Below are 229103 nucleotides of genomic sequence, written 5' to 3'. Positions count from 1 at the left end.
CACGGTTCTCGTTGTTGCGATCGGAGACCTTGCGGTCGCTGTTTTCGGAGCGAATCGCTTCCTTGCGCTGATGCCGTTCGCCGATGTCGGCGACCGCGGCCTCGGCTACCACCGGTTGTTCCTCGCGCGCGGCATCTGCCGCTGGCGCGTCGTCGCTGCGCTTGGCATGGCGTTCGCGCGGCTTGCGCTCGCCACCCTCCTTGCGATCATGGGCCTTGCGGTCCTCGTCCTTGCGGCCGGCGCGGCGCGGAGCGCCACGGCCACGGCGGGGCGCTTCGTCCTCGCCGCCTTCGCTGGCGACCACGGTCGACAGGTCGCCGTCATGCCACTCGATCTTGTTGCCGATCAGCCGCTCGATGGCGTCGATGTATTTGGTGTCGGACTTGGTGGCGATGGTGAAGGATTTGCCCGAGCGTCCGGCGCGGCCGGTGCGGCCGATGCGGTGGACATAGTCTTCGGCGTGGATCGGCACGTCGTAGTTGAAGACGTGGCTGACGTCGGGAATGTCGAGGCCGCGCGCGGCGACGTCGGACGCCACGAGATAGCGCAATTTGCCATCGCGGAAATTGGCCAGCATCTGCATGCGGGCGCGCTGGTCCATGTCGCCATGCAGGGCGCCGGCGTCGAAATCATACTTCAGCAGCGAGCGGAACAGCTCCGCGACCTCGACCTTGCGGTTGCAGAAAATGATAGCGTTCTTCAGCTCGGCGTCTTCGGCCTTTATCAGATTGCGAAGCGTCTCGCGCTTGTCCCACGGCTTGGAGCCGGACTTGACCAGGCGCTGGATGATGTTGGTGGCAGCGGATGCCGCCTTGGAAACCTCGACGCGCACCGGCGCATGCAGGAACTTCTCGGTGAGCTTGGTGATCTCCGGCGGCATGGTCGCTGAGAAGAACAGCGTCTGCCTGGTGAACGGGATCATCTCGCAGATGCGCTCGATGTCGGGGATGAAGCCCATGTCCAGCATGCGGTCGGCCTCGTCGATGACGAGGATCTCGACGCCGTTGAGCAACAGCTTGCCGCGCTCGCGGTGATCGAGCAGACGGCCGGGCGTGGCGATCAGCACGTCGGCGCCGCGCTCCAGCTTCTTGTCCTGCTCGTCGAAGGAGACGCCGCCGATCAGCAGCGCGATGTTGAGCTTGTGGTTCTTGCCGTATCTGATGAAATTCTCTTCGACCTGCGCGGCGAGCTCGCGCGTCGGCTCGAGGATCAGCGTGCGCGGCATGCGGGCACGGGCCCTGCCTTTTTCGAGGCGGGTCAGCATCGGCAGCACGAAGGAAGCCGTCTTGCCGGTGCCGGTCTGTGCTATGCCCAGAATATCCTTGCCGAGCAAGGCATGCGGGATGGCGCCAGCCTGGATCGGCGTCGGCACGGTGTAGCCCGCATCGGTGACTGCGGAAAGGACCTTGGGCGACAGGCCGAGGTCTGAAAAGGTCAACGCTTCTAGAGCGGTCGTGGTGTCTGAGGACAAGAGTTGCTGTCTTTGGCTGGTTCGGGGAAGCGCAACGGCATCCGTCGCGGCAAGCACAGCGTGCCTGCAAGATTGGTATTGCGATTAGGCGCAAGCCCGCGATTTGTCAACAGAAACGGGCGGGATTGGCACGATTGTGAAAACGTAAGCTTAATCGCGATGCTTAATTAGGTAGTCACTCTTTGCGCCGGCTCAATAGCGAAACTGCTCGGCGAGAATGCGTTCGTTCCACGAATGGTTGGGATCAAACAGCAGCGTTGCCGTCGCAGTCGGCGATTCGCGGACCGTTACGGAAGCCACCGCCTTGACCTCGGTGTGGTCGGCGGCGGTGTTCACCGGGCGCTTTTCCGACTCCAGAATATCGAAGCGTACGGTCGCCTTGTTTGACAACAAGGCACCCCGCCAACGGCGCGGCCGGAACGGGCTGACCGGGGTCAGCGCGAGCAACGGCGCATCCAGCGGCAGGATCGGCCCGTGCGCCGAAAGATTGTACGCGGTGGAGCCGGCCGGCGTCGCGATCATCACGCCGTCGCAGTTCAGTTCCTCGATGCGGACCTGCTCGTCGACGGTGATGCGGATCTTTGCCGTCTGGTAGGACTGACGCCACAGCGCCACCTCGTTGATGGCGAGTGCCGAAACCGTCTCGCCCTCATGCGTCAACGCCAGCATTTCCAGCGGGCGGATCGTTTCGGCGACGGCGGCCGCGATGCGCTCGGTGAGGCCCCCGACGCGGTACTCGTTCATCAGGAAGCCGATGGTGCCACGGTTCATGCCGTAGACCTTCTTTCCCGTGCTCATCGTGTCGCGCAAGGTCTGCAGCAGGAAGCCGTCGCCACCCAGCGCCACCACCACCTGGGCGTCGTCGAAGGATGCCTGGCCATAGCGGGCCGACAGGCTCTCCATCGCCGCCTTGGCATCGGCAGTGTCGGAGGAGACGAAGGCGAGATTGGCTTTGCTCATGACATTCCGATGGCGGTCGGCCGATGGCGGTCGGCGGCGGTTGCGTGGGGTAGCATGGGCAAGCGCATCTGCAAAGGGAGGCATCGTCCGGGCCAGTTGCGGCCGCGGCGAAACGAAATCGGCGGCTCGCGCTTCATGTCGCCGGAACGGCGAATGTGATGGTTAAGTGCGAGCTTAAGCACTCGTAAAGCCTGATCGATCATGTTAGCCGACAGAGGATGGGTGGCTGGGGGGCTAGCCAGTCGAGACCTGTCTATTGCCGGTGACACGCCTGATTATCGTCTTCCTTGTGATGGGAAGTTTCGCCCTTCTCTTTGCGGAGCTTGTGCGGCAGTCCGAAGACATGAGCTCCAGGCCGATGGCCTCACGCTGCGGCGGCGCCGGCGTGCCATGCCCGCAAAACGCATTGTAGGCGAAGCCAATCCGCCAACGACGATCCGTCGCCTACTGCCCGACAATCCTCAGATTGGCGTTGCCGTAGAATGTGTAGGCGAGATAGGTCGGATCGCCGGTCCGGTAGAATTCTCTGCGGACATCCTGCAGGATCTCGGCCAGATAGACCGGCCCGTCCTTGATCCGCGTGCTGATGCCGCCATAGAAATCGGTCGAGAAGGCCGCTGCCGCGCGGTCGGTCAGTGGCCACATGCCGCCGATGAAGCCGGAAGCGCCGCCCGCCAGCACCGCCGGACCCCAGCCCTGCACGAAGCCGCCGAGCATCTGCGAACGGCCGGTGTCGCAGGCGTTGAAAAAGTAGAACGGATTGCCCTTGCCATGCGCGGCCGCGACCAGCGCGGCCCATGTATCGGGGTCGAGCGACTGGTCGACGAGATCGATGGCAAAGACCGGCCGGCCACTGCTCGGCTGGTTGACCTCGCCATGACCGGAGAAATGAATGAAACCGGTCGAGACTTCACCGACCAGTTTCTCGAAAGAGGTGAAATCGCCATCGAAGCGGCGGTAGCCGTAAAGCTTGCTCAGCGCCGCGATCTCGTCCTGTTGGAAGCGCAGCGAGCGTTTGTCGACATAGGAGGGCGCGACAGCCGCGACGCCGGTGAAGGTCATGCGGTCGAGCGGGTTGTCGACCTGTGAGGCACTGCTGCGCGGAGCCCAGCGCGCCAGCCGGTAGCCCATGCCGAGAAAACCGTCGGCGACGGCGCCGTCGGCGCTGCGCGGGCGGATCAATTCCCAGGGCAGCGTCGGGCTGTTCGAGGTGATCTGGATCGAATGGAGTTCGCCTTTGCCGCGCAGCGACCAGAACACGTCCTTGAACGGTTTCGGCACATAGTCGCGGTAGAGCGCATCGCCAAAACCTTCGGCGGCGAGCGTGACAAAGCGCTTTTGCGCCCCCGTATCGCTGCTTGCGGCAGGCTGCTGCAGCGAAACGGCGCCGCGCAGGCTCAATCCGAGCTGCAGCAGGCGGCGGTATTCGGAGTCCAGCCATGCCGCCATCTCAGGTGGCGTCGAGAACGTATCGGTCACCGGACCGGCCAGATGCGGCGAATGGATGATGATCTGCCCCGAACCCAGCCCGCTCGGATCGTCATAGAGGATGGTCACGTCGAGATCGGGGACGTCATCGCCGGCTGCGCCGCCGAGCGTCACATTGCCAGTTACCGCCGGCTGCGGCGGCGCTGCGGCCAGCATCAGCATGGCAGGTGCTGCGGAGCGTTCGGCTGCGGCGCTCCGAGCGGCTGCCTCGACAGGCGCCGTGCGACGGATGACAACGGACCGCGACGCCGATCCGAGGAACCTCCCGGCGCTGTAGATGCGTGCGATGAACTGGGACGGCTTGCTGTCGTTGGCGGTCGGCCGCGCCTTGACGTCGAAGCGGACGAAGTCGCTGTCGCCCTGGCGGTAGAGCGTCGTTTGCCGGCTCCATTTGCCGCCGTCGGTGAGATCGAAGCCGGAGGCGAACAGATCGATGTCGATCGGCCATTGCTCGGCTCCCGCCGGCATCGCCATGGCCAGGGCGCCATCTTCTGTCGCCGACGAGCCCGGCGCTGCCTTTACCTTCACTTCGGGCGTCAATTGCTCCTCGGTCAGAGCGATCGAAACGGTCACCGTCTCGCCGGCGACAATCTCATCCGGCGCATCGATGGTTGGATGGCGCACCACCTCGACAGCGCCCGTCTCGGGTTGTGGAAGGGCGCCGCCGGAAGGAGGGCTTTGCGCCTGGTCGATGGGCGGCGGCGCTGGTTTCGGTGGCGCCTGCGCCTCCGGCGGACTTTCGGTGCCGGTCGCGGGTGGCGGGGCCGATGTCATGCCGTCCTCAGGGGGGATCCCTGCCTTATCAGGGGGCGGTTCGGTGCCGGTGGCTTCGCCATCCTGCGGATAGGTCCCGCCGAGATTGTTCTGGGCAGCGGCCGCAGCCGCGTCTTCCAGACGTTGCTTGTCCTCTTCGTATCGTTGCCGAGCCTGCTCCTCCTGGCGCTGCTGTTCCTGGCGTTTGTATTCCTCGTAGAGCGCCGCCTCCTTCGCGCTGTCGCCCATCGCGGCATCGGGACTGCCGGAGCCCGGTGCAACGTCCATGGGGTAGGGCTCCTGACCGCTGTCATCGGCGTAGTCGCTGCCGTCAGACTCCCAACCCCCACTCCCGGAGATGTAGCCGCCGCTCGCCATCGCCGGCGGTGCCGGTTCCGGCACAAGCGGCAGCGCCGGTGCCGCGCCGGCCACCTGGTCCGGCGTCAGCACAAAGGCAGCGTCTGCCGAGCGGCCATATGCCATCCATGGCCACTGGGCGCCTGACGTTTTGTCGATAGTGGTTTGCCTGACCAAGGCGAGGATGATGGCTATGTCCGCGCCGCGCTTGACCAGCGCAGCGGTGAGCGCATCGGCAAATACGGTGACGGGGCGGGCTTCGTCCAGTGCAGCGGTTCCGGGTTTGGCCGACAGAGCGACGATGGCGTGGGTGAGGGGATCGACCGCCGCCAGACCCTGCATCACGCCGGAAGTAGGGTTGTGGCCATCGCCGGGATTGTCGAGCAGAACCACCTTCAATGTCGGGGTTGCCTCGAGCGCTTGCATGAACAGATCGAGGGGCAATGCCGTCTGGTCGACCGTTTCCTTTGAATCGATCCGGGTGCCGCGCGTCAGCAAATAGTTCCTGTCATTGGCCTGCGCGGTGTGGCCGACATAGTAGAAGATGCCGACGGAGTCCGGATTGGCCAGGGATTGGGCGAACTCATGCATGGCGCGCGCGACATCGGCGCGGTCGCCATCCGACACCTGCCGGACGGTGAAGCCAAGCGATCGAAGCGTCGCTGCAACGAGTTCGGCACTGAGGTCGGCGTTGGCGATTGTCCGTGAGCCCTCATAGGCCGGATTGGCGACAACCAGCGCTATCCGCTCTTCGCCGCGCGCAGCGGAGAAGAGCGCCATGGTCATCAGCAGCACGACCGCCAGAAAAAGGCGCATGACCGTGATCCAAGCCCTGCAGGCTGCGGCGCTCACGCCACGGCTTGCCCCAATTCATCAATGGCCCAACGTTGACCATATCATGTCGGCTTCGCCGGCGCACTGCCGGTGCCGATGATGCAGTTGTGTCGCTAAAAGATATTGACTGTATGTTTAGTAATTAATACCGTTGCCCGACATACAAGTTGGTCAGCCGGCATTCGCCGGTGAATGATCACCAGGACGAAGGGAACTTAGGGACTCGAGGCGCAATCCCGCCGGTCCCAACAATGGGAGACATAAGCATGCAGTTGAAATCGACCGCGACGGCGCTCGGCCTGTCGCTGCTGGCGATGACCGGCATTGCCCGCGCCGAGGACGAACTCCAAATCTACAATTGGGGCAACTACACCAGCCCGGATCTGATCAAGAAGTTCGAGGAAACCTACAAGGTCAAGGTTACCGTCACCGACTACGACTCCAACGATACGGCTCTGGCCAAGGTCCGCCAGGGCGCTTCCGGCTATGACATCGTCGTTCCATCGGCCAGCGTGATTCCGATCTGGATCAGCGAAGGCCTGCTCTTGGAAACCGATCCCAACACGATGGAGAACTTTAGAAACGTGGATCCGAGATGGGTCGACGTGCCGTTCGACCCCGGCCGCAAATATTCGGTGCCGTGGCAATGGGGCACGACCGGCATCTCGGTCAACAAATCGGTCTATGCGGGCGATCCGAACACCTCGGCGATTTTCCTCGATCCGCCGCCGGAACTCGTGGGTAAGATCAATGTCGTGCCCGAAATGGGAGACATCATGTTCCTCGCCATCGCCTATGAGGGTGGCAAGTACTGCACCGACGACAAGGTGCTTTTGAAGAAGGTGCATGACAAGCTCATCGAGGCGAAAGCGAAATGGCTGTCGCTCGATTACGCTGCCGTCGACGGTCTCGGCAGGGGCGACATTGCCGCCGGCGTCAACTGGAACGGCATATCGCTGCGCGAGCGGCTGGAGAACGACAAGATCGTCTACGGCTATCCCAAGGAGGGCTTTCCAATCTGGATGGACAATGTCGCGGTGCTCAAGGATGCCAAGAACGTCGAGAACGCCAAGCTCTTCCAGAATTTCATCATGGACCCGAAGAATGCAGCGATGATCTCGGCCTTCGCGCACTACGCCAACGGCATCAAGGGCTCCGAGCCCTTCCTGCCGGCCGATATGAAGGGGGCGCCCGAAGTGGATGTTCCGGCCGAATTTGCCGACAAGGGCCAATTCATGCCGGCCTGTCCCGCAGACGTCCAGGCGCTCTACACCAGGATCTGGACCGATCTGCAGAAATAGCGGCCCCGCCAGCCGAAGCTGACCACCAAACATCGGGCCGCGGATCGCGGCCCTGCCATCGCCAATGCCAGATGCCGTAAAGCAGCCGCGGGAGATTTTCGATGTCCGATCTCGACCTTTGCTACATGCCGGCCAGCGAGGCGTTGCGGCTGTTCAAGGCGAAGAAACTGTCGCCTGTGGAACTGATGCAGGCCACCATCCGCCGCGCCGAGGCGACCAAGGCGACGATCAATTGCCTTACCTTCACGCATTTCGACGAGGCGATGGCTCTCGCCGGAAAAGCCGAGGCGAAATACACCAAGGGCGCCAGAACCGGCGCGCTCGAGGGCCTGCCGATCGGCATCAAGGATGAGAGTTACATCAAGGGCAAGCCGACATCGCATGGCTCGCTGCTGTCGAAGGACGCCATTGGCGGCCATACCTCGACCATGAACGAGCGTGTCATGAAGGCCGGCGGCATCGTCCACGCCCGCACCGCGACGCCCGAATTCAGCTGCGCCGGTTATACCTGGTCGAAGCGCTGGGGCGTCACGCGCAACCCCTGGAACCCGGATTTCACGCCAGGCGGTTCGTCGGGCGGTTCGGCGGCAACGCTGGCCTCCGGCACGTCGTCGATCGCAACCGGCTCGGACATAGCGGGCTCAATCCGCATCCCTGCCTCGGCCTGCGGCCTGGTCGGCTTCAAGCCGCCTTACGGCCGCAATCCCGATGAGCCGCCGTTCAATCTCGATTTTTACTGCCACACCGGGCCCTTGGCCCGAAACGTCGGGGATGCGATCCTGCTGCAGAACGTCATGGCCGGGCCGAGCCCGCTCGACATCGCCACGCTGCGCCCGAAACTGCGCCTGCCGCTCGACTACAAGCCGATCAAGGGTTGGAAGATCGCATTCTCCATGGATCTCGGGTCCTTCGAGGTGGATGCGGACGTGCGCAAGAACACGCTCGCTGCCTGCGATGTGTTCCGCTCGCTCGGCGCCACCGTCGAGGAGGTGGACCTCGGCTGGGGCGACGAGGTGCTCAAGGCCGGCATGGCCTATCTCGAACATCTCTTCGGCGCCTCGCTGTCGCCGCTGCTCGCCAAGAACGGCAAGGACATGACCAGCTATGCCAGGCAGTTCGCGCAGGACGGGCAGAAGTCGAAGGCGACGGATTTTGTCGCGACGCTCGATGTGGCGGCCAGGATGTACCTGACGCTGGGGCCTTTGCTGGAAAAATACGACGTGCTGATCTGCCCGACCAATGCGCTTCCCGCAGTGCCGGCGGAATTCGATCAGACCAAAGGCAAGGTCGAGATCAATGGACGAGAGGTGAACCCGTCGCTGGGCTGGGTGATGACGACGCCGTTCAACATGCTGAGCCGCTGCCCGGTTCTGTCGATCCCGTCGGGCCGCGCCGCCAACGGCGTGCCGACAGGCATCCAGATTGTCGGCCGCACCTATAGCGACGCTGACGTGTTCCGGGCGGGTATGGCCTATGAGACGGCTCGTGGTCAGTGGTACACGAATGCCGGGACACGCCCGGCGCTGTGAGTCCGCAGGGCGCCGGCATGCCAAGGCAGCGGCGGGATGTTTCGGCCGCCGGGGAAAGGCCTGACGACAATGGCGCAACGCATAGCCACTCCGGATGCGGGAAAAAGCAAGGCGGCCAAGGGTGCGGCGAACGACGCCGCGCCCAAGGACCGCCGGCGCGAGCGCGGCGAAGCGAGCGTCCAGCGCATCATCGACGCCACCATCGAGCTCATCGCGGAGGAGGGGCTGGCCAGCGTCACCATGCAGCGCATTGCCGAGCATGTCGGCTCGTCCAACGCACTGGTGGTCTTTCATTTTCGCAGCAAGGAGAACCTGTTCCGGGCCGTCCTGCAATATCTCAGCGACCAATATGACGCGCTGTGGCTGACGCTGGTGCGGGCGCCCGGCCTGTCGCCGGTCGAGCGGGTGTTGGGCGCGGTCGATTGCGCGCAGCGCTTTGCCCGGCAGCATCCGAAATGGGTCTCGGTCTTCGTCGTGTTTTCCAGCGACCGCAAGAGCATGCAGATCTACAATGAAATCGGCCTGCCGAGCGATCTCGCCTACACGGCCGAAGCGCGCGAGCTGCTGATCGAGATTTCACGCAGCGGCGGTTACACCGGCGTCGACATAGACACGCTGTCGGAGAGCCTGAACTATCTGGTGCATGGCGCCTGGTATTGGGACCATCTCAACCCGTCCAGCCGCGACACCGACGTGCTGCGCAAGACCATGCTGCTCCTGCTGCACCAGGCCTTTCCGCGGCATTTTGACTTGGGGTGAGATGCGGCCATTGCGAGCGACGAAAGCGTCCTCTGCAAACCTAAACCCGAAAATCTCTACGATGCCTTGATCTCTGTAAAAACGCTTGCACAATCCAGAGGTGCGAGCTAAACAACCCAGGGATGCATTCGAGGGTGGGTAAATGTGGCATTGGGCGATACTTCTGTTGCTGATTGGCGTGCCGGTTTTCTTCGCCGTCCGGTCGTCGCGCAAATCCTCACAGAGCCCAGATGACCTCGTGGGGTTCGGCGGCTGGCTGATCCTGCTGGCGATCAGTCTGTCCCTTTCGCCGTTGCGCACACTTGTCGATATGGCCAGTCTGGTCAAAACCTACCAACAGCTTGTTACAGTGCCCAACGGGGCCTTGGCCATCTATGGCGAGGCAGCCCTCAATCTGGCATTTCTGGTGCTTCAGCTGGTCGTGCTTGTTTCGATGCTGCGGCGAAGCCACCGCTTTCCGCAGCTGTTCATATGTCTGTGGTTCGCGATCCCTCTCTTATTCGTACTGGACACAGTTTGGATATCGACTGTGCTTGGTGTCCCGGTAAACCGTTTGCTTGCCGGAGGGGCTCTGGTTACACCTTTGGCATCCTTCATAGTCACAGGGATCTGGGCCGCTTATGTATACAGGTCGGTCAGGGTGAGAAACACGTTCGGCGATACGGCGGCCATACAGGCTGCGACATTTTCCTAGAAGGTCCGACGGCTGCGAGTTGGCCTGATGTCGTGCTGCCAGCTCCGCCGAATAGAACCGTCGGCAGTCCTCCTTCGTCTAACGAGCTTCGAGTGGCCTGCCACCCGAAGCTCGAAGAGCGAAGGGTGGTGCCCCCGGACGGAATCGAACCGCCGACCTTCGGTTTACAAATTTTATGCCGTGGCACCCCAAGGGGTAACAGTCCCTCACGTGCAAAATGGTATAACATCGAAATTTCAGATAGTTGATTGCATCTGAGCATCGGTTTGCATAACGGTGCCGAACGTAGTATCACATGCTCGTGGTTACCCCTGGTGTTACCCGGAGCCAAAACCGATGCCAAGCCCGATCCCTGGGCAGTTCAAAAAAGCCGCTGCGTTCATCAACAATTTGAAGCCAGCGACGGCACGGCAAGAGATACCCGACAGCACCCAATCTGGGCTCTATCTGGTGGTGCAACCGAGCGGCGCTTTGTCCTGGGCAGTGCGGACGAAGATCGACGGGAAGGCGTCCAAAGTGACCATCGGACGCTATGACGAAGTGGGCAGCGCCGACGACCGCATTGGAACCCTCATTTCGTCGACGCAAGCGTTGAATGTCACCCAAGCCCGCATCATCGCTGAACGCGTTCGCAACGACGCAAAGCGCGGCAACGATCCCCGGCAACAGAAGATTGACAAGACGGGCTTGGCCGCTTGGTTCGATGATTTCGTTAAGACCGCTCGCACCAAAGGCTTTAAGGGCAGGGCGGTCAAAGCCTCGACCGCTGATGAATACGAGCGCATCATCGCGACCAATATCAAGCCCCACTGGAACCACGTCACCGACATCAGGACCCTTGACTATCGCGAGATTGAAAAACTCCTGGACAAGCTAGCGCCGGGTGCTCGCCGTAACGCCTTCGCGGTTCTTTCTGCATTCTTCCGTTGGAAGCCAGTAGCGCGAGCGATCGGCCGCAACATCATTGAGCTTGCCACAGCTCCGGGCAAACCGATCAGCCGCGACCGCGTGCTAACACACGACGAAATCAAGATTGTTTGGAAGGCGGCAGAGAAATGCGGTTATCCGTTTGGTCCCATAACCCAACTGCTGTTGTTGACCGGCCAACGCCGGGACGAGATCGCCGAACTCAAATGGTCTGAAATTTCTGACGATCTGACCGCGATCACGCTTGAAGCATCGCGAACTAAAAATTCCCGCCCCCAAATCGTACCAATAGCACCACTGGCTAAGACGATCATCGAGGCATTGCCAAGGATCGCAGATGCAGACGGGAAGCCTTCGGAATACGTTTTCACGACAACCGCTACCACGCCATTCAGCGGCTTTAGCAATGGCAAGAAGGCACTGGCTACGCATTGCGGCGAACCGGCTTTGCCCGAATGGCATCTCCACGATTTACGCCGTACCTGCGCGACGGAACTCGCGAGGCTTGGAATCAAACAGGAGGTCACCGAGGCAATCCTAAACCACAAAACCGGCAAAGTGAGCGGGGTTGCCGCCATCTATAATCGCTACGAATATCAAGAGGAAAAGCGCGACGCTTTGGAACAATGGACGAACCGTGTGCAAGCGATTACCGCGAATAACGTAACAATGTTGAAAAAGTCCGGCTAGACCTGGAAGTCTTATGGGCTGCATTTTCTCCTAAGGACGACAGGTCTGCCGATTTGCGCGCGTGCTCAACTCTCGGGCTTCTGTAGGCACGCCAGACGGCGGAGCAATTGGAATGGCACCCCTACGATGACGCTAGTGGTAGTTTGTGTTTTTGCTATTCTTCGGCCGGGTCGGTCGTTTGTATGCTTAATCCTTGGATCCAGTGCGCGCGTTTACTCCGTCTCTCGTGTATCCCTAAAAACAGGGATCGTCCGCTATTCACCAAAGCAAGCGCGTCACTGGCAAAGCGCGGGGAAACAGGAAGCCACGCTGTCCAGCATGGTTCGCCGCGCACCTTGTCGATCAGTCCCATGCCTGAAGGGGGATTGTAGATAGGGATTTGCTTGCCGCGGTATGAGCGAAACTTAAGCGAGCCACGCTCGCCTCGCGCCTGTACATTTTTGACCGTTGCCTCATTGCGCCGCAGGTCCGAATTCGAACCGTATATGGTCACCTCAAAAGCTTGGCCCGCCCGTCGTTCTGGGTATGTCGCCACGCCGTCGAATGTCAGTTGGATTGTAGTCCGATAAAGTGGGGAGTCGTCATCCAAATCCCAAGCATATTGAGGCTGATATATACCGGGTTCGATGCGAGTTTCGACGTTCATCTCGCAGTGCTCCACTTTGATGGCAAGATGGGTATGTTCCTCTTCGGACGGGTGCTTCCTCGTGCGGGGCATCTGATCGCTCACCTTACGAATGACTATGCTAGGTCGATCCTAATCTCCATGTGGTCCTTCTAAAGGCAAAGGCTAGCGCTGCAGCTGTACCCGATCAGTTTCCGGCCATGTCCAGTGCCGCAGACCTGCGCGTTAAGCCTGAGAGCAGGGAATTCGTGGAAGGCGTTCAGCGGCAGGCCAGTTGTTTACACCGAAGATGTCGGCGGTTCGAGCCCGTCATCGCCCACCATATAACTTACTGAATTTAAAACATTATTGCTCTTTGTTCGTCTGCCTGCCATTCTTCGGATTATGCCGCTAGCAACAAACTAGCAACTGGAACAGCAGCCATAGGGCCGGTAGCAGGCCGAGAAGTCCGGCATTTTGCGGCCAGGAATCGCTATTCATTGGGATGGCCCTCCCCATAAAATAGAGCCTGCTGCCCTCTGATCTCCGAGGAGGCCCCCGCGATGACCGGAAGTTACCCATCTCGCGAACAGCTGGTTTCACAACCTCTAATCCGGCTTCAGGTTTCCCGCCTTTAGTAGCCTCGTCGTGGGGCCCACGAGTTTGAGTCAGCAATAGGCCCCTGGCTCCGAAAACGGGAAACGACGCACAACTGTAGAGATGCGGTTGACTTTACCCCTGGACCCAGGGTGAGCGAACTGGAACTCGTCAACCTGACGATCAGTTAAGCAGGAAATCCGGAGGGCATATCATCCGCGCGGCGTGGCCACCTTCCTTCGCCGATGCAGTCGTGAGAATTTGCTGTTACGATACATCGCGGGCTCTGAGGCTTAGGTAAGGATAGCCACGAATTGTCCGCTGGGAGGTAGACCATGACAAAAGTGCGTGACGTTTCGTTTGTGGCCCTTGCCACACTTTCCGCGACGTTGGGGTTAGCCGGCAACGTGGATGCCGAGGATGCACCTCCGACAATCGTCACCCTCGGCGACAGCTACATCAATAGCGCTGGAGTAGTTGCCAGTGAGAGCTTTGCGACCAAGCTAAAGGCTGGGCTGAACGCTGCCGGGCATCCCGTGACAATTATCGAGGTGGGGTACTTGGCGACCAGCAAACGGGGTCTCACTTGGCTGGCGGAATACAAGGACGGCCTTGACCTTCAGGCGAGCCCTGCAAACCACGTTGTCATCGTTGAATTGGGTCAGAACGATTGCGCTCGTATCGACCTGGATCACACGCGAGCGAACCTCGACCAGATTCTGAGTATCCTCGCCCAGAAACGCATTCCAGTGCTTGTGGTTGGAACTGCGGCACTTGACGAATGCTCGTCTATACTCTCCGCTGGGCACGAGGCCGACTATCCCGAGCAGTTTTCAAAGATGTTCTCCGAACTGGCGACCAAGCACGGAGACTTGCTCTACGCTGACTTCAAGGAGGGCGTGACTGGGCATTCGGAGTTGCTGCAAGCGGACAAGAACCACCCAAATGCAGCGGGGGATGCGATCATCGTTAGAAACATGCTCCCTGTGGTTGAGGCGCTCCTCGCGCAGGTGCAACCGCGTTGAACACCCGTCTGAAGAACGAACGGCGTCTATGGAAGCTGGGCCTTCTCAGTAGCGAATTGGCAGGCGTGAGCAAGGCCCGAAGAAAGGTCTTTTGTCCACATCATGAGCATGAAACGCCCACCCGCCATAGGGCAACTCCTGACTGGAAGCCCTTACGTCTACCACGACATCAACGGCAGCTTTGCGCCTCAAGTCGGCCACTCGACTATCTCTTCTCTGTCCCCGAAAGCTGCCAGTCGCTCAATTGCTGAAGAATCCAGTAGAAATGCAATTTATTGGCTTGACACCGAAGTTCAGATGCCGCTCTTTTGAATAGATCGCTTTTTGGGGGACAGGGCGATGCGGCATCATAGCATGTTTCTCAGAGCTTGCGCCGCCGTCGGCATGGCGCTCTTGTTCATGTTCGGCGGCCTTGCGCCGGTGCTTGCTGGAGGCGTCGTGGCTTCGGCGGAAACGCCCGCCGGCGCGCTAGTCCAAGGCGGCACGCTGGTCCTTGAGGCGTCGTCGTCACATCTTTCGATCCAGCTTTATTGGGACGACACCCAGCGGCAGCGTACCAGCTTCCGCTACCTGACCATCGTGCCGCTGACCGCCGACAGGGACCAGATCTTGTGGCGCCTGCTGATCGGTGGAGGAGCCAACGTCGCCAAGATAGCGGCGCGCGGCGAGGCCGAGGCAAGCTGGGAAAAAACCAATGGGCTTCCCGCTGACGGCACCCCAGAGGACGCACTGCAATATTCGATTGCGGTCGCGCCCGAAGAGATTGCCCCGATCCAAGCGGCCATGAATCGGCTCGAAGCTGACAAGAGCAACCGCACGCTGTCGGGCTATGCGCGATTCGGCGTAACTACCCTCATTGATGTGGTGCGCGCTGCCAATTTCAAGCAGCAGGTGGCTTCCGACAATGTCGTCGAACTGTTTCCTGATCCGAACCAGTTTGGAGCTACTCCGGTTTCCTGGCTTTACGGCCTGATGCAGCTCAACAGCGGTGGTCCCGGCGGCCAACTGGAAGGTTGTGCTACCCGGAAGTTCCTATCGCCGGCCGATCTCGATAGCGGACTGCTCGACCGGTTGGGGCAAGCGCTAGGCAACAATATGGAGCAGCGGGCATCCATCGGCTTCTTCGGGTTCGTCAGGCTCTATGCCGGCCTGCCCGAGTACATCGCGAACAACGACGTGGCGGCCGACCTCCTGCCTTTCCTGCAGTTCGATCCGGTAATGATCGATATCTATGACTGTCAGATGCTACAGGCGATGCGCGGTAGTGACGGATTTCCCGACACCATCGTTGGTCGCAGTCAGATATACCGCGCTTTTGACGACTACCTCGCCCGAACCAGCAAGCCAGAGGACGGGAGCGTGAGCCCGTTTCCCGGCGGCGAGGCGCCAAAATTCTTCAAGGCTGCGTACCTGGTCACCCGGCCGCTCGGCGTTTCATTTGTCGACCTGCTTGAACGCCAATCAGCCGAGGTACTCGACCTTGTTTGGAAACCTTTGTTCGGAGTCGGGGGCGCCCTCGGGATTGTCAACCTCGCCGAAACCCCTGACCTGCCCTCAACCTCGACCCGCACAGCACTGCGCGAAATCAACGTCGCACTCTTCGAGCTCAACCGGACCATCATGCGACGGCTGTTCGCCCGGCCTGGACGCATCTTCGATCCGCTCGACACCAACAATCCGGCCATGGCCGGATATGGCAAGGCGACAGCTTTCGATCTGCGGATGGTTGTCGCCGAGCAGATGACCATCGAGCGTTACTTGCGTGACAAGAGGCCAGGGCAACAGACCATACGCCAGTTGACCGCCTACAGCCGCATCCTCCCTGGTCTCGACGTCGAACGTGTCTTTCGGCCGGACAACGGTAAGAAATGGGAGCACCTCAAGCAAATCCGCGACGTTTATGCCGCGGTCAACGCCACGGGCATTCAGCCAGACTTCGCGAACTTCAAGTATCGGGTAGCGATCGGCTCGGCCTATGTGTTGATCCTGCACGGGGTCGATCCAACGACGGAACTCAAGCCCTATCTCGACGCGCTCTGGCCGACCCTGCGCCAGCGACCCACAAACACCGAGGCTCGAGCGCTTGATGATCGTATCCGCGCCCTGCGTGCGGCTCCTGACATCCTGCTCGCTGCCGATGGGGGTAAGTCGGCGCCAGCCCTACTGCAGCGGGGTGTCGCCGCGTTCCTTTCGCCAATTGCAGTGGTTGACGATTGGCTTGATTGTTCGGCGGGCGATGTTCTCGCACACCGCGCCCAACCGCAAGGTCTTGCGTCGCCAGAAGCCCGCCGTGCATTCCTCGCGAAGTTCGGGCCGGCAGCCGCGATTGCCGCGTTCGAATTGCTGCCTCAGGGCGGCGCCATCGACGGGGCGGCGCGTCCGCCGACTAGCCTCGCGCCAAACGCCTGCACAGCCATTCATACTCGTTTCGTCGCATTGCAATGCGCACTCCAAGCCACCAGTGCCGACGGCTGCAAGGCCGAGCTCGCGGCCTCTGTCCATACGACAAAAAATGACGGCTCCGACGCGGTTTTCCTGTTCGAAGAGAGTGTCGCAGCCAAAGCCTTTGCTGCTCAGTTGGGTCCCTTCTTCACCGCGGAGCTGGCGAAGAGCACCCCCATCGAGTCCGTCGTTGAAGAAGCCCGCATCGGCGCCAATCTTTACGCCCGCAAGTCGGCCATGTTCTCCGCCCTCAATGCGGCTTCCGAGCGGGCCCTCGCGAACTACGGCGCGGGAATCACCGCTGCGGATCTCGAGGCGCCGCGGGCGCTGTTCGGCCCCAGCACCGGCAAGGTTGGAACCGAAGGCGACGGCGGGTTTAGCGTCGACGATGCCGCCCTAGCGCAACTCGACAGCGAACTTTCTAAGTCTCGCCTTGCGGCCACCATTGATCAGCGCCTGGCTGCGCTGACGCCCATTCTCGTCAAGCTTGATGCCTACTACGATCCGAATGCGCCGATCGTACTGCAGGGGCTCTCCGATGACCCGGTCGCCAGCACCGCCACCTCGACCACCGAGGAAATCATTTCGCTGGCACCGGCGGCAGTGGCCGAGACCGTCCTAAAGCTCGAGTCCACCCTTGCCGAAGCCGGTATCGAGCTCAAGGTCTCGCCAACAGGCACATCGGCCGCAGGGCTGCCGCTGCACGACGTTTCGGTCTACTACCGCATGCCTGCGGGCAATGGCGCGACCGCCTGCGAACTTACCTCTGCCACTCCGTGCCGCGGTGGTTCCGAAGAACTTGTGCCTCTCGGCATCGAAATTCATCGCGTGGCCAAAACGGCTGACGGCGGCTTGCAGACGACAGCACTTGCGGGCGAGCAGGACACCGATCTCAATGGCTCGGAGGCAAACGCCGCGCTCCATCGCCTTGGTCTGCCAGCGATATTTGCCGTGCATGGCCTTGGGTTCGAAAGCTCGAAAGACCTCAATACACTGTCCCTGTCCTTTGGCTTCGATGTGGCAGGCCTGAGCGGCTCGGGCCTAACTCTGCCTATCATTGAGCAGGGCGTCGCCGTCGATGTCCGCGGCGCTCTGGAAACGGCCGTACGCCAAAAGATCGAAGCATTCGATATCGGGGCGAGCTTTGAGCAGCTGCGCCTCCCGGCTTTCGGCTCGAAGGGAAAGGGAATGTGGCTAGCGCCCGATCCTGAAGGCGCAAAAGTGTCGTTGGATTGGCCCGGGCAGGTGTTGGTGGCCAACATCGGCTACCGGCTTGGCTTCGGGGCCGATGACGGCGGGCTGATGTCCGCGAAAGCCGAGTTGCTGGCCACCGGCAAGGGCTTCGAAGTTCGGCAGCTGTCGTTTGATGGTAAGGGCGCCGAGGCCTTCGTCACCAGCTTGCTCGATCGCAGCGGACTGAGGGACGCCCTCAAGGACAAGCTGGACGCTATCTCCATTGACCCCGAGTACACCAATGCGCAGTTGGTGCTGGCCGTCTCCGGCAATTTTTCTGTCGGAAGCTGCAAAGTCGCCGTGGTGGTTCGCGTGCCGGCCGGAGAGTTCGCCGCCGATCCGGCCAGGGTAGTAACCCGCATCACCACATCGGGCGAACAGATTGCAAACGACGTCGCCAACTGCGCTGTCGAAAAGACCCTCGACGGGGTCGTGCAGCTGCTTGAGGCCAAGTCGCTCCGCCTCTTTGGGCTGACACTGGCGATCGACAATGCCGATGAGCTGACTGAGGAGTACGCGCTGAACCCTGGTCTTGCCGAGTTGCACCCGAAACTTCTGCTCGTCGATAACCGGGATTGCGGTGACCTCGCGGGGCCGGCAAGTGGTACTATCACCGGAGCGATCATTCGCCTCGCCGCCGGCACCGCCAAGCTCGACCTTTCCGGAATCGCTAAGCTCGAAAGCGAAGCGCAGCTTCTGGGTCGCGCCGTTGAATGTCGGCTCAGGTCGCTGGTTGCCCCGGGCGGATCGTTGGACGTGACGGACTATCAGCTCAGCGGCGAGACTTTCTCGGCGGCCGTCACCATCCGCGATTTGCCATGGCTTGGCGACATTTCTCTCGGCCGCATCAACATCTCAGCCCTCGGCACTGAAGACCCGGAGAAAATCCTCACCGACGCCGTCGGAGCGGCTCTGGAGGCGCGTGTCAGCGATGAAGTCGCCCGCCGGCTTACCGGCAAGGTGGCGATGCCAGGTATTGGCGATTTCGAATTGCTCGCGGGAGGTACCAAGGTCTCCCTGTTCGGCCCTAAGGCAGGCATCGAGCTCAAGGGGCGGGTCGACATCCAGAGCATCAAGGCCACCGCCACATTGAGCATCCCCTTCAAGGGTCTGCCCGGCAGCGCCCGGGTCACGATGGACGTCGGCCAATCGCTGCAAGATACCATTCTAGGTGTCATAGGCGACCTCCTGCCCTTCGGCGGCGATCAAGTACAGGTCTCTGCACCACGCCTCGAACGGCTCGACGCCAACGGCCGTCGCTTCGGGTTCGTCTTCGGCATAACCGCCAATTTCGCCATGGACCCCAGTCCTGGATTCAAGATCGAGATCAAGCGCATTATCATCACCGATCAGGATATCCGACTGGGTGGCCAGATCAGGCTTCGTCTCGGCTACGACCTCGAGTTCGTGTATTTCGCGATCACCGACATTACCGTCATCTACGATACCGGCGAGGGTGGCGGCCAAAACGGCGTGATCCTTGAGGCGTCTGTGGCGCCGTTCGCCTCGGCGCTCAAATACATCATCAAGCTCGAGGGCGAGCTCGACCTTCGCGAATTGGGTTCGAAGCGCTTTACGCTGCGTTCCGCGCTCATCCTGCTCAATTCGCTCGACCTGATGTTTGCCACGGGAACGATTGACCTCGATCAGACCTCCGTCACGTTCGATGCGCGGACGTCTCCCGCTGTGGCTGAGGTGCTCGACATACACGGCTCAGGCAAGTTCCTTGGCAAGGAGGGCATCGCCTCGGCCGACGCCGTCATGGGTATCCTTGGGGTCAAGCTCTCGCAGACCGAAATGCTTGCCTGCAGCAAGCCTTGCGAGGACCTGCCTGCGCCGGAAATGCTCCGCGTCCGGGTCAGCCAGAATCTTCTCATCGGCGACGCAAACCTGCTCGGCACGACCGATTTCGAATTGAACGATCCTCGGATCGGCGGACGGGTCGACCTCGATCTGTTCGGTTGGCATCCCGCTTCCGCCACTCTCGATGCGAGTCTCGCCTCCGTGATCGCGTCGCTGCGCTTCATCGGCATTGGCGTTACCGTCATTACGCCATCGATCGAGACCATGACCCCTGGGCTCCTTTCGGACATTCTCAAGAACCTGCTCGACATCGATCTCAAGTCGCTGCTCAAGCTGAAGCTCAAGGACATCACCGTGTCCCTGATGCACGGCAACGGCTCGGTCACGACCACCAAACCCAACGCTCCCAATGATCCCAACGGCCAGAAGCCCGGCGGCAACGGCGCGAGCCAGGCTCCAGACCCTGGTTCCACCGCGCCAAAGCCCTACACCAACACCGCGCCTGATCCCGGCGCCGCCGCCCCCAAGACAGAACCCCAGTTCCCTGGGGTGAACGAGCGGTTCGGCGAAGCCAGTGTCGAAGCGATCTACTGCGAAAAAGTCTTCGGCACCGGCGCGTCCTGGCCGGCGAACGACGGTGACCGGTTCGAGTTCTGGGTCTACGAAAAGCGCGATGCCGCGGCGCGCCTCTACAGTGGTCACACCCATCCAGACCCCTCGAAGGTCACCTGGCACGACTGGACCTTTGACGCGGCCGCGGCGCGGGTGATCTGCGACAAGGGAGTAAACCCTGTGCACGAACTCAACTGGGAGAAATTCCCCCGCGTCGGTGTCGGCCGTCAGATCAGCGTGCAATACGGGGATTGCATCGACAACGTCCCGTCGATCGGCCTGTGGGCGCTGGTCGGCGAGGCGCTCCGCGATAAGAACAAGTTCGTGACCTCCTACAAGCCGGTGCTGTGCTGGCAGAAGGGCAGTGAGCTTTACGACCTGCGTGTGCGGCTCCTCCACAATGGTGAGGGCTATCTCGGGCTGGTCGAATGCACGGCCCCCGTGGTGGCGCCTCAGTGGCTCGAGAACGAGCCGCTCTTCCATCGGGCCTGTCGCGAACGCTCCGGCCTTCTTGACCTCGGCACTCTCGCGGATGTCAATGATGGACTCCTAACGGCAAGTCAGGAATTCACGCTGCTCGACATCCGGGCGAGGCATCTGCTGACGACCGGCCAGGCTTCGTTCCCCGAACAGAAACTGTCTTTCCAGGTGCCGTTGTCGGCCGGTGCAATCGATGTGACGGTTTTCCCGGTATTTGATCGGGACGGCGTCGAGGTCGGGAGCCGCGTCCTAATGCAGGGCCCGGATGGCAAGACCCTGACCACAACGCTGACCCGGGACGATCCACTCTCGCCCTGGCTGGCGCTGCCCGGTTTCCAGCAGGAGATCATCTCGCTCTGGTTCGAAGACGGCCGGCACCCGGTGGTCGACTTCAGCCGAACAGGGACCGATCTCGTTCTGTCGTCCGGCGGCCCTCAAAGACTTTGGCTCTGGCGGGACGACCCTGCAGCATCGCCGGTCGGGCGTCGCGCTTTGGTCGTTGCACCGGAGGACCTGCACGGGGATCCCTTGCCGGCTTTCCTCGAAGCCCTGGCGCCAGAGATTCGTCTCCTGCCCGAGCCGGACGCGACATGGAACACCTTCATTGGAATCGCCCCGCAGAGCGACATACGGCTTTATGTCTTGGGCAGCGGGTCCGGCCAGGTTCGCATCCTGCTCGATCTCTATAGACAGCCGGCCGGGCCTGAGCGACCGCCTGGCGACTATTCCGCGACCGACCGCACCACGCGCCGTATCTGCCAATCGAGCGAAGCACTGGGCGCGGCTCTGAAGGCGGGTCTCGGAGCAGCGGCCGAGGGTCTGACAGCGGATGCGATTCTGGCGGCCCCTGACGATCTGCTGAAGCTGGGACCGCCTGTGCATCCACTAATCATTGTCCGGCAGCAGCCAGCATGTGTTTGATGGGACGAGATCGATGACAGTGATAGCGGAAACCGAGGACACGGCCGGCGCTCGGCTCGATGCGTTGCCGGAGGGCTCGACGTACCACCGCTTCCTCGAGGCCATGCTACTGATGCGCGTGCTGTTGTTCGAGCGCACGCTGTCGCTGACCAGACGCGGGTGGTGGCTGGTCTGCCTGGTCTCGCTGCTGTTGGGAGTCGTCACCTATGCCAGCATGCAATGGCTTTATCAGGGACGGTTGATCGCCGCCATCGAGGCGGTGGATGGGATCGCCGACTTCTGCGCCGAGACTGAGGGGCTCGATCCGGCAACCTGCCGTGGCAATACCTCCGACGATCGCAGAGTTAGCCCGCAACTGCTGTGGGCGCTTCTGATCAAGGCTGAAGTCATCGCCTCAACAGAGGCCGAAACTCCGGTGGAGCTCGACGAAAAGTTGAGAACGAACCGTCCGGCCCTTGCCGTGAGCTGTTTCTTGAAAGACTCGGTCCTCGTGGTCGACGCCGAGGGCAAAGCCGAGTGTTTGCCCAGCAAAATCGTACCTCCTGCAACAAAGTCGCGCACGCTCGATTTGGTTCTGGGGCTGACTTGGGCCATGTGCCAGAACAGCTCGACAAATCCGGCCACGGATTTTCAAAAGGATCGCATCGCGCATTTCCTAGCCGGCATCTATCCCGGCTCGATGTCCGACGCCTCGGGAGCTCTGTCGGGCGGGCCAAACTGGAGTGATTTTATCGGCGTCCTGATGGCGGGGTTGCGCCTGGCTCCGAGCAGTTCGATCTCCGACGTCGAAATCATTTCCGAACTCACCCGACTCTCGCATGCGCAGTATTCGGTGGACGATAAAGGTCGGCAAGGGTATCGCTTCCTTGAGGCGGACCGGTGCCCCGTTTCGAAGTTGGATGCGCATGACGAGTTTCGGCGCATGCAGGCCTTCCAGAAGTTGGGGGCATTTCTGCTCGGACGGGTCGGATCCAATCCAAACGTGCGCATTGCGTCGACCGATCTGACCTATTGGACCGGGCCAGAGCAACTCTGTCTCATTATCACGGGCTATTTCGCCTTTGTTCTGATCCTGCTGCGCGGCCTTGCGTCGCTCGCGACGGCCCGCGGCGCCGTGCTCGCCCGCGACAATATGCGGGCGACGACGCGCTCCGAGCGACACTTGGAATCCTTTGTCACCAATTGGCTCAAGGCCAAAGCCACGGATCCCGATCCGGCGGTGCGCACCTATTGGAAGGATCTTATAACCGACGAGCTGATCTCTGGCCGTTGGCCGGTCCGCTTCGCGATCGCGACGCTTCCGGCCATCGGCTTCATCGGCACAGTGCGAGGCATCCTCCTGTCGCTGTCCAATGCTGACGCCATTGTTTGGGCCTCGACCCAGGCCGATCGCGCCGACGCGATCGCCACCCTTTCGGGAAGCCTCGGCTTGGCCTTTGCGACGACGATGATTGCACTGCTGATCGGCGTCTTTATCTCGCTGCTCTCGTCGCTTGAAGGGCGCTTTGAAGAACGAACGATCCTAACCTTGTTCAGAGAGGGTAAGGTTGTCGTCTCATCCGTGCAGCCTGTCACGCCGCCAACCGTTGTTCCCCCTGCGCGGTCTCCCCGCCGTTCGGGGGGTTCCCCTGATAGTCCTAATACAAAGCGCGGAGGGCCGAGCGAGTGAGCTTTGATCAGCCGGACAATCCGTTCTTCCTGAGCTTCACCGATGTCCTTACCTGCGTATTGGGCGGGTCGATCTCGCTATTCCTGATTTTCGTGACTTTCGTGAAGCTGGTTCCGGCGGAACAACCGAGCCGAGCCTCGGCCGGCCTCGATCAACGGGCCGGAATTCTCCGCGCACTCGACCGGGAAAAGACCGCCGGCGCCTCCGCCGCCACCCTGCAGCTGGTTTCGGAAAGTTGCCCGACCATCAACTCCATTACAGTGGAAAAGGCGGAAATCTGGTCGCTTACCAGTGTCGGGCCAAAAGGGGAGAGCCTGTGCGGGCGCCTGATTGTGTTTCAAGACGGGTTGCCCCGCACGACCACCCCCATCAAAAGCAAAGTTATTCCCACCCATCCGGTCTGGATAACGCTCACAGTTGGGGCCAGCGTGTGGCCGCGACGCGTCGTTATCGATGCTGAAGCATTTCGCCAGATGGACGCGCTCCTAACCATTGTCCCCTCGGCGCAGGTGCTAAACATCGCCACAACTGAGATTTTGCGCCCCTTCGCAGACGAGGCCGCACCATGAGGCGCCGACGCCAGCGGCCGGCCGAGAGCAGTCTTGCCTTGAGCTTCATCGACACAATTTCAGGCGGCTTCGGCGCGGCGTTCTTCCTCTTTCTAATCTTTGCCTCGATGCCATTCGAAAGCTCGTCGGCTTCGGGCGGCGCGAGCCGGTTTATGGAAATCTGGTTGCACTGGCAGTCATCCGCCGACCTCATGGAAATTACCCTCGAGCATGAGTCCGGCGTCAAAGTTCGGATGACCGCGAGCGACTTCGCGATAGATCCTTACACAGGAGCGTTGAGCGCCAAGCTCGACAAACCCCTCTGGCGCTCCGCCCAGGTGAACGGCTTTTCCTGGTTTGGCGAGACCGCGATGCAGAACGGCGCACAGGCGGCGACTCGGCTCCGCGTGGCCGATCCCTGTCCCGGCAAGTGGCGGATAACCGCTACGCTTCACAGTCATCCCGCCGGGCAGACGTGGCTAGCCACGCCGGTCGCCGTGTCCTACGACGGCAATGCACGCGTGTTCGACGGCGTCAGCCGCAACAGTGACTATGTTGCCGAGCGGCAGGACATCCTGCCAGGGGCGACGGTCGTGATGCACTGGCAGACCAATGCGGGCGCCAGCGACGAGATCGATGTGCAGGCGCCGCCACGCCAGAAGCTACCGTACTGTCCCAAGACGTCGTAGCGCCGCGTGAAGGGAAGCTGCGGGAAACCTGCCATGAAGCGGTCGGACCGAACGACGTTTGGGCGATGACGTCGTTCACGATCAGCTCGCCACGCGTAGGGAAATCCCTGTGCTGACAGTCGTCGACACGTTCTCTCGCTACGCGCCTGTGCTTGATCCGCGGTTCAGCTACCGCGCCGAAGACATGGCACGGACGCCTGGAACAGGTCTGCCCGGAGATCGGCTATCCGAAGACGACTCGCGTCGGCCAAGGCTCAGAGATCATCTCCCGCGATCTCGACCTGAGGGCCTCCTCAAAAGAGGTCGACTTCAGCCGGCAGGGAAGCTTACCAACAATGCCTACAAAGAAACGTTCAACGGTCGCGTCCGGACAGAGTGTTTGAACTCCCACTGGTTCCTGACACTTGCCGGTGCGGCCGAAACGATGGAGGATGGTGGAATTACTTAGAGCAACTGGCTTTGTCTTTGGGCTCAATCTTAGTTCCATCTCCGCGAACAATAGTCAAGCAATACTTGTTGGCAAAAATCTGATCCTTTTTATCAAAATATTGATCTATGAGATTGCCTACCGCACTCCTTGCTAGACTCGTTCCATAAACACACGCGCCACCAGCGGCTACCTGCGCCTGCGGATTCTGAAGCAAGGTCGCCAAAATTCCGCACCCTGTTACCCCCGCAATATCCGTAAAACTATCATCTGCAGATGCTGAGGTCGCAGCTAAGAGCAGGGTTGATAATCCAGCAATTACTACTGCCCTTATCTTCATTGACTATCTCCCTCCTTGTAGTGTCTCTGAGCGATTGCTAGCACAGTTTCGAGTTCACTGCTCGCAAAAACTGTTGACCTTCTTGCCGAAAGAAACGCCTCGGCGTGGAACAGTGAGGCGTGGTCATCGGGGAAGGCTCAACAGGATCTATCGCCACACCCGCGCCACCTAGACTAGGGGCCGCTTCGTGCATTCATTCTCCTAGGATCGGTCATTCCGCAACCGGCCCCCTAGCGGCCTTTCCGGGTCTCGATAATCGCGCGGCGTTTAATTAGCCGCAATGTTACGAGAGGCGCTCCGCCGGTGCTTTTCGGCTTGAAAATAGGACTAAATGCCTATAATCTGGAATTATCCCATCTCTGGAGCGCAACCCAAATGTCTGGTCGTCAAGCCAAGGTCGTTTCCGATTCAATGTTGCGCAAAATGCTGGCGCATACGCGCAAATCATCGCAACCGATGCGGGATAGGGTGATCATCCTGCTCTCTTGTAAAGCCGGATTGAGGGCCTGCGAAATTGCCGGGTTGGAGTGGTCCATGCTCCTCGATCCCAGGGGGAGCATTGGGAACCTCGTCGTGGTCGAGGACCGTATCGCGAAACGTCAATCCGGACGACGAATTCCTCTGCATCCCAGCCTCAAGGGTGCGCTGTCTCTTTTAAGAGACGAGGGCGGCGATGGCCCCGTGATCCGTTCAAGCCGCGGGGGCGCCATGAAGCCCAACAGCATCGTCAATTGGTTTGTCGAACTCTATCGCGAACTGAACCTCGAAGGGTGTTCGTCTCACTCGGGACGTCGCACATTCATAACGACGGCAGCACGATCCGCGCATCGCGCGGGAGGATGTCTTCGCGACGTCCAACTTCTCGCCGGTCATCGCTCGCTGTCAATGACACAGACCTACATCGACGGCGACACCGATGCCCAACGCCGTATCGTTTCCATGATCTGAGATCGAAAATGTCCGAGAATATGGGGGATGTTCGTAGACCAATTTCGCGCGCGCGGATTTTGAGGATGCCGGTCGCTGAGAAGATCCTGGCGCCTTTCAATCAAGGTGATTTGGATAGCTTGTGTGGCGTGTACTGCGTGATGAACGCTGTCCGATTTTTGTTCCCGGAGTTGGGACGTGAGAAGTCGGTTGGCCTTTTCCAAGTCCTGTCAGAGAGCCTGACGACAAACCGGGTGACGGCCCACGAGACGGTTGGACTGGGGATTGAAATTCCAACTGTCCACGCCCTCGTCGAGGCTGCCTGCGGCTACCTGCGGGAGGGCCTCGATGCACCTATCAGCGCAGCGACACTGACGCCGAAAATCCGTCGGTTCGACGATCTGTGGGCCGCGTTGGGTAAGAGCCTGGGGGACAATCAGGTCGCCATCATCGGTCTCTCTGGTCGCCACGATCATTGGACGGTTGCCTATCGAATGACCGCGAGAACGATCCGGTTGTTTGACTCCGACTCGATGAAAGTTTTGCAGCGGGCGCGGTGCTCGCTCCGCGATCCGAGAGTTCCTTACCAGATTGATCCGGACGAGATCATTCTCATTCGGAGGGGAGGAGGCGTTGATAGTAGAATCTAGTGGAATTTCGGTTGATCGTTCCATCAGTGTGAAATGTCTCTTTCACACTGAAGCCGACACTGCCAATGAGGGTAGTGCGGTTGCCAAAGCGGAACCCCCTCGGTGACGCTGGACGAGTATCTCACCTACCGCGAAATGGTCGCGAAACTCGATCCGGACGCGATGGAAAGGGTCAAGACAAAATCACCGCCGACGGACGAAACTGATTTTGCCCTGAGGGTTTCGTACGTCATCCTCAACAGCGGGATGAGGTGGACGGTAGCAAAGGATATTTGGGAGCGAATGAGGCCGTCACTGATGGGGACGGGGGAGGTAGGAGACACTTTCGGTCATCCAGGAAAGACCAAGTCCATCAACCTGGTGATGTCGAACAGGTCGGAGTTTTTCGAGGGTTTTAGGTCGGCGTGGGAAGAGGGGCCGGAGAAGGTGATCGATTTCTGTGGAACCTATTCCTCACATCGGCGGGATCACGAAGTACCACCTCGCAAAGAACCTAGGCATCGACGTGGCAAAGCCTGATGTTTGGTTGGAACGAGTCGCGAGCCAATCGGGTGAGACGGTCCAGGCGTTATGCGGCCGACTGTCGAAACAATCGGGAGACAGTGTCTCGACCGTCGATTACGTGATCTGGAAAACGTGTCAGCAAGGGTGGTGGCGTGCGGGAGCATTTCCGGCTGACAAACTCGCGCCCAATTGAACGACCTGACGCAGGCTAACCATACCAAACAAGAACTTGGAAGCGAAACTGACCGGCCATGGGGCCGGCCAGCAAGGATCAACTGTGTCCAAGAAAGGAAAGACCATGACAAACCAGAAGCCAGACATGCTCTTCGGGGAGGTCCATGACATCAGCCGGGCGCTCGATGGGACCGTCATCAAGACCAGATCACTGAACGACGACCTGAGGATTCATCGCCTCGGTGGGAGCATCGTTATCACATCGGGGATATCTGCGCTTGGTCCATCGACGGTCAGGGACATCATCTCGGCCATTACAGCGTTCGACGGTTTCACTTCCGAGAATGATCCCTATGGCGAGCACGATTGCGCGGTCATGACGGTCAGCGAGATGAAGATCATTTGGAAGATCGACTACTACGATCTAAGCCGCCGCTACCATTCCCCTGGCCCGTCGGACCGAAACGTCACGTCGCGGGTGATGACGATCATGCGGGCCGGCGAGTACTGACATGTCGTTGCTGCTGGATGAGCTGGACGACCACCTTAGGCAGACCTCTTTCAGGGATGGTTTCGGCTTGTCTGAAAAGCACCTCGTCTATGCTACCGTGGCCAACAATTCCTTCGCCCAACATTCGTTGCAAGCTGGCCATTCTTCAAAACACATGGGACCAAAGCGCTGCCGGATTCGGCAGCCTTTCGCATATGCCCGAGCCTGCTGGTCCTTTTGAGGTAGCGTTCGCCTTGATCCGATACAGCCCGGCGAATTTTATGGACCATACTCCACTACGGTGAGGTCCCGGTCCCCACTCTCCCAAATCTTCTTTCGAACATCGAGCGCAAGAATGATGCAACCCTGAGATGCTGTGTCAGGGGGCCTTGGTAGTTTCCGATCGCCGTGAATCAAAAAGTTGGATCGCGGTGGGTTGCACATATCATTTGCAATAGCCGGGATCAGTGGTAGTGAAAATTGCGTCGGACTGGCAATCGGATCAGAAATTGTATACTGCCCTCGAGGAATGGGGCCGAAATCCTCCAAGCATTGGGTTACAGGGTTGTTCACGCCCTTTCCGAAACCGGCGTACCCTTGTCCTTCCACGGACGGTTGGTCTATCGGCGATCTCTTTCTGTACAGAGTGCCAAGGCCTTGGCTGTATATCCACATGGACGATCTACCTCCCATTTACTGGCAGCCCGCCCCTTCGATCGGTTGCCTCGGAGCCCATTGACCGGTGGTCTGGCACTGCTGATATGTGCGGGCGATGCAGCCCTCAGCCTCTGGCGAATAATAGCCCCCTGCATTGCATAGCTGGCCCTCGAATGAGCCCGGAAGGCCTTGCGCCGGTGCTCCGGCCGGGATGGTGTCGCTGTCGCACGATCCGCGTTCAACCCATTGGTTGTGGCCCATGCATTCCAACGTAACGCGCAGGAAACACCCAATGAATCGAACCGAATAAGCGGAATCCTTGTATAGACAGGCCTCCTCCTGTGCGAAAGTCGCGGTTGGCAAAAGCAAGATCGTCATGACTATAGCTCTCAACATCGCAATTCCCCCGTTTCAGAATCGCCTCAAAACAAGGCAATCATTCGAATTCTGGCGAACCCTTCTACGCCACGATCCACAGTGGATCTCCATAGAAGATGAATTTCTACGCACAATTATTTCACAACTACATCTGCGGAACATACGGCCAGCAAGAACGTAATTTTTTGTCCGTTCAGCTCGGCCGTGTATGCATAATTCCAGATGTAAGAGCGCTTGCCCTGCGCGTCTTTGGCAACCCGATGCAATACACCCACAAAGCCGCCTTTCGATACCGTACCGGCAATGTTTGCAAGCTTGATCCGCCCTGCGTCACCGCTTGAATTGATAAGCTGAATCGCAACATCCGCCGCCAAGCCCATCCAAGCCGCGGGAGCAACAATTCCCAATGTTGTGCTGAACCATCCTGGTATCGATTCACCCGCATTCGCATTTAGCCAACCTTGAAGGTTTTTCGCACCCGCATCGTCCAGTTTCGTAGAGGCGGCGACCACAGGTTCAGCCACCTCGATTTTTTTCAGGGCCGCAGCAGACAGAACTTTTGACATGTTCTCTGGGGCTATAGCGCCGCCGGTATGTGTCAGCGAGGGGTTAAAGTCCGGGTCGAAAAAGGTCTTGAACCCTTCGACCTGGCTGTCTGTCAGCGGGCCGCCGCAGGTGAAGCCGGCATAACTTTTTCCAATCGCCAATAACGATGCACAAGCGGCAACCAAAAGAATACGTTTTGCTTTCACCTTCACCCCCCAATCTGCATAATTGCGTATCTCTATTTTATCTCAAGGAAAGGTACGCGGGCGCTGAAACGCGGTCCGGATTCCACGAAGGTCGACGGGTTGAACATGGTTTCGATCTTCACCGGCTCCTCGCGATAGGACGCCGGCATCCGGAGATCGAACTCCTCAAGGTAGACAACCATCCGCCCCGGCCCAAAGCCGCGCTGCGCTGCTTCGGGCAGGTCAAAGGACTGTGTCCACGTCATGCCGGGGTCTTTATCCCACGTCACTTTGGTCATTTCGAGCGGCAGATCGTCTCCCGGGCGCGACACCTTCCAACCTTCGAGTGGGACCGGGACGCGGACGAGGGCATTACCTTCGCCACTCTCGTGAAACACGCTCGCCCGGATTTTCGGAAGGCGCAATCCCGCGAAGAGCGTCTTAGGGTCCCAGTCTTTCGGCACAGGATCCGGCATAGGCAGTTTGTTGAATGCGAATTCCTTGATGCCGCGCGAGGCGCGGCCGCTCACCGTCACCGTCACCCGCTTTCCAGCGGCGGGCAGGGTCTTCGCACTGTCCGCGACCGGCAGAGCCTCGACGAGAACCTTGACCTCGCGCCTCGGCAGAAGCTGAATCTGGACGGTAACCGGCTCGGACGTCGTCAGCGTTTTGGAAATGGAGTGCTCCTGATACCGCACAAGCCCGAAACGTACGAAGGGTTCGGACGCGCGGTTCGCCCTCAGGTCGACATCGACGTACCATTCCTCCCGGTCGAGGTCGAAGCAGGGCTGATAGGCAATCAGAGACACGGGGAGGAATTCCGGATTATCGACGACCTCGGCCGTCGCCGCCGGGTCGGCGGGTCTTGGCGACGCCGCTTTTGGGATCGGCATCAAGGCGCTGGTCACGAAAATGGGCGCGTGCGGATTGGCACTCACGGCCCGCCCAGTCGACGTCTTCTCATCTTTAGTCGACTTTTTCCCGTCGTTTGGTTGCAGTTCCTCAACGTCGGCGAACGCGTCGCCAGGAATGAAATAGCCCTTCTGAGCGAAGTCGTCCTCGCGGATAGGGTCTCCGCCCCACCGGGTGGCGTAGGCGCCTCCGGCGCCCAGATCGCGGTCGTCGAACTCCTTTAGATCCAGGTTCCGGCCGTTGACGCGTACCGTGTTGTTTTCAAGGACAGTCCAGTCGAGCTTGTCATAGTCCGGTGGCCAAAGAACGATGCCGAGACGTTCGCCCTCACCAGAATCAAACCAGCCACGGCCAAGATAAAGCCGCGTTCTGGCGCGGCGTTCCAGGGTGTGCGTGACTGTCTCGCTGTTTTCCACCTTTCCCAAATCGCGGGTGAACACGAAGGACGGTTCGGGCCGCCGTACGTCCGGGGCTGCCGGTCTTTTGGTCGAGTTCATCCAGACTTCAATTTGCGAGGCCGCCTTCATCGCCTGTTCCTCGCGCTTCAGCGGCTGGCGGCGGAATAGCGCTTGTTCCTTGCCTCCCACGTAACTCGGCTCCGTCTCGAAAGCGGCCGCGCCGCGCGATACCAGAACGAGGTCGAGCGTCAGTTTGCGCGCCAAGGTGTCGGCAAATTTGTGCGGGCGCTGGATTTGCAGCAGTCTGACACGGTTCGTCCGGTCCACACCATTTTTGGGCAGCGCGATCCACTGTTCGAGCTTTGCGTCGGCGATCGCGGCGGCGAAGAGTGGCCAAAGTGCGATCTTCGTGCGTCTGCCTGCAGTTGGCGTAAAGACAAGCGATCCGCTCTTTTCCCACTCGGCCGTGTTCGGCCGAACGCGCAACGCTTTTTGAGCCTTGCCTTGCGTCGGTACGGCCTTGAACCGCAGCAGATCAGGGCCGATCGCCTTGGTGGACGGCAGATTGGCTACGGTCAAAAGCGCGACCGACTCGCGCGGCAAGGTCACGGCACCGTTCGCATCGACTTTGAAGCCAACGACGTCGGTGGGGCGTTCGTAAACCTCGCACCCATCGCCGCGGCTGCGGGTCGGCCAGCGGCCGGAACGCCTGGAGATCATGCTTCGCCCCCGGTCGAGCGCGTCGATCTGGAAACCGGCGGTCGCCACCGCAGTCGCGACGATCTGGAATGATTCGACTAGATCGAGATCGACTTCGATCTCCCCATCGAGACCGAGTTCGGTCGCATCCGCCGCGCTGTCCAGTGGAGCCTGCGGAATCGCGTTCTCGGACACTTCAAGCGGCCGGATCGTCCGCATCGTTTCGTCGGTCGAGAGCCAGGCGATGGCGCTGGCCGAGGGCTTGTTTACGGCGTGGCAGATGCGCAGCGTGGCGATAGCCGCGATTTCTTCGATCGGCCATTTGGTCTGCATGGCCTCGAGAAGCGCGGAGGCGACTATACCACGATAGTCTTTATCGGGTGCGAGCCCGCCGCCAACGCCCGCGTAGTCCTTGAGCTTCGCCTCCAGGCAAGCCTTGCCGAGATCGTCTCCTCCCATCTTCACCAGTTCTGCCCTGGATTTGGGGTCCTGGCTTGCCCGATGCAATTGCATCGCCATGGTCTCGGGCGCGGAGAAGCGGTTGGCGAGCTCGTCCGGCGCGGGCAGGCAGCTCACCTCAAGCGCGAAATCCTCGCCCTGATACAGCCTGAACTCGACCATTTGGACCCGCACCGCCTTCATGCCCTTGGAAACGGTGTCGTTGCCTTCCTGGTCGAGCCAAGCGCGCTTTGCGGGAACACAGAGGTGCGCAATGGAGGATGGCGGCGCCGGGCGCACAGACTTTTGCCGCGTGACTTTTACGACGAGCGGCAGAGCGTGCGGGTAGGTGGTTCCGTCGTACAGTTTCACCGAAACATAATCATTGAGATAGATGTCGCTGTCCCGGACCTTTGCACGCAGGCAGTAGGTCTCGACGGCCGGGTCCGGAAGATAGCCGACCTGGTCCCTTGTCGTCGTGTTCAGGCCGCCCGGTTCGAAGACCGGCGCGCCGCGCTGGTTTTCATCGTTGATGACTGTGCGTTGGTAGATCACACCATCCGGGTCCAGCGAGTCGAGTCTCGTGGACACCGCGACCGGAAAGCCGGTGGGAACGGGTTTGGGATCGAGCTCGTCGATGGGTCTCCCATGGTTGACCCGTGGGGTGTAGGCGACATCGAGCAGACCACCCTTGCGGATATCTGCGGCTTGTGGGTTGTCGAGCTTGCCGTGCCGGGTGACCAGATCGATCGGCGCCTCGGGCGCGACGAAGACGCGGATTGTCGCGTCCAGTTTGGTGCGGTCGACCCCGCCGACATAAGCCGGCTTGATAATTTCGGCTGTGTAAAGTTCGCCCAGATTGGAGCTTTCGCTGTTCCATGACCGGACGATAGCTTCGTTGAGCGATTCGAACCCCATCGCACCATTGCGTTTCGAAACAAGGTGACGGGGCAGGAGGAGGATCGGACTGGCGATCGAATCGTGGCGGAGGAAGCGGCGGGCGACCGGCGACGTTGAAGCGGCCGACAGCGCAGGGATGAGTGTATCGGCGGCGCTCGCGGTTTCGGCTTCCGGTGAGCCGCCGCCCAGGAAGGTCGACCGGAATCGGAAGGCGTACGGAACGCCGAAGCGAAGCGGAGGCGGTCGGAAGTCCTTCTCGGCAATGTCGGCCCCCGGCAGATCGAGCGTGCGGGTAAAGGGAAGCCCGCTCGGCTTGGACATGGTCTCGTCGCCGCCGCGATCGGTCAGCACGCTGACCGGCGTGCCATCCCAGAGGAAAATCGCTTCTTCGGCAACCGCTTCGTAAGTCTGCGGTTCGGCGTCCGTGGCCTTCGGCCTAGGCATGATCCGGGCGGCGACCTGGAACGATGTCTCCTCAAGAATCCCCTTGGACTTACTTTCAAGCCTGTCCTCGACAAGAGCGCGCAGCACGGTCTCGACCGCCGCGTCGTCCTTGCCGAATCTGTAGTCGATGTAGCGGCGCATCAGGCTGCGCCAGGCGATTTTTCCGTCCTTCGACATCACGCCGACATCGAGGCGTCGTCCGATGGTGAGTTCCTCGGCATGCAACACGGGAACGGCCGCCTTCACCTTCCCCCGATTGATCTCGGCAAGCACCATGTCGCGCGCGATCTGCTCTGACCGGCTACGGTCCAGAATCGTGAAACCGCCGGTCTGATGCGCCTCGCCCCTGTCCCGCCCTAACGTCTTCGAAGCGACGGATCGGCGTACGTCGAGCGAGGAAAGTTCGAAGCGCGGCCCGCTGCTCTCCTGAGAGGTGTGTTTCCAGAAACCGTCCTCCTGCTCGACGAGCGGCGGAAGACGCTTGTCCGGTGAATGTTTGTTCCGCGCGGCAAACACCGAAAGGGGCCAGAAGCCCTTCCCGGTCTTTGCCGCCGCCGTCGCCACTTGTGGCCCGGGCGCTGCCCCACCCTCGAGACCGACGGCCAGATGATAGTGACCCACTGGGAACGCTTTCGCATCGGCCTCGAAATCGAGAGCAAGGCAGAAAAGGCGCGACAGAATCGGATCGCCTTGAAGCGCGAAGAACACGCCGCGGATCGTCTGGAAGGCCTCCTCCTGCGCGTCATCGTATTTCGGCAAGTCCGGAACGGCCGGCTTCGTCACCTCCTCTTTTCCATCCGCCGCTTTTTGCGTTTTCCCAGTGTACGCGAGTCGACGCTGGAGCCATGCGCCGTAATCCTGGGTCGCACGGCGCACATTATGCGCGTTCTCGGCCTCGCTCGGAGGCTTGTTGATCACCGGCGGGGCGACGACGAGTTCGTAGGGTGGAACGATGTCGGGTCGCGGCGCCTTCGGTACTTGCGGATCCCCCGGCTCCGGCTGCCTGCCCGCGATCGCATCCGCAATGTCCCCGTAGGTCTTGGCTGCGTAGGCGCGTTCACTATCGGTGGCGTTGATTACATCGTCGAACCGCGCTTGCGGGTCGACAACCTCGGTCTCCTCCGCTCCACGCTCATCGAGAACGGCGAATGGCCCGGCATACTGCTTGGTGAGCACGCGCGCGGCGCGCACCGTCTCCTCCTCGACCGTCAGGTCGCTTTGCCGCACCGGGACGATCGCGTTGACCGAGAGCTTGTCGGTCGATCGGGGCGGCTCAGCGGTAATCGAACCGTCCTTGGCCAGGATACGTGACCCGGTAAACTTCGGATCGGGCTTCCCACCATGCTTTTCGCCGTACACGGAGTCATGGATGTCCAGCGCGAGCCTAGCCCAGCCATTCGGGAGCGTGGTCCTTGCGAGGGCTGACTTCCAGAGCCCGTCGATGAGCGCCCATCCCTTCGCATCCTTGTACGCTCCGCCATAGCGCGGCTCGATGGCGACGCGCTTCCAGCCGCTCGCTTCTCCGATCGGTGGCGGCTCGTCCTTTGCGATCTCGCGATACCAGAGCGCGAGTTTCGGGAACGGAGTTGTTCCCGTGCGCAGCGCCTCGGCCATCCTGCCCGGCCACGTGCCGAGTTCGAATGCTCCGGAGGCCGTCGCAGTCGCCTCAGGCCGCAACGGCGTGGCGATCAGCGTCAGAAAAACCTTCGTGCCCAACGGATCGGAGCCGTTGGCGACGACACGGAACAGTGGTTTGACGAGGGAGTCGCTCACGGGAAGAACTCCATGGTCAGAGCGGTGTCGAAGTAGGTTGCGTAGGTTTGCCAGGCATTTGACGACTGGCTGGCCGCGTTAACGAGGTCGGCTTTGACGCTCTCGGTGGACCCGGTGGTGATTGGGTCTATGCCTCCGATCGCGGCGAATCGCGTGGCGCCCCCGCCATCGAGCGCCGCGGTCTTCGAATTGCCGATCGCATTTTCCTTCTTGTAGGCAGTGATCGAATAATCATAGTCGGCGATCCCCAGCGAGAATGAGAAGGAGTAGATCGCCTCACCGTACATCGCGCCGCCCTCGGCCGTTCCGAGGCGGACATAGAGCGACGTGGCGAAGTGGAATATCCACAGGCTGGCCGAGCCACCGGCGAAGAACGTGCCGTAGACCTCCGTGGTCTTCTTGCCGTCGGCCTTGATGATCCGGACGAACACACCGACCTGGATGCGGCAGCTCGCCTCAAACGGCCCGTAGCCGATCGCCGCCCCTCCGCCATATTCGAAGGAGGCCTCGAAGCCTCTTATACCGTTCGCTGCGGCGTAGATCGCGAAGTACCCCGATCCGACAAAGGGAAAAACGCCCATGGTAAAGGGCGAAAGCCGCCGCCCGAGCGAGACTTTAAAGAGCGATTCCTGGTCACCGAACGGAAGCTCGGCCGAGACGTTCAGCGACACGTTGAAGAAGGAGGTGGCGCCGACCCCGATCGTACCGAGATCGATGCCGTAGCCGACCTCGATCCCAGCCCCTCGTGTCATCGGCTGTATGAACGCGCCGCCGCCCTTGGGCGAGAGAAAGCTTTGCAGCTTCTGTGCGAATTCGAGGTCCTTGCCGATTACGAAATCTTCGTAGACGACGTCGAACCGCGCGCTCTTGTTGCTGGAAACGGTGAAGGCCGCGCCGCCGAACTTCAGTCGCAGCGCGTCGACGATGCCCCCAATCAGGAAGATTTCGAACGGCCCGATGCTCGCCGTCGCGCCGAATTCGGATGTTTTCTGGAGAAGATCGATCGTCGCCCGCAGAGCGATGCCAAAGGGGGAGCCGGGGAGCGGCCGGAAAATGGCCTTGGAGCCAGCATCCTTGGTGACGATCGAGCCGAAATCATAGCTCAGATTGACCTTCGTCGGGATGAGGCTGGCGATGGCGTCCTCGATCTGATCGCGAAACGCGCCGAAATCGATCGCCGCCAGCACATCGCCGCGCATCAGATTTTTGGCGAGGTCTTCGGCCTGTTTGAGGATGACAAGCGGCGCCGCCGCGCCCGACCAGCCCTTCAGCAGCGCGACCGCCCGGCGGCGAAGATTGCCGTCGAACGCCCCGCCGCTTGCGGCAAGCTTGGCCAGATCGTCCGCGACGGCTGCCTCCTGAGCGAGGCGGTCGATGTCCGGATCGATTGGTCCACCCTCGGTGGCATCCAGCACGGCTGCGCGATCGACGAGCAGCGTCTTCTGTGCGGTGACGCCCAAGAGCGGGATGTTTCCAAGTTCGACGAGCAGCTTGTTTCTCAGATCCAGCAGCTTCGCATAGACCGACGCGAGCGGGCTGAAGACCCCGGTGGCAAGGAGTTCCTTTTCCGCGCGCTCGCGTAACCGATCGGGAGCGCCGGCGAGCCGGTCGCGCAGCTTACGCCATTCGCGCAGCGCGCCGGCCTCTAGATCGCGCAGCTTACTCTCGACATCCCGATAGCTGCCGGAGACCGAGTTGGAAGCGAACAGGTTGCGCGGCGTCTTTCCCTTGCCGAGCGGGGCATCGAGGAGGGCGACCAAGATCGTCTTTCCCGCCGAAGCTTCGATTTTCTCCGGAAGTCGAAGCCCGCCATACCCCTTGATGTGTTCGCCAAGATCGACAATCGCCTGCCTGAGAGCTTTGGTCTCCGGCTCGATCTGAAAGCCTAGACTCGTCGCGGCGGCCGTTATCCTATCCAGGCCTTGGAGCAAGATGTTCAGCGCGGCGACGCCGCCGGCCGTCGTGCCGTCTAGCAGCAGGAGAGCGAAATCGACGACGACCCTAAGGTCCTCGACCAGGCCCGCTTCCGCAGTGTCGAAGGCCTTTGCGGCTTCTTCGATCGCGGTTCTGACATCTTTCTCCAGATCGTCGAACAGCGAGTCCTTGATGTAGCCGTTCAAGACCGTCGCCGCGCCGCCGAGCAACGCGCCCGTGACAAGGATTTCCTTGTTGCGTTCCGCGAAGGTCGCAAGGCGCTTCGCCATGGTCTCGATGCGAACGCCCATCGTCTCGCCCAGCTGCCGCAAGCGGCGCAGGATGTCGCCTAGCGCCACCTCCAGGGCCACGCCCTTGTCCGGCGGATTGTCGAGCAGCGCATCCAGCCCGCGCGTTGCGACGACGACGTCCAGCACGTCGCCATAGAGGCCTTCGAGATCGGCGATCAGGCAGTCGCGGCGATCAGAGTGAGCGCCTTCCACTTGGATCAACGCGTCCTTGATGAAAAGGTGAAGGCGATCCGCGTCGGCTTTTCCTGTGGCCGCGGCGACCTTGTCGACATTCGTTTTCTGTTCATTGAGGATATTTTGCAGCGTGGCGAAGACCGACCTGGTTCGAGCTTCCGCAGCCTCGGTCCTCTCTTCAGGATCGATTTCGTTCCTCGCCGGATCGACGAACCCTTCCAGTGCTCGCAGCGATTTCCCCACCGCCACGAGAAGGTCATTGCTCCCGACGACGAGCGTCGAATTCTTATCGTCGTAGATCGGCAGAGGATAAGGCTTTTCAGCCAGATAATTCTCCGCCCGCAACTTTTTTACCGCAGCGATCTCCTTGGCGAGGATGGCCACGGAGCCGGCCGGCGGATTGAACCGGAACGGGCTTGCAACTTTCTGCGGAGGCGTCGCGTCCGTGGTCTTTTCCCGCAGGACCTCGCCGACCCGCGTGACGAAGCTCGACACTAGCCCTTTCTCGAGCGCCTCAAGGTCGTTGCGTATGGACGCGACGTCGACGCCCAGCACGTCCTCGGCCAAGCCCGCGGATGCGGTGAGAATGGCCTTCGGGTCGCCGCCCTTCAGTGCCTCCGCGAAAGTTTTCCCGTTGCGGAGCGCCGCGTCGGCCTTTTCCAGCCCGGTGACGACGGCTCGAAGTTCATCTGGATAGCGGCCCGCGAGATTGATGGCAGCGTTCCATAGGTCGTCCTCGAGTTGCTCCTGATATTGGTCGAGGGCTTCCGTCAGCGCGAAGGCGGCAGCGTCCACGGCCTTAAGAACCGTTTCCGGCGCGCCATTCACGGCATCCTTTCTGGCCAATTCCAGCGCGTCTTTGGCGCCGTCGATCGCCGTTTCAATTTTTCCGCGAATCTCTTTGAGGTAGGCTTCCCCACCCTTCTTCAGCGCCTCCCCGGCGTTATCGCCTTCGAAAAGCGCGAAAAGGGCCGCTTCAAGCGTAGGTGCCAGTGCGTCCTCGCCCGCGTTCTGGATTCCTTTGGCCAGATCGCCGGCGATTCCCTCCACTTCGACGCCAAATTCCTTGGCCTCGGTTCCCGCGATCACCAGCACAGATTTCAGGAGATCGGGAAGCGCGGGAGGAAGCGACGCCAATGGCATCAAATCGACGAGCTTCGGTACTTGGACCGGCGCGACTGCCCCCGGGGCGGCGTCTTCGAACCAGGCGAAAATCCACTTCGTGGCGAACTTGGCGGCCTCCTTCTTGTCTGGATCGAGGAGGCCCTTGAACAGGGTCTCGAAGCTCTTCACGATCGAAGTAAGCTCATCAAGCGGTCTGCTCAGCGCATCGATTTTCTCTTTCAGATTGCCGGTGATAGCCGCATCGAGGCGTTCGATGGGATTGGCGGCGATGACCGCGAGACCTCGCAAAAGCTGCTTCGCGGCGGCGTAGACGGCGGCAAGCTTAGGAACCAACGCCGCCGCATCCTCGGTCGCCAGCGCGTCGTCAAGCGAGGTCTCTACCTTCTTCAGCCCGGTCTCGACCTCCGGATAGACGGCGGCGAGGCTGAGCGGATTCGTCTTTCCGATATCTTTCAGGGGTGCCTGCGCGTCGGTGACCGTCTCATCAAATTTGCGCCATTCGCGGCGCAGCATGGTCACGATCTCGCGCAAGGGAGAGAGAACGCGGGTGCGAACGTCGTTGCTGAGTGAATCGAGGTCCCGCATCGCGGCCGTGCCGTATTCGCGCACCTCCCGCAAGATCGGAATGTCGTCCAGCGAAAGCCCGAGCAGCTTCATGATGTGCTTCAGCCGCACAGTGCCCAAAAGCCTCGCGTCCATGCTGAAGAACGATTTGACTTGCTCGATCGCCTCGCCGACCTGGTCGACAGCCGAATACGGATCCTGGTCGTCCTCGTATTTCGCCTCGTTAGTGGGCGGGACCGGTGGCTTGAGACGAGGGATGGCGTCGTTGAAGTAGGGGGCCAGCGAAACGAGCTTGCCTAGCTCCATCGCAGCCTTGAGACGGGCATCGCTCGGCCGACCCCCGGTATAGTCAGCCGCTGGTGCTTGCTGCGCATCGCCGGGCGCAGCGCTCCACCACGTCCCTTCGTCGCCGCCAATCGGGCCTTTGCTGCGGCTGATCGCGACGATGTAGGAATTCGGCCGTGCGATGCCGCCTGACCGGTCGCCGTTGTCGCCCATGTCGAGCGATCGAATAGCGCTTAGGTCCAGGAAGATTTCCTGCGGATTGGCGTTGACACCGGTTGGTTCGGGATAGCCTTGTGGCGGTTCCTCGCCCTTGAAACCGTAGAGGACGTAGTGGCCGTCATAGTGCACTGTCACCGGTGTCGACGCGCCGCCGGTCATCCGCTCGACCCGTCCGAGCCGGATGGTGGCTGACTCCATCGCCGGATAGAAAGGCGGCTGGCTCGCTCCCTCGAGAACGCCCGTCGTCTTGAAATTTTCAAGAGCTTCCAGTTCGCCGATCCAGCTCGAGACGTTGGGCGATACCGCGCGACCCTGGGCGCGAACGACGAGCAGGTCGGTCTCGAACTGGCCTTCGCCCGCCTGGCTGTTTGGAGCATAATCGATCTTGCGCCCGGCGAGCTGCATCGTGCGCGTGTAAGCTGGCCGCTTCCCGCCGACCGTGGTTTCGGCAACGATGGCGTTGTAATGTTTGCAGGCGGCGAGGACGGACTCTTCGGAGGTTGCCGCGATGTTGTCGAGAAACATCATCGGCAGCTGCGTCGCAGCGCCGTCGATAGTGACGGGAAAGCGGAACACGCCTTGATCAGTCACGTCGGTGCGCGGCCAGAATGCCAGACCGGGGGCCTTGTCGAGAAAGACGCGTCCGTTCAGACCGAACGGACGGTCGTCGCTCAATGGACCGTCGAGCGGAAACGTCGGGTCGAGAATATCGGGCGTCTTGTCGGTCGTCAGCCGGACCTTTCTGGCGCACCACTGGCGGCCGGCATGCGGTTGCCCCATGGCGCCATAAAGCTTTTCGGGGTCGGCCATGCGCAGGAACATGCGCTGACGCAGGATCGCCTTGATGCCGCGAACTCCAAGGTCCAGGAAGATGCGCTCAGTCAGCTTGACGAAGGACGCCTTGTGGCCGAGCGGCAGGAGATAACCCGAATAGACGACCTCGGTGCGGATATCGCGGCCGAGCACGATGTCCTGCTGCAGCGTGTCGATCGAGAAGCCTTCGAAGAGCTTGCGCCCGTAAAGATCGCTCGCCCCGGCCGAGGGCTTGAAAGCGGTCTCATGCAGGAACGAGCCGCCCAGCGCTGTCAGCGACAGCGCCTTGACATCCAGGGCCACCGGCTTGTGCAGCGCCTGATCGTCATCGCCATCCAAAAGCGCGAAGCGTTCACCCGGCTCGATCTGGCCGGATTCGGCGATCAGGCCGCCGGGTTCCGCATCCGCCGTCGCGCCGGGAAGCCGCTTGCCGATGACCGGCAGGCCGTAGGTCGAGGTGAGAAGGACAAGCTGATGCCGATCGTAAGCGTCGAGCGACGTGCGGAAGTATTCATAGTCCTTACCCAACCCGGCGCGAAGGCTGACGCGCGCCGCGAGCCATTTGGCGAGCCGCGAGGCAATGTTTGATGGAGCCTGTTCCAGCGTTTCGTTTTCGAGCTGGTCGGGACCGATAAACCAGGGCGCATAAGGTCCGCGCGGCGGCGCGCCTTCGCCCGGAACACGAATTGCGCCCGGCGTCCGCACGGTGAGCGCCGTCGGCCTGAGATCGGGCGAGGCCACGGCGCGCAGCCCGGGTGTCTGGCCCGCTGTCTCCAGACGCACCGACCAAAGATCGTAGGGCGTGACGTTGGTGACCTCAGCCGCGACGGGCTCACCGCCATTTTCGAGCGTCGGAACGGCATCCTCGGATACCAGAACGGGACAGGCTTTTTCCTCCGAGGCAGCAAAAAGCTCTTTTGGCATGCGCCGGTTGGTACGCCAGATCGCATCCTGCGCGGTGGAGAGAATTAGACGCGCCGGAAGCTCTATCGCGGTCTCGAAATCAAGCGGCTCACCCGGCCAGGGCTTGCCCTCGCCCGTCTCCAGCGACGCGATCCGCTCACTCTTCAGCGAAGCGCGGACCTCCGCCATGCGGGCCTCGCCGGTGACGGTCCCTTCCGTGAAGCCTTGGAAGCGCATCATCGCCTGATCGCTCGGATTCTCAGCCCGATTGCCCGGGCGGGGAAGCACGCCCGACGGCAGTGTCTGGAACAGCTTTCGCGCCCTTTTCGTCACCGAGGGCTCGAAACGCGCCCAGTCCGTGAGTCCCTCGAAGGTGAAGCGGATCGGCCGAAATCTTGTATTGCCCGCCCCCGTTTTCGAGACGCCGTCGCCGCTGTCGGGCAAGGCTCCCGCTTCACGCGCGCCGACGCCAATCGGGGTCTCGGCGTTGATGCGGAAGGCGAGGCGGCTGCGGCCGGAAAGCCGTGCGCCCATCAGGCCGGTGGGGCGGTCCTTGCCCAGAGCCCACTGGACGAAAGCCGCCTCGATCTCGTCAAGCAAGGGCTTGAAACTGGCGGCGGACGCGGGATACGCCGTGGGACGGTTGTTTGCGTTGAGATATTCCGACCGCATCCACGCCTCGGGTAGAGCCGAGGAGCTATTCTTGGCTTTCATCACGAGTTCAGAGGGATCGACATATTCCTCGCGCCAGAACGCGCGGAAGACGCCGTAGAAGGGTTCCAGCGATTCCAGCACCGCCTCGTTGCGAAGCGCAACTGCGAACACCGCGCGTGCGTCGCCGCCCGAATTCAGCGTTTCCAGTTGCTTGCCGGAAAGAGGACCGCCGGCTGCCGCGAGTTGTTCTGCCCGTCCGATCGCCTCGTTGAGACTGGCTCTGACCCCTTGCTCGCCGTTTTCGGCCACCGCCAGTCGGGCGAGACCCATCGCGTCCGCGTCCAGCGCAAAGGGGCCGATGTAAATCGCCTGATCGTCAGGCGGCCGAGAATCCCCCACCATATTGTCGATCTTCGCCTTGAGGGCGGCTGCCACCAGCGCGAATAGGCCGCTCGAAGTTCCGGAAGCCGACTCTTTCTTGACCTTCTGCTCCCTGATTGCTTCGCGAAATTTGACCTTCTCGCTGGTCGTCTTGAGCGTGGCGAGATGCTCTAGGATCGCCTCACGGTTGCCCGGCGTCCCGTCCGCAAGCTTTTCCAGTTCCACGTCGGGCAGAGCCGGCGTCTCCGGCAGGAAGATCGCCTCTTCCAGAACATGCTGGGGGTCGAACTCCGCGACCAGAAGCGGGCGGCTGTCCTGGACCTCGCCATCTTCGCGCACGCGCAGCCGGCCATCGTCGCGCGCGGGACGGACGGTCGGCTCGGGGCCGTAGTGCAGGGCCAGATCGTTGAAGCGGAACTTGAGCTTCATCAAGTCATAGTCGCGCGCGCAGGTGAGTGCGGCGCGCGACAGATCGAGCACGGCGAGCGGCAGCGCGGGCGGGGTCGCTGCGCCAATCCACACAAAGCTCGAGGCAAGAGGGAGCGGATGCTCCCCGCCCGGCAGCTCCTTGATTGGAGCACCATCCTCATAGACCAGACGAATTTCCGTCGGCTGGAAGGTGAGCGCGCTGAAGCTGGCGTCGGGAAGAGAGGTAGCCGCGCCACGCAAGGATAGATCGATATGTGCCCGCCGGATGATGGCGACGCGTCCCGGACCCGGATCCCGGTCTGCCAAAGCGTAGATCGAAGCCCGCGGCGCCCCGGCACGATCGCCATTGGCGACCTGGAAAAAGCGGACCAACGCCCCGCCCTCGGCTTGTTGCGGTTTGGCGCGCTTTCCCTCCACCGGTGCGCCGCACTTTTCGCCAGGCTTGGGGGCAGGCTGGTTGGCGGTGGCGGTGGCGTCGCCAGCCGCGGCGGCCCCGGCCGTGGGGTTGTTTGCAGGCGGCGGCGCGGGCTTTGCAGGCTCGTCTTTGTCCAACCCCAGGTCGAGCACCGGACGGGCGACCGTCAACGCGCCGACCGGCGTGTCTATTCGTCCCAGCGCATCTTCGCTCTTGTCGTCGGGGACAAGGGTCGTCGCCGCACCCAAAGCCTCGCCCCACACTACGCTTCGCACCTTGGCCGCGACGCCACGAGCGCCCGACGTGATTGTCTCGGTAATTGTCAAGGCTCCGGCGGCAATGCCACCCGCGATCGTTTTTTTGTCTGCCCCGCGGATAGTGATGGCGGCGCGCGTGACGCTCAGCGCGCACACGGTCTGGAGCGCATCGGGCAGGAGGGGGGCCCTGCCGACAATGACATCGAGCCCGATTTTGCTTCCTGTCTCGGGTACGACCACAATCGCATGGCCGTCCTTCGCCCCATAGACATAGGACCCTGCCTCGCCGACGACGGTCAGCGATTTGGCGGCGGCCTCGCCGGAGAAATAGGTCACGCGTCGAGGCTTGCGGGGCTCGACAGGTTTCTTTCCGCCCTGCGGACTGTCTCCCGGCCTGGCGGCCTCGGTTTTCGACTCCGCCTCTTCCGAAGTGCGCCAGGCGAAACCAAGCTTGGTCGACCGCAGCTGGCCGTCATGAGCGAGCAGGACGGCTGCGCTGGCGGCCTCGATATGCCACACGAGATTGCGGTCGAGCGACACGTCGAATTGGCCGTTCGCGGGCACGGCGCCGAGCAGGTTTCCGAACGTCAACTCCAGGGTCTTGCCGACGCGATCCGCATCGATGAACTCGCAGGGCCTTTTCCGCTTGGCGTCGGCTGCCAGCTTCCCGTTGCTGTCATAGACCGTGTCGGGCGCAGCATCTGTTTCCCCCACGAAGGTCTCGAACGGAACCGAGCGGCTGCTCTTTACCGCCTCGGTGTTTCCCGTCGAGCGGAGCCAGAGGTCGGTCTCGTAAGCGATCTTCCACCGTGCCTCGGCGCCAGCCCTGGTGAAGCGCAACGACACGAAGCCGGGCTTGTAATACTTTCCATCAGGTCCTGAACGCAGCTTGCCGTCCACAGGGTCCTGACGGGTGAAGCGCATCCCATACGTGACCTTGCGGACGTGAAGCACCCGCTCCAGCGGCGTATCCTGGGCCTGATGGTCGATGGTCCGGAAATCGGGCCGCGCCATGTCGAAATACGCATCCTCCCCGAATGCCGCGGCTGGAACGCTCCACACGCATCGCAGGCAGCGTTCCTCGAAGTAGGTCGGTTTTTTCGGCGCCTGATCTTTTGGCGGTGGCGGCGCATCCTGCCGGAAGCGCTTGACCTCGATCTCCTGGACGGCGACCGCGCTCTGGTCCGGGTCCACAACAAGCTCGAGATCATACCAAGTGGCTTCGTGGACGCCTTCAGCGACGGCCGTTTTGGCGAACAAAGCCACTGGCGATGCGACGAGTCCACCAAGCAGACCCCGTCGCGTCAACTTTGGGTTTAGGATTTCCTGCCATCCCACAGGCAGGCTCCGCCCTAACGACGGCCCGCCGCGCTCGCGCGAACTGGTCACGACTTCCCCCTGTTGGTCGACGACCTAATTTATTCTTCCCACCTGAGTTGATTGTTACGGTCAACCCCGTCTTCGTCAATCCACAGAGTTAAAAATATTTATAGCGTCTATTGATTTGGGCGAAAGATACATGCATTTTAGGAGAAATGGGAGACTTGGCGTTCGCTACAGGCGCGCTCGTCAAGCTATTGCTTGCGTGCGGTTGGAATAATCTCATGAGACAAGTATCATCAGGCGCGGAATTTGACCGGCTGGAGATCCAAACGGCAGCGCTCCATGCCACCATTCGATCTATGCATGCCGCCGAAGGTACAGGGATCGGGTCGAGATGGGAGCGTTGAGCGTCTGGCACTTGGCGATCGTGCTGATCGTGATCATCGTCCTGTTCGGGCGCGGGCGCATCTCAGCCCTGATGGGAGACATGGGAGGCGGCATCGCCGCGTTCAAGCGCGGGTTGCGGCAGGATAGCGACGGCTCTCGCGACAGAAAGCTGACCTCAATGAAGGATGTTTCAAAGCCTGAGTAGCGTTCAAGCTTTTTGTCCAAACGCTCGCCTGCATACTCGCCGACAAGCACGGGGGATTTGATGCGGCGGCTGACGCCTCTAATCCTGCGAGGTTACATATACGATCACCAAAGTGGAGAAGGAACAAATGAAGGCGAAGTCTCTTCTCGTCATTGTGCTCACAACTCTCCTCGGTTCAACGGGAGCACAGGCCAGCCAGTTTGAAGTTTGGATGCGGGGTTTTATCCCCAATAAGCATGACACAAATCCGGGCTACGTGACGCTAGTTCCAAATCACGAGAACCTTACTATGATTCCAGGACCAGTGCCGCTGGTCAGCGACTGTTTTCTCACTGATCAGAGGGAGTTTTCGAATAATCCCAACGACTCTTCTCGAGTAGCGGCCTATGCAAAGTACGACGACGCCGGAAACCTAATTGATAAGAAATTCATCGAGTCGCAATCGGTCGAGGTCGATTGTGAAGACGGCGACGAGGAATGTAGGAAAACTGTGGATACGTCAGCTGGCGAAATTGGCCCGGTCGCTCTCGACGATGGAAAGTTGCGCATTTCGATGATTGGCAAGGCTAGCGACGCCTGTTTTACAGGTGCACCAAACTTAGACTTTAACATGATATTCGAGATAGATGTATCTGCTCGAACAATCACTTATTTTGGGGCAGTCGATGATTTTCCTTCGTTCGAAGCGCTGTTCAAGGCTGACGATCAACCGATCGTGACCTTGTTTCGAATACCCCCCGCTGTTGGATCCTCGGCCTTTGGGGTTCTCGGTTCCCGTACCCTTGAGAGTAAGACCATAAAGTTCTGATCACGCGCGACCGTATCTTTATGACGACTTTATCAATAGTCGCGACAGCCTTTTTTGTTTCATTTTTTGCACGCAACGACACCACGATTGGCCACGCGTTCGTTGTGCGTCCGCTGGGCTCAGACATGCCACATCCGCGCCTGGGCTGTGCCTTGGGGGAGCAGGGAACCAACCGGCATTGATGACCAGACATATCGGACCCTGCGTGCACTCGTTGAACACCCCTGGCGCGCTTGCGGCAACCAAAATGGCCGCTGACAACGCTTCGATCCTTCTATGACGCATATACGAGAAGGAAGCGTCGGGCACGGTAGAGTTGGGCATCCTTAGCGCCTACAATCCTCGGCTCGGCGATCACAACACCCGCTGCAAACTATGTTTGGTGCCTAGTCGTCGGACGTCGCCTGCTCTTGCTTATAGGTCGTGACCCGGAGCCGTTTCGGACAATGCTCATAGGGAGAGATCTGCGGGTTCGACAGGCGGAAGGGGTCGGTTCCTTTGGGTTGCAGCATCGTCACCATCCTTGCGAACGTCGCTTCCTGTACGGTCACACGGATAGCCGACGAATCTGGTCGGGTCCGAAACGAGAACGCTGCCGACGCAGATTGCAAATTCTTCCACTCGAAATTAAAGGACTGGACTGACAAGCACACACGACCTACCAATGAGTGGGCAGCAATCAACTCTCTTGATCTTATCGGCAGACAGCGACCGCATCGACGCGGTAGAGGCGCTTGCGCTCGGAATTGGTGGCATTTGCCGAGCGCCGTTCGCGTCACGATGAATCGTGTTTTCAAGATATGCAACGGGGAATTGTGGACGCCCAGGAGTCCGACCTTCCCGACCTTGAGATTTGCCATCGCTAGATTTTTATCGAGGACGGAGAGTGACTGAATGGCCGTACTTGAAACGAAGCAAACATCGCGAACAGCTTTCGAGGAAAGCGGAACGCACTCCAAGAATGGAGCTATTCTCGAGCTGAAGCTGGTCGGCGATATCTGCGGGCAGTTTCTTGTTGCAAAGTACCAACGTGGCTACCGCTGGGCGAAACAGGAAGTTGGGCGGCTCCTCAACGATATCTGGGAAAGCAATGGCGCCGCGTACAACCTGCAGCCCATTGTGGTGAAGCGGATCGGCAACGAGGAATGGGAACTTGTCGACGGTCAGCAGCGGCTTACGACGCTCTATCTCATCTTCCTTTTTATGCAGCGCGAGGGCCTGCAGAATGCCGGACCAGCGTACTCCATTGCATATGAAACGCGGCCTGGTAGCCAGACCTACTTGCAGGAGTTGGATCAGGCTCGCAGCGAAAGCAATATCGATTTCTTCCACCTTCATGCGGCCTTCCAGTGCATTCGAGAATGGTTCAATGCGCACGGTGCGCGTCGCCAGCACGTTGCAAACAAGTTCTACGGGTATCTGTTCGAGAGCGTTCGCGTAATCTGGTATGATGCGCCATTGGATCTGGACTCAACGAGTCTATTTACACGTCTGAACGTCGGTCGCATCCCGCTAACTGACGCTGAACTGGTCAAAGCGCTGTTGCTCTCACGCAGCCGCGGTGGACCAGGACATGCAGATCGCACCCGTGAATTAGCGGCGCAATGGGACAGCATAGAGCGCGATCTGCACCAACCAGATGTATGGGCATTCATCACCGACGCCGATGAAGACGAATACCCAACGCGTATCAGCCTTCTACTCGATACACTTGCTGGTGGCGCTCTTGGGCCGAAGCGCCCGCGCTTTTACACATTCGACAACCTTCGGGAGAAAATCGAAGCGACCTCGCCTCAGGCAGTATGGAACCAGGTAGTTGACCTGCACGCGACGATTCTCGGATGGTTTGAAGACCGCAATTATTACCACAAAATTGGCTTCCTGGTCGCTGTTGGGCAATCTTTCGGAGAGCTTGTAACGCTCGCGGTCAACCAAAGTAAGGGCAACTTTGTTGCGATCCTCGACAGCCGTATTCGCGATACACTCGACCTCAGCCCATCTGACGTAACGGCCCTGAGCTACGAAACGGACACACACAAGGAAAAATGCGCACGCCTCCTGCTTTTGATGAACGTTGAAACTGTACGCCGGTTAAAGCATTCGACTGAACGCTATTCATTCCGAGAGCATCGGGATTCGGCTTGGTCACTGGAGCATATCCACGCTCAGAATGCCGAGAGCCTTACCAAGGCAGAGCAGTGGAAGGAATGGCTGCGATTGCACCGCGACGCACTCACTGATCTACCATCAGTCGATCCGGAACGACGCAGAGCAATTATTGGCAGGATTGATGCCGCCGGCGACCAGATCGACCGCAACAGCTTTCAAGAACTGGTTCGAGACGTAACGGCAATTTTTACGCCCTCTGATACCAACGCTCTGCCGTCGGTTCATTCGGTTCATTCGGTGACCAATCTTGCACTGCTGTCGGGCGGCGACAACAGCGCTATTGGCAATTCGGTGTTCGAGGTGAAACGGCGGCAGATACTGGATCTCGACAGGAATGGCGCATACATTCCCCTCTGCACCCGACAGGTGTTCCTAAAATACTATACGGATGCTGACGCTCAACAGATTCATTTTTGGAGTGTCCAAGATCGCGAGAGCTATCTCCGGGCAATGATTTCTCCCGAACAAGGGATTCTTTTCCCCTATTTGAAATTGGAGGATCGGCAATCATGAGAAGTTATCTAACTTCTTACAATTCGCTGTTCACCCGCATTGTGCCGGATTCACCCGCCGTCGAGTCTATCGAAATTCCGCTCATCCAACGCGACTATGCGCAGGGGCGCGCGGGAACTGCGGTCGAGCGAATACGCACGAGCTTTCTTGATGTTCTGTATCGGGCCGTCACCTGTGGCGAGAGCGTATGCCTCGATTTCGTATACGGCGATGTGGAAAATGGGACGCTTCGGCCGCTCGATGGGCAGCAGCGGCTCACAACATTATTTCTTCTGCACTGGTATCTGGCGTTTCGTGCGGAACGTCTGAACCAGGAGCAGGGTTGGAAGAACTTTTCATATGTCACTCGAGCCAGCGCACGCCTGTTTTGTGAGCGGCTTGTAGAGAGCGAGCCTCCAGCAACAGTAGAGGTTTTGTCCGCCTGGATCGCTGATCAGTTCTGGTACCTTCACACTTGGCGTCACGACCCGACCATCCAGTCGATGTTGGTGATGCTGGATGCGATGCATGAGCGTTTTCGAGATGAAGATTGCTTGGCGGCATGGGAGCGCCTCATCGATGGTGAGGCACCTGCAATCTCTTTTCACTTGCTGCCGATCGAGCAGGTAGGCTTGAGCGACGATCTTTACATTAAGATGAATTCTCGCGGGAAGCCGCTGACGCCCTTCGAGAATTTCAAAGCGTTGTTCGAGAAAGTACTGGAAACATCGTGCCCTGATCGGGTCGAAGAATTCGCGTCCAAGATTGACGGCGCTTGGTCCGATCTACTCTGGCGATACCGGAGCCGCGACTTTTCGATTGACGATGGCTTTCTGCGGTATTTTCACTTCATAGCGGAAGTATCCGAGTGGCAAGAAGGGCGCTTCACAAAGGGCGACAGCGCATCACTCGCCGAAGATGTCTATGGAAGGCGCAACTCGAAGGCCGCCGCCAATCTCGAGTTTTTGTTCCAAGCCCTCGACACTTGGGTGGGCGTGGAAATCCAGTCGATTTTTGCTGGCCTTTTCTCCATAACCCCGGCGCCAACTGACTCGAGCAGCCCGAGCAAGGTCGTGTTATACGCTCCGCAGGGCAGTACTGACATCGACCTCTTTTCGGCGTGTTGCCAAACTTACGGGCAAGCGCGCGGTCGCAATCGCGTGTTCGGCTGGCCTCAGACCATGTTGCTTTACGCCGTTCTCCTCCACAGAATTCACAAGACACATGATTTCGCTCGGCGCCTACGCGTCCTTAGAAATTTGGTGGAGGCTTCGAGCAACGAGCTTCGATTGGAAAGAATGCCCGAGCTTCTGGCCGATGTTCGGTGCATTGTGATTGACGGCGCCTTGGAAGGCGTCTCTGCTTTCAACCAGGCGCAAGTCGCGGACGAGAAGCTAAAACAGGAACTGCTGTCAAAAAGTCCAAATCTCGAACGAAACTTGTTCCATCTTGAGGACCATCAGCTGCTTCGCGGATGTCTTGCTGCTTTCGAGCTCGACGAGGCGGTCTTTGACAGACGTGCCGGTGCGTTCCACAAGCTGTTTGCCTCAACTGAATGTATGCCTCCCCTCACAGGCGCGCTGCTCGCGATTGGCGATTACTCGCGACAGATAAATACCCGCCTGTTTCAATTCGGTTCCGGCTCAAATCTCGCTCCGTGGCGTGAATTATTGACCGCGGCAAGCAGGTTGAACCTCTCCGCAACTCGGGCCGTTCTGGGGAACTTGCTTGACGTTGTCGCCAGCACTGAAGTTGATGTGGGAAGCAACCTGAGCAAGATTCAGCAGGACTGGCTCGATGATGCGGCCGGCGCGAATGGTTTGGGGTGGCGGTGGTACTTCGTGAAGTATCCAGCTATGCGCGAAAGTCGCTCGGGAATCTACGTCGGCTCGAACGGTCTTCTTGGTTACAGCGTCTGTATGCTCAACAAAACCCAACTGAACAGTTGGTACCGTGACCCATATCTCTATGCAATTTATCGCGAGAGTGGAGTAGAAAATAGCATCGAAGATCCTTGGTTCACCGGCCATGAAACGGAGTCACGGTGGATGCGTCTGAGTAAGAGTGGTACCGAACTTAGATGCGTCGCCGAAGGTTTGGTTCTTCGTCCTCCACCCTTAACGTCACACGTCGAGGCATTTTCCCAGATTTGCGCTCAGCATGGAGTCGGCGCCGACCGTGTGTTGCTGGTGCCTCAAGTGGAAAGCGAAGGGGTCAACCTCGATGCTTGTAATCGAGTTGAGCTCGGAGCGGCGCTGCTACGCGGTCTTGTTGGGGCTGGTTTGTAGACGGCGCTGCCACTTGCTGCCTTTTCACTCGTTGCCGCCTTGGAGATGGCGGTGGCGACACGGTGTCATCACGCGGGCAGGGGCGCGTGATTCGAGCTGATTCGCCCGACGTAAGGGACCACAGGTGCTGCGGGGGGAGGGACGTTCAGTGTGAAAACCCAATTTCACACTGAGACCGTTTTCGGGAACGAACGGAGTGTGTCACTTTCATACTGAGACCAACCGCCAGAGGGACCTTCCGCTTCTCCCAGGCAAGGGACATTAACGCGGAAAACTCCACTTTCGAACGGCCCAGTTTTCAGGTAGGGGCTAAGTGTCGTTTATCACACTGAGGAGGCGATCGATTTCCTGATCTCTGTTGCCAACTTTCTCGTCTGACGCTGTCGCGGACTCCGTTGCCAACTTGGCGCCCTCGGCTGCATGTTTGCCCGCACTCCATGTGCTGTGCACGAGCCAATCATCAGCAAGAAAGAACTCGCCGCCAAGAACTTCTGCTTTCTCGTCCACGAGTCGTTTTTTCATCGCGTCTTCGCCGACGATCGCGATGCTTGCGTTCGCGTACGGCGCTTGGCCGGGGATGGTCGAGGGGCGGAATACCGCCCACTCATATGTCCCCTTCGGATAGGCGCTCTGAATTTGGTCTCGCCGGGTTAGTGGGCTTTTCGAGAAGCCCACTTTGATGATCAACTTGCCCTCGACCGCCGAGCTCTGACGTCAGAGATATGCGTCTCATCGCCTTCCCGGCGAGGAAGCGGGCTATCTCAAACTGCAATGTATCCATCATGCTGTCACAACGTGTGGGACAGCCAACGCCGTTGTTGTCGGCGTGCTATCTCCAATGCGTATTAATGTAGTTCGCAATTTCGTCACCCTTCAGCTGCTTTGTGACATTGCTGGTACGCACGTAAAACTCGCGAGCTTCATTGTCTTTCAGGTACGCTGGTTTGGGTCCACGGTACTTGACATCTACAATGCAAACAAGCTTGCCCTCATGCCTGGCGAAACGGATTGAATACGACGGTGCGAATTCACTCCCAATCTGCTCATTGATCAGGTTGACAAGCGTTTGCTGAAACCATTCCCTCGATTGCCGTTCTGGCGACATCGTGGAAAGGTCGTGTTCAAGGCCGACGACTTTTTTGTCGTCGCTAACCCCGATGACCAAAGAACCACTCCCCGAATTCAAAAACGCAACAATCGTCTTCAGCGTGGCTTTGCGCACAAACTTGCTTTTCGTGCCTTCCTTGAGGTCAAATTGCAGCGTGCTCTTGTATTCGAGGTCCTGGCCCTCATCCGCTTGGATTATCTGTTCAATAGTAGGCGGAGGTGGAGGTGGTAGATAAAACGCGTCGGGCCAGCCGCCGTGCTGTTCGATAACATGGTCGATCTCGCCCATCAGGCGTCGGGTTTCGGTTAGCGCGACAACTACGCGCCGGTAGTGCAGAATATCTTCGTCGGTCAGTAAACGACCAGGAGACGGGTTCATGCCGCCCTTAGCGGCGCGGTCCTTGAGCCATTTCTGGCAGACCTGATAACCGCCGACATGGAATTCCCAGGTCTCCCGCGGCACGTCCTCGAACCAGCGCAAGCTGTTAATCATCACTTTGCCGTTCTCGTATTCCGGGTAGCCCCGCGCCGGATCCGCAGCGCCAGCAGTTCTTTGAGAAAATGCTTTTGAACATCTCATGGCACCTCGGCTCTGACGCTATTCCAGTCTTCATCGATTTCAATGGGGATCGGAGGCGGATGGACCTTGGGTGTATCAGTCACGCGCTCGCTGAACCAAGTTTTCTCTCGAATCCCCAAAATGGGCCTGATGGGTATGTAACTCACGTACGTATTCAGCCGGCGGTTGACTTCTCCACCGATCGCCAAAGGTCGGATGACATGACCACACTTTGGCAACGCATCTATGAGACCGCGCGCAAGGAGCACCCAGAATTGGCTATGAAATCGCCGGGCTCAAAAGGGGCCGGATCGACCTGGGTTATTTTCAAAGCCGATCTGCCGCCGAAAATTACGATAGATTGGAAGATTACCAAGGGAACGGTTGATTTGTCGTTTTGGCCGGGAGCTTCGGCGATGCCCCGTGACGACATGGATCTTGGTTCCCTGGTGCAAGCGACGTCGAGAAAACCATCCGTTGTCATGTTGGGCGCCACCAAGGTGATTACGGTGCCGATTTCCGCTCCCGGGCCGACCTCTACCCAGCTAGACGGACAAAAAATAAAGGAGGCTCTGGAAGTCGCATCTGCCTTATACAAATTCTATTGCGACAACGATGCGGTACTCAAAAATAAATAAAAAATAAGGTAGTGGGATCACCCTGAAGTTTGGGTTGGGAATTCTGCATTCAATATTATCACTTCTTTGCCGAAGACGCTTTCGTTGTCGTTTACGCGATCAGAATTTTAGTCGCCGCGTCCGTTTTGCCGCCGTAATTATTTTTCCATCGTCGCTCATCACGAGATAGCTGTCCAAATAGTCCGAAAGAGAGGCGTATTCGCGGCCCAACTCTCCCCTCGCGCGAGCTCGTCCTCTGCTGTCCATGAAATACACGTCTGCGCCGTGACGGCGCTTGCGACGCCCGTAGGCAAGGATGGCATCGACAATTTCGGTTTTGATCCCTCTCTGCTGACAGCGGACTTCTGCGTGGTGCGTGAACATCGAATTCTCCTCCTTCCTGTCTCATCTGGAAGGTAGGAGAGTGGGATGCCAATTCCTGTCATGCCGCCTGCACCTGTAAAACGGGAGGCATTGTTCGACCTTCTTGCCTCAGGCCATACTCAAGCAAGGCGCAGACCGTGTTGACGAGCCGCATCTCGTGCACGTTGCTGCAGGGAACCTCCAGGAGACGCGGACTAGCGAAAACAAGCGCAAGCACTTGCGCGCGCGAAACGGCGACATTGATCCGGTTGAGGCTGAACAGGAACTCGACACCCCGAGGTATTTCATCCGCCGACGAGGTCGTCATCGAAACCATGCAAACCGGTGCTTCCTGTCCTTGGAATTTGTCGACCGTTCCGATGCGTGCTTCGGTCGGCAGAGACCTTTTCAGCGCATTGACCTGTGCGTTGTAGGGCGCCACGATCAAGATGTCGTCCAGCGTCAAGCTGCGCTCCAAGCCATCGCGGTCGCGAAACCTCGCTCCGACCAAGCGATCAATTTCGTTACGGATCGCAGCAATTTCTTCGACCGATACCTGTCTGTTTCCCGCATGTGGAACTTGCATGAGATGGACACCTGACGATCGATCGCCAGGATCAAGAAGAAGAGCCTGCTTTGCTGCGCTGTCATCTGAGGCGAGGCGGCTCTCGTAGACGATGTCGGATATGAATTGGCAGACGTTTGGGTGCATGCGCCGCGACACGGGTAGGAAAATGCCTATGTCGGTAGGAACTGTGTTGTGACCGGCCAGCAGATATTCAAGAGACGAAAGTCCGCTTTCTCCGGGATGGGCACCCTGGATCGGCTGTGGCAGCTGCATCGGATCACCAACCAGTACGATGTTCTTCGCGCAGGTCCCCATCGCCACGATGTTCGCCACCGAAACCTGCCCGGCTTCGTCGACGAACAGGTAATCGAACATCTGTTCGAATTCTGGCCGTGAAAAAAGCCAGGCCGTTGCACCTACTACCGACGCAGAGAGCAGCTGGTCGTCATCGTTTTTGGATGCCACGTAAATTGACCGGTACTCATCGCCAAAGCCATCGCCACCCTTCTTTGCAACCGTGACGTTGATCCCGGCGTCGCTGGCTCGGTCTATGACAGCGCAGAGAAGGTTGTCGATCGCTTTGTGACTATTGGAAGCGACTGCAACGCGCTTTCCCCGCTTAACGAGATCGATAATCGTGCGGGAGCTGACGTAGGTCTTACCGGTGCCCGGAGGGCCCTGTATCGCGATGGTTGAAGAATTGAGGTCGCCCAACGCTGCGACCGTTTCGGCAACGATTTCTCGAGATGGATCGATAATTGTGAGCTGTCGATTGTCACTTGTGAAGTGAGGTTTGGAGCGCTCAAGGAAGTCGAGGATGGCCGGGAAATGTCGATCGTCACGGATGACGGATGTCACCACTCGTCGGATGGCAGCTTCGATCTGACGTGTGTCGAGCGGTCCAGGCGGAATGAGCGCTGTGTAAGCCGGTGCGTCGTCGAACCGACTCCTGGGAAATGCCACGATGGCTGTGTTGTGAACTCGGTCGAGTTCAACCAGCCTAACCGACGCTGGCAGTCCCTCTAATTCGACATTGCAATCGCCGATATCAAGTTTTGTCTCCTGTTGAGGGAACTCATAGGTTCGCTGCCAATAACTGCCCATCTTCGAGCTCGACGAAACGGCTCTCAACGCGCCCAGGCAATCGAGATCGTCGATGAGTTCATCCGGTTCGGCACTGATCTTGTCGAAGATCGACCACCATGCAGGCTTCTTCTCTCTTGGGTGAAAATAGACGAGGTCAAGCAGCAAGTCGGCCATCCGATCCCCCAGCCGATCACGAACTGGCTGCAGCCTTTCGCGCAGTTGATCGCCGGCCACTTGCTCGGTATCAACTCTCTCAAAATCGATGCCGCTTCCGTCCTCGTTAGAAGCCCGCCATTCCATGTCGTTTGGACGAACCTCGGACACCAGCCAGTCGCGAAGCAACTGCGTCGAGACACAGTCGATACGATTGTAGTCTCGGATTTCATCAAGGATCGCCTGGTCACCTATTTCGCGCCATCTTTCATAAGCGACAACGCTGCCGCCGGCGGTTTTCACTTGGCCGGTGCGTTGTTCCATGTAGAAAACTTCAAGGTTCTTGAGAGAGTAGGCCGGTTCTGAAGCGGTCAGACCGCCGGAAACAACCCATAAAGGTCGATGAAGCGGTTTTGCCGCAACAGCTGATCCAGCAGCGCTTCGCCGATCCCATGGCTGCTCGTAAGTCTCCGCAGCGCGGAGATCTCGTAGGCAGCGTAGTGGTAGATGTGCGCGCCAGGGAACCGGCGAAGCCGATCTTCAAAAAACGCCATTAGATGGCGCAACGCTTCTTTTTCCTGGACACGATCGTGAGCCCAAAAATCTAGGAAAGTGGCGTCGCCTTCACCATTGAACCAGACGCCGTGCAGATATTCCAGGCCATCTTCGTAGAACGGATCGCCCTCGATGTCGTAAAAAAGGTCTCCCTCGTCCGGCCGAGGAAGTAATGCAAGTCCGCGTGCTGGGTCAAATGGCTTCAATTCGAACGCTGGCGGGCCTCCGGCGCGTCGGGCAGACTGCAGCCGAGCCTGAGTTGTCAGCCTCGCAAGAGTCGCCTCTGCGAGCCTCGGTACCGGGGTATCGCGTTGGCCAAGAGCCGTCATGGTCGAAATGCCAACCGAGGTCAGCTTGTCTCGCTGGCCTTTTGCGATCCCGGCCACGAGAGTGAGACTGTCAGTGTCCTCCCAATAACACTTGCAGCTGTCTCGCCAGCGACAAAGCTGGCACATCCTGACCGGATCAGGAGATGTCGCCCGCGGGTCAGCCACGAACTCTTCTAGCCGCTTACGCGCTTGACGCGCATAGGCGGAATATTCTTGAAGCCGGAATGAAAACCGCTCGCCGTTGCCGAGCTCGATATGGGCTTGGTCGGGATCGACTCCCTGAATCTTGGCAAGCAAATCCGAATAGAGAACCAGCTGCAGGATGTGCTTCGGGTCGGGCTTCCGCTTCAGTTTGGTATCGACCACCTCATACGAGAAAGCACCTAAAGTTGACGGCTTGTCCACCTTGATGAGGAAATCTGACCAACCACCCCACGGTGCCGAGAGGAGGGCGCCTTGGAAAAGAACGTCCGCGCCTTCGCTGAGTGCTTCTCTGGTAGCAATCGCCGCGGTGCTCAGATCTACGTCTCGGCTGAATTCGATTATGCGGCGACCTTCGGCATGCAACTTAGCCAGGTAGTTTGCTTCGTGCGCATCGCCATATTGCTGAAGGAGCTTTGCATCTTCGGTGTCCTCAGCTGGCGTAAGCCGCTCACCCCGCAAACTGCGCAGATCCATCGCCGTGGCATGCACGCACCCCATGAAGCGCATCAAATCCGATGCGGATAGCAAGATGTCCTTGCCTTCCAGCTTCATATCAGATTCCCCACAACCGATGATAATAAAGCCGTAAGCAGTGGAGATGACAATAGCTGTCACCTGAAACGGTAAATGCCTATGTCTTTCGAAAAAGCGCAGCAGCTCATCGATCTCGCGACTTTTGTAGCCGCGCGTCGTATGGGGGTAACCACCGACGACGTCATTGACCGTCTCGGCGTTTCGAAACGCACGGCCCAACGGATTCTCCATACGCTCGAACTTAGATTTCCGGATACGGAAACGCATTTCGACGACGAGGGCCGAAAGAGATGGCGCCTGGATACGGCTGCCCTGCGCGATCTCCTCACACTCACTCCAGACGAACTGGCTGCGCTGGACATGTCGATTGGGACACTAGAACGCAGCGCCCAAGGTGTGGAGGCAGACATGCTGCGGTCACTTAGGGAGAAGATCGTTGCCCTGGTACCGCGTAACAGAATTGCTCGCCTGGAAACAGATCACGATGCTCTTCTTGAGGCGCAGGGTCTGGCCGCCCGTCCCGGGCCCGTTTCGCGGCTGGCTCCTCAAATCGCCGCCACCATAGCGACGGCTTTGAAGGGTTCGGAGCGACTGCGGATCATCTATCAGTCTCGTAGCGCTGCCGTGCCGACCGAACGCATTATCGAGCCGTACGGTGTGTTGATCGGCATCAGACGCTATCTCGTGGCAAAGCCTAGATTGGATGCCGGTGATAGCTTCCGGCATTATCTTGCTGAAAAGATCGAGAGGGCCGAATTGACCGGAGAGATCTTCGAGCGCGACCCTAGCTTCGATATCAATCGGCACGCCCGCCAGGCATTCGGAGCCTTCCAGAATGACAGCGAGTTTGGCGAGGTCGTTTGGAGGTTCAGTTCAGACGCCGCTCCACAGGCCCGCACCTTTCTTTTTCATCCGGATCAGGTGCTGGAGGACCAACCTGACGGCTCGCTCATAGTGCGCTTCTCCGCTTCGGGGCACCTCGAGATGTGCTGGCATCTTTATATGTGGGGCGACAAGGTCGAAGTGATAGCTCCCCAAGCCCTGCGTCAGATGGTGCAGGAGTATCGGCGATCGGATTTCCCGTCGCTTCCATAATCTGGCGATCCATCCTTCCGAATCATGCAACGTGCGTGACCAGTAGCTGGTGACAGGTTTTGTCGCCGGACTATCGGAATGATGTACACCCTGGCTGTTTCGACGGCGGGCGTGTCAAGGAGCATTGAGTTTATGGTTTACGAGAGTGTGCTGACCCACGGGAATTTCGGGAAAACTGTTGCCAACAACCACTTCTATATAACCAGCTTCATTCACCAGCTGCCTGCTGACGTGTTCGGCGGCAGCACCAAGGACAAGCCGGCGCCGAGCAAGATGCTCCTTGAGTACGGATCTCTAAAAACGGAAACCGATGTGCCTTCTACCAGGGCTGGTAAGCCCCGGCACTTCTTTCGGGATCGGGCGTTCGTCGGCGAATTTTTTCGACTCACTAGGGCAGAGCCGAACGATGTTGTCCTCCTGGAGCGGGTGTCTGACTATCACCTGCGGTTGTCTCTAAAAAAGCAAGGCTCAGCCGCAGCGTGAGAAAGCAGCGGTAGAAAATGCTCGAAGGGGAAAGGGAGGAAAAAATGGAACCGACGATCTGTTGTCCGAAATGCAAAACGGAAATCAAGCTGACAGAATCTCTGGCAGCTCCACTGATCGACGCCACGCGGCGGGAATTCGAAGTGCGGCTGGCGGACAAGGATTCCGAGATCGGCGCGCGCGAAGAAGCCGTCCGGCAACAGCTGCAAGACGTCGCGAAGGCCAAGGAGTCCGTTGATGAACAAGTAGCAGCAAAGCTTGCTGCCGAATGCGAGCGGATTGGGGCGGAGGAGGCGAAGCGCGCCACACTTAAGGTCTCGTCGGATTTGGAGCAGCGTGCAAAGGAAATTGGCGATCTGAAGAAACTGCTCCAGGAGCGCGATGAAAAGTTGGGGGAGGCGCAGAAGGTCCAAGCAGAGACGCTCCGCAAACAAAGGGAGCTCGATGACGCACGTCGCGAACTGGAACTAACTGTCGAACAGCGTGTGCAAGAATCGCTAGTCAGCGTGCGCGACAAAGCGAAGAAGGAGGCGGAGGATGGCCTTCATCTAAAGGTCCGCGAGAAGGAGGAGCAAATCAGCTCAATGCAGAAGCAGATTGAGCTTTTGAAGCAGCGAGCCGAGCAGGGATCGCAACAGCTGCAGGGTGAAGTCCAGGAACTGGAGTTTGAAGCGCTGCTGCGACAAAAGTTTCCACGTGATGAGATTGAACCAGTGGGAAAAGGCGAATTTGGTGGCGACATCATCCACCGGGTGATGGGACCGACGTCACAGCTGGCCGGCACGATCTTGTGGGAGATCAAGCGTACCAAGAACTGGAGCGGAAACTGGCTGGCAAAACTGCGGGACGACCAGCGCGCCGCCAAGGCAGATGTGGCTCTTATTGTGTCGCATGCCCTTCCGCAGGGGATGGATCATTCGTTCGATCTTATCGATGGCGTTTGGGTGACCGAACCACGATGTGCGGTTCCAGTGGCCATAGCTCTGCGTGAATCGCTCATTTCCTTGCTTGGCGTGCGCCATGCCGGCGAAGGCCAGCAGACCAAAATGGAGATGATTTATGGGTATCTGACCGGGCCGCGTTTTCGGCATCGCGTGGAAGCAATCGTCGAGAAGGTCACCGACATGCAAGAGGATCTCGAAAAGGAGCGCAAAACCATGACGAGGTTGTGGGCGAAGCGTGAACAACAGATCCGTGGCGTGGTCGAGGCGACCGCAGGAATGTATGGCGATCTTCAGGGTATCGCTGGGCGGCATCTGCAGGTCATTGAAGGACTCGATCCTTTGATGATCGAGAGCCTGCCCCATGAGGAGATGGGATTGGGAGCCTGATTGACTCTTAGCTGCACGTTCCAACTCCAAAGACCAAGTTTGAACATCAGCAGCCACTGTGGAGGGGGTTCCAAGTATGAATTCCAGTTTCACACTGAGGGTTCTAGCGGTCTCCGCGACGGGATGTTGAGATGTTCGAAAAGATAGCTCTGGCACGGGGGCGAAGGGCATGTTCCGTATCGTTTGTCTGGGTCGACGGGCAATCGGTGGGGTAGTGCTGATTGCAACACTTGTTGCCTTCTTCTCCTCAAACCAATTTGCCGCCCTGGAACTTGCAGTTAATTTTTGGGATCCGTTCGCGATCTCCCAATATCGGCTGGGTCGCCTTTCCACTGACGACTATGAGGCATCCATCGAGCAAGCACTCAAAGATGGTGATATTTCTGAAGCCCAAAGCCTCGTGGTGCTCGCCCATGACAACAGACGCGAATTGCCGGCGGATCTGGTTGAGCGGACCAAGGAAAGCCGCTTTGAATTCGGACTGCGAAATAGCAAGGATTTCCTGGAAGGCGCAATTACCGGGGAGGTGACGACATCGGCTTCCATCGGAGGCGTGCTGGCGGCCGATTACGTCGGTGTCGGCGATGTCCGCGATGCAGTCATTCAAGGCAACCATCTGATCCAGGGGAAAGACTATAACAAGCTCACGCTTGGCCTTTCCCTGCTTGGTCTGGCGACGAATGTCCCGGGTACCGGAGCGATAGATATGGGCTTTTCGCTGCTGAAAAACGCCAACAAAGCCGGGAAGCTCTCGGGAGGCTTGCTCAAACGGCTCGGTGATATATCGGCTCGACTCGTTGACCTGGAAGGGTTGAAACGAGGACTTTCCCGTACATCCCTGCCCACACTCAAGGTTCCATCGGCGTCAGCCGCTCGCGAGGCCCTCAGCGAAATCGACTGGCATCGCGTCGCGAAGGGCGACTTCTCGGGAGAGGTGGGTTTCCTTGCTAGTTCCGCAACGGAAATAGCGTCGACCGGAGGTATACAGGCGACATTTCGAGCCCTCGAGTATGCCGACGATGCCAAGGAGCTCTCTCGATTCCGATCCTTGGCAAGGCGCATGGGTGAGAAAACCTCCGCGGTCCTGAAAGTGTTGGGCAAAGGCGCGATCAAGCTGGGAGAACTGGTTTACTTGGTCGTATCGATCTTGATTGCCGCAATAGGTTGGCTCGCTGGCGCGCTGTGGTTCGTGTTCTCCTTGGTCCGAACCTCATCTAGCTTAGTGAAACGCAAAGAGGCGATCACATGAGTTCGAACGGACGTTCAAGACTGGCGTTGGTAGCGGCAGGGATTGGTGGGACTGCTGTCGCGGGTTTCGGATTCGCGTTTGGCAGGGACATTTACAAGAAAACAAAGAAGAACGTCGAATTGATCGCGCTCCTTTTGGCAGCGGTGTTTTGCCCGTTCATCGGCGGGCGGGGACTCGTCCGAGGGCATGATCGAGGGATATTCGGAACAATCTTCCTGACCGTTCTTGGAAGTGTCCTTTTGATCGTAGCGGGCTTTTGTGCCGCCACTCTTTTGTTGTTCGGTGTCCTCGTTATGTTCAATGATGGCAATGCTCACAGTCCTCTTCGTTTCGCGCTGGTCGGCGGGTTCGTGGTGACCGCGATCATCGCAATGATTGGTCTCGTGGCTGGGGTTGTTCAGCGACCCAAACGGCTGAAAGTGATCGCCGTTGCCAAATTCAACGATCGGTTCTTGAAGGAGAACGGCTTTCAGGAAACCGACGGAGACGACATCACTCACTATGATGCCAATGGCCAAATGTTGAGGTTTCTGGAGGGCCACCCGGACCGCCTTGTCTTCTTGGCTGTTGGCCGGCGCGGAAAGCGGGCTTTCATCGACCTCGACCAGGACGGCCGAATGGTGAGCTACTCGGGCATTGCGTAGCCAACATAAATCCCGGTGGGGAAATAGGCGCAATCCGCGCGACTGAATAGTACGCGGACACGAAGCAACCAGTCGTTTAGCAAGGTGATCGGTGCGCCGGACAACTTCGGAGTACCCATCGCTCGATCCAGAAGGAATGACTCATGACAAGGCAGCATTCAACGCCACTGTTTATCTCTAGTGACGGGGGAAAGGTAGCGGCTGCGAGCTTGCTTGAACTTGGTGGAGGTGGGCATGGTATGACTGAAGCGGCGATCCAGGACCTCATTCATCGCTTTCCATCTTGTCTGCCCATCGCCGAGATAGATCCACTGTTCGCTAACCCCGTGCCGATTTGCCGTGAGCTTTCGACGCCGGCCGGCGCAATCGACAACTTTATGGTCACGCCTACAGGGTTGCCGGTGCTCGCCGAATGCAAGCTTTGGCGCAATCCAGAAGGCAGGCGAGAAGTGGTTGGGCAGATTCTCGATTATGCGAAGGAATTAGCGCTTTGGACCTCGTCCGATCTGCAGCGCGAGGCTAGCCGCCGACTCGGCGCGGAAGGAAATGTCCTTTTAGATCTGGTACGAGTGGCAGGGAATGATGTGGACGAGATTGCCTTCAATGACGCGCTGACTCTGAATCTGAGGCGAGGGCGCTTCCTGCTCCTTATTGTGGGCGACGGTATTCGAGTTGGAGTGGAGACGATCGCCGAATATCTGCAAGGCCATTCCGGTCTTCATTTTACATTAGGTCTCGTTGAGATGCCGATATATCAACTGGCAGACGGCGCGCGGATCATTGTTCCGCGCGTTCTTGCGAAGACCCAGACAATTGTTAGGACCGTTATCGAGCTCCCGGACGGCTTCGTCCTGTCTGAGGGCGAGGAAGAGGGAGCTGTTGATTCAGTCGAGACGCCAGAGCGAAGAGCGGGGAGGGAGCGGCGCAACGCCATCCGACAGGGATTCTGGCAAGACTTCCTGTTGGGGCTACATCTCGACGACCCAGATCAGATGCGCCCTCCAGCAGCGCTTGGCGGCCATATCGTCTTCAAATTCGGGGCGCCCGGCGGCTCGAGTTGGTTGACGGTTTACCGGGATATGCGCGCCAATCGCGTTGGTCTGGACCTTTCGTCCAACCGTAACTCGGCGGGCGAGCGGGCGTCGAGGGCGCTTGCCCCTCAGGCAAAAGAGTTGGCTGAGGAGCTGGGTCCAGGAGTGACGATCGATTTTGCAGCCGATAGGCCCGTCATTGCCCAGGATTTCACAGTGCAGGACCTCGAGAACCCAGAAGACCGCGAACGCGCGCTCAACTGGCTGCAGGAGCGGACAAACGCCTTTATAAACGCACTTCGGCCGCGCATTCGGTCGGCGCTTCGCGATCTAACAGAGGAATGAAACTTCGGCAGGGCCCTTAGGGTGAAATACCCATTTCACACTGGTGGACGTTTCCAGGAATTTTGCCGGCCGAACCACCGGCGGAGAACGGCAGCTTTGCGCGCCTCATATCGGACATTCAACGGTCGCGCTCTCTGGTCGTGAAAGCTGCCGTCAAAAAGCTGGGCTGCGAGCTATGTCACAAATGGTCCGAAGAAAACCGGATGGCGCTGTTTCCGGCATCTTACATTATAGTTTGAATGGCGACGTTCGGCATAGTATCGGATATTGCTTGACGGAGCATTGTTGGCGGTCGTGGCGGATTTGAGCGCGTGATCGGCAAGAATCGAAACAGGAGGCGGACAGGAAATTGGGGGCTATAGCTGCGATCGCACCGGCGCCGAAGCCGGCGGATGAGGCGACCGTGCTCGAGGTTCTGCGGCAACTCGATGCAGGGTTTGGGCCGATGGCCCACGCCTTCCAGCTCGGGGAGTTCGCGCTTTGGGTGGGGTCGGGCATTTCCGCGAGGCGCCGAGCCTCGGCGGCATCATCGCCCGAGCACTGGAGCATCTTCGCGTCAAGGCTGTCGACCCGGCCACCCAAGCGGTCTACCTCCAACCCTTTCGGACCGCATTGACTCTCGGCGGCTATAGCATTGTCGCGGCCGAACCCCATTTCCCAGAGCCATTCGAGACTTGGCCCAGCAACGTCCAGGAAGGCATCATAGACAGCCTGTGGAATCGGTATTCGGCACTCCTCGACATCAGGATTCCTGGCACCGATAACGACTACATGCTGTGGGATGCCGTTGACGTCCGCGCAGCGTTCGCAAATCCCAAGCCTCCCCAGGCCGCACATCTGGGCATCGCGATACTGATCCTAGAGGGTGCTTTACGGGAGGTTGCGTCCGCGAACTGGGACGGGTTTATCGAGGCAGCTGTGGTTCGTCTCGGTGGCACGCTCGCCGGCAACCTTCAGGTTGTTGTCGATCCGAGCCATCTCCGCGACGCTCCCGGCAAGGCGCGATTGATAAAATTTCATGGTTGCGTCGTCCACGCGACCGAGGTTCCCGCTCTCTATCGAAAATTCCTGGTCGGCAGCACGCAGCAGATTGCGGAGTGGCCCTACGCAAACTTCTATGCGGCGATCCGCGGTGAGGTCATCTCACTCGCGACAAATCACAGGGCGCTAATGACGGGCCTGTCGTTGCAGGATGGCAACCTTCAGGCGGCGTTCGTCGCCGCCCGACAGGCAAATCCATGGCCTTGGCCCGTGACTCCTCAGGCGCATGTTTTCTGTGAAAATGAAATTGGGAACGGCCAGCGGCAAATGTTGCAGGCAGTTTACCGTGACAGCTACAACAACGCCATCGAGGCGATCGAAACCAGCGCGCTTTTACAGGCGTGGGGCGAGCAGGTGCTTATTGCGCTCGTGCTCAAGACACTGGGTGGCAAGTTCCACGCGCTTGTTCAATTGGCTATTGGCGGCGGCGCTCTCGCGGCAGAGGCCGCCGCGATCACCGAGACGTTGGACGGGCTTCGCAATCACGTGGCTGAGTTGGCGGTCGGAAACCGCACCGCTTTCGTGGATCAAGCGATCGCGTTGTGGTCACGCGTCCTGAGCCTATTTCGCACTGGCCGCTTGCCCGAGCGCTCTGACGGATATGAAATACTTACCATGGGATCGGTCGATACAATTCCGAACGACCAGAACGCACAGGCAACCGGGCTAGGAGAACTTGGCATTGCCCTGGCGCTGGTCGAGCGCGGTCGCAGTGACGGCCGATGGAAACTCGCTAGCCCTGCCGGGTTAGAACTGTCCGGGGGTTCGATTGTCGCTTCGGGTAATCGGCCTGGCTCTGAGCCTCGATCGGTCTTTTTTGCGCGAACGGCGGGGATTGCCATAGCAATGGAAAAGAAGGGGGCGTTCGCCAACGACAACACTATCGTGATACATGCAGATGATGTGTGGAAGCAGATGAACGGCGGTGAGGACGAGGTGGACAGCCCCCGATCGCGGAGTCGAGCCCCGGGTCGAACGGGGGCAAATGGTACGCAGCACATTTGCATTGGCGCATTGCTGGCCTCCGAAAACAACATCGAACAGTTGGCCAATTCATTCTTCGCGGAGTTTATCCTGTGACGATCGGTCATCTCGCGGGGGGCGTTGTCCGACGCCTCGAAAAGGCGGGCTATAGACCGGTGCAGACACCGTTCCGCGTGGCGTCGGTAGACTTTGAGTTCACCGCTGCGCTAGTCGGTAGTGGAGGGCGCGCACTGGACCTCGTACTGATCGTTGACACGGCTTCCGGTGAATTTGGCGATCGCGACGCGAAGGCCGTGCGGCAAAGGATCGAAGCGCTGAGTCGTGCACTTGATGTCACGCGATCGCGGTATCTTCTGACGGTAATCCTCGTTGGGGCGGCACTTCCGAAGCTTGTAGATGCACTTTCTCCGACTTGCCGCGTGCTAAATGTTGAGAGCGCGTCTTTCGACACTGAAGGGGAACCGGAATCGGATGACGCGGCCCTCGCTCTGGATGACCAAATTCGGCTTCTGTTGCCGCTGACGATAGCTGCCGACGACGAAGCCGAGGGCAAAGAAAACCGTGATCCGGTCGCCGAACTGCGCGGCGCGCTCTCGCCCAAGCTTGACCAAACTCTAGTCGACGCATTGACCGAAGCGTCGAAGGGCGGAGAGGATGCGGTCAAGAAGGCGCTAGGCAAGGTACTCGACCTTGCCATTGAGGGCCACGAAACATGACCGGCTTTCCGCTCCTTTACGAAATCGACCTCACTAATTTCCGAAGCATTCGCGGGCGCGTGCAGACGCCACTCGATGCCAAGATGGTTCTCGTCCACGGCGAAAACGGCGCCGGCAAAACAAGCCTTTTGACTGCGATCGAGATCGCGTTGACCGGGCGCGCGATCGCGCTACAGCGCGCCGATCCAGCCTACGCGAAGCAACTCATTTACCGACATGCGGATACCTACCGGCATGCCGACACAGGCAATATCGCGCTGACAACAACGGGTCTGATCGGTTCGAACCAGTTCAGTGCATCATTCAATGCTGAAGGGATCACGGAGCGCTCAGTCCTATCGCCCAGCTTGGCTGCCTTCTTCAGTGAACGCTGCTATTTGCCGCAAAGCATGCTGGGGCAGTTGCTCCAGATCTACCAGGAATCGGATTCATCGCCGAATTCCCCACTGGCGCGCTTCGTCACCGAGCTGCTTGGTTTGGATCGCCTGGACGCCATTGAAACCGGGCTCGCGCCGGTTGATGATCTGCGCAATCTGCGCAAAACGTCGAGGCTCTTCGCCCCCACGGAAAGCGAAAAACAGCGTCTTGAACGCTCGCTGGCAGACTATCAATCGTCGCGAGCGCTGGCCCAGCGCGATTTCACGGCGGCGCTCGCGGCGGTCAATGAGGCTTGGGCGGCATTAGAACTGGATGGCAAGGTCGATGAGAAGTCGCTGCCGACGTTGGACTATCCTCGAGATACGAAGAGTGATGAAGACGAGCTCAGCACATTGTTCGTGCATCGCAGAAATCTGGAATTCATTCGGCGGAGTCTGTCGAGTGATTCCGACAACGCTGCCGCAGCAGCTGAAGCGTCGCTCGTAGCCGAACATCGCGGCGCTGGCGAAGCTCTAGCGAAGTGGACCTCCGAATATCAAGCGAGAATCACCGACCTTGAGAAGCGTGTGGCCGAGCTCCTGCCCGACATTTCAACCTCTGCTGCGTCCGTCGTGTCGTGGCACGTCGAGGCGTCAGGAAGACTGGCGGAAGATCTGCGTCAGACGCGCGAACGCGTCGCTAAGATGTCGGCAGATACAAACCGCAGGGCCGCCTTGATGTCCGAGCTCGATGTGGAGCGCAAGAATCTCAAGACGATAGACGACGAGATCGGGTTGATTGGCTCCAATGCGGATCGCCTCGCGGAGATTTTGTCGAACATCAATGCCGTTATCGTCGATGACTATTGCCCTGTCTGTGACCGCAATTTTGCCGAAACGAGACAGGGCGCACTCGTCGACCATGTCCATCGCAAAGTGTCACGTCTGAGCGGCTCCGCTGAGCGCTTGCTTGGTCTGAGTCGCAACCGGTCGGCACAGCAGGAACTGATTGAAAGCCTCGTACGTGAACAGGCCGAGATTGATGCCCGCTTCGGCGCTGCGGGCCAACTTTCAACACTTGCTCGGCGCGAAGCGGAACTAGAAACCGTCGTTTCGGAGCTCGCATCTCTGGCCGAGCCGATTGCAGCCTATGCGCGGATATCCGCGCAGGAGGCAGGCGCGCGCAGAGCAATTAGCAATCTGCAAAGTCAAAGTTCGTCGCGCACCACCGCGCTGGAGCAACTGGGCGAGATCGCCAGTGCTTTGAGTCTTGACACTCCGGGTCAGCTCCAAGCGAGTGACGGCATGCTCGTCAACCTTGAACCCGAAGTCGCAGCGAGGATCGAACGCGTCACCCACCGATCGAATTCGCGGCGAAAACTCGTCGACAGCGAGAAGCAGGCAAAGCTTCTCCTTGACCGCAAAAACGAACTCGACCAGCGCGTTGCGCGAGAGACAAGCCTGGTTGCGCAAAAGGTGGCGTCCCTTCGTCGTGCGACCAAGATCCGGACGGACGCCCAGACGATTCGGGAGCGGGTCGAATCCGTCCGGGCTGCAATAATCAGGCGAGAGTTTAATGATCGCCTCAATCGGCTCTGGCGGGATCTATTCGTGCGGCTCGCTCCGAACGAGCCTTTCGTGCCGGCCTTCCAGATTCCGACCCACTCGACGAACCAACTCAAACCGCGCCTGATTACGCGACATCGCAGTGGCGGGGCAGGAGGTACGCCTGGCGCGATGTTGAGTTCAGGTAACCTGAACACCGCCGCGCTCACCCTATTTCTGGCGCTTCATTTAACTGTAGCACCCCAGTTGCCGTGGCTGGTCCTCGACGATCCAATCCAGTCGATGGACGACGTCCACATTGCACATTTCGCCGCATTGCTGCGAACATTATCGAAGGAACACCACCGGCAGATCGTCGTGGCTGTACATGACCGGCAGCTTTTCGAGTATTTACGGCTAGAGCTCAGCCCGGCATTTGCTGACGACAGCCTATTGACCGTCGAATTGTCGCGTTCGGGGTCGCGCGACACGCATCTCTTCTCGAAACGTTATCATCATCAGGAAGAGACCGCGCTGGTTCATGCTGCGTAGCGGGTGCAGGCGCAGTGATTGTCGACGGTCATCTTTCCTACCGTTGCTGCAGGAGCGGCCGGTCAACAAACGGCCTCCTTTGGTAGATGTGGCGCCAATGGGCTGAAATGGGCGCCGGCTTTCCGGGAACCGTAGAAGGGGCGTTCATGTCAGCGGAACGGCCGCCTTAGCTGGATGGGCCGCAAAAGCTGACAGTCCGCGTCCGGCCCTTAGCGCTCTTCGTGACGCTTGGTGATCGTGACGTCTACCTCGACGGTTGGGATGGCCCAGCAGCGGACGCGCGAGCGACCCCGATCGGCCCTCGGCCTTTTCTATGAGTTCTTCGTAGGGATCGCCGACGCGCAGCGCGAGCGCGTCATAGGTCAACCAGTCTGCCAGCGACCGAGACGCCGTCGCCACCGTCGCCCGGGCAAGATGGGCTCCGGAACCTTGATGCTCAGAGAGGTCCGCAACGAGTTGGGTTGGAATAACTGGCACACCGCGCCCGCCAAGCGGCGGACCATGGAAGAAATAGACACTCCAGGCCGTCTGCTTCTGTAAAGCACGACGTCGATCCAGATTTATCGCAAAAGAGGTGTCCCAGGCGGGTTGGGTCGCGGCCGCATGGTCGCGGTAGAGCGGTTTCGCCTGCACAAGCGTGACACGCCGACCCAAAGACGTTCCGTCGAGGATGGGATCAGTAATCAGGCAAAGATCGGCGGAAAAGCTTTTGGCGCCCTTGATGCCCGCCTTGCCTTCCTCCGAGCGATCAACATTGCGATAGCGCATGGTGACCGCAGCACGGTTGGGCGCGGATGCCGCGCGGGCAAGTGCCTCAAGAGCATGATCGAGATCGCTGAAGCGCAACGCCAGAGTCGTGAATAAAGTGGACAGTATGCGATCCTCTCCCTCGTCCCCATGTGCTTCATAGTCCCGAGCGAAGCGCGTCTCGACAGATGCTATGGTTCGCTCGATGAGTTGTTCCACTGCACGGTCGCCAAGCCACGTGCGAGCGGGCTCGTCGGTTGCTGTGCCGCTACCCTCAATCGCGGCAAGGCTCTGGGCGAGACCGCCGCCGGCCGGGAGTGCCCGGACAGTCAACGGCACAGCGAATTTGGCTGCCCGAATGGCGCGCGCTGCATAGCCGACGGTCCGAATGGGGGTGGGTTTCGAGCTCGATTAGCCACAGATGATCGTCGGCTTCCGCAATCGCAATGGCAGCGAACTGGGCGAGATCGGCCGTTCTGCCGTCGGCCAACCATAGCAAGGCTTCGATCACGGCTTGACGAAGCGCGAAATCACCAGCGATCGCCACGCGCAGCGTATCCACATAAGCGGCGCGAACCTCGGCGGGCCGTGAAAGAAGGCTTCCGTCTCCCCAACTAGCCGATGTGCCGAGTAGTTGGAAGAGGATCGCCGCAACTTCGCGGACCTTGGTTAGGGGCTCGATAGCGTGTGCCAACTCGAGGCGTGCATCGATTGCTATCTGAGACTCTTTAGATCAATCGCCGGTTCGCTCGAATGTAGCCTGCGGATCCCCATAGCCGGGCCGTGCTCGAAGCAGGGTCTGCAAGACAGCCCAAGGAGTCCAGCCCAGGCCACGGCCGATCGCCGCGAACAGCGGCGTAGTCAGAGAGTCTGCACTTCCGTCATTATTTCGATGTCGTTCGTTCAAGGCGTGGATTAAGAGGCGTGCCTCACCCACAGTGGCTGGTGCAAGGTCAGCCAGCAATTCGTCGAGCATAGCATAGTTGCGATGATCGGAGAGCGCCGCGATCGTCTGCGAGATAAGGACAGGCTCGCTTCGCAGCTGCGGGAATGCAGCGAAGATGCGCGCGCGGTCGTACGAGTTGACAGCCTTGTTGGCGAGTGACAGGACTAGATTGTCCCAGCGGCGTTCGACTGAACAACCACATCTACCAACAACGGGTCAACGTTGACGTCGCCACGCTTGAGACCATCGATGGCGCGCAGCAGAGCAATGACGACCTCGCTGTCGACCAATTGATCTGCGCGGGGATTGGAGAGGGCGGCAACTGCCGTCCCCAAGTCGGCTTCGCTCATTTCGCGTTCGTGGGTGACGATGGTCCTGCGACGCGCCGGACTGCGAACCCGAGTGGGAAGCAGGACGCCTATGACTCCGATTAGGGTGTCGAGCGGCGTAACTGCGTCATCAGCCAATATGCGTCTCCTGTTTCCCCTTGGATGCTATCGGGTATGCGTTCATACGACCAGCGATGCTCATCGGCGGTGTCTTTTCAGCAGGATGAAGTATCTTGGTGAAGAAGACTGCTGCCGATCAAGGAGCGGCAGGCATGAGGGAAGCGTATTTGGTGGGCAGCGTCCAGCATTTGTCACAGCTGCTCGAGGCCGCCGTGCGCGAGCGAAGGGCAGCTATAGCACCTTCACCTCCCAGACCCTGCCAGACCGCTTACGGCAACAAATTGCCTGCATTGCGCCACATCCCAGTCATTCGACAACATGTGCGCTTCCAAACGGGATAGGCGTACGTTCCTGTTTCGTTCTGGAGAGCCGAGAGCCTTACATTGGGGGTCGCGTATCCAAATATTGAATGTAGCTCTAACGGGGGCGATTCGGATGGTGGACCTGGGCTTTCTGGGGAAGGTCGAAGAATATTACGGCAAGCGGGCAGCCAAGCTGCTCGTCGGCCTTGCCGCGATCGGGACCGTGGTGGTTATTCTCGGCGGGGCATGGACCTTTATCGGTCCGATGGTCACGTGGGCGCAGACGACCACCGAGGGCCAGAGCTACACTGTCAAAGTGCTGCGGGTCGTCAGCTTCGTCATCTCAATCGGTGTGCTGATGGCGTTTGGCAACCTGGTGGCGCAAATGCTGCACGGTCGCGCCCGCGAACGGCAGTTCTTTGCGGACATTGAGCAGCTGAGCGAAAAAATGCTCGACGTAGCTTCAACCATAGATAAGGCGGCCATCATTCACGTGGAGTCCTATGCCATCCTCCAGGAAGCGAAAGCCTATCTGTTGCGGCTGAAGACCGCAGAGTCAGCCGAAGAAATGAAAGCCGTCCAAACAACCATTGAGGTGAACGAGGAGGCCAGCACCGGGATGCGAAAGCTGGCTGAGGAGACCCGAGCTTTCGTCAAACGCATGGCCGCTCAGATCAAACGGTAGGCTCAGGCCGATAAGCCGCGGTAAACAGTGGCCGTATCAAGGTCGGCGTCTAGCGCGATATACACGCTAAATGACAAAGGAGTTCAAGCAGAACGAGCCCAACAAGCACCACTTCCTTCCGGTCTTCTACCTGAAGGAATGGGCTGGTCCTGATGGGCGAATTGTCCAGTTCAGCCGACCGAACCCGAACGACGAGCGAATAAAACCCTTGCGCCGGCATCCAAGTGCAGTTGGCTACATCAACCGCCTTTATGCAGTGGAGGGGCTGCCTGAGCCCTTTGCAAACCTCTTCGAGACTGAGTTCACTCGACCGGTCGACACGGATGCTGCGGCCGCTATGCGGCGGTTAATGACCGGCAAGTTCGGCACCGACGCAACTCCCAAGGAAGCGATTGCATGGATAAAATTTCTGCTTTCTCTGATGATGCGCATGCCGGTCGACATCAGACGGCTCAAACACTACGTGAAATACGACTGGTTCTCGGATCTCCCAAGTTTGCAGGCAGCATTCAAAAGGTCCGGTATGAAAGGCAACCCGCAAACGACTGAGGACTACCTAGAGCTGCTCGGACCGACATTCCACGAGAGGGCCGCCATGACGGCACTTAGTGGCATGATGCAAGTCGAGACCGCTATCAGAGCCATAGGTCAATTGCAGTGGACGGTAAGCAACTTCTATGGTGCCCGTGAGTTTCTCGCCTCTGACCGGCCCCTGATTGCATCGGTCGGGATGAATGGCCCCAAGGCCCACATAATCCTACCCATTGGCCCGCACCGGGTTTTCATCGCCACAAAGACAGAAGAATTCAGGCGCCAACTGGTGGATAAGCAGCCGTCGGCCTTCGTAACGAAGGTGAACACGTACATCGCGAACAACGCCACTGACTACGTCTATGGCAGCAATGGCGCGGCTCTCAGGTTCGTCCACAAGCACATGGGCAAGCTTCGCGAGGAGACATTCCTAGAGAGGATCAATAGGCGCCGCATGGCAGAGATCGCAAAACCGCTATCCGAACGCACAGATCTCAATCTGTAAGCTGATGATGTTTACGGTGGGCGCTTTCAGATCGCGCGTCTCGTTCGGTAAAAACGCTCTCCGCACTTTAGGAGCCGAAGCTTGATGCCCGAGGCTTCGAAAAGGTAGCGCCACTAGTCTCAATCAATCCGAATGCGATAGACGCGGCCGCCGTCGCTAATTCGACGTGGCGCCTTCTGCGACAACTTCTTTTGCGGACCCCCTTCCGTGATCGCATGGCCATCTTTTTGAGCTCCTTTAGAAGGGTCTGGTAGCCCGGGAATTGCTGTTGAAACCTGAGAGTTGGGACCAACAGTTCCCGATGCCCTTTTTCTCCCCTAGTGAACCCTGCGGCAACTTTGAACTTCTTTGGGTTGAGAGGCCGATCGATGTCTTCAACCCGGATCAGGTTCTTTCGCTCACGCTTTGCGTATGCTTTCACGAGTTCGTGTGCAGAGGGGCCGGCAGCGGGACTAGGCGGAGACGAGCCAAAAGAGCGCAGGTACCGGCGATAAGCGACCAACGTTGAAGCCTTCGCACTTTTCCAGCTTTCAGGGATTACTCCCCATTTCCGAGCTAGGTAGCTCGCGGCATAAATGATCGCGAATACCTCCTCGACTCTAGCCGATCCCTTGGCCTGCTGTTCCAACCTCATTAGGGCGCGGAATCGCTTAACAAGGTTGCGGATCCGCTGGATCAAATCTTTCTCATCTGCGGCGCTTTCCAGCACAAGCCTATGCGCAAAGGTCTGTCCTGCGGTGCCATGTTCGCGATTGACTATATCAAGCAGCTTGTTGATCGCCTCTGTCATGTCCTTGAAGCCGTCAGGGAGAGAGTCGAGCAGGCCCTTGCCCTTGGCTATTTGGATAGTGATCATCCTCGTGGTTATCGCGCCTCCTGACAGATCCTTCAGCTTCAGCAACTCAAGGATAGGCATGTTGCTGGTGGAGAAGAGGGAAACATTGACGTTAGGGGCGATTGTCGTATCGGTGTAGCGCTTCTTTCCACCCTTTTTGGCGACCTTGAAAACGGCCTGCTTCACCGCACCCCTGCCAGCCGTCGTGCTTGAATCCAAAAGGGCGGCCTCATCCAGGAACAGCAGACTGTCCGAATGATCGGCTTTATGTTGATCGAGACCGTTGAGCGTTAAATCCCAACTCTCGCCGCCGCCAACTTCACTGGTTGGGTCCCCAGCCCATACCGATGCGGCAAGAAATCCTGCCGATGACTTTCCGCATTCGGGATCTCCGACAAATTCGATTTGCGGGTTTAGTTGCTTCGTGAACCGCAGTAGCGGGGCCGCAAAAGCTACGCCAAGTGCGAAGAGTGGCAGTGGCTGTTTGGCAATGATGGTACCGATCTCTCTTTGCCAGGACGCCAGGCTCCCTTTAGGCTTGAATTTCGACCTCGGTTCGAACGCGACAATCACCTCATGCGACGTTCGAGGGGGCGAGAGAACCGTACCATCACCTAGGACAAAGTGGTTTTCGATCCAGCCCGGACGGAGGGCGACTAGTCCGTGGCGGTAGCGGGTGTGCGCCTCGATGTCGGTTTTCAGTTTGCTCTTTGCTGCCGGACTTAGCAGGTGGATACCGGCGTCTGATAGTCGCACGATTACGTCGCTTTCGTGCCTTTGGAGGTCCGGAATCGAGAACCAGCAAAACCGGTCTCCGACGCCGTACTTGATCCAGTGGCTGCCCGTCTGGGCAACTAGAGCATCCAATATCCTGAACTCTGGCTTTGGCTCACTGGAGTGCGAAGAGTGTGCAGTTTGCATTTTGCGTTCCTTTTCGAGTTGATTTCGCGCCCACCGTCCCACCATGTCCCACCATTTTTGGATGTGACATGTACTGACGTGACAACGAGTTTTTGGACGCACGTTGGTGACGTAGTGTTGTATTGGTATTGCTCTTAGTTTTGTATTGGGTGTGTGTCTTTTGTTCACTTTCGTACAAATTGAAGGCGTACTCTAAAAATCAAGAAATACAAGCATTAACGTAGCGAGATGAATTGACTTGATCGATATGTACACTTGTTTGTGATCATGATGTCCGCCAGTTTTTGTTTATAAAGCCAAGCGAGAACCTGATTGTGATAAGGGAGATCGATCCTGGTTCCTACCCGCCTCCTCTTTTTCTTACCGTTAATTTCAATGACTACTTTCTGTGGCCAGAAGGCTTTGAAGAGGTAGGACAGCTGCTTGTGCCGGTCGTTCACTGGTTGCGCTTTGATTGGTGCCGCTCCGGTAGAGGTCCGCACATAACCCCAACGCCCCCTAAGGGCAGGTCGGATCGCCTGAGCCTTTTCCCGTATCGTTACGAGGTGCCAGTGAAGCTGATAGGTCCGGCTGGTAGGTTCGAACTCACCATGCAGAAAACCGGCCAGAAGTCCCTTGCGAGCCAGGATTCCAGCCCTTTGGAGATGGGTTCGGAACTCGCGTTTGATTGCTGCAGCGCTGGTCTTATCGAGGGCTGCTGGATCGAGGTGCCAATGTCGATTGATGACCGTCACGACGTTGAGGTCGTTGTCAGAGATGACCTCAACGGCATCAAGCAGGGCACCAATAATCTCGGCGCGTAGCTCCCGCATGTGCAGGGACGAGGCCAACGAAGGTTGTGGTTCCGGGCTGATGAGGCCGAAGCGAAGGAGCTTTTGAAGGTCCTTCGTCCGCAACCCGTATTTCGGGCAGGATATTAGGAGATCGAGGCGTGTCTGGTCTTCGTTTCGGGAGAATGAGCGCGTTTCGAAGTAGCGTGCGTCATCCGCCCACTCGTTGATGGGTGTCATGGGTTTCACCTTGATGTTGGTTGTTTTGGGCCCCGGGCAAGGGGTGGCAAGCAGGTCGCCCGATTTGACGAAAAGCTGAGCCGATAGATAGATTCCTAGCGTTTAACGAGGACTGTGCGTCCGCTCGGGCGAGGCGACCTGTTAAGCTCTAGGATGGATGGCCATGCGCATGATCTCATTCACCCTCGGCGATCAAGTCTTCCATCCTGAGGACCTTTACGGTGGGGCGCTTTCCCTCCTGGCCACGCTTCTTGGTGGTGCCACGAGGTTGAATGTCCCACTCCGAAAGGGCGGTCTCTAGCCAATAGCGGCGACAATGGATGTACATTGGAGACGGGAAAGCGAGGTCTTCATCTCGGTCCGCGTCGCGGCCGTCGTCATAGTTTGGTCTTAATATACCCGCGGTTGCTCGGATTTTGGATTCGGCCAATGCTGATAGCAACCGGCGCTCCGCTATCGCTTTGTCTTTAAGCGCCTTGCAAATCAGCCGGTAGGCTTGGCTCAGGTTCATCAATTCGTCTGCGGTCACCAGCTCCTCCCAGTTTCCGATTCCACGGTTCTCGTGCGGCTACCGGCGATTCTTCGCTAATATGCCCAGAGGCAGATCTGATCGATGCACAATCGAGTTCTCCAAAGCGGCTACGGCAGCAAATATCCAAACAGACGCTGGTGCAATTGGCGAGCGACGAATTGGCTGTGAATTCAGAGATCGCTCATGCTTTCAGCACGGCGGGCGTGGCAAAGGGTATAGTAGGGGTAGATCAGACTTTTTCTTGCGATTTCGAGCGCGCCTTCAGTCACGCAGTCGCCGACAGAGCCTCCGTAGCAGTCCCCATATCCTGTGGCTAAAGATATATGACAGGCGGAGGCGTCTTCGCTTGCGGAGCCGTCCTCGCTTTGCAATTCGTAATAAAAGAATGGACTGTAGACGCTGGCTGGCAGAACAGAGGAAATTCAAAAACGCCGTTCGGTGCATCCGATGTTGGCCGTACAAGCGATACTTTGACATACTGATGCAAAGAACTACCGCTAATTTTCACGCCCGTACAGTCGGACCAGAGGTGTCTAAATTTATTATTTCCTTCCTTATAGGTGAAGCCTTCTGGGTCTAACAACACCCAGTCTTTTTCTTCGAACAACGCTCGCCCAAACCACCAAATTCCCGTGCCACCAACCAGTGTAAGACCGATTGCCAACCATAGAATTTGGTAGCCCTCCTTGCCGCCTTCTCCGACAATTAAGGTCAGCAACATGATTCCGAGGCAGAGAAATGGCGCGAATAGTGCTGCGAGGAGCACGTTTCCCGCCATACCGCTTTCAAATTTCATTTGGCCAAGCGCTGTCGACCTCACATGTGGCATTTCAACCCTCCATCGCGCGCGCCTCAGATCCTCCGCGCGGATCATATCAAAGAAACGCGATCGGGGGGATACTATGCGGAGGTAGTGGGTCCCTCGCGGGTTCCATGATAGTCTATGTCCGTCGTCACCCGCTAAGGAAACGGTGCTAGCCCACGCGACTGAGTGACAGGGCGGCAACGGGCCACGTCCCAAGTTCACTACGCAATTACTACCTTAGGAGGGGAAAGTCGGCATGGGGTCACAGGGGTAGGGCAGCGGCGTCTTGGTCGGGTCAGGCCAATCGGGCAGCGTCAGCGGCTGCGACGGCCCGTTGTCATCACCATGCGCATTCACCGGACGAACAGCCCACGCGCTATCCGGCAAGCGCGTGGACGGGATGGCAACGGGGCCACCCTTCCGGGATGCTCAACGGATTGGCCACATCCGGCGGCTTCCACGGCTGCGCGGCAGCGGTTAAGAGCGGACCCGCTTATTGATGGTTCAACGCCGCCGCCGCTAAGTAGATGATGCGGTTTGCGGGTAGCGCGATGAATAGCAAAGACACCACCCAAAATATTTGAAGAGCCATGGGCATTTCCTGCCTTGAACCGGCAAGAATCGGGAGCAGAAGGTCACCTATTCGATGCACGGTGACTACCGTTCTTGTGCATATAAACGGGCAAAGCAGACCGGTGCAACCAACGGCAGAAGGCGCACGATTAGATCAAACCATGATGTATGTTTTTCGATTGCGTATTTCACTCCTACAAAACACGCAATCGCAAACCCTAGCGCGGTCAGCACCATTCGAGCCAAATCAAACCAAGGCTTTTCCCGGTCGAGTACAGCTTGAATTTCTTTGGCAACCATCAGCGCGACTCACTTTTGACGTGACCGCAGCATACGCACTTTTCCGGTATTATGGCGCAAACGCCAGGGGATTTGAATCCAGCCTGAGCCTATCTTTTCCGGCATGGATCACAAACCAGCACTCTATGCGCTCGTCCGGCTTCATGCCGAGATCGGCGGCAAGCTACAGGCCGATCAGGCGCAACGCGAAAAGCTCATCGAAGACATGAAGCATGTCGAGGCGGTGCTGCACCTCCTAGAGCTAAGTTTCAACGAACGGGCGATTTCCATCAAGCGGGGCAACAATCCAAACCCGCTGTTCAAGCGCGGCCATGTCATTTGCGCCGCTTTGGACGTTCTGAGAACCGCCACAGCGCCTATGAGCGCCTAGCAGAAACATAGACAAGACAACGCGACCGAACATGCCAGCCACCCGCTGGCATGTGGGTTTAGCCGGTTCGCCGCGCCCCTGGCGTTCGCGCCACAATACCGCGCTTTTCAATATCAGAAAATTGCCGGAAGATGGTGCCGCCTGAGGGACTCGAACCGCGGCGCATTTTACCCCTGCGACTACCCAGGCTCGGCAATCCTAGTCCTTTGAGAACCACTGAATTCACCTAAGTTATTGATTTTGCTGGTGCCCCCGGACGGAATCGAACCGCCGACCTTCGGTTTACAAAACCGCTGCTCTACCAGCTGAGCTACAAGGGCACGGCGCTCCGGTTAGCATATTTCGTGCGCCAGTAAAGACAAAACTCCGTTTTCGATCGCTAATGGACCCCGCCGAGGTGGGCGGGCCGCCATGCTGAAAACCGCCAATGCGATCCCTACATATCTCTCAGGTGCAAACGCATCGAACGGGGTGTCGCATGATCAGACTTGTCATCATCCTGCCGCTTGTCGTCATTGCCTGGCTGCTTGCGGTAAAGCTCATCAGGGACGTGAAGAGCGCCAATGTCGACTGGACCGGCATCGCCGCCATCGTCGGTTTTATCGCGATGGCGTTTTGGCTGCGGCATGTGACTGGGATGGGATGAATGGTGAATGGTGAATGGGCAAACGCCTTTCGGACCATTGATTACTCGGTACTCGCTTAAAACCTCGAACCTTTCACCACGTCACCGCGACTGATCTCCAGAGGCGAATGGTCGCCTCGATCAAGGAGATCATCATGTTGAAGCGCACTCTTACTTCGGGCCTGGTCGCCATCTTCCTCGCCACCGGCGCGCTCGCCGGTACCGTCCAGTCGTCCTCCGCTCACGGCCATCATCACCACCATCACCATAAGCATCACGACAAGCCCTGGTGGTGGTGGAACCATCACCACAAGCACCATCACCACAAGCATCATCATCACCACGGGAAGGTGATCATCTTCCTTTGAGCGAGACGACCTGCCTCGCGGAAGGGTGGCTTCGGCCGCCCTTTTTTGCGTTTAGCGCTCGATCGATCAGATCATGGTTTCCATCGGCTGATTTCCAGCCTTCAAGAAAATCCCAAATTCTTTCGAACCTTTTTCCGCGCCGAAACGACAGATGATCAAGAGGCGGATGGATCGCCTCTCGCAACGAAACAAGGAGATCGTCATGTTCACGCGCAAAATCGCTTCTGCCCTCATCGCCAGCACCGTCGCCGCCACCTCGCTGGTCGGCACCGTCCAGCCCTCGGCCGCCCACAGCCATCACCACAACCGCGAAATCGGCATCGGCATCGCCGCCGGCGTCGGCGGGTTCGTGCTCGGCAGCCTGCTCAACCAGCAGCCCCGCACCGTCTATGTCGACGACGAGGGTGGCTCCTGGCACGTCCGCCGCTGCGCCAACCGCTACGCCAGTTACGATCCGTACTCCGACACCTATGTCGGCTATGACGGCTACCGCCACTATTGCCGCCTTTAGGAGGAGGCACCCCCACACGGAAAGGAGCGGCTGTACGCAGCCCCTCCTTCCTGATTTGAGCGCGCCGCGGTGCGGGCTACGGTTCGGAGATCGGCAATCCCGCTGCACGGCAGATGCGGGCAACACTCGCATTCTGCGATTGATCGCCCATGGCGATGAGTTCGAAGCTGCTTCCTTCATCCGGATAGATCTTGGCGGCGAACGGTTGGTCTGTTGTATGACCACCGGACGACGTCTTTGCAGCGACATGGCCGCAGACCAGGATTTCGCGGCGGCCGTCGAGCGTTCGCTCGCCGGCACGCATCGTCCCGAATTTGGCGGATACAGGATCCTGCAAATGCTGGCGAATGCCGATCGTGATTGTCTCCTCCAAAGCGAGCGAGATCGGAATCTCGCTGACTTGCTGGGAGACAGGGGCGGGCTCGGGCGCCGTCGCCACGCATCCGCACAGTGAAGCGGCGAGCAAAAGCTGAAGCGTTCTCCGCATTATAATCGGAACCCGCCGATCATCCTCGTCACCTCAGCGGCGGCGTCGCGCACCAGCGGCCCGATCTCGTCCAGCCGCTCCATCGTCACCCGCACCGTCGGTCCGGAGACCGAGACACCGCCGATCGGCTCGCCGAACTCGTTGAAAATGGCGGCGGCCACGCAGCGCATGCCGGGATGCCGCTCCTCGTCGTCGACCGACCAGCCGCGGTGCTTGATGACAGCCAGGTCATGGGCCAGCGCCGAAATGTCGGACAGCGTCTTGTCGGTGAAGCGCTGCAGGCCCGACTTGCGCAGAATGGCGGCGACGCGTTCCGGCTCGAGCTGCGCCAGCACCGCCTTGCCGATGCCCGAGGCATGGAAGGAGCTGCGCGTGCCCGGGCGGAAGAAGGCGCGGATCGCCTGATGGGTCTCGACCTGGCTGACGAAAACGACGCAATCGTCCTCGGCGACGCCGAGATTGGCGGTTTCACCGGTCTTCTCCATCAATTCCTGCATGACCACGCGGGCCCGGTCGACAAGCTTGCGGCGGCGCAGGAAGGCGGCACCCATGCGGTAGGTCTCGACGCCGATCGACCACAGCTGGTCCGATGTATCGAACTCGACCATGCCGTGGTTCTGCAGCGTCGTCAGCATGCGGTAGGCGGTGGACGCCGCGAGCTCGCTACGCGCCGAAATCTCGCTCAGCGACAGGCCACTGCCTTCAGCGACGATGGCCAGGATGCGCAAGGCCCGGTCCAGCGACTGCACAGAACCGGCCTCGGACGGACCGTTGAAAGCGCGCGGCCGGCCGCGCTGGCGTTTTTCGCTGGTTTCCATGGCGGCATTGTCGCCGGTTTCGCCGAAATCGCAATGAAAAACTTTTTCATCGATTTTGATGGCCGGATTCATGAAAAACGAAAAAGCCAGGGGAATCAGGGTATAGAAGCGGTTTTCTCGAAATGAAAAATTATTCTGAAAAAATTGAAAAATGAAAACGACACTGGCATTGTTAACCAACCAACAATCTTGAGGAGGCTGGACATGGCCAGGATGCGCGCTGTAGATGCAGCGGTTCTCGTTCTCGAAAAGGAAGGCGTTTCCTGCGGCTTCGGCGTGCCGGGCGCGGCGATCAATCCGTTCTATTCGGCGCTGAAGGCGAGGGGCTCGATCCGCCACATCCTGGCGCGCCATGTCGAGGCGGCCTCGCATATGGCCGAGGGCTACACGAGAGCTAAATCAGGCAATATCGGGCTGTGCATCGGCACGTCGGGCCCGGCCGGCACCGACATGGTCACCGGGCTCTATTCGGCGGCGGCGGACTCCATCCCGATCCTGTGCATCACTGGTCAGGCGCCGCGGGCACGGCTCAACAAGGAGGATTTCCAGGCTGTCGATATCGCCGCCATAGCCGCACCCGTCGCCAAATTGGCGGTCACGGTCATGGAGCCCTATCTCGTGCCGATGGCGCTGCAGAAGGCATTTCACCTGATGCGCTCGTCGCGACCGGGCCCGGTGCTCATCGACCTGCCGGTCGACGTGCAATTGGCCGAGATCGAATTCGATATCGATGCCTATGAACCGCTGGTCCCGTTCAAGCCGGCAATGTCGCGCGCCCAGGCCGAAAAGGCCTTGGCGATGCTCAATGCCGCGGAAAAGCCGCTGATCGTCGCCGGCGGCGGCATCATCAACGCCGATGCGTCGGATCTGTTGATCGAATTTGCCGAGATAACGGGCGTGCCGGTCATCCCGACGCTAATGGGCTGGGGCGCGATCCCCGACGACCACCGGCTGATGGCCGGCATGTGCGGGCTGCAGACCTCGCATCGCTACGGCAATGCGACGATGTTGGAAGCCGATTTCGTCTTTGGCATCGGCAATCGCTGGGCCAACCGCCACACCGGTTCGGTCGATGTCTACACCAAGGGCAAGAAATTCATCCATGTCGACATCGAACCGACCCAGATCGGCCGGGTGTTCGCGCCGGATCTCGGCGTCGTCTCGGACGCCGGTGCGGCACTAAAGATGCTGCTCGACGTCGCCACCGAATGGAAGACGGCAGGAAAGCTGCGCGACTGGTCGGGCTGGGCGAAGGAATGCCAGACCCGCAAGAAGACGATGAAGCGCAAGACGCATTTCGAGCAGGTGCCGCTGAAGCCGCAGCGCGTCTATGAGGAGATGAACAAGTCGTTCGGCCGTGACACCACCTACGTCACCACGATCGGCCTCTCGCAGATCGCCGGGGCGCAGTTCCTGCATGTCTACAAGCCGCGCAACTGGATCAATTGCGGCCAGGCCGGCCCGCTCGGCTGGACGCTGCCGGCAGCGCTTGGCGTGCGCGCCGCCGATCCGGATCGCACCATCGTGGCGCTGTCGGGCGACTACGACTTCCAGTTCATGATCGAGGAACTGGCGGCCGGCGCACAGCACAAACTGCCGTATATCCATGTCGTCGTGAACAATGCCTATCTCGGCCTGATCCGCCAGGCGCAGCGCGGTTTTGCGATGGATTTCGAGGTGAGCCTGGCCTTCGAGAACGTCAACCGCGCCAACGATCCGGAGGCCGGCTACGGCGTCGATCATGTCGCGGTCGCAGAAGCGATGGGCTGCAAGGCGGTCCGGGTGCGCAAACCGGAAGAGTTCGCCGGCGCGTTCAAGGAAGCGCAGCGGCTGATGAAGGAATACCAGGTGCCGGTGGTGCTCGAATTCATCCTCGAGCGCGTCACCAACATTTCCATGGGCACGGAAATCGACAAGATCACCGAATTCGAGGACCTTGCCGAAAGCCATGAGGATGCGCCGACGGCGATTGTGTTGCTCGATTAGGCGCGCCGATATTCAGGTGAGACAGGCCTGCAAACGGCGCCTTCCTGCGCTTCCGGTGCTCACGTACAGAAAGTACGTTCCGCTCCGGTTCTCGAAAGTCACCGTTTTCGACTCTGCCCGACCTGAATCTCAACACGCCTAGGGCCAAGCAGAAGAAGGAGAAAAAGAGTGCCGCGTTTTTCAGCCAATCTGTCGATGCTCTTTGGCGAGCATGAGTTCCTCGATCGCTTCGATGCCGCAGCCCGCGCCGGCTTCAAGGGCGTCGAATATATCGGCCCCTATGATCATACGCCTGACGTGGTCGCGGCCCGGCTGAAGAAGAACGGCCTGACACAGGTGCTGTTCAACCTCCCGGCCGGCGACTGGGGCAAGGGCGAGCGCGGCATCGCGGTTTTGCCCGACCGCGCGCCGGAATTCCGGCAAGGCATCGCCAAGGCGATCAGCTATGCCCATGCGCTCGGCTGCGAGCAGGTCAATTGCCTCGCCGGCATCGCGCCGCAGGGCGTGGATCGTTCGGTGCTGGAAAATACTTTAGCCGAGAACCTCGCGTTTGCGGCCGAGAAACTGGAGCAGGCCGGCATCCGGCTTTTGATCGAGCCGATCAACACGCGTGACATCCCGGGCTTCTTCCTGAACTATTCGAACCAGGCGCTGGCGCTGATCGACCGCGTCGGCTCGAAGAACCTCTATCTGCAATACGACATCTATCACATGCAGATCATGGAGGGGGATCTCGCCCGTACCATCGAGGCAAACCTCGGCCGCATCGCGCATATCCAGCTTGCGGACAATCCCGGCCGTCACGAGCCGGGGACGGGCGAGATCAATTATCCCTTCCTCTACGAGCATATCGACAGGATCGGCTATTCCGGCTGGGTCGGAGCGGAATACAAACCGAAGGCGGGGACGGAGGCTGGGCTGGGGTGGTTTCGGGAGCTTAACGGGCAGGGGAGTGCCGCGGCTTAGCTGTTACGATTGAAGTCGCGTTCCTTCGCGCCCCCCTCTGGCCTGCCGGCCAATCTCCCCCACAGGTGGGGAGATCGGACGTCATCCCGGCTTTCGCCAATCCCCAACATTGCAGGGTGAGCGAGGCGCCGAAACTGCCAATCTCCCCACAAGTGGGGGAGATTGGCCGGCAGGCCAGAGGGGGGCGCGAAGGAACTCAGCCTCAACAAAGGAGACAACAATGGAAACCATCGGCTTCATCGGCCTCGGCATCATGGGCGCGCCGATGGCGGGGCATCTGCTCGATGCCGGCTACACCGTCGTCGCCAGCGACCACCGCTCGAAGCCGCCGGCCGATCTCGTCGCCAAGGGCTTGAGAAGCATCACCGGCCACGCGGCAGTGGCGAAGGCCGCGGATATCATCATCACCATGGTTCCCGACACCCCGCAGGTAGCCGAGGTGCTGTTCGGCGAGAACGGTGTCGCTTCCGGCCTGAGCAAGGGCAAGCTGGTCATCGACATGAGCTCGATCTCGCCGATCGAGACCAAGGTTTTCGCCAAGAAAATCAACGATCTCGGCTGCGACTATCTTGACGCGCCGGTGTCGGGCGGCGAGGTCGGCGCAAAGGCGGCGTCGCTGACCATCATGGTCGGCGGCGAGGACAAGGCGTTCGAGCGCGCCAAGCCCGTGTTCGAAAAGATGGGCAAGAACATCACGCTTGTCGGCCCGAACGGCGTCGGCCAGACCACCAAGGTTGCCAACCAGATCGTCGTGGCCCTGACCATCGAGGCGGTCGCCGAGGCGCTGGTCTTTGCCTCAAAAGCCGGCGCCGACCCCGCCAAGGTCCGGCAGGCGCTGATGGGCGGGCTGGCGGCATCGCGCATCCTCGAGGTGCATGGCGAGCGCATGATAAAGCGCACCTTCGCGCCGGGCTTCCGCATCGAACTGCACCAGAAGGATCTCAACCTGGCGCTGGAAGGCGCCAAGGCACTCGGTGTCTCGCTGCCCAATACGTCGACCACGCAGCAGCTGTTCAATTCCTGCGCCGCCAATGGCGGGGCGAAGGAGGATCATTCGGCGCTGGTTCGCGCGCTGGAGCGGATGGCCAATTTCGAGGTCGGCGACGAAGCAACCGAAGCCAAGGGCAAAGCAGCATAGGCAGGAGAGCGGCGCAACGTTCCCGAGCCGCCAACTCTTGCCTGACAAGAACGGGTTCCTGCGTCCGTCACCGGAGCCCGTTTTCGTTCTCGCTGGAAGGCTGTCGCTTCCGGCTCAGCTGCGTTTCAGGAAAGCCCGTGCCGCATAAAGGCTCACCGCCGCCGCATTCGACACGTTGAGCGAGCGGATGGCGCCGGGCATGTCAAGGCGGGCGAGCGTGGTCACCGTCTCGCGCGTCTTCTGGCGCAGGCCCTTGCCTTCGGCGCCAAGCACCAGCGCGATCTTCTCGCCTGAAAAACCCGTTTCGAGTTCGGCCGGCCCGTCCGAATCGAGGCCGATGGTCTGGAAGCCGGCTTCGTGCAGCTGTTCCAGCGCGTCGGCGAGGTTCTTCACCTCGATCTGGTCGATATGTTCCAGCGCGCCGGAGGCGGATTTGGCCAGCACGCCGGATTCCTGCGGGCTGTGGCGGGCCGTGGTGATCAGCGCACCGGCGCCGAAGGCGACCGCCGAGCGCAGGATGGCGCCGACATTGTGCGGGTCGGTGACCTGGTCGAGCACCAGCACCAGTTTGGTATCGCCGAGCGCGTCAAGGCGCTTGGGCTTCAGCGGCTCGGCCTCGATCAGCACGCCCTGGTGGACGGCGTCCGAACCGGTGATCTTGTCGATGTCCTTCGGCTCGACCAGTTCGGCCTTGAACGGCAAAGCGGCGAGGTCGGCGATCGCCAGCCGCTCGGCGGCATTGCGCGTCACCAACATCTTTCTGATCCGCCGGCGCGGATTGTCGAGCGCGGCGCGCACCGTGTGCAGGCCATAAAGCCGCACCAGCCCGTCGGCGGCGTTCTCGCCCGGCGGCACCGGCTGGCGCGGCCGGAAGGCAGGCGCGCCGCCGGCCTTCTCGTCGCGATGGGCGCGGCGCAGCTTGGCGTAGTGGGTGTCTTTGGCGGTCTTGGGCGTGTTGTCATTGCTCATGGCCGGCTTCTATAGCCGCGTCGCCGGGCCATGGATACAGGCAGAAAGCCGGCTTGCCGGGTGAGCTGTCAAAATCAGCGCATTTTGCCTTGGGGTGCGGTTGACACCCACTGGCCTTGCCGCCATAAGGCGCTTCGCTGATTTCGGACAAAACCCTGGTTTCGACCTGATCGGCGAGAATGCCTCGTTGCAAGGCTTCGACGGCAGGCTGGAGAGGTGCCCGAGTGGTTAAAGGGGACGGACTGTAAATCCGTTAGCTTAGCTTACGTTGGTTCGAATCCAACCCTCTCCACCACTGCCAGCCCGCGAACCTTGAGGACGATGCGGGTATAGCTCAGTGGTAGAGCAGCAGCCTTCCAAGCTGAATATGCGGGTTCGATTCCCGCTACCCGCTCCAAACTCCCCACTCCGCATCAGATCTCAGCGAATATCTCGACAACGTTGCCGTCCGGATCGCGGAAGAACACTGTCCTGTGGCCCCATTCCTGGTCGGTGAGCGGCAGGACCGGCTGCACGCCCTTGGCCTGAAGCGCCTCGGCGCAAGCAGCGACCATCTCCGGCGCCACCCGGAATGCCAGCTGAAGCGACAGCGCATCCCGCTGCTGCGGCGTGTCGTTGAACATCATGCCGAGGCTGGTCAAGGCCAGCGTGTTCGGGCCGACCCGATATTCGATCCACCTGTCGCCGAGTTCGCGCTGCAGATCAAATTCCATCACATCCCCGTAGAAGTGCCGCATGGCGGCCATGTCGCGGGCGAAGATGACGGTGTAGTCGATCTGACGGATTTCATTGAGCGCATTCATTGTCGAAGTCCCGTGGGCTGATGTTCGATCGCCCGCAACCTAGCTTTCCTTTAAAGTAGTACAAGACTATAGCTTATACTGGTATCGGAGGTGACTGCATGCCATACGACGGCCCACGGCACGATGAGCTTGCCCGCTTCCTGCGCGAGCGGCGGGACCGCTTGCCGCGGATCGATGGCGCCAATGGCCGCCGCCGGGCGCCGGGCCTCAGGCGCGAAGAGGTCGCCGCCGAGGCGGGGATCAGCACCACCTGGTACACCTGGCTCGAGCAGGGACGGGAGGTGAACGCGTCGCCGCAGGTGCTTCGCTCGCTGGCGCGGGTGCTGAGACTGAGCCGGTCGGAGCAGGCCTATCTCTTCCAATTGGCGCGGCCCGATCTCGATTGGCGAAACCGGCTCGGCGCGCAAGGCCTGCCCAGCGCGCCGTTGCTCAGCCTGCTCGACGGGCTGGCGCCGCACCCGGCATATGTCGTCAATCGCTACTGGCAGGTCGTCGCCTGTAACCATCCGGCGGCGGTGCTGCTCGGGGATTTCGAGACGGATGATGAGTGGTCCGGCAGCCTGCTCGCCCGGCTGTTTCTCGACCTGGAATGGCGGCAGCGCTTTGTCGACTGGCCGGAGGTTTCGCGCTCGGCGGCGGCGCAGTTCCGGCTTGCCACTGTCGCCATGACTCGCGATCCGGTGCTGGCTGCGCTGGTTTCGTCACTGGAAGCGGCAAGCGAAGCGTTCGCCACGTGCTGGAACAGCCGCGACATCGCCGAGCCACCGATCTGGCGGAAATCCATTCGGCACCCTGTCGCCGGCGCGATGTCGTTCGATTTCGCCACGCTGCAGCCGGGTGGCCGCGACAGTGATTTCTCGGTTTCCCTCTACACGCCGGTCGATGCGTCGACTGCCAGACGGTTCGCGGCGCTGGTCGCAGCAACGCCCGACAGCCGCAAGGCGGTGCCGGGCGTGTTTGCGCGTGATGCAGGCGCAGAAGTCTAGCTGTTGAAGGCGGACGCGACCTGGTGTTGCTGCGGCACCTGTCCGTTCGGCGTCAGTCTGTCGACAATGCCTGGCAGGGCTGTGGACAATTGCTTGAGCAACTCCTGCTCGTCCAGCCCGGTCCTTTGAGCGATCTCTCGAATGACCTGCGGGCCGATCGCCTTGCCGAGATCATTGGCGTTGATCGGCTGGTTCTGCCCGGTGCCGACCCAGGAGTCAGCAACATTGCCTTGGCCGGCATTCTTGAGCTTGTCGAGCAGTCCGCCCAGTCCGCCAAGCAGGCCGCCGTCGCCTGAGGCCGTGGTTCCGGTGGGGGCTGGCGTTTGAGGCTGGGCGGGCTCGCCCGTCTCTTCGGCACTCGTCTGTTCGGCGCTTCTGCCGCTCAGCATCTTTCCCACCAGCAGCGCGCCGAGCGCGATCATCAGCGGTTTGGTGATGTTGCCGCCGGGTACGGCGTTGTCAAAGAGTCCCATAGGTCAATCCTCCATAACGACCAAGCCCGTCCCGCCGGCTACAATGGACCATGCGGGCGGAATTTCAAGTTGGCTTGAGCTTTTGACAATCATGTGACCATGATCGGCGGGCGGGGAATGGAGAGGAAAAATGGGCATTATCAGCTGGATCATCCTCGGCGTCATCGCCGGCTTTATCGGCAGCAAGATCGTCAACAAGACCGGCCAGGGCTTGATCATGGATATCGTGCTCGGCATTGTCGGCGCCATCGTCGGAGGGCTGATCTTCAGCGCCTTTGGCGCCACGGGCGTGACCGGCCTCAACATCTGGAGCCTGATCGTCGCCGTTATCGGCGCGGTCGTCGTGCTGTGGGCCTATCACCAGTTCTCCGGCAAGCGAACGCTTTAGGCACCAGTCTGCCGACTGGCTGACCGCAGGACGGCCAAACCTGCTTCGACGCGTTGACTTAAAGGTCAGGCGACGACGGTCAGCCTGCGTTTGCGTTCATCAAGCGAGACGATGGTCAGCCCGCTCGCGACCACCAGCAGGATGCCGCAGACCGCCAGGGCATTCGGGAACTGCCCGAATACCAGCACGCCTGAGATGACCGCCCAGACGGTGAAGCAGTAGTAGAACGGCGCCACGACGCCGGTCGGACCGACGCGATAGGCCATGAAGATGAAGAAATGGCCGAAGATCAGGAATAATCCGGCGCCGGCCATGAGCAGCAGGTGCCGGGCTTCCGGCATCACCCAGCGCTCGGAAACGAGATGCGCGGCGCCCGCGCCGATCAGCACCACCACGACGGCGGAAATGGCGACGATCATGCCCGGCACCTCGGCCGCGACCCGCCTGCCGGCAAGATCGCGCGCCGCCGCCAATGCTGCGTTGCCGAGCGCCAGCAACGCATAGACCGAGATGCCCTGCATAGTCGGCTGGGCCACCATGAGCGCACCGACGAAACCGAGCCCGATCAGCGCCATGCGCACGCCGCCGATCCGTTCGCCGAACAGGATGGAGGAGCCGACCAGCATCAAAAGCGGGGTGATCTGCCCGAGCGCGGTCGAATCGGCGATCTGCATGTTGGCCAGCGCCACGACGTAACAGAGGATGGCCGCGAGCTCGAGCAGGTTGCGGCGCAGCACGCGTTTGTCGAAGATCAAAGGGATCTGCCTGCCATAGCCCAGCAGGAACAGCAGCGGCATGCCCCATAGCGTGGCCGCGACCCCGCGCAGGAACAGCACTTCATAGGACGGCAAGCCCGCGGTCGCGAGTTTCATCATCGTGTCGTTGACGAGGTACGACCCCGTCGAAACGATCATGAACAGCGGGCCGCGTATGGAGGTCGGTATGAATTGCATGGGGCAACCAAATCAGACCGCCGCCGTAGCGGCAATGGGCCAGGCGCCGGCTGCACATCCGGCAGGCAAAGGCCAGGACATGGGCGGGACAGGACATGGGCGGGAATAGCAAACAGGTGCTGGAGCCCGCAGCCCCCATTTCATTTCCGCTCGCGCGTTCCTATATCAGCGCCACATCCCCGCAATCGGATCATCGGTTGAGACCGAGTGGACAGCGCACCCGGCCACAAGGCACTTGTGTTTTTCGGCCGTAGTCGCTAATCGCCCCGCATTCAACTGAACTGAAGGTCAAGGCCGTCCAAGGAAAGAGACTATGGCAAAAGGTAAATTCGAGCGTAACAAGCCTCATGTGAACATTGGCACGATTGGCCACGTCGATCATGGCAAGACGTCGCTGACGGCGGCGATCACGAAGTATTTTGGCGAATACAAGCGCTACGACCAGATCGATGCGGCGCCCGAAGAGAAGGCCCGCGGCATCACGATTTCGACGGCGCACGTCGAATACGAGACGGCAGCGCGCCACTACGCCCATGTCGACTGCCCCGGCCACGCCGACTATGTGAAGAACATGATCACCGGCGCCGCGCAGATGGACGGCGCGATCCTGGTCGTGTCGGCCGCCGACGGCCCGATGCCGCAGACCCGCGAGCACATCCTGCTTGCCCGTCAGGTCGGCGTGCCGTCGATCGTGGTGTTCCTGAACAAGGTCGACCAGGTCGACGACGCCGAGCTGCTCGAACTGGTCGAGCTCGAGGTTCGCGAGCTTCTGTCGAAGAACGAGTTCCCCGGCGACGACATTCCGATCGTCAAGGGTTCGGCTCTGGCTGCTCTGGAAGATTCCAACAAGACCATCGGCGAAGACGCGATCCGCGAGTTGATGGCTGCGGTCGATGCCTACATCCCGACGCCGGTTCGTCCGCTGGACAAGCCGTTCCTGATGCCGATTGAAGACGTGTTCTCGATCTCGGGCCGTGGCACGGTCGTGACCGGCCGCGTCGAGCGCGGCATCGTCAAGGTCGGCGAGGAACTGGAAATCATCGGCATCCGTCCGACGACCAAGACGACCTGCACGGGCGTCGAGATGTTCCGCAAGCTGCTCGATCAGGGCCAGGCCGGCGACAACATCGGCGCGCTGCTGCGCGGCGTTGATCGTGAAGGTGTCGAGCGCGGCCAGGTTCTGGCCAAACCCGGTACGGTGAAGCCGCACAAGAAGTTCGTGGCCGAAGCCTACATCCTGACCAAGGACGAAGGTGGCCGTCACACGCCGTTCTTCACCAACTACCGTCCGCAGTTCTACTTCCGCACGACCGACGTGACCGGCATCGTGTCGCTGCCGGAAGGCACGGAAATGGTTATGCCCGGCGACAACATCACGGTCGATGTCGAGCTGATCGTGCCGATCGCCATGGAAGAGAAGCTGCGCTTCGCCATCCGTGAAGGCGGCCGTACCGTCGGTGCCGGCATCGTCGTCACCATCAAAGAGTAATCGAGCCCGGCATCGCCGGATCGAAACGGATAGGGGCGGCCCTCGGGCCGCCCTTTTTCGTTGGCCAGATGTGCCTGTTTGGGGTCCCAATCTCTGTTGCAAGTCTGTGAGCCTCTACAGTATAGATTGGGTTGAGGGCTTGGTCGGATGGTTCCACAGCACCGTTTGCATAGTCGGCCATGGTTGGCACTGGGGCTGATCTGCCTGGTGTCGATGCTTGCCGTGGGCAGCGCCGCCTTCGCGGCCGAGACAAAAAATTCAGAGCCGGATCCGGATCCGCCGATGCGGTTCGTCGTCGTGCGCAGCGGCGCGGCGGGCTGTGAGCCGACCTGTCCGGAATGGATATCGGCCGAGGGTGCCATATCGGCCAAGTCGCCGGCGCTGCTCAAGGCTGCCCTGAAAACGCTCGGCGGCCGCAAATTGCCGATCGTCATCAACTCTCCGGGCGGCGATGTCGATGCGGCCATCGCCATGGGCCGGATGATACGCAAGAACAAGCTCGACATCGCGGTCGGCAGGACCTGGTTCGTCGGCTGCGAGCCGGGGATGAAAAACTGCAAGGAGAACGACGCCAGAGGCGCGCACTATATCGGCAGCCCCTATGTGCTCGGCAGCTATTGCGCGTCCGCTTGTCCAATGATGCTGGCCGGCGGCACCAGGCGCCTGGTCGGGCCGCTGGCCTATCTCGGCGTCCACCAGATCACGACCACGATCGTGCAGATGAACGTGCAATATCAGGTCCGCTACCGGATCGTGAAAGGCAAGAAGCGGGTCATCAGCAAGAAGGTCGTCAGCCGCAAGAACACCGGCAGCTACAAGACCTACGAGATGAGCAAGGGGGTGGAGCGCAAGCTGTCCGCCTATTTCAAGGAGATGGGTGTCGACCTCAGCATCATCGAGACGATGAAGAGCACGCCGGCCAGCGACATCCAGCAGATCGACCTCAGCGACATGCTGACAATGAAGCTGGTCACCAGCGACGACGCTGCAGATTTGCTGACCAGCGCAAGCCTGTGCAGGCTGAACCTTCCGGCTCCGAATTGCCGGGAAATACCGGCGAACAAGCCAGCCGGCGGCCTGCCGGACGTGGCAAAGGCTGCGCCGCTGCCGGTGAAGCCGGAGAGCGCGCCGCACGATGACGGCATGCGCTTTGTCGTGGTTCGCGGCAGCAACCCGCTCTGCAATCCCGACTGCCCGGAATGGATTGCAGCGCAAGGCGCGATTACGCCCCAGACGCCGCAGAAACTCAGCCAATTGCTCGCCACGCTTGGCAACCGGCGGCTGCCGGTGGTGATCAGCTCGCGAGGCGGCGACCTCTCCGGCGCCCTGGCGGCGGGCCGGATCATCCATGAAAAGAAGCTCGACGTTGCCGTTGCCCGCACCGATTTCGTCGGCTGCGACCCGGCAGAGTGGAATTGCCTGGCCAGGGAAGGCGCCTATGCCGGGCTGAGCGTCGATGGCGACGGCGACTGCGATTCGGCCTGCGCGCTCATGCTGGCCGGTGGCGCCAGGCGGCTTGTCGGTACCCAGGCGCGGCTCAGCCTCTATCTGATGGGGCAGAAGCAGGCGGTCAAGTCCTACCTCGACGAGATGGCGATCAGCCCCGCTTTGTTCAGGGCGCTCCAGGGCAGTTCGGTCGAGCGCCAGCTCGAACCCGACATGATGCTGAAGGTTGGCCTGACGACCGGGCGCCAGTCGGTGGATGCGCTGACGGGTTCCAGCATCTGCAGATCGGCGCCGAAACCTGAGAATTGCCGCGTGGTGCCGTCGTCCAATGGCTGATCGCGCCTATCGTCATGGAGAGAAGCCTTGCTTCGCCTTCCGTGAAGGCGGCCGCACCGTCGTGCCGGCGTCGTCATCACCATCGAGAAATAGTCGAGCCGGCGTCAGCCGGATCGACCAGGAGAGGGCGGTCTTTGGGGCTGCCTTTTTGTTTCCGGCGTTGCGCGGCACAAGTATTGCACGGTTGGTTCAAAGCTATTGCAAGCACCGTCGCCGCAACTATTATGGATTGCATTGAGGGGTTTGCCGGGCGTGGTTTGGGGACACCGTTCAGACAATGCTGCAAGGTGGCGGCGCGGGCTGGTTCGGCTGGCGACGGTGGCCGCGATGGCGATGGCTGCCTTCGCCGCGAAGGCCGAGGATGCCGCCCCCGGGACATGGCAGACATTGCTCCCTCTGCAGGGAGTGCCCTATCCGACGAATGATCCGACGATATGGTCCGAGGATCGCTCGGAGATGAAGTTTGTCGTCGCGCGCAGCAACGCACCGGGCTGCGAGCCCAATTGTCCGGAGTGGATCTCCGCCGAAGGCGACATCGCAGCCGGGACGCCAGCCCTGCTCAAGCGCACCTTGAAGAAGCTTGGCAGCCACAAACTGCCCATCATCGTCAATTCCTTCGGTGGCAATGTCGAAGCCGCGCTCCAGCTTGGCCGGATAATCCGCAAAAACAAGCTCGATATCGCCATCGGCAAGACCGAGTTTCCCGATTGTTGGCCCGGGACAGAGGGTTGTGGCGCCGACTACGGCAAGGGCACGGCTTTTTTCGGCAGAGCGTCTGACGGTGCCAGCTGCAATTCCGCCTGTCCGCTAATGTTTGCCGGAGGCGTCCGGCGCGTCGCCGGCGGCTGGAACTATCTGGGTGTTCATCAGATCACCACCACCTGGTTCCCCTCCACAACGCACTACCGGACCACCTATCGCGTCAAACGGGGCAAAAAATATCGGGTCACCACGCAAACCGTCACTCCCGGTGAAAGCTACAAGACCTATGAGATGAGCAAGGGGTACGCGAGAAAGATCTCGGCCTATCTCCGAGAGATGGGTATCGGGCAGGGCGTGCTGGACTTGATGAAGGCGACGCCGGCCAGCGACATCAGGCAGATCGGCCTCCACGATATGCTGACGATGAAACTGGCCACCAGCACGGACACTCTGGACCTGTTTACCAGAGCAAGTTTGTGCATGTTCGACCCGCCGGCTCCGAACTGCCGGGAAATACCGGGAAACAAGCCAGCCGGCGGACAAACGCCCGTGGCCAAGCCGGCCGTGGTGGCTGCGATCAAGGCAAAGACCGGCCCCCCACTTTCTCAGGCGGCCAAGGCTCCAGCTCCCAAGCCGTTGCAGGCAGCGCCAGGGAATTCGACGCCAGATATGCGCTTCGTTGTCGTTCGCGGCAGAGACTCGCTCTGCAATCCCGATTGCCCGGAATGGATCTCGGCGGAAGGCGCGATGACGCCTCAGACCCCGCAAAAGTTGCGCCAGTTGCTCGACACCCTTGGCAACCGGCGGCTGCCGGTGGTGATCAGCTCACAGGGGGGCAGCCTGTTCAGCGCTCTGGCCGCGGGAAGGCTTATCCATGAACGGAAGCTCGACGTCGCCGTCGCTCGCACCACTATCGTCGGCTGCGACCCGCCCGAGGCAGGCTGCTTGGCCGATAACGGTGCCTATGTCGGGCTGATTAGCGATTTTGGAGTGGAGTGCGATTCGGCCTGCGCGCTCATGCTTGCCGCCGGCGCCAAAAGGCTGGTCGATCCCAAGGCGAGGCTCAGCATGTCCTCGAGGGGACAGACGCAGTTGGTTAAAGCCTACCTGGAGGAGATGGAGATGGACCCAGCTCTGTTCGCCGCGATAGGCTCGGTCGAGCGTCAGCTCGAGCCCGACATGATGCTCAAAGTCGGGCTGACAACCGGGCCGGAGTCGGTGGAGGCGCTAACTGGCCCCGCTATTTGCAAAACCTCACCCAAGCCCGACAACTGTTTGTTTCCGCCGACAGCCAAGGCCGAGTCGCCCGCCAAACTGTAGGCATCGCAGAAACTGGCCATCGAGCCAGGTTGAGCCATGCCCGATTTCTCCGCTATCGTCGTGGCAGGCGTCGCCCGGGGGAGGATCGAGAATGAGCCAGGATATCCCGACACTCTACGAATGGGCCGGCGGCATCGAAGCCCTCAACCGGCTGACGGAAACCTTTTACGACAAGGTGTCGCGCGACCCGGTGGTCGGCCCGGTGTTCAAACACATGTCGCCGGATCATCCCGCGCATGTCGCGGCCTTCATCGGCGAGGTTTTTGGCGGACCCAAGACCTACAGCGAACAGCATGGCGGCCATCGCGAGATGGTCATGCATCACTTGGGCAAGCATCTGACGGAGGAACAGCGCCGCCGCTGGATCAGCTTGCTTGCCGATGCCGCCGATGCGGTCGGGCTGCCGGACGATCCCGAATTCCGTTCCGCCTTCATGGGCTATGTCGAATGGGGGTCACGGCTTGCCAAGATGAATTCCACCCTCGGCGAGACCTGCGACCCGCAGACCGAACCGATGCCGGCCTGGGGCTGGGGCGTACCGGGCGGGCCGTACAAGCCGCCGGCCGGGGATTGAGCGCCGGCATGCGGCTTCAGGCAGGCGAAAAATCGAGATCGGCAGGGACGGGCTGGTCATCACCTATTCGGATTTCCGGCAAAGGATCTGAAAGCGCGTCAGACAACTCTTTACAGCGCGCCCGGAAGCTTTTAGGAAGCGCCTGCGCTGAAACGCGCGTACGGGCATAGCTCAGTTGGTAGAGCGGCGGTCTCCAAAACCGCAGGTCGTAGGTTCGAGCCCTGCTGCCCGTGCCATTTTCCTCGTTGGAATCCGGCATTTTAGAAACGCCTTGTTTTGGCTCCTCGTTTGGTTGGGCTGAAGCCGCGTACTCGACGAGCGACGTTCCGAAGGCATGCGCAGAGCGAGAGCGCTGACGCGCAATGCCGAAGTCGGCGTATTTCCACGAACCGATTTCCTTGATTCAACTGCCATTGGCGAGCCAATTGCCATTTGCGTTCACAATTCAGAATAGGCCTATTTTGCTGCCGCCAGCTGCTTTTCAGCGGCTGCGAATTATTGGAAGCGGGATGCTGGCCTGGCTACTGGAATTTTTTTGAACAGGGCTCTTGAACCGGTTTTCAGCCCTTCCTAATTCGTTTCCCGCCGAGGCCGATTGGCTTGGCAAAAGGCGGCGCTGCTGGGCGGCGCCCTTGTACCCATGTTGCTTCAAGGAGGATGTGGCTATGAGAACCTTTGATACTCTCTATCGCAGCACCGTCGGTTTTGACCGTCTTTTCGACATGCCCGACAATGGTACGCGGCCCGACTGGCCACCCTATAACATCGAGAAGGTCGACGAGAACGATTACCGTATCTCGATGGCCATCGCGGGCTTCAGCCAGGATGAGGTTGAGCTGACCCAGCATGGACCCGAACTGGTCGTGGCAGGCCAGAAGGCTGATGACCAGAGCGGACGCCAGCTGCTGCACCAGGGCATCGCCTACCGCAGTTTCAGGCAGACGTTCAAGCTTGCCGACCACATGAAGATCAAGGCAGCAAACCTTGAGAACGGTCTCCTGACCATCGACATCGTCCGTGAGATTCCCGAAGAGCTGAAGCCGCGCCGCATCAGCATCGGGGCCGGCGACGCCCAGGTGGGCAAGCAGATCGCCCAGGATACGGAACGCACCCGCAAAGCGGCCTGATCGTATCGATTCAGTTATCCCTGCGGTCCGCCTCCCGGCTTCGGCCGGGAGGCCCAGATTGCGGAGAATGGAGATGGACAACTTCTACGAGACACCGACACTTTCTGCGGCACGCTCGGGCAAAATTGAAACTTCTTTGTGCCTGCTCGACAATCCAGACGACGTCATCAACCATCCACGCCTCAGCCGTGGAGAAAAGCGGGCACTGCTTTCCTCGTGGGCGTCCGATGCCTGCGCGGTGGAAAACCAGCCTGCCTTGCGCCGCCTGGACAACGGCACGGTAATCCCTGTCGACCAGATTCTGAGGGCGTTGAAGGCTCTGGATGAGAAACCCACGCTGGGGAAAGAGACTTCAGGCCGGGTGCTGCCTTGGCGACCCTCCACGCGCCGCAGCGGTCTCAAAGCTTGGCGGCGTCGTGGCCGTTCTTTCGGCCCCGACGATGACGACGACCCGCCCCCGTGCCCGGCAGTGATCGCGCCGCGCCCACGCCCACCATGCGGAATCGGCGCAGTGGCCGGGGTCGAACTCGCCTGTGCCTAACTAACCCTGGGTTGATCCAGCTGCCTCGGCATGGGCAGCTGGATTCCAATCTTGCGTGCGCTTCATTTGGTTTCCAAAACAGCAGGTCGCAGGTTCGTCCGCAACGCCATTTCCTCGAACTTGTAATCGCGTGCCTGATTTCCGGATCCACCTCCTGGAATTGGGGTCCGGCATTGAAAAAGGGCAGGTGGCTTGCCATATTGGGCGAACTGAGGCATAAGGCCTCGATAGCCGGGACGGGACGACTGGATGGTTCCGAGGCGGCGTTTGGTCATAAAGCGGACACTTGCCACTTGCGTGGATCAAGAATCGGTTTTATGTAGACACAACAGACACGCGACGCGTGGAGCTGGGAAGCCGGCTTTACGCGTCCGATTTGCATGGGCGAAATGGCGCTGATTCGGCGCCGACTTGAACCCAGGCGGCACGTCCCGGCCAGCGGGATCATCCAGGAGACCCGGCCAACGGGTCTTGAAGACAGAGCGGCATATGGCTTCGAAAACCACAAATCCTTTCGTCTTTCTCCAGCAGGTCCGCGCGGAAACTGCCAAGGTGACTTGGCCGTCGCGCCGGGAGACGATGATCTCGACGGTGATGGTGCTCGTATTCGCGGTCATCGCGATGATCTTTTTCTTCACCGCCGACGTGGCCATGGGCTACGCGATCGAGCGGTTACTGAGCCTCGGCCATTAAGTCCGGCGATTACGGAGAAGTCTTGAAATGACCGCGCGCTGGTACATCGTCCACGCCTATTCGAACTTCGAAAAGAAGGTCGCCGAGGACATTGAGAACAAGGCCAAGCAGAAGGGCCTGTCCGCCGATATCGAGCAGATCGTGGTGCCGACCGAGAAGGTCGTCGAAATCCGCCGCGGCCGCAAGGTCGATGCCGAGCGCAAGTTCTTTCCGGGCTATGTGCTGCTCAAGGCCAATCTGACCGATGCGGTGTTCTCGCTGGTCAAGAACACGCCGAAGGTCACCGGCTTCCTCGGTGACTCCAAGCCGGTGCCGATCACCGAAGCCGAGGCGCAGCGCATCCTGAACCAGGTTCAGGAAGGCGTCGAGCGGCCGAAGCCCTCGGTCACTTTCGAGATCGGCGAGGCGATCCGCGTTTCGGATGGTCCGTTCGCCTCGTTCAACGGTTTCGTCCAGGAAGTGGACGAGGAGCGGGCGCGGCTCAAGGTGGAAGTTTCGATCTTCGGGCGCGCCGTGCCGGTCGATCTGGAATTCGGACAGGTCGAAAAGGGCTGATCCGAAAACCCTGCGCCGGTTCGCCGGCAAGGGGAGGCGGCGCGGAAAGCGCGCGGCCATGAACGGGTGGGAGGCGAATGCGGCTTTAGCCGGCCGCGCGGACCGCACCACCAGACTGCAACCGCCGGTGTTCCCGATACTGGGGCCGGCATGAGATAAAGGCAGGAAAGAGATGGCTAAGAAAATTGCAGGCCAGCTCAAGCTCCAGGTCAAAGCGGGATCGGCTACGCCGTCTCCGCCGATCGGCCCGGCACTTGGTCAGCGCGGCATCAACATCATGGAATTCTGCAAGGCGTTCAACGCGCAGACCCAGGAAATGGAAAAGGGATCGCCGATCCCGGTCGTCATCACCTATTACCAGGACAAGTCCTTCACCTTCGTCATGAAGACGCCGCCGGTGAGCTACTTCCTGAAAAAGGCGGCGAACTTGACGTCAGGTTCGAAAGAGCCGGGCAAGATCAAGGCCGGCACGATCGGCCGCGACAAGGTGCGCGCCATCGCCGAACAGAAGATGAAGGATCTGAACGCAAACGACGTCGAGGCGGCCATGCGCATGGTCGAGGGCTCCGCCCGCTCGATGGGTCTGGAAGTGGTGGGCTGAGATCATGGCGAAGATTGCAAAGCGTGTATCGAAGTCCCGCGACGGCATCGACCCCAACAAGGCCTATGCCCTTGGTGAGGCGCTGAAGCTGCTCAAGGACCGTTCGACGGTGAAGTTCGACGAGACCATCGAAGTTGCGATGAACCTCGGCGTCGACCCGCGCCATGCCGATCAGATGGTCCGCGGCGTGGTCAACCTGCCGAACGGCACCGGCCGCTCTGTCCGCGTCGCCGTGTTCGCACGTGGCGGCAAGGCCGATGAGGCTCGCGCCGCCGGCGCCGACATCGTCGGTGCCGAGGATCTGGTCGACATCGTCCAGAAGGGCACGATCGACTTCGATCGCTGCATCGCCACGCCGGACATGATGCCGCTGGTCGGCCGTCTGGGCAAGGTGCTGGGCCCGCGCGGCATGATGCCGAACCCGAAGGTCGGCACCGTCACCACCGACGTCGCCGCCGCCGTCAAGGCATCGAAGGGCGGCGCTGTCGAGTTCCGCGTCGAGAAGGCCGGCATCGTTCATGCCGGCGTCGGCAAGGTCTCGTTCGACGTCAAGGCGCTGGAAGAAAACGTCCGCGCCTTCGCCGATGCCGTGACCAAGGCAAAGCCGGCTGGCGCCAAGGGCAACTTCGTCAAGAAGGTGTCGGTCACCTCGACGATGGGCCCGGGCCTCAAGCTCGACGTCTCGACGCTCGCAGCGTCTTGATACGAACATCTGGATCGGCTGCCAAGGCGCTGATCCGCAAGTGAATTCCGGGCCTCCGACTTGTCGGCGGCCCGGTACCGGAAGTCGAGAGGCTTCCGGACATCCTGTCCGAGATTGCAGGCGGCCCAGAAGCCTTAATTGAATTGGGCCTGCATGAGACGGGTGAAAACCGGACAACGGAGCGACAAGCTCCAATGAAAGGTTCGAACCGTGTTTGCCTTTTGTCTGCGCATCTCCGGCTTGCCGTCGATGTGGCGAAAGGGGGCAGGATCCTCGAGCGTCGTTCGGGAGATCTGTAATGGATGGCCCGGCCGGCAAAAAGGCAACCCGACGCCTGTCCCACTAGCGGGGCAGGGGTCAACTGGAGATAGGCAGTGGACAGAGCGGAAAAACGCGAACTCGTCACGGGCCTGAATGGTGCTTTTGCAGGCGCTGGTTCAGTCGTCGTGGCCCACTACGCCGGTATCACCGTCGCGCAAATGAACGACCTTCGGTCGAAAATGCGCGCTGCCGGTGGCACCGTCAAAGTCGCGAAGAACCGTCTCGCCAAAATCGCTCTTCAGGGCACGGACTCCGCATCGATCATCGACCTGTTCAAGGGACAGACGCTGATCGCTTATTCGGAGGATCCGATTGCGGCGCCGAAGGTCGCGTCCGATTTCGCCAAGGGAAATGACAAGTTGGTCATTCTCGGCGGCGCAATGGGCACCACCTCGCTCAACGCCGACGGTGTGAAGGCACTCGCCACACTTCCGTCGCTCGATGAGCTGCGCGCCAGGCTGGTTGGCATGATCGCCACGCCGGCAACCCGGATCGCCCAGATCGTCAATGCGCCAGCGGCTTCGGTCGCGCGCGTCATCGGCGCTTACGCCCGGAAGGACGAGGCGGCATGAGGCCGTTCCTCGCTATCACAAACACACGTTCGAACCTGATGAAGGAATACAACAATGGCTGATCTGGCAAAGATCGTAGACGACCTTTCGAAGCTGACCGTCCTCGAGGCGGCCGAACTGTCGAAGCTTCTGGAAGAAAAGTGGGGCGTTTCGGCTGCTGCTCCGGTGGCGGTTGCCGCTGCCGGCGGCGCTGCCGCTGCTGCTGCTCCGGCTGAGGAAAAGACGGAATTCGACGTCGTCCTCACCGAGGCAGGCGCTCAGAAGATCAACGTCATCAAGGAAGTCCGCGCCATCACCGGCCTGGGCCTCAAGGAAGCCAAGGATCTGGTCGAAGCAGCTCCGAAGCCGGTCAAGGAAGCCGTTTCCAAGGCTGACGCTGAGAAGTTCAAGGCCCAGCTGGAAGCAGCCGGCGCCAAGGTCGACCTGAAGTAAGCGTAAAAGCGGCGGGCGGCCTCGCGCCGCCCGCCACTCCCTTCATCAGAGGGGAGGATGCGTAGCGCGAGATGTACGAGAACCTCTTTCCTGAGGGCCGAAACCGGCCTTCAGGAAACGGGTTTTCTCCCGTTTTAGCCGTCGCCGCCAAGCGGCGGGAAACAGATCAGGGGCCGCCGCCGAGGTGGCCGCGCATGCAAGGTGAGCCGCGGCGAGGCTCGCCCCGAGTTTATAGCTAAGGAGCGACGATGGCCCAGACCCAGACTTTCAATGGCCGCAGACGCGTACGCAAGTTCTTCGGAAAGATTCCGGAAGTTGCGGAGATGCCGAACCTGATCGAGGTTCAAAAAGCATCCTATGACCAGTTCCTGATGGTGGCGGAGCCCAAGGGTGGGCGTCCGGACGAGGGACTGCAGGCCGTTTTCAAGTCGGTTTTCCCGATCTCCGATTTCTCCGGCTCCTCGATGCTGGAGTTCGTGAAGTATGAGTTCGAAGGACCGAAATTCGACGTTGACGAATGCCGTCAGCGCGACCTGACCTATGCCGCGCCACTCAAGGTGACGCTGCGCCTCATCGTGTTCGATATCGACGAGGATACCGGCGCAAAGTCGATCAAGGACATCAAGGAGCAGGACGTCTATATGGGCGACATGCCGCTCATGACGCTCAACGGCACCTTCATCGTCAATGGCACGGAGCGCGTCATCGTCTCGCAGATGCACCGTTCGCCGGGCGTCTTCTTCGACCATGACAAGGGCAAGTCGCACTCCTCGGGCAAGCTTTTGTTTGCGGCGCGCGTCATTCCCTATCGCGGTTCGTGGCTCGACATCGAGTTCGATTCCAAGGACGTCGTGCACGCCCGCATCGACCGCCGCCGCAAGATTCCGGTGACGTCGCTCTTGATGGCGCTCGGCATGGACGGCGAAGAAATCCTGTCGACCTTCTACAACAAGATCACCTACAAGCGCGCCGGTGACCACTGGCGCATCCCGTTCAACGTCGAGCGTTTCCGCGGCCTGAAGGCCGTTGGCGACCTCGTCGATGCCGATACCGGCGAAGTTGTCGTCGAGGCCGGCAAGAAGATCACCGCCCGCCAGGCAAGAGCGCTTGGCGAAAAGGGTCTGAAGGCGATCAAGGCGACCGACGAGGATCTGCTCGGCAATTACCTGGCCGAGGACATCGTCAACTACGGCACCGGCGAGATTTTCCTCGAAGCCGGCGACGAGATCGACGAAAAGACGCTGAAGGTGCTGCTCGGCACGGGCGAAAGCGAGATCAAGGTTCTCGACATCGACCACGTCAATGTCGGCGCCTACATCCGCAATACGCTCAACGTCGACAAGAACGAGAGCCGCCAGGACGCACTGTTCGACATCTACCGTGTCATGCGCCCGGGCGAGCCGCCGACGCTTGAAACCGCCGAAGCCATGTTCAACTCGCTGTTCTTCGACTCGGAGCGCTACGACCTGTCGGCCGTCGGCCGCGTCAAGATGAACATGCGCCTCGAGCTCAAGGCTGAGGATACCGTGCGCGTGCTGCGCAAGGATGACATCCTGGCCGTGGTCAAGACGCTGGTCGAACTGCGCGACGGCAAGGGCGAGATCGACGACATCGACAATCTCGGCAACCGCCGCGTGCGTTCTGTCGGCGAGCTGATGGAGAACCAATACCGCGTCGGCCTGCTGCGCATGGAGCGCGCGATCAAGGAACGTATGTCCTCGATCGAGATCGATACGGTGATGCCGCAGGACCTGATCAACGCCAAGCCGGCGGCTGCCGCCGTGCGCGAGTTCTTCGGTTCCTCGCAGCTGTCGCAGTTCATGGATCAGACCAACCCGCTGTCGGAGATCACCCACAAGCGCCGCCTGTCGGCACTTGGCCCGGGCGGTCTGACCCGCGAGCGCGCCGGCTTCGAAGTGCGCGACGTGCACCCGACGCATTACGGCCGCATCTGCCCGATCGAGACGCCGGAAGGCCCGAACATCGGTCTGATCAACTCGCTGGCGACCTTCGCGCGCGTCAACAAGTACGGCTTCATCGAAAGCCCGTACCGCAAGATCGTCAACGGCAAGCTGACCAATGAGGTCGTCTATCTCTCCGCTATGGAAGAGTCCAAGCACCACGTCGCGCAGGCCAATGCCGAGCTCGACAAGAATGGTGGTTTCGTCGACGAATTCGTCATTTGCCGCAGCGCCGGCGAAGTGATGATGGCGCCGCGCGAAAACGTCGATCTGATGGACGTGTCGCCCAAGCAGATGGTGTCAGTGGCCGCGGCGCTGATCCCGTTCCTCGAGAACGATGACGCCAACCGCGCGCTGATGGGCTCCAACATGCAGCGTCAGGCCGTGCCGCTGGTGCGCGCCGAAGCGCCGTTCGTAGGCACCGGCATGGAGCCGATCGTTGCCCGTGACTCGGGCGCCGCCATCGGCGCCCGCCGCGGCGGCATCGTCGACCAGGTGGACGCGACGCGTATCGTCATCCGCGCCACGGAAGATCTCGATCCCGGCAAGTCGGGCGTCGACATCTACCGGCTGATGAAGTTCCAGCGTTCGAACCAGAACACCTGCATCAACCAGCGTCCGCTGGTGCGCATGGGCGACCGCGTCAACAAGGGCGACATCATCGCCGACGGTCCGTCGACCGAGCTCGGCGATCTGGCGCTCGGCCGCAACGTGCTGGTCGCGTTCATGCCGTGGAACGGCTACAACTACGAGGACTCGATCCTGCTCTCCGAGCGCATCGTGGCCGACGACGTCTTCACCTCGATCCACATCGAGGAATTCGAGGTCATGGCCCGCGACACCAAGCTTGGACCGGAGGAAATCACACGCGACATTCCGAACGTTTCGGAAGAAGCGCTGAAGAACCTCGACGAAGCCGGCATCGTCTATATCGGCGCGGAAGTGCAGCCGGGCGACATCCTGGTCGGCAAGATCACGCCGAAGGGCGAAAGCCCGATGACGCCGGAAGAAAAGCTCCTGCGAGCCATCTTCGGTGAAAAGGCGTCGGACGTTCGCGACACCTCGATGCGCATGCCTCCGGGCACCTTCGGCACCGTCGTCGAAGTGCGCGTGTTCAACCGCCACGGCGTCGAGAAGGACGAGCGCGCCATGGCGATCGAACGCGAGGAGATCGAACGCCTCGCCAAGGACCGCGACGACGAGCAGGCGATCCTCGACCGCAACGTCTATTCGCGCCTTTCCGACGTTCTCGTCGGCAAGGAAGCGATTGCCGGGCCGAAGGGCTTCAAGAAGGGCTCGAAGCTGTCGAAGGACACGCTTGACGAGTATCCGCGTTCGCAGTGGTGGCAGTTTGCGGTGGAGAACGAAAAGCTCCAGAGCGAACTGGAAGCCCTGCGTGGCCAGTACGACGATTCCAAGAAGGCGCTCGAGCAGCGCTTCATGGACAAGGTCGAGAAGGTCCAGCGCGGCGACGAAATGCCTCCGGGCGTCATGAAGATGGTCAAGGTCTTCGTGGCCGTGAAGCGCAAGATGCAGCCGGGCGACAAGATGGCCGGACGTCACGGCAACAAGGGTGTCGTGTCGCGCATCGTTCCGGTCGAGGACATGCCTTTCCTCGAGGACGGCACGCATGCCGATATCGTGCTCAACCCGCTGGGTGTGCCGAGCCGCATGAATGTCGGCCAGATCCTGGAAACGCATCTGGGCTGGGCATGCGCGGGCATGGGCAAGAAGATCGGCGAGCTGATCGACGCGTACAAGACGGCTGGAGACATTAAGCCGTTGCGCAAGACGCTCGAGAGCTTCATCCCAGCCAACGACCGCAACGAGCCGGTCCGCGAATATGACGACGAGAGCATCGTTCGCCTCAGCGAGCAGATGCGCCGCGGCGTCTCTATCGCGACACCGGTGTTCGACGGCGCGCATGAAGTCGACATCAACATCATGCTGGAGCAGGCGGGCCTGCACACCAGCGGTCAGTCGCAGCTCTATGACGGACGCACCGGCGAGCCGTTCGATCGCAAGGTGACGATGGGCTATATCTATATGCTCAAGCTTCACCACCTGGTGGACGACAAGATCCACGCGCGTTCGATCGGTCCGTACTCGCTCGTTACCCAGCAGCCGCTGGGCGGCAAGGCGCAGTTCGGTGGCCAGCGCTTCGGCGAAATGGAGGTCTGGGCGCTGGAAGCCTATGGCGCCGCCTACACGCTGCAGGAAATGCTGACGGTGAAGTCGGACGATGTCGCCGGCCGCACCAAGGTCTACGAGGCGATCGTGCGCGGCGACGACACGTTCGAGGCCGGCATTCCCGAGAGCTTCAACGTGCTCGTCAAGGAAATGCGGTCTCTCGGCCTCAATGTCGAGCTGGAGAACACCAAGCTCGACGACAACCCTGTCCGGCTGCCAGATGCTGCCGAATAGGGGCGCGGCCGAGTAAGCAAGACATCCGGTCGCGGAACGCCGCGACCGGATGCAACAAATTCTACGGCCAGTGGGCCGACCAGTCAGCGGGCATTTGGCCCGCGTTAGATGCAAGGGGTTTTCGAGGACCCCGAAAAGGAGAACGGCATGAACCAAGAGGTCATGAATCTCTTCAATCCGCAGGCGCCGGCGCAGGTGTTCGATTCCATCCGGATATCGCTCGCCAGCCCTGAGAAGATTCTGTCCTGGTCGTTCGGCGAGATCAAGAAGCCGGAGACCATCAACTACCGCACCTTCAAGCCGGAGCGTGACGGTCTGTTCTGCGCGCGCATTTTTGGCCCGATCAAGGACTATGAATGCCTGTGCGGCAAGTACAAGCGCATGAAGTACAAGGGCGTCATCTGCGAAAAGTGCGGCGTCGAAGTCACGCTGTCGCGCGTTCGCCGCGAGCGCATGGGCCACATCGAGCTGGCGGCACCTGTCGCTCACATCTGGTTCCTGAAGTCGCTGCCGTCGCGCATCGGCACGCTGCTCGACATGACCCTGAAGGACATCGAGCGCGTCCTCTACTTCGAGAACTACATCGTCACCGAGCCTGGCCTCACCGCGCTGAAGGAGCACCAGCTGCTCAGCGAGGAAGAGTACATGATCGCCGTCGACGAGTATGGCGAGGATTCGTTCACCGCCATGATCGGCGCCGAGGCCATTCATGACCTTCTGGCCGGCATGGACCTGGAGAAGATCGCCGGCGACCTGCGTTCGGAACTGGCTTCGACCACGTCCGAGCTGAAGCAGAAGAAGTATCTGAAGCGGCTCAAGGTCGTCGAGAACTTCATGGAGTCCGGCAACCGTCCGGAATGGATGATCATGAAGGTGGTTCCGGTGATCCCCCCGGACCTGCGCCCGCTGGTTCCTCTGGATGGTGGACGTTTCGCGACGTCCGACCTGAACGATCTCTATCGCCGCGTCATCAACCGCAACAACCGTCTGAAGCGGCTGATCGAGCTGCGCGCCCCCGGCATCATCGTGCGCAATGAAAAGCGCATGCTGCAGGAAGCCGTCGATGCGCTGTTCGACAACGGCCGTCGCGGCCGCGTCATCACCGGCGCCAACAAGCGTCCGCTGAAGTCGCTGTCGGACATGTTGAAGGGCAAGCAGGGCCGGTTCCGCCAGAACCTGCTCGGCAAGCGCGTCGACTATTCGGGCCGTTCGGTCATCGTCACCGGTCCGGAGCTCAAGCTGCACCAGTGCGGCCTGCCGAAGAAGATGGCGCTCGAACTGTTCAAGCCGTTCATCTACGCCCGCCTCGACGCCAAGGGGTTCTCCTCGACCGTCAAGCAGGCCAAGAAGCTGGTCGAGAAGGAGCGTCCGGAAGTCTGGGATATCCTCGACGAGGTCATCCGCGAGCATCCGGTGCTCTTGAACCGTGCGCCGACGCTGCACCGCCTCGGCATCCAGGCGTTCGAGCCGATCCTGATCGAAGGCAAGGCGATCCAGCTGCATCCGCTGGTCTGCACGGCCTTCAACGCCGACTTCGACGGCGACCAGATGGCCGTTCACGTGCCGCTGTCGCTGGAAGCGCAGCTTGAAGCCCGCGTGCTGATGATGTCGACCAACAACATCCTGCACCCGGCTTCCGGCGCGCCGATCATCGTGCCTTCGCAGGACATGGTCCTGGGTCTCTACTATCTCTCGATCGTCAATCAGAACGAGCCGGGCGAAGGCATGGTGTTTGCCGACATGGGCGAACTCCAGCACGCGCTCGAGACCAAGGCGGTGACGCTGCACTCCAAGATCAAGGGTCGTTTCCGCACGGTCGACGCCGAAGGCAAGGTCGTGTCGAAAATCTACGACACCACGCCTGGCCGCATGATCATCGGCGAGCTGCTGCCGAAGAACGTCAATGTGCCTTACGAGACGGCCAACCAGGAGATGACCAAAAAGAACATCTCCAAGATGATCGACACCGTCTACCGCCACTGCGGTCAGAAGGAGACGGTCATTTTCTGCGACCGCATCATGGCCCTCGGCTTCAGCCACGCCTGCCGCGCCGGCATTTCGTTCGGCAAGGACGACATGCTGATCCCGGACGCCAAGATCAAGCTGGTTTCCGACACCGAAGCTTTGGCCAAGGAATACGAGCAGCAGTACAATGACGGCCTGATCACTCAGGGCGAGAAGTACAACAAGGTCGTCGACGCCTGGGCCAAGTGCTCGGAAAAGGTCGCCGACGAGATGATGGCCCGCATCAAGGCCGTCGAGTTCGAGGACAGTGGCCGTCAAAAGCCGATGAACTCGATCTACATGATGTCGCATTCGGGTGCGCGTGGTTCGCCCACCCAGATGCGTCAGCTCGCCGGCATGCGCGGCCTGATGGCAAAGCCCTCGGGTGAAATCATCGAGACGCCGATCATCTCGAACTTCAAGGAAGGCCTGACCGTGCTCGAGTACTTCAACTCGACCCACGGCGCCCGCAAGGGTCTGGCCGACACCGCCTTGAAGACGGCGAACTCGGGTTACCTCACCCGTCGTCTGGTCGACGTGGCGCAGGACTGCATCGTCAACTCCGTGGATTGCGGCACCGACAAGGGCCTCACCATGCAGCCGATCGTCGATGCCGGTCAGGTCGTCGCTTCGGTCGGCCAGCGCGTGCTGGGCCGCACCTCGCTCGACGACATCACGCACCCGGTTTCGGGTGAGGTTCTGGTCAAGGCCGGAACCCTGATGGACGAGCGTGACGTGGAAAAGATCGAAAAAGCCGGCGTGCAGTCGGTCCGCATTCGCTCGGCACTGACCTGCGAGGTCAGGATCGGCGTGTGCGCGGTCTGCTACGGACGCGATCTTGCCCGCGGCACTCCGGTCAACCAGGGCGAAGCCGTCGGCGTCATCGCGGCGCAGTCGATCGGCGAGCCGGGCACCCAGCTCACCATGCGTACCTTCCACATGGGCGGTACGGCGCAGGTGGTGGACAGCTCGTTCCTTGAAGCCTCGTATGAGGGCAAGGTCGAGATCCGCAACCGCAACGTGGTGCGCAACTCGGACGGCCAGCAGATGGTCATGGGCCGCAACATGGCGGTGCTGATCCTCGACGAAGCCGGCAAGGAGCGTGCCTCGCATCGCCTTACCTATGGTTCGCGCATCTTCGTGGACGATGGCGACAAGGTGAAGCGCGGCCAGCGTATCGCCGAATGGGATCCCTATACCCGCCCCGTCCTCACCGAAATCGAGGGCAAGGTGTCGTACGAGGATCTGGTCGACGGCATTTCAGTTCAGGAAACGGCCGACGAATCGACCGGCATCACCAAGCGCGAGGTCATCGACTGGCGCTCGACGCCACGCGGCAACGACCTCAAGCCGGCGATCGCGATCCTTGACCCCAAGGGCAAGGTCGGCAAGCTGTCGAAGGGCGGCGACGCCCGCTTCCTGCTCTCGGTCGAGGCCATTCTTTCGGTCGAGCCGGGTTCGCAGGTTCGTCCCGGCGACGTTTTGGCGCGTATCCCGATGGAAAGCGCCAAGACCAAGGATATCACCGGTGGTCTGCCGCGTGTTGCCGAACTGTTCGAGGCACGTCGTCCGAAGGATCACGCCATCATCGCAGAGATCGATGGCACGATCCGCTTCGGCCGCGACTACAAGAACAAGCGCCGCATCATCATCGAGCCGCATGACTCGACGCTTGAGCCGGTCGAATACCTGATCCCGAAGGGCAAGCCGTTCCATCTCCAGGACGGCGACGTCATCGAGAAGGGCGACTACATCCTCGACGGCAATCCGGCGCCGCACGACATCCTGGCGATCAAGGGCGTGGAAGCACTTGCTTCCTACCTCGTGAACGAAATCCAGGAAGTCTACCGTCTGCAGGGCGTGTCGATCAACGACAAGCATATCGAGGTGATCGTTCGCCAGATGCTGCAGAAGGTCGAGATCACGGTGCAGGGCGACTCGACCTACATTCCGGGCGACCACGTCGACGTGATCGAACTGGAAGAGGTCAACGAGCGCCTGGTCGAGGACGGCAAGAAGCCGGCCGAAGGCCAGCCAGTGCTGCTGGGCATAACCAAGGCCTCGCTGCAGACGCCGTCCTTCATCTCGGCCGCCTCCTTCCAGGAGACGACCAGGGTGCTGACCGAAGCTGCGGTTGCCGGCAAGACCGACATGCTGCAGGGCCTGAAGGAAAACGTCATCGTTGGCCGGCTGATCCCGGCCGGTACCGGCGGCACGATGAGCCAGATCCGGCGCATCGCCACCTCGCGCGACGAACTGATCATCGACGAGCGCCGCAAGGCCTCCGGTGTCGAGGTCGCCGAGCCGATGCTGACCGACATGGTCAACGCCGCGCAGTAAGCGCGGTAGGACGAGAAGAAGGAAGGGGGCCCCAGCGGCCCCTTTTCGCGTTTTGACCCCTAATCGAATCGAGGAAAACATGAGCAAGAAGGTTTGGACTGACGTCGACGACTACATCGTTTCCTCTCTCTTCGAAGCAGATCCCATCCTCGAAGCGGTGCTTGCGGCCAACCGCGACCAGGGCCTGCCGGCCATCGACGTATCGCCGGCGCAGGGCAAGCTGCTGTCGCTGCTGGTCCGCATCAGCGGCGCCAGGAAGGTGCTGGAGATCGGCACGCTTGGCGGCTACTCGACCATCTGGATGGCAAGGGGATTGCCCGTCGGCGGCAAGATCGTGACGCTCGAACTCGAGCCGCATCATGCAAAAGTCGCGCACTCGAATCTTGAGCGGGCAGGGGTGTCGGACAAGGTCGAACTCAGGATCGGCCCCGCGCTTCAGTCGCTTGAGACGCTGGCTGCCGAAAATGCCGGTCCGTTCGATCTGATCTTCATCGACGCGGACAAGCCGAACAACCCGAATTATCTGTCATGGGCCATGCGCCTGTCGCGGCCGGGGACGGTCATCATCTGCGACAACGTCATCCGCGACGGCACCGTGCTCAACGACGATGGCCGTGATGCCTATGTCGAAGGCGCACGCGGTGCGTTTTCCTTCATCGGCGGCGACAAGCGCCTGGACGGCACCGCCATCCAGACCGTCGGCGCCAAAGGCTATGACGGGTTTGCGATTGCGATCGTCGAGTAAGGCTGCATGGTGAGTGTCCGGACTGCGGTCCGGCAGAACTCATCGTTCAATCGAAGAACGCTCCCACCACATTGCGCTTGCCGAGCATGAAGGCGTCGGCCACGTGCTGCAGGGGTGCCAAATCGACATCGGAGACGCCGGCGCGTACGATTTCAGCGAAGCGCCGGTAAAGCTGGGGATATTCGGCCTCCGGCTCGTCGTGAACCACCTTGCCGTCGATGGCGAGCTTGGTGCCGCCGCCGGACAGCACCATCTTGCCCTTGTCGGTGTCGGCCAGGATGTCCCAGCTCTGTGGTCCCGTCTGCAGCCAGTCGAGCTCCATGGTCACCGGCAACCCATCCGAGGTACGGAAGATCACGTGGGCCGCCACAGGCGAGGCGCGGTTTTCCGGGAAGTCGAGGACGGCCGAGGTGATGAACATCGCCGGCAGGATGTGGGTTGCGATCGACAGTGCGTTTATGCCGGGATCGAAGACGCCGAAACCGCCCGGCGCCCAGATCCAATCCTGGTTCGGATGCCAGCGGCGGACATCTTCCTTCCAGGCGATGGCAGCCGAGTTGACCTTGGCCGACGCTAGGAAGGCGCGCGCGGCCTCCACTGCCGGCGCGTAGCGCGAATGCCAGCTGGCGAACAGTGAGACGCCGTTGGCTGCCGCCAGCTGCTTCAGGTCCTCGACCTCACTGACCGTAGCGCCCGGCGGCTTCTCCAGGAAAACATGCTTCTTCGCCATCAGCGCGGTGCGTGCCGCGTCGTAGCGGAACTGCGGCGGCATGCACAGCGAGACGGCCTCGAGGTCGGGCACCGCGTCGAGCATCGCCTCGATGGTCGGAAAATTGGGGATGCCGTCCACCTTGCCGTGCCGGCTGGCAGCGGCGATGAGGCGGTAGTCCGCATCCTTGGCCACTGCCGGCAGATGCTGGTCGCGCACGATTTTGCCGACGCCGACGATGCCGAGCTTGATGGGACCATTGTTCGAGGGCATGGGAACTCCGCGGATTCGAATTTGGCTGGTTAAGTCGCCCGGTTCTTAGCAGAGAACCGGTGCCGGGCAAGCCGGCGCGGTGACAGGCGCAAGCAGCCGGCGACGCTCAGAGCGGAACCTCGAACGTAACGATCGACACTTCGCCTTCGAGCGCGCCCTGGAAGGCCGACAGATGCGGCTCCTCGTCGGGTACGCCCTCCATATCGCCAATCTGGTCGAGCTCAGCTTCGGCATAGCCTTCGGCGGCGAGCGATTCGAGCGCCCGGCGCACGGCCGAATCGTCGTCGGGCGCGACCAGCATCACATGCACGCCTTCCGGCTTGCCGCCCTTCTTTTTCCAGACGCGGCCGGTGATGATGGTGACCGGGCGCTCCTCATTGTCGTTCACGGGCTGATTCCTTTTGAGACGGGTGCGGGCGAGGGGATTTGCGCTGTCCATGGCGCCTTTTGCCATGAAGAACCCGCGCATGACAGCCAAAAGCCGGTCACTTTCTTGTCTGCGCGGGTCACTTTCTTCCTCTGCCTTGCAAAATGAAGAAAGAAAATTACATGCGTCTTTCACATGGCTGCCAAGCCGTCGTCAGCGCGCAATATTTGGCGTGCCGGGGTTGACGGTTCACGGTCTTGCGAGTAGAAGCCGCCCAGTCAGAACCGATGTGAGGCTCTCCCTTCCGAAGCGACACGCTTTGGAGTTTGCCTCAAACAGGGTTCGTTTTACGAGCGAAAAGACATTTCCGGCGCGCATGAAGCGGTTCCCGCTTCCTCTGCATTTTGTTCGGGCAGGACCGCGAGGTGCGGTTTATGGCCCGAATTTGCGTATGGAATTGGCGCTTTGAGCGGCCCTGACCGGGCGAGACACGGAATTGAGAGACAAGAGGGTTTAATGCCTACCGTCAACCAGCTGATCCGCAAGCCGCGCATTGCGCCGGTGAAGCGCAACAAGGTCCCGGCCATGCAGCAGAACCCGCAGAAGCGGGGCGTCTGCACGCGCGTCTATACAACGACGCCGAAGAAGCCGAACTCGGCACTGCGCAAGGTGGCCAAGATCCGCCTGACCAACGGCTTTGAAGTGATCGGCTACATCCCCGGCGAAGGCCACAACCTTCAGGAACACTCCGTGGTCATGATCCGCGGCGGCCGCGTCAAGGATCTTCCGGGCGTGCGCTACCACATCATCCGCGGCGTGCTCGACACGCAGGGCGTGAAGAACCGCAAGCAGCGCCGTTCGAAGTACGGCGCCAAGCGTCCGAAGTAAGATTTTCCGGCCCTGGCGCTGCTTGAATGCGTCGGGCTACGAGATTGAGAGACAAAAGCCATGTCGCGTCGTCACAGTGCAGAAAAGCGTGAGATCAATCCGGACCCGAAGTTCGGCGATCTGATCGTCACCAAGTTCATGAACGCCGTCATGTATGACGGCAAGAAGTCGGTTGCCGAGACCATCGTCTACGGTGCGCTCGACCAGGTTCAGTCGAAGACCAAGCAGGAGCCGGTCACCGTCTTCCATCAGGCGCTCGACAATGTCGCGCCGCATGTGGAAGTCCGGTCGCGCCGCGTCGGCGGCGCCACCTACCAGGTTCCGGTCGATGTGCGCCCCGAGCGCCGTCAGGCCCTGGCGATCCGCTGGCTGATCGCCGCGGCCCGCAACCGCAACGAGACCACCATGGTCGACCGCCTCTCCGGCGAGCTGATGGACGCGGCTAACAACCGCGGCACCGCCGTGAAGAAGCGTGAAGACACCCACAAGATGGCTGAAGCCAACCGCGCTTTCGCACATTACCGCTGGTAAAGCGCGAACGAGACTGAGAAGGCATCCAAGATGGCCCGCGAATACAAAATCGAAGACTACCGCAATTTCGGTATCATGGCGCATATTGACGCCGGCAAGACGACGACCACCGAGCGCGTCCTCTATTACACGGGCAAGTCGCACAAGATCGGCGAAGTCCACGACGGCGCTGCCACCATGGATTGGATGGAGCAGGAGCAGGAGCGCGGCATCACCATCACGTCCGCCGCCACTACGACCTTCTGGAAGGGTCGCAGCGGCAAGATGTACCGCTTCAACATCATCGACACTCCCGGACACGTCGACTTCACCATCGAAGTCGAGCGTTCGCTGCGCGTGCTCGACGGCGCCATTGCGCTGCTCGATGCCAATGCCGGTGTTGAGCCGCAGACGGAAACCGTCTGGCGCCAGGCCGACAAGTATAAAGTTCCGCGGATGATCTTCTGCAACAAGATGGACAAGATCGGCGCCGACTTCTACCGCTCGGTCGAGATGATCGGCTCGCGTCTTGGTGCGCATGCCGTCGTCATGCAGCTGCCGATCGGCGCCGAGACCGAGTTCAAGGGTGTCGTCGATCTCGTCGAGATGAACGCGCTGGTCTGGCGCGACGAGACGCTGGGCGCTGCCTGGGACGTCGTCGAGATCCCGGCCGACCTGCAGGCTCGCGCCGAAGAATACCGCGAGAAGATGATCGAAGCCGCTGTCGAAATGGACGAGACGGCACTCGAGAATTACCTCGAAGGCAAGATGCCGTCGAATGACGAGATCCGCGCGCTGATCCGCAAGGGCACCATCGCGGTCAAGTTCTACCCGATGTTCTGTGGCTCGGCCTTCAAGAACAAGGGCGTGCAGCCGCTGCTCGACGCAGTCGTCGAATACCTGCCGTCGCCGGCCGATGTTCCCGCCATCAAGGGCGTCGACGCCAAGACCGACGCCGAGATCGAGCGTCATGCCGACGACAACGAGCCGCTGTCGATGCTGGCCTTCAAGATCATGAACGACCCGTTCGTCGGCTCACTGACCTTTGCCCGCATCTATTCGGGCAAGCTGACCAAGGGCATCTCGGTCGACAACACCGTCAAGGGCAAGAAAGAGCGCATCGGCCGCATGCTGCAGATGCATGCGAATTCGCGCGCCGACGTCGAAGAAGCCTTTGCCGGCGACATCGTCGCTCTGGCTGGCCTCAAGGACACGACCACCGGCGACACGCTCAGCGATCCGCTGCACCCGGTCATCCTCGAGCGCATGGAATTCCCCGATCCGGTCATCCAGATCGCCATCGAGCCGAAGACCAAGAACGACCAGGAAAAGATGGGCCTCGCCCTTCACCGCCTGGCCGCCGAGGATCCGTCCTTCCGCGTCAAGACCGACGAGGAAAGCGGCCAGACCATCATTTCGGGCATGGGCGAGCTTCACCTCGACATCATCGTCGACCGCATGCGCCGCGAGTTCAAGGTCGAGGCCAATGTCGGCGCGCCGCAGGTGGCTTACCGCGAGACCATCACCCGCAGGCACGAGCAGGACTACACCCACAAGAAGCAGACCGGCGGTACCGGTCAGTTCGCCCGCGTCAAGATCGTGTTCGAACCGAACCCGGAAAGCTCGGAGTTCGAGTTCGAGACCAAGATCGTCGGCGGTGCGGTTCCCAAGGAATACATCCCGGGTGTCGAAAAGGGCATCAACAGCGTCATGTCGTCGGGTCCGTTCGCGGGCTTCCCGATGATCGGCGTCAAGGCGACGCTTATCGACGGCGCTTACCACGATGTGGACTCCAGCGTTCTGGCCTTCGAAATCGCCGGCCGCGCCTGCTTCCGTGAAGCCGCACCCAAGCTTGGCGTGCAACTGCTCGAGCCGATCATGAAGGTCGAAGTCGTGACGCCGGAAGACTATGTCGGCAGCGTCATCGGCGACCTGAACGGCCGTCGTGGCCAGATCCAGGGCCAGGAAGCGCGTGGCGTGGCTGTCGTCATCAACGCGATGGTGCCGCTGGCCAACATGTTCAAGTACGTCGACAACCTGCGCTCGATGAGCCAGGGCCGCGCTGCCTACACGATGCAGTTCGATCACTATGAGCCTGTGCCGACCGCGGTCGCCCAGGAAGTCCAGAAGAAATACGCGTAACCCCAGCGGGTTGCATCGGTAACTTAATTCAAGGCCCGTACGGGCGAGCAGATTGGAGACATCACATGGCAAAAGGTAAATTCGAGCGTAACAAGCCTCATGTGAACATTGGCACGATTGGCCACGTCGATCATGGCAAGACGTCGCTGACGGCGGCGATCACGAAGTATTTTGGCGAGTACAAGCGCTACGACCAGATCGATGCGGCGCCCGAAGAGAAGGCCCGCGGCATCACGATTTCGACGGCGCACGTCGAATACGAGACGGCAGCGCGCCACTACGCCCATGTCGACTGCCCCGGCCACGCCGACTATGTGAAGAACATGATCACCGGTGCTGCGCAGATGGACGGCGCGATCCTGGTCGTGTCGGCCGCCGACGGCCCGATGCCGCAGACCCGCGAGCACATCCTGCTTGCCCGTCAGGTCGGCGTGCCGTCGATCGTGGTGTTCCTGAACAAGGTCGACCAGGTCGACGACGCCGAGCTGCTCGAACTGGTCGAGCTCGAGGTTCGCGAGCTTCTGTCGAAGAACGAGTTCCCCGGCGACGACATTCCGATCGTCAAGGGTTCGGCTCTGGCTGCTCTGGAAGATTCCAACAAGACCATCGGCGAAGACGCGATCCGCGAGTTGATGGCTGCGGTCGATGCCTACATCCCGACGCCGGTTCGTCCGCTGGACAAGCCGTTCCTGATGCCGATTGAAGACGTGTTCTCGATCTCGGGCCGTGGCACGGTCGTGACCGGCCGCGTCGAGCGCGGCATCGTCAAGGTCGGCGAGGAACTGGAAATCATCGGCATCCGTCCGACGACCAAGACGACCTGCACGGGCGTCGAGATGTTCCGCAAGCTGCTCGATCAGGGCCAGGCCGGCGACAACATCGGCGCGCTGCTGCGCGGCGTTGATCGTGAAGGTGTCGAGCGCGGCCAGGTTCTGGCCAAGCCCGGTACGGTGAAGCCGCACAAGAAGTTCGTGGCCGAAGCCTACATCCTGACCAAGGACGAAGGTGGCCGTCACACGCCGTTCTTCACCAACTACCGTCCGCAGTTCTACTTCCGCACGACCGACGTGACCGGCATCGTGTCGCTGCCGGAAGGCACGGAGATGGTTATGCCCGGCGACAACATCACGGTCGATGTCGAGCTGATCGTGCCGATCGCCATGGAAGAGAAGCTGCGCTTCGCCATCCGTGAAGGCGGCCGCACCGTCGGTGCCGGCATCGTCGTCACCATCAAAGAGTAATTTGGACTTAAACCGATCTGTCGCGGGCGCAGGATTTGCCCGCGCCGCGCCAGAACAAGGAAGTGACGCATGAACGGACAGAATATCCGCATCCGCCTGAAGGCGTTTGATCACCGCGTGCTCGACGCCTCGACGAAAGAAATCGTGTCGACGGCCAAGCGCACCGGAGCAAACGTCCGCGGCCCTATTCCGCTGCCGACGCGGATCGAAAAGTTCACGGTCAACCGGTCGCCTCACGTCGACAAGAAGAGCCGCGAGCAGTTCGAGATGCGCACGCACAAGCGTCTGCTCGACATCGTCGATCCGACCCCGCAGACGGTCGATGCTTTGATGAAGCTCGATCTGGCCGCCGGTGTCGACGTCGAGATCAAGCTCTAAGGGAATGAGAGCGCGGTAAGGGGCGGTGCCCCTGGCCCGGAACTCTAAAGGAATTGAACCGATGCGTTCAGGTGTGATTGCAAAGAAGGTGGGAATGACCCGCATCTATAATGATGCCGGGGAACATGTTCCCGTCACCGTTCTCCAGATGGAGAACTGCCAGGTCGTGGCTCAGCGCACGCAGGAGAAGAACGGCTATACGGCCGTCCAGCTCGGCGTTGGCCTTGCTAAGGTAAAGAATACGTCGAAGGCGATGCGCGGCCATTTCGCGACCGCTTCCGTCGAGCCGAAGGCGAAGGTCGCCGAGTTCCGCGTCTCCGCCGACAACATGATCGATGTCGGCGCCGAGATCACCGTCGAGCACTTCGTCGCCGGCCAGAAGGTCGATGTGACGGGCACGACGATCGGCAAGGGTTTCCAGGGCGTCATCAAGCGCCATCACATGGGTGGTGGCCGCGCGACGCACGGTAACTCGGTTTCGCACCGTACGCACGGTTCGACCGGCCAGCGTCAGGACCCGGGCAAAGTGTTCAAGGGCAAGCATATGGCTGGCCACATGGGCGACACCCGCGTCACCACACAGAATGTCGAGATCGTTTCGACCGACGCCGACCGCGGCCTGATCCTGATCCGCGGTGCGGTTCCCGGATCGAAGGGCGCCTGGATCCTGGTCCGCGATGCGGCCAAGGTGGCACTGCCGGCCAACGCGCCGAAGCCTGCCGCGATCCGCGCCGTTGCCGCCGAGAGTGGCGCCAAGAACGAGGCTCCGGCCGCAGAGGGAGCAGAATAATGGATCTCAAGATCACAACGCTTGGCGGCAAGGACGCCGGCAAGGTGAAACTCTCCGAGGAGATTTTCGGCCTTGATCCGCGCGAGGACATCCTGCAGCGCGTCGTGCGCTGGCAGCTGGCCAAACGGCAGCAGGGCACGCACAAGGCCAAGGGCCGCGCCGAAATCGCGCGCACCGGCGCCAAGATGTACAAGCAGAAGGGTACGGGCCGCGCCCGTCACCATTCGGCACGCGCTCCGCAGTTCCGCGGCGGCGGCAAGGCCCACGGCCCGGTCGTTCGCAGCCACGAGCACGATCTGCCGAAGAAGGTGCGCGCTCTGGGCTTGCGGCATGCTCTCTCGGCCAAGGCCAAGAGCGCGTCGATCATCATCATCGACGAGCTGAAGCTGACCGAGGCCAAGACGAAGGCGCTGATCGCGAATTTCGCGACACTGGGCCTGACCAACGCCTTGGTGATCGGCGGTGCCGAGCTTGACCAGAACTTCAAGCTGGCGGCGACCAACATCCCGAACATCGACGTGCTGCCCATCCAGGGCATCAACGTCTACGACATTCTGCGCCGCGGCACGCTGGTCCTTTCGAAGGCCGCCGTCGAGGCTCTCGAGGAGCGCTTTAAATGACCGACCTCCGTCATTACGACGTGATCGTCTCGCCGGCGATCACGGAAAAGTCGACCATGGCTTCCGAGAACAACCAGGTTGTTTTCAACGTCGCCAAGAAGGCGTCGAAGCCGGAAATCAAGGCCGCTGTCGAAGCGCTGTTTGGCGTCAAGGTTACGGCCGTGAACACGCTTGTCCGCAAGGGCAAGATCAAGCGCTTCCGCGGCACGATCGGCCGCCAGAGCGACGTCAAGAAGGCGATTGTGACACTGGCCGACGGCCAGTCGATCGACGTCGCGACGGGTCTCTGAGCTAGGCCGCGAGGACAACAAACATGGCACTTAAAAAATTCAACCCGGTAACGCCGAGCACCCGCCAGTTGGTCATCGTCGACCGCTCGGGCCTCTACAAGGGCAAGCCCGTCAAGGGACTGACCGAAGGCCTGACCAAGTCGGGCGGCCGCAACAATCACGGCCGCATCACGGCCCGCTTCATCGGCGGCGGTCATAAGCGTTCGTACCGCATCATCGACTTCAAGCGCCGCAAGTTCGACGTCGTCGGCACGGTCGAGCGCATTGAATACGATCCGAACCGCACCGCCTTCATCGCGCTGATCAAGTATGACGATGGCGAGCTGTCCTACATCATCGCTCCGCAGCGCCTTGCCGCCGGCGACAAGATCGTGGCCGGTGAATCGGTCGACGTGAAGCCAGGCAATGCGATGCCGCTGGCCTCGATGCCGGTCGGCACGATCGTCCATAACATCGAGCTGAAGCCGGGCAAGGGCGCCCAGGTTGCCCGCTCGGCAGGTGGCTACGGACAGCTGGTCGGTCGCGACCAGGGCATGGCGATCCTGCGCCTCAACTCGGGCGAGCAGCGGGTCGTTCACGGCTCCTGCATGGCCACCGTCGGCGCCGTGTCGAACCCCGACCACGGCAACATCAACGACGGCAAGGCCGGCCGCACGGTCTGGCGCGGCAAGCGCCCGCACAATCGCGGCGTGACCATGAACCCGGTCGACCATCCGCATGGCGGTGGTGAAGGCCGCACCTCCGGTGGCCGTCATCCGGTCAGCCCGTGGGGAAAGCCGACCAAGGGCAAGAAGACGCGGTCCAACAAGGCGACCGACAAGTTCATCCTGCGCTCGCGCCATCAGCGCAAGAGCTAAGAAGAGGTAACGCCAAGTGACTCGTTCTATTTGGAAAGGCCCCTTCATCGACGGCTACCTTCTCAAGAAGGTGGACAAGGTTCGTGAAGGTGGTCGCAATGAGGTGATCAAGATGTGGAGCCGTCGCTCCACCATCCTGCCGCAGTTCGTCGGCTTCACCTTCGGTGTCTACAACGGCCAGAAGCATGTTCCCGTCTCGGTGAACGAGGACATGGTCGGTCACAAGTTCGGTGAATTCGCTCCGACCCGGACCTATTACGGTCACGGCGCGGATAAGAAGGCGAAGAGGAAATAATCATGGGCAAGGCCAAAGCTCCGCGCAGGCTTGCTGACAACGAAGCGCGCGCCGTTCTGCGCACGATCCGTATCAGCCCGCAGAAGCTGAACCTGGTTGCCGCGCTGATCCGCGGCAAGAAGGTCGCGACAGCGCTTTCCGATCTCGAATTCTCGGCCAAGCGGATTTCCGGCACGGTCAAGAAGACGCTGGAATCGGCGATCGCCAACGCGGAAAACAACCACGACCTCGACGTCGATGCACTGATCGTGGCGGAAGCCTATGTCGGCAAGTCGATCGTCATGAAGCGGTTCCATGCTCGTGGCCGCGGTCGCGCCAGCCGTATAGAAAAGCCGTTCTCGCACCTCACGATCGTCGTTCGTGAAGTCGAAGAAAAAGGGGAGGCCGCATAATGGGTCAGAAAGTCAATCCGATCGGTCTGCGCCTCGGCATCAACCGCACCTGGGATTCGCGCTGGTTCGCGAACACCGGCGAGTACGGCAAGCTGCTGCATGAGGACATCAAGATCCGCAAATATCTTGAAAAGGAACTCAAGCAGGCTGCGATTTCCAAGGTCGTGATCGAGCGCCCGCACAAGAAGTGCCGCGTCACCATCCATGCGGCGCGCCCGGGCCTGATCATCGGCAAGAAGGGCGCCGACATCGAAAAGCTTCGCAAGAAGCTGATGGAGATGACGAAGTCCGAGACGCACTTGAACATCGTTGAAGTGCGCAAGCCGGAAATCGACGCAACCCTGGTCGCCCAGTCGATCGCCCAGCAGCTCGAGCGTCGTATCGCGTTCCGCCGCGCCATGAAGCGCGCCGTTCAGTCGGCGATGCGCCTGGGCGCCGAAGGCATCCGCATCAACTGCGCCGGCCGTCTCGGCGGCGCAGAGATTGCGCGCATGGAATGGTACCGCGAAGGCCGCGTGCCGCTGCATACGCTGCGCGCCGATGTCGACTATGGCACGGCCGAAGCGCATACGGCTTACGGCATCTGCGGCGTCAAGGTCTGGGTGTTCAAGGGCGAAATCCTCGAGCACGATCCGATGGCTTCGGAGCGTCGCGCGACCGAGGGTGATGCTGCGCATGGCGGTGGTGGTGATCGCGAACGCGGTCGTCGTCGCGAAAACGCCTGATTATTTAGGAATTTGGAGTTAGAACGATGCTGCAGCCAAAGCGCACAAAGTTCCGCAAGCAGTTCAAGGGCCGTATCCATGGTACCGCAAAGGGCGGCACCAACCTGGATTTCGGTGGTTTCGGGCTGAAGGCGCTTGAGCCGAACCGCGTCACCGCGCGTGAGATCGAGGCGGCCCGCCGCGCGATCACTCGTGAGATGAAGCGTGCCGGCCGCGTGTGGATCCGTATTTTCCCTGATGTGCCGGTGACGTCGAAGCCGACTGAAGTGCGCATGGGCAAGGGCAAGGGCGCTGTCGATTACTGGGCGGCGCGCGTCAAGCCGGGCCGCATCATGTTCGAGATCGACGGCGTCAACGAAGAAACCGCCCGTGAGGCGCTGCGTCTCGGCGCGGCCAAGCTCTCGGTCAGGACGCGCTTCGTACAGCGCATCGCAGAATAAGGACGGGCTGATCATGAAAGCCGAAGACATCCGGACCAAGACCCAGGACCAGCTGACCGACGATCTGGCCAGCCTGAAGAAGGAGCAGTTCAACCTGCGCTTCCAGAAGGCCACCGGCCAGCTCGAGAAGACCGCGCGCGTGCGGCAGGTTCGCAAGGACATTGCGCGTATCAAGACCATCGCTGCGGAAAAGTCCGCGGCCAAGAAGGCTTAAGGACGAAAATCATGCCAAAGCGCATTCTGCAGGGCACTGTCGTCAGCGACAAGAACGAGAAGACGGTAGTCGTCAAGGTCGAACGGCGCTTCACGCATCCCGTGATGAAGAAGACCGTGCGCATGACCAAGAAGTACAAGGCGCACGACGAGAACAACGCCCACAAGGTCGGCGATCAGGTGTTCATCCAGGAATCGAAGCCGATTTCCAAGGACAAGCGCTGGATCGTCGTGTCTTCGGACCAGGCGTAACAAACCGAATTTTGGACAGACCGGGGAGGGGCTTTGAGCCCGTCCCGTTAGAAGAGAAGAAGGCGGCCAGTCATGATTCAGATGCAAACAAACCTCGACGTCGCGGATAATTCCGGCGCCCGTCGTGTCATGTGCATCAAGGTGCTGGGCGGCTCGAAGCGGAAATACGCTTCCGTAGGCGACATCATCGTGGTGTCGATCAAGGAAGCCATTCCGCGCGGCCGCGTTAAGAAGGGCGATGTGATGAAGGCGGTCGTGGTTCGCACGGCCAAGGACATCCGCCGCCCGGACGGCAGCGTGATCCGTTTCGACAAGAACGCGGCCGTTCTCGTCGACAACAAGAAAGAGCCGATCGGCACGCGTATCTTCGGACCGGTTCCGCGCGAACTCCGCGCCAAGAACCACATGAAGATCATCTCGCTCGCGCCTGAAGTGCTGTAAGGAGCCGGACCAATGCAAAAGATTAGAAAAGGCGACAAGGTCGTCGTGCTGGCCGGCAAGGACAAGGGCCGTTCGGGCGAAGTCCTCTCGGTTCAGCCGAAGGAAGACACCGCGCTGGTGCGCGGCGTCAACATGATCCGTCGTCACCAGAAGCAGTCCCAGTCCCAAGAGGGCGGGATCATCACCAAGGAAGCGCCGATCCAGCTGTCGAACATCGCGCTCGCCGACCCCAAGGATGGCAGGCCGACCCGCGTCGGCTTCATCTTCCAGAAGGACGGCAAGAAGGTGCGCGTCGCCAAGCGCTCGGGAGAAGTCATCAATGGCTAAGGCTCAAACCACGAAGCCCAAGGCTGAAAGCAAACAGTCCAAGGCCCAGAACACGCCGCGCCTCAAGCAGGTCTACAACGAGACCATCCGCAAGGCGCTGCAGGAGCAGTTCGGCTACGAGAACGAGATGCAGGTTCCGCGCATCGACAAGATCGTGCTGAACATGGGCGTCGGCGAAGCGACCGCGGATTCGAAGAAGCCTTCGATCGCGGCCGAAGACCTGGCGATGATCGCCGGCCAGAAGGCCGTCGTCACCCGCGCCCGTAATTCGATCGCCGGCTTCAAGGTCCGCGAGAAGATGCCGATCGGCGCCAAGGTCACGCTGCGCAAGGAACGCATGTACGAGTTCCTCGACCGTCTCGTGAACATCGCACTGCCGCGCGTCCGCGACTTTCGCGGACTGAATCCGAAGAGCTTCGATGGCCGTGGCAACTACGCCATGGGCATCAAGGAACACATCGTGTTCCCGGAGATCAACTACGACAAGGTTGATCAGATCTGGGGCATGGACGTCATCGTTTGTACGACTGCGAAGACGGACGACGAAGCCAGGGCATTGCTCAAGGCCTTCAACTTCCCCTTCCGCCAGTAACGGCAGCGAGAAAAGGAAAAATCTGAAATGGCAAAGACCAGCTCAGTCGAGAAGAACAACAGGCGCCGCAAGCTTGCCGACCAGTACGGTCCCAAGCGCGCAGCGCTCAAGGCGATCATCATGGACCAGTCCAAGCCGATGGAAGAGCGTTTCCGCGCTCAGCTGAAGCTTGCTGCCCTGCCGCGCAACTCGGCCAAGATCCGCATCCGCAACCGCTGCGAAGTTACCGGCCGTCCGCGCGCCTATTATCGCAAGCTCAAAGTATCGCGCATCGCGCTTCGTGATCTCGGCAATAACGGCCAGATCCCGGGCCTGGTCAAGTCGAGCTGGTAAGGAGGACATAACATGTCATTGAGCGATCCTCTCGGCGATATGCTGACCCGCATCCGCAACGCGTATGGCCGTAAGAAGTCGAGCGTTTCGACGCCGGCGTCGCGCCTGCGTACCCGCGTCCTCGACGTGCTGAAGGCTGAAGGCTATATCCGCGACTACAGCCAGACCGACTTCGACAACGGCAAGTCCGAAATCGAAATCGAGCTGAAGTATTTCGACGGTGCTCCGGTCGTGCGCGAAATCGCCCGCGTCTCGAAGCCTGGCCGCCGCGTTTACGTTTCGGCCAAGTCGATCCCGCACGTCGCCAACGGCCTCGGCATCGCCATCCTTTCGACGCCGAAGGGCGTGATGGCCGATCACGAAGCACGCGAACAGAATGTCGGCGGCGAAATCCTCTGCCAGATTTTCTAATTCGGCAGACCTGAAACAAGAGAAGTGACGAGGACAACCAAATGTCTCGTATTGGAAAGAAACCCGTTTCGCTGCCGCAGGGCGTGACCGCGACCGTCAACGGCCAGACCGTGACGGCGAAGGGCCCCAAGGGCGAGCTGAAGTTCGTGGTGAACGACGAAGTGCTGGTCAAGATGGAAGGCAGCGAAATCGCTGTCCAGCCGCGTGACCAGACCAAGACCGCCCGCTCCAAGTGGGGCATGTCGCGCACGCAGATCGTCAACATCCTGCAGGGCGTCAAGGACGGTTTCGAGAAGAAGCTCGAGATCACCGGCGTCGGCTATCGCGCGGCACTCCAGGGCAAGAACCTGCAGCTGGCGCTTGGCTTCAGCCACGACGTCGTTTACGAGACGCCGGCCGGCATCACGATCACCGTGCCGAAGCCGACGGAAATCACCGTGACCGGCATCGACAAGCAGCAGGTCGGCCAGGTTGCAGCCGAGATCCGCGAGTATCGCGGTCCCGAGCCCTACAAGGGCAAGGGTGTCCGCTATGCCGGCGAGAAGATCGTCCGCAAGGAAGGCAAGAAGAAGTAGTAGGCCTGGCCCCGAAAAGTTGCAGACTTTTCGGAAAGGGCCAAGCCAAAGAAGTGCAACGCCGCGGGGAGCGGTCGCGGGAGGCGCTTTCGCCTACCGCACATGGCGGCCCCCGTTTTTTGAAGGCAAGGAAGACTATCATGGCTACCAAGGAATCCATCCAGCGCCGCGCGCAGCGCGTCCGCCGCCAGATCAAGAAGGTCGCCGGCGAACGTCCGCGTCTCTCGGTTCACCGCACGTCGAAGAACATCTACGTGCAGGTCATCGACGATGCCAAGGGCCATACCATCGCGGCTGCATCGACACTCGAGAAGGACCTCAAGGGTTCGCTCAAGACCGGCGCCGACACCGAGGCAGCAGCCGCTGTTGGCAAGCTGATCGCCGAGCGTGCTTCGAAGGCCGGCGTCAAGGAAGTCGTCTTTGACCGCGGCGCCTATATCTATCACGGCCGCGTCAAGGCGCTGGCCGAGGCTGCCCGTGAAGGCGGTCTGAGCTTCTAATTGCCTGATCCCGAACCGAAGGTCAGCGCAGCAAAAAGTTGCAGACTTTTCGGACAAGATCATGCAAGGAAAAATAATTCGCCCCCGGTGACCCAAAGAGGCGCACCGGATCTTATCAGCAACCGTGCTTCCGGAAAAAAACAAGGAACAGGATATGGCACAGGAACGTAGGGATGGCGGCCGCGGCCGCGATCGTGAAGAACGCGATGACGGGATGGTGGACAAGCTCGTCCACATCAACCGCGTCGCCAAGGTCGTCAAGGGCGGCCGTCGCTTCGGTTTTGCAGCACTCGTCGTCGTCGGCGACCAGAAGGGCCGCGTCGGCTTCGGTCACGGCAAGGCGCGCGAAGTGCCGGAAGCGATCCGCAAGGCAACTGAGTCGGCCAAGCGCGACATGATTTTCGTGCCGCTGCGCTCGGGCCGCACGCTGCACCACGACGTCGAAGGACGCTGGGGCGCCGGACGCGTGCTGCTGCGCGCTGCCAAGCAGGGTACCGGCATCATCGCCGGCGGCCCGATGCGCGCTGTCTTCGAGACGCTCGGCATGCATGACGTGGTCGCCAAGTCGATGGGTTCGTCGAACCCCTACAACATGGTTCGTGCCACATTCGACGCGCTGAAGAGCCAGATGCATCCCAAGGATGTGGCTGCTGCGCGCGGCATCAAGTATTCGACCCTTCAGGCCCGCCGCGGCACCGCCGTTGCGGCTGAAGAATAGTCGATCTGACCAGGGATTTTGACCATGGCCAAGAAAGCAACCAAGACCGTCACCGTTGAGCAGATCGGTTCGCCGATCCGCCGCCCGAAGGAACAGCGCGCAACGCTGGTCGGCCTCGGCCTCAACAAGATGCACAAGCAGCGCACGCTGGAGGACACTCCCTCGGTGCGCGGCATGATCGCTGCCGTCCAGCATCTCGTCCGCGTCGTGGACGAGGGCTGAGCAAAAGCGCAGGAGAACCCAGATGAAACTCAACGATCTGCGTGACAAGGACGGCGCGACGCACTCCAAGAAGCGTCTCGGCCGTGGCATCGGCTCCGGCTCGGGCAAGACCGGCGGTCGCGGCGTCAAGGGCCAGAAGGCGCGCTCCGGCGTTGCCATCAACGGCTTCGAGGGCGGCCAGATGCCGCTCTATCGGCGCCTGCCGAAGCGTGGCTTCAATAACATCTTCGCCAAGAGCTTTGTCGTCGTGTCGCTGGCTCGTATCCAGACGGCGCTCGATGCCAAGAAGCTCGACGCCAAGGCGACCGTGACGGCCGAGGCACTCGTCGCCGCCGGCGTCATCCGCCGCGTCAAGGACGGCGTGCGCATCCTCTCGGACGGCGAGCTCAAGGCAAAGCTTGCCTTCGACGTCGCCGGCGCCTCCAAGGCCGCGATCGAGAAGATCGAAAAGGCCGGCGGTTCGGTCAAGCTGCCGGAAGCGGCAGCGGAGTAACGGCAATTTGAAGCGCGGTCGGCAGGAACGGTATCCGTTTTTGTTCACGATTGCGCTTTGATCCGATCAATTAGGCGGCCGCGTCAACGCGGCCGCTTGCATGTTTAGAGCCCGGAGCTTATTTCGTGAGCTTCGGTGCCACGCGCCGCCTGAGCTGCGGGCATCGAGCGTGACATACAAATCAAAGAAGTAGCGCATGACGTTGTCCGAAAACCGCTTCACACTTTTCGGCATCATGCTCTAGCGGAGAATCAGGCATGGCTTCGGCTGCTGAACAACTAGCCTCGAATCTGAATTTTGCGGCTTTCGCCAAGGCGGAGGACCTGAAGAAGCGAATCTGGTTCACCGTCGGCGCGCTGCTCGTCTATCGCCTCGGCACCTATATCCCGCTGCCCGGCATCAATCCGGATGCATTCGCGCAGGCCTTCTCTTCGCAGGCCAAGGGCGTGCTCGGCATGTTCAACATGTTCGCCGGCGGCGCCGTGCAGCGCATGGCGATCTTCGCGCTCGGCATCATGCCTTACATCTCAGCCTCCATCATCATGCAGCTGATGACCTCGGTCATTCCGTCGCTGGAAGCGCTGAAAAAGGAAGGCGAGCAGGGCCGCAAGGTCATCAACCAGTACACGCGCTACGGCACGGTACTCCTGGCGCTGGTGCAGGCCTACGGCATTTCGGTGGGCCTGGAAGGCGGCAACGGCATCGTCAATGATCCCGGCATGTTCTTCCGCATCTCGACCGTCGTCACGCTGGTTGGCGGAACCATGTTCCTGATGTGGCTGGGCGAGCAGATCACCGCCCGCGGCATCGGCAACGGCATTTCGCTGATCATCTTTTCCGGCATCGTCGCCGGCCTGCCGCGCGCCATCTCCGGCACGCTGGAGCTCGGCCGCACCGGCGCCCTATCGACCGGGCTGATACTCGCGATCATCGTGCTGGCTATCATCGTCATCGCGCTGATCGTGTTCTTCGAGCGCGCGCAGCGCCGCCTGCTGATCCAGTATCCGAAGCGCCAGGTCGGCAACCGCATGTTCCAGGGCGATACCTCGCATCTGCCGCTGAAGCTCAACACGTCGGGCGTCATTCCGCCGATCTTCGCGTCGTCGCTGCTTTTGCTGCCGGCAACGGTCGCCGGCTTCTCGCAGACGACAAACCTGCCGGCATGGGCAAGCACCGTGCTCGCTTCGCTCGGCCACGGCCAGCCGCTCTACATGCTGTTCTATGCGGCAATGATCGTGTTCTTCGCCTTCTTCTACACGGCCATCGTGTTCAATCCGAAGGACACCGCCGACCAGCTCAAGAAGCATTCCGGCTTCATTCCGGGCTACCGTCCGGGTGAGCGCACCGCCGATTACATCGACTATGTCCTGACGCGCATCACCGTCGTCGGCGCCATCTATCTGGTGCTGGTGTGCCTGCTGCCCGAGTTCCTGATTTCGGCGACTGGCGTACCATTCTACCTCGGTGGCACATCGCTTCTGATCGTGGTCAGTGTAACCCTCGATACGGTGGCGCAGATCCAGGGTCACCTGATCGCGCACCAGTATGAGGGCCTGATCAAGAAGTCGAAGCTGCGCGGGGGGAAGAAGGCCAGATGAGATTGATATTGCTTGGGCCGCCAGGAGCGGGCAAGGGGACGCAAGCACAAAGACTGGTAGAAAAATACGGCATACCGCAGCTGTCGACGGGCGACATGCTGCGGGCGGCCGTGCAGGCCGGTACCGAAGTCGGCAAGCGCGCCAAGGCGGTGATGGATGCCGGCGAGCTGGTTTCCGACGCAATCGTCAACGCCATCGTGGCCGAGCGCATCGACCAGCCCGATTGCACCAACGGGTTCATCCTCGACGGATATCCGCGCACGCTGGTGCAGGCTGATGCGGTTGAATCGATGCTCGCCGAGCGCGGCATTGGCCTCGATGCCGTGATCGAGTTCGTCGTCGACGACAAAGCGTTGGTCGGCCGCATCGTCAAGCGCGCCGACGACGCCAAGGCCGCCGGACAGCCGGTGCGCAAGGACGACAATCCGGTGGTGTTCGAAGAGCGCCTGCGGGAATATTACAAGAAGACGGCGCCGCTGATCGGCTATTATTACGCCAAACGCTCGCTTAGGAGTGTCGACGGCATGGCTCCTGTCGACACCGTGACGGCGGAGATTGAAGCGCTGCTCGCGGCGGTGACGCGGGAGACCGTTACGGTAAAGTAAAGATTGCGCTTGACTGGAACGGTTCGCTGGGTTATGGCGGCCCGTCTTCCTATCAGGCATGAGGCTTGCTTGTCCGCAAGGGCAAGGCAGCCGCATTGAAACTAGGGAACTCCCGCAAGGGCCGGCCTCCACCGGACGCGGGGTAATTTGAACAGCGCCGCGCATGCCTTGTTTTGAAGGCCGGCCGGTCCCACATGGAGAAGAGAAGAATATGGCTCGTATAGCCGGCGTCAACATTCCGACCAACAAGCGCGTCGTCATTGCGCTTCAGTACATTCACGGCATTGGCAAGAAGTTCGCCCAGGAGATCGTCGACAAGGTCGGCATCCCGGCCGAACGCCGCGTCAACCAGCTGACCGACGCGGAAGTGCTGCAGATCCGCGAGACCATCGACCGCGACTACCAGGTCGAAGGCGACCTGCGCCGCGAAGTGTCGATGAACATCAAGCGTCTCATGGACCTCGGCTGCTACCGCGGCCTGCGTCACCGCCGTTCGCTGCCGGTTCGCGGTCAGCGCACGCACACCAATGCACGCACCCGCAAGGGCCCGGCCAAGTCGATCGCCGGCAAGAAGAAGTAAGTGAGCGATAGCGAGTAGCCATTAGCGAGTAGGGGTCCCTATTCGCTAGTCCCTGCTCACTACTCGCTTTCAAAGGTGGAGCCGCTGGCATTACGGCGGTGTAGAGATCAACTGAAAGGACTATCATGGCCAAGGAAGCCGCTCGTGTTCGCCGTCGCGAACGCAAGAACATCTCGTCGGGCGTTGCCCACGTCAATTCGACCTTCAACAACACGATGATCACCATCACCGACGCGCAGGGCAATTCCATTGCCTGGTCGTCGGCCGGTGCCCAGGGCTTCAAGGGTTCGCGCAAGTCGACCCCGTTCGCCGCCCAGATGGCTGCCGAAGACGTCGCCAAGAAGGCCCAGGAACACGGCATGCGCATGCTCGAAGTCGAGGTCTGCGGACCCGGCTCCGGTCGTGAATCGGCGCTTCGCGCCCTGCAGGCTGCCGGCTTCACCATCACCTCGATCCGTGATGTGACGCCGATCCCGCACAATGGCTGCCGCCCGCGCAAGAAGCGCCGCGTCTAAGACATTACCGAACGCCGCGCGAGCGCCTCAAGGCGCTCCTCCACGGCACTCCAGGTCGCCCGCCACGATTGGATGGTGGCGGGTCAACGGAAGGAAAGCATCATGATCCAGAAAAATTGGCAGGAACTGATCAAGCCGAACAAGATCGAGTTCTCGTCGAAGAAGAAGACGCTGACCACGCTGGTCGCCGAGCCGCTCGAGCGCGGCTTCGGCCTGACGCTCGGCAACGCGCTGCGCCGCGTGCTTTTGTCTTCGCTGCGCGGTGCGGCTGTCACCGCCGTGCAGATCGACGGCGTTCTGCATGAATTCTCGTCGATTGCCGGCGTGCGTGAGGACGTGACCGACATCGTCCTCAACATCAAGGAAATCGCCATCCGCATGGAAGGCGATGGTCCCAAGCGCATGGTCGTTCGCAAGCAGGGCCCGGGTGCGGTTCTGGCTGGCGACATCCAGACGGTTGGCGACGTCGAGATCCTCAACCCGGACCACGTCATCTGCACGCTGGACGAGGGCGCTGAAATCCGCATGGAATTCACCGTCGACACCGGCAAGGGTTACGTGCCGGCCGACCGCAACCGCGCCGAAGACGCGCCGATCGGCCTGATCCCGGTCGACAGCCTGTATTCGCCGGTCAAGAAGGTCTCCTACAAGGTCGAAAATACCCGCGAGGGCCAGGTTCTCGACTATGACAAGCTGACCATGACCATCGAGACCGACGGTTCGATCTCGGGCGAGGACGCGGTGGCATTCGCTGCCCGCATCCTGCAGGACCAGCTTGGCCTGTTCGTCAATTTCGACGAGCCGCAGAAGGAAGTCGCCACCGAAGCCGTCACAGAGCTCGCCTTCAACCCGGCGCTGCTCAAGAAGGTCGACGAACTCGAGCTTTCGGTGCGTTCGGCCAACTGCCTGAAGAACGACAACATCGTCTACATCGGCGATCTCATCCAGAAGACCGAAGCCGAGATGCTGCGCACCCCGAACTTCGGCCGCAAGTCGCTGAACGAGATCAAGGAAGTGCTCGCGGCGATGGGCCTGCACCTCGGCATGGAAGTGCCGGACTGGCCGCCGGAAAACATCGAAGACCTCGCCAAGCGTTACGAAGACCAATATTGAGCATGAATTTCCAAGGATCGGCGGCGTGAGCCGCTCGATCCGACGGTCATGCGGAAAACCATCAGAGGCCACGGCCTCTTGAACAACTGAAGAAGGAAAAGAGCCATGCGCCACGGTTTTAAAGGCCGCCGCTTCGCCCGAAGCATTAGCCATCGCAAGTCGATGTTCGCCAACCTCGCCGTGTCGCTGCTCGAGCACGAACAGATCGTCACCACCCTGCCGAAGGCGAAGGATCTGCGTCCGATCGTCGAGAAGCTGGTGACGCTCGGCAAGCGCGGCGACCTCCATGCGCGCCGCCAGGTGATTGCCCAGATCGGCAATGAAGGCGTCGTCAAGCGTCTGTTCGACACGATCGCGCCGCGCTACGCCACCCGCAATGGCGGCTATCTGCGCATCATGAAGGCGGGCTTCCGCCACGGCGACAATGCCGCCATGGCGGTCATCGAGTTCGTCGACCGTGACACCGACGCCAAGGGCGCCGGCGACCGCGCTCGCCTCGAAGCTGAAGGCACCAATGAGGAAACCGCGGCCGCATAAGGCTGGGGGTTTCTGGATGAATTCAAAGGGGCCTTCGGGCCCCTTTTTGTTACCAGCGTCCTACGTTTAGCGAGCCTTACGTTTAGCGAGCAAGCGTCAGGTAGTCGCGACCGCTAAGCAGATTCCAATTGAAGGCGCCGGGGATCTCTTCGAACGCCGGTTGGGGATAGGAATAGATACTGTCGAGGGTGGCGCGGGAATCGATATCGCTGACCACTTGCGACACGGTGGAATTGGCCAGGTATTTTTGGGCGTCCCCATCTTCGATGAAGTCTGTATCGACTCGGAAATGAATCTGAATGGGACCCGCGCAGATGTTCAGCAAGATATCGTCGCTCAAGGCGGCGTAGAAAACCGCTGCCTCTTCTGGAGCCCAAAGGCCGGCAGCCAGGAATTCCGAAGGCTTCGTCTCTCCACTGAACCCATCCAATGAGAGCACAAGGCGATCGGTGAGAACCTCAAAATCACCTTCGAGATAGCCCGCTTCTTCGATCTGAAACCAGTTCATCCAATGAGGTGCTTCTTCATCAAAGGAAATTTCGAGCTTTCCGAAAATCCAATAGACCGGAATCGTCCCTGCAGGTTCCGTGACCCAGCCGTCAGGCGGACCCAGCACACCGGCGATGTCGATCATTTTCAGAGAAGGGGAAACGGGCCCAAAAGTGCCGGTCTTCAAAAAGTCACGGAATGACAGGAGTTGTTTTTTCATGAAGGTCGACGAAGGTTCTCAGTTTCAAGCCGACCTATAGCTGCTTTGCGGGCCAGAATAATCAGATTTCAGCGGCTTAGCCTTTCATTTTGCACAATCGTCGGGACAATGGCGCCCGACCTGGAGGATTCGGAATGCACTTCAAACGGCTGTTTCTTGTTGCCCTTTGCGCGCTGGCCGCCTTTGCCGCGGCACCGGCCGTGAAAGACGCCCTGGCCGAGGACGCCGCCAAGCCAGCCGATCCGGGGCTCTCCGATGTGCTGACCGACCTCTTGCATGGCGTCGAAGGCGAGAACGGCACCTCCGGTCCCGACAAGCGCGTGCCGTTCGGCCGCGAAGAGGTACAGCTGTCGTTTGCGCCCCTGGTCAAGCAGACGGCGCCGGCGGTGGTCAATGTCTATGCTTCGCAGACGGCCAAGGTCACGTCGCCCTTCGACGGCGATCCTTTCTTCGAGGAATTCTTCGGCCGCGCACAGCCGCGCGCGCAATCCTCGCTCGGCTCGGGTGTGCTGGTCGACCCGAGCGGCGTCGTCGTCACCAATTTCCACGTGATCAAGGATGCCGACGAGGTCAAGGTCGCGACCGCCGACGGGCGCGAATTCACCTCGAAGGTCATGCTCAAGGACGAGACGCTCGACCTCGCCGTGCTCAAGATCACCTCCGACAAGCCGTTTCCGGTGATCGCCATCGGCGATTCCGACGCGCTCGAGGTCGGCGACCTGGTGCTGGCCATCGGCAATCCGTTCGGCGTCGGCCAGACCACCACCAGCGGCATCGTTTCGGCGCTTGCCCGCAGCCATATCGGCGTTTCGGATTCGGGCTATTTCATCCAGACCGACGCCGCCATCAATCCCGGCAATTCCGGCGGCGCGCTGATCAACATGGGCGGCCAGCTGGTCGGCATCAACACCGCCATCTACAGCCGCAGCGGCGGCTCGATCGGCATCGGCTTTGCCATCCCGGCCAACATGGTGCGTGCCTTCGCCGATGCGGCCAAGGCCGGGCTCGATTTCTTCGAGCGGCCCTATATAGGCGCCGAGTTCGAAGCGGTCACACCTCAGATCGCCGAATCGCTTGGCATGGAGAAGCCGACCGGCGCGCTGGTGTCGTCGGTCGAGGAAGCCGGACCGGCGGCCAAGGCAGGGCTGAAGCCCGGCGATGTCGTGCTGCAGCTCAATGGCACGACCGTCGAAGGCATCGAGGCGCTGGACTACCGCATGGCGACCCTGTCGATCGGCACCAAGGCGACCTTCGCCATCCTGAGCAAGGGCCAGCAGGCGACGATGGAGATCGCACTGGAGCGCGCGCCGGAAGGCGCCAAGGCGTCGGAAGTGACGCTGCATGGCCGCAGCCCATTCTCCGGCGCCAAGGTCGCGGAACTGTCGCCCAGGCTCGCCCAGCGGCTTGGCCTGCGCACCGACCTCAAGGGCGTCACCGTGGTCGACATCAACCGCGATTCGCCGGCTGCCGATTTCGGCTTCCAGCCCGGCGACATCGTGCGCGAGGTGAACGGCACCACCGTCGATACGGCGGCGACACTGGCGCAGCTTGCCCAGCAGGATACACGCTGGTGGCGCTTTACCGTCGAGCGCGGCGGGCAGATACTGCGCCAGGTGTTGCGTTACTGAGGCGATCTTCCCATTTCTGAGGATCGTGCTCCAACCAGAAGACCTAGATGGCCGATCTGTTCAGCGTCGATGAACCGGAAAGAGCGCCGCCCGGCCGGCCTTTGGCCGATCGGCTGCGCCCGAAAAACCTTGGCGAGGTCGTCGGCCAGGAGCATCTGACCGGCCCCGACGGCGCACTGACGCGGCTCATCAACTCCGGTTCGCTCGGCTCGATGATTTTCTGGGGGCCACCCGGCACCGGCAAGACTACCGTTGCGCGGCTGCTGGCCGGCGAGACCCGTCTTGCTTTCGAGCAGATATCGGCGGTGTTTTCCGGCGTCGCCGACCTGAAGAAAGTGTTCGAAGCAGCGAAGCTGCGCCGCACCAATGGCCGCCAGACGCTGCTGTTCGTCGACGAGATCCATCGCTTCAACCGTGCCCAGCAGGACTCTTTCCTCCCGGTCATGGAGGATGGAACAGTTGTTCTGGTCGGCGCCACCACCGAAAATCCATCGTTCGAGCTGAACGCCGCGCTTCTGTCGCGAGCGCGGGTGCTGGTGTTTCACTCGCTGGGCGAGGACAGCATCGCCAAACTGATGACGCGGGCGGAGGAGACGGAGGGCAGGGCGCTGCCGCTCGACGACGAGGCGCGGGCGATGCTCATCCGCATGAGCGATGGCGACGGCCGGGCCTCGCTGACGCTGGCCGAGGAAGTCTGGCGCGCCGCCAAACCCGGCGAGGTTTTTGATCCCGAAGGGTTGCAGCGCATCGTGCAGCGCCGCGCGCCGATCTATGACAAGGGCCAGGACGGTCACTACAATCTGATCTCGGCGCTGCACAAGTCGGTGCGCGGGTCCGATCCGGACGCGGCGCTTTATTATCTTGCCCGCATGTTCGACGCCGGCGAGGATCCGCTCTATCTCGGCCGCCGGCTGGTGCGCATGGCGATGGAGGATATCGGGCTCGCCGACCCGCAGGCGCTGGTCGTGGCCAACGCCGCCAAGGACGCATACGACTACCTCGGCTCGCCCGAAGGCGAACTGGCCTTCGCCGAGGCCACCGTCTATCTCGCCACCGCGCCCAAATCCAACGCCGTCTATACCGCCTTCAAGGCAGCCACGCGGGCGGCGAAGGAGTTCGGTTCGCTGCTGCCGCCCAAGCACATCCTCAACGCGCCGACCAAGCTGATGAAAGAGGAGGATTACGGCGCCGGCTACCGCTACGATCACGACCAGCCCGATGCCTTTTCCGGCCAGGACTATTTCCCCGAAAAGATGGGCCGGCAGACCTTTTACGATCCGCCCGAACGCGGCTTCGAGCGCGATATCAAGAAACGGCTGGACTATTGGGCAAAGCTGCGCAGCGAGCGGGAAAAATAGGTGCGCGGGACAAACGGGACGAACTCGGCCTGCCCGCGATGAACTGAAATTCTGTCCCCGCCAGTCACAGCAGTGTGATTGTACCGCATGACAAAAAGCCCTATCACGTCGCATGACTCGGCCGGGAGGCTGCCAGGACGGGCGATAATTCGGAACGGGGACAGCGCGCCGCGCGAACAGAAAATGACAAAATCCCTTCGCAAAATGCTTCGCCAGGCTGTGATTGCTGTCCCGCTGCTCGCGCTCGGATTCTATTTCGTTCCGATCCTGACCACGATCTGGATCGTCTGCGGCCTGATCGATGTGCTGCGCAACGCCAACAAGGATCTGTCGCTGTTGCGCGGCTATTTCCTCGGCAATGGCATCTTCACCTGGCTGCTGTCGCCCTTCAATCTGCTGGTGGACCTCGTTTGCTACAGGAACCCGGGCGTGTGGAAGCTGGAGCAGTTTCCCGCCGATTATCAGCGCGAGGTCAACGAGGTTCTTGACGTCTTCAAGGCGCGCAAGGACGAGATCATCGCCGATATCGACGCCAATTTCGGCACCGGTCGTCGCGGCATGTATGTCTATCAGTGGTACGGCAAGCACCGGATCGACAATGTCGCGGAATTCAACAAGGATTTCAAATACATCAAGACCATTGCCGTGTCTGTCTTCAGAGGCAAGGAATCGACTTCCTGGCATTTCGGACCGCTGCGGCTCAGCCTGCGCATCCTCTACAATCTCTTGCCGGTGAAGGCAGAGGTTTTCGTCGAATGCAACGGCGCCAGGAATTACTGGCACGACAACCCGCTCTATATTTTCGACGACACGCTGCTGCACCGCTCGGTCAACGAGTATGATGGGCGCCGCTACTGCGTGTTCATGGACATCATCCGCCCGTCGCCGTTCCCCGGTTTCATCGCCGGACTTCTGGCCATCGTTTCGGTCACCGTCGAGCGCATCAATTCCATGTTCTACAAGAACTGGAAGATGATCGGCTCGAGCAAGGCAAAGAAGGTCGAGACGACCTGAGGCGTTGGTCTGAAGGGATTGACCGCACTGCCTTGGCCGGGCAGTAAACGGGCATGTTCAATCTGCTTCTTGTTGTGGTCGGCGGCGGCATCGGCGCCGGCATCCGCCACCTGACCACCATCGGCGCCTTGCGCGTCGTCGGCCCCAACTACCCCTGGGGGACAATGGCGATCAACATCCTCGGCTCCTTTGTTATGGGGCTGTTCGTCGCCGCGCTGATGCGGCGCGGCGGTTCCAATGAGCTCCGGCTGTTCGTCGCCACGGGCATCCTTGGCGGCTTCACCACCTTCTCCGCCTTTTCGCTCGATTTCGCGACCCTGTGGGAGCGCGGAGCGACGCTGCCGGCGTTGGGATATGCGCTGGCCAGCGTCGTTGGCGCCATTATCGCCCTGTTTCTGGGACTTTGGCTCGCAAGAACCGTTTCATAGTGTTATTGCCCGGCCTAGAGCACGGCGCATCCTCCTGGACGCGCTGCAGAAACTTTGATCTTGCGCATGATCCTTTCCGAAAGCCGGAGTAGATTTTCGGGGTCACGCGTTAGAAACGGATAAAGCGAAAATCATGGCAGGCGTAGAACAGATCACGGTGGAGGCCGGCGAGGCGGGCATGCGGCTCGATCGCTGGTTCAAGACCCATTTCCCCGGCCTCGGCTTTGGCCATCTGCAGAAGTTGCTGCGCTCGGGCCAGATCCGCGTCGATGGCGGCCGGGTCAAGGCCGACAGCCGTGTCGAGCCCGGTCAGGTGGTGCGTGTGCCGCCGCTCGAGGTCGACAAGAAGGGCGAGAGTGCGCTTACGGGTTACTCGATCCGCAACCAGGGCGACGCCGATGTGCTGGCCAAGATGCTGATCCACGAAGATCCAAAAGTCTTCGTCTTCAACAAGCCGGCGGGCCTGGCGGTGCAAGGCGGCTCGGGCGTCACCCGCAATGTCGACGACATGCTGGAGGCCTGGCGCAGCCAGAAGGGTGAGAAGCCGCGCCTGGTGCACCGGCTCGACCGCGACACATCGGGCGTGCTGGTGGTTGCTCGCACCAGGCTTGCGGCGATGAAGCTTTCCGAGTCATTCCGGGCGCGTGAGACCAAGAAGACCTATTGGGCGCTGGTCAAGGGTGTCCCGCCCAAGCGCGAGGACAAGATCTCGACCTGGCTGATCAAGGAACCGACCGAGGACGGCGACCGCGTGCGCGTGGCAGCCCATGGCGAAAAGGGCGCCGACCACGCCGTGTCCTACTACCGCATCATCGAGCAGGCGGCTCAGACGATGACCTGGCTGGAAATGGAGCCGTACACTGGCCGCACCCACCAGCTGCGCGTTCATGCCGCCTATATCGGCTGCCCGATCCTTGGCGACCCCAAATATTTCGAGGCCGACACCAACTGGGACTTTCCGGGCGGCATTCAGAACCGCCTGCATCTGCATGCGCGCCGCATCGTCATTCCGCACCCGGACAAGGGCGTCATCGACGTCACCGCGCCGATGCCGCCGCATATGCGCCAGAGCTGGAACCTGATCGGCTTCGACGACGCCAGCGCGGAGGACTGACATTGGCCGTTGCCTCGGCATTGGATCGCCGCGATGCGGTCGATCTGGCGGCTGCTTCCATCATGGTCGGGCTGACCTTTTCCTGGGGCCTGAACTACGTCGCCGCCAAGATCTCCTATGCCGGCTTCGATCCGGTTTTCGTCTCGATCGCACGCTCGATCATCGGCGGGCTCTGTGTGCTCGGCTGGTGCTGGCTGCGCGGCATCAGGCTGTTTAAGGCCGACGGGTCGCTTGTCGCCGGCATCATTGTCGGCGTGCTGTTCGGCGTCGAGTTCCTGTGCCTCTATATCGGGCTGGAATACACGACCGTTGCTCGCAACACACTGCTGGTCAACACCATGCCGTTCTGGGTCCTGATCGGCGGCCATTTCCTGCTCGGTGAGCGTATCAACGCGCGCAAGCTTGGCGGGCTCGTTCTCGCCTTCTGCGGCCTGGTGGCGGTGTTTTCCGACGGGATTGCCGGCGGCACCGACGTGACCTTGATGGGCGATCTGCTCAGCCTCGGCTCCGGTATCCTGTGGGCGGCGACCAGTATCGTCATCAAGCGTTCGAAACTGGTCGAGACCAGTGCCGAGAAATTGCTGCTTTATCAGCTGGCCGGTGCGGCCATTGTCGGTGTCCTGGTTCTGCCTTTCGCCGGCCCGCCGATCCGCGCGGTCAGTGCCTTGCCGACATTGGCGCTGCTGTTCCAGTCGCTCTATATAGTTGCCTTCACCTATGTGCTGTGGTTCTGGCTGCTCAGGCGCTATCCGGCATCGGGCCTGTCGAGCTTCGCCTTCCTGTCGCCGGTGTTCGGCGTCCTCTGCGGCGCTATCATTCTGGGCGAGGCGCCGACGACCAGGATCTTTGTGGCGCTTGGGCTGATCGCTGTCGGCCTGATCATCGTCAACCGGCCGGCGCGCAAGCAGGTACCTGGATAGAAAGTTCGACCATGCGTGACATCCTCAACGACCTCGAAGCGGGAAAGCATCTGTCCGATCCGGATCCGGTGCGCCGCGCGCAGATCCAGATGAAGACGCACCTGCCGAAGCGCTTCTACAAGGACGTGTCGGTCGCAGCTGTGGAAGACGGTTTTGCCGTCCATCTCGACGGCAAGCCGGTGCGCACGCCGGGCAAGGCGCTGCTGGCGCTGCCGACCGAGAAGGCCGCCGCCCTGGTCGCCAATGAGTTCGCTGCACAGGGCGAGACCATCGACCCGGTCACGATGCCGGTGTTGCGTCTGGTCAACACCGCCATCGACGGCGTCGCCAGCGACCCGCAGGCGGTGCTGGAGGACGTCTTGCGCTTTGCCTCGTCCGATCTGACCTGCTACCGCGCCGACGCGCCGCAGGGGCTGGTCGAGCGGCAGAACCAGCATTGGGATCCGGTGATCGACTGGGCGAGGGTGACATTAGGGGCTCGGTTCAACCTCGCCGAGGGCATCATCCATGTCGAACAGCCGCGCGAGAGCATCGCAGTGCTCGGCGCTCATCTTGCCCAGCGTGCCGAGCCGCTGCGGCTGGCCGCAATCCATGTCATGACTTCGCTGACCGGGTCGGCGCTGCTGGCGCTGGCGGTCGATTACGGTGCGCTCGATGGCGATGCGGCTTGGGCCGCCGGCCATGTCGACGAGGACTGGCAGGTCGAGCACTGGGGCCAGGACGCCGAGGCTGTCGCACGCCGCTCGGCCCGCAAACGCGACATGATGGCGGCCGTCGGCCTGCTCGACGCGCTGAAGACCTGATCCTCGGCCTTTTGCCGCACTGCACCTAATACCAAAGTCATAAATCCAAGGTCTGTCTGCCTCCGGCGGTCGCTTTCTGTCATTTTTTACGCCGATGGCTGGTTCGAGTCGCGTTCAGAGGGAACGCCGACGATGACGCCCAGCGTCGAAGGCAGACGATTCACGGGAGGACAGTTCAATGGCATTGGCATCGACCGCCGGCGGAGCCAGCCGCGGCATGACACGAGAGGAGAAGAAGGTCATCTTCGCCTCCTCGCTGGGCGCGGTTTTCGAATGGTATGATTTCTATCTCTACGGAGCGTTGGCCGGCGCGATCGGCTTGACCTTCTTCAACTCGTTTCCCGAAAGCACCCGCTACATCTTCACGCTGCTGGTCTTCGCCGCCGGCTTCATCGTGCGCCCGTTCGGCGCGCTGGTGTTCGGCCGCATCGGCGATCTCGTCGGCCGCAAATACACATTCCTTGTCACCATCATGATCATGGGTCTGTCGACTTTCCTTGTCGGCCTGCTTCCGGGTTCAGAGACACTGGGCATTCTGGCGCCGATCCTGTTGATCGCGCTGCGCATGCTGCAGGGCCTGGCGCTTGGCGGCGAGTACGGCGGCGCCGCGACCTATGTCGCGGAACATGCGCCGGATGACCGGCGCGGCTTCTACACGTCATGGATCCAGACGACGGCGACGCTCGGCCTGTTCCTGTCGCTGATTGTCATCCTGCTGGTGCAGAATTCTGTAAGCAAGGACGCCTTCAACGCCTGGGGATGGCGCATTCCTTTCCTGGTCTCGGCCATCCTGCTCGGCATTTCGGTCTGGATCCGGCTGTCGCTTTCGGAATCGCCGACCTTCCTGCGCATGAAGGAAGAGGGCAAGAGTTCCAAGGCGCCGCTGTCGGAAGCCTTCGGCCAGTGGAAAAACGCCAAGATCGCCATCCTGGCGCTGTTCGGCCTCACCGCCGGTCAGGCCGTGGTCTGGTACAATGGTCAGTTCTACGCACTGTTCTTCCTGGCCAATGTGCTCAAGGTCGACGCGCAGTCGGTGAACATCATGATTGCCATTGCGCTGGCACTCGGTACGGGCTTCTTCGTCTTCTTCGGCTGGCTGTCCGACAAGATCGGCCGCAAGCCGATCATCATGGCCGGCCTTGCGCTGGCGGTCGTCACCACCTTCCCGCTGTTCAAGGCGTTGACCTGGGCCGCCAATCCGGCGCTCGCCACAGCACAGCAGAACACGCGCGCCACAGTGACGGCGGCTCCGGGAGACTGCAACTTCCAGTTCAATCCGACCGGCACGCGCGTACCGGTCAGTTCGTGCGATATCGCGACCGATTTCCTTGCCAAGAACTCGGTGCCTTACGACATCGTCTCGACGGCGGCGGCGGGGACCCCGGCGAGTGTCATGATCGGCAGCGAAACCGTGGCGTCTTATGATGCCAAGGCCGCGGGCGACAAGAAGGCTGCCAGCGACGCTGCCTTCAAGAAGGGTATCAACCTCGCGCTTCAGGGTGGCGGTTATCCGCTGAAGCGTGCTGCCGCCAAGGTTGCCGACCAGAAGCTCGACGCCTTTGTCGCGGCCAATCCTGAACTGAAGCTCGACGCGGCAGCCATCCGCGCCGGCGAAAAGACCGCGGTCCCGACCGAACAGGCGATCAAGGACAAGGTGCTGACCAAGGACGAAGCCGCGGGCGCCACCGAGGTGACCGTCTACAGCGTTCCGGCAGCGGGCGCGTTCGCGATGTTTGCCGACCCCGCACAGGTCAACTGGGCCAAGGTCATCGGCATCCTGTTCATCCTGGTCCTCTACGTGACCATGGTCTACGGGCCGATCGCGGCGATCCTGGTCGAGATGTTCCCGACACGCATCCGCTACAGCGGCATGTCACTGCCCTATCACATCGGCAATGGCTGGTTCGGCGGCCTGCTGCCCGCGATCGTGTTCGCGTTCAGCGCCTACAAGGGCGATATCTACTATGGTCTTTGGTATCCGGTGGTGATCGCGGCGGTGACGCTGATCATCGGCATGATCTTCGTCAGGGATACGCTCGGCACCGACCTGCATACCAAGCAGTAGCCGACGGCTCTGTATCAAACAAAAAACCCGGCGCGAGCGATCGCGCCGGGTTTTTGATTTGTGGGCCTGTTCGATCTATCAGCGCGGAAGACGCCTAGCTCTTGCGAGGCTGTTCGGCCTCCGCAATGGCGGCCTCATGATACCAGGCCTCGCCATGGTGAAGCGGGTGATCGCGCAGCGAAGCAAGCTCTGCCGCAAACTTGGCCTTTACGCCTAAATTTGAGGCACCCGCACGCGCTGCCACCGGGAACATCAGGATTTTGGCCGACGGACGGGCTGAGGTGATTTCCATGGTCGGTCTCCTTTCTTCTGGAGAGGCTCTTCGATTCATCTTTCCATCAAGGTAGGTCCTGCAATCCTTTTAGGCAAGATGCCTAAAGAAAGATCGGCATTTGCCTGTTATTTAAGCAAATTCTGCCTTTGATTGATCCGGGCGCATCGCTTAGGCGGCTTGCCATCACCGGCGGGATGAAAGGGCATTTTTGCCGCACCCTGACCAACTGATCTGGCACACGGTTTGCATTTTATCGACCGGCAGCTGGGCTGCTGGATGGCTCGGCGCGCCGGCGTCATCCAGGTTCGGTGATCAAGCAACGAGAGGCTCTAGAATGACGAAATACAAGCTCGAGTATATCTGGCTCGATGGTTACACGCCGGTCCCCAATCTTCGCGGCAAGACCCAGATCAAGGAGTTCGCCGAGTTCCCGACGCTCGAGCAGCTGCCGCTGTGGGGCTTCGACGGTTCTTCGACGCAGCAGGCCGAAGGCCACAGCTCCGACTGCGTGCTGAAGCCGGTCGCCGTATTCCCGGACCCGGCCCGCAGCAATGGCGTGCTGGTGATGTGCGAAGTGATGATGCCAGATGGCGTGACGCCGCATGTGTCCAACAAGCGCGCCACCATCCTCGACGACGAGGGCGCCTGGTTCGGCTTCGAGCAGGAGTATTTCTTCTACAAGGACGGCCGTCCGCTCGGCTTCCCCGAGAGCGGCTATCCGGCGCCGCAGGGCCCGTACTACACCGGCGTCGGCTATTCGAATGTCGGCCCGATCGCGCGCCAGATCGTCGAGGAGCATCTCGACCTTTGCCTCGCAGCAGGCATCAACCATGAAGGCATCAACGCCGAAGTGGCGAAGGGCCAGTGGGAATTCCAGATTTTCGGCAAGGGCTCCAAGAAGGCCGCCGACCAGATGTGGATGGCCCGCTATCTCTTGCAGCGCCTGACCGAAAAATACGAGATCGACATCGAGTATCACTGCAAGCCGCTCGGCGACACCGACTGGAACGGCTCGGGCATGCACGCCAACTTCTCGACCGCCTATATGCGCGAAGTCGGCGGCAAGGCCTATTTCGAAGCGCTGATGGCTCAATTCGACAAGAACCTGATGGACCACATCGCCGTCTACGGCCCGGACAACGACAAGCGCCTGACCGGCAAGCATGAGACCGCTCCGTGGAACCGCTTCAGCTACGGCATCGCCGACCGAGGCGCCTCGATCCGCGTGCCGCATTCCTTCGTCAACAATGACTACAAGGGCTACCTGGAAGACCGCCGCCCGAATTCGCAAGGCGACCCCTATCAGATCGCTTCGCAGATCCTGAAGACCATCGCGGAGGTTTCGACCAGCGCCCAGGTTTCGGCGGCCGCCTAAGCATCTATAGCGGCGCAGGCTTCGTAAGCCTGCGCCGTAGCCTGCTGCTACCACGTCTACGGTCTGCTATTGGTCAAACAAAAACCCCGGCGTCTGAACTGACGCCGGGGTTTTTCCTTGTCGCTGAGGCTTATCGTTCAGACCGAATAGTACATGTCGTATTCGACCGGATGCGGGGTCATTTCGAAGCGCATCACTTCGGCCATCTTGAGCTCGATGTAGCTGTCGATCTGGTCGTCGTCGAAGACGCCGCCGGCTTTCAGGAAGCCGCGGTCCTTGTCCAAGCTTTGCAGCGCTTCGCGCAGCGAACCGCAGACGGTCGGAATCTTCTTCAGTTCCTTCGGCGGCAGATCGTAAAGATCCTTGTCCATCGGCTGTCCCGGGTGGATCTTGTTCTTGATGCCGTCGAGGCCGGCCATCAGCATGGCGGCGAAAGCGAGGTAGGGGTTCGCGCCCGGATCGGGGAAGCGGACCTCGACGCGCTTGGCTTTCGGGGACGAGCCGAACGGAATGCGGCACGAGGCCGAACGGTTGCGCGCGGAGTAGGCGAGCAGCACCGGGGCTTCATAGCCAGGCACAAGGCGCTTGTAGGAGTTGGTCAGCGGGTTGGTGAAGGCGTTGATCGCCTTGGCGTGCTTGATGATGCCGCCGATGTAGAACAGGCACGACTCCGACAGGCCGGCATATTCATTGCCGGCGAAGGTCGGCTTGCCGTTCTTCCAGATCGACTGGTGGACGTGCATGCCCGAGCCGTTGTCGCCGAAAATCGGCTTCGGCATGAAGGTGGCCGTCTTGCCATAGGCGTTGGCGACCTGGTGCACGACATATTTGTAGATCAGCATCTTGTCGGCGTTGCGGACCAGCGTGTCGAACTTGATGCCGAGCTCGTGCTGGGCAGCGGCAACCTCGTGATGGTGCTTTTCGACGCGCACGCCCATTTCGGCGAGCACGGTCAGCATTTCGGAGCGCATGTCCTGCGCGCTGTCGATCGGCGGCACAGGGAAGTAGCCGCCCTTGACGCGCGGGCGGTGGCCGAGATTGCCGGTCTCGTAGTCGGTGTCGTCGTTGGACGGCAGTTCGGTCGAGTCCAGCTTGAACCCGGTGTTGTAGGGATCGGCCTTGTACTTGACGTCGTCGAAGACGAAGAACTCGGCTTCGGGGCCGACATAGATGGTGTCGCCGATGCCTTCGGCCTTCATGTAGGCCTCGGCCTTCTTGGCGGTGCCGCGCGGGTCGCGGTTGTAGGATTCGCCGGAGACCGGATCGAGAATGTCGCACAGGATGACCATGGTCGACTGGGCGAAGAACGGATCCATATGGACGGTGTCCGCATCGGGCATCAGCACCATGTCGGACTCGTTGATCGCCTTCCAGCCGGCGATCGAGGAGCCGTCGAACATGACGCCGTCCGCGAACATGTCTTCCTCGACCTCGATGACATCCATCGTGACGTGCTGCAGCTTGCCCTTCGGATCGGTGAAGCGCAGGTCGACGAATTTCACGTCGTTGTCCTTGATCTGCTTCATGATGTCTTTGGCTGTCGTCATGTCGTTTCTTCCCTGTGTGGATGACGTTTCGAGGAGACGTTAATCTGAAATCAGAAAGCTCAGACGGCGTCCATCCCCGTTTCGCCGGTGCGGATGCGAACGACCTCCTCGATGTTGGAGACGAAGATCTTGCCGTCGCCGATGCGGCCGGTCTGCGCCGCCTTGCGGATGGCTTCGATGGCGCCTTCGACGGCGTCGTCGCCCAGCACCACTTCGATCTTCACCTTGGGCAGGAAGTCGACGACATATTCGGCGCCGCGATAGAGTTCGGTATGGCCTTTCTGGCGGCCAAAGCCCTTGGCCTCGGTCACGGTTATGCCTTGCAGACCGGCCTCCTGAAGCGCTTCCTTCACTTCGTCTAGCTTGAACGGCTTGATGATCGCTTCGATCTTTTTCATGTAAAAAGTGGCCTCCACTGCCAAAAAAACGGGTTGTGCGCCCCGCTTGCGCCTCCATCAAGCACGAACTGTGCCAATTTCAGCCCACGCGAAGCGGTTTCGCGCAATTCCAATGCCGCGCCGCGCCGGGATGCACATTCGCGTCATCCTCTGCTTCGGCTGCGGCAAAGCTGCCCGAAGCCTACACATTGCCGCTTCGGGCGTCTGCACGATAATTAGGCAGATTGCGCATTTTGCAGGCCCGCGCGGATCCGTGCAGTCGGGCGGCCTGGCAGATTTGACCCATCATTCCCGGTGTGGGCATATCCGCGTCAACGACGCAGTGAAAGGTGGACGAATGAAGGGTGTATTTGGGCGCGGGCAGTCTTCACGTGGCTCTGCCGGCTCCGGTGGCGGTTCGACTGGTGGCGGACCACCGCGGGCCGTGGATTTTCCATGGCGCGACAAACCTGACAGCGCCGCCTGCAACTTTGCATTCGGACATTTGCGCGATAATCTTCCGCAGCTTGTGGCGGTGAATGGACGCATCCATGCCGAGACCATCGTTTCGGTTGCGGGAGCGATTGCCGGCTTTGCCGCGCAGTGCGCTCTGCTCAGCGGCCGCACACCCGAGCTAGACATCGTGACGACCAAGGACGGGTCGCGTTTCCTGTTCGGCGAGCCGCTGAACGAGATGCTCTTTGCCCGCGACAACAAGAAGGCTCCGGAGCGGCTCTGGAACCTCGCTGCCGGAACGGCGATCAACAACGGCCTGCCGCCGAATGGTATGCCTTCGCTGGAGGCCATGTTCGCCCATGTCTCGCAGACGCTGGGCGGCCCACTGGAGGGGCTGCCGTCGGTCGGCAAAAATCATCATCCGCATTTCCCGGTCAGGAAATTGCTTGGATTTGCATGGCCAATGGCGGTGACGTGTCTGACCGGCCGTCTGCCGAATGCGACAATTGTCTATGGCGAGGCCGATGTGACCAATTGGCCGGCCATCACCGCCAATGTGGCGGCATTGATTCTCGGTCAGGCCAAGGATTTGCTCCACCCGAAGCTCGGTCTCACCATCGTCATGGAATCGGCGATCTATGCCTCAAAGGTCGATCCGGGCCTCGTGTCCGGCCGAGCTCCCGACGCTGCCACGCAAGGCGGATGAACCGAAGGACGTACCAGCGATGGGTTTGCCAGCCGGCGCCAAATTGGAACTGCTGTCGCCGACCGAGATGGCGGATGCCGACCGGTTGGCAATCGCGGCCGGTCCACTGGACGGCTATGGCCTGATGAAGCGCGCCGGCGAAGCGGTCGCGGCGGTGGTGTTGGCGCGCTATCCTTCAGCCACTAGGGTGCATGTGCTGTGCGGCCCCGGCAATAATGGCGGCGACGGCTTTGTCGTGGCGCGGCTGTTGGCGGAGACGGGTGTCGATGTCGCGCTGTGGGCGTCAGGCGAACCGAGGGCAGGCAGCGATGCCGCGATCGCCGCGGCCCAATGCCTGCTGGAGCGCAAGCCGCTAGCGGCTTTTGCCGCCGAGCCAGGCTCGTTGATTGTCGATGCTCTCTATGGCGCGGGCCTATCCAAGGACCTTTCGGGCGATGCCGCACGCGCGGTCGACAGTGCTGCCCGCCTGTCTGTTGTCGCCGTCGATTTGCCTTCGGGCGTCTCGGGTGACAGCGGCGACATTCTCGGCACGGCATTCCGTGCCGACATCACCGTCACCTTCGCGCGCAAGAAACCGGGGCATCTGCTGTTGCCCGGCCGGGACCGATGCGGCGAGATCGTCGTCGCCAATATCGGCATTGGCGACGATATCATCGCCCAGGTCGCGCCGCACGCATTCGAAAACAAGCCGACGTTCTGGCTCGACGCGTTGCCGGTGCCGGCGGTCGATGCACACAAATACAAACGCGGCCATGTCGGCGTCTTCTCCGGCGGATCGTCGGCGACGGGGGCGGCGCGGTTGGCCGCACTTGCCGCTGCAAGAAGCGGGGCAGGGGCAGTGACCGTGCTGTCTCCTGCCGATGCCATGCAGGTGAACGCCACGCATCTGACCGCGATCATGCTGCGCAAGGCCGACGCTATCGAGGACGTGCAAGACTTTCTCGGCGATCGCCGATCGTCGAGCTTTGTCCTCGGCCCGGGCTTTGGTGTTGGTGACAAGGCGCGCCATTTCGCCCTCGCCGTGCTCGACAGAACACGGCAAGAGGGTGGTGTTGAAGGGTTGGTGCTCGATGCCGACGGCATCACGTCTTTCCTCAACGCGGTCTCAACGCTGTTCGAGGCGGCCGGCAGGCCGGGTGCGCCAGCATTGGTCATGACGCCGCATGAGGGCGAGTTCGGCCGACTGTTTCCCGACATCGCCGACGACAAAAGTCTGTCCAAGCTCGCCAAGGCTCGCGCGGCTGCGGCGCGCGCCAACGCCACTGTCATCTACAAGGGCGCCGACACCGTCATCGCGGCTTCCGACGGCCGCGCCGCGATCAACGCCAATGGCGCGCCATGGCTGGCCACCGCCGGGTCAGGGGACGTGCTTGCCGGCATAATTGCCGCGCTGCTGGCGCAAGGCATGTTGCCCTTCGAAGCAGCTTGCGCCGCTGTCTGGATCCATGCCGAGGCCGGCAGCCGCTTCGGTCCGGGGCTGATCGCGGAGGATCTGCCGCTGGCCCTGGTGCCGGTGCTGCGTGAACTGGTCGATGCACGGCAGAAGGTGGCGATCAGATGAAGCATTTCGCGTTCGTCGTTGCGGCCATCATCGCGCTGTTCGCGTCACATGGCGTGCGTGCTCAAGAGCCCGTGACCATCGTCGACGATCCGGCGGTGCTCGCCGCCCTCGATGCCAAGGGTTTTGGCTTCGCCCGCATTTTCGCCGTCGACGGCCCGGACGATCTGAAGACGCTCTACAGTGAGGCGCCGGCCTATCGTGCCGTTGTCGACATGGTGGCGGCCGATATTGCCACGCTGCGGGCCGAGATAAAGGCCGGCGGGCGCACGCTCTACGAGGTGACCGACGGCAATGTCGGCCGCATCATGGATATGCGCTGGCTGAAGACCGAGGCCGCGCGCTTCCGCCTGGTCGGCGTCGTCAACCGGCTCGACCGGCGTGACTTCAATGTTTTGGCTGGCGACAAAAGCTGTGGCGAGGTGCGCTTCATCTATCGCCTGGCCTACAGTTTCCGCAAGAACGGCAAACTTCTCGCTTCGCGGCTGCCATTCAATTTCAACGCCGTCTACAGCGCGGCGCCGGACGCCGATGGCGGCTGCGTCGGCGTTGCCGGGCGCTGGACACCGCAGATCGACGAAAACGTCGATGCCGGCTGGCTGGCCGGCGGGCCGCTGGCACCGGAGGAACTGAACTTCAAACAGCTTGAGCTCAATGCGCAGGTGGTGCGTTTTCCCTCGGGACAGGAGACCGAGTTTGGCGGGCAGGCGGCCTATCTGATGCGGATCTTCGGCATCGATGGCGCTGCCATCAGCGAGAAGCCGCTGGAAAATACGCCTGACGTTGCGCGACTCTCGGATGATGCCGCACTCAAGAAAAGGCTCGCCGACCACGTCATCGCCAATGTCGCGGCGGTCGATCTCGGCGTCTACGAAATCCCCGACGAATTCCTGGCGAAGGAAATCATTTCGTGGTCGACCTTCGGCAGCGCGAGACAGGCCAACCATCCGTTCACGCCGCTGTTCCAGCCAGCGGATTTCGCCGGCCTGGACTATGCGGCGCTAAAACTGGTGCGGACACCGGAGGCGCTGGTCGAGCGGCTGGACAATGGCGCCTGCCAGGGCTGCCACCAGGCGGGCTCGACGGCCGGCTTTCACTTCATCGGCCTCGACGACAAAACGACGTCGCCTCTCAACCGGATCGAGGTCGGCATCTCGCCGCATCTCCATGCCGAGATTGCGCGACGTGAGGCCTGGCTGCGCGCGACCGAAGAAGGCAAGGAGCCGAACCGCTACCGGCCGCTGTCCTTTGCGCCGCCGGCGACATGGACCGATGCCGGCGATGTCGACTACGCCCCGGCCGAGATGGCGATGCCGTGCCTGATGCCGGATGATGCAAAACGCTTCGGCGCGACCTGGCAATGCGGTGGCGGCACCGTCTGCACGCCGCTGGCGACGGCCTCAGGCGTGCGCACCACGCTGGCGCAATGTCTGTTGCCCAAGGACAGTCCAAAGATGTTTTCGGGCCATCCCTGCCTGACCGGGTCGATCGCCAGCAACCCGTCTCAGCCGTTCAACGACCGCTACAAGATCACCGGCCAGTTCGCTGCTTTTGCGCCGACCTTTTCGCGGACCGCCTACACCTGCCGGCCACCGAAAATCGGCGTACCGGCAGGCATCGCTTATCGCGGCTGCGACGACAAGGACCGCAGCTTCGCCGCCTTCAAGACGGGCAAGCCGATGCCATCGGAAATTTGCGGCATGGTCGGCGGCAAGAAATTCGACACCTGCGTCGCCACCAACAATTTCGACCAGTGCCTCGGCGGCGCGGTCAACCGCGGCAACCGTCCCGCATGTTCGGCCGATCATTTCTGCCGCGAGGATTATATGTGCCAGTCGCTGCCGCCGGACACGCCGGGCGCCGCCAAGGTGAAAGGCATCGGCTACTGCTCGCCGACCTATTTCATCTTCCAGATGCGCATCGACAATCACGCAACGCCTTGGGCGAGCGCGACCAGCGCCCCCAGGGATGCGGGGTTCGGGGCGGCGGAAGAGGAGTGAGCCTGGGAGTTGGGCGACCACCAGTTCAGCGCTGCAGATAGTCTTCCATCCGCGCAGTCCATTTGGTGTCGAATTCCGAAATATGGCGCTGTGCTACGCTCGAGTTCAGCAGCGTCGAGAGCGCGGTCACGGCGATCGGGTCTAGGTCGGGCGGCTCCGTGTAGCCAAGCGCCGCCAGCCGTTGAGCCCATGATGGATGGGTGGACTTTGCGTCATCCGGGCTTGCCCACGCCTTGCGGGCGCAAACATTGAGGCAAATGGGTTCTCGCAGCTGGCCGGCAGCTTCCAGCATGCGCTCGAGCGGCGGTCGCGGCGGACGCAAAGCACCTCGCAATTCATGCTGCAAAGGGTCATAGACCGTCTCCGCGAAATGCACGTCTGCCGTGGCAAGAAGCAACAGCGCGCGTGCGGCGTGCTCGGCGTCGCCGGAGGATGCCGCGTATCGATCTGCCTTGATCTCCGCTTCGCGCGAAAGCCGGATTTCTTCCCGCTCGAACGATTGCGACAGCCAGCCGATAGCGGCGTGGAGCAGGCTGCCTGTGATCGTGGTTCCGGGCGGGGCATACTCGAAGACAAATCCGAAACCGTTTTCGAACTCAGCGAGATTGAGGCTGCCATTGGTATCCTTGTTGCGCACATGCGCGTCCTCATGGGCAAGGATCGCGGCAAGCGCTCTTTCATCGGTCACTGCGAGGAGAGGGATGCCAATGGTTAGAAACAGCCGATTGCCGAGAAGGCCGAGAAGCGTGCGCTCTTCGCGCACGCTGGCGTTCAGGTTGCCCTCTAGTATGACAACCGTGCGCGCAGCACGGCGCGGTCCGGCGACGCTCCGCCACAGCGCCCACAGGCCGGGCGCTTCTGCTTCACTGACGCCTTTGATCTTGCTGCGTCGGAAGCCCGCAAACAATGTGCCGAACAGAAATGCCAAGGCCGTGGTGGCGATCGGCATGGCGACGAAGCCGCTGGCGATAAACCAGATTGGATGGTTGTCGAGCAGGGACATCCAGACGCAGAAGATGACGAGGGCGGGAACAACGAAAAACAGGACCGTGAACCAGCCAAACCGCCGACCGGCGCTGATGATCAGTCGCGACATTGGATGTTACAACGGGATGTTGTCGTGCTTCTTCCAAGGGTTCTGCATGTCCTTGTTGCGCAGCATGCGCAGCGCCCGCGCGATGCGGCGGCGGGTCGAATGCGGCATGATCACCTCGTCGACATAGCCGCGTTCGGCGGCGACGAAGGGCGACAGGAAGCGGTCTTCGTAAGCCTTTGTGTGGGCTGCGATCTTTTCGGCGTCGCCGATATCCTTACGGTAGATGATCTCGACCGCGCCTCTCGCCCCCATCACCGCGATCTGCGCCGTCGGCCAGGCATAGTTCATGTCGCCACGCAGGTGCTTTGAGGCCATCACGTCATAGGCGCCGCCATAGGCTTTGCGGGTGATGACGGTGATTTTCGGCACGGTCGCCTCGGCGTAGGCAAACAGGAGTTTCGCGCCATGCTTGATCAGGCCGCCATATTCCTGCGCGGTGCCGGGCAGGAAGCCGGGGACGTCGACGAAGGTGACGATGGGAATGGAAAAACAGTCGCAGAAGCGCACGAAGCGCGCCGCCTTGCGGCTTGCGTCGGAATCGAGCACGCCGGCCAGCACCATCGGCTGGTTGGCGACGAAGCCGACGGTGCGGCCCTCGACGCGGCCGAAACCGGTGACGATGTTCTTGGCAAAGTTCTGCTGGATCTCGAAGAAATCGCCTTCATCGGCAACTTTGAGGATCAGCTCCTTGATGTCGTAAGGCTTGTTGGCGTTGTCTGGGATCAGCCGGTCGAGCGACAGATCATGGTCGGTGACCGACTGGTAGCACTCGATCTCAGGAAGCTCCGACGTATTTGACGCGGGCAAAAGGTCTACCAGCCGGCGCATCTGCAACAGCGCCTCGACGTCATTGTCGTAGGCGCCGTCGGCAATCGACGATTTGGTCGTGTGGACGGACGCGCCGCCAAGGCTCTCGGCCGTCACCGTCTCGTTGGTGACCGTCTTCACCACATCCGGCCCGGTGACGAACATGTAAGAGGTGTCGCGCACCATGAAGATGAAGTCGGTCATCGCAGGCGAATAGACGTCGCCGCCGGCGCACGGGCCCATGATCACGGAAATCTGAGGAATGACGCCGGATGCGAGCACGTTGCGCTGAAAAATCTCGGCATAGCCGCCTAGCGCTGCCACGCCTTCCTGGATGCGGGCGCCGCCGGCGTCGTAGATGCCGATGATCGGCGCGCGGTTGCGTAGCGCCATCTCCTGCACCTTGATGACCTTTTCGGCGTGAGCCTCCGACAGCGAGCCGCCGAAGACGGTAAAATCCTTGGCGAAGAGATAGACCGGACGGCCATTGACGGTGCCCCAGCCGGTGACGACACCATCGCCGGCGATCTTGGTCTTCTCCATGCCGAAGTCGGTCGAGCGATGCTCGACATACATGTCGAACTCCTCGAACGAGCCTTCGTCGAGAAAGACCTCGATGCGTTCGCGCGCGGTGAGCTTGCCCTTCTTGTGCTGGGCGTCGATGCGGGCCTGGCCGCCGCCCATGCGGGCGATCTCGCGGCGGCGCTCAAGTTCCTTCAGCACGTCCTTCATCGCTCGGTCCCCAGAAATGGCAGCTGCCTTTGTGGTAATGATGGCTGCAGGCGTGCGCAAGCGCCGCTTTCGCAGTTGATTTTGCTGCGCTGCAACATGTCGCCCCTTGCATTCCGGGGCGAACTCAGCCATATGCAGCCCATAGGCGCTTGGGCCGGGAGATTCCGGCCTTCTCGACAAATGAGACTGGTTGCGTCTGTTTTCCCTCTTTCCGGTATATCGGCCCCTCTTTCCGATACATCACGAAGTGGCGAAAGAGCCCCGTGGCATGACGCCTGCGGGCACGACAGCGCAGCCGAGTGGACGTTACCGTCCGCCCGCCTTGTCGTTCATATCAATTTTTTCGACGGCAGGTTGCGCCCTGCCGCCATCGATGTTTGCGGCCAAGACCGCGTGAAAGAAGACTATTTTGACCAACGAAAACACCTCAGCCGGTAACGCGATCTCGACCGGCAACACTGCGGACCTCACCGGTTTCGCAGCTCTTGGGATCACGGGCGCGCTGCTCAAGGCGACGCATGGCGCCGGCTTCACCGAGCCGAAGCCGATCCAGACGCAGGCGATCCCGCCGCAGATGGAAGGCCGTGATATCTTCGGCATCGCCCAGACCGGCTCCGGTAAGACCGCTGCCTTCGCGCTGCCGATCCTGTCGAAGATCATCGCGCTCGGCACCAAGCGCCGAGCCAAGACCACTCGTGCGCTGATCCTGGCGCCGACGCGCGAACTCGCCGTCCAGATCGAGAACACCATCAAGATCCTCGCCAAGGGCGCGCATGTCTCGACCGCTCTCGTGCTTGGCGGCGTCTCGCGCTTCAGCCAGGTGAAGAAGGTTGCGCCCGGCGTCGACATCCTGATCGCCACGCCCGGCCGCCTGACCGACCTGGTGCGCGAGGGCGACCTCATTCTCTCCGACACCAAATGGCTGGTGCTGGACGAGGGTGACCGCATGCTCGACATGGGCTTCATCAACGACGTCAAGCGGATCGCCAAGGCGACCGCGCCCGACCGTCAGACGGTGCTGTTCTCGGCCACCATGCCCAACGAAATCGCCGAGCTGGCGAAGGGCCTGTTGAAGAACCCGATCCGCGTCGAAGTCGCGCCGCAGAGCACCGCGGCCGCCGAGATCGTGCAGGGCGTCGTCTTTGCCCGCACCAAGCAGAAGCGCCAGGTGCTGTCGACGATGCTCGCCGACGAGGCAATGAAGTCCGTCATCATCTTCTCGCGCACCAAGCATGGCGCCGACCGGGTGACCAAGGACCTCGAGCGCGACGGCTTCAAGGCCGCCGTCATCCACGGCAACAAGTCGCAGAACGCCCGCCAGAAGGCGCTCAACGATTTCCGCGAGGGCTCGGTGCGCATTCTCGTGGCTACCGACATCGCGGCGCGCGGCATCGACGTTCCCGGCATCAGCCATGTGGTGAATTTCGACCTGCCGGATGAGGCCGAAAGCTATGTCCACCGCATCGGACGTACCGGCCGTAACGGCATGGACGGCATCGCCATCACGCTTTGCGATCCTTCCGAAAACAGCAAGCTGCGTCAGGTCGAGCGCATCATCCGCAGCAAGCTGCCGATCGTTGCCGACCATCTCGGCAGCCCGGATCCGGTGCGCAATCCGGCCGAAAAGAACGAGCGCTTCGAGCCCGCCAACGATCGCAACGACCGCAATGGCCGTCGCGACGGCAGGCGGCCCGGTGGCCAGAACAACGGCTTCGCCAAGAAGCGTTTTGGTGACAAGCCGGCCTTTGCGGGTGCAAGCGAGCGCAAGGCGGAAGGCGCCAAGGCCTTCAAGGGCAACAACAAGCGCCGCTTCGGCGGCAAGCGGCCCGCGGCGCGGGCTGCCTGATCAGACGAACCGGTCAGGCTCGTCGAGCCTGGCTTGATTGCTGACGATTGAATATGAGGACGGCCGGGGCAATGCTTCGGCCGTCCTTTTCGTTTAGGGCTGCCCGGTAATTGCCTTCACCCACACGACGATCCGCTGCGCCAGGAATGCCGTGGTCGAGGGCGACAGCGCGTCGCCGGCAATGACGTGGTCGTCGGGATCGCCATTGTCGTCAACGGGCACCAGTTCATGCGGTGCGCCCCAGCGGCCGGCGATTTCGCGGGTGCGATCCTGGCGCACCACCTTGTCGGAATCCGAGAAGATGAACAGCGCCGGTATGGTTGCCTTCTCCACAGGCGCTGCGTAGGCAAGGTTGGTCAGCGCCGCCATCGGTAGCACGGCCGCCATTGGATATGTGTGCGTCCAGAGTTTCTCGTGCAGCGCGTTGCGGGTCGGAAAGCTGCGCTCCTTGCCGCCGACGAACTCGGCGATCTGCCTGCCCCAGGGCATGGTCAGCAGCTCGGCGCCTGAAGCCCTGATGCCGAAATTCGGCGAGATGAATGCGATTGCAGCGACGCCGTCCGATGCGCCAGGCTCGGTCGCCGCCCATGCCGCCAGCGATCCACCGGTCGAGGTGCCGATGACGATCACCTTGTCGCCGATACCTCGGCCGATGGCGAGCGCCTCCTCATAGTCGTTGATCCAGGCATTGACGCTGCCTTGCGCCATAGCAGCGCCGTCCTGCCCATGACCGGTGAGGCGGGTGTAGAAAAGGTTGGCGTCGAGTTGGTCGGCGACCTCGTCGGCCAGCGGGCGAACCTCGCCCTTCGATGCCGAAAAGCCATGGATATAGACGATCGCCAATGGCGTCCTGGCGTGAATCATCGGATCGGCCCAGATGATTTCTTTCTCGAGCCCGTCGCGGATATTGGGGACGGCAGCCTCTTCGCGCGCGACATACGCTTGCGGGTCGTCGCCGATCACTTTGTCATCGAAATGGATCGTGGTGTCGACGGGAACGCGCGGACCAAGCAGGAAGGCCAGGACAAGGATGATGACGACGCCCAGCACCGCAAGCACGATCCGCCGCCCCATCTCAGACTCCACGACAATTCTAAAGCTATGGCGGCCGGTGCAGTCAGGCAACAGCCGGGCTGTGGACAGCTATTCGTTCGGCGGCTTGCGGTCAAAATTCAGCGGCCGCCCTGTCCAGCGGGTCGCCGTGCTGATGAACCACCGGCAGACTGGCCTTGGCAGCAGTGCCAGCAACTTCAGCCCCCAGCTCAGCCGGTGAGGGAAGGTAACCTCAAAGCCGCCATGCTCGATGCCGCGCAGCATGCGGCGCGAGGCGCGGTTGACCGGCATCAGCCCCGGCATCGGCAGCATGTTCTTTTCCGTCAGCGGGGTGTCGATGAAGCCCGGATTCATCACCTGGATCCGGACATTCATCTTGTCGAAATCGTATTTCAGCGACTCGGCCAAGATGTTGATCGCCGCCTTCGAGCCGCCATAGGCCGCGGTGGTCGGCCAGCCGAAATAGGCTGTGACCGACCCGACAAGCACGATATGGCCGCGCGCACGGATGCGCATGCGCTCCATGAGCGGGACGAGGCCATTGATGATACCGAAATAGTTGACCTCGAAGGTCTGGCGAAAGTCGCGGACCCTGAGGTCTTCGCCGGGCGTGGCGATGTAGTTGCCGGCGTTGAAGACGGCGAGCACGATCGGCCCGAGCTCCTTTTCAATCGCCGCCACCGTGCTTGCCATGCGCGGCTCATCGATGACGTCGCAAGGGTAGGCCACGACACGTCCCGGCATCTGCGCCGTCTCGACGATGAGCGCGTCGAGTGGGTCGCCGTCGAGTGCGGTGACCGCGACGACAAAGCCCTTTGCCGCGAGGTCCTTTGCCAGCGCACGGCCGATGCCGCTGCTGCCGCCGGTTATCCAGGCGACGCCGTGCTTCGGGTTGGCCCGGTAAAGTGTCATTCTGCGCCCTGCCGATCTGTCATTAGTGCTCTAGCCGTGAAAAAATCGAATGAAAAGAGCGCTTTTCCGTACTGGTTGAAATGATCGTCATCGCGCGATGTCCGGCCGCGGGAGATTGCAGTGCCCGAAATGCGACTGGACCAGGCGAATTCTTGCCTTGAAACGCACGCTTCGGGTTTCTAGGGTCTCGCCGCAGCTACATAAGGAATCCCGGATGCCCCGTTCTGTGATCGAAGCGATCGGCAACACGCCCCTGATCCGCCTCAACAAGGCCTCGGAGCAGACCGGCTGCGAGATCCTGGGCAAGGCCGAGTTCATGAACCCCGGCCAGTCGGTCAAGGATCGCGCCGGCCTGTTCATCATCCGCGACGCCGAACAGCGCGGGCTGTTGAAGCCGGGCGGCGTCATCGTCGAGGGCACGGCAGGCAATACCGGCATCGGCCTGACGCTGGTCGCCAAGGCGCTGGGCTATCGCACAGTGATCGTCATTCCCGACACCCAGAGCCAGGAAAAGAAGGACACGATCAAGCTGCTTGGCGCCGAGTTGATCGAAGTGCCGGCGGTGCCTTACAAGAACCCCAACAATTACGTGAAACTGTCGGGGCGGTTGGCCGAGCAGATGGCGAGGTCGGAGCCGAACGGCGCGATCTGGGCCAACCAGTTCGACAACGTTGCCAATCGCGACGGCCATATCCGCACCACGGCGGAAGAAATCTGGACGCAGACCGGCGGCAAGGTCGACGGTTTCGTCTCGGCGGTGGGTTCGGGCGGAACGCTGGCCGGCGTCGCCTTCGGGCTGAAGGCCAGGAGCAGCAACGTCAAGATCGCACTCGCCGATCCGCTGGGTGCGGCGCTCTATTCCTTCTACACCAGTGGCGAATTGAAGTCCGACGGCAGCTCGATCACCGAAGGGATAGGGCAGGGGCGCATCACGGCAAATCTCGATGGGTTCACGCCGGACTTCTCGTTCCAGGTGCCGGACGAGGAAGCGCTGCCGATCGTCTTCGACCTGATCCAGGAAGAAGGCCTGTGCGTCGGCGGTTCGACCGGCATCAACATTGCCGGCGCGATACGGCTGGCGCGCGAGCTTGGCCCCGGCCACACCATCGTGACCATCCTTGCCGACTATGGCACGCGCTACCAGTCGAAGCTGTTCAACCCGGAATTCCTGCGGGATAAGAACCTGCCGGTGCCGGGCTGGATGGATGAGCGCAGCACAATTTCGGTGCCGTATGAGAAGGTCGCCTGATGGCGCACAGAACAGAAGCGCTGTTTCGCGACGACGCCTATCTCAGAGCGGCTGACGCCACTGTTGTCGCCATCAACGAGCGCGGCGGCATCATTCTCGACCGGACCATCTTCTATGCCACATCGGGCGGCCAGCCTGGCGATACCGGAACATTAGAGCGCGCCGACGGCAGCCGCATCGCCATTGCCGCCACCATCACCGGCGAGACCAAGGACGAGATTATCCATGTGCCGGCGCCGGAGCAGCCGGCACCCGAGGTCGGCGAGCAGGTGAAACTCGCCATCGACTGGGAGCGGCGGCATCTCCTGATGCGCATGCACGCAGCTTGCCATTTGCTCACCGTCGTCTGTCCGTTTCCGATTACCGGTGCCGCGGTTTCCGAAGATGACAGCCGCGTCGACTTCGACGCTCCCGATGCCGGCTTCACCAGGGAAGACGTCACCGCCGGGCTGATGGAGCTGGTGCGAGCCGATCATCCGATCTTCATCAGGCTGATCACCGACGAGGAACTGGCAGCCAATCCTGGCCTGGTGAAATCCAAGAATGTCCGGCCGCCCGCCGGCACCGGCAAGATCCGCCTGGTCTGCATCGGCGACAACGCTTCGATCGACAGCCAGCCCTGCGGCGGCACCCATGTCAAAAGCACCGGCGAAGTCGGTGAAATCCATATCGGCAAGATCGAGAAGAAGGGCCGCGAAAACCGGCGTTTTCGCATTCGCTTCGGACCAATGCCGGTGGCTTGAACGAACCATGATCCCGAAAAGTGGAAGCCGGTTTTCGGGGAAGATCATGGTCAACAGGAAGCAATGCTTCGCCAAGGCGGAGCAGGAGAAGAACAATGGCCGATGACAGCTCTTTCATCGTCGATGCGGACTGGTTGCAGAGCCGTCTTGGCGAGCCCGGCCTGACGATCGTCGATGCATCCTGGTATCTGCCGGCGCAGAAGCGCGATGCGCGCGCCGAGTATGAGGCTGCGCATATTCCGGGCGCGCGATTCTTCGATCATGATGCGGCCTCCGATCCTGATGCCAAGCTGCCGCACACGCTGCCCTCGCCACAGCATTTGGCGCAATATGTAGGCGCCATGGGAATTTCGGCCGACGACACCATTGTCGTCTATGACGGTCCGGGTTTCTTCTCGGCGCCGCGCGCCTGGTGGATGTTCCGCGTCATGGGCGTGTTCCAGGTCTATGTGCTCGACGGCGGCTTCGACCGCTGGAAGGCGGCGGGCCGGCCGGTGACGGCGGAGCCGACCAAGATCGCGCCGAATGTGTTTCATGCCGATTTCGATGCCGCTCGCGTCGCCAGCCTTGCCGACATGCGCCGCATCGTCGAGACTGGCGAGAGCCAGATTGCGGACGCCCGAGGCGCGGGCCGCTTCACCGGCGCCGAGCCAGAGCCCCGCGCGGGTGTTCGCTCCGGCCACATGCCCGGCGCGCACAATTTGCCTTATTCGGCGCTGTCGCTGGATGGCGCGCTGTTGTCGAAGGACCAGTTGCGCAAGGCCGTTGAGGATGCCGGTATCGATCTGTCGAAACCGGTCGTCACCTCTTGCGGTTCCGGCATCACGGCGGCTGTCGTCACTCTGGCGCTGGAGACGCTCAGTCACACCGACAACCGGCTCTACGACGGCTCATGGACGGAATGGGGCGGGCTGGCAGACACGCCCGTGGTGACGGGCAAGGCATGATGGCGATGGAAAATGGCGCGCTGGACGACATCGAGGTTACGGTCACGTTTCTGGAAATGCATGTGCCGCCGGCCTATTCGCCGCCGTTGCCCTACAACAGGCAGATCGCGCTGCTCAGGACCAAGGACATTCCGCTGCATTTCTACCGCTATCTGATGGATCGGGTCGGACGCAAATGGCACTGGGTCAATGTGCTGAGGCTGGACGATGACGAGCTTGCCGCCGGCATCCACCGCGAGGACCGCGACATCAGGGTGCTTTATCTCGACGGCGCGCCGGCCGGGTTCTTCGACCTCAAGCCGCATTTGCCAGAGGAAGTCGAACTCGCTTATTTCGGCATGATGGAACATGCGACCGGGCAAGGCATTGGCCGTTGGTTCCTCGGTGCGGCGATCGCCGCAGCATGGTCGTATGGGCCGAAACGGGTGACGGTGCAGACCTGCACGCTCGACCATCCGGCTGCCTTGCCGCTCTACCAGAAGCTCGGTTTTGCGCCGGTGGCGCAAAAGAAGGAGACCGTGCATCCGCTGTCGTTCGCCGAGCGCTCGGCCAGCGTCATGCGGCCGTGACTTTCTCCGACTGAAGGCCGAACCGACCGTTCATGGCGAGGAATTCCTGCTCGTGCGGACCCAGGACGAGAACTGGCGCAGGCGCCGGGTGATGCTGCGCCGCTTCGACGATTTCATCCGCTGAGCCGGCGCGGGACCTGCCCAATGCCGAAGCAGTCCGGCCTGAGACTGGCCGGGCTGCTGACAGTTGACAGGAATCGGGTGGGAAGCACCTCGGCGGGGGCATAATTTCCGGTCAACCACACCGGAGATTTAGCCATGACCGTCCAGTTCAAAGCCTTGCCGACAGAAGATGTGAGAGCGCTGCAGCGCGGCGGGCCGGACGCCTACGGGCAAACGCCGGAGCGGAAGGTTTCAGATGGCGACGGGGTGCCGTGCCGGCATTGCCTGAGAAACGTCGCCGAAGGCGATGGCTATCTGATCATGGCCTATCGGCCGTTTCCGGCGTTGCAGCCTTACGCCGAGACAGGACCGATCTTCCTGCATGCGCAGGAATGCGAACGCGCAGCCGAGACAGAAGCGCTTCCAGAGATGCTTGAGAGCAGCGACTATATCGTGCGCGGCTATGGTGCGGATGACCGCATCGTCTATGGCAGCGGCGGCGTCATTCCGACTGGCGGCATTGCGGCGCGGGCAGAGACGCTGTTTGAGCGCGCTGACATCGCCTATGTCCACGTCCGCTCGGCGCGCAACAATTGTTATCAGTGCCGCATCGAGCGTTTCTGACAAAAAGATGCCCGCCGGTGGTCTGGCGGGCAGTTGGGAACCGTGTGACGGCTCGATCCGTCAAGTTGGCATCCCTGTCTGCGCATGCTTTTCGAATTGCGGATGTGAAGCACTTCACACAGCATCGCGATCCTCGCCGGCATGGCGACGCACGCCGATGGCGGTTGGGACTTGTCGTACTCCCGTCGCATTCTCTCGGTAAAAGACCAGCGTCGATGGATTGCCGACCGCGGATGAACCGGCGGGGATCTCGATGACCGAGGAAGCGGGGCTTTGGCTCCGCTTTTTTGATGTCCGCCAGCCTGTTCAATTCCGGCGCCAGGAATTTTGCGCAAAGAAAAAGCCCGCCGGAATTGACCGACGGGCCTTCGCCGTGTGTGTGTGCGGCGTTTAGTTGAATTTATACTTCGCGCCGACGCGAACGGTCTGGAAGGAAGGCTCGTCGGTGAGGAAGCCGCCCGAGCCGAAATCTTCTTTCTCATACTGCGAATAGCGGTATTCGAGACCAAGCGTCATGTTGCTGGAAACGGCCGTTTCCAGGCCGCCACCGACCGAGAAGCCGCTCGATCCCCAGTCGACGATGTCGCCAACGGGCGAGGAGGCATGCAGGTCGAAATGCTGCCAGCTGTAACCGCCGAGGACATAGGCCAGCGTCGATTCGTTGACCTTGGCGCCGATGCGGGCCAGGGCATCGAAGCCATAGTCGGCATCGCCCTTGATCGACCCACCCGGAATGTCCAGCTTCGAGCGTATGCCGGAATAGCGGGCGTCGACCAGAACGCCGGCGACCCAGCCGCCGAAATCATGGTCGTAACCGATGCTCGCCTCGCCGAACACGCCTTCGCCGCCGATGCCATCCAATTCGAGGGCGCTGGCGAGCGTCAGGTCATGCACCACGGTGCCGGCGCCAAGCGCGCCGCCGACATAGAAGCCGGTCCAGTTGTAGGTCGGAGCAGCAAACGAGGCCCCGCCGCCATTCTGGGCGCCGAAGCGGTAATTGGCCGCGATGTGGAAGGTGTGGCTGGACGGCTCGACATCCAGAGAGGTTCCCGGGCCGCCGATAATGCCGAGGTCAGCCACCGAGTCGTCGCCATAGTTGGCGTAGCGGTACTCGGTCTTAATCGTCCAGTTGCCGCGCAGCACGGTTTCCATGCCAACGCCGACGACATAGCCGCCACGGTTCTCCGTGAAATCAAGACCGTCGGCAAAGCCCGAACCCTCGAGCTTGAAATGGTTCCAGGTGTAGCCGCCGAGCACATAGCCGAGCGTATCGGGGTTCAGGAGATAGCCGGCGCGCAAGCCGACGTCGAAGCCATAAGCGTTCGTCAGGTCGATATCAGCGCCCGGAAGGCTGATCGACGGACCGATATTCCCGATGTTGGCGTCGATGAAGCCGCCGAGCAGGAAGCGTTCAGAGACCATGTAGTCGTAGCCGGCGGTGATTTCGCCAAACACGCCGTTGCCGCCGATGCCATTGAAGTCGAGAAACGGGTCGACGCTGATGCGGTGCACGGTGGCGCCGAAGCCGCCGCCGATGCCGACATAGGCGCCGCTCCAGTTGAAGCCGGCAGGTTCTTCCACCGGCTGCACAACATCGGCGGCATGCGCTACCGATATCAAAGCCATTGCCGAAACGGCGCCGAGAAGAACGGATTTAGCAGAAATGAACATTTTAGCCCCTTAGCATAGAACAAACCCGTCCGTGTTCTAACAGGATGCTCGCTAATATTGGAATGACAAAAATGCCACATCGATAGGCAAAAGCACCGCCAAGCCGGGCCGTTTCGCCGTGATGTTGCCTTAGAGCCCGCAATTTGTGAGCACGCGGCCAATAAAAAACCCGCCGGCGCAACCGGCGGGTGAGGGAGGCAGAACTGCTTGAGTCGATTAAGGCGTCTGGTCAGGCAGCCAGAACCACTTTCGGTTCGACCAGCTCATAGCCGAGTGCTTCGGCGACGGCGCGATTGGTGATCTTGCCCCTGTGGACATTGAGGCCGTTGCGCAAATGGTGGTCGTCGACCAGCGCCTTCAGGCCCTTGTCGGCCAGCTGCAGGCCATAATGCAGCGTCGCGTTGTTGAGCGCGTGCGCCGAGGTCACCGGCACGGCTCCCGGCATGTTGGCGACGCAGTAGTGGATCACGCCGTCGACCTCATAGGTCGGCTCGGCATGGGTAGTGGCGTGCGAGGTCTCGAAACAGCCGCCCTGGTCGATGGCGACGTCCACCAGCACCGAGCCCTTCTTCATGCCCGACAGCATTTCGCGAGTCACCAGCTTGGGTGCAGCAGCACCCGGGATGAGCACGGCGCCGACGACGATGTCGGCCGAGAAGCATTCTTCCTCAAGCGCCTCGACTGTGGAGTAGCGGGTGTGGACGCGGCCGGTAAAGAGGTCGTCCAGCTGGCGCAGGCGCGGGATCGAGCGGTCGATGATGGTGACGTCGGCGCCGAGGCCGACGGCCATGCGGGCGGCATGCAGGCCGACGACGCCGCCGCCGAGCACGGTGACCTTGCCGGGCAGTACGCCGGGCACGCCGCCGAGCAGCACGCCGCGGCCACCATTGGCCTTCTGCAGCGCGGTCGCGCCGGCCTGGATCGACAGGCGGCCGGCAACTTCCGACATCGGCGCCAGGAGCGGCAGGCCGCCGCGGTCGTCGGTTACGGTCTCATAGGCGATTGCGGTGACGCCGGACGCGAGCAGGCCCTTGGTCTGCTCCGGATCCGGGGCCAGGTGCAGATAGGTGTAGAGGATCTGGCCGTCGCGCAACTGCGCCCATTCGTTGGGCTGCGGCTCCTTGACCTTGACGATCATGTCCGACTTGGCGAACACGTCGGCGGCGGTCTTGGCGATGGTGGCGCCGGCGGCGCGATAGGCATTGTCATCGGCGCCGATGCCGGCGCCGGCGCCGCTTTCGACCAGCACTTCATGGCCATGCGCAACATATTCGCGGACAGAGCCCGGCGTCAGGCCGACGCGGTATTCGTGGTTCTTGATTTCCTTGGGGCAACCGACGCGCATAGTCTTCTCCTGATCCGGCCCTTCGGGCTCGTTCCCTGTATCAACCGAGTGAACCACGAATCGTTGCGCAGGTGTTTGCGAATGCGCTTGCGCGGGGTCACGCGTTTCGATAATCGTTGCGCGAAATTGCAGAATTTTCGCAGGAATCACTGTAAATGCCGCTCGACAGGATCGATATCGCCATTCTCGAGGCACTGCAGAAGGATGGCCGCATACCCAATGCGGCGCTCGCCGAAAGGGTCGGCCTGTCGCAGTCGGCCTGTTCGCGCCGGCTCGACAATCTGGAGAAATCCGGCACCATCCGCGGCTATCACGCCCGGCTTTCGAATGCCGCGCTCGGCCACCAGATGACGGCGATCGTGCACATATCGCTGTCGGGACAGTTCGAAAAGACGCTGTCGGATTTCGAGGCGGCGATCAAGCGCTGCCCCAATGTGCTGTCGTGCCACCTGATGTCGGGCGAATACGACTATATCCTGCGCATCGCCGCCAAGGATCTGGTCGACTATGAGCGCATCCACAAGGAGTGGCTGTCGGCGATGCCGCATGTGACCAAGATCAACTCATCCTTTGCCCTGCGCGAGATCGTCGATCGGACCGCCATGGGAATGAAGCCGGAACTGGCTTAACGCCACAAACATACTCGGACGTCCTTCCCGATATATCATGCGCCTTCGCGGCGAAGTTCTTCCCAGCGTTCATCACCGTGGGTGGCGCGAATGTCGGAGTTTGCATAGCCCGCCCAGACATCACCGTCCTTGTAGACATCCGCCCAGTAATCTTTAGACATTTCACCAGCGCCACTATGCGGATCAGGATAGTCGATCCCTGCAAAAACTTGCTTCGGTCCCTGGATATTGAAATCGCCGCCCTGCTCGAGTTGATAAGAGCACCTTCCGGATATGCGGGTCTGACCGCCAACAACAAGCAGGCAGCGGCCCCATTTGTAGCCGCTCGGCAAACGATGCCGTGGTTGCGCATGCAAAGGCGAAAGGGAAAACGCAATTGCGAGGGTAATTGCTATGGTTCGTCCGATCATCTCGCCACCCGTTGCGAAGCAGCCAATTCAAGAGCGGCTCGACACTGTTGGATCCGCCCGAAGCGCATGTCGAAGCGGTTCGCTGCAGCATGGTTCCCTTAAAGAGTATTTATCGACCACGTCGGATTTTTGTCACGTAACATTTGTGTTGCTACACGGCGGTCAACCGGCCTCGATGCGGCGATAAAGTGCTGCCCAAATGTGCTGTCCTGCCACCTGATGTCGGGTGAATACGACTACATCCTGCGCATCGCGGCGAAGCACCTCGTGGGCTATCAACGCATCCACAAGAAGTGGCTGTCTGTTATGCCGCACGTGATGAAGATCAGTTCGTCCTTTGCCTTGCGCGATTGTTGATCGCGCGGCGATGGAGAAGAAGCGGAGAGGCTTAGGAACTGAGTAGCGGAGTGCACGGAATTGTGCGTAAAATCAAATAAAGTGGATACTAGAAAAGCCGCTGAAGAGGTGAAGATAATCGCCGACAATGCCAATGACATGGCCCGATTGATTGAGCTTCCGTCTGCAGGTGCGCTACACGCGCGCACCGGAGATCCGCTTGTCTTGCTGAAAATTCTGTTCAGTGTGTATCGCCGCATTCGTTTGTTGGCCGAGTATAAAGATGCCGGTAAGGCGGATATTCCTCAGTTGCCTGGGAATGACACCAACGGCGATCTTTTCTAAGCGTGATATTTATGAATATGTGCGATCACACGGAGGGTCTCTGAATCTCATCACGCTAGGCTTTTAATACCTCGGTCACCAGTTGGTCCATCGGGATGTCGTGCGGCTGCGGGTAGATGGTGGGGATGCGCTGCAGTTCGTAGCCGACGCCGATGACCAATGGCTTGAACGGCATGGCAGCCAGCGTGCGGTCGAAGAAGCCACCGCCATAGCCCAGGCGGTAGTTTTGCGGGTCGATGCCGACGATCGGCGAGATGACGATGTCGGGCAGCACCGGGTCGCCTTCGGCGGGGATAGGGATGTTCCAGACGCCTTTTTCCAGCCGGTCGCCGGGTACATAAGCGCGGAAGATCAGCGGCTGGCCCTTCTCGATGACGACTGGCAGTGCCGTGCGGCCGCCGCGCTGGTTGATCGACGCCATCCACGGCCGCAGGTCCGGCTCGCCGCGAAACGGCCAATAGAGGCTGACCATGCGGCCGGCAATGTCGCCGATTGCCGCGTCGAGCCCTTCGGCGATAGCCCGCGACATCGCCACCCGCGCATCGGCGGAAACCGCCAACCGTGCCGCGATCAGACGCTCGCGCTCGGCCTTGCGCCAACGGCGCACATCGGTCCAGTCGGTCAATGGCGCGCGAAATTCCGGATCGAGTTCGTGCATGAAGCAAGGCGGAGAAGAATATTGCGCCCGCCCTTTGCGATCTTTGTCATCGTCGTTGGCCATGCTTCACTCCCGTGGTTCCAGCCCCTGCAAAGCTATACCCGTCCAGGCTTGCCGACATAGGCATTCGCGACATCCGGCGACGAGTCCTGGGCAGCCTTACGCGCGGCAGTCTAGCGCGCCGCGACATTGTTGCGGTGCACAAAAATCACTAGATAAAGAGAGACAAACAGGGGTGAATGCGATGAGTGAAACCAGCCATCATGTCGTTGTCGTCGGCGCAGGGTTCGGCGGTCTCGAACTCACCCGGGCGCTGGCCGGCGCACCCGTGCGCATCACCATGATCGACAAGCGCAACCATCACCTTTTCCAGCCGCTGCTCTACCAGGTGGCGACCACCTCGCTGGCGACCTCGGAAGTTGCCTGGCCGATCCGTCATCTGCTGCGCAAGCGCGAGGACGTGACGACCCTGCTCGGCAACGTCACCGGCGTCGACCGTCCAGGCAAACGCGTGCTGCTTGAGGACGGCAGTTCTGTTCCCTACGACACGCTGGTGCTCGCCACCGGCGCGCGTCATGCTTATTTCGGCCACGACGAATGGGAGCCTTTCGCGCCTGGGCTGAAGACGCTTGAAGACGCAACCACCATTCGCCGGCGCATCCTGCTCGCCTTCGAGCAGGCCGAGCGCGAGACCGATCCGGCCAAGCGCCAGGCACTGCTGACACTGGTCATCGTCGGCGGCGGCCCGACCGGCGTGGAGCTTGCCGGCACCATTGTCGAACTCGCGCACGAAACGCTGCGCGGCGAATTCCGCAACATCGACACGCGTGAGGCGCGTGTGGTGCTGGTCGAGGCCGGAGACAGGATCCTCGCCAATTTCGCGCCAAAGCTGTCCGACTATGCGCGCAAGGCGCTGGAGCGGCGGGGCGTCACGGTCGAGCTTGGCCGCGCCGTCACGCGCCTCGATGCCGAAGGCGTCGTCTTTGGCGATACGCATCTGCCGGCGCGAACCATCCTGTGGGCCGCCGGCGTAGCGGCTTCGCCCGCTGGAGAGTGGCTGGGAGCGCCGGTGGACCGGGCGGGCAGGGTAATGGTCGAGCCCGATCTGACCGTGCCGAACAGTCCTGAAATCTTCGTCATCGGCGACACCGCGCATGTCTTGCGGCCGGACGGCAAGCCGGTGCCAGGCGTGGCGCCTTCCGCCAAGCAGGAGGGCAAGCACGTCGCCGCGACGATCAGGGCGCGGCTGGCCGGCGATGGCGCGCCGCGCCCTTTCCGCTACAAACATGCCGGCGACCTGGCGACGATCGGCAAGTGGGCAGCCGCGATCGATTTCGGCCGGATCAAGCTCACGGGATGGCTTGCCTGGTGGCTGTGGGGCGTGGCGCATATCTACTTCCTGATCGGCTTCCGCAACCGGCTGTCGGTGTCGCTTAGCTGGCTATGGATCTATTTCACCGGCCAGCGGAGCGCGCGACTGATCACCCAGGGCGATGATAACAAGGGCTGAGGTTCTCAACCGCGGCCAAGGATATTCATCCAGCCGTCACCTTTTGCTGATCGACTGACTTCCCGATGGACATGGCCGGTTTTCGGCGCGAAGCTTCCGCCCGGGGCTGGGATCTTGTCACGTCGCTGGGAAGGAAAACCAATGTCACATTTGCTCAACCCCGTCTCCCGCCGTAGTTTTCTTGCCGGTGCGGCCGCCAGCGGGGCGCTGATCATGCTGCATCCGTTTTCCGCCCGCGCGCAGGCCAACCAGGCGCATCTGAGGATCATGGAGACCACCGACATCCATGTGAATGTGCTGCCTTACGACTACTACGCCGATAAAGCCAACGACACGATGGGCCTGTCGCGGACGGCCTCACTGATCGCGGCGGTGCGCAAGGAAGCCACCAATGCGATGCTGATCGACAATGGCGATCTTTTGCAGGGCAATCCGATGGGCGATTACATCGCCTATGAGAAGGGCCTCAAGGAAGGCGATCTGCATCCGATCATGAAGGGCATGAACCTGCTGGGCTATGAATGCTCGACGCTCGGCAATCACGAGTTCAATTACGGCCTGTCGTTCCTCGACAAGGTGCTGGCCGGAGCCAATTTCCCCTTCGTCTGCGCCAATCTGATCCGCGGCACCGAGCTTGCCGCCAACCCGCGCGACGACAAGCTCTACCTCAAGCCCTATGTCATCCTCGACAAGAAGATCAAGGACGGGTCGGGCGTCGAGCAGCCGATCAAGATCGGCATCATCGGCTTCGTGCCGCCGCAGATCATGGTCTGGGACCTGAAGAACCTGGAAGGCAATGTCAGGACGCGCGACATCGTCGAGGCGGCCAGGGCATGGGTGCCGCAGATCAAGGAGGAGGGCGCCGACATCGTCATCGCGCTCTCGCATTCCGGCATCGATATCAAGCAGGGCGACGGCATGGAGAACGCCTCCTTCTTCGTCGCCGGCGTCGAAGGCATCGATGCGGTGTTCACCGGCCATCAGCATTTGGTCTTCCCCGGCAAGAAGGATTTTCAGGCGCTCGATGGCGTCGACACCGAGAAAGGCACGCTGCAGGGCAAGCCCGCCGTGATGGGCGGTTTCTGGGGCTCGCATATGGGACTGATCGATCTGCTTCTGGAACGGGACGGATCGAAATGGCGCGTAGCCTCGGCCACATCTGAGGCAAGGCCGATCTACGAGCGCGTCGACAAGGCAAACAAGCCGACGGTGGCGGACGACCAGCGCGTCGTCGATGCGCTGAAGGCGGACCATGAGGCGACACTTGCCTATGTCCGCCGACCGGTCGGCAAGACCTCGGCGCCGCTCTATTCCTATTTCGCGCTGGTCGCCGACGATCCGTCGGTGCAGATCGTCAACCAGGCGCAGAGCTGGTACCTCAAGGACATATTAAAAAGCACGCAGTGGAAGGACGTGCCGCTGCTGTCGGCGGCGGCGCCCTTCAAGGCCGGCGGGCGCAACGGCGCCGACTACTATACCGACGTGCCGGTGGGCGACATCGCCATCAAGAACGTCGCCGACCTCTATCTCTATCCGAACACGGTTCGTGCCGTCGAAATCACCGGCGCGCAAGTGAAGGAATGGCTGGAAATGTCGGCCGGCATTTTCAGGAAGATCGAGCCGGGCAAAGCCGACCAGGCGCTCATCGACACCGAATTCCCGTCCTACAATTTCGATGTGATCGATGGCGTCAGCTACGGAATAGACCTGTCGCAGCTGCCGAAATACGATGCCAAGGGTGGCGTCGCCAATGCCGGCTCGAACCGCATCGTCGGCCTCAGCTTCGACGGCAAGCCGATTGATCCGGCAGCGAAATTCGTCGTCGCCACCAACAATTACCGCGCCGGCGGTGGCGGCAATTTCCCCGACATCAATGCCTCGAAGATCATCTACGAGGCGCCGGACACCAACCGCGACGTGATCGTGCGCTACGTCGTCAGCGAAGGCACGATCAACCCCTCGGCCGACGACAATTGGTCGTTCACGCCGCTGCCCGGCACCAGCGTCGTGTTCGAGACCGGCCCCAAAGCGAAGGATTTCATATCTGGGGTGAAATCGCTCAAGATCGAGCCGGCCGGCGAGGGCGAATCCGGGTTTGCGAAGTATCGCATCCTGCTTTGAGGCAACGTGCAGCTAACAGGGAAAACGAGCGGGCATACGCCCGCTCAATCACGCTTCGGATCAGGCTTTGTAGACCACTTGGCGCACGTCGATGTAGCTGGCTCTAAAGCCGGCTTCGCAATAGTGGAGATAAAATTCCCAAAGCTTCTTGAAGCGGTCGTCGAAGCCGAGCGGGACGATCTTTTCCCACGACGCCCAGAAGCGGTTGCGCCATTCGGCAAGCGTGCGGGCATAGTCGTCCGGAAAGACGCGCTCGCGCAGATGGGCAAGGCCATGGTCGCTGCCCAGCGTCTTCAGGATCGACGGCGTCGGCAGCATGCCGCCTGGGAAGACATAGCGCTGGATGAAATCCGGCCTCGCCCGATAGGTGTCGTAGGCGGCCTCGTTGATGGTGATGATCTGCAGGCCGGCGGTGCCGCCGGGCCTCAAGCACGCCTTCATCTTGCCGAAAAATACCGGCCAATATTTTTCGCCGACCGCCTCGAACATCTCGATCGAGGCGATGCGGTCGTAAGTGCCCGTTTCGTCTCGGTAATCCTGCAGCTTGATGTCGACCTTGTCAGACAGTCCCGCCTTCTGGATGCGCGCCTTGGCGAAATCGTGCTGTTCGCGGCTGATGGTCAGGCCGGTGACGCGGCAGCCGATCTCGCGCGCGGCAAATTCGGCAAAACCGCCCCAGCCGCAGCCGATCTCGAGCACATGGTCCTTCTTGCCGATGCCGGTATCCTTGGCCAGCGCGCGGTATTTGGCGGCCTGAGCGCTTTCCAGGTCGTTGGCGCCGGTCGCATAGAGCGCCGACGAATAGGTCATGCTGGGATCGAGCCATTGCTTGTAGAAGGCGTTGCCGAGATCGTAATGCGCCGAGATGTTGCGCTTCGAGCCGGTGCGGGTGTTTTCGTTGAACCAGTGGCGGATGCGCTGGACCGTGTTGATGAGCCAGTTGGCGCCGCCGGCAATGCGTTCCCCAACGGCCGAGTTGACGACGAACAGTTCGAGGAAGCTGGTTACATCAGGGCTTTCCCAGTCGCCGTCCATGTAGGATTCGGCAACGCCGATGGTGCCGCCGGAAAAGGCACGGCCGGGCAGGCGCCAGTTCTTCAACACCAGCTCGGCATCCGGCCCGGGTCCGTTGCCGCCGACAAGCACCGCCCGGCCATCCGGCATCCTCACCTTCAGCGAACCGCGCGGCAATTTCATCGCCGCCGACAGCACCATGCGCGCCTTGGCCGGCAGGCCCTTGACGATCTCGGCGAAATTGAGTTCGTCCAGCCTGATGGCGTCGCCGATGCCTTTGTATTCCCTGACAGCCATCTCACACCCCCCTGGACTTCCGCGGGGCGGCGCAAGATCTGCCGGCCCCCACATCCTCCACTTTTCATTCGCCAGGCGCGAATGCCGCTGCCTGCGTGAATTTTCGCCACAATCTTCCATGGCATTGGCCGAAACTTCAAGAGGCAAGCTTCGCGCGGCGCTGGCCCAGCTTGCCGGCCTGAGGCCAGAATCCGCGGGAGAGCGCGGCCCTCGGTGAAATCGCTATGGTTACGAACAGCCACATACGTTAGTTTCAGCCATGCGTTATGTCATCGTCATCGTCGCCATCGCCTTTTTCCTGATCTGGGACGGCCTCTATAATCAGGGCCGCTATCTCGACACGACGGTCAGGGAGATGTCGCGCGTCGTGCGCTACGTCACCGGCAAAGCCTAGCTTTTGCGCCTCTGCAAAGTCGCTGCCGGCATTGCCGGGCGCGACATCGTGGCGGTTGACGCGACGGTCCCGCTCACACAAAACATGCCGCAAATCGAACGTGGAGGCAGGCGTGATCCGGCATATCGTTTTCTTCAGCGCGCGGCGCAAGGACGATGTCGAGGCCGTGCGCACGGGCTTGCTCGCGCTGGGCAAGATCCCGCATTCAAGCCTCTTCGAGGTGACGCTCAACACCAAGGTCGATCCGCTGTCGGATGCGATCGACGTGGTCGTCTATGCCGAGTTCGAGGATGATGCCGCGCTTGCCGCCTACAAGGCGCACCCGCTCTATGCCGAGACGACCAGTCGGGTCAAACCATTGCGCGAATTGCGCTATTCGGCCGATGTCGTGGCGATGGCCTGATCGGGCTGGCAAGAGGCCTTGAACCGATTTCCGGAATGATGCACACCGCGCCGGCATGACCAGCACGATCCATCCGCTTGACCATCTTGTGTTGCCGACGGCGAGCCTCGCCGTGGCGCGGGCGCGGCTGACATCGCTTGGCTTCATCGTCGCACCAACCGGCATCCACCCTTTCGGCACCGAAAATTGCTGCGTCTTCTTCGCCGACGGCACCTACCTCGAACCGCTGGCGGTCGGGAATGAACAGGCTGCAGACGAGGCATTTGCCGGTGGCAATGTCTTTGTCGCGCGCGACCGGCTCTATCGCGCCAGGCTGGGCGATGAGGGCTTTTCCGCCGTGGTGCTGGCCACCGACGATGCCGATGCGGACCATGCGCGCTTTATCAAAGCCGGCCTGTCGGCGGGAGACGTACTGAGCTTTTCCCGCGCCTTCACCGACACGGCCGGAAAGAGCGACATGGCCTCGTTCAAACTGGCTTTCGCCGCCGGCGCCGAGACGACGGACGCCTTTCTGTTCGCTTGCGAGCGGATCAACGCCCCTCAAATCGACCGTACGGCGCTGCAGGCTCATGCCAATGGCGTGACCGGCATTGCCGAAATCGTCGCGGTCAGCGACGCGCCTTCCACACAGATCAGCCTGATCTCGACAGTGGTTGGCCCGGAGCAGCAGAGCGGTGCGGTCTTCGATCTGCCGAATGCGCGTCTGACCGTTCTGGATCCTGCGGCTTTCACCGCGCGCTTCGACATTCCGGCCGGTGCGCCGACGGACCTTCGCTTCGCCGCGATCGTCTTTTCAGTCGGTAGCGTCGGTGTCACGGCCAGGCTGCTTGCAGACAACGCCGTCGGGCACGATATAGCGGGCAACGAAATCGTCGTGCAGCCGGCATCCGGGCAGGGCGCGGCTTTCATCTTCCGGGAGACCCCATGAGCAAGCCGCAAGGGCTCAATTCGCTGGCGCCGAATTCGTCGGTAACCGTCGGCAACGTCGTCTTCGACAACAGCGGGCCCTTGGCGTTGATCGCCGGCCCGTGCCAGTTCGAATCGCGCCAGCACGCTTTCGACATGGCCGGCGCGCTGAAGGAACTGACCGGCAAGCTCGGCATCGGCCTCGTCTACAAGACCAGCTACGACAAGGCCAACCGCACCTCGCTGTCGGCAACGCGCGGCGCCGGCATGGACGCGGCGCTTCCGGTGTTCGACGAGTTGCGCAAGGAATTTTCGGTTCCCATTCTGACCGATGTCCACACCGAGGAGCAGTGCGCGATCGTCGCACACCATGTCGATGTGCTGCAGATTCCGGCCTTCCTGTCGCGCCAGACCGACATGCTGGTCGCCGCCGCCAAGACCGGCAAGGTGATCAACGTCAAGAAGGGGCAGTTCCTGGCGCCCTGGGACATGAAGAACGTGGTGGCCAAGATCACCGGCTCCGGCAACCCCAATGTGCTGACCACCGAGCGCGGCGCTTCCTTCGGCTACAACACGCTGGTGTCGGACATGCGGGCTTTGCCCGTGATGGCCGAGATCGGCGCGCCGGTGATTTTCGACGCCACCCATTCGGTGCAGCAGCCGGGCGGGCAGGGCGGTTCCTCCGGTGGCGAGCGCCGCTTTGTCGAGACGCTGGCGCGGGCTGCCGTTGCCGTCGGCGTCGCCGGCGTGTTCATAGAGACCCACCAGGATCCCGACAATTCGACCTCCTCCGACGGGCCCAACATGCTGCCGCTGAAGGACATGCCGGCGCTGCTCGAAAGACTGATGGCATTCGACCGCATCGCCAAGAATGCTGCTGACCTGAACCGAGGCTGATGGTTTCGGCTATGGCGCGCGCGCTGCCCTGCTTGTGGAAGGCATAAGCCGGCTGTAGGCTCGCTGCTGCAAATGAGCGTCTTGGCAGGAGGAAGCCATGTCCGTCGCCCGCGTCACCGAAATCACGTCGTCGTCGAAAAAGAGCTTTCAGGACGCCATCGAGAAGGGGATTGAGCGCGCCTCAAAGACCCTGAAGAACGTCGAAGGCGCCTGGATCCAGGACCAGAAGATCGTCGTCGAGGACGGCAGGATCGCGGCCTATCGCGTCAACATGAAGGTGACGTTCATCCTCGCGGAGTAACCGCCCGCCGCTCGAAAAAACGGGAACTTTCGCCCGCGCCCCTCATTGTCAAAGTATCGATCAACGACATGAGGAGCAGCAGCCATGACCACCCAGACAGGCCACACCGAAGCCATCGCCGCTTCGCGCGTCATCGGCACGTCGGTCTACAACACCGAAGGCACGAGCATCGGCAGCATCGAGGACATCATGCTCGACAAGACGTCGAACGGCATCATGTTCGCGGTGATCGGGTTCGGTGGATTTCTCGGCATTGGCGAGAAGTATCACGCCATTCCGTGGGCGAGCCTCGACTATGACGAGGACAAGGGCGGCTATGTCGTGCCGTTCTCGAAGGAGCAGCTGAAGGCAGCACCCGCCTATTCGATCAATGAACTGGCCGGCGCCGATGGCGAGGCCGCGCGTGATGCTTCCTATGATTACTACAAGGTCACGCCGTATTGGCATTGATCAGCTGCGCTGACGCCTGACGTGAAAAGGCCCCCGAATTCCGAAACGGGGGCCTTTTCAGTGCAACCCGACAGTTTCTAAATTATTCTGCCGCATGAAACGTGGACAGCTGCGTCACCGCCCTTGGCGGCTGCTGCGTATCGCAGGACGTCAGGAACGCCGCCGCGATCAGGAACAAACTCACGATACCGCTCAACTCGGACATGGCGAAACTCCTCCTGTTTCGCCCCGCGCATCACCATCCTAGTCGACACAGAGATTGTTATCTCTGAATTATGATGACGTGGTGTTGTCGAACGTGATCCGAGGCATGCTCAGCCGAGGAGTCCGGCATTCTTCACCGCCTTGAAAACCTTTTCGTGCCAGGCGATCCGATCCGCTTCGCCATTGGCCTGCGTGGCGGAATTGGCGTTGCCGACGTTGATCGCGCGCGAGATCTTTTTGATCAGGCCGGCATCGGCAAAGGCATTGCAGCCTGACCCTTTCCATTCGGCGCAAGCTGCGAGCAGCGAAGTCTGCGGATCCTCGATCAGTTCAGGATGATTGGCGAGGTCAACCTTGGCGAGCTTGCCCTTGGCCGTGTACGCGTCGCGCCCGGTGGTCTGGAACGTGCCGCCGCCGCGAAAATTGAAGCCGTCCAACGTTCCTTTCACATTGCCCATGCGGCCGCCATAGGCCCAGTCGCCCAGGGCTTGCGGCTTGCGCAGCAGGTTGTCCCCGATCCACTGATCGGTCTTGCCCGCGGCTCGCGACCTCCATGCGTTCCGGATTGCCGCCACGGTCGTGTAGGTCAGGGATTCGCGAATGAGGGTGAAGCCACCGGTTTCCATCGCCGCTTGAGCGAAGAAATGCATCAGCCGATCATAATTGTTGCACACGCCATGATCGCCAAGTGTCTTGAGGCCCTTGTCGGAGGTAAAGGCGCCGATGTAACCGTCATAGATTGTTCGCTTGGAACCGCTTGCCGGTCTCGGCGCGAATTTCTGGAAGACCGCTGCCGGCAAACCCTTGTTCGGATCGCCCGCAACCGCTTCGAGCACGCTCTCGACACTCTCGGTCGACAGCACCGGTTCGCCTTCGACGACCACCGAAGCATTGGGAATTCGCTTGCCGTTGCTTTTCGGGAAGCCACCGCCGGCAAAGGTTTTCAGATCGTCAATGAGGGCGATTACGCGTGTCCGGCTCTCCGTGAAATCCATGTCGGAAAGCGGACCGCTCACCTTCTTCGTTGGGTTGATGCATCCGACGCTGGACAGGAAATTGACGCCCGGATGGATCAGGATTTCGGTGCGCTTGTTGGTCTTCAGCAGTTCGAGTCCAGGTTTGGGTGGCGTCTTGCCGCCAGTGTAGCCGATGGTCACATATTTGCCTCCGGCCTGCGTCGCCAGTGGATAGGTGCCGGGCTCGATGCGCCTGCCATTGTCTTCTTTGGAATTGTCGCCTGGGCCGCGAGATTCACACACGAACCCCGATAGACCCGTTACTGCCGTGCCGTTGTGAAAGACTTTATAGGTACCAACTGTCCTGCGTCTGGTGCCCCTCGTATGCTCGACTTGGCGACTAATAAGAAGTTCCCAGCCAGTACCTGAAATCGCTGCCATTGCCGCCTCCCCAAAGAGTTCAAGTTTGTTGATTTCACTGTGGTCGCCAAATAGTTCGCGTTGTAGATGTGACCCTAACATCTTCGAATTCTCTGCATTGTGAAGTTTGTCACGTTGGCGGTAGCCTCTTTTGAAGCATCGGGTGGAGTTTGTGTGCCGCCTGGTTTCGTGACAAAGGCATTGCCGCAGGGGCGGGGCACCCACCCCATGCCGCGCCAGACATATGACGTCTGGGCGGGCTGTTTGCGTTCAGATGGCGTCGCCCATGCCCCACGGCCTGAGCGCATGGGGCGATCGTCACTATTATTTCATGCCATTCCTGATTGCCTTTTGCGGCACTTTGGCTAAGAGGGGCGCGACGCTTTCAATCGATCAATCGGGGACATCGCAATGACCGCCATCATCGACATTGTCGGGCGTGAAATCCTGGACAGCCGTGGAAATCCGACCGTCGAGGTCGACGTCGTTCTCGAAGACGGCTCGATGGGCCGCGCCGCCGTGCCGTCGGGCGCGTCGACCGGCGCGCATGAGGCCGTCGAACTGCGCGACGGTGGCGCCCGCTATCTCGGCAAGGGCGTGCTCAAGGCGGTCGAGGCCGTCAATGGCGAGCTGTTCGAGGCGATCGGCGGCATGGAAGCCGAAAACCAGATCCACATCGACCAGACCATGATCGAGCTCGACGGCACGCCCAACAAGAGCCGGCTCGGCGCCAACGCCATTCTCGGCGTTTCGCTGGCGGTCGCCAAGGCAGCAGCGGAAGCCGCCGGCCTGCCGCTCTACCGCTATGTCGGCGGCACCAAGGCGCATTTGCTGCCGGTGCCCATGATGAACATCATCAACGGCGGCGCGCATGCCGACAATCCGATCGATTTCCAGGAATTCATGATCCTGCCGGTCGGCGCGCCGACGCTGCGCGAAGGCGTGCGCTGGGGCTCCGAAATCTTCCACACGCTGCGCAAGAAGCTCAAGGATGCCGGCCACAACACCAATGTCGGCGACGAAGGCGGCTTCGCGCCCAATCTGAAGAGTGCGCCGGTGGCGCTCGATTTCATCATGGAATCGATCGAGAAGGCCGGCTTCAAGCCGGGCGAGGAGATCGCGCTTGGTCTCGACTGTGCGGCGACCGAATTCTTCAAGGACGGCAATTACGTCTATGAGGGCGAGAAGAGGACCCGCGATCCCAAGGCGCAGGCCAAGTACCTGGCCAAGCTTGCCGCCGACTATCCGATCATCTCGATCGAGGACGGCCTGGCCGAGGACGACTGGGAGGGCTGGAAGTACCTGACCGACCTGATCGGCAACAAGACGCAGCTGGTTGGCGACGACCTCTTCGTCACCAACACGGCGCGGCTGCGCGACGGCATCCGCATGGGTGTCGCCAATTCGATCCTGGTCAAGGTCAACCAGATCGGCTCGCTTACCGAAACGCTCGACGCTGTCGAGACCGCGCATAAGGCAGGCTACACCGCAGTCATGTCGCACCGTTCGGGCGAAACCGAGGATTCGACCATCGCCGACCTCGCCGTCGCCACCAATTGCGGGCAGATCAAGACCGGTTCGCTGTCGCGCTCGGATCGCATGGCCAAGTACAACCAGCTGATCCGCATCGAGGAAGAGCTCGGCAAGCAGGCGCGCTACGCTGGCAAGTCGGTGGTCAAAGCCTAAATTCTGCCGAACTGGCGAAAACGATGGAAGGGCGGGATTTTCCCGCCCTTTTTCGTTGCGGCCGCTGGCTAATGCACCTGTCCGTAACCGTCCATTAAGCACAATCGAGCGACAAATGGCGGTCAAAGGATTGCGACCATGTGGACACGCCAGCACAAGCAGAGAAACACCGGCCGGCTGATCATCCCGTCCCTTTGCGTGGCGTTCCTGGCCTATTTCGGCTTCCATGCCTATCATGGCGAGTTCGGCATCAATTCCAAATATCAGCTCGAAGCGCAGACCATCGAATTGCAGGCCAAGTACGATGCCATCAAGGCGCGCCGGGTCGATCTGGAGCGGCGTGTCCAGCTGATGCATGAGGGTACGCTTGAAAAGGATATGCTCGACGAGCAGGCACGCCGGGCGCTCAATCTGTCCCAGCCCGATGAAATCACCGTCATGCTGCCGGCCAATTCGAAATAACCAAGTTTCAGTTAATCGCTGTTATCTCTAATGATTCTGGGCGTTTAGGCGCATGCCAGCCATGCATTTTTCTGCATGGCGAAACGCGGTCTCGCATGTTAGCTTCCCTCCAATCGGTGGGGAGGAGCTGATCCTCCCCGGAGCAGACATGGTCTGCTTTAGTGTCCGCAAAGAGACGCCAACAGGGAGTGATGCATGGCCACCGCCGCCAAAAAAGCGCCTGCCAAATCCGTTAAATCGACGTCCGCCAAATCAACGGGGCTTTCCGCCCCCAAGCCGGCTGACTTCACCAAGGACGAGGAGCTTGCCGCCTACCGGCACATGCTGCTTATCCGCCGCTTCGAGGAAAAGGCCGGCCAGCTCTACGGCATGGGCTTTATCGGCGGCTTCTGCCACCTCTATATCGGCCAGGAAGCGGTCGTCACCGGCATGAAGATGTCGCTGATCAACGGCGACCAGATGATCACCGCCTATCGCGACCATGGCCACATGCTGGCGATGGAACTTTCCCCGCGCGGCGTCATGGCAGAGCTGACCGGACGCCGTGGTGGCCTGTCGAGGGGCAAGGGCGGCTCCATGCACATGTTCTCCAAGGAGAAGCATTTTTACGGCGGCCACGGCATTGTCGGCGCGCAGGTCTCGCTCGGCACCGGTCTCGCCTTCGCCAACCGCTACCGCGACAACAACAATGTGTCGCTGACCTATTTCGGCGATGGCGCTGCCAACCAGGGCCAGGTCTATGAAAGCTTCAACATGGCCTCGCTGTGGAAGCTGCCGGTGATCTACATCATCGAGAACAACCGCTACGCCATGGGCACTTCGGTGTCGCGCTCGTCGGCCGAAACCAATTTTTCGCATCGCGGCGCCTCGTTCAAGATTCCCGGCATTCAGGTCGACGGCATGGATGTGCGTGCGGTCAAATCCGCCGGCGATCAGGCGACCGAATGGTGCCGTGCCGGCAACGGTCCGATCATCCTCGAGATGCAGACCTATCGCTATCGCGGTCACTCGATGTCGGATCCCGCGAAATACCGCTCCAAGGAAGAAGTGCAGAAGATGCGCTCGGATCATGATCCGATCGAGCAGGTCAAGGCGCGGCTGACGGCCAAGAAGTGGGCGACCGAGGACGAGCTCAAGAACATCGACAAGGAAGTCCGCGACATCGTCGCCGACGCCGCCGAATTTGCCCAGCACGACGCAGAGCCGGATCCGTCCGAGCTCTGGACCGACATCGTATTGTAACGGGAGGGCAAGGACATGCCGATCGAAATTCTCATGCCCGCTCTCTCGCCGACCATGGAAGAGGGCAATCTTTCCAAGTGGTTGAAGAACGAGGGCGACAAGGTCGTCGCCGGTGATGTCATCGCCGAGATCGAAACCGACAAGGCGACGATGGAAGTCGAGGCCGTCGATGAAGGCACGATCGGCAAGATCGTGGTTCCCGCCGGCACCGAAGGCGTCAAGGTCAATGCGGTGATCGCCGTGTTGCTGCAGGACGGCGAAAGTGCAGGCGATGTCGAAAAGAGCGGCAAGCCTGCCTCAACCCAGGATGCCGTTTCCGCTGGCGGTCAGCGGACCGATGCAGCCGAGGAAGGCTCAAAGGCGGCGGCTCCCCAGGATGCCGGCGAGGCTCCGAAGGCAGTTCCCGCCGCTCCGGCAGCCAAACCTGCCGCCGATCCGGATATTCCCGCCGGCACCGAGATGATCTCGACTACGGTGCGCGAGGCCTTGCGCGATGCCATGGCCGAGGAAATGCGCCGCGACGGCGATGTCTTCGTCATGGGCGAGGAGGTCGCGGAATACCAGGGCGCCTACAAGATCACGCAAGGGCTGCTGCAGGAATTCGGGCCGCGCCGCGTCGTCGACACGCCGATCACCGAGCACGGCTTTGCCGGCGTCGGCGTCGGTGCGGCGATGGCCGGCCTGAAGCCGATCGTCGAGTTCATGACCTTCAACTTCGCCATGCAGGCGATCGACCAGATCATCAACTCCGCGGCCAAGACGCTCTATATGTCGGGCGGCCAGATGGGCGCACCGATCGTGTTCCGCGGACCGAACGGTGCGGCCGCCCGCGTCGGCGCCCAGCATTCGCAGTGCTATGCCGCCTGGTACAGCCATATTCCCGGCCTGAAGGTGGTGATGCCGTACACGGCTGCCGACGCCAAGGGCCTGCTCAAGGCGGCGATCCGCGATCCGAACCCGGTCATCTTCCTTGAAAACGAAATCCTCTACGGCCAGTCCTTCGACGTGCCGAAGCTCGATGATTTCGTGCTGCCGATCGGCAAGGCGCGCATTCACAAACAGGGCAAGGACGTCACCATCGTCTCGTTCGGCATCGGCATGACCTATGCCATCAAGGCGGAAGCCGAACTGCGCGGCATGGGCATCGATGCCGAGATCATCGATCTCCGGACCATCCGCCCGCTCGACCTCGACACCGTCATTGCCTCCGTGAAAAAGACCAACCGCCTGATCGTGGTGGAAGAAGGTTTCCCGCAGAACTCGGTCGGCGACCACATCGCCAACCAGGTTTCGCAGCGCGCCTTCGATTTCCTCGACGCGCCGGTCATCACCATCGCCGGCAAGGACGTGCCGATGCCTTATGCGGCGAACCTCGAAAAGCTGGCTTTGCCCAATGTCGGCGAGGTCATAGAGGCGGTCAAAGCCGTCACGTATCGCTGACGGTCTTTCTTGCGGGGGAGGCAGAAATGGCGACGATGGCAGATGTGAGGAGAATAGCTTGGTCTCTATTTTGGCGGAGCTTCCTGTCTAGTATCGCTTGTGGATTTGTTGCTGGCGCGATTGTTGGGTTCGTCATTGGGTTCATTGGCGGTTTTTTTGGACTTCGCCATGAGGCAATTCAGGTACTGAGCTCTGTTGGGGGAGCATGCCTTGGGCTTGTAGCATCATTCCTTTGTTTGAATTTCTTCTTGGCCCGATCGATTGGCAAGGAATTCAAAGGCAAACGTCTAGAACTTGCCGTGGTTAGCCCGGCTGGCTTGCAGGGAGAGTAACTATGCCAATCAACATCACCATGCCGGCACTCTCGCCCACGATGGAAGAGGGCAATCTTTCCAAGTGGCTGGTCAAGGAGGGCGACAAGGTTTCGCCGGGCGACGTGATCGCCGAGATCGAGACCGACAAGGCGACGATGGAAGTCGAGGCCGTCGATGAGGGCACGGTCGCCAAGCTGGTCGTTCCGGCCGGCACCGAAGGCGTCAAGGTCAATGCGCTGATCGCCATTCTCGCCGGCGAAGGCGAGGATGCAGGGGCGGCGGCAAAGGGTGGTGGCGATGCCGCGCCCGCGAAAGCCGATGCCAAGCAGGATAAGGCGTCAATCTCCCCACCCGTGGGGGAGATGTCGACGAAGTCGACAGAGGGGGGCGCTGTCCCGCCGACCTCTCAGTCTGTCGCGCCCCCCTCTGGCCTGCCGGCCATCTCCCCCACAAGGGGGGAGATCAGCCAATCGTCAGGCGAGCGCACTTTCGCCTCGCCGCTGGCGCGGCGCATAGCCAAGGACGCCGGCGTCGATGTGTCCGCTGTGAGTGGCACCGGCCCGCATGGCCGTGTCGTCAAGGCCGATGTCGAGGCGGCGATTGCCGGCGGTGGCGCCAAGGCTGCACCGGCCGCGAAAGCCGCACCTGCCGGCGCTCCGGCACCTGCGGCTCCGGCTGCGGCACCCAAGGCGATGTCGGACGAACAGGTGCTGAAGCTGTTTGCCGAAGGGTCCTATGAGCTCGTCCCGCACGACAATATGCGCAAGACCATTGCGCGCCGCCTGGTCGAGGCCAAGACAACCATCCCGCATTTCTACCTGACGCTCGACTGCGAGCTCGATGCGCTGCTGGCGCTGCGCACACAGATCAATGCGGCGGCTCCGATGAAGAAGACCGACAAGGGCGAAGTGCCCGTCTACAAGCTGTCGGTCAACGACATGGTGATCAAGGCGATGGCGATGGCGCTGATGGCGGTGCCGGATGCCAATGCGTCGTGGACCGAAAGCGCCATGGTCAAGCACAAGCACGCCGATGTCGGCGTTGCCGTGTCGATCCCCGGCGGCCTGATCACGCCGATCATCCGCCACGCCGACGAAAAGACACTGTCCACTATCTCCAACGAGATGAAGGATCTGGCGAGCCGTGCCCGCAGCCGCAAGCTGAAGCCTGAGGAATATCAGGGCGGCACGACGGCTGTCTCCAATCTCGGCATGTTCGGCATCAAGGACTTTGCCGCCGTCATCAACCCGCCGCATGCGACGATCCTGGCGGTGGGTGCCGGCGAGCAGCGGCCGGTGGTCAAGAATGGCGAGATCAGAATCGCCAATATCATGTCGGTGACGCTGTCGACCGATCACCGCGCCGTCGACGGTGCGCTCGGCGCCGAACTTCTGGTCGCCTTCAAGCGCATGATCGAAAATCCGATGGGCATGCTGGTCTAGGAAGGAAAAAGGCTGTGCGGAAATTCGTCACCAGCCTTTTCGCCCTGATCCTTTCCGGCCTGGCCGGCGGGCTGGTGGCGCTGTGGCTGGCAATCGTCACCAATGCGAATTCCGAATACATCCTGGTCTTCATGGTTTCGGCGCTGGTCACCATCGTTGCGACCGTGGCGTTTTTCATCGCGCAGTTCGTGCCAAACCCGCAAAGGGCGATAAACCTGACGGGGCTTGTTGGGGTTTCGTTGTTCGTGCTGGGCGGAATCGGGCTGATTGCCTGGACCTTCTCGCAGCCGCCTGGCAAAGCCCAGTGGTCGGGCGATCTCCCCGTTGTCGCCGGTCTGTTTTTGCCAAGCATCGCCACGGTTATCGTGCAGTGGCTGTTCGTGGGATGGCGCGTGCGGCGCGGGCTTAGGGCGGAGGCGGGTGCGGGTGCATGAAGACGATCCTCTGCTACGGCGATTCCCTGACCTGGGGCTATGACGCGGCGAGCCTCGGGCGTCATGCGCTGGAAGATCGCTGGCCGAGCGTGCTCAAGGCGGCGCTGGGCGACGATGATATCGAAGTCATTGCCGAAGGTCTGAACGGCCGCACCACGGCTTTCGACGATCACCTGGCTGGTGCCGACCGCAATGGCGCCAAGGTGCTGCCGACGATCCTGACCAGCCATGCGCCGCTCGACCTGATCATCATCATGCTCGGCGCCAACGACATGAAGCCCTGGATCCACGGCAATCCGGTCGCGGCCAAGCAGGGCGTGCAGCGGCTGATCGACATCGTGCGCGGCCACGATTATCCGTTCGACTGGGCCGCGCCGCAAATCCTGATCGTCGCGCCACCAGCGGTCAGCCGCACCGACAATGCCGAATTCAAGGAAATGTTTGCCGGCGGCGACGAGGCCTCGAAGCGGCTGGCGCCGCAATATTCCGCGCTCGCCGACGAGGCCGGCTGCGGCTTTTTCGATGCCGGCACGGTGGCCGAGACCACACCGATCGACGGGGTCCATCTCGATGCCGAAAACACGCGCAATATAGGTGACGCATTGGCGCCATTGGTGCGTGTGATGCTGGAACTCTAGAGAAAATCAGGGAGAAACCCCGTGGCTGAATCCTACGACGTCATAATCATCGGCTCAGGCCCCGGCGGCTATGTCACGGCGGTGCGCTCCGCCCAGCTCGGCTTCAAGACGGCGATCGTCGAGCGCGAGCATCTCGGCGGAATCTGCCTCAACTGGGGCTGCATCCCGACCAAGGCGCTGCTGCGCTCGGCCGAGATCATGCACTATTCCGATCATCTGAAGGACTACGGCCTGAAGCTCGAAGGCGGCAAGGTCAGCGCCGACACGGCCGCTGTCGTCGACCGCTCGCGCAAAGTGTCGTTGAGGCTCAATGGCGGCGTCGCCTTCCTGATGAAGAAGAACAAGGTCGACGTCATCTGGGGCGAGGCCAAGCTCTCCAAGCCCGGTGAGATCGTCGTTTCCAAGACGGCCAAGAAACCGATGGAGCCGCAGCCGCCGGTGCCCAAGGGCGTCAAGGGCGAGGGGACCTACACCGCCAAGCACATCATTCTCGCCACCGGCGCCCGGCCGCGCGCGCTGCCCGGCATCGAGCCGGACGGCAAACTGATCTGGACCTATTTTGAAGCGATGGTGCCGAAGGAGATGCCGAAATCGCTGCTGGTCATGGGTTCGGGCGCCATTGGCATCGAGTTCGCCTCCTTCTATCGCACCATGGGCGCCGAGGTGACGGTGGTCGAGCTTTTGCCGGCGGTGATGCCGGTCGAGGATGCCGAGGTCTCGAAATTCGCGCAGAAGCAGTTCGAGAAGCAGGGCATGAAAATCATCCTCGAGGCCAAGGTGACCAAGGTCGAGAAGGGTGCCAACTCGATCACCGCCCATGTCGAGATGAAGGACGGCAAGGTCGAGAAGATCACCGCCGGCCGCATGATCTCGGCCGTCGGCGTGCAGGGCAACATCGATAATCTCGGCCTCGAGACGCTCGGCGTGAAGACCGATCGCGGCTGCGTCGTCATTGACGGCTATGGCAAGACCAACGTTCCCGGCATCTACGCTATCGGCGATGTAGCCGGACCGCCTATGCTTGCCCACAAGGCCGAGCATGAAGGCGTGGTGTGTATCGAAAAGATCGCCAATTTCCCCGGCGTGCATGCGACAGACAAGCTGAAGATCCCGGGCTGCACCTATTGCAACCCGCAGGTCGCATCGGTCGGGCTCACCGAAGCCAAGGCCAAGGCCGAAGGCAAGGACATTCGTGTCGGCCGCTTCCAGTTCGGCGCCAACGGCAAGGCGATCGCGCTTGGCGAGGACCAGGGCTTCATCAAGACCATCTTCGACAAGAAGACCGGCCAGCTGCTCGGCGCGCATATGGTCGGCGCCGAGGTGACGGAGCTGATCCAGGGCTTTGTCGTGGCGATGAACCTGGAGACCACCGAGGAAGAACTGATGCACACCATCTTCCCGCATCCGACGCTGTCGGAGATGATGAAGGAAAGCGTGCTTGATGCCTATGGCCGTGCGCTCAACGCGTGATAAATTGCTGCCGCGAGACTCAGACGCATGCGCCGGAGGAACCTTACGGCAAGACAGTTCGTTTCCGGATGCATTTTCACCTGACACTGGAGGAGTTGGCATATGGACGTGAATGGCGTGGGCTGGATTGCGGCCATCATCATCGGCGGTTTGGCCGGGTGGCTGGCCGAGATGGTCATGAAGAGCAATACCGGCGTCTTGATGAACATCATTATGGGCATTGTCGGCGCGGTGGTGCTGAACGCAATTCTCAGGGCGCTCAACATCGAACCCTTCGGTGTCGGCTGGCTCGCCTACCTGATCACCGGCTTCATCGGCGCCTGCCTGCTGATCTTTGCCGGGCGGCTGATACGCCGCTAGACTACCGCTATGCGAAAAAGGCTGTGGCGGCATGCGCCGCCGCGGCCTTTTTCTTTGCACCGAAAAGTCCTAGATGACGTCAGAAGGGCGAATGCCGACGGGCAGACGCCAACAAGTCAGGTTTGAGATGGTCACCGTCCTCGACACGATCGCCAACGCGCCGCGCCTGCGGCACCCCGAGAAGGCGCACAAGCCTGATCAGGACGTGCTGCGCAAACCCGACTGGATCCGCGTCAAGGCGCCGATGTCCAAGGGCTATGCCGAAACCCGCGAGATCGTGAAGTCGCACAAGCTGGTCACGGTGTGCGAAGAGGCCGGCTGCCCCAATATCGGCGAGTGCTGGGAAAAGAAGCACGCCACCTTCATGATCATGGGCGAGATCTGCACGCGCGCCTGCGCGTTCTGCAATGTTGCCACCGGCATTCCGACCGCGCTCGATGCCGATGAGCCGGCGCGTGTCGCGCATGCCGTAAAGCAGATGGGGCTGACCCATGTCGTCATCACCTCGGTCGACCGCGACGATCTCGCCGATGGCGGCGCGCAGCATTTCGCCGAGGTTATCCGGGCGATCCGGGCAGCGACACCTCTGACCACGATCGAAATCCTGACGCCCGATTTCCTGCGCAAGGAAGGCGCGCTGGAGATCGTCGTGGCGGCCAAGCCCGATGTCTTCAACCACAATCTCGAAACCGTGCCGTCGAACTACCTGACGGTGCGGCCGGGTGCCCGCTATTTCCACTCGATCCGGCTGTTGCAGCGGGTCAAGGAGCTCGATCCGTCGATCTTCACCAAGTCCGGCATCATGGTCGGCCTCGGCGAAGAGCGCAACGAGATCCTGCAGCTGATGGATGACCTGCGCTCGGCCAATGTCGACTTCATGACCATTGGCCAGTATCTGCAGCCGTCGAAGAAGCACCACCCGGTGATCCGCTTCGTCACGCCGGAGGAATTCAGCTCCTTCGCGACGATCGGCAAGACCAAGGGTTTCCTGCTGGTGGCGTCGAGCCCGCTGACGCGCTCCTCGCATCATGCCGGTGACGATTTCGCCAGGCTGCGGGCGGCGCGTGAGGCGCAGCTCAAAAAAGCCAGTTAAATCCTGCTTCAATGCCGAAATTCGAAGCCACACGCCGCGTTGCCCACACGCCGGAGCAGATGTTTGCGCTGGTCGCCGATATCGAGACCTATCCTGAATTTCTGCCGCTGTGCGAGGCGCTGACGGTGCGCTCTCGCAAGGAGCGTGATCGCCGCACCATTCTCCTCGCCGATATGAGCATCGGCTACAAGGCGATCCGCGAGACCTTTACGACGCAGGTGCTGCTGAAGCCGGACGAGAACACAATCGACGTCAAATACATCGATGGGCCGTTCAAATATCTCAGCAATATCTGGCGCTTCGAGCCGGCCGACGGCGGCGGCTGCAACGTTCGCTTCTTCATCGACTACGAGTTCAAGAGCCGTATCCTCGGCGTGTTGATGGGCACCATGTTCGATCGCGCCTTCCGCATGTTTTCCGAAGCCTTCGAAAAACGTGCGGACGTCATCTACGGAACGACGCCCATCTCATGAGTGTCGCCGAGCGCGCGCAGGCCGATCTCCAGCGCATGCTTGACCGTCTCGCGGCGGATGAAGTCGCGGCCATTGTCGGCAAACATATTGAGCTCGGCAGCCACCGGCCCACCTCTTAGGGCAACTCCGAACCAGACGAGGCCGACCGGTTTTTCCGGCGAGCCGCCGCCTGGGCCGGCAATGCCGGTGACGGCAAGCGCAAGCCCGGCGCGCGAGCGCGCCAGAGCGCCCTCCGCCATCTCCAGAACCGTTTCGCGCGAGACGGCGCCATGCGCCTCGAGTGTGGCGGGCGAGACGCCGAGCATCTCCATCTTTGCTTCATCGGAATAGGTGATGAGGCCGCGATCGACGACAGCGGACGAGCCGGCAATGTCGGTCAGTGCCGAGATGATCATGCCGCCGGTGCAGCTCTCGGCCGTCGCCAGCATGATGCCGCGTTGCTGGCAGACCTGGAGCAGGGCGTTGGCAAGATCGCTGTTGTTCATGCGGGAACCTCCCCGGGGAAGACGACACTGGCGGTGGCGATGGCGGCGATGCCTTCCTCGCGGCCGACAAAGCCGAGTTTCTCGTTCGTCGTCGCCTTGATCGAGATGCGATCGCTGGAAATGCCCAGCATCGCCGACAGCGCATTGGTCATCGCCCCGCGATGCGGGCCGACGCGCGGCGCCTCGCAGATCAGCGTGATGTCGGCATTGGCGATGCGGCCGCCGCGTTCGCGCACCAACCTGGCCGCATGCTCGACGAAGATCTTCGACGCCGCGCCCTTCCATTGCGGATCGGAAGGCGGGAAATGCGTGCCGATGTCGCCGGCGCCGCAAGTGGCGAGCAGCGCATCGGTCAGCGCGTGCAGGCCGACATCGGCATCCGAATGTCCCGAAAGCTTCTTGCCGTGCGGAATGGCGACGCCGCACAGAGTGACATGGTCGCCTGCCTCGAAGGCGTGCACGTCATAGCCATTGCCGGTGCGAATGTCTGGAAAACGCTCGCCAGTAAGCCGCTGATCCGCCATCGCAATATCCCTTGCCCAGGTCAGTTTGACGTTGTCCGGCGACCCCTGAACGATTTTCACCGGAATATGCGCCCATTCGGCGATCGCGGCATCGTCGGTGAAATCCGTCTTGCCGAGATGATGGGCTTTTTCGTGCGCGGCGAGCAACGGCCAGAACGGAAAGCCTTGCGGCGTCTGCGCGGCATGAAGGCCGGCCCTTGGCACCGTCTCCTCGATCATGCCGGTGGCCGACTCGCGCTTCAGCGTATCGGCGACGGGCAAAGCGGGCAGCGCGCCCTGGCGCTCGCCAATGGCGGCGATGATACGGTCGATCAGGGCCGTGTCGACAAACGGCCGCACCGCGTCATGGACAAGGACACGGCCGGGCGTACGTTCCCTCAGCGCCAGCAGGCCGAGCCGGACCGAGGCCTGGCGCGACTCGCCACCGACCACGGCGGTAACCCGCTCGGCATATACGCCGGCTGCCTTGTCGAAAAGCGCGCGGTCATCGGCATGGATGGCGACGACGACGGGACCAATTTCGGGATGCGCCAGGAACGTCTCCAGCGTGCGCGCGATGACGGCACGGCCACCGACGCGCTGATATTGCTTCGGCCCGTCGGCCTGTCCGGCGCGCGCGCCGCGGCCGGCTGCAACGATGACCACGCCGACCTTGTCGGTCGTCGCCTCGGCCGGTTTTTCGCTTGCGTCTGTCATGCCGAGAGGCTTAGTCGCGGCTTATGGCGAAGGCCAGCATTTTCCCAAATGCGCCGCAATGTGACGTCATTGCGCGTTGCACAATGCCTTTCTTATGGCTAGAGAATGTGCAGCAATCCGATATGCTTGGTTTTTGTGCATGCCTGAAGTGACAAAATTGGCTTCGCCGCTCGACATTGGCGGCGTGACGATCCGCAACCGCGTCTTCCTCGCGCCCATGTCGGGAATAACGGACGAGCCGTTCCGGCAGCGCGCCTACGCGCATGGCGCGGGCCTGGTCGTGTCGGAAATGGTGGCGAGCGGCGAGCTTGCCAAGGGCAGGGCCGGCTGCGACCTGCGCATCCGTCATTCCGGGCTGCCCGTCCATATGGTCCAGCTTGCCGGCCGCGAGGCCGAGCACATGGCCGAGGGCGCGCGCATCGCTGCCGGCGAGGGCGCCGACATCATCGACATCAATATGGGCTGCCCGGCCAAGAAGGTGACCGGCGGCTATGCCGGCTCGGCGCTGATGCGCGATCTCGACCACGCGCTGTCGCTGATCGAAGCGGTGATCGGCGCGGTCCAGGTGCCGGTCACGGTCAAGATGCGGCTCGGCTGGGACGACAATGCGCTCAATGCACCCGTCTTGGCGCGCCGCGCCGAAGAGGCCGGTGTTAAAATGGTGACCGTGCATGGGCGCACGCGCTGCCAGTTTTATCAAGGCAAGGCCGATTGGGGCGCCATCGCCCGCATCAAGGACGCCGTCTCGATCCCGGTGGTCGCCAACGGCGATGTGTACTCGCCCGCGGAGGCCGCCGAAATCCTTGAACAGTCGGGCGCCGACGCGGTGATGATCGGCCGCGCGCATTATGGCGCGCCATGGACGGCGGGCCGCATTGCGGCGACGGCTGCGGGCGACGCGCTCTCCGGCGTGCCGGAAAGCCCGCAAGCCATGGCCGACTACATCGTTTCCCACTACGAGGACATGCTGACGCTTTACGGCGTCGAAAGCGGCTTGCGCCAGGCGCGCAAGCATCTCGGCTGGTATCTCGATCGCCACGCTGTGGGCGTCACCAATGAAGGGCGCAAAGCCATCCTCACCTCGTTCGAGCCCGCCCGCGTCATGGCCGTGCTGCGTGAGGTGTTTTCCGGCGGGGGCGAGGCCGCATCCATGCGGAGCGCTGCATGAACGCGCCTGCTGCACCGGGCACCGAGATGGCAAATGCTGCCCATATCGTGCTCAACACCATCCGCCGTCCGGTGATCATGGTCGATCCCGATGGGTTCATCACCTACGCCAATGCCGACGCGGAAGACTTCTTCCGCTCCAGCGCCAACATGCTGGCACGCAACACACTGTCCAAACTGATCCCGTTCGGCAGCCCGCTGTTGCAACTGGTCGACCAGGTGCGCGAGCGCCGTGCGCCGGTCAACGAATACCGTGTCGACGTGTCGTCGCCGCGTCTCGGCATCGAGAAGGTCGTCGATCTCTATGTCGCGCCGGTGCCGGAATTCCCAGGCTCGATCGTGGTGATGTTCCAGGAACGCTCGATGGCCGACAAGATCGACCGGCAGATGACACACAGGGGTGCCGCGCGTTCGGTCACCGGCCTTGCCGCCATGCTGGCACATGAGATCAAGAACCCGCTGTCCGGCATACGTGGCGCCGCACAGCTGCTCGAACTCTCGGCGTCCGACGAGGATCGCGCGCTGACCCGCCTCATCACCGACGAGACCGATCGTATCGTCTCCCTCGTCGACCGCATGGAAGTGTTTTCCGACGAGCGACCAATCGACCGCTATCCTGTCAACATCCATGTCGTGCTGGACCATGTGAAGGCAATCGCGAAGAACGGTTTTGCCAAGAGAATCAGGATATTGGAGGACTATGATCCATCATTGCCTCCGGTTTTCGCCAACCGCGACCAACTGATCCAGGTGTTTCTCAACCTGGTCAAGAACGCTGCCGAGGCGATCGGCGGCGACCCGCAGGGCGAGATCGTGCTGTCGACCGCGTTCAGGCCGGGCATCCGCGTTTCCGTTCCCGGAACCCAGGACCGCGTGTCGCTACCGCTTGAATTCTGCGTGCGCGACAATGGGTCCGGCGTTTCGGAAGACATTCTGCCGATCCTGTTCGATCCGTTCATCACCACCAAGCCGAACGGGTCGGGGCTCGGCCTGGCGCTGGTGGCGAAAATCGTCGGCGAGCATGGCGGCATCATCGAATGCGATTCGACGCCGCGCGGCACCACCTTCCGAATCCTGATGCCGGCCTGGAAAGAAACACCCATCGACACTGCCGATGATGAAGGCGAAGGAGACCGCAAATGACGGTTCGCGGCAATATTCTCGTCGCCGACGACGATGCGGCCATCCGCACCGTGCTCAATCAGGCGCTGTCGCGCGTCGGCCATGAGGTGCGCGTGACCTCCAACGCCTCGACGCTGTGGCGCTGGGTGGCGGCGGGCGAGGGCGATCTGGTGATCACCGACGTTGTCATGCCGGACGAGAACGCCTTCGACATGCTGCCGCGCATCAAAAAGGCGCGCCCCGAGCTGCCGGTCATCGTGATGAGCGCGCAAAACACTTTCATGACGGCGATTCGTGCTTCCGAAACAGGTGCTTACGAGTATCTGCCGAAGCCGTTCGACCTGACCGAACTGCTCAACATCGTCAACCGGGCGCTGTCAGAGCCGCGCCGACCGAAGATCGATACGCGACCGGAAGAACAGCCTGACGCGATGCCGCTGGTCGGCCGGTCGGCCGCCATGCAGGACATCTACCGCATGCTGGCGCGCATGATGCAGACCGACCTGACGGTGATGATCTCGGGCGAGTCCGGCACCGGCAAGGAATTGGTGGCGCGCGCGTTGCACGAATATGGCCGTCGCCGCGGCGGTCCGTTCGTCGCCATCAACATGGCGGCGATCCCGCGCGATTTGATCGAATCGGAGCTGTTCGGCCACGAGAAGGGCGCCTTCACCGGCGCACAGAACCGCTCGACCGGCCGCTTCGAGCAGGCCGAGGGCGGCACGCTGTTCCTCGACGAGATCGGCGACATGCCGATGGAGGCGCAGACGCGGCTGCTGCGCGTGCTGCAGCAGGGCGAATACACCACGGTCGGCGGGCGCACCCCGATCAAGACCGATGTGCGCATCGTCGCCGCCACCAACAAGGATCTGCGCACGCTGATCAACCAGGGGCTTTTCCGCGAGGATCTGTTCTATCGCCTGAATGTCGTGCCGCTTCGGCTGCCGGGTTTGCGTGAGAGATCGGAAGACATTCCCGATCTGGTGCGGCATTTCTTCAAGATCGGCGCCAGCGAAGGCTTGCAGACCAAGCGCATTTCGACCGGCGGCATCGAATTGATGAAGCGCTATCCGTGGCCGGGAAACGTGCGCGAGCTGGAAAACCTGGTGCGCCGGCTTGCGGCGCTCTATTCGCAGGACGAAATATCAGCCGAGATCATTGAAGCCGAGCTGAAGACAGGCGAAAGACCGGTCGTTCCCGGCGGCGGCAATTTGATCCCGGACGATCTGTCCATCGGGCAGGCGGTGGAGCACTTCCTGCAGCGCTATTTTGCCTCTTTCGCCGGTGAGTTGCCGCCGGCAGGTCTCTATCAGCGCATCTTGTCCGAGGTCGAATATCCGCTGGTGCTCGCTTCCATGACGGCAACGCGCGGCAACCAGATCAAGGCGGCCGAATTGCTCGGCTTGAATCGCAACACACTGCGCAAGAAGATTCGCGAGCTGGGCGTCAACGTCTACAAATCGTCGAGATCATGAGCGCCTGGCGCCCGAAGTGACGCGAGGTCATCCCCTTTTCAGGGGATCGGCGGCCGAAAGATTTCCGTCACGGCCACACTTGTTGCATAATCGCCACAATGCGTTGCATACATCCGACGCAATCACTGGCTCTTAGACGGCGACATGGCTTCGCAAGCTCTGACATCAAACGAACCGCTTTTCAGCAGACCCGGCCAGAGAGATGGACGGCGGCTGCTTGCGTTGCCCGGCGTTGTGGCAATTGCCGGCGCGCTGGTTACGGCGGCAATCTCGTTTGCGATTCTTGTCGGCGCCACGCCGATCACGCCAGACGCAAACACAACGCTGACGCTGATTGCGGCCAATGCCTTATTTGTGCTGGCGCTGATTGCTCTGGTCGGCCGCGAGGTGCATCGCATCACCATGGCGCGCCGGCACGGCAAGGCGGCGTCGCGGCTGCATGTGCGCATCGTGACGATGTTTGCGCTGGTCGCGGCCATCCCCGCCATCATGGTGGCCATCATCGCCTCGATCACGCTCGATATCGGCCTCGACCGCTGGTTCGAGATTCGCACCAAGGCGATCGTCAACTCGTCGCTGTCGATCGCCGACGCCTATGTGCAGGAAAACGCTCGCAATCTTCAGGGCACGACGCTGTCGATGGCCTACGATCTCGATGCGTCGCGCACGCTTTACGGCCTCGATCGAACCGGCTTTCTCGACCTGATGAACAAGGAGGCCGTCGGCAGGAGCCTGGTGCATGCGGCGCTGGTCAGGGAAGACGGCTCCTTTGTCATGAGCGCGAAGACCGATGCGGATTTCTCTATGCCGCCACCGCCGGAGGGCGCGGTCAGCGCCGCGGCCGACGGCAAACCGGTGCTGATCGAGCCGAAGACGCGCAACATCATGGGCGCCATCATCAAGCTGCGGGAGATCGAAGGCCTCTACCTCTACACCAATCGCCTGGTCGACCCCGAAGTGATCAAGGCGAGGGCGATCGTCCAGTCCAACACCGCCGAATATCGCGGCCTGGAAGACAACAGGCGGACGTCGCAGGTGGCGTTCGCGCTGCCCTATCTGTCACTGACGCTGATCATCATCCTGTCGGCCATCTGGACCGGCATAGCGGTGGCCGACCGTCTGGTGCGGCCCATCCGTCAGCTCATCGGCGCGGCTGACGAGGTTGCGACCGGCAATCTCGATGTCGCCGTGCCGGTACGGCCTTCCGACGGCGATGTCGCCTCGCTTGGCGATACGTTCAACAAGATGCTGCTGGAGCTTAAATCGCAGCGCAACGAGATCCTGTCGGCCAAGGATTTGATCGACGAACGGCGTCGTTTCTCGGAAGCGGTGCTGGCCGGCGTCACCGCCGGCGTCATCGGCGTCGATCCCTACGGCATCGTCTCCATCGTCAACAAATCGGCCGAAACGATGCTGGCCATATCGGCCACGGCGGCGCTGGGGCAGAACCTGTCCGCCGTGCTGCCGCATGTCGGCCGTGTCTTCGAGATCGGCCGCAAATCCGGCAAGCCGGTCTATCGCGAGCAGGTCACCTTCTATCGCACCGGCGCCGAGCGTACCTTCAACGTGCAGATCACCATCGAGGCCGGCGACGACGGCGAGGAGGAGAAATCCTACGTCGTGACTGTCGACGACATCACCGATCTGGTCCAGGCACAGCGCTCGTCGGCCTGGGCGGATGTGGCGCGGCGTATCGCACATGAAATCAAGAACCCGCTGACGCCGATCCAGCTCTCGGCCGAGCGCATCAGGCGACGCTTCGGCAAGGTCATCACCGAGGACCGCGAGATCTTCGACCAGTGCACCGACACGATCATCCGGCAGGTCGAGGATATCGGCCGCATGGTCGACGAATTCTCGGCTTTCGCCCGCATGCCCAAGCCCGAGATGAAAGCCATCGATCTGCGTGAATCGCTGCGCGAGGCGTCGTTCCTGGTCGAAGTCAGCCGCGCCGACATTGCTTTCGAACGCGTGTTCGGCAACGAGCCGCTCAAGGGCACTTTCGATAGCCGATTGATGGCGCAGGCTTTCGGCAACGTTATCAAGAACGCGGCCGAGGCGATTGACGGGCTGGAACAAAAGGACGGTTCGCACGGCATAATCCGGATTCAAGCTGCCCGTCAGAATGGCGCGATCAGAATCGACGTCATCGACAATGGCAAAGGCTTGCCGCGCGAGAATCGCCAAAGGCTGCTCGAGCCCTACATGACGACGCGCGAGAAGGGCACCGGGCTCGGTCTCGCCATCGTCAAGAAGATCGTGGAGGACCATGGCGGGCGGCTCGAATTGCACGATGCGCCCGCGGATTTCCACGGTGGACGCGGCGCGATGATCTCGATCATCCTGCCGCCAGCGCCGCCACGCGGTCAAGGCGAAACGGAACACGAACGAGAAACTGAAAAGGTCGGTAATGGCGTCTGATATTCTCATCGTCGATGACGAGGAAGACATCCGTGAACTCGTCGCGGGCATATTGAGCGACGAAGGGCATGAAACCCGCACGGCATTCGATGCCGACAGCGCGCTCGCGGCAATCGCCGACCGGGCGCCGCGGCTGATTTTCCTCGACATCTGGTTGCAGGGCTCGCGCCTCGACGGGCTGGCGCTGCTCGACGAGATCAAGACGATGCATCCGAGCCTGCCGGTGGTGATGATCTCCGGCCACGGCAATATCGAGACAGCGGTGTCGGCCATCCGCCGCGGCGCCTATGATTTCATCGAGAAGCCGTTCAAGGCCGACAGGCTGATCCTGATCGCCGAGCGGGCGCTCGAAACCTCGAAATTACGGCGCGAGGTGTCCGACCTCAAGCAGCGCAGCGGCGAAACTTTCGACTTGATCGGCATGTCGTCGGCGATGAGCCAGCTGCGCCAGACCATCGAGCGCGTTGCGCCGACCAACAGCCGCGTCATGATCATCGGTCCGTCCGGTTCGGGCAAGGAGCTCGCCGCGCGCGCCATCCACACGCTGTCGACGCGCAAGGGCGCGCCGTTCGTGACGCTGAGCGCGGCCAACATCACGCCCGAGCGCATGGAGATCGAGCTGTTCGGCACCGAATCGAACGGCACCGAGCGGAAGGTCGGCGCGCTTGAAGAGGCGCACCGCGGCATTCTCTACATCGACGAAGTGGCCGACATGCCGCGCGAGACGCAGAACAAGATTTTGCGCGTGCTGGTCGAACAGCAGTTCGAGCGGGTCGGCGGCACGAAGCGGGTCAAGGTCGACGTCCGCATCATCTCCTCGACCTCGCAGAACCTGGAGGCGATGATCGCCGACGGCCGTTTTCGCGAAGACCTCTATCACCGCCTGGCGGTGGTTCCGGTCATGGTGCCGGGACTGGCCGAGCGACGCGAGGACATTCCCTACCTCGTCGACAATTTCATGAAGCAGATCGCGCGCCAGGCCGGTATCAAGCCGCGCCGCATCGGCGACGATGCGCTTGCCGTGCTGCAGGCGCACAACTGGCCGGGCAATGTCCGCCAGCTGCGCAACAATGTCGAACGGCTGATGATCCTGGCGCGTGGCGACGATATCGATGCGCCGATCACCGCCGACCTGTTGCCGTCGGAGATCGGCGATGTCATGCCGCGCACGCCGAACCAGTCCGACCAGCACATCATGGCGCTGCCGCTGCGCGAGGCGCGGGAACAGTTCGAGAAGGACTATCTGATCGCCCAGATCAACCGTTTCGGCGGCAACATCTCGAAGACGGCGGAATTTATCGGCATGGAGCGCTCGGCGCTGCACCGGAAACTGAAGTCGCTGGGGGTCTGATCCCCATTGTTGTTGGTCCAGCGGGCCGTGGCCCGTGCAATTGCCGGTTACGGCAGCGGCGGAATCGCCTAGAAATAGCGAGACTGTTCTGAGGGGTGACCCATGCCGCGCATTGCCTATGTGAACGGGCGCTATGTCGCCCATGCCGACGCTGCCGTGCATATCGAGGATCGCGGCTATCAATTCGCCGACGGCGTCTACGAGGTCTGCGAGGTGGCGCAGGGCTTTGTCGTCGACATGCCGCGCCATCTTGCCCGGCTGAACCGCTCGCTTAGCGAATTGTCGATCGACTGGCCGGTCACCAAGGGCGTGCTGCCGCTTCTTCTGCGCGAAATCGTCCGGCGCAACCACGTCGTCAACGGCCTGGTCTATGTCCAGGTTACGCGCGGTGTTGCCAGCCGCGACTTCGTTTTCCCGGCCGATACACCGTCATCGCTGGTGATTACGGCCAGAAAGGCCGACCCGGCGGCGGCCGCCAAGCGAGCCGAGGCGGGCATCAAGGTCATCACCGTGCCGGAAAACCGTTGGGACCGGGTCGACATCAAGAGCACCGGCCTGCTGCCCAACGTGCTGGCCAAGCAGAAAGCCAAGGAGGCCGGCGCCCAGGAAGCCTGGTTCGTCGACACCGATGGCAACGTCAAGGAGGGCGGCTCGTCTAACGCCTGGATCGTTACAAGGGACGGCGTTCTGGTCACCCGGCCGGCGGAGCATGGCATCCTGCGCGGCATCACCCGCACGACCATGTTCGAAGTGGCGGCAAAGCTCGGGTTGACGATCGAGGAGCGCGGTTTTTCAGTCACTGAAGCCAAGGCTGCGCGAGAAGCTTTCATCAGTTCGGCAACGACAATCGCCATGCCGGTCGTGGCAATCGACGGTGCCGCGGTCGCCAATGGGCACCCCGGTTCGATAACACTTTCATTGCGGCAAGCCTTTTTTGACGTTGCGGAAAAAAGTCCAGCCTGATAACCGCACAGACGGACTGCACATCAATATATCTCGTTCTGCTTGTCGTTACTGACGGCAAGGGGGTGTTTGCAAGCTTGACATGTGCCCGCTAATTTGGCGCATTAGCCTGCAAACCGAAGGGGATCGGCGAAAGACAAGAACAATGGCGGAACGATCGCAAAACCTTCAGGACCTGTTCCTGAATTCTGTTCGCAAGAGCAAAAATCCACTCACCATCTTTCTCATCAACGGCGTCAAGCTGACCGGCGTGGTCACTTCCTTCGACAATTTTTGTGTTCTGCTGCGCCGTGACGGCCACTCCCAGCTCGTCTACAAGCATGCCATTTCCACGATCATGCCGAGCCAGCCGGTTCAGATGTTCGATGGCGAGGAAAGCCAGGGCGCCTGATTGGCACGTGAAAAAGACGCGGACCGCGGCGTCCGCGGGAAACCAGCACATAATTCCGGGACGGAAGCCACAGGTCCGACCCGGGCGGTTGTCATTGTGCCGGTGCTTACCCGGCATCAGCGCAACGATGACGAAACGAACCGTCCACGGCTGACGCGTTCGGCGGATGCGCGCCACGACGAAGCGGTCGGCCTTGCCCGCGCCATCAACCTGGATCTGATCCACACGGCGGTGGTCACCGTCAACGATCCACGCCCGGCAACCTTGCTCGGCAGCGGCAAGGTCGCGGAATTCGCCGAGATCGTCAAAGAGGGTCACGCGGAGGTGGTCATCGTCGACCATCCGCTGACGCCGGTGCAGCAGCGCAATCTCGAAAAAGAAATGAATGCCAAGGTGCTCGACCGCACCGGATTGATCCTGGAGATTTTTGGCGAGCGCGCGCGGACCAAGGAGGGCACGCTGCAGGTCGAACTTGCCCATCTCAACTACCAGAAGGGCCGCCTGGTGCGGAGCTGGACCCACCTTGAACGCCAGCGCGGCGGAGCCGGCTTCCTCGGCGGCCCCGGCGAAACCCAGATCGAGTCGGACCGGCGGCAGCTGCAGGAAAAAATCATCAAGCTCAAGCATGAGCTGGAAACGGTGCGCCGCACCCGCGACCTGCACCGCGCCAAGCGCAAGAAGGTGCCGTTCCCGGTGGTGGCGATTGTCGGCTACACCAATGCCGGAAAGTCGACGCTGTTCAACCGGCTGACCGGGGCCGACGTGCTGGCCGAAGACATGCTGTTTGCAACGCTCGACCCGACGCTGCGCCGCGTGCGCCTGCCGCACGGCACGCCGATCATCCTGTCGGACACAGTCGGCTTCATTTCGGACCTGCCGACGCATCTGGTCGCCGCCTTCCGCGCCACGCTGGAAGAGGTCGTCGAGGCCGATCTGGTCATCCATTTGCGTGATATCTCAGATCCGGATACGGCCGCCCAGGCCGAGGACGTCGAGCGCATCCTTGCCGATCTCGGTGTCGACGCTGGCGATGCGAACCGGGTCATCGAGGTGTGGAACAAGGTCGACCTTCTCGACGACGGCAACCGGGAGCGCCTGCTCGCCGACGGCACTGACGCCAACAAGGCGCCGCCGATCGCCATCTCGGCGGTCACCGGCGAAGGCATCGATGCGCTGAAGGCGCTGATCGAGACCAGGATGTCGGGCGAACTCGAGGAATTGACGGTGACGATCGAACCGCCGCAGTTCGGCCTTGTCGACTGGCTATACCGCAATGGCGACGTCGTTTCGCGGGTAGACAATGAGGATGGCAGCGCGACCATCGCACTCAAGGCCACGCACACCGCCCGGCAAGAGATCGAAAGCCGATTGCACCGCAAAAACAGGCAGTAAGCCTGATTATTTCACGCCCTTGGCCTGCTGCCAGAGCACTTCCATCTCGTCCAGCGTGGCTTTTTCGAGCGTGCTTCCCGATGCATCGATCGCGCGCTCGACATAGTGGAAGCGCGAGCGGAACTTTTCGTTGGTGCCGCTAAGCGCCGCTTCCGAATCGAGCTTGAGGTGACGCCCCAGATTGACGACGGCAAACAGCATGTCGCCGAATTCGTCCTTGATCTCAGCCGTTTCGCCCTTAGCCAGTGCCTCGCGCAGCTCGCCGATCTCTTCCTCGATCTTGTCGAGGATGGGTGCTGCCTCGCTCCAGTCGAAACCGACACGCGCTGCCTTTTCCTGCAGCTTCAGCGCACGAGTCAAAGCGGGCAGGGCGACGGGCACGCTGTCCAGGAAACCCTTGCCATGGTCTTCGGGGTCGAGGCCGCGGGCGAGGCGCGCACTTCGCTTTTCGGCTTTTTCCTCAGCCTTGATCTTTTCCCACATGCCCTTTGCCATGCCGGCGCTGCGCGCCTTCTCGTCGCCGAAGACATGCGGATGGCGCCGGATCATCTTGGTGGTGATGGCCTCGACCACATCACCGAAGGCAAAATCGCCGGCTTCCTCAGCCATCTGCGCGTGGTAGACGACCTGCAGCAGGAGATCGCCGAGTTCGTCGCGCAGATCGTCGAGATCGCCGCGCGCAATGGCGTCCGCCACCTCATAGGCTTCCTCGATCGTATAGGGCGCGATGGTCGAGAAATCCTGCTCGATGTCCCAGGGACAGCCGGTCTTCGGCGCCCTGAGCGCCGCCATGATCTCGATCAGCCGGGAAATGTCGCGCGAAGGTTTCATGCGGCGAATGCTATCCCGCTGCCTGTCGTGCGGCCAACGGCGTCAGCCGGAGAGGGGAGATTGTCCACAGCGAGCTTCAGCCGAGTACCGACACAACCGCCTTGGCGAGGTCATCCATGCCGTCCTCGGGCAGGCCGGCGACGTTGATGCGGCTGTCGCCGACCATGTAGACGCCACACTCGGCACGCAGCCGCTCGACTTGCGCCTCGGTCAGGCCAAGCCTGGAAAACATGCCGCGATGGCTGGCGATGAAGTCGAAGCGGTCGGAGTTGGACTGCCGGCGCAGCGCGTCGGCGAACTGGACCCGCAGCCTCAGCATGCGCAGCCGCATCTCCTCCAGCTCCGCCTCCCAGTCGGCGCGAAGGCCATCATCTTCCAGCACCGTGCGCACGGCGGCGGCGCCGTGGTCCGGCGGCATCGAATACATGGCGCGCGCCGCCGCCAGCATCTGGCTCATCGCGACATCGGCTTGCGCGCTATCCTTCGCCAGGATCATCGCCGCGCCGACGCGGTCGCGGTAGACGGCAAAGTTCTTCGAGCAGCTCGAGGCAACGACCATTTCAGGCACCTTGCCCGCGAGAAGGCGCAAGCCGGCCGCATCGGCGTCCAGGCCTTCGCCAAAGCCCTGATAGGCAATGTCGACAAAGGGCAACAGCCCGCGCTCGACGACAAGATCGGTGACGCTGGCCCATTGCGCGATATCGAGATTGGCGCCGGTCGGGTTATGGCAGCAGCCATGCAGCAGCACGATATCGCCGGGCTCGGCTGCGCCAAGCGTTGCCAGCATCTCGTGGAAGCGCACCGCGCCGGAAACGGCATCGAAATAGGGATAATCGCGCACCTTGAGGCCGGCCCCGCGCATCACCGGCGGGTGGTTCGGCCATGTCGGGTCCGACAGCCAGACGGTTGCGTCGGGGCGGGTCCGCTTCAACAGCTCCGCCACCAGCCGCAGCGCGCCGGAACCGCCAGGCGCTTGCGCGGCGCGGATGCGCGTCATGTCGGCAGCGGGGCCGAAGGCCAGCTTGACCATCGCCGTGTTGAAGCCGGTGTCGCCGGCAAGGCCGAGATAGGTCTTGGTGTCCTGGTCCTGCAGCAACCGCTTCTCGGCCTCGCGCAGGGCGCGCATGACCGGCGTCCTGCCGTCGCGGTCCTTGTAGACGCCGACGCCGAGATCGATCTTGCCGGGGCGCGGATCGGCGCGATAGAGGCCGATCAAGGCGATGATCTTGTCGGCCGGGGCAGGTTGCAGGGTCTCGAACATCAATACGGCTCCAATGGCGGCGGAGTAATACGCAAAGCGGCCGCGTTTCGCCAGTGCTTCCATCTGCGCCAGTCCGCTAGCGTACTGGACCGTTACGCCAAGCTTTGTCTGTACGGCAGGGGTCGGCGGCTATGGCGACGGGTTCATTCCAATCCGCCGGATAAGCACCCGTCCAATCACGGCGAGACCGATGCCGGTCAGCAGGGAGAAACCGCCGAGCATGCCGGCCAGCCCGGCAAGGAACCAGCGTCCGGCGAAGCTGTCGACGGAGGCATTTTGCGGATTGGTTGGGTCGTAAGCGACAGGGACGCTGTCGCCATCACCCCAGAACGAGCTGTGGACGGCATTGTTGAAGCGGATGACGGTGCCGTCGGCGGTCGAGAACTCGATGCGGGGATTGTATTCGGCGGCGACAATCCTGCCTGTCGCCGAAGCGGTACGAGGGCCGTACATCTCGACGATGGCCAGCACGCCGGAAGCGATCAGTCCGACAATGCCAAAGATGATGAACACCCTGCCGACGATCGGCAACGCTGCAAAACCCGTTACACGACTACCATTGGCCATCTTTTGCTCCTGGGACAGACGGATAAGGCTAGACTTCATCCATAAAGCAAACATCTGCCGCACGGGAGATGGGTAAGTGCGCAGCGGACTTCTGATTGCATGATGCCTATTGTGGCGACGCAAAAAAGTTTTGGTGGCGATGGATTAAGATCCCCGCCTGTTTCGTAAACGGGGCATGAAACGGTCGATGCCACGCTTCGATATTGTCGGACAGCTGGGTTCGCTCAGGCGCTACGCACGCTCGCTGACGCGCGACGGCACTGACGCCGAGGATCTGGTGCACGATGCGCTGGTGCGCGCCTACGAGCGGCGCGACACATTCCGCTCGGGCGGCAATCTGCGGGCATGGTTGCTGTCGATCGTCCACAACGCTTTCATCGACAAGATGCGCTCGCGCCGGTCGGAAGCAGCGCGTGTCGAGCAGGCCGGCTATCTCACCGATGCCAGCACGCCGGCGCCTCAGGAACATTCCGTGCGACTGGCGCAGGTGCGCGAGGCCTTTTTCAGTCTGCCGGAGGAGCAGCGTTCGGCGCTGCATCTGGTCGCCATCGAGGGCCTTTCCTACCAGCAGGCCGCCGACGCCAGCGGGGTGCCGCTGGGCACGCTGATGTCGCGCATCGGCAGGGCGCGCGCAGCACTGCGCGAGATGGAAAACGCTGCACCTTCGCCGGCCAAAAGCCATCTGAGGATCGTGGGAGACCCGTCATGACCGACCTGTTGCGGGACCCGGTGACCGATACCGATCTCGATTCTTATGTCGACGACCAGCTGGATGTCGCGCGCCGCATCGAGGTCGAGGCGTTCCTCTCGGTTCGTCCGGAGGCTGCGGCGCGGGTGATGTCCGACTTGAGGACGCGCGACGAACTGCGCCTGGCGCTGGCTGCTTCCACAGGCATGGCGCGGCCGGCGACGACTGAAGTCGCGCGCCGGCTGGGCAGGGGACTGGCCAGTCGCCGCGTCTTCGCCGTGCTGCAGCGGGCGGCCGCGGTCGCCGTCTTTGTCGCTGCCGGCTGGCTGGCGAACGGCCTCTTCGGGCCGCTGCTGGTGACCAAGGTCGTGGCTTCGCCGCCGCCGCCCGCCTATGTCGAAGAAGCGATCCGGGCGCACAAGACGACGCTCATGCGCGAGGCGATGCCCTCGCAGCTGGAGGCGCCCAACTACAATGGCGACGAAATCCGCGCCGCCACCGCAATCGTCATGCCATCGCTGCCCAAGGACTGGAAGGTCCGCGACGTGCAGATCTATCCGTCGCGCTTCGGGCCGAGCGTCGAGGTGGCGCTGGAGACGAAGGATATGGGGCTGGTCTCGCTGTTTGCGATCCGGCCCGGAACCTTCGACGTGGTCAAGCCTGCCATCGCGCCCTCCGGCGACATCTCCTCTGCCTATTTCCAGATCGGCGAGGTCGCGTACGCGGTCGTCGCGCGCAGCGGTGTCCACGACCTCGACCGCGCCGCCGAGACGCTTGCCAAGACACTTTACTGATCAGGACACTTTACTGAGACCACATAAGGAGAACCCGCATGAATACCCCTGACCTCGGATACCGCATGGGCACTGGCGCGCGCGCCGGCGCCGTCTATGACGAGGGCCTGCGCAGCCACATGCTGCGCGTCTATAACTATATGGGCATCGGCCTCGTCGTCACCGGCATCGTCGCCATGGTGGTCGCTTCCACGCCGGCCCTCTACGTGCCGATCTTTTCCAGCCCGCTGAAATGGGTGCTGATGCTGGCGCCGCTCGCCTTCGTGTTGCTGTTCTCGTTCAAGATGCAGACGATGTCGGCGGCGAGCGCCCAGTTGATGTTCTGGGCCTTCTGCGCGGTGATGGGCCTGTCGCTGGCTTCGGTGTTCCTGGTCTTCACCGGCACCAGCATCGCGCGCACCTTCTTCATCACCGCCACGATGTTCGGCGCCACCAGCCTCTACGGCTACACGACCAAGCGCGACCTGACCCAGTTCTCGTCCTTCCTGATCATGGGCCTGATCGGTGTGGTGATCGCCAGCGTCGTCAACATCTTCCTTGGCTCGACCGCGCTGCAGTTCGCCATCTCGGTGATCGGCATTGCCGTCTTTGTCGGCCTGACCGCCTGGGACACGCAGACGATCAAGGAACAGTATGCGGAGAATTTCGATGCGGAATCGCAGCAGAAGCTCGCCGTCTTCGGCGCGCTGTCGCTGTACCTGAACTTCGTCAACATCTTCCAGCTGTTGCTGAATTTCACCGGCGAGCGCGAATAGTCGAACCGTAGCAGGGCAACAATCTCGATCTCGCAGTGGCCGGAGGAGAATCTCCGGCCACCGTCGTTTTTGCCGTCGAGACATCGCTCCTCTATCAGCGCGATGTCGCTGCGCCCTTGAGTCCATGCGGGCTTTTGCTAACCTGCCGCTCGCACGCAGCTTTCCGCGAGAACGCATGGAACAAGTGACGCTTCACGGCGACGGCATTTCGGCGACCATTGTCGGGCAGGGGGCCGAGCTCGTCTCCTTGCGCAATGCCGAGGGTCTGGAGTTTTTGTGGCAGGCCGGGCCGGAATGGCGGCGGCATTCGCCGGTGCTGTTTCCGATCGTCGGCCGGCTGAAGGGCGACCAGCTTCGCCATCGGGGCCAGGTCTATCCCCTGACGCAGCACGGATTTGCCCGCGACAAGCCATTTGTGTGGGCTGACGCGAGCCCCCGATCCTGCACGCTGGTGTTGACCGACGATGCCGATACACGCACGCGCTATCCGTTCGCCTTTCGCCTTGCCATCACCTACACGCTCGAGCGTCGCGAACTTGGTGTGAGCTTCGAGATTGCCAACACCGGCGACGAGACGCTGCCAGCCTCCATCGGTGCACATCCGGCTTTCAATTGGCCATTGCAGCCGGGGCTCGCCAAGACAGACTACCACCTGACCTTTGCCCAGGACGAGCCGGCGCCGATCCGCCGGCTGAAGGATGGCCTGGTGGTGGCTGCACCACAGCCGACGCCCATCGAAGGCAAAACGCTGGCGCTTTCCGAACAGCTGTTCGAGGCAGACGCCGTGATCCTCCACCGGCCGGCCAGCACCAGCGTGCGCTATGCCGCCGCGAACGGTGCGGCGATCGAGATGTCGTGGCAGGGTTTTAGGGAATTGGGCATCTGGTCGAAGCCGGGCGGCGCTCCGTTCCTGTGCATTGAACCCTGGCACGGGCTTGCCAGCCCCGTCGATTTCGATGGCGAGTTCGCGGCCAAGCCGGGCGTGATGCTGATCGCGCCCGGTGAAAAGCGTGTGCTGAGCTATCAGGTACGGCTCTACCATGCGCCACTGTGACCGATGAACCAGAGATAGGCGCGATGAAACTTGGCTTCATCGGCACGGGTGCCCTTACAGCGGCCATTGTCAGCGGGCTCAAATCCGTCGCGGATAACTCCGTCTCCGTGCTGCTGTCGCCGCGCAATGAAGAGATCGCCGCAGAGCTGGCGGCCCGTTATCCGGATGTGCGTATCGCTGATGACAATCAGGCGGTTCTCGATCAATGCGAACTAGTCATGCTGGCTGTCCGGCCGCAAATTGCGCATGACGTCCTGCCGGGTTTGCGGTTTCGGCGCGAGCATCACCTCATCAGCTTGATCGCCACGCTGCCGCGCGAGGAGATTGCCGGCTTGACCGCACCCGCGCACCAGGTGACGAAAGCGCTGCCCATGCCGATGATTGCCCACCGGCTGGGGGCAACGATCATCTGCCCGCCGGATGCCACTGTCGCTGCCTTGTTCGGCAGTCTGGGGAAAGTGATCGAGGTCGAGAACCCAGCCGAATTCAATGCGCTGAGCGTGGTCACCGCGACCTATGCCAGCTACTTCAGATATCTCGATACGATCAACAGCTGGCTCAAGAAGAATGGCGTCGAGGAAGGAAAGGGGCGCGATTACATCGCATCGCTTTTCAAAGCCTTGGGATGCGCTCCTGATATGTCGCCGGATGCCGACTTCATGCATCTGGCGCAGGACTATGCGACGCGCGGCGGCATCAACGAACAGGTTCTTCGCGAACTCACGGCGCGAAACGTGTTCGAGGCGCTCACCGAGAGCCTGGACGGCGTACACCGGCGCATCGTCGGCGATACGCCTTGATGGGCGGTACCTTGAAATTCCCTGATGATCAGGAGTATGGCTCCACCGGATGTTCCGGACCGTTCGGGAGGGTCGGAGGATGCCTGGATGCTTGAAATTGGGCTTTGTGACAGCGGTGCTGGCTATGCTGATTGTCTTTCCGGTCGCTGCCGCCGACATCGACCGCGCCAGCCTCTACCGCGCGCAATCGGTGACCAGCGGCACTGGCGAGGAGAACCGGGCGTGGGGCCTGGCGCCGTGCCTTGAAGAGGTGCTGGTCAAGGTTTCCGGCGACCCGCGGCTGATCGGCGACCCGCGTGTTGCGGACATGAGCCGGCACGCGACCGACTATGTCATTGGTGTCGGCTACCGCGACCTGCTCAACAACCGCCCGCCGCATGACGAGCAGGGCACCCACGACCGGCCGCATTACATCACCGCCGATTTCGACCCGGACAAGATCGATGCCTTGCTGGCGTCGCTCGGGCGCAAACCGTGGGCGGTGCCGCGGCCAAAAATCGTCGCACTGCTGGATGTAAGGCCGATGAAAGGCGACGGCTTCACGCTGGTGCGCGATGGCGGCGGCGAGCTTGCGGCGGATATGCGCGTTGCGCTGGCGGACGCGGCGCACCGGACCGGTTTGCCGCTGGAGTTGCCTCGGCCGTCCGACGTCGCGCTCGCCGACGTGGCCAACACGCTGGATGGGGACGCCCTGCTTGCCGGCACTTTGGTATGGCGCCAGGAAGCGCTGGGCTGGGTCGGCGACTGGCGGTTCAGCTTCAAGGATAAGGAGTATCGCTGGCAGGTACGTGGCGTCAGTTTCGACGATGCGTTCCGCAACGCCACGCGCGGAACGCTGCAGATCCTGTCGGGCAATGGAGAGCCGGAAGCCGTCACGCCCTGACTTCAAGGGAACCTTCTTGCCGGAGCGCCGTAAACAAAGTGGCGGGCAAGCTTTGAGCAAGGAGGTAGAATTGCAACATCGCCGGATCGACGTTGACGGAAACAGCATCTTCTATCGCGAAGACGGCCCGCCTGATGCTCCCGTCCTCCTGCTGCCGCACGGCTATCCGTGCTCGTCCTATCAATTCCGAAGGTTGATGCCGGCACTTGCCGATCGCTGGCATACATTCGCGCCGGACTTTCCCGGCTTTGGCTACAGCGCCACGCCCGAAATGTCGGTTTTTGACTATGACTTCGATGCCTATGCCGGGTTTCTGACAGCTTTCGCCGATGCGCTCGGCATGTCGCGCTATGCTCTCTGGCTGCACGACTATGGCTCACAGATCGGACTGCGCCACGCCATCGCACATCCCGAGCGCATCGCCGCACTCATTATCCAGAACGGTGACATCTACGAGGACGTTCTCGGGCCGAAATACGCTGGGATAAAAGCCTATTGGAATGAGAAGACGCCCGAAAAGCATCGGCCGTTGGAAGAGGCGGTAAGCGAGGAGGGCTTCCGGCACGAGTTTGTCGGAGAGGTGGATGACGCTGTAGCCGAGCGCGTGCCTCCCGATCTTTGGAAACTCCACTGGCCTTTGATGGACACGCCGATCCGCCGGCGGCTCGCGGTCAACCTGATGGAGAAGTTGGAGGCGAACCTCGGCTGGTTCCCCCGCTATCAGAGCTTTCTGCGCGAGCACCAACCTCCGACGCTCATCGTTTGGGGTCCCGAGGATGGTTACATGCCGGCGCAATCGGCGCATGCCTACCAGCGCGATTTGCCGGAAGCAGAACTTCATCTCATCGGCGGCGCCGGCCACTGGTTGCTCGAAACCCATTTCGATGAGGCGCTTCCGCTGGTGCGCGATTTTCTGGCGCGCGTCCACAGTCAGGAAGCGAAAGGGACGGGCAGGGCGGCCGGCCGGGCGTAGACCCCTCCGTTGCGGTCATCGGATCGATCTGCAACCATGGCGTCATGATGGAAAAGTCTGCCGCGCCCTGGCCTCTGCTGCAAATCGCGATCGAGCCGAAGTCGCGGGCCGATCAGGAGAAGCTGCTTGTCACTTCGTCCAAGCTCGCGCCTGACGACCGCGACCCGTCCGCTGCCATGGCCATGGCCAGATGACGTCGCCAAAATTCTCCTCGCGGGCAGGGTTCCTTGTCGGCCTCGGCATCACGCCCGTCGCCTTTTTCCTGGCGCTCTATTCGGCCGGAGCCGGGCATGGCGACTATGGGCTGGCGCGACTTCTCTATCCGGTCCCCATGCTGGCAACGCTGTTGACCAACACAACGATCACCGGCCTTTCCATCGGATTGGCTGCGCTGCAGTTTCCTGCCTATGGGGCATTTGTTGCGGGCGCCGGCGGCTCCAGATGGCTGGCCCTTGGCGTCTTCCATCTTGTTGCAATCGCAGCAGCCTTCAGCGGCCTCCTGGAAAGCTTCTCGGGATGACGCTCCTGTTCGTTATCCTGGTGCCAGCCCGTCGAGCAGGAAGTCGAGGCCTTTGCGAAAGGCGCCATCCCTTGAGAAATGAAGACCACGCCAACTCATTTCGCCACTGCTTCGTCAACGTTCCTCCCGCCAAGCAATCAGAGCCGCCGGCCTGCATCTCAGTCAGCAGCCACATATGAAAGTCGCATAAGATAGATTATGGAACTTATGCATCAGGCTGCAGCTGGGAAAGGACGCGGACTTTCATAGGGCTTGGCATGAGCCGTTGGCCAACGCTACGCTGTGTCGATGACGACAGGAAAGCGTGACATCGAAGCGGCGATCGAAGTGTTCGTGCACGGCTTCAGCACCGACAAGAGCCGCACCTTTCCATACGAAGCCAGCCGCGTCGGACCCTTGTGGCTGATGCGCGATGCCGAGCGCAAGAATGCACGCGACTACCGTGGCGAAGAATGGATCGTCCATGACGTCGCCGCCGAGGAAGCCGATGCCATCGTGCGGCAGCATGCGCGGCCGGGCTTTGCCGTTTCGGTCGTGATCGCGAATGACGGCCCGGACGAACCAACGCGAACGGCCTACAAGGCGCTCGGCTACCGGCTGCTGCGGACGGAAGGCTTTTTCATCCAGTCGCTGCGCCAAATTCCAGACCCGCCAGCAATCGTCTCTATCGAACGCGTGAGGACGGCTGAACGCGCTGCACAACTGGGAAAGGTCATACGCAGGCGGCCACTTCCAGACGATCAACTCGGCGACGATGCGCCGTTTCGCCAGTATGTGGCGCTCGATGGCGACGCCATCGTCGGGCGTGTGCGCAGCATAGACGCCGTCGGCGCCACATGGTGCTCGGCAATGTTTGTCGAGCCTTCGCACCGGCGTCGAGGCATCGGCCAGGCGCTGATGGCCAAAATGCTGCATGACGACAAAGCGCATGGGTCGCGGTGCTCGATGCTGTTGGCGACGCGTGCCGGAGCGCTGCTTTATCCCCGCATGGGCTATGAGCGGATTGGAACGCTGCTGATCTTCGCGCCGAAGAACCGAACGTCCTTATAAACATCTGCTCGTATCATGCTGTCTCATAAAGGAATTTCGATCACCATGCCGTCATAGGCCGGAGTGACGTTGGCCGGCACCTCGGCCTTCACCGTGGCATAGTCGAGCGGCACATGCATATGCGTCAGCACGGCCTGTTTCGGCGCCAGTTTTTCAATCCAGCCAAGCGCCTGACCGAGCGACAGATGACTGGGATGGGTATGGTACTGCAAGGCATCGATGACCAGCATTTCCAGGGCGCGCAGCCGCTCGGCGGTGGCATCCGGGAAGTCGCTTATATCGGGGCAGTAGGCCAGCCCGCCGATGCGGAAGCCGAGCGAAATGATGTCGCCATGGATCTGCGGCAGCGGCTCGAGGGTGAGGGCACCGCCCTCGCCTTCGATCGTCACCGCCCTTGCGTGATCGATGATGTGCGGCCTGACGATCGGCGGATAGGAACTGCCAAACGGCGTCTCGAAGCAATAGCCGAACGCTTCGCGCAGCCTGAGCATGGTCGGCTGGTCGGCATGGACATCGATCAAATGGCGCTGCTCCAGCACGTAGCCGCGCAGATCGTCGATGCCGTGGATGTGGTCGGCGTGCGGATGCGTATAGACGACGGCGTCGATGCGCCGGACCGCCGCCATCAGCATCTGCTCACGGAAATCAGGCCCGGTGTCGATGACGACCGTGGTTCTGGCGCCGTTGGCTGCTATCCGCTCGACGAGCGCGGCTGAGCGTGTACGCCGGTTTTTCGGATTGGCCGGGTCGCAATTGCCCCAATCGCCGGTGATGCGCGGCGTGCCAGGTGACGAGCCGCAGCCGAGGATGGTGAGGCGCAGCCGGTCGCTCATGCGTCAGAGCCCGGCGGGCCGCGGCATCTTGCCGAACAGCCGGAAGAAGTTCGCCGTCGTCAGCGTCGCGATCTCGGCTTCGCCAACGCCGACCGTCTCCGCCAGCACCTTGGCTGTATGCGCGATATAGGCCGGCTCGTTGCGTTTGCCGCGGAACGGCACCGGCGCCAGATACGGTGCGTCGGTCTCGACCAGCAGCCGGTCATGCGGCACATCGGCTGCGATGGCGCGTAAATCGGCGGAGTTCTTGAAGGTCAGTATGCCCGAGAAGGACACATAGCCACCAAGCGCCACGCCGACCTCTGCCAGCCGTCGCCCCGACGAAAAACAATGCAGGATGAAGGGGAAGGCGCCCTTCCCTGTTTCGTCTTCGAGGATGGCAGCCATGTCGTCATCGGCATCGCGCGAATGGATCACCAGCGGCAAGCCGGTCTCGCGCGCGGCCGCTATGTGAGTGCGAAAGCCCTGCGCCTGCGCATCGCGTGGCGCCTTGTCGTAAAAATAGTCGAGCCCGGCCTCGCCGATCGCCACCACCTTCGGGTGCGCGGACAGGCGCACAAGGTCCTCAGCCGTCACATCCAGCTCTTCGCCGGCATTGTGAGGATGAGTGCCGACCGAGCAATAGATTTCGTCGAAACTCTCGGCAATCTCAAGCACTTGCGCAAACCGCTTCACGCGTGTCGAGATGGTCACCATGTGACCTATACCGGCAGCCTTGGCGCGGGCGACGATGGCCGCCCGCTCCTCGGTGAAATCCGGAAAGTCGAGATGGCAATGGCTGTCGACGAGCATCAGGCGCTCGCCTCAGGGTTTTCGACATAACGCGGAAACACGCCCTCCGGCGCGGGCAGCGCCGTGCCGGGCACCAGCGCATAGTCGGCATGGACATGCGCGAAGTCACGCTTGTCCGCCGGCACCGCCAGCAGGTCCAGCAGCTTGCCGGCCGACCCCGGAATGTAGGGCTGGCACAGCAATGCCACGCGCCGCACCAGTTCGGCGGTCGTCCACAGCACTGTTTCCATGCGCGCCGGATCGGTCTTCTTCAGCGCCCAGGGCGCCTGCGAGGCGAAGTAGCGATCCGCTTCCGCCACAACGCCGAAGATCGCCGCCAACGCGAGATGGATGCCCTGTTCCGACATCGCCTGGCGCGCGGTACCCAGCGCTTCCACCGCCTGGTCGAGGATCGCGCTGTCGGCTTCGGTCAGCTCGCCGCGATGCGGCACCACGCCGCCGCAGTTCTTGGCGATCATCGACAGCGAGCGCTGCGCCAGATTGCCGAGACCGTTGGCGAGATCGGCATTTGTGCGGTTGACGATCGCGTCATGGCTGTAGCTGCCGTCCTGGCCGAATGGCACCTCACGCAAGAAGAAATAGCGCACTTGGTCGAGGCCGTAATGCTCGACCATGGTGAAGGGGTCTACGACATTGCCGACCGACTTCGACATTTTCTCGCCGCGGTTGAACAGGAAGCCATGCGCGAAGACGCGCTTCGGCAGTTCGATGCCGGCCGACATCAGGAAAGCCGGCCAGTAGACAGCATGGAAGCGGACGATGTCCTTGCCGATGATGTGCGTGGCCGGCCAGTAGCGCCATTGCTCGGCCTTGGTGTCGGGATAGCCGGCAGCGGTGATGTAGTTGGTCAAGGCATCGACCCAGACATACATCACATGCTTGTCGTCGCCGGGCACCGGCACGCCCCAATTGAAGGTCGTGCGCGAGACCGAGATGTCCTTGAGGCCGGACCTGACGAAGCTCATCACCTCATTTCGGCGCTCGGCCGGACCGACGAAATCGGGCTGGCTTTCGTACAGCGCAAGCAATTTGTCCTGATAGGCGGAAAGCCTGAAGAAGTAGCTTTCCTCCTCATTCCATTCGACCGGCGAGCCAAGCGGCTCGCGGCGCACGCCGTCGTCGCCGAGCGTGGTTTCGCTCTCTTCGAAATAGGCTTCCTGGCGGACCGAATACCAGCCACTGTAGCGGTCGAGATAGATGTCGCCATTGGCCGCCATCGCCTTCCAGATCGCCTGGCACGACTCGTAGTGGCGTGGTTCCGTCGTGCGGATGTAATCATCATTCGAGCCGCCCAGGACCTCTGTCATCGAACGGAAGATCGCCGAGTTGCGGTCGGCAAGCGCGAGTGGCGTTATGCCTTCCTTCTCGGCCGTCTGCTGCATCTTGAGGCCGTGTTCGTCAGTGCCGGTGAGGAAGAGCACGTCCTTGCCGTCCAGGCGCTGGAAGCGGGCCAGCGCGTCGGTCGCGATGACCGTATAGGCGTGGCCGATATGCGGCTTGCCGTTCGGATAGAAAATTGGTGTCGTGATGTAGAATGTGTCGCGTGACATGAATTAACCGTCATGAATGGCCGAATGAATGTGAGCGGTGGATATCGCATCGAGACGGCGATTGCCATCCCGCCCCAATGCCGAAACCGGTCACATTCGCATTGCGGAATTCAGGCGGTCGATCATGGTCAAGGCGTGCTGCTTCTTGTCAAGATTGTAGGTATCGGTCTCAGATATGGCGTTCAGCGCCTCGTGCCAAGTGTCGGACAGCGTTTTCGCCCGCGCGAGATCCCCAGCCAGCGCGGCTTCACTGGCGCCGGTGGAGAGCAGATCGAGCGCGCGGCGGTTGAAGATGTCGAACTGGATCGCCTGGTCGCGGCCGGCGACGGCCTCGGCAAGGCGATAGGCGCCGGCGATGTCGCTCTTGCCCGACGTGACCAGGGCGTCGAGCGTGCCGGCAATCTCCAGCCCGCCATATTGGGTCAGAAGGATCGCATTGCGGGCGCTGCCCCCTGCCCGTTCCGCTAGTGCCGCGCGCGCAGCAGGATCGGAAGGTGGCGGCGGCTCGACGGTCTCCAGAACACTCATCAGGCTGCCGGCATCGAGCGGCGTCAGCCGCACCATCTGGCAGCGCGAACGGATGGTCGGCAAAAGGCTGCCCGGCGCATGCACGATGAGGATGAACAGCGTGCGGCTCGGCGGCTCCTCGAGGTTCTTCAGCAAGGCATTGGCGGCGTTGGTGTTCATGTCGTCGGCCGGATCGACGATCACCACCCGGTAGCTGCCGTCATGCGAGGTCAGCGACAGGAAGCGGTTGACCTTGCGGATCTCGTCGACGGTGACGACGGTCTTGAAACTCTTGGTCTTGTCGTTCAGCGGCCGGGTCAGGTGCAGCACGCCGGGATGCGCCCCGGTGGCGATCTGGCGAAACAGCGGTGAGGCCGGATCGGGAACGGCAAACACATCCGGCGCCTGGTCGAAGGCCGGATGCTTCAACAGATGGTGCGCCAGGTGAAAGGCAAGCGTCGCCTTGCCGATGCCGACCGGCCCGGCAAAGATCAACGCATGCGGCAGTTTTCCCGAGCGATAGGCGGCAGCGAGCATCGCGGCCGCCTGCTCATGGCCGACCAGGCGCAGCGTCTCGGACGGCTCCGGTACACCGTCCAGTGTGTCGTGCTGCTCGGGAGCGATGCGTTCGAAGATCATGCGGGCGCCGCCTGTCGGTTGCGCGCGGGCGCCCTCGCCTCAAGTGCGGCGAACACCACCGCGGTGATGACATCCTCCACCGCAGCGGGAGGCGCCGACGCGTCGATCACGATGCAGCGGTCCGGCTCGGCGGCTGCGATCGCCAGGAAGGCGTCGCGGCGGCGCTGGTGGATATCCAGCGTCTCCTTTTCGAAGCGGTCCGGACCGTCCTCGGCGCCACGCCGCGCGGCGGCGCGCCGCAAGCCCTCGGCAGGGTCAATGTCAAGGATGAGCGTCATATCCGGCATCATGCCGTGGATGGCGACCTCCTCCAGAGCTTCCATGAAAGCCGGATCGAGGTCGCCGGTGACGCCCTGATAGACGCGCGACGAATCCAGGAAACGGTCGCAAAGCACGATGGAGCCGCGCTCCACCGCCGGCCGGATGACCTGCTCGACATGGTCGGAGCGCGCGGCGGCAAACAGCAGCGCCTCCATCTTCGGCCCGAACGGCTCGGCGGCGCCGGACAGGAGCACATGCCTGACCGCCTCGGCGCCGGGTGACCCCCCGGGTTCGCGGGTGAGGAGGACATCGTATTTCTTGGCGCGCATCTTCTGGGCCAGCCGCTCGATCTGCGTCGACTTGCCGGCGCCCTCGCCGCCTTCGAAGGTGATGAAAAATCCGCTTGCCAATCGAAAGGCCTTTGTCCTGCTTTGCGCTGGTGTCTTAGTCCGCGCCCGAGAAAAGGTCCACGCCGCAGGAACTCAACGCAGCCAGCCTACGGCCAGTTCCCTGGCGGCATCAAACGCTCGTTGCGGCAGTGTGCCGACGCCAACCGATTCGGCGGCGAAAAGCGGGGTTTCCTGGCTCAGCGTGTCGCCGATCCAGACGCGCAGCGCGCCGACGGGCTGTCCCTCCTCCACCGGCGCCGATACCGGCCCCTGATAGACGATCCTGGCGGTCAGCTTGTCGCGGTTGGCGATCGGCAGCAGGACGTCGATGGGCGCCTTTGCCTTCAGCGCTACGCTGGATTTGGCGCCGCCGAACACCTGGGCCTCGCCGACCACTTCGTTGCTGGCGAAAATCTCGGTCTTCTCGAAGGAGCGGACGCCCCATTCAAGCAGCTTGCGCGCTTCCTCGGCGCGCTCGCGGTCGTTGGCCAATCCGCTCATCGCCGCGATCACCCGCGTCCCGTCATGGCTGACCGAGCCGACAATGCCGAAACCGCCCGCCTCACTCGACCCGACCGCCAGCCCATCGGCACCGATGCCCATGGCCAGCAATGGGTTGCGGTTCTTTTGCGAGATCTTGTTCCAGGTGAAATCGGCCCGGCCGTAATAGAGATAGAGATCCGGATATTCGCGCCATATATGCAGGCCAAGCTGCGCCAGTTCGCGCACTGTCGTCTGCTGGCCGTCGGCCGGCAGGCCGGTGGAATTGACAAATGTCGATTTCGGCAGCCCGATCTGGCGCGCGCGATCGTTCATCTGCGCCGCGAAATTCTCTTCCGAACCGGCCATGCCTTCGGCCAGCACCATGCAGCCGTCATTGGCGGCCTGTATGGTGACCCCCTGGATCAGATCCTCGACCCGGATCGCCGATTTGAGCTTGGCAAACATGGTCGACGTTCCCGAAGGCGCACCGCCCTTGCGCCAGGCATTTTCCGAAACCACGAAGGTGTCGTCGAGGCTCATGCGCTTCGACTTGATGGCGTTGAAGACCATCTCCATCGTCATCAGCTTGGCCATCGAGGCCGGCGGGATCGGTTGGTCGGCATCCTTGGAAAACAGCACCGTGCCGGTTTCGGCATCGATCATGAAAGCCTGCGTCGCCTTGGTCTCGAAAAGCTGCGCGTTGGCCGGAACCAGCGCGGCAAGCAAGAAGCCAAGGCCAAAAAGCCCGGCAAAAGGGTGGAAAAGGCGAAATCGCATGAAGAGGCTCGACTGTTAGCCGGCAGAAACTTGCCGCAACGCTATCAGGCTTCTTCCCGGCGGATCAACCGCGCAATGACAAAACCGGCGTGCCTTTGTTGGTCAGTTGCGCACAGCCAGCGCGTCCGGCGCGCCATGCGACCATGCCGCGCGCAAGAGGTCGTCGACATTGCCATGGCCATCCGGATAGAGATTGACCGCGTACCAGTCATTGCCGTCGAGTTCGGTGCTCTGGATTTCGGTCCTGCCGAACGGTTCGAGAGCCGCAGCCACCCGCTTTGCCTCGGCGGCATCGTCGAAGGATCCGGCGGCGACATAGTCGGAAACGGCAGGCGATGCCTGCGGGTTGGATTTCTTCCACGATTGCAGGATGTCGGCTGGCGACATGCCCTGGTCGTCAAGCGCTGCAAAGACGTCGGCGCGCTGTACGCGCTCATCCGCATAGGAGAGCGAAGCCACGGCAAAGGGCGATTCCGGGCGCTGAGGCACGATCGGCCCGAATTCAGGCAGCGTCACATCGCTTGAGGCCGGTGCCTGCATCGACATCACTGGCTGTGTGTCGGAATTCGTCAACTGACCAGGAAACGGCACTACGGCAGGGGGTGCGCCAACAGATAGGCTCGGCGAAGGTCCGTTCATCGCCACCATGACGCCGGTCGGCAAGCCATCGGACGGGTCCGGGCGGTTGCCCGGGCGGTAGGAGGCGACCAGATATTGGTCGTCGTCGCCGTCGAGCGGTGCGCGGCCAATATATTCCACCTTGACCCTGGCCGTGCCGACCTTGGCATAATCGAGCATTTGCGCGGCGCGTTCCGAGACATCGATGATGCGTCCCTCGTGATAGGGGCCGCGGTCGTTGACGCGCACGATGACCGAGCTTCCGGTCTCGGTGTTGGTGACACGGGCGTAGCTTGGCAGCGGCATGGTCGGATGCGCCGCCGTCAGATGGGTCATGTCGTAGACTTCGCCATTGGCTGTGAGGCGACCGTGGAAGGCATCGCCATACCAGGAGGCGAGACCGACCTTGGCGTAGCGCTTGTCTTCCTTGGGGTAATACCACTTGCCGCGCACCTGATAGGGCTTGCCCAACTGGTCGCGGCCGCCGCCGCGCCGCATGTACTGAACGCGCGGGCTGGCCTTCACGCCGTACTCGGTCTCGGCAAAATATTCCTTCGAGCGAGGCTTCTTGTAGACCATGGCTTTCGGCTCGGACTGCGGCGACGCGCACGCGGCCAGCAACGCAGCCGAAAGAGCGCACAACACCAAAGCAGGAGCGCGACGAAGACGCCGATGCGTCGTGGTCTGCATGTTTTCCGATGTCCCCTACCGTCTCGACACAGGCGCCGCTTCTAGAATTTCGGCGGAGCCAGATGAGCAATGCCTGCGACGCGCCAATCCCCATCCCTTGTGCGCAGGAATTGTTTATCAGCGTATTAATCGATTGTGTCCGGAACCGGGCAGGAATGTGGCGGCCAGGTCCCGGGCTGGCCGGGCGCCTGTGAGGAGGCATCCGAGACCTCTGTCCTTTGGAGTCTGGAAGTGAACCTGTGGCATGAAGCGCGGCTGCCTGGAACCGACCGACCCGAGATACGTTCTGCGCCTCATGGATGAATTCATTGAACGTTTCGGGCAACAGACGTGGCTGCCCTTTTCCGTAATTTCAGCCAGGCTTTTGCTCGCGGCCGTCCTTGGCTCCATCGTTGGGATCGAACGCGAATGGCGTAACCGACCGGCCGGATTGAGGACACACATCCTGGTCTGTGTTGCGACGGCTCTAATTGCCATCCTCACGATCGAGATTACTCATCTTCACGTCTTCGATGGTCAGGAAATCGCCATTGATCCTATCCGCTTGATCGAAGCCACGACTGCCGGCGTGGCATTTCTGGCCGCGGGCTTGATCTTCTTCTCCAAGGGCGAGGTTCAAGGGCTTACCACTGGGGCGGGCATGTGGCTGGCAGGCGCCATAGGCCTGGCGGTTGGGCTCGGGTTCTGGCAGATCGCGGCTTTGGCTACCTTGCTCGCACTTGTCGTGCTGGGTCCTCTGCAACTTGTGCAGGTCGGCAGCAAGGATCGCAATTAGATCCCGGCTCCTTCGAAAACGGGTTCGCAGCTCCGTTCGGGTAACGAACGCCACCCCCTATTATCCATGGCAGCGCCGATGGTTGACTTGGCGATGGGCAACGCTCTAGATGAACCGCAAGCTGGTCCGGAAGGATAGGTATCATTCGATACCAACTGTCGTTCACTGGGTCGGTTGATGTTCCTAGATGATTGAAAAGTCACGTTGGAGGGATGGCCGAGCGGTTTAAGGCACCGGTCTTGAAATTCGGTCATTCACGTCCCTTCCCATCCCACTACGTCCTTCCAAGTGCCGTCTTTTCAAGGCGTTGAGGCGGCGCCCATACCTTCAATCCCGCCTCGTACCTTCGAGTGCTACGCAGTTTAGTTGCAAAATGCGTAGCAGTTTGTTGCGGAATTGTTCTGGCTACACATGCTGGCCTATGGAGGAAGATGACAATGGTTTTAAGCGATCTCCTGTTTTTCTCGCCGGTCATCCTTGGCGGCGTCGGCATGATCCTGTCGAAGGTTCCCGACATGATCGACGCCATCACAGGCGACCACGGGCAAGCCGACTTCGAACGGTTCATGATGGATGCCGGCCGGCGCGGTCTCAGCTACTCGGATTCCATGCGGGAACTCGATATCAGGACCATCTTCGCGCGGCTTCGCCGTGAGGCCAGCGGCGCCGTCGCCATCGATGTCCAGAACTGGGCAACGATCCTGGAGGCCGCCGTTCAGAAATGCCTCGCCGACAACCCGCAACATGATCGCGAGCTCAAGGCCATGATGCAGGGCCTATCCTACGCGCATATCTTGTACCCAGCGGAGGCCGCCATGGTCGATGATCTCTACAGCGGCTTCCGGCGGCGCCGTGACGGCTTCTCTATTGATCAGCAGGCCGCACTGCGATTTTCTGGCTGATCATTAATACCGGCCAATCGGTTCCCAAGCCTTGAAATATGGCTCAGCTGCAACTGTGTTCGGGTCTCTTCTGATATCCTGGCTGTGCGGCGAACCATCCTCGAATAACCATCGATGCCCGGCTGCGGACAATTCTTGGAGGTAATCTCGCAGGGTATCTGCTTGATAAATTCGATACAGGTTACGTTGATATCTGACCGGACCCATATCCAGAACGCGAAAGAGGAGTCTTATCTGGATCAGGGGCAAGCGGTCGCCGGTAGGAAATTTGTGCAACGCATAGACGTTGGTCTGAAAATCGGAAATCCAGTCACGCCGCCTCGGCATACTCAGCCCCTCTCGCGGTTAACGTCCCTTAAACGTACCATAATCCTTGTTATATCCATTTTTGCTAAACTAAGCGGAACCGATCCTAAGCCTCTGGCTTGAATCGCGATTTCGTGAGTCAGTGCATGCGTCTCAAATTCATACCGCCACTCATGCCGACCCTGATGGAAAAGCCGCCTGAGGGCGACGCCTGGATTCACGAAATAAAATTCGACGGCTACCGCTCCCAGATCATCATCGATGAGGGAGGCATTCGGATATTCACGCGGCGTGGTCTTGATTGGACATCGAAATACCGCGACCTGGTCAAGGCCGCCGAAGGTCTCAGGGTCGAAAGCGCCATTCTCGATGGCGAGGTCATCGTCACCAATGAGGCCGGCCTGTCTGATTTCCGGGCCTTGCGGAGCGCGATCACCCGGCGGCAACATGATCTCTATTTCGTCGCCTTCGATCTCCTGCACCTCAATGGCCAGGATCTCAGAGATATGCCGCTCCAGGATCGCCGCGAGATCCTGGAAGCCATGATCCCGGCCGGCGGCAGGATCCAGTTCAGCCAAGCCCTTCCCGGCGACGCCAAGGCCATCTTCAAGCTAGTCGATGATGCCGGTCTCGAAGGCATGGTCTCGAAGCGCAAGGACAGCGTTTACCGATCCGGTGATTCAACGGGATGGCTGAAGATCAAGGCTTATGCCGTTGATGAATTCGATCTCATCGGCGTCGAACGCGAACAGGGCAAGGCCGCCTTCGCCCTGATGGCGGAACGCGGAACCGGTCGCTATGTCGGCGCCGCCTTCATCAACGCCAATCGGGCGATGCGGGAACGGCTATGGGAACGCGTCCAGGCCAATCCAGGGGCGCCGCCGAAGGGCATGAAGCGGCCGGCGACGGTTTGGGTCAAGCCGGGCCTTATAGGGCGCGTGAAGCACCTACGCGGCGAGGAAGACTTGCGCCATGCCTCACTGCAAGATTTCCGGGAAGAGACCTGATGCCCCGGCGCACTTCGCGCTTCGTTCCCGGTGGATACAACAAGCGTTCTTCCGCTGCGGCATCTTCAAGCGCGGAACCTAATAAATACTCTTGGCTTATTCTCTCATGAGCAAGCGCGGTATAGATTTCTTCGAAAAATGGATGGCAGAGCATCTGCCTAACGCCTTGACCGACGATCCAGCGGCTATAAGCGACATGGCAGACCAGGCGATGAAGGCCGCCGACAAGGAAGGCATCCCCGCCGAAGAGATCGCCGATGAGGTCGGCAGTGTCTTCGAGGTGATCGCCGACTCCATGCAGCACCGCGAAGGCGGCCGCCCGGTTCTAGCCTGAAGCCTTCTCCCGTGGCTGTGCCGGGCCTTGTCCCGTTCCACTGGATGAACCGCGCTCTCTCGCCGGGCGCGCGGTAGTGCTCGCAGTAATAGTCCAGAAGCGGCCCGACAATGCTCTTGAGCGCCGACGAGCGTAAAGGCACGGGTATCAGGATCAAGCTTGAGGAGGTGCGACTTGGTGAGCATGTGGCTTCCCCAAAAGGAAATAAGCGGAATTACTTCAGCTGCGCGATCCGATTGCTCTTCATCTGTAACTCGAAGATCGCGCCGCCCTTCACGATTTCCGCCTGCTTTTCGATAATAGTCCAGAGCGCCAGAAGCCGCTCCATCTGCTTCGTCACCGGCGCCTTATAAAGGCCTTTCGACAGGAAGAACCCCACAAGGCGAGAGTTTCGGAAGGCATGGTATTCGAGAGCGTTTCTGGTGATGCGCCTGTCGCCCGAGATCACTATCCATCGCCCCTCAGCGCTGCTGGACTGAATCCAGTCGATATCCTTGACGCTGGGGCCGTATTTCTCCCGCACATGGATTACATCATGCAGTCCTACGAACAATGCATTTAGGGATTTGGCCAGCGCCGGCGAAAGGTTCTCATCGATGAGAACTTTCACGCCGCTTTCAGGTCATGTTGGAAGTTCACCGCATCGCGGACGACTGCAGGCGAAACCTCGTATAGCCGGGCGACGCGTTCGACCGATCCTTCGGCCTCTACTGCATCTGCCAGCGCCACGGTAGGCACTCCCGATTTCGCGGCGATAGGCTGGCCAAAAGACCGTTCCGGATCGATGACAATTGAAGGTCGGCCGCGATAAGGCCGCCACCGCGCCACGGCATCTTTCTCGATATCCAGATCCTTGAACGTCTGGTCGATCACCTGCCGAAACACGTATTGTTTCTTCCGTAGGTCGAGCACCTCAGACTTGCCGGTCCTTTCGATGCTCTCCAAGAAAATCGTTCGGCCATCGGTCTGGAACCTCCGCGTCGAGAAAGGCCGGTCATCGCCAACGCATTCTTTGGCGTATTCAATGCAATTCCGGATTGCGAGGAGACCGACGCCGGCCTCGGTGAAGGCCTTCACAAATCGTAGCTCAATCAGATCTCGGAATCCGATTTCGAGATGGTCGTCGTCGCCGTTGGGAACCTGAGACTGCCACAGCGGTTCGATGTCATGGACAACGTTATTCCGGCGGTATGTGTACCCCTTTAACCAGCGATTTACATTCCTGGCTGAGGTCTTGATGAGCAAGGCCGCTTCCTGGGCGGAGTAAGACCCCACACCAAAAAGAATCGTTCCCTCAACGCCCGCTTGCCTCACGTTCATGCCTATAGGGTATCCTGATTATGGTTGGCCGCAAGATGGCGGCTCCGCACAGATGCCAAAGACCGTTTCCTAGGGAGTAGAAAATTTCGGCGCGCGCGCTAGGCAGCAGTCATTTCTGCGCCGCTGCAACCTTCTCGCTCGCTTCAATTAGCTTTCGGGCAGCGTCGCAGAAAACGCCCTCATTCTCTGCCGTTGGAAATTCCATAGTCGCAACCACGCCGGCTACCGCAAATACCTTCTTGCCCGCTTCCGTCTTGAAGGCGGCATCGCCGCCTGCCGCCCGTATCAAATTGGCTGAAGGCTGTGGAATGCCGCATCTTTCACCAGCAAATAGCGCCATCCCATAAGAAGTTAAAAGCGGGCTTTCTTTAGCAAGTATTTGAAACTCGCTCTGTGCTTTTCCGGGTTCGGCGAATAGGGACTTGAAGTAAACAGCGTATACTTGGTCATTTCGGGCTGGCTTATCAGCGGCGCCGGAACTCATGAGTGTTTGCATTTCGGCTGCGCCAACTCCAAGGGTGAGCGCACCTATCGCCATTGCCCCGAAATGCCACCACCTCATCCGCGTCCCCTCACCCCGAAAAGAGAATGGATTAGCCTCCGCGTGGGCGCAACCTTTATCGAAGCCGCAATTTCAGTCGAAGGTGACAGACAAATGTTAGCACAGATCGGGAAACCGCGCCGCGTCTTTGAGGCATGTAGCCCTTGCAGTTTCGCAGAAAGACGCCGCCGGATCGTATCCCGCCTGTTTGCAGAGCAGGATCGTCCGTTCCAGGACGATGTGATCAAACTCATCCTTCTTAGCCTGCTTTTCCGATACCGACCGTTGGTAGACGCCTGAAGCCGATGTCCAGATGAACTCGCCGACGAAAATTGCGGCCGCGAGGCCAACTAATGCGAAAATGAGATTTTTCATAACACTCCCCTGACCGTGATCGGGGAGTTCAGAACATCTCACGCAGGAGATGCGCCGCAGCCTTTAGGCTTTCGCCTTGGACATGCGCCGCGGCCTCCCCGACCAGGTCGGAGAGAGCGGGTGACGGCTGCTCTTGCGCCGCTGCGTGAAGGGTTCTGACGCCCCTGAGCTACTGCTCAAATCGCGTTATAGAGGTCGGCAAGGCCAATGCCAATGGCGATGCGCTAGCTTTGCCATTGGTGCGTTGCCTGAGTTGGCGAGCCACTCACAAAAGGAATCCCATCCTTGTCGCGATCCAGCTTTCCGTCCCCAAAAACAACCTTGCGAATACCAGTTGGCTTCGTCGCAAGAGCCAATCTGGGAATTGGTCCCCTGTAAGCTCGCACGAATAGCCGCTCTGCACCTCCAGTTTACTGAGGCCAAGCGGAACGCACGCCCGCCGGCCATAGCCGGCGGGCGTTTCGGGCGACGGCAACATTGTGCGCTCGTTAGCAGGCCATGGCAACCGGCCAGGCACTTGCAGCATCCATGGTGGGCGACGCGCCGCCAGCGAAAACGCCTGATTGCACGATTACACAAACGCCCTACATAGTAAGCATGAGTTCGAAAAGCATGGAGGTCGATATGGCGTCTATCCCAGACGAAGATTATAAGTTGCTGGATTTGTACGTTCACAAGGTTCTTACGCGCGCCGGCGTAACGGACGACAAAAAGAGCGAGGCAGTTGAGGATTTGATGCATCCTTTGACTGCATTGATAGACAGTGGGGCTGACTCTCAGGAGTTCATTCCCTACATCAAGTTGAAGCTGCGTGAGTGGGTCGGGCCTAACGCCGGTAGGACCTAGGCACAGCTCGATATGCGCTGCTCGTTTTGCGTGAGGCTTTACCCCTTTTATTGGCCTAACTTCAAGGGCTCGTGATCCGGTTGTTCGCGCCACTTTACCTGGCGGAAAGTGGCGCCGGTCAACCTGCTGGCCGCAGATGGGGCACACATGGAATGCTCTTCCCAGTCAGGCTCATGTGGCTTGCCTGGGATGGGCCATCCCAGGTCGGCTATTCTGGTCATGCCCGACCGAACCCGTCGCAGCGGCAAAAGTTCCGGAAAGGCGTGCCTGTTGCCCGATGGCCCGCTCGCATTTTTTGTACCATATATTCGCGGCTTCCATTAGCATCCTCTCATGGCAACTCTGCGGTACGGCGTAAGGCGGGAACCGGATGGGACGTGGACGGTGTTCGACGTGTTCACCGGGCTGCCGGCTATTGTAGCGGGCCACCCATCTGTCGACCTTCCCGACGTGGAGTATGCCGAAGAACTGGCGGCCATCCTGAATGCCAACGACCTGAAGCAGAGGCTATCTCACGGAAGGTTCCCCGGAGGGTTCGCCTGACTGAGGTGGCATGACAAGTTGGCCATTCGCCCGCCTTCGTATTGCCCATCCTGGATGGCTCGTCCGGTTCCGAACAAGCATTTGTTATTGAAGTCCCGACTACCTGGGTCCTACAATCAGCCTTTCGTAGGGAGGCTGTGATGGATAACGTGGTGCCAATCCGCAAGGCCACGCCTTGCGTGGAAGTGGTCGAAGCTTTCGGTGAATGGTCCGTTCGTGTGGCCGAGGAAGACCAGGAAATTACACGCTCATTCGTCCTGGAATCGTTTGCGCTGTCCTTTGCGGAGGGCCAGCGGATACGCCTGCATCTCGACAGAGTTGTGCGGCTTCAGGACCCTCCTGCGGCTGGGTAACCTCAGTGCCTGGTGATGGCCGATTATTCCAGGGCTGGTGAGGCATGCGACGTCTCTGTCGTCCGCCGGCGGACGCAAGGGCGGCGGATGATCGCGACGACTAGCCTAGCCAATCCGCAACGGCTGGGAAGAATCCGGTTCCCGCCGGCGTTCCCTTCGTTCTTCAAGGAACAGCTTGGTGTGTTCGTCCCACTCAAGAGGCGTTGTCCCGTGGTCTTGAACGAACTTTCCAAACTCCTTGCGCAGGTCGGCAAGGTCCAAAGCCCAAAGATGCTCACTGCAACCGGGGTTCGACATCGCGTTCACCAATTCCGCCCATATTCCCGGAATTAAGTTGGCTTTGCGGTTGAGCCTTCAAGGTGGCAATGCGAGATAATTTGCTCGGTTGCTAATATGCCTATATCTTGGCCAGCGCGGGGGGCCTCATATCTTCCCGCCGTGGCCGGTGCGGTTAAGCCCCCACAAGCACCCCCAACTGCACCGGCCATGCCCAACCGCGCGGGGTAATGGTCTTTGCGCTCGGCAATCTCTTCAAGAGCTTCCGCGAAGCCTGACGCAAATTCTTTGCGAGCCACACTCACCGTTTGGCGGAGCTTCGTATCTCGCTTTACCAGGATCCTATCCGAAGTGATTAGGAGAGCTAGGCGCTTCAGCGGACCTCTAGTCAACGCCGCGTTTGCAATGCCAACGCTTGCCGCAAGAGTGAGTTTCGGTCGGTGCCGATAAGTTTGATCAGAAGGCACGCTTGATCAAGAGTGATGCCGGTTTCTCTGGCGATAGCACGCGCCAACATTTCTTGATGCGGCGTGATCTCGCCAGTCCGATACTGTTCCATGGGCAAAAGCGAACGCGCCCTGGGGACGATGGTTCCACCGACTAATGACTTTTTTTCAGGCAACCGGCCGGGCGGCGTGCAGGTGGGGGAACTGGTACAAATCTACAATTCTTTTTCATTGCAGAGAGGCTTCGGCGGGCTCATTAATGTGGCGTTTACCATTGCCTTTTTGGGAGGATGCGATGGTTGCAACGCCCATAGAAATCGCTCAAGCCGCTACTGCGACTACGGCCACCTTGCTGAAGTGGCAGAAGTCCATGGAGGACCGCGCCACGTTTCGCCAGGACATGGATCAATCGCGCAGGGCGATCCAAGCCTCACGCGAAGTGCTGAAGCGCCTTCGTCAACGTCATCGCGGCGACATGGCGCAAAGTTGGGAAGATGCCGACCCGACTACTGTTCCCGTCTCCGCGTACCAAGCCGACGTTATCCGCTCTGCATTCCGAGGCCTAGTAAGGGAGACGGGTAAGCCTGCGTGTCAATGGCGCGATTTAGCTAAGGCCTTGGTGCGCGATTTCACCGGGTGCGAGCGGATCGAGGCTGCCTTGGTGGATTGGGTCGTCGGCAAGTGGCCCGCAGCCCCCCAGCGGCCCAGAAGCCTTAGGGGCTTGGGAAAAGCAGCAGCAGGATCAGCAGGGCCTGCGCGACGAGACAAAACGATAGATAAATCGACATGATGATCATGGCCGGATCACCAAGGTGACGAGGTGCAACCATGTTCTCGGTTTCGGGCATCTCAACGATCGGCCAGAAGCATCTAGGCTCTAACGTGTTGTCATTATCTGGAGCCACCTGGCGCCGGCGCGGTTCTGCGGTATCGGTAGCAAGCAGAGGGAATCCACTAGTTTTGCCTCCGCCCATCTTGCAACCTCGGCAATTTCATTTTTCACGGCGGAATCCTCAGCAACGGCCGCCCTAACTTTGAACGCCACATTAGGTTCCGCTAAATATTGAAAACTTCGCCTTCGCGCTGTTCGAGCGGGCATTCACGCAGCGGATCGCCGGAGCAGATTGGCGCTAGGTTCAAAGCCTTGGCGGTACGGAACTTCCAAGCAGAAGTTCCGAGCGACGTGGTTCGGTAGCCGTTTTAAGTGGCCCGGCACCGTAGCGGGCTCCACCAAGAACGCGCCGGGCTTGGCCGGCTGGGAAATAGGCACATGCGGCCGACTACCAAGTTATATACGCTCATGCTAATATGAAGGCACCACACCTTAATGAACTTAAGCAAAGGTGGAGCATGGTCGACGAGCCGGTGAGAACCTACGTTGTGAGCGTCGTTGAAGCGGAGCACTGGCGCACTGTGCTGACCACGAAAGACAAGGCCAAGGCCCTGGCTTGGGCGAGAGAGATCGGCGACAAGGTGAGGGTAGACGAGATCACCCCGCAGGTTGATGGCCTTTCTGGAAAAGGTCTGGGGCCGGCGCCCTCCATTTAAAACTGAACAAACCAGAAGGGCACCGAGTGGCGGCCCTTATTTACTAGGGGACGGCGGTTTCATCATCGCGCGCAATTGCTCTGGTCAATTGTTGCGACGATTGCAGCCGCCAGTGCTTCCGCCTCATCCATGAGCCCCGGCCCATAGAGACCGTTCACCGCTTCCTCGCTGGGCAGCACGCCGGGCGGGCAGTGGTCCTCGATTGTGCGCCGGATGAGCGTCAACGCTGCCCGGCATTCGTCGGCTTCGATCTTCATAACCATTGAAACATGCATTTGAGCTAAAATGTTCCGGAACCGATTTCGGGCTCGCGGCTTGAATCGCCGGGTGTGGGTCAGTGCATTGCGTTTGAAGTTCATTCAGCCTTTGATGCCGACCTTGGTGTGAGAAGCCTCCCGAGGGCGATGGATGGACTCACGAGGTGAAGTTTGACGGCTACCGTTCCCAGCTGATCATCGACGAGGACGGGACGCGGATCTACACCCGTCGCGGGCTCGACTGGACAACCAAATACCGCGACATCGTGGCGGCAAGCGCAGAGCTCGGCGCCGAGAGCGCAATCATGGACGGTGAGATCGTCGTGTTGAACGATGCCGGCCTGTCGGACTTCGGCGAACTGCGCAAGGCGATCACGCGGCGGCAGCACGACCTCTATTTCGTTGCCTTTGATCTCCTTCACCTAAACGGCCACGATCTGCGCGACATGGCCCTGGAGGAACGGCGTGAGATCCTTGAAAGCATGATCCCTGCCGACATCCGCATCCAATTCAGCCAGGCGCTGCCCGGAGACGCTAAAGCCATATTCCACCTGATCGATGAAGCCGGCCTTGAGGGCATGGTATCGAAGCGACGTGACAGCAAATACCGCAGCGGCCGGTCGACAGCCTGGCTGAAGATCAAGAGCTACATGGTGGAAGAATACGACTTGCTCGGAGTCGAGCGGGAACCCGGCAAGCCGGCCTTTGCACTAATGGCCGATCGGAAGACCGGGCAGTATGTCGGCTCAGCGTTCATCAACTCCAGCCGGGCAATCCGCGCACGGCTATGGAAGATGGCCGGCGCCGCAATGGGAGAATTGCCTGATCAGCGCCGGCCGGGCGGTAAAATCAGGTCCGCCGCAACTCAATCGATAGCTGATTCTTGACGTCGCGTCAGGTGGGGTTCGGACTACGCCTTCTTCGCCCGTTTCGCCGGCGCCTTAACCTCAGCCTTCCGACCTAGACCAGACGCCTTCGCAAGGGCCGATCGCTTCGCGGCGTAGTTCGGCGCGACCATGGGGTAATCGCGAGACAAGCCCCACTTCTCACGGTATTCGTCGGGTGTCATGCCAAGTAGGCCAAGGTGGCGTTTCATAGACTGGAATTTCCGGCCGTCTTCCAGGCTGATGATATAATCCGGAAACACCGACTTTTTCGGATTTGCTGCAGGCACAAGCTCTTTCGCAGCCGGTGCGATCTGGCTGCTCAAACCTGACAATGAAGCGTGCACAGATGCAATCAGGTCGGGCAAGTTGGCAACCGGTAGTGGGTTCTTGGCTACGTATGCGGAAACGACGTCCGCTGTAAGTTCCGCCAGTTCGACAGCATGGTTGTCTTCGTCGGTCATGTGTTGGTCCCTTGTCTTTGAGACCTCTCTAATGAACCAACTCTACGTGCGCAAGCTCACATGTGCCTGCGGTGAAGTGGCCACATTCCACGCTTGGTCACCGTATGAAATAGCGATATTGATGCGCTTATAGGTATCGCTCCCCCTCGTCGCGGTGCTTCAGGCAGAACCAGTGCGGTAGCTGCCTCGGTCGGGCGAAGCCGAAGCCTCCATCCTCACCGCAGCCGGGGTGCTCGCACGCATGATTGTCGACCCGCCGTCCATCGCGCGAGGCCGCTGTCATGCCTTCGGCAAGCCGTGTTGGTTCGTCGCTCATAACGGGTTGATCGGCCCGACCAGGCCGGGATGGTCGTTGGGCATCGGCCGGGATCAGACATCGCTTTGACTTGAATGCGTCGCGGAAGGCGGGCGCCGTATCGATGCCCTCAATCCTGGCATTGAACATCGCCGCCTTGGGCATTTCCTTCGCCCAGAAGGGGACCAGCCACCAGCGCCCTTCGCGGAGCCGGTGGTTGCCATCCTCACCGGCAGTGACGAACGGCACATCCTGTGTAGGCGCGATGTTGTAGCGGGGTTCGTCGTTGCGTCCGGTCTCGGCCGGCGCAGTCAGGCGGTAGAGCCGGTGGATTTCCGACCACGACAGATATTTGGTGTAGCGTCCGCACATAGCTCTACCTCAGTTGCGCAGGAATTCAGGCACTCTGAGCGGGCCAAGGTCTAAGATGCGTATATCTCTGGCTGCTCGTATTCGATCGCCGCGCTAATGGGTTTCATGGCTCTGTCTCCGGTTTTCGCCAACAGTGAACAAACTCCATGCGGTTAGGCTCAGGCACACCAAAAATTGTTTCAAGCATTGGAGTTGCCGCCGCTCGCCGCCCTCACGATGATTTCCATAACACCTCACCGCGCAACTTGGGTGGCCAGATTGCAACGCCAGCTTTCTGCCGCCATTGTCGTGCGGAGCCCCTACCTGTCAAAATGTACAGTTGAATGGCCTCGACAGCCGTTCCAACCTTTAGATCAATTGATCTGCCTAAAACATCGATTCGTCGGCCTTTGAAACCTAGGTCGTTGGGGTGGCGCCCAAACTTGGAGACGCCGTAGTCAAAATTCCCAACCCACCGGTGAGGAAAATTGCCTCCAGGCTGTTGTTCGAAGAACCCCAAGATGTCGATATCCTTGATGCCATTCTTGCGATCCAAGGAATGCAGGGCCGCCCCTTGGACAAGGCAGAGCACTTACAGGCGTCCGGCGTATCGTCCGGCCCTTTCGGGTCTTTCTCTAAAAAGC

Annotated in this window: 218 protein-coding genes, 4 tRNA genes and 2 pseudogenes (2 of these 224 only partly in view); 159 read left to right on the top strand and 65 right to left on the bottom strand. The window is 60.9% G+C overall.

Translation table 11 applies throughout. The annotated features are described in order from the left end of the window. The 3 genes from NLY36_RS01950 to NLY36_RS01940 form a co-directional block, all read right to left on the bottom strand. Positions 1–1471: the 5' portion of a DEAD/DEAH box helicase gene (locus NLY36_RS01950; RefSeq protein WP_031198453.1), read on the bottom strand. It extends 146 nt beyond the left edge of the window; the window shows 1471 of its 1617 coding nt (coding positions 1–1471); its start codon is at positions 1469–1471; the stop codon falls past the left edge of the window. Between the two features lie 192 nt (positions 1472–1663). Then, entirely contained in the window at positions 1664–2431 is a 768-nt protein-coding gene (locus NLY36_RS01945; protein WP_023681482.1) for an NAD kinase, read from the bottom strand. Between the two features lie 444 nt (positions 2432–2875). Next, on the bottom strand, positions 2876–5845 hold the full coding sequence (locus NLY36_RS01940) for a caspase family protein (RefSeq protein WP_031249068.1): 2970 nt from the start codon (positions 5843–5845) through the stop codon (positions 2876–2878). Positions 5846–6129: 284 nt separating this feature from the next. Between NLY36_RS01940 and NLY36_RS01935 the strand changes: the two genes are divergently transcribed. From NLY36_RS01935 to NLY36_RS01915, 5 genes are all read left to right on the top strand, one after another. After that, a complete protein-coding gene (locus NLY36_RS01935) occupies positions 6130–7164 on the top strand; it encodes an extracellular solute-binding protein (RefSeq protein ID WP_023695354.1) in 1035 nt (344 codons plus the stop codon). 101 nt (positions 7165–7265) lie between these two features. Next, entirely contained in the window at positions 7266–8693 is a 1428-nt protein-coding gene (locus NLY36_RS01930; protein WP_023695353.1) for an amidase, read from the top strand. A gap of 69 nt (positions 8694–8762) precedes the next feature. Continuing rightward, positions 8763–9452, top strand: a complete 690-nt coding sequence (locus NLY36_RS01925; protein ID WP_023688400.1) for a TetR/AcrR family transcriptional regulator — start codon at positions 8763–8765, stop codon at positions 9450–9452. Between the two features lie 166 nt (positions 9453–9618). Further along, positions 9619–10146: a DUF2569 family protein gene (locus tag NLY36_RS01920; RefSeq protein WP_245260196.1), complete on the top strand. Its 528-nt coding sequence runs from the start codon at positions 9619–9621 to the stop codon at positions 10144–10146. Between the two features lie 336 nt (positions 10147–10482). Next, the gene (locus tag NLY36_RS01915; protein WP_023695351.1) at positions 10483–11763 is read left to right on the top strand and encodes a tyrosine-type recombinase/integrase; all 1281 of its coding nucleotides are present in this window, start codon (positions 10483–10485) and stop codon (positions 11761–11763) included. Positions 11764–11917: 154 nt separating this feature from the next. Here the strand turns inward: NLY36_RS01915 and NLY36_RS01910 are convergent, their stop codons facing one another. Beyond that, positions 11918–12409: a hypothetical protein gene (locus NLY36_RS01910; protein ID WP_156933168.1), complete on the bottom strand. Its 492-nt coding sequence runs from the start codon at positions 12407–12409 to the stop codon at positions 11918–11920. An 890-nt stretch (positions 12410–13299) separates the two neighbouring features. Between NLY36_RS01910 and NLY36_RS01905 the strand changes: the two genes are divergently transcribed. The 6 genes and pseudogenes from NLY36_RS01905 to NLY36_RS01880 all read left to right on the top strand — a co-directional run. Further along, entirely contained in the window at positions 13300–13989 is a 690-nt protein-coding gene (locus NLY36_RS01905) for a GDSL-type esterase/lipase family protein (protein ID WP_023695349.1), read from the top strand. A 354-nt stretch (positions 13990–14343) separates the two neighbouring features. Further along, positions 14344–21480, top strand: a complete 7137-nt coding sequence (locus NLY36_RS01900; protein WP_023695348.1) for a hypothetical protein — start codon at positions 14344–14346, stop codon at positions 21478–21480. Positions 21481–21493: 13 nt separating this feature from the next. Then, a complete protein-coding gene (locus tag NLY36_RS01895) occupies positions 21494–23149 on the top strand; it encodes a MotA/TolQ/ExbB proton channel family protein (RefSeq protein ID WP_023695347.1) in 1656 nt (551 codons plus the stop codon). Continuing rightward, positions 23146–23718: a hypothetical protein gene (locus tag NLY36_RS01890; protein ID WP_023695346.1), complete on the top strand. Its 573-nt coding sequence runs from the start codon at positions 23146–23148 to the stop codon at positions 23716–23718. Before NLY36_RS01895 ends, NLY36_RS01890 begins: the two co-directional genes overlap by 4 nt. 38 nt (positions 23719–23756) lie before the next feature. Next, entirely contained in the window at positions 23757–24386 is a 630-nt protein-coding gene (locus NLY36_RS01885; protein WP_156933169.1) for a hypothetical protein, read from the top strand. Positions 24387–24394: 8 nt separating this feature from the next. Continuing rightward, a pseudogene (locus NLY36_RS01880) lies at positions 24395–24819 on the top strand (DDE-type integrase/transposase/recombinase); the annotation flags it as partial. A gap of 7 nt (positions 24820–24826) precedes the next feature. On the opposite strand, the gene NLY36_RS01875 reads toward NLY36_RS01880, so the two are convergent. Continuing rightward, entirely contained in the window at positions 24827–25153 is a 327-nt protein-coding gene (locus NLY36_RS01875) for a hypothetical protein (RefSeq protein WP_156933171.1), read from the bottom strand. Between the two features lie 303 nt (positions 25154–25456). Between NLY36_RS01875 and NLY36_RS01870 the strand changes: the two genes are divergently transcribed. From NLY36_RS01870 to NLY36_RS01855, 4 genes are all read left to right on the top strand, one after another. After that, the gene (locus NLY36_RS01870) at positions 25457–26101 is read left to right on the top strand and encodes a tyrosine-type recombinase/integrase (RefSeq protein ID WP_245260197.1); all 645 of its coding nucleotides are present in this window, start codon (positions 25457–25459) and stop codon (positions 26099–26101) included. An 8-nt stretch (positions 26102–26109) separates the two neighbouring features. After that, positions 26110–26730, top strand: a complete 621-nt coding sequence (locus tag NLY36_RS01865; RefSeq protein WP_023735381.1) for a hypothetical protein — start codon at positions 26110–26112, stop codon at positions 26728–26730. Between the two features lie 102 nt (positions 26731–26832). Continuing rightward, complete coding sequence (locus tag NLY36_RS01860; RefSeq protein ID WP_023735382.1) at positions 26833–27249, top strand: hypothetical protein; 417 nt, start codon at positions 26833–26835, stop codon at positions 27247–27249. A gap of 283 nt (positions 27250–27532) precedes the next feature. After that, positions 27533–27919 carry a DUF3768 domain-containing protein gene (locus NLY36_RS01855; protein ID WP_245260198.1) on the top strand — a complete coding sequence of 129 codons (387 nt, stop codon included), beginning with the start codon at positions 27533–27535 and terminating at the stop codon, positions 27917–27919. A 258-nt stretch (positions 27920–28177) separates the two neighbouring features. Here the strand turns inward: NLY36_RS01855 and NLY36_RS31490 are convergent, their stop codons facing one another. The 4 genes from NLY36_RS31490 to NLY36_RS01840 form a co-directional block, all read right to left on the bottom strand. Continuing rightward, positions 28178–28573, bottom strand: coding sequence for a tlde1 domain-containing protein (locus NLY36_RS31490; RefSeq protein WP_084026161.1), 396 nt, complete (start codon positions 28571–28573; stop codon positions 28178–28180). Between the two features lie 494 nt (positions 28574–29067). Further along, positions 29068–29685 carry a hypothetical protein gene (locus NLY36_RS01850; RefSeq protein ID WP_156933172.1) on the bottom strand — a complete coding sequence of 206 codons (618 nt, stop codon included), beginning with the start codon at positions 29683–29685 and terminating at the stop codon, positions 29068–29070. Positions 29686–29717: 32 nt separating this feature from the next. Continuing rightward, complete coding sequence (locus tag NLY36_RS01845) at positions 29718–35228, bottom strand: hypothetical protein (protein ID WP_023735383.1); 5511 nt, start codon at positions 35226–35228, stop codon at positions 29718–29720. Then, on the bottom strand, positions 35225–45061 hold the full coding sequence (locus tag NLY36_RS01840; protein ID WP_156933173.1) for a hypothetical protein: 9837 nt from the start codon (positions 45059–45061) through the stop codon (positions 35225–35227). The genes NLY36_RS01845 and NLY36_RS01840 overlap by 4 nt, the downstream gene beginning before the upstream one ends. A 361-nt stretch (positions 45062–45422) precedes the next feature. Between NLY36_RS01840 and NLY36_RS01835 the strand changes: the two genes are divergently transcribed. The 4 genes from NLY36_RS01835 (at position 45423) to NLY36_RS01820 (ending at position 51344) form a co-directional block, all read left to right on the top strand. After that, positions 45423–45587, top strand: a complete 165-nt coding sequence (locus NLY36_RS01835; RefSeq protein WP_245260205.1) for a twin-arginine translocase TatA/TatE family subunit — start codon at positions 45423–45425, stop codon at positions 45585–45587. A gap of 127 nt (positions 45588–45714) precedes the next feature. Continuing rightward, complete coding sequence (locus tag NLY36_RS01830) at positions 45715–46395, top strand: hypothetical protein (protein ID WP_023735385.1); 681 nt, start codon at positions 45715–45717, stop codon at positions 46393–46395. A gap of 894 nt (positions 46396–47289) precedes the next feature. Then, a complete protein-coding gene (locus NLY36_RS01825) occupies positions 47290–49077 on the top strand; it encodes a GmrSD restriction endonuclease domain-containing protein (protein WP_023695333.1) in 1788 nt (595 codons plus the stop codon). Continuing rightward, positions 49074–51344: a DUF262 domain-containing protein gene (locus NLY36_RS01820; RefSeq protein ID WP_023695332.1), complete on the top strand. Its 2271-nt coding sequence runs from the start codon at positions 49074–49076 to the stop codon at positions 51342–51344. Before NLY36_RS01825 ends, NLY36_RS01820 begins: the two co-directional genes overlap by 4 nt. A 309-nt stretch (positions 51345–51653) precedes the next feature. Here the strand turns inward: NLY36_RS01820 and NLY36_RS01815 are convergent, their stop codons facing one another. After that, entirely contained in the window at positions 51654–52031 is a 378-nt protein-coding gene (locus tag NLY36_RS01815) for a hypothetical protein (RefSeq protein WP_023695331.1), read from the bottom strand. Between the two features lie 142 nt (positions 52032–52173). Further along, the gene (locus NLY36_RS01810) at positions 52174–53031 is read right to left on the bottom strand and encodes an ATP-binding protein (protein WP_156933174.1); all 858 of its coding nucleotides are present in this window, start codon (positions 53029–53031) and stop codon (positions 52174–52176) included. A gap of 200 nt (positions 53032–53231) precedes the next feature. On the opposite strand from NLY36_RS01810, the gene NLY36_RS01805 reads away from it, so the two are divergent. Further along, entirely contained in the window at positions 53232–53648 is a 417-nt protein-coding gene (locus tag NLY36_RS01805; RefSeq protein ID WP_156933175.1) for a hypothetical protein, read from the top strand. A 99-nt stretch (positions 53649–53747) separates the two neighbouring features. Here NLY36_RS01805 and NLY36_RS01800 read toward each other — a convergent pair whose 3' ends face one another. From NLY36_RS01800 to NLY36_RS01790, 3 genes are read right to left on the bottom strand one after another with little or no spacing between them, the layout of a single operon-like run. Continuing rightward, positions 53748–54011, bottom strand: coding sequence for a hypothetical protein (locus NLY36_RS01800; RefSeq protein WP_023695328.1), 264 nt, complete (start codon positions 54009–54011; stop codon positions 53748–53750). A gap of 58 nt (positions 54012–54069) precedes the next feature. Further along, on the bottom strand, positions 54070–56121 hold the full coding sequence (locus NLY36_RS01795) for a DEAD/DEAH box helicase (RefSeq protein ID WP_280813025.1): 2052 nt from the start codon (positions 56119–56121) through the stop codon (positions 54070–54072). 47 nt (positions 56122–56168) lie between these two features. Further along, positions 56169–57437 carry a TM0106 family RecB-like putative nuclease gene (locus NLY36_RS01790; protein WP_280813027.1) on the bottom strand — a complete coding sequence of 423 codons (1269 nt, stop codon included), beginning with the start codon at positions 57435–57437 and terminating at the stop codon, positions 56169–56171. A gap of 81 nt (positions 57438–57518) precedes the next feature. On the opposite strand from NLY36_RS01790, the gene NLY36_RS01785 reads away from it, so the two are divergent. The 9 genes from NLY36_RS01785 (at position 57519) to NLY36_RS01745 (ending at position 68791) form a co-directional block, all read left to right on the top strand. Further along, a complete protein-coding gene (locus NLY36_RS01785) occupies positions 57519–58514 on the top strand; it encodes a helix-turn-helix transcriptional regulator (RefSeq protein WP_023695326.1) in 996 nt (331 codons plus the stop codon). Positions 58515–58592: 78 nt separating this feature from the next. Further along, positions 58593–58997 carry a hypothetical protein gene (locus NLY36_RS01780; RefSeq protein ID WP_023695325.1) on the top strand — a complete coding sequence of 135 codons (405 nt, stop codon included), beginning with the start codon at positions 58593–58595 and terminating at the stop codon, positions 58995–58997. Between the two features lie 44 nt (positions 58998–59041). Beyond that, entirely contained in the window at positions 59042–60328 is a 1287-nt protein-coding gene (locus tag NLY36_RS01775; RefSeq protein ID WP_031201153.1) for a DUF2130 domain-containing protein, read from the top strand. 169 nt (positions 60329–60497) lie between these two features. Beyond that, positions 60498–61577: a hypothetical protein gene (locus NLY36_RS01770; RefSeq protein ID WP_023735387.1), complete on the top strand. Its 1080-nt coding sequence runs from the start codon at positions 60498–60500 to the stop codon at positions 61575–61577. After that, on the top strand, positions 61574–62221 hold the full coding sequence (locus NLY36_RS01765; RefSeq protein WP_023735388.1) for a hypothetical protein: 648 nt from the start codon (positions 61574–61576) through the stop codon (positions 62219–62221). Before NLY36_RS01770 ends, NLY36_RS01765 begins: the two co-directional genes overlap by 4 nt. A 239-nt stretch (positions 62222–62460) precedes the next feature. Further along, a complete protein-coding gene (locus tag NLY36_RS01760; RefSeq protein ID WP_023735389.1) occupies positions 62461–63597 on the top strand; it encodes a hypothetical protein in 1137 nt (378 codons plus the stop codon). A gap of 480 nt (positions 63598–64077) precedes the next feature. After that, positions 64078–65718 (top strand): SIR2 family protein, encoded by a 1641-nt coding sequence (locus tag NLY36_RS01755; RefSeq protein WP_023735390.1) that lies wholly within the window; start codon positions 64078–64080, stop codon positions 65716–65718. Next, positions 65715–66338, top strand: coding sequence for a hypothetical protein (locus NLY36_RS01750; RefSeq protein ID WP_023695319.1), 624 nt, complete (start codon positions 65715–65717; stop codon positions 66336–66338). The genes NLY36_RS01755 and NLY36_RS01750 overlap by 4 nt, the downstream gene beginning before the upstream one ends. After that, positions 66335–68791, top strand: a complete 2457-nt coding sequence (locus NLY36_RS01745; protein WP_023735391.1) for an AAA family ATPase — start codon at positions 66335–66337, stop codon at positions 68789–68791. The genes NLY36_RS01750 and NLY36_RS01745 overlap by 4 nt, the downstream gene beginning before the upstream one ends. A gap of 144 nt (positions 68792–68935) precedes the next feature. Here NLY36_RS01745 and NLY36_RS01740 read toward each other — a convergent pair whose 3' ends face one another. Together NLY36_RS01740 and NLY36_RS01735 are read right to left on the bottom strand one after the other, a co-directional pair. Next, a complete protein-coding gene (locus NLY36_RS01740) occupies positions 68936–69757 on the bottom strand; it encodes a hypothetical protein (RefSeq protein ID WP_156933176.1) in 822 nt (273 codons plus the stop codon). Between the two features lie 891 nt (positions 69758–70648). Next, positions 70649–70834 carry a hypothetical protein gene (locus NLY36_RS01735; RefSeq protein WP_023695316.1) on the bottom strand — a complete coding sequence of 62 codons (186 nt, stop codon included), beginning with the start codon at positions 70832–70834 and terminating at the stop codon, positions 70649–70651. 534 nt (positions 70835–71368) lie between these two features. Between NLY36_RS01735 and NLY36_RS01730 the strand changes: the two genes are divergently transcribed. Beyond that, positions 71369–71920, top strand: coding sequence for a hypothetical protein (locus tag NLY36_RS01730; protein WP_023695315.1), 552 nt, complete (start codon positions 71369–71371; stop codon positions 71918–71920). Between the two features lie 70 nt (positions 71921–71990). Next, positions 71991–72956: a DUF4238 domain-containing protein gene (locus tag NLY36_RS01725; protein ID WP_023695314.1), complete on the top strand. Its 966-nt coding sequence runs from the start codon at positions 71991–71993 to the stop codon at positions 72954–72956. Between the two features lie 67 nt (positions 72957–73023). Here NLY36_RS01725 and NLY36_RS01720 read toward each other — a convergent pair whose 3' ends face one another. The 5 genes from NLY36_RS01720 to NLY36_RS01700 all read right to left on the bottom strand — a co-directional run bounded on the left by NLY36_RS01720 (position 73024) and on the right by NLY36_RS01700 (position 77932). After that, a complete protein-coding gene (locus NLY36_RS01720; RefSeq protein WP_023735394.1) occupies positions 73024–74712 on the bottom strand; it encodes a DUF927 domain-containing protein in 1689 nt (562 codons plus the stop codon). Positions 74713–74927: 215 nt separating this feature from the next. After that, entirely contained in the window at positions 74928–75722 is a 795-nt protein-coding gene (locus NLY36_RS01715) for a hypothetical protein (protein WP_023695312.1), read from the bottom strand. Between the two features lie 175 nt (positions 75723–75897). Then, positions 75898–76251 carry a hypothetical protein gene (locus NLY36_RS01710; protein ID WP_023735395.1) on the bottom strand — a complete coding sequence of 118 codons (354 nt, stop codon included), beginning with the start codon at positions 76249–76251 and terminating at the stop codon, positions 75898–75900. 316 nt (positions 76252–76567) lie between these two features. Beyond that, positions 76568–77083: a hypothetical protein gene (locus tag NLY36_RS01705; RefSeq protein WP_156933178.1), complete on the bottom strand. Its 516-nt coding sequence runs from the start codon at positions 77081–77083 to the stop codon at positions 76568–76570. A 633-nt stretch (positions 77084–77716) separates the two neighbouring features. After that, positions 77717–77932 (bottom strand): hypothetical protein, encoded by a 216-nt coding sequence (locus NLY36_RS01700; protein WP_156933179.1) that lies wholly within the window; start codon positions 77930–77932, stop codon positions 77717–77719. A 103-nt stretch (positions 77933–78035) separates the two neighbouring features. Between NLY36_RS01700 and NLY36_RS01695 the strand changes: the two genes are divergently transcribed. Next, entirely contained in the window at positions 78036–78302 is a 267-nt protein-coding gene (locus NLY36_RS01695) for a hypothetical protein (protein ID WP_023695308.1), read from the top strand. Positions 78303–78546: 244 nt separating this feature from the next. On the opposite strand, the gene NLY36_RS01690 is transcribed toward NLY36_RS01695, so the two are convergent. Further along, positions 78547–78622 (bottom strand) — tRNA-Thr (locus NLY36_RS01690). A gap of 158 nt (positions 78623–78780) precedes the next feature. Here NLY36_RS01690 and NLY36_RS01685 point away from each other — a divergent pair. The 3 genes from NLY36_RS01685 (at position 78781) to NLY36_RS01675 (ending at position 79806) form a co-directional block, all read left to right on the top strand. Beyond that, on the top strand, positions 78781–78948 hold the full coding sequence (locus NLY36_RS01685; RefSeq protein ID WP_023695307.1) for a hypothetical protein: 168 nt from the start codon (positions 78781–78783) through the stop codon (positions 78946–78948). Between the two features lie 134 nt (positions 78949–79082). Further along, positions 79083–79295 carry a hypothetical protein gene (locus NLY36_RS01680; protein ID WP_023695306.1) on the top strand — a complete coding sequence of 71 codons (213 nt, stop codon included), beginning with the start codon at positions 79083–79085 and terminating at the stop codon, positions 79293–79295. Between the two features lie 202 nt (positions 79296–79497). Then, the gene (locus tag NLY36_RS01675; protein ID WP_023667455.1) at positions 79498–79806 is read left to right on the top strand and encodes a BA14K family protein; all 309 of its coding nucleotides are present in this window, start codon (positions 79498–79500) and stop codon (positions 79804–79806) included. A gap of 76 nt (positions 79807–79882) precedes the next feature. On the opposite strand, the gene NLY36_RS01670 is transcribed toward NLY36_RS01675, so the two are convergent. After that, the gene (locus NLY36_RS01670) at positions 79883–80245 is read right to left on the bottom strand and encodes a hypothetical protein (protein WP_245259986.1); all 363 of its coding nucleotides are present in this window, start codon (positions 80243–80245) and stop codon (positions 79883–79885) included. A 47-nt stretch (positions 80246–80292) separates the two neighbouring features. Further along, entirely contained in the window at positions 80293–81111 is an 819-nt protein-coding gene (bhcR, locus tag NLY36_RS01665) for an HTH-type transcriptional regulator BhcR (protein WP_023681470.1), read from the bottom strand. 204 nt (positions 81112–81315) lie between these two features. Between bhcR and gcl the strand changes: the two genes are divergently transcribed. The 3 genes from gcl (at position 81316) to NLY36_RS01650 (ending at position 85201) form a co-directional block, all read left to right on the top strand. Next, a complete protein-coding gene (gene gcl / locus NLY36_RS01660) occupies positions 81316–83097 on the top strand; it encodes a glyoxylate carboligase (RefSeq protein WP_286461652.1) in 1782 nt (593 codons plus the stop codon). Positions 83098–83265: 168 nt separating this feature from the next. Next, a complete protein-coding gene (gene hyi / locus NLY36_RS01655) occupies positions 83266–84063 on the top strand; it encodes a hydroxypyruvate isomerase (protein ID WP_023735397.1) in 798 nt (265 codons plus the stop codon). A gap of 109 nt (positions 84064–84172) precedes the next feature. Continuing rightward, positions 84173–85201 (top strand): 2-hydroxy-3-oxopropionate reductase, encoded by a 1029-nt coding sequence (locus NLY36_RS01650; RefSeq protein ID WP_084026163.1) that lies wholly within the window; start codon positions 84173–84175, stop codon positions 85199–85201. 114 nt (positions 85202–85315) lie between these two features. Here NLY36_RS01650 and NLY36_RS01645 read toward each other — a convergent pair whose 3' ends face one another. Beyond that, the gene (locus tag NLY36_RS01645) at positions 85316–86170 is read right to left on the bottom strand and encodes a TrmH family RNA methyltransferase (protein ID WP_023735399.1); all 855 of its coding nucleotides are present in this window, start codon (positions 86168–86170) and stop codon (positions 85316–85318) included. Between the two features lie 210 nt (positions 86171–86380). Between NLY36_RS01645 and NLY36_RS01640 the strand changes: the two genes are divergently transcribed. Together NLY36_RS01640 and NLY36_RS01635 are read left to right on the top strand one after the other, a co-directional pair. After that, positions 86381–86465 (top strand) — tRNA-Tyr (locus NLY36_RS01640). Between the two features lie 28 nt (positions 86466–86493). Continuing rightward, positions 86494–86567: transfer RNA gene (locus tag NLY36_RS01635), tRNA-Gly, on the top strand. Between the two features lie 16 nt (positions 86568–86583). Here NLY36_RS01635 and NLY36_RS01630 read toward each other — a convergent pair. Next, the gene (locus NLY36_RS01630) at positions 86584–86973 is read right to left on the bottom strand and encodes a VOC family protein (protein ID WP_023688409.1); all 390 of its coding nucleotides are present in this window, start codon (positions 86971–86973) and stop codon (positions 86584–86586) included. A gap of 98 nt (positions 86974–87071) precedes the next feature. Here NLY36_RS01630 and NLY36_RS01625 point away from each other — a divergent pair, with 98 nt between their 5' ends. After that, positions 87072–87959, top strand: coding sequence for a helix-turn-helix transcriptional regulator (locus tag NLY36_RS01625; RefSeq protein WP_023735400.1), 888 nt, complete (start codon positions 87072–87074; stop codon positions 87957–87959). On the opposite strand, the gene NLY36_RS01620 is transcribed toward NLY36_RS01625, so the two are convergent. Further along, positions 87956–88432, bottom strand: coding sequence for a YidB family protein (locus NLY36_RS01620; protein ID WP_023667447.1), 477 nt, complete (start codon positions 88430–88432; stop codon positions 87956–87958). The two genes, NLY36_RS01625 and NLY36_RS01620, sit on opposite strands and share 4 nt — an antisense overlap. A 130-nt stretch (positions 88433–88562) precedes the next feature. On the opposite strand from NLY36_RS01620, the gene NLY36_RS01615 reads away from it, so the two are divergent. Then, positions 88563–88820, top strand: a complete 258-nt coding sequence (locus NLY36_RS01615; RefSeq protein ID WP_023667446.1) for a GlsB/YeaQ/YmgE family stress response membrane protein — start codon at positions 88563–88565, stop codon at positions 88818–88820. Between the two features lie 65 nt (positions 88821–88885). Here the strand turns inward: NLY36_RS01615 and NLY36_RS01610 are convergent, their stop codons facing one another. After that, positions 88886–89773, bottom strand: coding sequence for a DMT family transporter (locus NLY36_RS01610; protein ID WP_023735401.1), 888 nt, complete (start codon positions 89771–89773; stop codon positions 88886–88888). 313 nt (positions 89774–90086) lie between these two features. Here NLY36_RS01610 and tuf (NLY36_RS01605) point away from each other — a divergent pair, with 313 nt between their 5' ends. From tuf (NLY36_RS01605) to NLY36_RS01525, 17 genes are all read left to right on the top strand, one after another. Beyond that, the gene (gene tuf, locus NLY36_RS01605) at positions 90087–91262 is read left to right on the top strand and encodes an elongation factor Tu (protein ID WP_023723394.1); all 1176 of its coding nucleotides are present in this window, start codon (positions 90087–90089) and stop codon (positions 91260–91262) included. A 282-nt stretch (positions 91263–91544) separates the two neighbouring features. Continuing rightward, positions 91545–93044: a COG3904 family protein gene (locus NLY36_RS01600; protein ID WP_348524408.1), complete on the top strand. Its 1500-nt coding sequence runs from the start codon at positions 91545–91547 to the stop codon at positions 93042–93044. After that, positions 93037–93282, top strand: a complete 246-nt coding sequence (locus NLY36_RS01595) for a hypothetical protein (RefSeq protein ID WP_156933288.1) — start codon at positions 93037–93039, stop codon at positions 93280–93282. Before NLY36_RS01600 ends, NLY36_RS01595 begins: the two co-directional genes overlap by 8 nt. Positions 93283–93371: 89 nt before the next feature. Further along, complete coding sequence (locus tag NLY36_RS01590) at positions 93372–95066, top strand: COG3904 family protein (protein ID WP_348524409.1); 1695 nt, start codon at positions 93372–93374, stop codon at positions 95064–95066. A 91-nt stretch (positions 95067–95157) separates the two neighbouring features. Further along, positions 95158–95640, top strand: a complete 483-nt coding sequence (locus tag NLY36_RS01585; protein ID WP_023667442.1) for a group II truncated hemoglobin — start codon at positions 95158–95160, stop codon at positions 95638–95640. A gap of 160 nt (positions 95641–95800) precedes the next feature. After that, positions 95801–95876 (top strand) — tRNA-Trp (locus NLY36_RS01580). A gap of 429 nt (positions 95877–96305) precedes the next feature. Then, positions 96306–96767 carry an Hsp20 family protein gene (locus tag NLY36_RS01575; RefSeq protein WP_023737200.1) on the top strand — a complete coding sequence of 154 codons (462 nt, stop codon included), beginning with the start codon at positions 96306–96308 and terminating at the stop codon, positions 96765–96767. A 73-nt stretch (positions 96768–96840) separates the two neighbouring features. Further along, positions 96841–97308 (top strand): hypothetical protein, encoded by a 468-nt coding sequence (locus NLY36_RS01570; RefSeq protein ID WP_023716380.1) that lies wholly within the window; start codon positions 96841–96843, stop codon positions 97306–97308. Between the two features lie 489 nt (positions 97309–97797). Further along, positions 97798–98001 carry a preprotein translocase subunit SecE gene (gene secE / locus NLY36_RS01565; protein ID WP_023667439.1) on the top strand — a complete coding sequence of 68 codons (204 nt, stop codon included), beginning with the start codon at positions 97798–97800 and terminating at the stop codon, positions 97999–98001. A 27-nt stretch (positions 98002–98028) separates the two neighbouring features. After that, the gene (nusG, locus tag NLY36_RS01560; RefSeq protein WP_006333333.1) at positions 98029–98556 is read left to right on the top strand and encodes a transcription termination/antitermination protein NusG; all 528 of its coding nucleotides are present in this window, start codon (positions 98029–98031) and stop codon (positions 98554–98556) included. A gap of 172 nt (positions 98557–98728) precedes the next feature. Continuing rightward, complete coding sequence (gene rplK, locus NLY36_RS01555) at positions 98729–99157, top strand: 50S ribosomal protein L11 (protein ID WP_006333334.1); 429 nt, start codon at positions 98729–98731, stop codon at positions 99155–99157. A 4-nt stretch (positions 99158–99161) separates the two neighbouring features. Further along, on the top strand, positions 99162–99860 hold the full coding sequence (gene rplA, locus NLY36_RS01550) for a 50S ribosomal protein L1 (RefSeq protein ID WP_023737199.1): 699 nt from the start codon (positions 99162–99164) through the stop codon (positions 99858–99860). Between the two features lie 374 nt (positions 99861–100234). Then, positions 100235–100753 carry a 50S ribosomal protein L10 gene (gene rplJ, locus NLY36_RS01545; RefSeq protein ID WP_023667437.1) on the top strand — a complete coding sequence of 173 codons (519 nt, stop codon included), beginning with the start codon at positions 100235–100237 and terminating at the stop codon, positions 100751–100753. Between the two features lie 54 nt (positions 100754–100807). Further along, entirely contained in the window at positions 100808–101185 is a 378-nt protein-coding gene (gene rplL / locus NLY36_RS01540) for a 50S ribosomal protein L7/L12 (RefSeq protein ID WP_023667436.1), read from the top strand. A 248-nt stretch (positions 101186–101433) separates the two neighbouring features. Then, a complete protein-coding gene (gene rpoB / locus NLY36_RS01535; RefSeq protein ID WP_023686024.1) occupies positions 101434–105570 on the top strand; it encodes a DNA-directed RNA polymerase subunit beta in 4137 nt (1378 codons plus the stop codon). A gap of 147 nt (positions 105571–105717) precedes the next feature. Then, positions 105718–109914: a DNA-directed RNA polymerase subunit beta' gene (gene rpoC, locus NLY36_RS01530; protein ID WP_023667434.1), complete on the top strand. Its 4197-nt coding sequence runs from the start codon at positions 105718–105720 to the stop codon at positions 109912–109914. Between the two features lie 79 nt (positions 109915–109993). Continuing rightward, a complete protein-coding gene (locus tag NLY36_RS01525; protein ID WP_023713031.1) occupies positions 109994–110659 on the top strand; it encodes an O-methyltransferase in 666 nt (221 codons plus the stop codon). Positions 110660–110705: 46 nt separating this feature from the next. On the opposite strand, the gene NLY36_RS01520 is transcribed toward NLY36_RS01525, so the two are convergent. Both NLY36_RS01520 and NLY36_RS01515 read right to left on the bottom strand, forming a co-directional pair. Continuing rightward, on the bottom strand, positions 110706–111641 hold the full coding sequence (locus NLY36_RS01520; RefSeq protein ID WP_023737198.1) for a Gfo/Idh/MocA family protein: 936 nt from the start codon (positions 111639–111641) through the stop codon (positions 110706–110708). Positions 111642–111747: 106 nt separating this feature from the next. Continuing rightward, positions 111748–112029: a transcriptional regulator gene (locus NLY36_RS01515; RefSeq protein ID WP_023713029.1), complete on the bottom strand. Its 282-nt coding sequence runs from the start codon at positions 112027–112029 to the stop codon at positions 111748–111750. Positions 112030–112524: 495 nt separating this feature from the next. On the opposite strand from NLY36_RS01515, the gene rpsL reads away from it, so the two are divergent. From rpsL to rplQ, 31 genes are all read left to right on the top strand, one after another. Further along, positions 112525–112896 carry a 30S ribosomal protein S12 gene (gene rpsL / locus NLY36_RS01510; RefSeq protein WP_006333356.1) on the top strand — a complete coding sequence of 124 codons (372 nt, stop codon included), beginning with the start codon at positions 112525–112527 and terminating at the stop codon, positions 112894–112896. 60 nt (positions 112897–112956) lie between these two features. Further along, positions 112957–113427: a 30S ribosomal protein S7 gene (rpsG, locus tag NLY36_RS01505; RefSeq protein WP_008875664.1), complete on the top strand. Its 471-nt coding sequence runs from the start codon at positions 112957–112959 to the stop codon at positions 113425–113427. Between the two features lie 30 nt (positions 113428–113457). Further along, on the top strand, positions 113458–115548 hold the full coding sequence (gene fusA / locus NLY36_RS01500) for an elongation factor G (RefSeq protein ID WP_023667430.1): 2091 nt from the start codon (positions 113458–113460) through the stop codon (positions 115546–115548). Positions 115549–115613: 65 nt separating this feature from the next. Continuing rightward, positions 115614–116789, top strand: coding sequence for an elongation factor Tu (gene tuf / locus NLY36_RS01495; RefSeq protein ID WP_023723394.1), 1176 nt, complete (start codon positions 115614–115616; stop codon positions 116787–116789). A 69-nt stretch (positions 116790–116858) separates the two neighbouring features. Further along, positions 116859–117167, top strand: coding sequence for a 30S ribosomal protein S10 (gene rpsJ, locus NLY36_RS01490; RefSeq protein WP_010909272.1), 309 nt, complete (start codon positions 116859–116861; stop codon positions 117165–117167). Positions 117168–117228: 61 nt separating this feature from the next. Next, the gene (rplC, locus tag NLY36_RS01485; protein ID WP_023682606.1) at positions 117229–117957 is read left to right on the top strand and encodes a 50S ribosomal protein L3; all 729 of its coding nucleotides are present in this window, start codon (positions 117229–117231) and stop codon (positions 117955–117957) included. After that, positions 117957–118577, top strand: a complete 621-nt coding sequence (gene rplD, locus NLY36_RS01480) for a 50S ribosomal protein L4 (RefSeq protein WP_023672750.1) — start codon at positions 117957–117959, stop codon at positions 118575–118577. Before rplC ends, rplD begins: the two co-directional genes overlap by 1 nt. Continuing rightward, complete coding sequence (locus NLY36_RS01475) at positions 118574–118867, top strand: 50S ribosomal protein L23 (RefSeq protein WP_023672751.1); 294 nt, start codon at positions 118574–118576, stop codon at positions 118865–118867. Before rplD ends, NLY36_RS01475 begins: the two co-directional genes overlap by 4 nt. 23 nt (positions 118868–118890) lie before the next feature. Then, entirely contained in the window at positions 118891–119724 is an 834-nt protein-coding gene (rplB, locus tag NLY36_RS01470) for a 50S ribosomal protein L2 (protein ID WP_023706515.1), read from the top strand. A gap of 16 nt (positions 119725–119740) precedes the next feature. Further along, entirely contained in the window at positions 119741–120019 is a 279-nt protein-coding gene (rpsS, locus tag NLY36_RS01465; protein ID WP_006205463.1) for a 30S ribosomal protein S19, read from the top strand. Positions 120020–120021: 2 nt separating this feature from the next. Beyond that, positions 120022–120411 carry a 50S ribosomal protein L22 gene (gene rplV / locus NLY36_RS01460; RefSeq protein WP_006205462.1) on the top strand — a complete coding sequence of 130 codons (390 nt, stop codon included), beginning with the start codon at positions 120022–120024 and terminating at the stop codon, positions 120409–120411. Beyond that, a complete protein-coding gene (rpsC, locus tag NLY36_RS01455; RefSeq protein ID WP_023672753.1) occupies positions 120411–121136 on the top strand; it encodes a 30S ribosomal protein S3 in 726 nt (241 codons plus the stop codon). Before rplV ends, rpsC begins: the two co-directional genes overlap by 1 nt. A gap of 26 nt (positions 121137–121162) precedes the next feature. Further along, positions 121163–121576, top strand: coding sequence for a 50S ribosomal protein L16 (rplP, locus tag NLY36_RS01450; RefSeq protein WP_006205460.1), 414 nt, complete (start codon positions 121163–121165; stop codon positions 121574–121576). A gap of 13 nt (positions 121577–121589) precedes the next feature. Continuing rightward, the gene (rpmC, locus tag NLY36_RS01445) at positions 121590–121790 is read left to right on the top strand and encodes a 50S ribosomal protein L29 (protein ID WP_006205459.1); all 201 of its coding nucleotides are present in this window, start codon (positions 121590–121592) and stop codon (positions 121788–121790) included. Positions 121791–121801: 11 nt separating this feature from the next. Next, positions 121802–122041 (top strand): 30S ribosomal protein S17, encoded by a 240-nt coding sequence (rpsQ, locus tag NLY36_RS01440; protein ID WP_010909280.1) that lies wholly within the window; start codon positions 121802–121804, stop codon positions 122039–122041. A gap of 72 nt (positions 122042–122113) precedes the next feature. Further along, positions 122114–122482, top strand: a complete 369-nt coding sequence (rplN, locus tag NLY36_RS01435) for a 50S ribosomal protein L14 (protein ID WP_006205457.1) — start codon at positions 122114–122116, stop codon at positions 122480–122482. A gap of 12 nt (positions 122483–122494) precedes the next feature. Continuing rightward, a complete protein-coding gene (gene rplX / locus NLY36_RS01430; RefSeq protein ID WP_023691245.1) occupies positions 122495–122809 on the top strand; it encodes a 50S ribosomal protein L24 in 315 nt (104 codons plus the stop codon). Continuing rightward, entirely contained in the window at positions 122802–123401 is a 600-nt protein-coding gene (rplE, locus tag NLY36_RS01425; protein ID WP_023672755.1) for a 50S ribosomal protein L5, read from the top strand. Before rplX ends, rplE begins: the two co-directional genes overlap by 8 nt. Before the next feature lie 27 nt (positions 123402–123428). Continuing rightward, complete coding sequence (gene rpsN, locus NLY36_RS01420; RefSeq protein WP_010909282.1) at positions 123429–123734, top strand: 30S ribosomal protein S14; 306 nt, start codon at positions 123429–123431, stop codon at positions 123732–123734. A gap of 12 nt (positions 123735–123746) precedes the next feature. Continuing rightward, complete coding sequence (rpsH, locus tag NLY36_RS01415; RefSeq protein WP_006205453.1) at positions 123747–124145, top strand: 30S ribosomal protein S8; 399 nt, start codon at positions 123747–123749, stop codon at positions 124143–124145. A gap of 41 nt (positions 124146–124186) precedes the next feature. Then, positions 124187–124720, top strand: coding sequence for a 50S ribosomal protein L6 (gene rplF / locus NLY36_RS01410; protein WP_023682603.1), 534 nt, complete (start codon positions 124187–124189; stop codon positions 124718–124720). Positions 124721–124860: 140 nt separating this feature from the next. After that, a complete protein-coding gene (gene rplR, locus NLY36_RS01405) occupies positions 124861–125220 on the top strand; it encodes a 50S ribosomal protein L18 (RefSeq protein WP_023682602.1) in 360 nt (119 codons plus the stop codon). Positions 125221–125374: 154 nt separating this feature from the next. Continuing rightward, entirely contained in the window at positions 125375–125938 is a 564-nt protein-coding gene (gene rpsE / locus NLY36_RS01400; RefSeq protein WP_006333394.1) for a 30S ribosomal protein S5, read from the top strand. Positions 125939–125962: 24 nt separating this feature from the next. Then, positions 125963–126160: a 50S ribosomal protein L30 gene (gene rpmD, locus NLY36_RS01395; protein ID WP_023736690.1), complete on the top strand. Its 198-nt coding sequence runs from the start codon at positions 125963–125965 to the stop codon at positions 126158–126160. A 22-nt stretch (positions 126161–126182) separates the two neighbouring features. Next, positions 126183–126653, top strand: coding sequence for a 50S ribosomal protein L15 (rplO, locus tag NLY36_RS01390; protein WP_023672760.1), 471 nt, complete (start codon positions 126183–126185; stop codon positions 126651–126653). Between the two features lie 257 nt (positions 126654–126910). Beyond that, positions 126911–128251 (top strand): preprotein translocase subunit SecY, encoded by a 1341-nt coding sequence (gene secY, locus NLY36_RS01385; protein ID WP_023672761.1) that lies wholly within the window; start codon positions 126911–126913, stop codon positions 128249–128251. After that, positions 128248–128856: an adenylate kinase gene (locus NLY36_RS01380; RefSeq protein WP_023701778.1), complete on the top strand. Its 609-nt coding sequence runs from the start codon at positions 128248–128250 to the stop codon at positions 128854–128856. The genes secY and NLY36_RS01380 overlap by 4 nt, the downstream gene beginning before the upstream one ends. Positions 128857–129067: 211 nt before the next feature. Beyond that, positions 129068–129436: a 30S ribosomal protein S13 gene (gene rpsM, locus NLY36_RS01375; RefSeq protein WP_006205445.1), complete on the top strand. Its 369-nt coding sequence runs from the start codon at positions 129068–129070 to the stop codon at positions 129434–129436. A 125-nt stretch (positions 129437–129561) separates the two neighbouring features. Beyond that, positions 129562–129951 (top strand): 30S ribosomal protein S11, encoded by a 390-nt coding sequence (rpsK, locus tag NLY36_RS01370; protein ID WP_006205444.1) that lies wholly within the window; start codon positions 129562–129564, stop codon positions 129949–129951. 102 nt (positions 129952–130053) lie between these two features. Further along, complete coding sequence (locus tag NLY36_RS01365; RefSeq protein ID WP_023682599.1) at positions 130054–131064, top strand: DNA-directed RNA polymerase subunit alpha; 1011 nt, start codon at positions 130054–130056, stop codon at positions 131062–131064. A 105-nt stretch (positions 131065–131169) separates the two neighbouring features. Then, a complete protein-coding gene (gene rplQ, locus NLY36_RS01360; RefSeq protein WP_023736689.1) occupies positions 131170–131601 on the top strand; it encodes a 50S ribosomal protein L17 in 432 nt (143 codons plus the stop codon). Positions 131602–131683: 82 nt separating this feature from the next. Here the strand turns inward: rplQ and NLY36_RS01355 are convergent, their stop codons facing one another. Further along, positions 131684–132310 (bottom strand): hypothetical protein, encoded by a 627-nt coding sequence (locus NLY36_RS01355; protein WP_155922398.1) that lies wholly within the window; start codon positions 132308–132310, stop codon positions 131684–131686. Positions 132311–132444: 134 nt separating this feature from the next. Between NLY36_RS01355 and NLY36_RS01350 the strand changes: the two genes are divergently transcribed. The 8 genes from NLY36_RS01350 (at position 132445) to NLY36_RS01315 (ending at position 141640) form a co-directional block, all read left to right on the top strand. Continuing rightward, entirely contained in the window at positions 132445–133938 is a 1494-nt protein-coding gene (locus NLY36_RS01350; RefSeq protein WP_023736687.1) for a DegQ family serine endoprotease, read from the top strand. A 47-nt stretch (positions 133939–133985) separates the two neighbouring features. Then, a complete protein-coding gene (locus NLY36_RS01345; protein WP_023736686.1) occupies positions 133986–135296 on the top strand; it encodes a replication-associated recombination protein A in 1311 nt (436 codons plus the stop codon). A 183-nt stretch (positions 135297–135479) separates the two neighbouring features. Beyond that, positions 135480–136310 carry an aspartyl/asparaginyl beta-hydroxylase domain-containing protein gene (locus NLY36_RS01340; RefSeq protein ID WP_023736685.1) on the top strand — a complete coding sequence of 277 codons (831 nt, stop codon included), beginning with the start codon at positions 135480–135482 and terminating at the stop codon, positions 136308–136310. Positions 136311–136363: 53 nt separating this feature from the next. Then, entirely contained in the window at positions 136364–136738 is a 375-nt protein-coding gene (gene crcB, locus NLY36_RS01335) for a fluoride efflux transporter CrcB (protein WP_023736684.1), read from the top strand. A gap of 133 nt (positions 136739–136871) precedes the next feature. Further along, a complete protein-coding gene (locus NLY36_RS01330) occupies positions 136872–137852 on the top strand; it encodes an RluA family pseudouridine synthase (protein WP_023672769.1) in 981 nt (326 codons plus the stop codon). 62 nt (positions 137853–137914) lie between these two features. Further along, positions 137915–138772, top strand: coding sequence for a DMT family transporter (locus tag NLY36_RS01325; protein WP_081727411.1), 858 nt, complete (start codon positions 137915–137917; stop codon positions 138770–138772). Positions 138773–138783: 11 nt separating this feature from the next. After that, complete coding sequence (locus NLY36_RS01320) at positions 138784–139575, top strand: ATP12 family chaperone protein (RefSeq protein ID WP_023736683.1); 792 nt, start codon at positions 138784–138786, stop codon at positions 139573–139575. A 178-nt stretch (positions 139576–139753) separates the two neighbouring features. Next, positions 139754–141640, top strand: coding sequence for an MFS transporter (locus tag NLY36_RS01315; RefSeq protein ID WP_023682590.1), 1887 nt, complete (start codon positions 139754–139756; stop codon positions 141638–141640). A gap of 94 nt (positions 141641–141734) precedes the next feature. Here NLY36_RS01315 and NLY36_RS01310 read toward each other — a convergent pair whose 3' ends face one another. After that, positions 141735–141932 carry a DUF2735 domain-containing protein gene (locus NLY36_RS01310; protein WP_023698802.1) on the bottom strand — a complete coding sequence of 66 codons (198 nt, stop codon included), beginning with the start codon at positions 141930–141932 and terminating at the stop codon, positions 141735–141737. Between the two features lie 316 nt (positions 141933–142248). On the opposite strand from NLY36_RS01310, the gene NLY36_RS01305 reads away from it, so the two are divergent. Beyond that, complete coding sequence (locus NLY36_RS01305; protein ID WP_023691256.1) at positions 142249–143289, top strand: glutamine synthetase beta-grasp domain-containing protein; 1041 nt, start codon at positions 142249–142251, stop codon at positions 143287–143289. A 137-nt stretch (positions 143290–143426) separates the two neighbouring features. On the opposite strand, the gene glnA is transcribed toward NLY36_RS01305, so the two are convergent. Together glnA and NLY36_RS01295 are read right to left on the bottom strand one after the other, a co-directional pair. Further along, a complete protein-coding gene (glnA, locus tag NLY36_RS01300; RefSeq protein WP_023672775.1) occupies positions 143427–144836 on the bottom strand; it encodes a type I glutamate--ammonia ligase in 1410 nt (469 codons plus the stop codon). 59 nt (positions 144837–144895) lie between these two features. Further along, a complete protein-coding gene (locus NLY36_RS01295) occupies positions 144896–145234 on the bottom strand; it encodes a P-II family nitrogen regulator (protein ID WP_006205430.1) in 339 nt (112 codons plus the stop codon). 7 nt (positions 145235–145241) lie between these two features. On the opposite strand from NLY36_RS01295, the gene NLY36_RS01290 reads away from it, so the two are divergent. The 3 genes from NLY36_RS01290 to NLY36_RS01280 are packed head-to-tail and all read left to right on the top strand — an operon-like array spanning position 145242 to position 149933. Then, entirely contained in the window at positions 145242–146375 is a 1134-nt protein-coding gene (locus NLY36_RS01290; protein ID WP_198020865.1) for a hypothetical protein, read from the top strand. 19 nt (positions 146376–146394) lie between these two features. After that, positions 146395–147936, top strand: coding sequence for a bifunctional ADP-dependent NAD(P)H-hydrate dehydratase/NAD(P)H-hydrate epimerase (locus NLY36_RS01285; RefSeq protein WP_031249352.1), 1542 nt, complete (start codon positions 146395–146397; stop codon positions 147934–147936). Further along, positions 147933–149933 (top strand): hypothetical protein, encoded by a 2001-nt coding sequence (locus NLY36_RS01280; RefSeq protein ID WP_023736680.1) that lies wholly within the window; start codon positions 147933–147935, stop codon positions 149931–149933. The genes NLY36_RS01285 and NLY36_RS01280 overlap by 4 nt, the downstream gene beginning before the upstream one ends. 25 nt (positions 149934–149958) lie before the next feature. Here NLY36_RS01280 and NLY36_RS01275 read toward each other — a convergent pair whose 3' ends face one another. Further along, on the bottom strand, positions 149959–150882 hold the full coding sequence (locus tag NLY36_RS01275) for a M48 family metallopeptidase (protein WP_198020864.1): 924 nt from the start codon (positions 150880–150882) through the stop codon (positions 149959–149961). 153 nt (positions 150883–151035) lie between these two features. Then, the gene (locus NLY36_RS01270) at positions 151036–152568 is read right to left on the bottom strand and encodes an acyl-CoA carboxylase subunit beta (protein WP_023734050.1); all 1533 of its coding nucleotides are present in this window, start codon (positions 152566–152568) and stop codon (positions 151036–151038) included. A 409-nt stretch (positions 152569–152977) separates the two neighbouring features. Here NLY36_RS01270 and NLY36_RS01265 point away from each other — a divergent pair, with 409 nt between their 5' ends. Continuing rightward, positions 152978–154414: a DEAD/DEAH box helicase gene (locus tag NLY36_RS01265; protein WP_031249351.1), complete on the top strand. Its 1437-nt coding sequence runs from the start codon at positions 152978–152980 to the stop codon at positions 154412–154414. 93 nt (positions 154415–154507) lie between these two features. On the opposite strand, the gene NLY36_RS01260 is transcribed toward NLY36_RS01265, so the two are convergent. Both NLY36_RS01260 and NLY36_RS01255 read right to left on the bottom strand, forming a co-directional pair. After that, the gene (locus NLY36_RS01260) at positions 154508–155488 is read right to left on the bottom strand and encodes an alpha/beta hydrolase (RefSeq protein ID WP_023736676.1); all 981 of its coding nucleotides are present in this window, start codon (positions 155486–155488) and stop codon (positions 154508–154510) included. A gap of 69 nt (positions 155489–155557) precedes the next feature. Then, the gene (locus NLY36_RS01255) at positions 155558–156379 is read right to left on the bottom strand and encodes an SDR family oxidoreductase (RefSeq protein WP_023736675.1); all 822 of its coding nucleotides are present in this window, start codon (positions 156377–156379) and stop codon (positions 155558–155560) included. Between the two features lie 214 nt (positions 156380–156593). Here NLY36_RS01255 and NLY36_RS01250 point away from each other — a divergent pair, with 214 nt between their 5' ends. The 5 genes from NLY36_RS01250 (at position 156594) to NLY36_RS01225 (ending at position 160613) form a co-directional block, all read left to right on the top strand. Next, on the top strand, positions 156594–157628 hold the full coding sequence (locus NLY36_RS01250) for a cysteine synthase A (protein WP_023682581.1): 1035 nt from the start codon (positions 156594–156596) through the stop codon (positions 157626–157628). Next, positions 157628–158371 (top strand): alanyl-tRNA editing protein, encoded by a 744-nt coding sequence (locus NLY36_RS01245; protein ID WP_023736674.1) that lies wholly within the window; start codon positions 157628–157630, stop codon positions 158369–158371. The genes NLY36_RS01250 and NLY36_RS01245 overlap by 1 nt, the downstream gene beginning before the upstream one ends. Before the next feature lie 95 nt (positions 158372–158466). Next, positions 158467–159318 carry a 3-mercaptopyruvate sulfurtransferase gene (gene sseA / locus NLY36_RS01240; RefSeq protein WP_023736673.1) on the top strand — a complete coding sequence of 284 codons (852 nt, stop codon included), beginning with the start codon at positions 158467–158469 and terminating at the stop codon, positions 159316–159318. Between the two features lie 5 nt (positions 159319–159323). Then, on the top strand, positions 159324–159887 hold the full coding sequence (locus NLY36_RS01235) for a GNAT family N-acetyltransferase (RefSeq protein ID WP_023682574.1): 564 nt from the start codon (positions 159324–159326) through the stop codon (positions 159885–159887). Between the two features lie 258 nt (positions 159888–160145). Continuing rightward, on the top strand, positions 160146–160613 hold the full coding sequence (locus NLY36_RS01225) for a DUF1203 domain-containing protein (RefSeq protein WP_023736671.1): 468 nt from the start codon (positions 160146–160148) through the stop codon (positions 160611–160613). A gap of 390 nt (positions 160614–161003) precedes the next feature. Here the strand turns inward: NLY36_RS01225 and NLY36_RS01220 are convergent, their stop codons facing one another. Next, a complete protein-coding gene (locus tag NLY36_RS01220) occupies positions 161004–162284 on the bottom strand; it encodes an outer membrane protein (RefSeq protein ID WP_031249350.1) in 1281 nt (426 codons plus the stop codon). A gap of 229 nt (positions 162285–162513) precedes the next feature. Then, positions 162514–163629, bottom strand: coding sequence for an alanine dehydrogenase (gene ald, locus NLY36_RS01215; RefSeq protein WP_023832208.1), 1116 nt, complete (start codon positions 163627–163629; stop codon positions 162514–162516). A gap of 155 nt (positions 163630–163784) precedes the next feature. Here ald and NLY36_RS01210 point away from each other — a divergent pair, with 155 nt between their 5' ends. Then, complete coding sequence (locus NLY36_RS01210) at positions 163785–164258, top strand: Lrp/AsnC family transcriptional regulator (protein WP_023668897.1); 474 nt, start codon at positions 163785–163787, stop codon at positions 164256–164258. 35 nt (positions 164259–164293) lie between these two features. On the opposite strand, the gene NLY36_RS01205 is transcribed toward NLY36_RS01210, so the two are convergent. Then, positions 164294–164668, bottom strand: coding sequence for a hypothetical protein (locus NLY36_RS01205; protein ID WP_156933256.1), 375 nt, complete (start codon positions 164666–164668; stop codon positions 164294–164296). 174 nt (positions 164669–164842) lie between these two features. On the opposite strand from NLY36_RS01205, the pseudogene NLY36_RS01200 reads away from it, so the two are divergent. Further along, positions 164843–165025 (top strand): annotated as a pseudogene (locus tag NLY36_RS01200) (Lrp/AsnC ligand binding domain-containing protein); the annotation flags it as partial. Between the two features lie 60 nt (positions 165026–165085). Next, positions 165086–165349, top strand: coding sequence for a hypothetical protein (locus tag NLY36_RS01195; RefSeq protein WP_155923997.1), 264 nt, complete (start codon positions 165086–165088; stop codon positions 165347–165349). A gap of 55 nt (positions 165350–165404) precedes the next feature. On the opposite strand, the gene NLY36_RS01190 is transcribed toward NLY36_RS01195, so the two are convergent. Further along, on the bottom strand, positions 165405–166070 hold the full coding sequence (locus NLY36_RS01190; protein ID WP_023736668.1) for a 5-formyltetrahydrofolate cyclo-ligase: 666 nt from the start codon (positions 166068–166070) through the stop codon (positions 165405–165407). A 181-nt stretch (positions 166071–166251) separates the two neighbouring features. On the opposite strand from NLY36_RS01190, the gene NLY36_RS01185 reads away from it, so the two are divergent. Then, positions 166252–167517: an NAD(P)/FAD-dependent oxidoreductase gene (locus NLY36_RS01185; RefSeq protein WP_023682568.1), complete on the top strand. Its 1266-nt coding sequence runs from the start codon at positions 166252–166254 to the stop codon at positions 167515–167517. 141 nt (positions 167518–167658) lie between these two features. Continuing rightward, the gene (locus NLY36_RS01180; RefSeq protein WP_023682567.1) at positions 167659–169638 is read left to right on the top strand and encodes a bifunctional 2',3'-cyclic-nucleotide 2'-phosphodiesterase/3'-nucleotidase; all 1980 of its coding nucleotides are present in this window, start codon (positions 167659–167661) and stop codon (positions 169636–169638) included. Between the two features lie 60 nt (positions 169639–169698). Here the strand turns inward: NLY36_RS01180 and NLY36_RS01175 are convergent, their stop codons facing one another. Continuing rightward, on the bottom strand, positions 169699–170949 hold the full coding sequence (locus NLY36_RS01175; protein WP_023668904.1) for an SAM-dependent methyltransferase: 1251 nt from the start codon (positions 170947–170949) through the stop codon (positions 169699–169701). Positions 170950–171208: 259 nt separating this feature from the next. On the opposite strand from NLY36_RS01175, the gene NLY36_RS01170 reads away from it, so the two are divergent. The 6 genes from NLY36_RS01170 (at position 171209) to NLY36_RS01145 (ending at position 174300) form a co-directional block, all read left to right on the top strand. Continuing rightward, the gene (locus tag NLY36_RS01170) at positions 171209–171343 is read left to right on the top strand and encodes a hypothetical protein (RefSeq protein ID WP_023688440.1); all 135 of its coding nucleotides are present in this window, start codon (positions 171209–171211) and stop codon (positions 171341–171343) included. A gap of 112 nt (positions 171344–171455) precedes the next feature. After that, positions 171456–171746 (top strand): Dabb family protein, encoded by a 291-nt coding sequence (locus tag NLY36_RS01165; protein ID WP_023682566.1) that lies wholly within the window; start codon positions 171456–171458, stop codon positions 171744–171746. 55 nt (positions 171747–171801) lie between these two features. Continuing rightward, the gene (locus tag NLY36_RS01160; RefSeq protein ID WP_023736666.1) at positions 171802–172674 is read left to right on the top strand and encodes a VOC family protein; all 873 of its coding nucleotides are present in this window, start codon (positions 171802–171804) and stop codon (positions 172672–172674) included. After that, the gene (gene kdsA / locus NLY36_RS01155) at positions 172671–173549 is read left to right on the top strand and encodes a 3-deoxy-8-phosphooctulonate synthase (RefSeq protein WP_027050832.1); all 879 of its coding nucleotides are present in this window, start codon (positions 172671–172673) and stop codon (positions 173547–173549) included. The genes NLY36_RS01160 and kdsA overlap by 4 nt, the downstream gene beginning before the upstream one ends. A gap of 97 nt (positions 173550–173646) precedes the next feature. Further along, the gene (locus NLY36_RS01150; protein ID WP_023668908.1) at positions 173647–173850 is read left to right on the top strand and encodes a dodecin family protein; all 204 of its coding nucleotides are present in this window, start codon (positions 173647–173649) and stop codon (positions 173848–173850) included. Positions 173851–173934: 84 nt separating this feature from the next. Beyond that, the gene (locus NLY36_RS01145) at positions 173935–174300 is read left to right on the top strand and encodes a PRC-barrel domain-containing protein (RefSeq protein WP_023668909.1); all 366 of its coding nucleotides are present in this window, start codon (positions 173935–173937) and stop codon (positions 174298–174300) included. A gap of 82 nt (positions 174301–174382) precedes the next feature. Here the strand turns inward: NLY36_RS01145 and NLY36_RS01140 are convergent, their stop codons facing one another. Together NLY36_RS01140 and NLY36_RS01135 are read right to left on the bottom strand one after the other, a co-directional pair. Continuing rightward, positions 174383–174505, bottom strand: coding sequence for a hypothetical protein (locus tag NLY36_RS01140; protein ID WP_023696089.1), 123 nt, complete (start codon positions 174503–174505; stop codon positions 174383–174385). A 109-nt stretch (positions 174506–174614) separates the two neighbouring features. Further along, complete coding sequence (locus NLY36_RS01135; RefSeq protein WP_198020863.1) at positions 174615–176105, bottom strand: glycoside hydrolase family 19 protein; 1491 nt, start codon at positions 176103–176105, stop codon at positions 174615–174617. 186 nt (positions 176106–176291) lie between these two features. Between NLY36_RS01135 and eno the strand changes: the two genes are divergently transcribed. From eno to NLY36_RS01075, 12 genes are all read left to right on the top strand, one after another. Then, the gene (gene eno, locus NLY36_RS01130; RefSeq protein ID WP_023706542.1) at positions 176292–177566 is read left to right on the top strand and encodes a phosphopyruvate hydratase; all 1275 of its coding nucleotides are present in this window, start codon (positions 176292–176294) and stop codon (positions 177564–177566) included. Between the two features lie 138 nt (positions 177567–177704). Further along, positions 177705–178028, top strand: coding sequence for an FtsB family cell division protein (locus NLY36_RS01125; RefSeq protein ID WP_023706543.1), 324 nt, complete (start codon positions 177705–177707; stop codon positions 178026–178028). 195 nt (positions 178029–178223) lie between these two features. Further along, complete coding sequence (pdhA, locus tag NLY36_RS01120) at positions 178224–179270, top strand: pyruvate dehydrogenase (acetyl-transferring) E1 component subunit alpha (RefSeq protein WP_023682559.1); 1047 nt, start codon at positions 178224–178226, stop codon at positions 179268–179270. Positions 179271–179285: 15 nt separating this feature from the next. After that, on the top strand, positions 179286–180710 hold the full coding sequence (locus NLY36_RS01115; protein ID WP_023736664.1) for a pyruvate dehydrogenase complex E1 component subunit beta: 1425 nt from the start codon (positions 179286–179288) through the stop codon (positions 180708–180710). 26 nt (positions 180711–180736) lie between these two features. After that, positions 180737–181042, top strand: a complete 306-nt coding sequence (locus NLY36_RS01110) for a hypothetical protein (protein ID WP_023714177.1) — start codon at positions 180737–180739, stop codon at positions 181040–181042. Positions 181043–181044: 2 nt separating this feature from the next. Continuing rightward, positions 181045–182466 carry a pyruvate dehydrogenase complex dihydrolipoamide acetyltransferase gene (locus tag NLY36_RS01105; RefSeq protein ID WP_023706544.1) on the top strand — a complete coding sequence of 474 codons (1422 nt, stop codon included), beginning with the start codon at positions 181045–181047 and terminating at the stop codon, positions 182464–182466. A gap of 14 nt (positions 182467–182480) precedes the next feature. Next, positions 182481–182900 (top strand): hypothetical protein, encoded by a 420-nt coding sequence (locus NLY36_RS01100; protein ID WP_023736663.1) that lies wholly within the window; start codon positions 182481–182483, stop codon positions 182898–182900. Continuing rightward, a complete protein-coding gene (locus tag NLY36_RS01095) occupies positions 182897–183538 on the top strand; it encodes an SGNH/GDSL hydrolase family protein (protein WP_023682555.1) in 642 nt (213 codons plus the stop codon). The genes NLY36_RS01100 and NLY36_RS01095 overlap by 4 nt, the downstream gene beginning before the upstream one ends. Before the next feature lie 21 nt (positions 183539–183559). After that, the gene (gene lpdA, locus NLY36_RS01090; protein WP_023736662.1) at positions 183560–185008 is read left to right on the top strand and encodes a dihydrolipoyl dehydrogenase; all 1449 of its coding nucleotides are present in this window, start codon (positions 183560–183562) and stop codon (positions 185006–185008) included. A 102-nt stretch (positions 185009–185110) separates the two neighbouring features. Continuing rightward, the gene (locus tag NLY36_RS01085) at positions 185111–185368 is read left to right on the top strand and encodes a GlsB/YeaQ/YmgE family stress response membrane protein (protein WP_023668920.1); all 258 of its coding nucleotides are present in this window, start codon (positions 185111–185113) and stop codon (positions 185366–185368) included. A 127-nt stretch (positions 185369–185495) separates the two neighbouring features. After that, positions 185496–186461 carry a lipoyl synthase gene (gene lipA, locus NLY36_RS01080; RefSeq protein ID WP_023668921.1) on the top strand — a complete coding sequence of 322 codons (966 nt, stop codon included), beginning with the start codon at positions 185496–185498 and terminating at the stop codon, positions 186459–186461. Between the two features lie 11 nt (positions 186462–186472). Beyond that, entirely contained in the window at positions 186473–186934 is a 462-nt protein-coding gene (locus NLY36_RS01075; protein ID WP_023736661.1) for a type II toxin-antitoxin system RatA family toxin, read from the top strand. On the opposite strand, the gene NLY36_RS01070 is transcribed toward NLY36_RS01075, so the two are convergent. Both NLY36_RS01070 and NLY36_RS01065 read right to left on the bottom strand, forming a co-directional pair. Further along, complete coding sequence (locus tag NLY36_RS01070) at positions 186910–187419, bottom strand: CinA family protein (RefSeq protein ID WP_023696095.1); 510 nt, start codon at positions 187417–187419, stop codon at positions 186910–186912. The genes NLY36_RS01075 and NLY36_RS01070 overlap by 25 nt on opposite strands. Further along, positions 187416–188639 (bottom strand): bifunctional 2-C-methyl-D-erythritol 4-phosphate cytidylyltransferase/2-C-methyl-D-erythritol 2,4-cyclodiphosphate synthase, encoded by a 1224-nt coding sequence (locus NLY36_RS01065; RefSeq protein WP_023736660.1) that lies wholly within the window; start codon positions 188637–188639, stop codon positions 187416–187418. Before NLY36_RS01065 ends, NLY36_RS01070 begins: the two co-directional genes overlap by 4 nt. A 139-nt stretch (positions 188640–188778) precedes the next feature. Here NLY36_RS01065 and dusB point away from each other — a divergent pair, with 139 nt between their 5' ends. The 8 genes from dusB (at position 188779) to hflX (ending at position 198921) form a co-directional block, all read left to right on the top strand. Continuing rightward, complete coding sequence (dusB, locus tag NLY36_RS01060) at positions 188779–189807, top strand: tRNA dihydrouridine synthase DusB (RefSeq protein WP_023736659.1); 1029 nt, start codon at positions 188779–188781, stop codon at positions 189805–189807. Beyond that, on the top strand, positions 189804–190949 hold the full coding sequence (locus NLY36_RS01055; RefSeq protein WP_023688458.1) for a two-component system sensor histidine kinase NtrB: 1146 nt from the start codon (positions 189804–189806) through the stop codon (positions 190947–190949). Before dusB ends, NLY36_RS01055 begins: the two co-directional genes overlap by 4 nt. Beyond that, complete coding sequence (gene ntrC / locus NLY36_RS01050; protein WP_023710528.1) at positions 190946–192403, top strand: nitrogen regulation protein NR(I); 1458 nt, start codon at positions 190946–190948, stop codon at positions 192401–192403. Before NLY36_RS01055 ends, ntrC begins: the two co-directional genes overlap by 4 nt. A 144-nt stretch (positions 192404–192547) precedes the next feature. Continuing rightward, positions 192548–194824 carry a sensor histidine kinase NtrY-like gene (locus tag NLY36_RS01045; protein ID WP_023736658.1) on the top strand — a complete coding sequence of 759 codons (2277 nt, stop codon included), beginning with the start codon at positions 192548–192550 and terminating at the stop codon, positions 194822–194824. Further along, the gene (gene ntrX / locus NLY36_RS01040; RefSeq protein ID WP_023668929.1) at positions 194814–196175 is read left to right on the top strand and encodes a nitrogen assimilation response regulator NtrX; all 1362 of its coding nucleotides are present in this window, start codon (positions 194814–194816) and stop codon (positions 196173–196175) included. Before NLY36_RS01045 ends, ntrX begins: the two co-directional genes overlap by 11 nt. A gap of 102 nt (positions 196176–196277) precedes the next feature. Continuing rightward, positions 196278–197138, top strand: coding sequence for a D-amino-acid transaminase (locus NLY36_RS01035; protein WP_023736657.1), 861 nt, complete (start codon positions 196278–196280; stop codon positions 197136–197138). Between the two features lie 145 nt (positions 197139–197283). Continuing rightward, positions 197284–197529 carry an RNA chaperone Hfq gene (hfq, locus tag NLY36_RS01030; RefSeq protein WP_006202172.1) on the top strand — a complete coding sequence of 82 codons (246 nt, stop codon included), beginning with the start codon at positions 197284–197286 and terminating at the stop codon, positions 197527–197529. Then, on the top strand, positions 197530–198921 hold the full coding sequence (gene hflX, locus NLY36_RS01025) for a GTPase HflX (protein ID WP_023708495.1): 1392 nt from the start codon (positions 197530–197532) through the stop codon (positions 198919–198921). It begins immediately after the preceding gene. A gap of 6 nt (positions 198922–198927) precedes the next feature. Here hflX and mazG read toward each other — a convergent pair whose 3' ends face one another. The 3 genes from mazG to NLY36_RS01010 all read right to left on the bottom strand — a co-directional run bounded on the left by mazG (position 198928) and on the right by NLY36_RS01010 (position 201580). Then, complete coding sequence (gene mazG, locus NLY36_RS01020; protein ID WP_023688462.1) at positions 198928–199752, bottom strand: nucleoside triphosphate pyrophosphohydrolase; 825 nt, start codon at positions 199750–199752, stop codon at positions 198928–198930. Between the two features lie 76 nt (positions 199753–199828). Continuing rightward, positions 199829–201013, bottom strand: coding sequence for an amino acid aminotransferase (locus NLY36_RS01015; protein ID WP_023668933.1), 1185 nt, complete (start codon positions 201011–201013; stop codon positions 199829–199831). A gap of 129 nt (positions 201014–201142) precedes the next feature. After that, positions 201143–201580, bottom strand: a complete 438-nt coding sequence (locus NLY36_RS01010) for a DUF3592 domain-containing protein (protein WP_023706554.1) — start codon at positions 201578–201580, stop codon at positions 201143–201145. Positions 201581–201755: 175 nt separating this feature from the next. Here NLY36_RS01010 and NLY36_RS01005 point away from each other — a divergent pair, with 175 nt between their 5' ends. From NLY36_RS01005 to NLY36_RS00960, 10 genes are all read left to right on the top strand, one after another. Continuing rightward, complete coding sequence (locus NLY36_RS01005) at positions 201756–202289, top strand: sigma-70 family RNA polymerase sigma factor (protein ID WP_023688465.1); 534 nt, start codon at positions 201756–201758, stop codon at positions 202287–202289. Continuing rightward, complete coding sequence (locus NLY36_RS01000) at positions 202286–203062, top strand: anti-sigma factor family protein (protein WP_023736656.1); 777 nt, start codon at positions 202286–202288, stop codon at positions 203060–203062. The genes NLY36_RS01005 and NLY36_RS01000 overlap by 4 nt, the downstream gene beginning before the upstream one ends. Positions 203063–203100: 38 nt before the next feature. Then, positions 203101–203817 (top strand): Bax inhibitor-1/YccA family protein, encoded by a 717-nt coding sequence (locus NLY36_RS00995; protein WP_023736655.1) that lies wholly within the window; start codon positions 203101–203103, stop codon positions 203815–203817. Positions 203818–203992: 175 nt separating this feature from the next. Beyond that, on the top strand, positions 203993–204871 hold the full coding sequence (locus tag NLY36_RS00990; RefSeq protein ID WP_023736654.1) for an aldose 1-epimerase family protein: 879 nt from the start codon (positions 203993–203995) through the stop codon (positions 204869–204871). A gap of 23 nt (positions 204872–204894) precedes the next feature. Further along, positions 204895–205671: a pyrroline-5-carboxylate reductase gene (locus tag NLY36_RS00985; RefSeq protein WP_023736653.1), complete on the top strand. Its 777-nt coding sequence runs from the start codon at positions 204895–204897 to the stop codon at positions 205669–205671. 106 nt (positions 205672–205777) lie between these two features. After that, entirely contained in the window at positions 205778–206554 is a 777-nt protein-coding gene (locus tag NLY36_RS00980; protein ID WP_245260307.1) for a DUF8605 domain-containing protein, read from the top strand. Positions 206555–206606: 52 nt separating this feature from the next. Continuing rightward, a complete protein-coding gene (locus tag NLY36_RS00975) occupies positions 206607–207527 on the top strand; it encodes an alpha/beta fold hydrolase (RefSeq protein WP_245260306.1) in 921 nt (306 codons plus the stop codon). A gap of 44 nt (positions 207528–207571) precedes the next feature. After that, positions 207572–207721 carry a hypothetical protein gene (locus tag NLY36_RS00970; RefSeq protein ID WP_023696109.1) on the top strand — a complete coding sequence of 50 codons (150 nt, stop codon included), beginning with the start codon at positions 207572–207574 and terminating at the stop codon, positions 207719–207721. After that, entirely contained in the window at positions 207718–208047 is a 330-nt protein-coding gene (locus tag NLY36_RS00965) for a hypothetical protein (RefSeq protein ID WP_023696110.1), read from the top strand. The genes NLY36_RS00970 and NLY36_RS00965 overlap by 4 nt, the downstream gene beginning before the upstream one ends. A gap of 288 nt (positions 208048–208335) precedes the next feature. Then, positions 208336–209097, top strand: coding sequence for a GNAT family N-acetyltransferase (locus NLY36_RS00960; protein WP_023736650.1), 762 nt, complete (start codon positions 208336–208338; stop codon positions 209095–209097). Between the two features lie 23 nt (positions 209098–209120). Here NLY36_RS00960 and NLY36_RS00955 read toward each other — a convergent pair whose 3' ends face one another. The 7 genes from NLY36_RS00955 to NLY36_RS00925 all read right to left on the bottom strand — a co-directional run bounded on the left by NLY36_RS00955 (position 209121) and on the right by NLY36_RS00925 (position 216636). After that, positions 209121–209930, bottom strand: coding sequence for an MBL fold metallo-hydrolase (locus NLY36_RS00955; protein WP_023736649.1), 810 nt, complete (start codon positions 209928–209930; stop codon positions 209121–209123). A gap of 3 nt (positions 209931–209933) precedes the next feature. After that, positions 209934–210722, bottom strand: a complete 789-nt coding sequence (locus NLY36_RS00950; protein ID WP_023696113.1) for a TatD family hydrolase — start codon at positions 210720–210722, stop codon at positions 209934–209936. Next, entirely contained in the window at positions 210722–212272 is a 1551-nt protein-coding gene (metG, locus tag NLY36_RS00945; RefSeq protein ID WP_023706564.1) for a methionine--tRNA ligase, read from the bottom strand. Before metG ends, NLY36_RS00950 begins: the two co-directional genes overlap by 1 nt. Positions 212273–212362: 90 nt before the next feature. Further along, complete coding sequence (locus NLY36_RS00940) at positions 212363–213418, bottom strand: DNA polymerase III subunit delta' (protein WP_023730621.1); 1056 nt, start codon at positions 213416–213418, stop codon at positions 212363–212365. Next, positions 213415–214089, bottom strand: a complete 675-nt coding sequence (gene tmk / locus NLY36_RS00935) for a dTMP kinase (RefSeq protein WP_023696115.1) — start codon at positions 214087–214089, stop codon at positions 213415–213417. The genes NLY36_RS00940 and tmk overlap by 4 nt, the downstream gene beginning before the upstream one ends. A 72-nt stretch (positions 214090–214161) precedes the next feature. Next, positions 214162–215328, bottom strand: a complete 1167-nt coding sequence (locus NLY36_RS00930; protein WP_023736648.1) for a D-alanyl-D-alanine carboxypeptidase family protein — start codon at positions 215326–215328, stop codon at positions 214162–214164. A 102-nt stretch (positions 215329–215430) separates the two neighbouring features. Beyond that, positions 215431–216636, bottom strand: a complete 1206-nt coding sequence (locus NLY36_RS00925; protein ID WP_023701721.1) for a septal ring lytic transglycosylase RlpA family protein — start codon at positions 216634–216636, stop codon at positions 215431–215433. Between the two features lie 295 nt (positions 216637–216931). Here NLY36_RS00925 and NLY36_RS00920 point away from each other — a divergent pair, with 295 nt between their 5' ends. The 4 genes from NLY36_RS00920 (at position 216932) to NLY36_RS00905 (ending at position 219960) form a co-directional block, all read left to right on the top strand. Then, complete coding sequence (locus NLY36_RS00920; RefSeq protein ID WP_031249345.1) at positions 216932–217411, top strand: MgtC/SapB family protein; 480 nt, start codon at positions 216932–216934, stop codon at positions 217409–217411. Between the two features lie 437 nt (positions 217412–217848). Then, entirely contained in the window at positions 217849–218313 is a 465-nt protein-coding gene (locus NLY36_RS00915; RefSeq protein ID WP_023736647.1) for a hypothetical protein, read from the top strand. Between the two features lie 452 nt (positions 218314–218765). After that, positions 218766–219626, top strand: coding sequence for an ATP-dependent DNA ligase (locus NLY36_RS00910; protein WP_023736645.1), 861 nt, complete (start codon positions 218766–218768; stop codon positions 219624–219626). A gap of 106 nt (positions 219627–219732) precedes the next feature. Continuing rightward, positions 219733–219960, top strand: coding sequence for a DUF768 domain-containing protein (locus tag NLY36_RS00905; RefSeq protein WP_023736644.1), 228 nt, complete (start codon positions 219733–219735; stop codon positions 219958–219960). Positions 219961–220174: 214 nt separating this feature from the next. Here the strand turns inward: NLY36_RS00905 and NLY36_RS00900 are convergent, their stop codons facing one another. The 4 genes from NLY36_RS00900 to NLY36_RS00885 form a co-directional block, all read right to left on the bottom strand. Further along, positions 220175–220570 carry a DUF5615 family PIN-like protein gene (locus NLY36_RS00900; protein WP_023736643.1) on the bottom strand — a complete coding sequence of 132 codons (396 nt, stop codon included), beginning with the start codon at positions 220568–220570 and terminating at the stop codon, positions 220175–220177. Then, positions 220567–221280, bottom strand: coding sequence for a DUF433 domain-containing protein (locus NLY36_RS00895; protein WP_023736642.1), 714 nt, complete (start codon positions 221278–221280; stop codon positions 220567–220569). The genes NLY36_RS00900 and NLY36_RS00895 overlap by 4 nt, the downstream gene beginning before the upstream one ends. Positions 221281–221389: 109 nt before the next feature. Continuing rightward, positions 221390–221764 carry a hypothetical protein gene (locus NLY36_RS00890; protein ID WP_156933255.1) on the bottom strand — a complete coding sequence of 125 codons (375 nt, stop codon included), beginning with the start codon at positions 221762–221764 and terminating at the stop codon, positions 221390–221392. Between the two features lie 174 nt (positions 221765–221938). Further along, positions 221939–222196 carry a hypothetical protein gene (locus NLY36_RS00885; protein ID WP_023736640.1) on the bottom strand — a complete coding sequence of 86 codons (258 nt, stop codon included), beginning with the start codon at positions 222194–222196 and terminating at the stop codon, positions 221939–221941. A 498-nt stretch (positions 222197–222694) separates the two neighbouring features. Here NLY36_RS00885 and NLY36_RS00880 point away from each other — a divergent pair, with 498 nt between their 5' ends. From NLY36_RS00880 to NLY36_RS00870, 3 genes are all read left to right on the top strand, one after another. Then, a complete protein-coding gene (locus NLY36_RS00880; protein ID WP_023736639.1) occupies positions 222695–223042 on the top strand; it encodes a hypothetical protein in 348 nt (115 codons plus the stop codon). A 384-nt stretch (positions 223043–223426) separates the two neighbouring features. Then, on the top strand, positions 223427–223585 hold the full coding sequence (locus NLY36_RS00875; protein ID WP_245260303.1) for a hypothetical protein: 159 nt from the start codon (positions 223427–223429) through the stop codon (positions 223583–223585). A gap of 140 nt (positions 223586–223725) precedes the next feature. Further along, positions 223726–223938, top strand: a complete 213-nt coding sequence (locus NLY36_RS00870; RefSeq protein ID WP_023736637.1) for a hypothetical protein — start codon at positions 223726–223728, stop codon at positions 223936–223938. Positions 223939–225373: 1435 nt separating this feature from the next. Here the strand turns inward: NLY36_RS00870 and NLY36_RS00865 are convergent. Further along, entirely contained in the window at positions 225374–225634 is a 261-nt protein-coding gene (locus tag NLY36_RS00865; protein ID WP_023736635.1) for a hypothetical protein, read from the bottom strand. A gap of 376 nt (positions 225635–226010) precedes the next feature. Between NLY36_RS00865 and NLY36_RS00860 the strand changes: the two genes are divergently transcribed. Next, the gene (locus NLY36_RS00860) at positions 226011–226208 is read left to right on the top strand and encodes a hypothetical protein (RefSeq protein ID WP_023716349.1); all 198 of its coding nucleotides are present in this window, start codon (positions 226011–226013) and stop codon (positions 226206–226208) included. Positions 226209–226270: 62 nt separating this feature from the next. Here NLY36_RS00860 and NLY36_RS00855 read toward each other — a convergent pair whose 3' ends face one another. Beyond that, on the bottom strand, positions 226271–226567 hold the full coding sequence (locus tag NLY36_RS00855; RefSeq protein ID WP_245260302.1) for a hypothetical protein: 297 nt from the start codon (positions 226565–226567) through the stop codon (positions 226271–226273). A gap of 62 nt (positions 226568–226629) precedes the next feature. Between NLY36_RS00855 and NLY36_RS00850 the strand changes: the two genes are divergently transcribed. Beyond that, positions 226630–227352, top strand: a complete 723-nt coding sequence (locus NLY36_RS00850; RefSeq protein ID WP_286461638.1) for an ATP-dependent DNA ligase — start codon at positions 226630–226632, stop codon at positions 227350–227352. Between the two features lie 23 nt (positions 227353–227375). Here NLY36_RS00850 and NLY36_RS00845 read toward each other — a convergent pair whose 3' ends face one another. Both NLY36_RS00845 and NLY36_RS00840 read right to left on the bottom strand, forming a co-directional pair. Next, positions 227376–227813 (bottom strand): Ros/MucR family transcriptional regulator, encoded by a 438-nt coding sequence (locus NLY36_RS00845; protein ID WP_023736634.1) that lies wholly within the window; start codon positions 227811–227813, stop codon positions 227376–227378. Between the two features lie 127 nt (positions 227814–227940). Beyond that, the gene (locus NLY36_RS00840) at positions 227941–228480 is read right to left on the bottom strand and encodes an SOS response-associated peptidase (RefSeq protein ID WP_023736633.1); all 540 of its coding nucleotides are present in this window, start codon (positions 228478–228480) and stop codon (positions 227941–227943) included. 409 nt (positions 228481–228889) lie between these two features. Between NLY36_RS00840 and NLY36_RS00835 the strand changes: the two genes are divergently transcribed. Next, positions 228890–229103, top strand: the 5' portion of a protein-coding gene (locus tag NLY36_RS00835; RefSeq protein WP_156933252.1) for a hypothetical protein. The gene runs 95 nt beyond the window's last position; only the first 214 of its 309 coding nucleotides appear in the window; the start codon lies at positions 228890–228892; the stop codon falls past the right edge of the window.

It is taken from the genome of Mesorhizobium sp. C399B (assembly GCF_030323185.1).
In the GTDB taxonomy this organism is placed as follows: Bacteria; Pseudomonadota; Alphaproteobacteria; order Rhizobiales; family Rhizobiaceae; genus Mesorhizobium.
The sequence above is the reverse complement of the archived record's forward strand: the minus strand, read 5'-3'. Positions and strand labels throughout refer to the sequence as shown.

Bases quoted from the DNA above. Each gene is read 5' to 3' on its own strand.
- NLY36_RS01945 (WP_023681482.1), bottom strand. From the start codon at position 2,431: ATGAGCAAAGCCAATCTCGCCTTCGTCTCCTCCGACACTGCCGATGCC.
- NLY36_RS01940 (WP_031249068.1), bottom strand. From the start codon at position 5,845: ATGCGCCTTTTTCTGGCGGTCGTGCTGCTGATGACCATGGCGCTCTTC.
- NLY36_RS01935 (WP_023695354.1), top strand. From the start codon at position 6,130: ATGCAGTTGAAATCGACCGCGACGGCGCTCGGCCTGTCGCTGCTGGCG.
- NLY36_RS01930 (WP_023695353.1), top strand. From the start codon at position 7,266: ATGTCCGATCTCGACCTTTGCTACATGCCGGCCAGCGAGGCGTTGCGG.
- NLY36_RS01925 (WP_023688400.1), top strand. From the start codon at position 8,763: ATGGCGCAACGCATAGCCACTCCGGATGCGGGAAAAAGCAAGGCGGCC.
- NLY36_RS01915 (WP_023695351.1), top strand. From the start codon at position 10,483: ATGCCAAGCCCGATCCCTGGGCAGTTCAAAAAAGCCGCTGCGTTCATC.
- NLY36_RS01910 (WP_156933168.1), bottom strand. From the start codon at position 12,409: ATGAACGTCGAAACTCGCATCGAACCCGGTATATATCAGCCTCAATAT.
- NLY36_RS01905 (WP_023695349.1), top strand. From the start codon at position 13,300: ATGACAAAAGTGCGTGACGTTTCGTTTGTGGCCCTTGCCACACTTTCC.
- NLY36_RS01900 (WP_023695348.1), top strand. From the start codon at position 14,344: ATGTTTCTCAGAGCTTGCGCCGCCGTCGGCATGGCGCTCTTGTTCATG.
- NLY36_RS01895 (WP_023695347.1), top strand. From the start codon at position 21,494: ATGACAGTGATAGCGGAAACCGAGGACACGGCCGGCGCTCGGCTCGAT.
- NLY36_RS01875 (WP_156933171.1), bottom strand. From the start codon at position 25,153: ATGAAGATAAGGGCAGTAGTAATTGCTGGATTATCAACCCTGCTCTTA.
- NLY36_RS01865 (WP_023735381.1), top strand. From the start codon at position 26,110: ATGTCCGAGAATATGGGGGATGTTCGTAGACCAATTTCGCGCGCGCGG.
- NLY36_RS01855 (WP_245260198.1), top strand. From the start codon at position 27,533: ATGACAAACCAGAAGCCAGACATGCTCTTCGGGGAGGTCCATGACATC.
- NLY36_RS31490 (WP_084026161.1), bottom strand. From the start codon at position 28,573: ATGTGGATATACAGCCAAGGCCTTGGCACTCTGTACAGAAAGAGATCG.
- NLY36_RS01830 (WP_023735385.1), top strand. From the start codon at position 45,715: ATGAAGGCGAAGTCTCTTCTCGTCATTGTGCTCACAACTCTCCTCGGT.
- NLY36_RS01825 (WP_023695333.1), top strand. From the start codon at position 47,290: ATGGCCGTACTTGAAACGAAGCAAACATCGCGAACAGCTTTCGAGGAA.
- NLY36_RS01820 (WP_023695332.1), top strand. From the start codon at position 49,074: ATGAGAAGTTATCTAACTTCTTACAATTCGCTGTTCACCCGCATTGTG.
- NLY36_RS01810 (WP_156933174.1), bottom strand. From the start codon at position 53,031: ATGAGATGTTCAAAAGCATTTTCTCAAAGAACTGCTGGCGCTGCGGAT.
- NLY36_RS01805 (WP_156933175.1), top strand. From the start codon at position 53,232: ATGACCACACTTTGGCAACGCATCTATGAGACCGCGCGCAAGGAGCAC.
- NLY36_RS01800 (WP_023695328.1), bottom strand. From the start codon at position 54,011: ATGTTCACGCACCACGCAGAAGTCCGCTGTCAGCAGAGAGGGATCAAA.
- NLY36_RS01795 (WP_280813025.1), bottom strand. From the start codon at position 56,121: ATGGAACAACGCACCGGCCAAGTGAAAACCGCCGGCGGCAGCGTTGTC.
- NLY36_RS01790 (WP_280813027.1), bottom strand. From the start codon at position 57,437: ATGAAGCTGGAAGGCAAGGACATCTTGCTATCCGCATCGGATTTGATG.
- NLY36_RS01785 (WP_023695326.1), top strand. From the start codon at position 57,519: ATGTCTTTCGAAAAAGCGCAGCAGCTCATCGATCTCGCGACTTTTGTA.
- NLY36_RS01780 (WP_023695325.1), top strand. From the start codon at position 58,593: ATGATGTACACCCTGGCTGTTTCGACGGCGGGCGTGTCAAGGAGCATT.
- NLY36_RS01775 (WP_031201153.1), top strand. From the start codon at position 59,042: ATGGAACCGACGATCTGTTGTCCGAAATGCAAAACGGAAATCAAGCTG.
- NLY36_RS01770 (WP_023735387.1), top strand. From the start codon at position 60,498: ATGTTCCGTATCGTTTGTCTGGGTCGACGGGCAATCGGTGGGGTAGTG.
- NLY36_RS01765 (WP_023735388.1), top strand. From the start codon at position 61,574: ATGAGTTCGAACGGACGTTCAAGACTGGCGTTGGTAGCGGCAGGGATT.
- NLY36_RS01760 (WP_023735389.1), top strand. From the start codon at position 62,461: ATGACTGAAGCGGCGATCCAGGACCTCATTCATCGCTTTCCATCTTGT.
- NLY36_RS01745 (WP_023735391.1), top strand. From the start codon at position 66,335: ATGACCGGCTTTCCGCTCCTTTACGAAATCGACCTCACTAATTTCCGA.
- NLY36_RS01735 (WP_023695316.1), bottom strand. From the start codon at position 70,834: ATGAGCGAAGCCGACTTGGGGACGGCAGTTGCCGCCCTCTCCAATCCC.
- NLY36_RS01730 (WP_023695315.1), top strand. From the start codon at position 71,369: ATGGTGGACCTGGGCTTTCTGGGGAAGGTCGAAGAATATTACGGCAAG.
- NLY36_RS01725 (WP_023695314.1), top strand. From the start codon at position 71,991: ATGACAAAGGAGTTCAAGCAGAACGAGCCCAACAAGCACCACTTCCTT.
- NLY36_RS01720 (WP_023735394.1), bottom strand. From the start codon at position 74,712: ATGCAAACTGCACACTCTTCGCACTCCAGTGAGCCAAAGCCAGAGTTC.
- NLY36_RS01715 (WP_023695312.1), bottom strand. From the start codon at position 75,722: ATGACACCCATCAACGAGTGGGCGGATGACGCACGCTACTTCGAAACG.
- NLY36_RS01705 (WP_156933178.1), bottom strand. From the start codon at position 77,083: ATGCCACATGTGAGGTCGACAGCGCTTGGCCAAATGAAATTTGAAAGC.
- NLY36_RS01700 (WP_156933179.1), bottom strand. From the start codon at position 77,932: ATGGTTGCCAAAGAAATTCAAGCTGTACTCGACCGGGAAAAGCCTTGG.
- NLY36_RS01695 (WP_023695308.1), top strand. From the start codon at position 78,036: ATGGATCACAAACCAGCACTCTATGCGCTCGTCCGGCTTCATGCCGAG.
- NLY36_RS01685 (WP_023695307.1), top strand. From the start codon at position 78,781: ATGATCAGACTTGTCATCATCCTGCCGCTTGTCGTCATTGCCTGGCTG.
- NLY36_RS01680 (WP_023695306.1), top strand. From the start codon at position 79,083: ATGTTGAAGCGCACTCTTACTTCGGGCCTGGTCGCCATCTTCCTCGCC.
- NLY36_RS01675 (WP_023667455.1), top strand. From the start codon at position 79,498: ATGTTCACGCGCAAAATCGCTTCTGCCCTCATCGCCAGCACCGTCGCC.
- bhcR (WP_023681470.1), bottom strand. From the start codon at position 81,111: ATGGAAACCAGCGAAAAACGCCAGCGCGGCCGGCCGCGCGCTTTCAAC.
- gcl (WP_286461652.1), top strand. From the start codon at position 81,316: ATGGCCAGGATGCGCGCTGTAGATGCAGCGGTTCTCGTTCTCGAAAAG.
- NLY36_RS01645 (WP_023735399.1), bottom strand. From the start codon at position 86,170: ATGAGCAATGACAACACGCCCAAGACCGCCAAAGACACCCACTACGCC.
- NLY36_RS01630 (WP_023688409.1), bottom strand. From the start codon at position 86,973: ATGAATGCGCTCAATGAAATCCGTCAGATCGACTACACCGTCATCTTC.
- NLY36_RS01625 (WP_023735400.1), top strand. From the start codon at position 87,072: ATGCCATACGACGGCCCACGGCACGATGAGCTTGCCCGCTTCCTGCGC.
- NLY36_RS01620 (WP_023667447.1), bottom strand. From the start codon at position 88,432: ATGGGACTCTTTGACAACGCCGTACCCGGCGGCAACATCACCAAACCG.
- NLY36_RS01615 (WP_023667446.1), top strand. From the start codon at position 88,563: ATGGGCATTATCAGCTGGATCATCCTCGGCGTCATCGCCGGCTTTATC.
- NLY36_RS01610 (WP_023735401.1), bottom strand. From the start codon at position 89,773: ATGCAATTCATACCGACCTCCATACGCGGCCCGCTGTTCATGATCGTT.
- tuf (WP_023723394.1), top strand. From the start codon at position 90,087: ATGGCAAAAGGTAAATTCGAGCGTAACAAGCCTCATGTGAACATTGGC.
- NLY36_RS01600 (WP_348524408.1), top strand. From the start codon at position 91,545: ATGCGGTTCGTCGTCGTGCGCAGCGGCGCGGCGGGCTGTGAGCCGACC.
- NLY36_RS01595 (WP_156933288.1), top strand. From the start codon at position 93,037: ATGGCTGATCGCGCCTATCGTCATGGAGAGAAGCCTTGCTTCGCCTTC.
- NLY36_RS01590 (WP_348524409.1), top strand. From the start codon at position 93,372: ATGGCGATGGCTGCCTTCGCCGCGAAGGCCGAGGATGCCGCCCCCGGG.
- NLY36_RS01585 (WP_023667442.1), top strand. From the start codon at position 95,158: ATGAGCCAGGATATCCCGACACTCTACGAATGGGCCGGCGGCATCGAA.
- NLY36_RS01575 (WP_023737200.1), top strand. From the start codon at position 96,306: ATGAGAACCTTTGATACTCTCTATCGCAGCACCGTCGGTTTTGACCGT.
- NLY36_RS01570 (WP_023716380.1), top strand. From the start codon at position 96,841: ATGGACAACTTCTACGAGACACCGACACTTTCTGCGGCACGCTCGGGC.
- secE (WP_023667439.1), top strand. From the start codon at position 97,798: ATGGCTTCGAAAACCACAAATCCTTTCGTCTTTCTCCAGCAGGTCCGC.
- nusG (WP_006333333.1), top strand. From the start codon at position 98,029: ATGACCGCGCGCTGGTACATCGTCCACGCCTATTCGAACTTCGAAAAG.
- rplK (WP_006333334.1), top strand. From the start codon at position 98,729: ATGGCTAAGAAAATTGCAGGCCAGCTCAAGCTCCAGGTCAAAGCGGGA.
- rplA (WP_023737199.1), top strand. From the start codon at position 99,162: ATGGCGAAGATTGCAAAGCGTGTATCGAAGTCCCGCGACGGCATCGAC.
- rplL (WP_023667436.1), top strand. From the start codon at position 100,808: ATGGCTGATCTGGCAAAGATCGTAGACGACCTTTCGAAGCTGACCGTC.
- rpoB (WP_023686024.1), top strand. From the start codon at position 101,434: ATGGCCCAGACCCAGACTTTCAATGGCCGCAGACGCGTACGCAAGTTC.
- rpoC (WP_023667434.1), top strand. From the start codon at position 105,718: ATGAACCAAGAGGTCATGAATCTCTTCAATCCGCAGGCGCCGGCGCAG.
- NLY36_RS01525 (WP_023713031.1), top strand. From the start codon at position 109,994: ATGAGCAAGAAGGTTTGGACTGACGTCGACGACTACATCGTTTCCTCT.
- NLY36_RS01520 (WP_023737198.1), bottom strand. From the start codon at position 111,641: ATGCCCTCGAACAATGGTCCCATCAAGCTCGGCATCGTCGGCGTCGGC.
- rpsL (WP_006333356.1), top strand. From the start codon at position 112,525: ATGCCTACCGTCAACCAGCTGATCCGCAAGCCGCGCATTGCGCCGGTG.
- rpsG (WP_008875664.1), top strand. From the start codon at position 112,957: ATGTCGCGTCGTCACAGTGCAGAAAAGCGTGAGATCAATCCGGACCCG.
- fusA (WP_023667430.1), top strand. From the start codon at position 113,458: ATGGCCCGCGAATACAAAATCGAAGACTACCGCAATTTCGGTATCATG.
- tuf (WP_023723394.1), top strand. From the start codon at position 115,614: ATGGCAAAAGGTAAATTCGAGCGTAACAAGCCTCATGTGAACATTGGC.
- rpsJ (WP_010909272.1), top strand. From the start codon at position 116,859: ATGAACGGACAGAATATCCGCATCCGCCTGAAGGCGTTTGATCACCGC.
- rplC (WP_023682606.1), top strand. From the start codon at position 117,229: ATGCGTTCAGGTGTGATTGCAAAGAAGGTGGGAATGACCCGCATCTAT.
- rplD (WP_023672750.1), top strand. From the start codon at position 117,957: ATGGATCTCAAGATCACAACGCTTGGCGGCAAGGACGCCGGCAAGGTG.
- NLY36_RS01475 (WP_023672751.1), top strand. From the start codon at position 118,574: ATGACCGACCTCCGTCATTACGACGTGATCGTCTCGCCGGCGATCACG.
- rplB (WP_023706515.1), top strand. From the start codon at position 118,891: ATGGCACTTAAAAAATTCAACCCGGTAACGCCGAGCACCCGCCAGTTG.
- rplV (WP_006205462.1), top strand. From the start codon at position 120,022: ATGGGCAAGGCCAAAGCTCCGCGCAGGCTTGCTGACAACGAAGCGCGC.
- rpsC (WP_023672753.1), top strand. From the start codon at position 120,411: ATGGGTCAGAAAGTCAATCCGATCGGTCTGCGCCTCGGCATCAACCGC.
- rplP (WP_006205460.1), top strand. From the start codon at position 121,163: ATGCTGCAGCCAAAGCGCACAAAGTTCCGCAAGCAGTTCAAGGGCCGT.
- rpmC (WP_006205459.1), top strand. From the start codon at position 121,590: ATGAAAGCCGAAGACATCCGGACCAAGACCCAGGACCAGCTGACCGAC.
- rpsQ (WP_010909280.1), top strand. From the start codon at position 121,802: ATGCCAAAGCGCATTCTGCAGGGCACTGTCGTCAGCGACAAGAACGAG.
- rplN (WP_006205457.1), top strand. From the start codon at position 122,114: ATGATTCAGATGCAAACAAACCTCGACGTCGCGGATAATTCCGGCGCC.
- rplX (WP_023691245.1), top strand. From the start codon at position 122,495: ATGCAAAAGATTAGAAAAGGCGACAAGGTCGTCGTGCTGGCCGGCAAG.
- rplE (WP_023672755.1), top strand. From the start codon at position 122,802: ATGGCTAAGGCTCAAACCACGAAGCCCAAGGCTGAAAGCAAACAGTCC.
- rpsN (WP_010909282.1), top strand. From the start codon at position 123,429: ATGGCAAAGACCAGCTCAGTCGAGAAGAACAACAGGCGCCGCAAGCTT.
- rpsH (WP_006205453.1), top strand. From the start codon at position 123,747: ATGTCATTGAGCGATCCTCTCGGCGATATGCTGACCCGCATCCGCAAC.
- rplF (WP_023682603.1), top strand. From the start codon at position 124,187: ATGTCTCGTATTGGAAAGAAACCCGTTTCGCTGCCGCAGGGCGTGACC.
- rplR (WP_023682602.1), top strand. From the start codon at position 124,861: ATGGCTACCAAGGAATCCATCCAGCGCCGCGCGCAGCGCGTCCGCCGC.
- rpsE (WP_006333394.1), top strand. From the start codon at position 125,375: ATGGCACAGGAACGTAGGGATGGCGGCCGCGGCCGCGATCGTGAAGAA.
- rpmD (WP_023736690.1), top strand. From the start codon at position 125,963: ATGGCCAAGAAAGCAACCAAGACCGTCACCGTTGAGCAGATCGGTTCG.
- rplO (WP_023672760.1), top strand. From the start codon at position 126,183: ATGAAACTCAACGATCTGCGTGACAAGGACGGCGCGACGCACTCCAAG.
- secY (WP_023672761.1), top strand. From the start codon at position 126,911: ATGGCTTCGGCTGCTGAACAACTAGCCTCGAATCTGAATTTTGCGGCT.
- NLY36_RS01380 (WP_023701778.1), top strand. From the start codon at position 128,248: ATGAGATTGATATTGCTTGGGCCGCCAGGAGCGGGCAAGGGGACGCAA.
- rpsM (WP_006205445.1), top strand. From the start codon at position 129,068: ATGGCTCGTATAGCCGGCGTCAACATTCCGACCAACAAGCGCGTCGTC.
- rpsK (WP_006205444.1), top strand. From the start codon at position 129,562: ATGGCCAAGGAAGCCGCTCGTGTTCGCCGTCGCGAACGCAAGAACATC.
- NLY36_RS01365 (WP_023682599.1), top strand. From the start codon at position 130,054: ATGATCCAGAAAAATTGGCAGGAACTGATCAAGCCGAACAAGATCGAG.
- rplQ (WP_023736689.1), top strand. From the start codon at position 131,170: ATGCGCCACGGTTTTAAAGGCCGCCGCTTCGCCCGAAGCATTAGCCAT.
- NLY36_RS01355 (WP_155922398.1), bottom strand. From the start codon at position 132,310: ATGAAAAAACAACTCCTGTCATTCCGTGACTTTTTGAAGACCGGCACT.
- NLY36_RS01350 (WP_023736687.1), top strand. From the start codon at position 132,445: ATGCACTTCAAACGGCTGTTTCTTGTTGCCCTTTGCGCGCTGGCCGCC.
- NLY36_RS01345 (WP_023736686.1), top strand. From the start codon at position 133,986: ATGGCCGATCTGTTCAGCGTCGATGAACCGGAAAGAGCGCCGCCCGGC.
- NLY36_RS01340 (WP_023736685.1), top strand. From the start codon at position 135,480: ATGACAAAATCCCTTCGCAAAATGCTTCGCCAGGCTGTGATTGCTGTC.
- crcB (WP_023736684.1), top strand. From the start codon at position 136,364: ATGTTCAATCTGCTTCTTGTTGTGGTCGGCGGCGGCATCGGCGCCGGC.
- NLY36_RS01330 (WP_023672769.1), top strand. From the start codon at position 136,872: ATGGCAGGCGTAGAACAGATCACGGTGGAGGCCGGCGAGGCGGGCATG.
- NLY36_RS01325 (WP_081727411.1), top strand. From the start codon at position 137,915: ATGGTCGGGCTGACCTTTTCCTGGGGCCTGAACTACGTCGCCGCCAAG.
- NLY36_RS01320 (WP_023736683.1), top strand. From the start codon at position 138,784: ATGCGTGACATCCTCAACGACCTCGAAGCGGGAAAGCATCTGTCCGAT.
- NLY36_RS01315 (WP_023682590.1), top strand. From the start codon at position 139,754: ATGGCATTGGCATCGACCGCCGGCGGAGCCAGCCGCGGCATGACACGA.
- NLY36_RS01310 (WP_023698802.1), bottom strand. From the start codon at position 141,932: ATGGAAATCACCTCAGCCCGTCCGTCGGCCAAAATCCTGATGTTCCCG.
- NLY36_RS01305 (WP_023691256.1), top strand. From the start codon at position 142,249: ATGACGAAATACAAGCTCGAGTATATCTGGCTCGATGGTTACACGCCG.
- glnA (WP_023672775.1), bottom strand. From the start codon at position 144,836: ATGACGACAGCCAAAGACATCATGAAGCAGATCAAGGACAACGACGTG.
- NLY36_RS01295 (WP_006205430.1), bottom strand. From the start codon at position 145,234: ATGAAAAAGATCGAAGCGATCATCAAGCCGTTCAAGCTAGACGAAGTG.
- NLY36_RS01285 (WP_031249352.1), top strand. From the start codon at position 146,395: ATGGGTTTGCCAGCCGGCGCCAAATTGGAACTGCTGTCGCCGACCGAG.
- NLY36_RS01280 (WP_023736680.1), top strand. From the start codon at position 147,933: ATGAAGCATTTCGCGTTCGTCGTTGCGGCCATCATCGCGCTGTTCGCG.
- NLY36_RS01275 (WP_198020864.1), bottom strand. From the start codon at position 150,882: ATGCCGATCGCCACCACGGCCTTGGCATTTCTGTTCGGCACATTGTTT.
- NLY36_RS01270 (WP_023734050.1), bottom strand. From the start codon at position 152,568: ATGAAGGACGTGCTGAAGGAACTTGAGCGCCGCCGCGAGATCGCCCGC.
- NLY36_RS01260 (WP_023736676.1), bottom strand. From the start codon at position 155,488: ATGGGGCGGCGGATCGTGCTTGCGGTGCTGGGCGTCGTCATCATCCTT.
- NLY36_RS01255 (WP_023736675.1), bottom strand. From the start codon at position 156,379: ATGACACTTTACCGGGCCAACCCGAAGCACGGCGTCGCCTGGATAACC.
- NLY36_RS01250 (WP_023682581.1), top strand. From the start codon at position 156,594: ATGCCCCGTTCTGTGATCGAAGCGATCGGCAACACGCCCCTGATCCGC.
- NLY36_RS01245 (WP_023736674.1), top strand. From the start codon at position 157,628: ATGGCGCACAGAACAGAAGCGCTGTTTCGCGACGACGCCTATCTCAGA.
- sseA (WP_023736673.1), top strand. From the start codon at position 158,467: ATGGCCGATGACAGCTCTTTCATCGTCGATGCGGACTGGTTGCAGAGC.
- NLY36_RS01235 (WP_023682574.1), top strand. From the start codon at position 159,324: ATGGAAAATGGCGCGCTGGACGACATCGAGGTTACGGTCACGTTTCTG.
- NLY36_RS01225 (WP_023736671.1), top strand. From the start codon at position 160,146: ATGACCGTCCAGTTCAAAGCCTTGCCGACAGAAGATGTGAGAGCGCTG.
- NLY36_RS01220 (WP_031249350.1), bottom strand. From the start codon at position 162,284: ATGTTCATTTCTGCTAAATCCGTTCTTCTCGGCGCCGTTTCGGCAATG.
- ald (WP_023832208.1), bottom strand. From the start codon at position 163,629: ATGCGCGTCGGTTGCCCCAAGGAAATCAAGAACCACGAATACCGCGTC.
- NLY36_RS01210 (WP_023668897.1), top strand. From the start codon at position 163,785: ATGCCGCTCGACAGGATCGATATCGCCATTCTCGAGGCACTGCAGAAG.
- NLY36_RS01205 (WP_156933256.1), bottom strand. From the start codon at position 164,668: ATGATCGGACGAACCATAGCAATTACCCTCGCAATTGCGTTTTCCCTT.
- NLY36_RS01190 (WP_023736668.1), bottom strand. From the start codon at position 166,070: ATGGCCAACGACGATGACAAAGATCGCAAAGGGCGGGCGCAATATTCT.
- NLY36_RS01185 (WP_023682568.1), top strand. From the start codon at position 166,252: ATGAGTGAAACCAGCCATCATGTCGTTGTCGTCGGCGCAGGGTTCGGC.
- NLY36_RS01180 (WP_023682567.1), top strand. From the start codon at position 167,659: ATGTCACATTTGCTCAACCCCGTCTCCCGCCGTAGTTTTCTTGCCGGT.
- NLY36_RS01175 (WP_023668904.1), bottom strand. From the start codon at position 170,949: ATGGCTGTCAGGGAATACAAAGGCATCGGCGACGCCATCAGGCTGGAC.
- NLY36_RS01170 (WP_023688440.1), top strand. From the start codon at position 171,209: ATGCGTTATGTCATCGTCATCGTCGCCATCGCCTTTTTCCTGATCTGG.
- NLY36_RS01160 (WP_023736666.1), top strand. From the start codon at position 171,802: ATGACCAGCACGATCCATCCGCTTGACCATCTTGTGTTGCCGACGGCG.
- kdsA (WP_027050832.1), top strand. From the start codon at position 172,671: ATGAGCAAGCCGCAAGGGCTCAATTCGCTGGCGCCGAATTCGTCGGTA.
- NLY36_RS01150 (WP_023668908.1), top strand. From the start codon at position 173,647: ATGTCCGTCGCCCGCGTCACCGAAATCACGTCGTCGTCGAAAAAGAGC.
- NLY36_RS01145 (WP_023668909.1), top strand. From the start codon at position 173,935: ATGACCACCCAGACAGGCCACACCGAAGCCATCGCCGCTTCGCGCGTC.
- NLY36_RS01140 (WP_023696089.1), bottom strand. From the start codon at position 174,505: ATGTCCGAGTTGAGCGGTATCGTGAGTTTGTTCCTGATCGCGGCGGCG.
- eno (WP_023706542.1), top strand. From the start codon at position 176,292: ATGACCGCCATCATCGACATTGTCGGGCGTGAAATCCTGGACAGCCGT.
- NLY36_RS01125 (WP_023706543.1), top strand. From the start codon at position 177,705: ATGTGGACACGCCAGCACAAGCAGAGAAACACCGGCCGGCTGATCATC.
- pdhA (WP_023682559.1), top strand. From the start codon at position 178,224: ATGGCCACCGCCGCCAAAAAAGCGCCTGCCAAATCCGTTAAATCGACG.
- NLY36_RS01115 (WP_023736664.1), top strand. From the start codon at position 179,286: ATGCCGATCGAAATTCTCATGCCCGCTCTCTCGCCGACCATGGAAGAG.
- NLY36_RS01110 (WP_023714177.1), top strand. From the start codon at position 180,737: ATGGCGACGATGGCAGATGTGAGGAGAATAGCTTGGTCTCTATTTTGG.
- NLY36_RS01105 (WP_023706544.1), top strand. From the start codon at position 181,045: ATGCCAATCAACATCACCATGCCGGCACTCTCGCCCACGATGGAAGAG.
- NLY36_RS01095 (WP_023682555.1), top strand. From the start codon at position 182,897: ATGAAGACGATCCTCTGCTACGGCGATTCCCTGACCTGGGGCTATGAC.
- NLY36_RS01085 (WP_023668920.1), top strand. From the start codon at position 185,111: ATGGACGTGAATGGCGTGGGCTGGATTGCGGCCATCATCATCGGCGGT.
- lipA (WP_023668921.1), top strand. From the start codon at position 185,496: ATGGTCACCGTCCTCGACACGATCGCCAACGCGCCGCGCCTGCGGCAC.
- NLY36_RS01075 (WP_023736661.1), top strand. From the start codon at position 186,473: ATGCCGAAATTCGAAGCCACACGCCGCGTTGCCCACACGCCGGAGCAG.
- NLY36_RS01070 (WP_023696095.1), bottom strand. From the start codon at position 187,419: ATGAACAACAGCGATCTTGCCAACGCCCTGCTCCAGGTCTGCCAGCAA.
- NLY36_RS01065 (WP_023736660.1), bottom strand. From the start codon at position 188,639: ATGACAGACGCAAGCGAAAAACCGGCCGAGGCGACGACCGACAAGGTC.
- dusB (WP_023736659.1), top strand. From the start codon at position 188,779: ATGCCTGAAGTGACAAAATTGGCTTCGCCGCTCGACATTGGCGGCGTG.
- NLY36_RS01055 (WP_023688458.1), top strand. From the start codon at position 189,804: ATGAACGCGCCTGCTGCACCGGGCACCGAGATGGCAAATGCTGCCCAT.
- ntrC (WP_023710528.1), top strand. From the start codon at position 190,946: ATGACGGTTCGCGGCAATATTCTCGTCGCCGACGACGATGCGGCCATC.
- NLY36_RS01045 (WP_023736658.1), top strand. From the start codon at position 192,548: ATGGCTTCGCAAGCTCTGACATCAAACGAACCGCTTTTCAGCAGACCC.
- ntrX (WP_023668929.1), top strand. From the start codon at position 194,814: ATGGCGTCTGATATTCTCATCGTCGATGACGAGGAAGACATCCGTGAA.
- NLY36_RS01035 (WP_023736657.1), top strand. From the start codon at position 196,278: ATGCCGCGCATTGCCTATGTGAACGGGCGCTATGTCGCCCATGCCGAC.
- hfq (WP_006202172.1), top strand. From the start codon at position 197,284: ATGGCGGAACGATCGCAAAACCTTCAGGACCTGTTCCTGAATTCTGTT.
- mazG (WP_023688462.1), bottom strand. From the start codon at position 199,752: ATGAAACCTTCGCGCGACATTTCCCGGCTGATCGAGATCATGGCGGCG.
- NLY36_RS01015 (WP_023668933.1), bottom strand. From the start codon at position 201,013: ATGTTCGAGACCCTGCAACCTGCCCCGGCCGACAAGATCATCGCCTTG.
- NLY36_RS01010 (WP_023706554.1), bottom strand. From the start codon at position 201,580: ATGGCCAATGGTAGTCGTGTAACGGGTTTTGCAGCGTTGCCGATCGTC.
- NLY36_RS01005 (WP_023688465.1), top strand. From the start codon at position 201,756: ATGAAACGGTCGATGCCACGCTTCGATATTGTCGGACAGCTGGGTTCG.
- NLY36_RS01000 (WP_023736656.1), top strand. From the start codon at position 202,286: ATGACCGACCTGTTGCGGGACCCGGTGACCGATACCGATCTCGATTCT.
- NLY36_RS00995 (WP_023736655.1), top strand. From the start codon at position 203,101: ATGAATACCCCTGACCTCGGATACCGCATGGGCACTGGCGCGCGCGCC.
- NLY36_RS00990 (WP_023736654.1), top strand. From the start codon at position 203,993: ATGGAACAAGTGACGCTTCACGGCGACGGCATTTCGGCGACCATTGTC.
- NLY36_RS00985 (WP_023736653.1), top strand. From the start codon at position 204,895: ATGAAACTTGGCTTCATCGGCACGGGTGCCCTTACAGCGGCCATTGTC.
- NLY36_RS00970 (WP_023696109.1), top strand. From the start codon at position 207,572: ATGATGGAAAAGTCTGCCGCGCCCTGGCCTCTGCTGCAAATCGCGATC.
- NLY36_RS00965 (WP_023696110.1), top strand. From the start codon at position 207,718: ATGACGTCGCCAAAATTCTCCTCGCGGGCAGGGTTCCTTGTCGGCCTC.
- NLY36_RS00960 (WP_023736650.1), top strand. From the start codon at position 208,336: ATGACGACAGGAAAGCGTGACATCGAAGCGGCGATCGAAGTGTTCGTG.
- NLY36_RS00955 (WP_023736649.1), bottom strand. From the start codon at position 209,930: ATGAGCGACCGGCTGCGCCTCACCATCCTCGGCTGCGGCTCGTCACCT.
- NLY36_RS00950 (WP_023696113.1), bottom strand. From the start codon at position 210,722: ATGCTCGTCGACAGCCATTGCCATCTCGACTTTCCGGATTTCACCGAG.
- metG (WP_023706564.1), bottom strand. From the start codon at position 212,272: ATGTCACGCGACACATTCTACATCACGACACCAATTTTCTATCCGAAC.
- NLY36_RS00940 (WP_023730621.1), bottom strand. From the start codon at position 213,418: ATGATCTTCGAACGCATCGCTCCCGAGCAGCACGACACACTGGACGGT.
- NLY36_RS00930 (WP_023736648.1), bottom strand. From the start codon at position 215,328: ATGCGATTTCGCCTTTTCCACCCTTTTGCCGGGCTTTTTGGCCTTGGC.
- NLY36_RS00925 (WP_023701721.1), bottom strand. From the start codon at position 216,636: ATGCAGACCACGACGCATCGGCGTCTTCGTCGCGCTCCTGCTTTGGTG.
- NLY36_RS00920 (WP_031249345.1), top strand. From the start codon at position 216,932: ATGGATGAATTCATTGAACGTTTCGGGCAACAGACGTGGCTGCCCTTT.
- NLY36_RS00915 (WP_023736647.1), top strand. From the start codon at position 217,849: ATGGTTTTAAGCGATCTCCTGTTTTTCTCGCCGGTCATCCTTGGCGGC.
- NLY36_RS00910 (WP_023736645.1), top strand. From the start codon at position 218,766: ATGCGTCTCAAATTCATACCGCCACTCATGCCGACCCTGATGGAAAAG.
- NLY36_RS00905 (WP_023736644.1), top strand. From the start codon at position 219,733: ATGAGCAAGCGCGGTATAGATTTCTTCGAAAAATGGATGGCAGAGCAT.
- NLY36_RS00895 (WP_023736642.1), bottom strand. From the start codon at position 221,280: ATGAACGTGAGGCAAGCGGGCGTTGAGGGAACGATTCTTTTTGGTGTG.
- NLY36_RS00890 (WP_156933255.1), bottom strand. From the start codon at position 221,764: ATGAGTTCCGGCGCCGCTGATAAGCCAGCCCGAAATGACCAAGTATAC.
- NLY36_RS00885 (WP_023736640.1), bottom strand. From the start codon at position 222,196: ATGAAAAATCTCATTTTCGCATTAGTTGGCCTCGCGGCCGCAATTTTC.
- NLY36_RS00880 (WP_023736639.1), top strand. From the start codon at position 222,695: ATGGCAACCGGCCAGGCACTTGCAGCATCCATGGTGGGCGACGCGCCG.
- NLY36_RS00870 (WP_023736637.1), top strand. From the start codon at position 223,726: ATGGATAACGTGGTGCCAATCCGCAAGGCCACGCCTTGCGTGGAAGTG.
- NLY36_RS00865 (WP_023736635.1), bottom strand. From the start codon at position 225,634: ATGGGCGGAGGCAAAACTAGTGGATTCCCTCTGCTTGCTACCGATACC.
- NLY36_RS00860 (WP_023716349.1), top strand. From the start codon at position 226,011: ATGGTCGACGAGCCGGTGAGAACCTACGTTGTGAGCGTCGTTGAAGCG.
- NLY36_RS00855 (WP_245260302.1), bottom strand. From the start codon at position 226,567: ATGAACTTCAAACGCAATGCACTGACCCACACCCGGCGATTCAAGCCG.
- NLY36_RS00845 (WP_023736634.1), bottom strand. From the start codon at position 227,813: ATGACCGACGAAGACAACCATGCTGTCGAACTGGCGGAACTTACAGCG.
- NLY36_RS00840 (WP_023736633.1), bottom strand. From the start codon at position 228,480: ATGTGCGGACGCTACACCAAATATCTGTCGTGGTCGGAAATCCACCGG.